The following is a 221,921-nucleotide window of genomic DNA, read 5'->3' on the forward strand; positions in this document are numbered from 1 at the left end:
TACTTCCACAGCCTGCGTCTGCTGCAGATGGTCAAGGAGCGTGACCCGGAGCAGTTCACCAAGTCCGGCATCATGGTCGGCCTGGGCGAGACCAAGGAAGAGGTCATGCAGGTGATGGACGACATGCGGTCCGCCGGCGTCGATTTCATCACCATCGGCCAATACCTCCAGCCGACGCGCAAACACGCCGCCATCGACCGGTTCGTCACGCCGGAAGAGTTCAAGGCCTATGAGGCGATCGCCCGGGCCAAGGGCTTCCTGATGGTGTCCTCGTCGCCGCTGACACGTTCGTCGCACCACGCCGGCGACGACTTCGCCCGGCTGAAGGCGGCGCGCGAGGCGCAGCTGCGTCGCTAAGTCTCGAATGGCCGTCCACCGCGTTACGCGCATCCTTCCCTATGCGCCCGAACAGCTTGCCGATCTGGTCGCCGACGTGCGCGCCTATCCCGACTTCGTACCGTGGGTCACGACAATGCGCGTCTGGAATGAGCGGGCCGAAGGCGAGGGTGTCACCGTGCTGGACGCGGAAGCCGGTGTGGGCTTCTCCTTCCTGAAGGAGCGGTTCTCGACCTGGGTCCGGCATGACCGGAACGCGCCCAAGGTGGAGGTCGGCCTGCTGCGCGGGCCGTTCAAGCACCTGAAGAATCGGTGGGAGTTCTTTCCGCACCCCGATGGCGCGCGGCTGGAGTTCATGATCGACTTCGCCTTCAAATCGAAGATGCTGGACCTGATGCTGTCGGCCAACTTTGATCGGGCGGTGGAAAAGCTGATCGGCTGTTTCGAAGCCGAGGCGCAGCGGAGGTACGGCGGCCGATGAGTTTCGATTTCGACGCGACCGTCGTGGGCGCCGGGGCTGTGGGCCTGGCCTGCGGTCGGGCGTTGTCGAAACGGGGCCTGACGGTGCTGGTGCTGGAGAAGGAAGGCCATATCGGGCAGGGCGTCTCGTCACGCAATTCCGAGGTCATCCATGGCGGTCTCTATTATCCGACCGGATCGCTGAAGGCCCGCTTCTGCGTCGAAGGACGGCGCGCCCTCTATGACTTCCTGGCTAGCCGCAAGATCGATCACTGGAAGTGCGGCAAGCTGGTCGTGGCGACGCAAGAGGCCGAGGTCGAGCGGATCGAGGCCATCTTCGAACAGGCGACGGCCAACGGGGTCGAGGGACTGGAGCACCTGACCGGCGCCCAGGCGCGAGCGCTGGAGCCCGAACTGAATGCTCACGCCGCCATTCTGTCGCCCGAGAGCGGCCTTTTCGATAGCCACGGCTATATGCTGGCCCTGCAGGGTGAGATCGAGGATGCGGGCGGCTCGGTCGTGGTCTCGGCGCCGTTCGAGGGCGCCGAACCCCTGCCGGGCGGCGGCTTCACGATCCGTGTGGGCGGGGAGGGGGCGATGCAGGTCACCAGCCGCCTGCTGGTCACGGCGCCCGGTCTGTCGGCCCAGGCCGTGGCGGCGGCCATCGACGGCTATCCGGCCGGCGACATTCCGGCGGGCCATTTCGGCAAGGGCGTCTATTTCCGCCTGGTCGGCAAGGCGCCGTTCGACCGACTGATCTATCCGCCGCCTATTCCCGGCGCGCTGGGCACCCATTATCGCAAGGACCTGGGAGGGCAGGCGGTGTTCGGCCCCGATCTGGCCTACATCGAGACCGAGGACTATTCGGTCGACCCGGCCAAGGCCGAGGTGTTCGCCGCCTATATCCGCCGCTTCTGGCCGGGCCTGCCCGACGGCGCCCTGACGCCGGACTACGCCGGCATCCGGCCCAAGCTGCATGGGCCGGGTGAGCCGCAGCCCGACTTCCAACTGCATGGACGCGAACATCACGGCATCGACGGCCTGATGGCCCTGTTCGGCATCGAGAGTCCCGGTCTGACCAGCTCGCTGGCCGTAGGCGAGGCCGTGGCTGCCGCCCTGATGGAGACCGCATGACCGAGCGCGAGAAGATGCTGGCGGGTCTGCCCTATGATCCGGGTGATCAGGACCTGCGCGACGGTCGCGCCCGCGCCGTGGGCCTGACCGTCGCCATCAACGCCGAGCCGGATCGCGAACGGCGCGGCGCTCTGGTCAATGAGCTGGTGAACGCGGCCGACGGCAAGGCGGTGATCATGCCGGGCTTCTTCTGTGACTACGGCGTCAACATCCACCTGGGGGCGCGGGCCTTCGCCAACGCCAACTGCGTGTTTCTGGACTGCGCCGAGATTCGCATCGGCGACAACTTCCAGGCCGGGCCTGGGGTGCAGCTTCTGACGCCGGAGCATCCGCTGGACGCCGTGGCGCGTCGAGGCGAGGAGACGGCGCGGCCCATCGTCATCGGCGACGACGTCTGGATCGGCGGCGGCGCCATCGTTCTGGCCGGCGTCACCATCGGCGATCGTTCTGTGATCGGCGCCGGTTCGGTGGTGACGAAGGATGTGCCGTCGGATGTCGTTGTGGTCGGAAATCCGGCGAAGATCGTCCGTCGCCTGACGCCTGCTTAAACGCCTTGAAATCGTCGCGGGGTTCATGCATAAGCCGCGCCTCGCGTGGCGGTCCCCCGTTCTTCCTTTGAAGGGTTCAGGGCCGCCGCTATTGTTTTCGCGCTAGATCAGGCTTCGGCTCTGGGCGGCGCCCGACTTAGAAGATTGAGACGGACATGGCCGTTCCGAAGCGGAAAGTATCCCCCTCGCGTCGCAACATGCGCCGCGCCCACGACGCCCTGACCTCGAACGTCTATGTCGAGGACAAGGACACCGGCGAGCTGAAGCGCCCGCACCACATCGACCTGAAGACCGGCACCTATCGTGGTCGCCAGGTCATCACGCCTAAGGAAGACTAGTCTTCCAAGGCCTGTCGGTTTCGGCCGGACGATGAATTTGACGGCGCGCGGTGACCCGCGCGCCGTTTTCGTGCGTTGAGTGCGGTGAAGCTTCATCGGAGATGCGCCTCATGATTCGATTCACCGCCGTCAGCGTCGTCGCGCTGCTCGCCCTCGCCGCCTGCGACCGTAGGGATTCTGAGCCGCCCGCCGCCGCCGACCCGCCCGCAGCCAGCCCCGCCCCAGCGGCGACGCCGCCTGCGGTCGTGGATGAGACGGCCCTGACAAGCGAAGGGCTGGGGCCGGTGCGAATCGGCATGACTCGGGCGGACCTTGTAAAGGTCTGGGGCGAGGATTCCCAACCCAACGCCGTCGGCGGCGCCGATCCTGAAACCTGCGACGAGTTCCATCCGACCAAGGCGCCGACGGACGTGCTGGTCATGATCCAGAATGGCGTCCTGACCCGGATCACCCTGATGCGCGGCGCGACGACCAAGACCGATCGCGGGTTCGGCGTCGGCGATACCGGCATGGCGATCAAACAGGCCTATGGCGGCGCCATCTTCGCCCAGCCCCACAAATATCAGGATGCGCCGGCGGAAGACCTGTTCATCTGGTCGCGCGGCGGCTCGACGTCCTATGTCACCGATCCGGCGGCGCGCGGCGTGCGTTACGAGATCGGCAGCGACGGCAAGGTGATGCGCGTCCATGCCGGCGACCCGTCGATCCAACTGGTCGAGGGCTGTTCCTGACATCGGGCGACGACGGCGCCATTGGCGTTTGGCGGGGAGGCGGCTAAACCGTCGAACCTCCCTTCCGTCCTGAGCCAAAGAGCCGAGCCATGACCGACATCGCCGACATCGTCGCCCGCCAAATCCTCGACAGCCGGGGCAATCCCACCGTCGAAGTCGATGTGGTTCTGGAAGACGGATCGTTCGGCCGTGCCGCCGTTCCCTCCGGCGCCTCGACCGGCGCGCACGAAGCGGTCGAACTCCGCGACGGCGACAAGGATATGTGGGGCGGCAAGGGCGTCCAGAAGGCCGTGGATGCGGTCAACGGCGAAATCTTCGACGCCCTGTCGGGCATGGACGCCGAGGATCAGCGCCGCATCGACGAAACGATGATCGCGCTGGATGGAACACCCAACAAGGCGCGTCTGGGCGCTAACGCCATCCTGGGTGTCTCCCTGGCCGTGGCCAAGGCCAGCGCCATCTCCGCCGGCCTGCCGCTGCACCGCTATATCGGCGGCATTTCGGCCCGCGTGCTGCCCACTCCGATGATGAACATCATCAACGGCGGGGCCCATGCCGACAATCCGATCGACATCCAGGAATTCATGATCGTACCGACCGGGGCGGAGACCTTCTCGGACGCCCTGCGCATGGGGGCGGAAATCTTCCACGCCTTGAAGAAGCAGTTGAAGGACGCCGGCCACAACACCAACGTCGGCGACGAGGGCGGCTTTGCCCCCAATCTGGCTTCGGCCGACGAAGCGCTCAGCTTCATCACCAAGGCGGGCCAGGCGGCCGGCTATCTAGCGGGCGAGGATTTCCATCTGGCTCTGGACGTCGCCTCGACCGAGTTCTTCAAGGACGGCAAGTATGAGATGGCCGGCGAAGGCAAGTCGCTCGATGCCGAGGGAATGGTCGGCTACCTCGCCGATCTGGTGGAGCGTTTCCCGATCATCTCGATCGAAGACGCCATGGCCGAAGACGACTTCGACGGCTGGCGCCTGTTGACCGAGCGGATGGGCGACCGGATCCAGCTGGTCGGCGACGACCTGTTCGTGACCAACCCCGCGCGCCTGGCCGCCGGCATCGGCGAGGGCCTGGCCAACTCCATCCTGATCAAGGTCAACCAGATCGGCACCCTGTCCGAGACCCTGGACGCCGTCGATATGGCCCACCGCGCCGGCTACACCGCCGTGATGAGCCACCGTTCGGGCGAGACCGAGGATTCGACCATCGCCGACCTGGCCGTGGCCACCAACTGCGGGCAGATCAAGACCGGCTCGTTGGCGCGGTCGGACCGGGTGGCAAAATACAATCAGCTGCTGCGCATCGAAGAGATGCTGGGCGACCAGGGCGTCTATTTCGGCGACGGCATGCTGCTGAAATAAGAATATGAATTGTCGGCGGAGAATCAGTGTTCTCCGCCGATTTTCTTACGGTCAAGCTACATTTCGTTAGGCATTTTCGGGCACCTTTCGTCAGCTGTGTTCTCGCGCTCAGAAGGAGCGTCTTAAGTGCCCGAACGGATGAAACCCTACCGCCTGTCCTTCGCCCTGTTGCTGTTGCTTGCCTATCTTGGGGTGCAGGCGCTGACGGGCGAGCGCGGCTTGTTGAGCGGCTCGTCCCGCGACGCCCTGCTGGGGCAGCGTGTGGATCAGCTCGCCCATCTTACCGAACAGCGACGCGACCTCGAGACGCGAGTTCGCTATCTGCGCACCGACAGCCTCTCCAAGGATTTGTTGGAAGAGCGCGCGCGCGCCGTGCTGGGCTTCTCGGACCCCCGCGACTATGTGATCCGCGTCCCCGCGCAAGCTGCGCAGGGCTGAGGCGCCGTCGCCACTTGAACTATTGTTACAGGGGCGCCCGCACCCCTTTGCGTTCCGGGAAGGAAGGCTGCTAAAGCCCCTTTCCGTAACGATAAGAAGGCGTCGCTTCTCGACGCCTAGCCGGGAGATACCGGATGGCGAAAGCCCCAGCCAAATCCGCTCAGACGACTTCGCCTGACAAACTGCCCAACACGCCGACGGCGTCGAAGGAAGACCTGCTTCGCTTCTATCGCGAGATGGTTCTGATCCGCCGCTTCGAGGAGCGTGCAGGCCAGCTCTACGGTATGGGTCTGATCGGCGGCTTCTGCCACCTGTACATCGGCCAGGAAGCCGTGGCCGTCGGCGTTCAGGAGAGCGTCAAACAGGGCCACGACAAGATCATCACCGGCTATCGTGATCACGGTCACATGCTGGCCGCCGGCATGGATCCCAAGGAAGTCATGGCCGAGCTGACCGGCCGCAGCGGCGGGTCGTCCAAGGGCAAGGGCGGTTCGATGCACATGTTCGACGTGCCGACCGGCTTCTATGGCGGCCACGGCATCGTCGGCGCCCAGGTCGCGCTCGGCACCGGCCTGGCGTTTGCGGGCAAGTATCGCGGAGACGACTCGGTCGCCTTCGTCTATTTCGGCGACGGCGCCTCGAACCAGGGTCAGGTCTACGAGAGCTTCAACATGGCCCAGCTGTGGAAGCTGCCGGCCATCTACATCATCGAGAACAACCAGTACGCCATGGGCACGAGCATCGAACGCTCGTCATCCACGACCGAACTGTATCAGCGCGGGGCCAGCTTCGGCATTCCGGGCGAACAGGTTGACGGCATGGACGTGCTGGCCGTGCGCGACGCCACCGCCCGCGCGGTTAAGCGCGCCCGCGAAGGCGGCGGTCCATTCATTCTGGAGGTGAAGACCTATCGCTATCGCGGTCACTCGATGTCCGACCCGGCGAAATACCGGACCAAGGAAGAGGTGGACGAGGTCAAGAAGACCCGTGACCCGATCGATCACCTGAAGATGCTGCTGTCGGCCGCCAATGCGACCGAGGACGAGCTCAAGGCCATCGACACCGAAATCAAGGCGATCGTCGCCGAAGCTGTTCAATTCGCCCAAGAGAGCCCGGAACCCGATCCGTCCGAGCTCTACACCGACGTCTACGTGGAGGCCTGATCCGTGACCGACATTCTGATGCCGGCGCTGTCCCCCACGATGGAAGAGGGCACGCTGACCAAATGGCACATCAAGGCAGGCGACACCGTGTCGGCCGGCCAGGTGATCGCCGAGATCGAAACCGACAAGGCGACGATGGAAGTCGAGGCCGTGGATGAAGGCGAAGTGCTGGAAATCCTGGTCGCCGAAGGTTCGGAGAACGTGAAGGTCAATACGCCGATCGCGCGTCTGGCCGGCGAAGACGGCGCAGCGGCGCCTGCGCCCAAGGCCGCTGAAGCTAAGGCCCCCAAGGCTGCTGCCGAAGGCAAGACGGGCGATCCCGAAAAGGCTCCGGCCCAGACCTCGACCCCCAAGGTCGAACTGCGCGACCCGGAAATCCCGGCCGACGCCAAACTGGTCAAGACGACGGTCCGCGACGCCCTGCGCGACGCCATGGCCGAAGAGATGCGTCGTGATGACCGCGTCTTCTTGATCGGCGAGGAAGTCGCTCAGTATCAAGGCGCCTACAAGGTCAGCCGCGACCTGTTGCAGGAGTTCGGCGACCAGCGCGTCGTGGATACCCCGATCACCGAGCATGGCTTCGCCGGCCTGGGTGTCGGCGCGGCCATGTCGGGCCTGAAGCCGATCGTCGAGTTCATGACGTTCAACTTCGCCATGCAGGCGATCGACCACATCATCAACTCGGCCGCCAAGACCCTGTATATGTCGGGTGGTCAGATCCGCGCGCCCATCGTCTTCCGCGGTCCGAACGGCGCCGCCTCGCGCGTCGGCGCCCAGCACAGCCAGGACTATTCGGCCTGGTATGCTCAGGTTCCGGGTCTGAAAGTTGTTGCGCCCTATGACGCGGCCGACGCCAAGGGCCTGCTGAAAGCCGCCATTCGCGATCCGAACCCGGTCGTCTTCCTCGAACACGAGATGATGTACGGCTTGGAGTTCGATGTCCCGGACGTCGAGGACTACGTCTTGCCCATCGGCAAGGCCAAGGTCCGTCGCGAAGGCAAGGACGTCACCATCACGGCCCACAGCCGCATGGTCGGCTTCGCCCTGCAGGCCGCCGAGAAGCTGGCCGAAGACGGCATCGAGTGCGAGGTCGTCGATCTGCGCACCCTGCGTCCGCTGGACACCGACACCATCGTCGAGAGCGTCAAGAAGACCAGCCGTCTGGTCTCGGCCGAAGAGGGCTGGGGTCCGATGGGCGTCGGCGCCGAGGTCGTGGCCCGCGTCATCGAACACGCCTTTGACTATCTGGATGCGCCGCCGCTCAGGGTGCATCAGGAAGACGTGCCGCTGCCCTACGCTGCCAACCTCGAAGTGCTGTCGCTGCCTGGCGTGGACAAGATCATCGCGGCCGTGAAGCAGGTGATGGCATGACCGACATTCTGATGCCTGCCCTGTCTCCGACCATGGAGGAGGGCGTCCTGGCCAAGTGGCACGTCAAGGTCGGAGACGTCGTCTCCGCCGGCGACGTGATCGCCGAGATCGAAACCGACAAGGCCACGATGGAAGTCGAGGCCGTCGATGAGGGCGAGATCACCGACATACTGGTCGCCGAAGGGGCGGAAGGCGTGAAGGTCAATACGCCCATCGCCCGCCTGAAGGATGAAGGCGGAGCCGCCGCACCCAAGGCCGCTGAAAAGCCCGCCGCCAAAACCGAGGAATCGCCGAAGGCCGAAGCCGCTCCCGCCGCTGAAGCGCCCAAGGCTGCTGCTGCTGCCGCTCCGGCTCCCGCTGCGCCGAAATCGGAAAACGGAGAGCGCATCTTCTCTTCACCTCTGGCGCGTCGCATCGCCGCCCAGAACCGCGTCGATCTGAAGTCGATCAAGGGCACCGGGCCGCACGGTCGTATCGTCAAGCGTGACGTCGAAGGCGTCTCCGCCGGCGCCACCAAGCCGGCCGCCGCTGCGACCGCCGCCGCCGCGACCTCGGGTATTGCGCCTCGTCAGGTTCTGTCGCTGGCCCAGATGGGAATCCCCGACGGCAGCTACGATCTGATCCCGCTGGACGGGATGAAGAAGGCCGTGGCGCGTCGCATGGTCGACAGCATCCAGAACGTGCCGCACTTCCCGCTGTTCATCGACGTTGAGATCGACCAGCTGATGGCCGTTCGCGCCAAGGTGAACAAGATGCTGGAGCCGCAGGGCATCAAGGTGTCGGTCAACGACTTCGTCATCAAGGCCGCCGCCCTGGCCCTGAAGATGGTGCCGGAGGCGAACGCCTCCTACACCCCCGAAGGCATCGCCATGCACCACAACGCCGACGTCTCGATGGCGGTGGCGATCGACGGCGGCCTGATCACCCCGATCATCAAGAAGGCCGAGACCAAGGGGCTGGCGCAGATCGCGACCGAGTCCAAGGACCTGGCCAAGCGCGCCCGCGAACGCAAGCTGAAGCCGCAAGAGTTCCAGGGCGGCACCTTCTCGGTGTCCAACCTGGGCATGTTCGGCATCAAGCAGTTCACCTCGATCATCAACGAGCCCCAGGGCTGTATCATGAGCGTGGGTGCGGGCGAGCAGCGCGCGGTCGTTAAGAACGGCCAGGTCGTTCCGGCCACCGTCATGACCGTGACCCTGACCTGCGATCACCGCGTGGTGGACGGTGCGACCGGCGCCCGCTTCCTGCAGGCGTTCAAGCCGCTGATCGAAGATCCCGTCGCGATGCTGGCGTAAGGGGAGGGTGAGGTCATGACCTCGGTCTATGACTTCTCCGCCCGCGCCATCGACGGCACGGAGGTTTCGCTGGACCGTTTTCGCGGTCAGGCGCTGCTGATCGTGAACACGGCGTCGAAGTGCGGCTTCACGGGGCAATACGATGGCCTCGAAAAGCTGCACCGGACGTTCGGCGACCAGCCGTTCGAGGTGCTGGGCTTTCCCTGCAACCAGTTCGGCGAGCAGGAACCGGGGCGGGCGGCGGAGATCGCCGCCTTCTGCGCCACCAGTTTCGACGTGACCTTCCCCCTGTTCGATAAGGTGGAGGTCAACGGGCCGAACCGGCATCCGCTCTACGCCTGGCTGACACAGCAGAAACGCGGCTTCCTTGGCTCCAAGGCCATCAAGTGGAACTTCACCAAGTTCCTGACCGACCGCGAGGGCAGGGTGGTCGCCCGCTACGCCCCGCAGACAGAACCCGAGGCCATCAAGGCCGACATCGAGAAGTTGATCTGATCATGGCTGCTGAATTCGATCTCGTCGTTATCGGCTCGGGCCCCGGCGGTTACGTCGCGGCCATCCGCGCCAGCCAACTGGGCCAGAAGGTCGCGATCGTCGAGCGCGAGAACCTGGGCGGCATCTGCCTGAACTGGGGCTGTATCCCGACCAAGGCCCTGCTGAAGTCGGGTGAGAAGTTCGAGAGTATGAGCCATCTGAAGGACTACGGCCTGTCGGCCTCCGGCGCGTCGTTCGACTTCGACGCCATCATCCAGCGCTCGCGCGGCGTAGCGGCGACGATGAACAAGGGCGTCGCCTTCCTGATGAAGAAGAACAAGATCGAGGTGATTGAGGGGTCGGCCAAGCTGGAAAAGGGCGCTGCGGCGCCTAGGGTCATCATAGCGCTGAAGGCCGGCGGTTCGCGCACGGTTGAGGCCAAGGCGGTCATGCTGGCCGTCGGCGCTCGCGCCAAGGCCATCCCGCAGATCGGCCTGGAGGCCGACGGCGACAAGATTTGGGCCTATCGGGAGGCGCTGGCGCCGAAGAAGATGCCGGCCTCCATCGTGGTCATTGGTTCGGGCGCCATCGGCATCGAATTCGGCAGCTTCTACAAGGCGCTAGGCGCGGACGTCACCGTGGTGGAAGCGGTCGATCGCATCATGCCGGTCGAGGACGAGGAGGTCTCCAAGGCCGCCCAGAAGTCGTTCGAAAAGCGCGGCATCAAGTTCCGCCTCGGCTGCAAGGTCACCAAGGTGTCCAAGGCCGGCAAAGGGGTCCAGGTCGCCATCGAGAAGGACGGCAAGGCCGAAACGCTGGAGGCCGAAGTCTGCATCTCGGCGGTCGGTATCACCGCCAACACCGACGGCATCGGCCTGGAGGCGCTGGGCGTCAACATGGACCGCGGCCACATCACCATCGACGGCCACTGCGCCACGAACGTGAAGGGCCTGTACGCCATCGGCGACTGCGCCGGCGCCCCCTGGCTCGCGCACAAGGCCTCGCACGAAGGCATCCACGCCGCTGAATTCATCGCCGGCTACAAGACCCCGAACGTTCATTCGCCCATCGCCGGCTGCACCTACGCACAGCCGCAGGTCGCCTCGGTCGGCGTCACCGAACAGGCTGCCCGCGCCGAGAAGCGTGAGGTCAAGATCGGGCGCTTCCCGTTCCGCGTGAACGGCAAGGCCGTGGCGGCCGGCGAGGTCGACGGCTTCGTCAAGGTGATCTTCGACGCCAAGACCGGCGCCCTGATCGGCGCCCATATGATCGGCCACGAAGTGACCGAGATGATCCAGGGCTACGTCACCGCCATCACCATGGAGGCGACGGAAGAAGACATCCACGGCATCGTCTATCCGCACCCGACCATGTCGGAAGCGATGCATGAGGCGGCGCTGGACGCCTATGGGCGAACTATCCACCTCTAAAACTGAAAAGTGAAACGGCCTCGAACGTGGTCCGGGGCCGTTTGCTATCTGGCGTGGTGCGTTAGCGCTTCTTGCCCAGTTCCGCCGCGATGTCCTTGGTCATGCGGCCGACCTTGTGGTGGGCGGCGGTGATCTGGTCGCGGGTCACGCCCCAGCGCTTCATCCAGTATTCGACCGACTGACGTTCAGACAGGTCGATCCGGTCCTTGTCGATGAAGCCGCGCTTGTCCTTGAGGCCCGCCATGGTCGGCTCCGTCTGCTGGGTAGGTGGCCGGGTTAAGCCTTCTCGACGAAACTGTCGATCACCCGCTTCTCGCCGGCCTTTTCGAAGTCGACCAGCAGCTTGTTGCCCTCGATGATGCGGACGTGGCCGTAGCCGAACTTCTGGTGGAAGACGCGCTCGCCCTTCTTCCAGCCGGAACTGGATTTGGGATCGGCGGTGGCGATCAGGCGGCCGTCGCCTTCGATGACGGCCTTGCGGGCGGGAATCTTGTTCGGGGTCTGGGCGGCGGTGAAGGATTGGGCGCGTTTCCAGCCGGGGGACGAATAGCCGCTGCTGAAGGAGGGCGCGTCGTCCCAGCGGCTCTTGGCCTCCTTCATGCCGGTGGAGGCGCCGTAATAGCCGGTGTCGGATTGCGGATCGACGTGGGCGATGGGCAGTTCGTCGACGAAGCGGCTGGGCAGTTGCGAGGTCCAACGGCCGTACACCAGGCGGTTGGCGGCGAAGGAGATGCGCGCGTCCTGTTTGGCGCGGGTGACGCCGACATAGGCCAGGCGGCGTTCCTCCTCCAGGCCCTTCTCGCCCTTCTCATCGATGCTGCGCTGGCTGGGAAAGACGCCTTCCTCCCAGCCGGGCAGGAAGACCAGCGGGAACTCCAGCCCCTTGGCGCCGTGAAGGGTCATGATCTGGACCGCCCCGTCGCCGTTCGGATCGTCGCTGTTGGCGCGCTCCAGGTCCATGACCAGGGAGACGTGCTCCAGATAGGCCTGCAGCGTCTCGAACTGCTGCATCGACTGGGTCAGTTCCTTCAGGTTGTCCAATCGGGTCTGGCCGCTGGTCCGGTCGGCCTTCTGCATGTCGGTGTAGCCGCTCTCTTCCAGCACCGTCTCCATGACCTGCCAGTGCGGCGTGGTCTCGGACAGGGCGCGCCAGCGATCCACGTCGCGCACGAAGTTGGACAGGGCGGTGCGGGTGCGGGCCTGAAGCTCGTCGGTGTTGATCAGGCCGCGCACGGCGGTCAGGGCGGACAGGCTGTGCTGGCGGGCGAGTTGCAGAACCTTCTGCACGCTCGTGTCGCCGATGCCGCGCTTGGGCACATTGACGATCCGTTCGAAGGCCAGATCGTCGTCCTCGGACTGGATCAGCCGCATATAGGCGTGGGCGTCGCGGATCTCGGCCCGTTCGAAGAACCGGGGGCCGCCGATGACCGCGTAGGGGATGGCCAGCATAACCAGCCGCTCCTCGAACGCCCGCATCTGGAACGAGGCGCGCACCAGGATGGCCATATCCTTGTATTTCAGGCCCGGCTCGCCGGCGTGGGGGCGGCGCGCGGTCTCGATCTCATCGGCGATCAGCCGGGCTTCGGCCTCGCCGTCCCAGACGCCGCGCACCCGCACCTTGTCGCCGCTGTCGTCCTCGGTCCACAGGGTCTTGCCCAGCCGGTCGCGGTTGGCGGCGATCAGGCCCGAGGCCGCGCCCAGAATGTGGCTGGTCGAGCGATAGTTGCGCTCCAGTTTGACGATCTTGGCGCCGGGGAAGTCGCGCTCGAAGCGCAGGATGTTGTCCACCTCTGCTCCGCGCCAGCCATAGATCGACTGATCGTCGTCGCCGACGCAGCAGACATTGCCGGTCGAGGCCGTCAGCAGCCGCAGCCACAGATACTGGGCGACATTGGTGTCCTGATATTCGTCGACCAGGATGTAGCGGAAGCGACGACGGTATTCCTCAGCCAGGTCCGCATGCTGCGACAGGATGGTGATGTTGTGCAGCAGCAGGTCGCCGAAGTCGCAGGCGTTCAGGCTGCGCAACCGCGCCTGATAGGCAGCGTACAGGCCCTGGCCCTTGCCGTTGGCGAAATCCTCGCCGGGCGGCAGCTTTTCCGGCGTCCAGCCGCGGTTCTTCCAGTGGTCGATCAGGCCGCTGAGCGACTTGGGCGTCCAGCGCTTGGTGTCGATGTTGGCGGCTTCCAGCAGCTGTTTCAGCACCCGTTCCTGATCGTCGGTGTCCAGGATGGTGAAGCTGGACTTCAGCCCCACCAGTTCGGCGTGACGGCGCAGGATCTGGGCGGCGACCGAGTGGAAGGTGCCCAGCCAGCGCAGCCCCTCGGCCGACGGACCGATCAGATGGGTGATCCGCTCGCGCATCTCGCGCGCGGCCTTGTTGGTGAAGGTGACGGTCAGCAACTCCCACGGCTTGGCCCGGCCGGTGGCGAGAATGTGCGCCAGCCGCGTGGTCAGGACCCGGGTCTTGCCGGTGCCGGCGCCGGCCAGGACCAGGACCGGCCCTTCGGTCGTCTCCACCGCCTCGCGTTGTTCGGGATTGAGCCCCTTCAGATAGTCGCGCGCCTCCGCCTCCTCGGGTGCTCGCGCGCGGGCCAGATCGGAAATGCGAGGGGCGGGAAGATCGGTCACAGGCGCAGAGATATCCGGTCAGTCAGAATCGAAACCGGAACATAAGGGGACCGGAAGGCAATGTCAGGGCCGCCGCCTCAATGAAACCTCGGAACCCGTATGATCGATGGCCGGTTCACTATTGCGATGCAACGAGAGAAGCAGAAGATCAGGGCGGGGCAGGACCGGCCAGGGGGCAAGAACTCCGGCTGGCTGGCCTTCGGTCTGGGCATGATCGGAATGTTCGTTGTGATGGCGCTGTGGGTCGCCCTGGTCGAGACGGCAGGCGAGCCCGACAACGAAGTGGAGTTCATCGGCCGTCCGCAGTCGGACTCTCAGCCGTTCGAACGCGATGAGCCCAAAGTGCGCGATCCTATTTGAGGCTGTAGGTGATGGTGGTCACCACGCGCACCTTCTTGTCGATCGAGGCCGCCTCGTCTCCGCCCGCGCCGTCTCGCGGCAAGATTTCGAACGAGCCCTGGGTGGCCTGACGGATCGGGCCCAGCGGCGTGCCGCTGTCCTTGGCGAACTGCTCAGCGCCGGTGCGCGCCGCAGCCGTGCCTTCGGCGATCATCTGGGGCCGCACGTCGTTCAGCTTGGTGAAGATGTAGGACGGCCCCTGGAAGTCCTGCAGCACCACGTCCTGGCGCACGAGATCGTTGAGCGCCCGCGTCGTCGCCTGGACCCGCGCCACGTCGTTCGTCCGCACGATCACCGTCTGAGCCAGGATGAAGCGGGGCCCGCCGTTCTGCGAGGCGTATTCGCGCGAGCGGGTATCGGCGACCTCCAGTCGGCCCAGTTCGATGGCGTCGGCGGGATAGCCTTGGGCGGCCAGGAAACGCCGGACCAGCGCCAGATCGCCGTCGATCTTGGTCTGGACTTCCGACAGAACGTCCCCCGAGGCGGTGAAGCGCAGCGGCAGGACGGCGAGGTCCGCCTTCACATTGCGCTCGGACAGGCCGCGCACGGTGACGGTCCGGTCGCCGGCGCGGGCATGTATGACGCCCTGACCGATCAGGGCGCCCGCGCCGATGAAGCCGACGGCTAGAAGGCCGCCGATGACGGCCGCTGGGATCAGACGATTATCGCTCATGACAGGTCTCCAACCGGCACGCTACGCCGCTCGACCGTGTTCCGCCACCCAGTCCAGCGCCAGCAGGCGACAGGCCGAGGCCAAGGGGCGGCGCCCGCGATTGGCGTCGATGTCGGCCAGCAACTGCGCCTTGGAGAGCTCTCGCGTCGCCGCGATCCGGTCCAGCACCACCCAGAACTCGGGCTCCAACGCCACGGAGGTCGCGTGGCCTGCAAGAACGACCGACCGCTTGCTCAGGCCGCTCAACGCGCGGACTTCAGCACGATCTCGGCCGAGGCCGGGGCGCCGTTGGTCAGGACGGCATGCCGGGTGTCGGTGACGAAGACCAGGGCGCCGGCGGCGTCGCGGATCTCGGCGCGCGCAGCATAGGTATGGCGCGGGTCGATCTGGGCGGTCGGGAAGCCGAGATTGACGGTGTAAGGCGGCGCGCCGGTCAAAGGTTCGCTGGATTCGGCCAGGACCTGGGCGGGGGCGTCAGCCAGGCTGACGTCCTCGACCTTTACCGTCAGGACGTGGCCGGGGGGCAGCATGATCCGCTCGCGATAGCTGGCGGTGACGTTCACGACCGTCATTCCCGTGCTCATGTCGGGCGTGGCGGCGCAGGCGGCCAGGACGAGGGCGGCCGGCAGGATCAGGGGGGCGTTGCGCATGGTGATCTCCTTTGTCGGCCCCAGTCTGTCACACTCGGGCGCAAGACGTGAGCGGCGCCGAGGTCGCGCTGTGTTAAGCGGGGCCGACCGCCGCCGGAGACTGACCTTGAGCCGCCCCTTCGTGGTCGCCGCCATCGCCATCTGCGCTCTGATCTGGGGCACCACCTGGTATGCGATCACCCTGCAACTGGGGCCGGTCGATTCGATCGTCTCCATCGTCTGGCGGTTCGGCCTGGCCTCGGCGGTGCTATTCGCGTTCTGCGCGGTGACGCGGCGGCCGCTGCGGCTGACCCGCGCTCAGCATCTGGCCGCCGTCGGGCAGGGCGCCTTCGTCTTCGCGGTCAGTTACGGCTTCGTCTATGCGGCGGAGGGGCAGGTGGCGTCGGCTGTGGTCGCGGTCATCTTCGCCGCCCTGGCCTTCGTGAACCTGATCCTTTTCCGGCTGTTGGGCGGGCAGAAGGCGGCGTCGGCAGCATGGATCGGCGCGGCCCTGGGCGTCATGGGCGTGGGGGTGCTGTCTTACGGCCAGATCACAGCGGCCGGGGCAGGCCTCAATCCGGAGCTGGGTGTCATCTTCGCCCTGACCGCCGTCCTGGCGTCGGCGTTCGGCAACTGGTTCGCCTGGAAGGGACAGCAGGCCGGCGCGCCGGTGATGGCGGCCACGTCCTGGGCCATGGCCTATGGCACGGCCATGCTGGCGCTGTATGGTCTGGCGACCGGCGTGACGTGGCGGGTCGAGCCGACGCCGCACTATGTGCTGTCGCTGCTCTATCTGTCGCTGTTCGGGTCGGTGATCGCGTTCGGCCTGTATTTCACTATCGCCCGTCAGCGCGGCTATGCCTTGGCCAGCTACATCTCGGCCCTGACGCCGCCCATCGCCATGCTGGTGTCGGTGATGTTCGAGGGCGCGCGCTTCGGCTGGAGCGCCCTGATCGGACTGGCGCTGGTGCTGGCGGGGCAGGTGATGCTGATCCGCGCGCCCAAGACCTGAAGCATCAGTCGTCCAACTTCGGATCGCGTTTCTGACCGTCCAGCAGTTTGTCTGCCCGATGATGTTCCAGAGCGGTCAGGGACTTCTCGGCCTTGGTTCGACCGTGGACGACGCGATTGGCGGCTGCCTGCACCTTGTTCTCGGCCTTGGCCCGCGTCTTTCGCGCCCGGTTCAGATTGACGATCTCGCCCATGGTCAGTTCTTCGGCGGCTCTGCCGGCGTTTCTGCGGGCGTGGGCAGCGGCGCCAGCGCCGCCGGCACCTGCGAGTCCGAGATGGTCGTCTGGGGGATGAAGGGCTGGTTCGCCGGACGCTCGCCCAGCCGGGTCCAGGCGTCGGGGCCGAGCCCGCGCTGGCGACCCAGTTCGAACATGGCGGTCATGGTCTCCTGGTCGAACTTCAGGCTTGAGGCGGCGACATTGTCGGGAATGGCCGACAGGGCCATGTCCAGGCCGTTGCGCCTCGCGAAGGCCGCCGTCACCGCCAGATGGATGCGCAATGACGACTTGCTCATGCTGTCATAGGTCCGCGACAGGATGCCGGACAGGCGGCCGGGCGTGACGCCGTCGTTGCGACCGACCTGACCGTTGACGATGACATAGAGCGCGCCGACACGCCCCTCGTCCTTGGGCCGAGTCCAGAGCATCAGGTCTTCGGGGATGGCGAGGAAGGGCGTGTTGACCCCGCCGTCGACGTGCATTTCCAGTACGACCTTGTCATCGTCCTGAAGCCCCGCGATCAGCACGGGCGGGAAGACACCGGGAATGCTGGCGGACGCGACCAGAACCTCCTTGAACAGTTCGCGGGCATTGTCGTCGCCCTGGGCGGCCAGCAGACCCATGTCCCAGATGACCGTCTCCTCGCTGTCCAGATCCGTCGTGGCGACGAGCAGGCGACGGCCCTTGGCGTTCTCGCGGGCGACGGCCTGCATCAGCTCGGGCGTGACGTTCTCGTCCACCAGGTTTCGCAGCGCCTGCGACGAGAACAGGCTGGGGTTCAGGAAGGCGGCGAAACTGCGCCAGCTCAGCAGATTGTTCGCTCCGCCGCTGGTGTAGGCGTGCTGAAGCTCGTCATCCCATTCCGAGCCCAGGAAGGCGAAGGGGGCGGCGAGGGCGCCGGTGCTGACGCCGGTCACCACGTCGAACACAGGACGATTCCCATGCTCGGTCCAGCCGACCAGCAGCCCGGCGCCATAGGCCCCGTTGGCACCGCCGCCGGACAGGGCCAGGATCGAGGTCGGATGATCGGGGCGCAACCGTTCGCCGATTTCTCGGGTGAAGGCCTGCAGTCGCGCGCTGTCGTTGGCGCGAATGCGGGGATCCTCGGCCTTGACCAGCGTGCCGTCGGTGATCCTGAGCGGCCCAGTCGGCCGATCCAGGGTGCCGCACGCGGTCAGCGCCAAGGCCATGACGATGCCGAACAGGCCCGATCCGATCCGCCGCATGCGCTTGTATCCAGCCCTGTGTCGAGAAATGCTTTCTACCGCTTCGGGCCGTCCCCTGTCACCACATCAGAGAACAAGCGTCGCCGTTTGAAACCCGGCCTGACGCCGCGTGTTCTCACCGGCAGGACAAACCGAACTGTTGGAGACAAACATGGTCGACGTTTCGCTCATCAAGGAACATCTCGAAGTCGTAGGCTCGGACGGTGGCCATGTGGGGCGTGTGGATCACGTCCTGGGCGACCAGATCGAGCTGGCAAAGCTGGATTTCGCCGGCGGCTTCAAACACCACCTGATCCCGGTCAGCTGGGTCGAAAAGGTCGATGACAAGCACGTCCACCTGAATCTGACCCAGGAAGACGCCAAGGCGCGCTGGTCGGAAAAGCCGCACTGATCACGGCGACTTAACGCGAATTCATCCAAGGCCCCGCTGCATAGGCGGGGCCTTATCGCTATTTGGGAGGCGTCGCATGAGGCGGCGCTGGAGCTTCGACCTTGATCCGCCTGATCCTGAATATCCTCTGGCTCATCTTCGGCGGCTGGATTTCCGGCCTGCTGTGGCTGTTGGGCGGCGCGATCCTGGCGCTGACCGTCGTCGGCCTGCCGTGGACATTCGCGGCGTGGCGCATCGCCAGCTATTCCTTCTGGCCTTTCGGCCGCGAGGTCGTGTGGCAGGATGCGCATCCGGTGGCGGGCTGCCTGGGCGTCGTGCTGAACATCGTCTGGTTCGTCGTCGCCGGCTGGTACATCGCCCTGACGCATCTGCTGATCGCCGTCGTGGAGTTCGTCTCCATCATCGGCATTCCCTTCGCCCTGAAGGATCTGGAACTGGCCAAGCTGGCGCTTGCGCCGGTGGGCCGCACAATTCGCGACAAGGCCTGACGCCAACGAAAAACGCCGACGTCGCTGGACGTCGGCGTTTGAACCTTCGCGTCGGCTGGCGTCAGCCCGGCGAGATCATCTTCTCGGGACGCACCGCCTCGTCGAACTCGGCGTCGGTCAGATAACCGCCGCCGACGGCTTCTTCGCGCAGGGTGGTGCCGTTCTTGTGCGCGGTCTTGGCGATCTTGGCGCAGGTATCGTAGCCCAGCTTGCCGTTCAGGGCCGTGACCAGCATCAGCGAGTTGTTCAGGCCGCGGGCGATATTGTCCTCACGCGCTTCGATGCCGACGACGCAGTTGTCGGTGAAGCTGATGGCCGCATCGGCGACCAGGCGGACCGACTGCAGAAAGTTGTAGGCCATGACCGGGTTGTAGACGTTCAGCTCGAAATGCCCCTGTGAGCCGGCGAAGGTCAGGGCGGCGTTGTTGCCGAACACCTGGACGCAGACCTGGGTCAGGGCTTCGCACTGGGTCGGATTGACCTTGCCCGGCATGATCGACGAACCCGGCTCGTTCTCCGGCAGGGCCAGTTCGCCCAGGCCCGAACGCGGGCCGGAGCCCAGGAAGCGGATGTCGTTGGCGATCTTGAACAGCGAGGCGGCGACCGTGTTGATCGCGCCGTGGCTGAAGACCATGGCGTCGTGGGCGGCCAGGGCCTCGAACTTGTTCGGCGCCGTGGTGAAGGGCAGGCCGGTTATCTCGGCGATCTGGCCCGCGACCTTTTCCGCGAAGCCGACGGGGGCGTTCAGGCCGGTGCCGACGGCGGTGCCGCCCTGGGCCAGTTCCATAAGCTTGGGCAGGGTCTGCTCGATCCGCTCGATGCCGTTGGCGACCTGTTGCGCATAGCCGCCGAACTCCTGGCCCAGGGTCAGGGGGGTGGCGTCCTGGGTGTGGGTGCGGCCGATCTTGATGATGTGGGCCCAGGCCTTGGCCTTGGCGTCCAGGGCGGCGTGCAGGTGTTTCAGCGCCGGGATCAGGTCGTTGACCACCTGTTCGGCGCAGGCCACATGCATGGCGGTCGGATAGGTGTCGTTCGACGACTGGCTCATGTTGACGTGGTCGTTGGGGTGGACCGGCTTCTTGGAGCCCATCTCGCCGCCCAGGATCTCGATGGCGCGGTTCGAGATCACCTCGTTGGCGTTCATGTTCGACTGGGTACCCGAGCCCGTCTGCCAGACGACCAGCGGGAAGTGGTCGTTCAGCCTGCCCTCGATCACCTCGTTAGCGGCCTTGACGATGGCGTCGGCCAAGGCCGGGTCCAGCTTGCCCAGGTCGCGGTTGGTCTCGGCGGCGGCGCGCTTGACGATACCCAGGGCCCGCACGACCGGCAGGGGCTGTTTCTCCCAGCCGATCTTGAAGTTGCCCAGCGACCGCTGCGCCTGGGCGCCCCAGTAGCGATCGGCGGCGACTTCGATGGGGCCGAAGGTGTCGGTCTCTGTGCGGACGTTGCTCATGCGCGGAATCTCGTCTCTCAGGCGTGGCGATGGGTTGCGCGGCGGTGTAGCACGGTCGTCATGCAGGGCAAGAAGAGCGCGGACATCCCCACACCGGCAGGCGTCGCATGACCGTCGGCTGGATCGGGACCGGCAAGGTCCGGGCGCGCGAGGATGGCGACGCGGTCGAGATCGTCATCGACGGCCTGACCACCCAGGCCAAATACTACAAGCCCTTGGTCTATGAGTTCATGCGCAAGGAATGGCGTGCGGCGCGGCCATCTTGGGGCGACCATGTGGTCGAGATTCGCATGGAGCATGTGGGCGAGCCGCCGTGGATGGATCTCGACAACCTGGCCAAGGCGCTGCTTGATTCCATCAAGGGCTATCTGTTCCACGACGACGCCCAGGTCGCGCGGCTGCTGGTGGAACGGCGCGAGGGCGAGCGGGAGCGGATCACCATCCGCTCCTATCCGCGTCGGGATTAACCGCTATTTCTTACGGAACTGGTCCAGCGACACCACCTTGGGACCGTCCGAGGACGGGTCGGTGTCCTGCGGCGGGGTCGGCTCTTCCTCAACCTCTTCCACGATTTCCGGCTCCTCGAACTGGAGCAGGAACTGAACGCTGGGATCGTAGAAGCGCGTGACGGCGGAGTAGGGGATCATCAGGCTCTTGGGCATGCCGCCAAAGCGCAGCTTGACCGAGAATCGGTCGGCCTCGACACGCAGGTCGTCGTACTGGTGCTGAAGCACCACCGTCATCTCTTCCGGATATTTCGCCAGGATGTCGGGCGCGACGCTGACGCCGACGGCGCGGGTCTTGAAGGTGATGTAGAAGTGATGCGCGCCGGGCAGACCTTCGGCCAGCACCCGTTCCAGCGCGGCGCGCACGACGCCGCGCAGGGCCTCGTGCGCCAGGCGCTCGTACTGCATCTCATCGACCGGTGGGGCCTGGTCGCTCATCGTCACCTCGCAATAGAGCGCGACTGATAGCGGGCCAAGCGTTCCGGCGAAAGATGCGAGGATGCTAAACCGCATCCCATTATTAGCTCATCGGCGCCATTGTGCCGTTCGGCGGAGCGGTATGCCTTGTATCCGGGCTAACGGCGATAGCAATGTTAATCTATATTTCGCATAATATATCTTAGGCGATAAACGGGCGGGCGCAACTCCCGCGAAGGTCTAGCCGTAATTACCGACCGAAGCGACCTTCTCGAGCGCGGGTCTGGATGGTGAAAGGCTCCTTGGCTGGCGGCGGTTGGCGCGTCAGGCCGACGCCCTTGAACCACAGCTTCAGGGCCTCGAAATGGATGGCCGCCATGACCTTCACGGTCATTAGCGGAATCGCAGCCGTGGCCGCCGCGATGTGTCGATCGTCCAGTGGGCCTCGTTCGGCCGACATGGCGGCGGTGATCAACGTCCCCTCGGCGTCGAGGCCGTCGATGGTCATGTCGAGGCGATCGCCGGGCGTGTGGCCTCTGAACTGATAGTCCATCTCCATGCCCATGAACGGCGAAACGTACAGGGCCTTGGCCGCGCCCTGACGGATCAGGCCGGCTTCCTGATCCTCGGCGGGAACCGGAATGACATAGGCGTGACGCACGCCGAAGGTGCTGGTGACCTCATAGACCATGGCGGCCAGCCGACCGTCAGTCAGATGGCAGTAGTAGAGGCTGATCGGATTGAAGACGTAGCCGAGCACGCGCGGCATGGTCAGAAGGCGGATCGGACCACCGTTCAGCGCGATCCCCGCGCGGGCCAGCCAGGCCTCCACCTGGGGCCGCAAAGCGCCCGAACCGTCGCCGCAGTCTCTGTCATGGAAGGACAGCAGGTTGAACCGGTTACGCGAGAACAGCCGCAGTCGCCGGTCCAGATCGTCGATCTCGGCCAGGTCCAGCAGCAGCCAGAAGACACGGTAGTTCAGCTGATGCGTGCGGGGGCGCAGCCGACGGTGCGTCACCCGGCCGCGATAGAGGGCCGAGGCCTGGGTCACGCGGCGCGCTCGAACGCCGTCAGGGGCGCCGACGACAGGTGGATGCGGCCGCTTTCGTTCGGGACAGACCAGGGGCGCCGCACCCCGCCCAGTTGCTCGGCGACGGCCAGACCAGACTGAAGCCCGTCTTCGTGGAAGCCGGCGCCGAAGTGAGCGCCGCAGAACCAGACGCCCCCCTGCCCTTGCAGGCTCCACAGCTGTTTCTGGGCCTGGATCGCGGCGGGGTCGAAGATGGGATGTTCGTAGAGTTCGCTGCGTAGCAGGGTGTCGGCGCGCGGCGGGCGTGGCGGGTTCAGGGTGACGAACAGATCATCGCCCGGCAGGCCCTGCAGCCGGTTCATCCAATAGGTCACGCACAGCCCCTCGTCGGCGCCGATATAGTTCCAGCTGGCCCAGGCCCTCCGACGCCTCGGCATCAGGCTGGCGTCCGTGTGCAGGACCGTCAGGTTGCGGCTGTAGCGGAAGGCGCCCAGCAGGGCCGCCTCCTGTTCGGTCGGCGCATCCAGCATCGCCAGGGCCTGATCCGCATGGGCGCCGATGACGACGTGATCGAATCGCTCGGCGCCGCCCTGACTGTCATGGATGATAACGCCCTGATCCGTGCGCCGCACGGCCGTCACGCCGCGATCCAGCCGGACGTCGTCGATAGCGCGGGCCAGATGTTCGACATAGACTCGGCTGCCGCCCTCGACCGTGCGCCAGAGAGGCCGCCCCACCAGTTTCAGCAGGCCGTGGTTGCCGCAAAAGCGAATGAAGGCCTCGGCCGGATAGTCCATCAAGGTGTGGGCCGGCGACGACCAGATCGCCGCCGCCATCGGCAGCAGGTGGTCGTCACGGAAGGCCTCGCTGAAGCCCTCGCGCTTCAGATAGTCGCCCAGGGTCAGGTCGGGGTCGGTCAGGCCGCCCAGGTCCTTTGGCGCGTCGCGATAGAAGCGCAGAATCTCGCTCAGCATCGACCAGAACCGTGGGCGAAGCGCGTTGCGACGCTGGGCGAACAGGCCCGGCGCCGCATATTCGAAACGGCCGTCGTCCAGCGACACGGCGAACGACATGTCCGTTGCGCGGGTCTCGACGCCCAGGTGTTCGAACAGGGCGATCAGATTGGGATAGGTGGCGTCGTTGAAGCAGATGAAGCCGGTATCCACGGCGATGTCGCCCGACGACACCCCCGCCGTCACCGTGTTGGAATGGCCGCCCAGCCGCTCCGCCTTTTCATAGATTATCACCCGGTGGCGCTGGGACAGAAGCCAGGCCGAGGACAAGGCCGCGACGCCCGAGCCGATGACGGCGATCTTCAGACGATCGGCGGGCGGTGTCGCGGGCGAAGAGGACATGAAAACTCCGATGACGCGCCCGCTGACGCAAGCGCAGGCATGGACGGATTACGGGCCGCCGTCGCGATCGGATGGCGATTGATCCAGACATTTCCGTTCAGCGTATTAGGGTCCATGTATGTCGAGACATCGTCCTTCACGTCAAACACACGCCGGTCGCCGCGCATGAGGGGCCCGGATTTCGAGCACGACCCCCTGTTGCATGATCGCCTGATCGAAGCCATCGCGCTGCGGCGCGACCGCGACGCCTTCGCCCAGTTGTTCCAGTATTTCGCGCCTCGGCTGAAGGCCTGGCTGATCAAGTCGGGCGCCCCCCCCGGCTCGGCCGAGGACTTCGCCCAGGACGCCATGCTGACCGTGTGGCGCAAGGCGGATCTGTTTGACGCCAGCAAGGCGCGCGCGGCGACCTGGATCTTCACCATCGCCCGCAATCGTCGCCTGGACATGCTGCGCCGCGACGCCCGACCGCTGCCGACCCCCGAGATCGATCTGGGCGACGACGTCCGCCGCCCAGACGAACTGCTGTCGATGTCCGAAGACGCCGATCGCGTGCGGGACGCCATCGCGCGGCTGAGCCCGGATCATGTCGAGGTCCTGCGCCTCGCCTTCTTCATGGACAGTTCTCATTCCGAAATCGCCCGACATCTCGACCTGCCGCTCGGCACCGTCAAATCCCGCATCCGAAACGCCATGACCAAGCTTCGCCTGATCCTCGCCCCGTCCGAGGAGGCCGCGCGATGAACGCGAACCGCAATCCGTCCGAGGACCGGCTGCTGGCCTATGCTTCCGGCGCCCTCAGCCCGCCGGAGGCCGTGGTCATGGCCGCCCACCTGGCCCTGCGTCCCGCGAATGACGCCTGGGTTCGGCGGCTTCAGGCCGTCGGGGGCGCGTTCCTGGACGAGGCCGCCCCCTCCTCCCTGTCTGACGACGCCCTGGCCCAGGCCATGGCGCGGATCGAGACGGACGCCGGAGAGGTCAAGAGCGTCGCGCCGCTCAACGACATGCCGGAACTGCCCGAGCCCTTGCGGCGCTATGCGCTGGGCCCCTGGCGATGGATCGGGCCGGGCATGCGCGCTCGTGATGTTCACGCGCCCCGCGACGGCGATTGCCGGGTCATCCTGCTGAGGATCGAGTCCGGCCGCGAGACGCCCCGGCACACCCACGGCGGGGTGGAGCTGACCTGCGTCCTGTCCGGCGCCTACGCCACCGAGACGGAGCGATTCGATATCGGCGATCTGGAAGAGGCGGATCCCGACGTGCTGCACCAGCCGCGCGTGGTGTCGGACGAGGCCTGCCTGTGCGTGGTCGCGCTGGACGGTCAGATCCAGCTTGACGGCTGGATCGGCAAGCTGATCCAGCCGTTCGTGCGACTGTGACCGACCTGGCGACGCTGTGGGGCGCGGCGGCCCTTTTTCTGGTTCTCGTGATGAGCGCCGCCTGGCTGGTTCAGCGCCGGACAGGCCAGGGCGGTTGGGCCGACGCCTTCTGGTCGCTGGGCCTGGGGGCCGCCGGCGTCGGCGTCGCGCTGTTTTCGATCGACGGCGCAGCGCCCACCCTGCGGCAATATCTGGCGGCCATGCTGATCGGGATGTGGGGCCTGCGTCTGGGCCTGCATATCGCCGGCCGCGCCTCCCACGAAGAACAGGAAGACGCCCGCTATGCTCGACTGCGCCAGGAGTGGGGCGACGGCTTTCAGGTGAAGATGTTCGGCTTCCTGATGCTGCAGGCCGGCGCTGCGGCCTTTCTGGCGCTCAGCGTAATGTTCGCGGCGCGCAATCCCGCGCCGGGCCTGACCCTCCAGGACGGGGTGGCGACGCTGATTTTCGTCTTTGCCCTGCTAGGCGAGGGCGTGGCGGATCGACAGTTGACCGCGTTCAAGCGCGATCCCACCAATCGCGGCAAGGTGTGCGATGTCGGCCTGTGGGCCTGGTCTCGCCATCCCAATTATTTCTTCGAATGGCTGGGCTGGTGCGCCTGGCCGGTCTTCGCCATCAGCTTTGGCGGCGACTGGCCCTGGGGTTGGCTGGCGTTGACGGGGCCGGCCTATATGTACTGGCTGTTGACCCAGGTTTCGGGCGTGCCGCTGCTGGAGGCCCATATGCGGCGTTCGCGACCGGACGCCTTCGCCGCCTATGCAGCCCGCACCAGCGCCTTCTTCCCTCGCCCGCCGCGTCGCTGAGCCGACCTCACGCCTTGCGCGGGGTTCCGAGATGGACATCCCCGCGGCGACGCGCGATCTCGATCTGCTTCTGTCGTTCCGCGTAGCGCTCGCGCTGGCCCTCATCGCGCGTGGCGTGACAGCGTTCGCAGCAGACGCCTTCGACATAGTGCGGGGACGCACGCCCGGCCTCGTCCACCGGCAGTCGGCACCCCCGGCAGAGGGTGTGGCGACCCTGGCTCAGACCATGTCCGACTGAAACGCGCTCGTCGAACACGAAACATTCGCCGCGCCATAGGCTGGCATCTTCATCCACCGTCTCAAGATAGCGCAGGATGCCGCCTTCCAGATGGTGGACGTTCTCGACGCCCTCGGCCCTCAGGAAGGCCGTCGCCTTCTCGCAGCGAATTCCGCCGGTGCAGTACATGGCCACGCGGCGCGCGCCGGTCTGTTCCAGCAAGGCGCGGCCTTCGCTGCGGAACCAGTCGGGAAAGTCGCGGAAACTGCTCGTATTCGGCTGCACCGCCCGGTCGAAAGCGCCGATCTCGCCCTCGTAATCGTTGCGCGTATCGATGATGAGCGTCTCGGGATCGGCAATCAGGGCGTTCCAATCCGTGGGCGACACATAGACCCCCGCCTGTCGCGGCGGGTCCAGGTCCGGCTGCCCCATGGTGACGATCTCGCGCTTGACCCGCACCTTCATGCGGTGAAACGGCAGCACGTCGGTCCAGGCGTATTTCAGCTCCAGCACCTCGAAGCCGGGCATGGCGCGGATCGACACCAACACCGCCTCGACCGCCGCTTCTGATCCCGCGACGGTGCCGTTCAGCCCCTCGTGGGCGACCAGCAGCGTGCCCCTCACCTCCCCGGCGTCGCAGACGGCTTGCATCGCATCACGTGCAGCGACCGGATCGGCGACAGGGGCGAAGCGATAGAGGGCCGCGACACGGAAGGCGTGGTCGGACGAGGTCTGGAGGTCTGTCATGGATCTGGCCCCTCGAAGGCGCCGGGAGTGGCGCGCCCAGCAGGACTCGAACCTGCAACATCCCGCTTAGAAGGCGGGTGCTCTATCCGGTTGAGCTATGGGCGCTCGGGCAAGACGTCGGGGGCGTCAGTGCGTCCAGGACTGCTTGCGGTTGGTGGCGAAGTTGTCGGCATAGGCCTTGATGATCATGGGCGGATCGTTCGGCTCATGCAGGCGGAAGGCGATGCCGTGACGCTCGGCGTATTCGATCGCCTCTTCCTTCGATTCGAAGTTCAAGCGGACCTGACCATTCATGTCGCTGGAGCTGGTCCAGCCCATCAGCGGGTCGATGGTGCGCGCCGAGGCGGGTTCGAACTCCAGGCGCCAGTCGCGGCTCTTGGCCTTGCCGGACTGCATCGCGGTTTTGGCCGGGCGGTAGATGCGAGCGAGCATGGGAGAAATCCTTAGAAACGGCGAGGCCTCAAGGCCTGCCATAACGCGCGCCGGATATGGAATCCAGCGGCCTTCCGTTGGTCGGGGCGAGAGGATTCGAACCTCCGACCCTCTGGTCCCAAACCAGATGCGCTACCAGGCTGCGCTACACCCCGGACCGAACGGAGCGCTCTATTGGCACTTCGCGAAGCGATCCGCAATCAAGGCTTGAAATAAGGATGCAAAACCTTGTCGCCGGGCTGGGCGTTGATCTCGGCGGCCCGGCCGGCGCGCAGTTCCAACACCCCGTTCGCGGCGCCGTTAGAGGGAATCGGGGCTTCGGAATAGGGGGTGGCGTGAGAGGCGATGGAGACGATTCGCCCTGTCGGATCGATATAGAGTATGTCCAGCGAACTGGGCGTGTTGCGCATCCAGAAGCTCTGCTCGCGCGGCCCCTCGCCCGGCCACTGGAACAGCATGCCCCGATCTGCCTCCAGCGGCGGCCGGTACATCAGGCCGCGTTGGCGTTCGGGCTCCTCGTCGGAAATCTCGACCCAGAACTGATGCTCGCCGGTCGTGGTGACGATGGCCAGCCTTTGCATCGGCTCGCCGTTCGAGCCGAGCGGCGCCTTTCCAGCGCAGCCGGCGACCGCAAGCAAAAGCAGGCCCGCCATCAGGAAACGTCTGGTCGCGTCGATCATGCGCCTCTCCTGGGGCGCCGAATCAGTCGCCCGTTCTGATATCCGCGACCACCAGCCCCTTGGGACCATTGGCGAATCGCACCCGCACCGTATCGCCGGGAACAAGGTCGTCCAGGCCGCAGCGACGCAGGGTCTCGATATGGACGAAGATATCGCCCGGTTCGCGCGCGCGCACCACGAATCCATAGCCCTTGGTGCGATTGAACCATTTGACCATCGCCGTCTCCAGCTCGGTGTCGAATTCTTCGGGCGCTGGCGAGACAGCAGGCGCAGTCAGGCGGCGCAGGACGGCGGTCGTCTCCCCCTCGCCGAGGTCGTGAATCTCCACGGTTTGCCAGCCCTTTGGCCGCTTCACGCAATCGCAGGTGATCGGCGCGCCCTCGTCGGCGGCGTCGCGCCCATGGTCGCGCAGGCTGCTGATATGCAGCAGGACATCCCGCATTTCCGTCAGCGCGGGATCGTCCGGCACGATGAAGCCATAGCCCTTCACCGCATCGAACCATTTCACACGCCCGATGACACGGACGGTCTGCGCCGTCTCCATCTCGCTGTAGTCAGACAACTTCGCACCCCCGCCCGCTCCTCTAACGGACTCGTCGTTATGTTTAACACTGTTCCGCGAAAGTTTGAAAAGAGGAAATACACGCGACAGGGGAAGTTGCGGGTTTGACAAAGCGACATGTTGTCGCAGCGACACTGCATCAGGTCCGCCGGATATCCCTGCGGGCGGTCTGAAATGTAAGGGGTTTCGATTTTCGGGAGCGTGATGCTCGACCAACGGCCTGCCCGCGTGGCAGTCCCTAGGGGAGTCGAACCCCTCTTTTCAGGTTGAAAACCTGACGTCCTAACCGATAGACGAAGGGACCGCTGCGCGGGAGAGCCGGCGATATAGCCGCGCCCTCCGGACGGTGCAAGCTTGGATTTCGAGTTTTTTGGCCGTCGTCAGATCATGCGGGGATCGGCGACATCCTCGATTTCGAACTGCACGCCCTTGCGGCCGTTCCAGTCGTCGGCCTTCAGCCGCCCGACGACGTTGAGCCCCCCCTGCCCTGACAGCAGCGCCTGACCGGAAGGCAGATCGGCGCAACGCCAGGCGATGGCCTTGACCGAGGCGCCGTCCGCCCCGACCAGCCGACACCGCACATGTCCGCCGTTCATCGCCACCGGCTCGCGCGCCTGAACGCCGCTGAGGGCGAAGACCGGCTCCGGGTTCGCCGGACCGAAAGGCGCCAATTGCTCGAACGACTCGAACAACGCGCGCGTTGCGGCGCCCGGATCGATCAGGGCGTCGATCTCCAGCACGTCCTGTGCGACGGCCTCGACGCGTTCGGACGCCAAGCGATCGTTAAGGAAATCGGTCAGCTCGGCCACGCGGGCGCTGTCCATCGTCAGCCCTGCGGCCATGGCGTGTCCGCCGCCGGCTATCAGCAGGCCGCCCTCCCACGCCGCCTGGATGGCGCGCCCCAGGTTCATGCCGGGCTGGGATCGGCCGGAGCCCTTGCCCAGACCCGTCACGGGATCGACCCCGATGACGATGACCGGCTTGCGCCAGCGCTCTCGCAGGCGACCGGCGACGATGCCGACGACGCCGGGGTGCCAGTCCTCGCCCGCGACCACGACCACGGCCGTCTCGTCGGCATGGGTCCCGGTGGCCTCGACCCGGCGGACGGCGGCGTCCGTCACCGCCCGTTCGACGTCGCGCCGCGACAGGTTCAGCGCATCCAGCTCGAGAGCCAACGCCTCGGCCTCGGCGGGATCGTCGGTGGACAGCAGACGCGCGCCCAGGTCCGACCGCCCGATGCGACCGCCGGCATTGATGCGCGGGCCCAGGATGAAGCCGGCGTGATTGCTCTTGGCCGGGCCGGGCTCGGCGCCCGCCGCCGCCAGAAGCGCGCGCAGACCGGGATTGCGCCAGTCGCTCATGACCTTCAGCCCCAGCCCCGTCAGCGCCCGGTTGAAGCCGGTCAGGCCGGTCACGTCGCAGATGGCGCCCAGGGCCGCCAGGTCCAGCCACTGACGAATGTCGGGCTCGGGCCGATCGGCGAACAGGCCGCGGCGCCGTCCCTCGCGGTTCAGCGCCGCCAACAGCACGAACACCACCCCCGCCGCCGCCAGATTGCCCTGGCCAGAGTTGCAGCCCGGCCGGTTCGGATTGACGACCGCCAGCGCCGTCGGCGGCTCGCTGCGCATCAGGTGATGGTCGATGACCACGACGTTCAGGGCGATATCGGCCGCGTGGGCCAGGGCCTCGTTCGCCGCCGCGCCGCAGTCCACCGTGATCACCAGATCGGCGCCAGACCCCTTCAGCGTATCGAAGGCCCTGGCGCTGGGGCCGTAACCTTCGGTCATCCGGTCGGGGACGTAGATGGACAACTCATGGCCCATGGTGCGGAACCAGCGCACCAGCAGGGCGGCGCTGGAGGCCCCGTCCACATCATAGTCGGCGAAGACATGGATGTTCGCCTTCGCCTGCAGGGCGTCCAGTATGGCGTCGGCCGCCGCGTCCATGTCCATGAAGCTGGAGGGGTCGGGGAACAGGGCCCTCAGCGTGGGCGTCAGGAAATCGGCGCCCTGATCCGCCCGCACGCCGCGCGACGCCAGGGCGCGGGCCAGCGGCTCTTCCAGCCCCAGCGCCTGCATATGGGCGCGCGTTGTCTCCGCATCCGCCGGCCTTTGCCGCCAGGCGCGCCCGGACAGGGACCGGGACACGCCCAGGAATGCGTTCAGTATCTTTGCACCACTATCGTCCGCCATCACCGCATCATCCCGGGATTCTGCATCCCCGGCGACAGGTTCATTGCGGGCTTGAGGGAACGGGGCGGCGATCGATGGGCGGCGGCGCCTTGGCCCGTGCGCGCAATTCCTCGGCGAAGGCCTCGATTTCCGTCTGGGTTCGGGCGGCGTCCGGCGAGACCGGGACGGCCTCCACCTGCGCCGTGATCTGGGCCGCCAGGGCGACCGGGTCGCTGACCGTCCAATCGATCCGCGCGACGTCGCCGCTCAAGGTGGAGCCGTCGCCCTGAAGCGTGCGAACATCGGCGGCCACCTGCGCAACCTGAGGCAGGCCGGTCGGCGCGGCGGGAAAGTCCTCCCAGCGGGGATAGCGGCGATTCGCGTCGACCAGTTCCTGAACGCGCGGCGCCAACGGCGAGGCGGGGTCGGTCTTGGGCGCGAACGCCCCCGCGCAGGCCCCCAATGGCGCCGTGATCGCGACTGCGGCGATCAGGATCATCTTTTTCGAGAGCGGCGCGTTCATTTCCTGGCTGGTCTTATGCCATCATCGCCACGCGCGGAAGGGTGGATGAACCGGCCTCCGTCACAGGAAGCGCGAAGGACGATCATGGCCAAGCTCCCTCAGCCCCCCGCAGACGCCGCCCCCCGCCCGGCGCGCAAGGCCGGCCGTCCGACCTCGGCCAAGCCTCGTCCCCCGCGTCAGCCCAAGCCGAAACCCACCGAGATCCCCCAGCCGACGCCCGAACCGATGGCTCCCCCTGCGCCGGAGGCGACCCTGCCGGACCAGGCCGAACTGATCGAAACCTTGTCCATAAACCTGGCCAAGGCGGCCATGATGGCCCAGAGCGCCATCGCCGAGGCGGCGCTCAGCCAGGCCGACCGTCCCGCCGCCCTCTCACCCGACCCGTTCAACGTCGCGCCCGCGATGACCTCGGTCATGACCAGCCTGGCCGCGCGGCCTGAAAAACTGTTCCAGGCCCAGGCCGACCTGTTCGGTCGTTACATGGATCTGTGGTCCTCGACCGCCCGACAGGCGGCCGGAGAAACGCCCGAACCCGCGCCGGCCGACAAACGGTTCAAGGACCCCGCCTGGTCCGAAAATCCCATGTTCGACATGATGCGGCGCTCCTACTTACTGACGTCGGACTGGATGAACGGCCTGATCGCGGGGGTTGAAGACGTCGATCCGACGGTCAAGCGGCGCGCCCAGTTCTTCACCCGCCTGCTGACCGACGCCTTCTCGCCCTCGAACTTCCTGGCTTCCAATCCCGTAGCCCTGAAGGCGCTGGCCGAGACCAGCGGGGAATCCCTGGTGAAGGGCATGCAGAACTTCGCCGCCGACATGGAGCGCGGCGGCGGCTCACTGCGCATCAGCCAGGCGGATTACGGCAAGTTCGTCGTGGGCGAGAACGTGGCCACCGCCCCCGGTCAGGTCGTGTGGCGCGACGAGCTGTTTGAACTGATCCAGTATGCGCCGACGACCGAGACCCAGCACGAGATCCCGCTGCTGATCTTCCCGCCGTGGATCAACAAATTCTACATCATGGACCTGCAGCCGGCGAACTCGCTGATCCGCTGGCTGTCGGCCCAGGGCTTTACGGTGTTCGTCTGTTCCTGGGTCAATCCGGACAAGGACAAGGCCGATTTCGGCTTCGACGACTATCTGGAAAAGGGCGTCTATCGCGCGGTCGAGAAAACGCTGGAACAGGCCGGTACCCAGCAGTTGAACGCCGTCGGCTACTGCATCGGGGGCACCCTGCTGGGCGCGGGTCTCGCGCACATGGCGGCCAAGGGCGACACGCGCGTCGCCGCCGCCACCTTCTTCGCCGCCCAGCACGATTTCGCCGAGGCGGGCGACCTGCTGCTCTTCACCGACGAGCACTGGATCGCCGAGATCGAGCGTCAGATGGATGCTGCCGGCGGGGTCCTGCCCGGAGCCGCCATGGCCGAGACGTTCAACGCCCTGCGCTCCAACGACCTGATCTGGTCCTTCTTCATCAGCAACTATCTGCTGGGCAAGGATCCGCCCGCCTTCGACCTGCTGTTCTGGAACGCGGACCAGACCCGCATGCCCAAAACCCTGCACCTGGCCTATCTGCGCCAGATGTACGGCGCCAACGCCCTGGCCCAGGGCGACTTCCAGATCGGCGGATTGACGGCGGACCTGTCGAAGGTGTCGATCCCGCTCTATTTCCAGGCCAGCCGCGAGGACCATATCGCGCCGAAGAACTCGGTCTATCGTTCGGCCAGGCTGTTCGGGGGCGACGACGTCACCTTCACCCTGGCGGGATCGGGCCATATCGCCGGCGTCATCAACGCCCCTGCGGCGAACAAATATCAGCACTGGACCAACGCCGCTCTGCCCGCGACCCTGGCGGAATGGCAGGCGGGCGCGCTAGAGCATCCGGGCAGTTGGTGGAACCACTGGGCCGCGTGGCTCAAGGACCGCGCGGGGCCCCAGATCCCGGCCCGCGATCCTGAAAAGGGGCCGCTCAAACCCCTCGAGTCGGCGCCCGGCAGCTATGTGAAAGTGAAGTCTTGAACCGTTTCGAACCCAACGCCCTGCTCGCGGTCAGCACCGGGGTGGCGCTGATCCTGCTGATCATGACGGCCAGTGTCTTCGGCGAGCCAGGCAATACGGTGAAATACGTCATCTCCGCCATCGTCTGCTCGGCCGCCTTCGTCCTGCTGAACGGTCGGATGGCCAAGGTGATGAAGCGACCCGCCGTCCAGCCGATGATCCATCGTGATGCGCCCGGCACGGCGGTCTGGGCGGGGCTGTTTCCGCTGCTGGTCATCGCCATGGCCTGCGCGCCGGTTTTCTTCGCGGGCCACGACTATGGGCTGCTGGTGATCATCGCCTCGGTCTTCTTCGGCTTGACCGTCGATTCCGCGTTCCGGGCGCGCAAGGCATGAGGTTGGCCGTCGCAGTTGTCGGCGCCGTGTTTGCGCTGACGACCCCTGCCTTGGCGCAATCTGGTCCACCGCCGCAAAAGGTGGTTCTGGTCGGCGATTCCACCGTCGCGGTCGGCAGCGGTTGGGGCGGAGCCTTCTGCGATGACCACGTCATATCCGCCCTCGCATGCCTGAACCTGGGGCGCGAGGGGCGCAGCACGGCGTCGTATCGCGCTGATGGTTCCTGGGATCTGGCGCTGTCGGAGATAAGCGGCGCGCCCTATACCGCGACCTGGGTGCTGATCCAGTTCGGCCACAACGACCAGCCGGGCAAGCGGGTGTCCACGGATCTGGCGACGACCTATCCCGACAATCTGAGGCGGTTCGTCGCCGAGGTTCGCCGACGTGGCGCCCGGCCCATATTGGTCTCGCCGCTGGTCCGTCGGCGTTTCGTCGCGGGCGAACTCGAAAACACGCTCGCGCCCTGGGCCGAGGCGGTGCGTCAGGTCGGCGCCGAAACCGACACGCCGGTGATCGATCTGAACGCCGCCAGCGCCGCGCAGGTGCAGGCGATGGGCGCATTGGCGGCCGCGAGATTGTCGGCAGGAACAGTCCCGGAAGCCTTTGTGCCGGATCTGTTGACGGGACGGTCGCCCGCAGCGCCCCCTGCCCTGCGCCCCGAACCGGGTGCTTTAGGCCGACGCGCCGACGACTTCGACTACACCCACCTCGGCCCTGACGGCGCCGCCCTGTTCGCGGACATGGTGGCGGCTGCGCTGGTGAAGGCCGCGCCCGATCTTGCCCCGCTTCTAGTCCCCTAGGCCGCGACGAACTTCAAGGCCACGCCGTTGTTGCAGTAGCGCAGACCGGTGGGGCGCGGGCCGTCCTCGAAGACATGGCCCTGATGGCTGAGGCAGCGGGCGCAGTGATATTCCGTGCGCGGAATGCCGATGGCCAGATCGCGTTTGCGACCGATGTTCGGGGCGATGACGTCGTAAAAACTGGGCCAACCGGTGTGGGAATCGAACTTCCATTGCGACCGGAACAGCGGCAGGTCACAGCCCTTGCAGACGAAGGCGCCACGCCCGTGCTGGTCGTTCAGCGGGCTGGTGTAGGGCCGCTCGGTGCCTTCGTGGCGCATCACCCGCCACGAGGCGTCGCCCAACCGCCGTCGCCAGTCGGCGTCGGACACGCGGCGGTAGGGAGAAGTCGCATACTGCCCCTCCCCGGCCTCGGTCGGCTCGGCGGAACAGGCGGTCAGGGCGAGCGCGCCGGCGCCCATCAGAAGGCCCCGGCGATGCAGAATCAGGGACTGGGTCATGACCTCCATACGACGGGGGTCATGAAATGGTTTCAGCCGGTCAGATCAGACCGGTCGCCTCGTCCAGATTCAGCAGGATATTGAGGTTCTGAACCGCCGCGCCCGATGCGCCCTTGCCCAGATTGTCCAGCAGAGCCACCAGCCGCGCCTGTTCGCCGTTGCGGTCGCCGAAGACGTGCAGACGCAGGCGGTTGGTGCCGTTCAGCCCCTCCGGTTCCAGTCCCGTCATGGCTTCTGTCTCTTCCAGATCGACGACCTCGACGAACCTCTGACCGTCATAGGCCTCGACCAGGGCCCCGTGAATGCGCTCGACCGACGGGGTCTCAGGCAGGGCGGCGAGGTGGAGCGGAACCTCGACCAGCATGCCCTGGCGATAGTCGCCGACCGCCGGCGTAAACAGCACGTCGCGGCTCAGCCCGGCGTGTTTCGTCATTTCCGGCACATGTTTGTGCCTCAGCGACAGACCATAGGCGCGGTAGGCGGTGGAGCAGCCTTCAGCCTCGAACTCGGCGATCATGGCCTTGCCGCCGCCGGAATAGCCAGACACCGCATTGACCGTGACCGGATAGGTCGCCGGAACCAGCCCCGCCTTCACCAATGGCCGCATCAGGCCGATGAAGCCCGTCGGATAGCAGCCGGGGTTCGACACGAACGACGACCGCGCGATCAACTCGCGCTGGCCCGCATCCATCTCCGGGAAGCCATAGGCCCAGCCCGGCGCGACCCGATAGGCGGTCGAGGCGTCGATCACCTTGACCGACGGGTTCTCGATCATGGCCACGGCTTCGCGCGCCGCATCGTCGGGAAGGCACAGGATCACGGCGTCGGCGTCGTTCAGCGCCTCGCGCCGGGCCTCGACATCACGCCGACGGTCGCCCAGCAGGATCAGTTCCAGATCGGTGCGGACTTCCAGCCGCTCGCGGATCTCGAGCCCCGTGGTACCGGCCTCGCCGTCGATGAAGATGGTGTGGGTCATAGCCTACTCCTGACCCTTCCCCCATGCGGGAGAAGATAGACAAGAAAAAGGGCGCTCCGGGTCTCCCCGAAGCGCCCCAAATCCAAACCGCGTGAACGCGATTAGCGCTTCGAGAACTGGAAGGAACGGCGAGCCTTGGCGCGGCCGTACTTCTTGCGCTCGACGACGCGGCTGTCGCGGGTCAGGAAGCCGTGCGGCTTCAGGACCTTGCGCAGTTCCGGTTCGAAATGCGTCAGGGCGTGCGACAGGCCGTGGCGGATGGCGCCGGCTTGACCCGACAGACCCGAACCTTCGACGGTGCAGATCACGTCATACTGGGTGGCGCGGTCCGAGACGGTCAGCGGCTGGGCGATCATCATGCGCAGCACGGGACGAGCGAAATACTGCTCCTGGTCCTTGCCGTTGACGGTGATCTTGCCGGTGCCGGGCTTCACCCAGACGCGGGCGATCGCGTTCTTGCGCTTGCCGGTCGAATAGGCGCGGCCCTGGGCGTCCAGCTTCTGGACATAGACGGGGGCGTCGTTCTCGACCGAAGAGCTCAGGCCCTTCAGGGCGTCAAAGCCGGTGGCGGCTTCGGTGTTGGTCACGTCGGTCATGCTCAGACGCTCCGGGTGTTCTTGGGCGACGCCGACTTGAAGTCGATCGTTTCCGGTTGCTGGGCTTCGTGTTCGTGCGCGCCGCCGGCGAACAGGCGCAGGTGCGTCATCTGCTTGCGGGCCAGCGGGCTTTCCTTGGGCAGCATGCGCTCGACGGCCTTCTCGAGCACGCGCTCGGGGAAGCGTCCGCCCAGAACCTTCTCGGGGGTCGTCGACTTGACGCCGCCGGGGTGGCCGGTGTGGCGATAGTAGACCTTGTCGGTCGACTTCTTGCCCGTGAACACCACCTTGTCGACGTTGGTGACGACGACATAGTCGCCGCAATCGACGTGCGGGGTGTAGTCGCCGCGGTGCTTGCCGCGCAGACGGTTGGCGATGAAGGTCGCGAGGCGGCCCACCACGACGCCTTCGGCGTCGATGTGGATCCACTTCTTCTCGACCTCGGCCGGCTTCAACGAAGCCGTAGTGCTCTTCAGCATTGAGAGGGTTCCTAGAGACGAAATCGGGTCCGGCCCCCGAGAGAACCGAATGAAGGCGCGCTGATACAGGAGGGCGCGGGTCTCGTCAACGCGCGATAGAGCGGCGCAATTGGCGTAGATGATTGTTTTATCACCGCATTTTATATACGGTATTAAAATACCCGACCGAAACGTCCAGTTGCCGTTACGAAATAACAGAAATCGTCATCAAACCATGATCATTCTTGGGCATCGGAGGCCGAGCAACCTCTGGAGCCCTTTCATGATCCTTCACCGTCGCGGTCTGATCGCCTCCAGCGCCGCCGCCGCCTTCGCCGGGCTGGCGCGTCACGCCTCCACCCAGGCCGCCGGTGAAGAGACCTATATCAACGAGGTTCACGGCTATGGTCCGCTCGCGCGCGATCCGAACCGGCTTCTCGACTTGCCCGAGGGCTTTTCCTATCAGGTCGTGGCCCAGAGCGGCGACACCATGGACGACGGCCTGTTCGCGCCGGGCCAGCCCGACGGCATGGCCTGTTTCCCGCTGGAAGGCTCGCGCGTCGCCCTGGTCGTCAACCATGAGCTCAAGGGCTCCAGCGGCCTGCACCGCAACCTGGGTCCGGGCGGCCTGCACGAGGAACGTCTCGGCCTGCTGGACGCCGCCAAGGCCTATGACACCTACAAGGACGGCCGCCCCCTGCCCGGCGGCTGTTCGACCATCATCTACGATCTCCAGACGCGCCAGACGGTCAGCCAGCACCTGACCCTGGCCGGCACCTCGACCAACTGCTGCGGCGGCCCGACGCCCTGGGGCAGCTGGCTGACCTGCGAGGAAACGCTGGAGACGCCGGCAGACGCCGATGTGAGCAAGAGCCACGGCTGGGTGTTCGAGGTGCCGGCGACGGCGAGCAGCCTGGTCGATCCCGTGCCGCTGAAGGCCATGGGCCGCTTCGACCACGAGGCGGTCTGCATCGATCCCCGCACGGGGATCGTCTATCTGACCGAAGACGACAACACCGGCCTGTTCTACCGCTTCATTCCCAAGACGCCGGGCAAGCTGGTCGAAGGCGGCAAACTGCAGGCCATGGCCTGGAAGGGCGAAGCCTCGGCCGACACTCGCAACCAGGACGCCCGCGCCTGGGCCGCCGGCGACTGGCGCGAAATCGAGTGGATCGACATGGAGGACGTCGAATCCCCCGACGGCGACCTGGCCAAGCGCGGCCATGCGGCGGGCGCGGCCCTGGTGGCGCGCGGCGAAGGCGTCTGGTGGGGCGACGACGAGATGTATTTCACCGCCACCTCGGGCGGACCGATCCGGCGCGGCCAGGTCATGCGGCTGGTTCCCGGCCTGAATGGTGCGGCCGACCGGTTGCAGTTGTTCGTGGAAAGCACGGACCTGAAGACCATGAACATGGCCGACAACATCACCATCGCGCCGTGGGGCCATCTGATCCTGTGCGAGGACAACTATTCCACCGACGTGCGCAACCACCTGAAGGGCGTCACCCCGGACGGCAAGGTCTATACGATCGGACGCAACGTCTTCACCGGCAACTCCGAGTTCGCGGGCGCCTGTTTCTCGCCGGACGGCGAGGTGCTGTTCGTCAACATCATGTATCCGGGCATGACCCTGGCGATCAGAGGCCCATGGTCCTCGGTCCGGACATGAAGATCCGGGGCTGAGCGCGCAGCACCAGCCAAAGGTTGATCGTCGCCACGGCGATGACGACGGCGGCCCCGGCCTGGTGCAGCACGCCCAGCCACACCGGCACGGCGTGCATCAGGGTGACGATCCCCAGCAGCGCCTGGAACCACACCACGCCCGCCAGGACGAAGGCCGCCAGCCCCATCCCTTCGGCCACGCGCCAACGCCAGGCCTGGAAGGCGTAGATGCTGACCGCGATCAGCAACCCATAGGCCACCAGCCGGTGATTGAACTGGGTCAGGGCCTGATCGTGCAGGAAAGCCGCCGCCCCAAGGCTCCAGTCGGCGGGCGGCAGCACTGCGCCGTTCATCAGCGGCCAGTCGGTATAGACCAGCCCCGCATGACCGCCCGCGACCAGAGCGCCCAGCAGGCATTGCAGGAAGACCGCGCCGAGCAGAAGGCCGGCGCCCCTCGCCCATCCGCTTGGCGGACGTCCGTGATCTTCGCCGCTCCAGGCCTCGAGCCCCGTCCAGATCAGAGCCGAGAACAGAACGAAGGCCAGCCCCAGATGGACGGCCAGGCGTTCGGGCGCGACGCTGACCCGCTCCGACAGGCCGCTGGACACCATCCACCAGCCGATCAGACCCTGCAGCCCGCCGAGCGCCAGCAGCGCCACACAACGCCAGATCAGTCGGTCCGGCATGGCCAGCCGGTGAAAGATCGAACGGGGCGGGCTGGCGCGGCACAGCAGGAAGATCGTCAGCGGCAGGGCGAAGACCAATCCGACCCCGCGTCCGATCAACCGATGCAGCCACTCCCACCAGAAGATGCCCTGGAACTCGCCCAGGCTCATGCCGGCGTTGACCTGGGCGTACTGTGGGATCTGTTTGTACTTCTCGAAGGCCTCGACCCACTGGGCGTCGTTCATCGGCGGGATCGCGCCCATGATCGGCTTCCATTCGGTAATCGAAAGACCCGACCCGGTCAGGCGGGTGATCCCGCCGATGACCACCATGAGGAAGACGAGGGCCGCCGTGGCGAACAGCCAAATGGCGACGACGCGACTACGATCTGTATTTCCGAAACGGTTCATTCGACGCCCGACACTGACCCGGATATGCTGTCGCGCTCGACCGTGACCAAATCGCGACCTAGGGGGTATGCCCGCCCGTTGCGACAAGATCGAGTCGGATTGGGTTAACGGCGTCATCCGCACGCCGGGGTCAACAGGGAGATCAGGGTTGCAATACGCCGACATCGTCGCCGCCGTTCTGGGCGGGCTTCTGCTGGCCTGGATCGCCGACCTTCTGACGGGCCGTCGCGGCATGGGCGGCGCCAGCCTGGTGTCCGGCGTGGGTCTGGCCTGCGGATGGTTCCTGGCGGTGCGGGTCTTCGCCGTCAGCACCATGGACAGTTGGGTCTGGGTTCCCTGGGCCCTGGTCGGCTCGGCCTTCTGCCTAATCGCCTTCTTCCTGTTTCGGAACAAGCGCTGATGCACCCGCGTCTGCGTCGCTTCATCGCTGCGATCGGCGTGCTGGCGTTCCTGGTTTTCTGGGTCTGGGGCCTGATCGCGCTGCGCGGAATGCTGCCGCCGTCGCAGTGGATCGACTTCCTGTTCTTCGGCATCGGCGGCACCGCCTGGGGCCTCCCGCTCATTCCGTTGCTGAAGTGGGCCGAGCGCGGATAAGCCCAGAAACGGCGATGGGGCCGCCCGCAAGGACGACCCCACCATCATCATTCTTTTGCAAGAATGGTCGGAGCGACAGGATTCGAACCTGCGACCCCTTGACCCCCAGTCAAGTGCGCTACCAGGCTGCGCCACGCTCCGAAGGCGCTCCCTATAGACGGGGGGATCGTCCGCCGCAAACGCTAAAACGACTTTTCCACCTACCGTGAAAGAACGGCGTCCAGACGGGCCTTCGCCTGCTCCAGATCGGCCAGAACCTCATGCAAAGTCGAGGTTTCGCGGCGGTCCGCGCCGGGTGAGACTGGGGGCGAAGGCGCAACGGGGGTGACATCGCCGTCGGCGATCAGGTCGGCCGCTTCCGAGCCGACCAGCTTTTTCAGCCCCTGTTCCTTGTGCAGCCGCTGGACGCCGCGAATCGTCAGGCCGTCCTCATGCAGCAGGCGTTTGATGGCCTTCAGGACGGCGATGTCGAGTGGGCGATAGAATCGCCGCCCGCCTGCCCGTTTCACCGGCGTCACGAAGGCGAATTTGGTTTCCCAGAAACGCAGCACATGCTGCGGCGCTCCGACCTCTTCGGCCGCTTCGGAAATGGTGCGGAAGGCGTCGGCGCTCTTGGCCACGCGCGTCAGTCCTCGACGACGGCGTCGTGAACCCGGCTCTTCATGATCTGAGAGGCGCGGAAGCTGATGACCCGGCGCGGATTGATCGCCGCCGGTTCGCCGGTCTTGGGATTGCGGCCCATGCGGGCGCGTTTCTCACGAACCTGGAAGACGCCGAAGCCGGACAGCTTCACCGTTTCGCCGCGCTCGAGCGATTCGACGATCAGCTCCAGCGTCCGCTCGACCAGGGCCGAACACTCCTGGCGCGACAGGCCGACCTCGTCGTGTACGGCCTCGCACAGATCGGCGCGCGTTACGGTCTGCTGGCCTGCCATCGTATCCCCGCTGCGATCGGTCCAATACCGGTCATAGGGACGCAAAGGCCCCTAGAAATCAATGCCTCTGGCCGATTTTAAAGCCGCAAGGCGCAGGCGCCCCAGGTCAGGCCTCCCCCCATGGCTTCCAACAGCACCATGTCGCCCTTCTTGATTCGTCCGTCCTGGATCGCGGCGTCCAGCGCCAGGGGAATGGAGGCCGCCGAGGTGTTGGCGTGCATCGCCACCGTGGAGATCACCTTGTTCTCGTCCAAACCCAGCCGGTCGCCGACGCCCTTGATGATCCGCTGATTGGCCTGATGCGGCACGAACCAGTCCACGTCTGCGATCTGGATGTCGGCGGCGGCGCAGGCGGCGGTGATGCCTTCGGCGATGTTCACGACGGCGTGGCGGAAGACCTGATTGCCCGCCATGCGCAGATGGCCGACGGTCCCCGTCGTGGCGGGACCGCCGTCGACATAGAGCAGGTCGGTCTTGGTTCCGTCAGCGCGCAAGGCGAAGCCCAGCATGCCCTGGTCGTCCGACGTCCCCTGCCCTTCACGCGGCTCCAGAACCACGGCGCCGGCGCCGTCGCCGAACAGGACGCAGGTGGTCCGGTCAGTCCAGTCCATCAGCCGCGTCATCTCCTCGGCCCCGATGACCAGGGCGCATTTGGAGAGGCCGCGCGCCACGAAACCGTCCGCCACACTCAGGGCGTAGACGAAGCCCGAACAGACGGCCTGGACGTCAAAGGCGATGCCCACGCCCGCGCCCAGCTTGCGTTGCACAATCGAGGCGACGGCCGGGAAGGTCATGTCGGGCGTGGTGGTGGCCACGATGATCAGATCGACGTCAGCGGCCGTCTTGCCCGCATCGGCCAGGGCCTTCTTCGCGGCTTCGACCGCCAGGTCGCTGGTGGGTTGGTCGTCGCGCGCCTGGTGACGCTGTTTGATGCCGGTGCGCTCCTGGATCCATTCGTCGGACGTATCGACGAACTTGGCCAGGTCGGCGTTGGTGACGATCTGCTCCGGCAGAAAGGAGCCGACGCCGGTCACGGCGCTGCGGGTGACGCTCACTGGGATTCTCCGGCGGACGCGGCAGGCTTGGAATGGTCGAACACCGCATCCAGCTTGCCCAGATTGGCCCCCACCTTGGTCATATAGTCGCTGCGGGCTAGATCGACCGCGATGCGTATGGCGTTGCCATAGCCGGTGGCGTCGGCCCCGCCATGGCTTTTGACCACGATTCCGTTCAGGCCCAGCAGAGGGCCGCCATTGATGGTGCTGGGATCGATCTTCTGGCGCATCTTCTTCAGGGCAGGCATGGCGATGGCCGCGCCCAGCTTGGACTGGAGGTTCGAGGTCAGGGCCTCGCGCAGCAGGGCCGAGATATAGCGCGCCGTACCCTCGGCGGTCTTCAGGGCGATGTTGCCGGTGAAGCCGTCGGTGACGACCACGTCCACCGTCCCCTTGGCGATGTCGTCGCCCTCGACGAAGCCGTGATAGTTCAGGTCGAACGGGCCGTCGCGCAGGATGGCGTGCGCCTCCTTGACCTGTTCGTTGCCCTTCATGTCTTCCGAGCCGACGTTCAGCAGGCCGATGGTCGGGCGCGCGATGCCGCGCACCGCCGACTGGAAGGCCTCGCCCATGATGGCGAACTCGACCAGTTGCTCGGCGTCGCTGCCGATATTGGCGCCCACGTCCAGCACCGCCGTATGACCCTTGAAGGTCGGCCAGCTGGCGACGATGGCCGGACGTTCCAGCCCGGGCGCGGACATGCGCAGAATCAGTTTCGATATCGCCATCAGGGCGCCGGTGTTGCCTGCCGACACCACGCCGCCCGCCTCGCCGGTCTTCACCGCCTCGATGGCGTTCCACAGGCTGGAGCCCTTGCCGCGCCGCATGGCCTGGGCGGGCTTCTCGTCCATGGCCACGACCTTGTCGGTGTGGCGAATTTCGCAGATTTCCGCCGCCAGGCCGCAGCGCGTCAGTTCGGGGGCGATCGTCGCCTCATCGCCGTGCAGCAGGAAGCGCGCGCCCTCGCCGCCATGGGTGCGGATGTAGCTGCGAATGCCGGGGACGACGACGGATGGCCCGTGATCGCCGCCCATGGCGTCAAGCGAGATCGTAACTGGGGCTGGCAAATGGACCTCGAATAGCCGCGTCGTCTTGTCGCGCGACGCTTATATAGGGCGCGGAACGATAACGCCGAAGCGCCGGGATGCAACCACCCGGCCCCTACGTCAACCTCAGCCTTGATCGTCGCTGGGCTTCAGCGCCTTCAGAGCGGCGAAGGGCGAAATTTCCGCAGGCTCTTCCGGTTGCACGAACTCCGCGCCCGGCTTGCGGGGGAACGGGTCCAGCGACAGGACCAGCTGTTCGACGGCGTACTGGCCCAGGTCGATCTTGCCGTCCTCGATCAGGTCGGCGTCGTCCTCGTCCAGGGTGACCTCGATCTCGTCGGTCTCCTGCGGCGCGGCCTCGATCAGCTGGATCGAGAAGCGGCGGTCCACGTCCACAGGCAACGGCTCCAGCGTCAGGCCGCAGGTCTGGACGGCGTGAGCCGTGACACGCCCCTTCAGCGTCCATTCGCTGGTCGATGGGGTCGGCTTGACCTCCATATCGACGACGAAGTTCTCCAGACCCTGCAGGTCCAAGGATCGGGCGATTCGCTTGCGCGCGTCCGCGTCCGGCTCCAGGCGCCGTGTCAGGCCGGCGCCGATCTGATTGATCCGCACCGTCTCGCTGTAAGGCAGCGTCACGCTCATCGCTCTAAACTTCCGCCCAGGCCGGCGTCGCCAGCACCTTGTTGAAATCCTGCGCCGCCAGAGCGGCGCGTGTGGTCAGCGCGTATTGCGCCAGGTCGTCGGCATGCGCCGCCTGCGGCTCGGCATAGACGTTCTTCGCCATCGCCTCGGCCAGAGCCGCCGCATCATCGTCTCTCAGAGGCTGCTCATAGGCGTTCATCCGGCCGTAAAGGGCCTCGCCCAGCTTGCGCATCTTCTTGCCCACTGAGACGTCGCCCACGCCCTCTTCGCGCAGGGCGTGATCCAGAGCGGACACGTAGACGTCGAACACCGCCTGGGCGATGTCCTGACCCTGGGCCGTATTCTCATCACGCAGTCGCAGCACCAGCAGGAGGACGTGCAGCGTATAGAGCTCGAATCGCGCGTCGATCCGATCGGCCACGCCCAGCCGCGTGTAGAAGACGGGATTGCGCGCCTGGCTGACCGCCTTGGCGTACAGTTCGTCGCCGATACGGGCGCCGGGTCGGGGTTTGAACAGGTTTTTGAGCATGGGTTTCAACGGCCCCTTTTCCGCCGCGCCGTTGAACTAGGACGCAGGTCCGTCTAGGTCAAAGACCTTGTTCTCTCGCAGGCGCCCGACCATGTCCCGTTTCGTCCCGCTTTTCGTCGCTGTTTCGCTGGCCGGCCTGTCCGCCGCCTGTGTTCCGACCATCGGCTCCAACGGCTTCCAGGCCATCGACGCCAAGCCCCAGGACGTGGTCGCCGGCACCGACACCAAGGAAACGGTCCTGGCCAAGCTGGGTTCGCCCTCGACCACCTCGACCTTCGAGCCTGATCAGGTCTGGTACTACATCAGCCAGACGACCGAGAAATACACCTACAACCTGCCCAAGGTTTCGACCCGCACCGTGACCGAGATCACCTTCGCGCCCGAGGGCGACCAAGTGGCGTCCGTCCGCACCCTAGGCCTGACGGACGGCGAGCAGATCGCCATGAACCGTAACGAGACGCCGACGCGCGGTCGCGCCCTGACGGTTCTGGAACAGCTGCTGGGCAACGTCGGCCGCGGCCAGCTGCCCCGCACCGAAGAAGACCTGCCCGGCCAGCGCCGCCCCGACTAAGGCCGCAGACATCGCACACAAAGACGCCCCGGAGATCGCTCTCCGGGGCGTTTTCGTATCCGCGAGCCGTGGACCTAACCGATGTTGCCGCTCGCTAGCACCGCCAGCAGCAGAAGCGCGACGATATTGGTGATCTTGATCATCGGGTTCACCGCCGGACCGCTGGTGTCCTTGTACGGATCGCCGACCGTATCGCCGGTTACGGCCGCCTTGTGGGCTTCGGAACCCTTGCCGTGGACGACGCCGTTCTTGTCGGTGAAGCCCTCCTCGATCACCTTCTTGGCGTTGTCCCAGGCGCCGCCGCCCGAGGTCATCGAAATCGCGACGAACAGGCCGGTGACGATCACCCCCATCAGCATGGCGCCGAGAGCGGCGAAGGCGTTCGCCTTGTCCGAGATCGTCAGGATGGCGACGAACAGCACGATGGGCGACAGAACCGGCAACAGCGACGGCACGATCATCTCGCGAATCGCCGCCTTGGTCAGGATGTCTACCGCCCGGCCGTACTCCGGCTTGACCTCATAGGTCATGATCCCGGGGTTCTCGCGGAACTGGCGCCGCACCTCGGCCACCACGGCCTCGGCTGCGCGTCCGACCGCCATCATCGACATGCCGCCGAACAGGAAGGGCAGCAGCCCCCCGAACAGCAGCCCGACGACGACATAAGGGTTGGTCAGGTCGAAGGCGATCCGCCCCATATTGGCGAAGAACGGATAGTCCGCTGGATTGGCCGAGAAATACTGCAGGTCCGACGTATAGGCCGCGAACAGCACCAGCGCGCCGAGGCCCGCCGAACCGATGGCGTAGCCCTTGGTCACGGCCTTGGTCGTATTGCCCACGGCGTCCAGAGCATCTGTCGAATGACGCACGTCGCTAGGCAGGCCCGCCATTTCGGCGATGCCGCCGGCGTTGTCGGTGACCGGCCCGAAGGCGTCCAGCGCGACGATCATCCCCGCCACGCCCAGCATGGTTGTGGTGGCGATGGCGATGCCGAACAGACCCGCCAGTTGGAAGCTGGCGACGATGCCGACGATGATCGTCAACGCCGGAAGCGCGGTGGATTCCAGCGACACGGCTAGCCCCTGGATCACATTGGTGCCGTGTCCAGACACCGAGGCGTTGGCCACCGACTGCACGGGCCGGAAGTTCGAGCCGGTGTAGTATTCGGTCACCACCACGATCGCCGCCGTCACCGCCAGACCGACCATGCCGGACCAGAACAGGGCCATCGGCTGGATTTCCAGGCCGCTGGCCGTCACGATCGGCCCGGTCACCATCTGGTCGATCACCCACCAGACCGCGCCGATGGACAGGACGCCAGTCACGATCAGGCCCTGATACAGCGCCCCCATGATGTTCTGGCTCTTGCCCAGCCGCACGAAGAAGCTGCCGATGATGGATGTGACGATGCACACCGCACAGATCGCCAACGGCAAGACCATCATCACATCGACATAGGGTTGTCCCCGGAAGAAGATGGCGGCCAGCACCATGGTCGCGACTGTCGTCACCGCATAGGTCTCGAACAGGTCGGCCGCCATGCCGGCGCAGTCGCCGACGTTGTCGCCCACATTGTCCGCGATGGTCGCGGCGTTGCGAGGATCGTCCTCGGGAATCCCCGCCTCGACCTTGCCCACCATGTCGCCGCCCACGTCGGCGCCCTTGGTGAAGATGCCGCCGCCCAACCGCGCGAAGATCGAGATCAGAGAGGCGCCGAAGCCCAGCGCCACCAGCCCGTCGATCACCTCGCGGCTGGTCGAAGCCAGGCCCAGATGATGGGTCAGCACGATATAGTAGCCGGATACCCCTATCAGGGCCCCGCCCGCCACGAACATGCCGGTGATGGCGCCCGAGCGGAACGCCAGGTTCAGCCCCTTGGACAGGCTTTCGGACGCGGCCTGCGCCGTGCGTACATTGGCCCGCACCGAGATCAGCATGCCCGCATAACCGGCCGCGCCGGACAGGACCGCGCCGATCAGGAAGCCGATGGCGGCATAGATGCCGATCAGGAAATAGGCGGCGATCAGGATCACGATCCCGACGATGCCGATGGTCAGATATTGCCGCTTCAGATAGGCGGAGGCGCCTTCCTGGATCGCGGCGGCGATCTCTCGCATCTTGTCGTTGCCGGTGCTCGCCTTCATCAGCACGGCGGTCTGAGCGGCGCCATATAGCACCGCCAGCACACCGGCCGCGAAGACCAGCGTAAGTGAGTTCGTCATTGGCGTTTCCATGCCCTTGCAAACAGGCGCGCAGGCCTTGGCGCGGTCGGGCGTTATCGCCTCTGTCCGCCTTCCGGTCCCCCCGCACGCGGCGGACGCGTCAGTGCGTCCCTTGGGATTTGCAGGGGGAGCGTGTCATGGGCGTCGAAGTGACGCAACCGTGATCGCTGACGTCTCTGCTGACGGCGCCGTCAGCGCGTGGTCGGCATGCCCGTGCGCCGTCGCGGGTTCTGGGCGATCACCTCGACGCGACGAACCGATCCAGCGCCGGAGATCGTGTTGGCGGCCGAGACCAGGGCGGCAGACAGGGCGCGTTCGTCCAGGCGGGTCCAGTCGCCGGGCACGGTGAAGGGCCTCTTGTGCGCGGCACGAACCAGGGCGTCGCGGAAGAAGGCTTCCTTGGGCCGCATCTGTTCGACGGTCTTGCCCGCTCCCAGTTCCAGCCGCAGCGACACGAACACATAGTTTCGCAGCCGCCCGCCCTCGATCACAGGCAGGCCGAGGCCGGCGATGCCGAGCGCGGGGGATGCGGCCGGGGCGTCGCTGGATGCGGCGGCGCGCGTGGCGGCGGCCGTCAGGGCGGCGGTTCCGGCGGCGATCAGGGTTCTGCGGTCCATCAGGCCATGATGACGCAAGGGCGTTAGGATTCCCTTGCCGCCTCAGCCGTGGGTCCACCCGCTGCGCGCCATTTCGATGGTCTTGCCGTCATAGGTCACGGTCAGGCCTGACCCGGCCGTGACCTCGCCGATGCGGGTCAGCCGCAGCAGCCGGCGTTCCGCCTCGCGCCGCAAGGTCTCCTCGTGGCGCGGATGGGCCGTGAAGGCGATCTCGTAGTCGTCGCCGCCGCTCGCCAGATCCTCCAGCGACAGCTGAGGATCGACCCGGTCGTCGAACCAGGCCTGGGCGGCCGCCGACAGGGGCAGGACGTTCAGGTTCAGCGTCACCCCCGCTCCACTCGCCCTGGCCACATGGGTCAGGTCCGCCGCCAACCCGTCCGAGACGTCGATCGAGGCCGTCGCCAGATCTCGCACCACATCGGCGAAGTCCAGACGGGGCGTCGGTGTGCGGTAATGGGTCGTCAGCGCCTCGATCCGCTCGGCGTCCAGCGACAGTTCGCCTCGCGTCGCGCGCAGGCCCAACAGGCCGTCGCCGATCACGCCGGTGACGAACACCAGATCGCCGACCTGGGCGCCCGCGCGAGAAACGGTCTTGCCCGTCGTCGCCCAGCCCATGGCCGTCAGCGAGAAGGACGCCGGCCCGGACGTCCTGACCGTGTCGCCGCCCAGCAGATGCACCCCGAACTTCGCCTGATCCTCTGCGAGGCCCGCCGCAAAGGCCTCGCGCTCGGGCCAGCCGCACCGTTCGGACCAGAAGCAGGCCAGCAGATAACCGAAGGGTTCGGCCCCCTTGGCCGCCAGGTCGGACAGGTTCACGCGCAGCAGTTTCTTGGCCACCGTATCCAGCGGATCGTCCGGCAGGAAATGCACACCCTCGACCATGGCGTCCTTGGTCAGGACCAGGTCGTAGCCGGGCCGCGAGGGCAGCGCCGCCACATCGTCGGCCAGCCCCCTGCCCCATTCCGGATGAGCCAGCGGCTTCAGCAGCCTCTCGATCGTCTCGAACTCGCCCGCGACGTCGAGCGCGGGCATTATTTGCGCGTGTCTTTCGCCACGCCGTCCAGCGCTGCATTGACGAAGCGGGCCTCGGCGTCGTCGAAGAAGGCCTTGGCCAGTTCGACATATTCGTCGATCACGACCTCGCGCGGCGTCTCGGGATGTTTGATCAGCTCCCAGGCGCCGGAGCGCAGCAGGGCGCGCAGGGTGGCGTCGATCCGCTCCAGCTTCCAGTTGGAGGCCAGCCGCGCCTTGATCGCCGTGTCGATGTCGCGCTGGCTTTCGATCACGCCGCGCACGATATCGGCGAAATAGGCCTCGTCCGCCTCGGCCAGGGCTTCGCCCTCGATGTCGGTGTCGAAGCGGAAGTTCGAGAATTCGGTGATCACCGTCTCCACGCCCTCGCCGGCCAGCTCCATCTGGTACAGGGCCTGCACGGCGGCCAGGCGCGACACGGTGCGGGCACGGCGCTGTTTGGAGCTCAGATGGGGCTCGGCCCGCTGCTTTTCAGCCTCGGCCAGTTGTTCGAGGACGGCTTTGACGCTGTTCGGTTCAGTCATGCGCCGAGGCCTAGCCGCAACCGCTTCTTCAATGCAATGAGCTCGAGGCAGGCTTTGGCGGCGCCGCCCCCCTTGTCCCCTTCGGAAAGCCGCGCGCGCGCCCAGGCCTGATCCTCGTCCTCGGTCGTCAGGACGCCGTTGCCGATGATGACGCCCTTGACGCCCAGGGCCATGATGCCGGCCGCCGATTGGTCCGAGACGATCTCGAAATGATAGGTCTCGCCGCGGATCACGCAGCCGAGCGCCACATAGCCGTCGTAACGGGGCGCGGTCGGAAAACGCCCCGCCTCCTCGGCCATGGCGATGACGGCCGGAATCTCCAGGGCGCCCGGCACGGTGACGACGTCGAAGTCGGCGCCGCGCGCCTTCAGCGTCTCCTTGGCGCCCTCCAGCAGGGCGTCGGCCAGCTCGTCGTAGAAGCGCGCCTCGACGATCAGAATACGGGGGGCCTCGGTCACGCCTTGTCTTCTCCATCCATGTCGCGCCAGCCGACGATGCGCAGGCCATAGCCCTCGAGCGCCGTCGGTTCGGGTCGCGTCGAACTCATTACGATCATGTCCTTGACGCCCAGGTCCAGCAAGATCTGAGCCCCCACGCCATAGGCGCGCAGCGACCGATCCATCGCCGCCGGCTTGTCCACGCCCGCCAGCCGTTCGGCCAGCGAGTTCAGCGATGGATCGCGCAGGAAGACGACCACGCCGGGGCCGTCGTGATCGGTGATCTGCTTCAGGGCGGTGGGCACATAGTCCTGGCGCGCCTCGACATGGCCCAGCAGGTCGCAGGCGAAGTCCACCTGGTGCATCCGCACCAGGGTCGGCTTGGTCGGGTCGATGCGGCCCTTGACCAAGGCGACGTGCTCCGCGCCCTCAATGGTGTTCTTGTAAAGCATCAGCCGGAAAGGCCCGCCGTGAACGCTCTCGAACGGCGTGTCCATGATCCGCTCGACGAACCGCTCGGTGCGGCGGCGATAGGCGATCAGGTCGGCGATAGTGCCGATCTTCAGCCCATGAAGTTGGGCGAAGGCGACCAGATCGGGCATCCGCGCCATCTCGCCGTCGTCCTTGATGATCTCGCAGATCACCCCGGCCGGGGTCAGGCCCGCCATGCGGCTGATATCCACGGCCGCCTCGGTATGGCCGGCGCGAACCAGAACCCCGCCGTCACGCGCCACCAGGGGGAAGATGTGGCCGGGCGAGACGATGTCGTCCATGCCCTTCGACGCGTCTGTGGCCACATGGATGGTGCGCGACCGGTCGGCGGCGGAAATGCCTGTCGTGACGCCGTCCTTGGCCTCGATCGAGACGGTGAAGGCGGTCTTCATGCTTTCGCGGTTGTCGGCGGCCATCGGCGGAAGGCGCAGCTGATTGGCGCGCTCCGCCGTGATGGCCAGGCACACCAGGCCGCGCGCCTGGCGAATCATGAAGTTGATTTGGTCCGGCGTGGCGAACTGGGCGGGGATGATGATGTCCCCCTCGTTCTCACGGTCCTCGGCGTCCACCAGGATGTAGGGACGGCCGTTGCGGGCGTCCTCCAGAATGTCCTCGATGGGACTGATCGGGCTGTCGTTCCCATTTTCCATGTTTTTAGCCGCGGCCAGTTGCATCACGCCGTCTCCTGCCACCGCGCGAGGTATCGCGCCAGCATGTCGATCTCGAGATTGACCGGATCGCCGACCTTCAGGCGACCCAGGGTCGTCACTTTCCAGGTGTGGGGAATGATGTTCAGCGAGAATATCTGCCCCTCGACGGCGTTCACCGTCAGGGACACCCCATCGACCGTGATCGATCCCTTTGCGGCGATATAGCGATGCAGGGGCGCGGGCGCCTCGACCTCGACCCGGTGCGACCCGCCTTCTGGCGTGATCGAGACGACGCGGCCCAGGCCATCGACATGGCCCGACACCACATGGCCGCCCATCTCGTCGCCCAGCTTTGCGGCGCGCTCCAGATTGACGCCGTCGCCGGCCTTCCAGGCGCCCAGGGTGGTCTTTGACAGCGTCTCGTTCGACACTTCAACGGCGAACCAACCGGCGCCTTTTTCCGTCACCGTCAGGCAGCAGCCCGCATGGCTGATCGACGCGCCCAAGTCGATGCCGTCGGTGTCCCAGACGGTTTCGATCTCATAACGGCGGTCGCGATCGGTCTCGCGGACCTCGCGGACACGGCCGATGTCGGTGACGATGCCGGTGAACATTAGACGCTGGCCCCTTTCGGACCCGAAAAACACAGTCTGAATAGTCTAATCGTCTGAAATCGACACCGTCAGAGACGCGCGTAGCGTTCCCATAGGTCGTCCCCGACAGGCTCGACGCCCAGGCGACGGAACTTGGGGGCGTCGGCCAGCTTTGCAAGAGCCAGGGACGCCACGCAGGGCCTGCCGTCGCCGCCCAGCAGGATGGGGGCTCGGAACCATTCCAACGCATCCACGAAGCCGGCGCGCAGGAAAGACGCCGCGACCTGCCCCCCGCCTTCGATCAGCACCGACTTGGCGCCCGCCGCCTTCAAAGCTTGCAGAACCGCCGGGATCGCCGGACGCCCGTCGTCTGCCTCGACCCGTTTAACTTCGGCCGCACCGACCGGGTGTGGCTCGGCGACGGTCAGGATCAGGGTGTTCTCACGCGCCAGTTTCGCCGTCTGCGGCGTCCGCAAGCGACTGTCCAGCACGACCCGAAGCGGCTGATCCACGCTGCGCCCCGGCAGGCGCGCCGTCAGTTCAGGGTCGTCGTGCAAAACCGTCTCGACGCCGACCAGGATGGCGTCATGAGCGGCGCGCAGGCGGTGGCCTTCCAGCCGCGCCGCCTCGCCGGTGATCCACTGGCTTTCGCCCGAGGCTGTGGCGATGCGCCCATCCAGCGAGGTCGCCAGTTTCAGGGTGACCCGCATCAGGCCTTGCCGGACGGTTCGTCGAACCCTTCGTCGCCCAGGAATTTGGCGAAGTCGCCCGTATGGCGGAAGTCCCTGTAGACCGAGGCGTAACGGACGTAGGCCACCTCATCCACGCCCTTCAGCGCCTTCATGATGAAGTCGCCGACCGTGCTGGACTGGATTTCGGTTTCGCCCAGGCTTTCCAGCTGACGGACGATCCGATTGACCATCTGCTCGACCTGATCGGCCTGGACCGGGCGTTTGCGCAGGGCCACGCCCAGCGACCGTTCCAGCTTGTCGCGTTCGAACGGCGTGCGTCGCCCGTTGCGCTTCAGGATCACCAGCTCACGCAGTTGCACCCGCTCGAAGGTCGTGAAGCGCCCATTGCAGTTGGGGCAGGATCGACGGCGTCGGATGGCCGAGCCGTCGTCCGACGGCCGGCTGTCCTTCACCTGAGTATCCTGATGACCGCAAAAAGGGCACTTCATCAGTGGTTTATCCGTAGATCGGGAAGCGGTTCGTCAACTCGCGCACCTGGGCCGCCACGCCCGCGACCACGGCGGGATCCGCCTCGTCGCCGCCGTTCATCGACGAGACGACGTCGGCGATCCAGTGACCGATCTGCTTGAACTCATCCTCGCCGAAGCCGCGCGTGGTGCCCGCCGGCGTGCCCAGGCGAACGCCCGAGGTGACGGTGAAGGGCGCGGTGTCGAACGGCACGCCGTTCTTGTTGCAGGTCATCAGCGCCTTTTCGAGCTCGTGCTCGGTCGCCTTGCCGGTCACGCCCTTGGGACGCAGATCGACCAAGGCCAGGTGGCTGTCGGTGCCGCCCGAGACGATGGCCAGGCCGCGCTCGATCAGCACGCCGGACAGGGCCTGGGCGTTCTTGACCACCTGCTGGGCATACAGTTTGAACTCGGGCTGCAGCGCCTCGCCGAAGGCCACGGCCTTGGCGGCGATCACATGCTCCAGCGGCCCGCCCTGCAGGCCAGGGAAGACAGCCGAGTTGATTTTCTTGCCCAGGTCCACGTCGTTGGACAGGATCATGCCGCCGCGCGGGCCGCGCAGGGTCTTGTGCGTCGTGGTGGTGACGACGTGGGCGTGGGGCACGGGATCGGGATAGGCGCCGCCGGCGATCAGGCCCGCATAGTGGGCCATGTCCACCATCAGATAGGCGCCAACGCTGTCGGCGATCTCGCGGAAGCGCTTGAAGTCGATGTGGCGGCTATAGGCGGAGGCGCCGGCGAGGATCAACTTGGGCTTCTCGCGCTCGGCCATTTCGGCGACGTGATCGTAATCGATCAGGTGATTGTCTTCGCGGACCTTGTAGGTCACCGGCCGGAACCACTTGCCCGACTGGTTCGCCGGCGAACCGTGCGTCAGGTGACCGCCGCAGGCCAGATCCATGCCCAGGAAGGTGTCGCCGGGCTGCAGCAGGGTGAAGAAGACCGCCTGATTGGCCTGCGCGCCCGAGTGGGGTTGCACGTTGGCGAAGGCGGCGCCGAACAGCTTTTTCGCCCGCTCGCGCGCCAGATCCTCGGTGATGTCGACGAACTCGCAGCCGCCGTAATAGCGACGACCGGGATAGCCCTCGGCGTATTTGTTCGTCAGCACAGAGCCTTGCGCATCCAGCACCGCCTGGGAGACGATGTTCTCGGAGGCGATCAGCTCGATCTGCTCCTTCTGGCGGCCCAGTTCGCCCTGAATGCCCTTGAAGACATCCGGGTCGGCGTCAGCGAGCGTCTTGGTGAAATAGGCGTCGTGGGTGAAGGCCGTCACGCTGGAATCCCCGAAAATCAGAAGGCCGCCTATCTAGTCTCCCGCGGCGCTAACCACAACATCTTGTGGTTAGCCTGACGTCAACGCCCGCCGCAGCTTGGCGATCGCCACGCGCTCAACGGACTTGGGTTCGTTGACCGGCCCCATGGCGCTGACCTCGCGGCCGGTGGCGACGTGGATGGCCGAGCATTTGACGTAGGGGCCGTTGCGGGTGAACTCGACGATCACCTCCCCCAACTCCAAGCGGGGATCGTCGTCGGCCATGGCCTAGCCTCAGGCCGCGACGGGCCGGCGCGCCACGTTGCAGTGGGCGAACAGCTTGTCCATCGCCTGAACCACGTGATCCATCATGGCGTCGGTGTGGTTCGGCGACGGGGTGAAGCGCAGGCGCTCGGTGCCCTTGGGCACGGTCGGATAGTTGATCGGCTGAACATAGACGCCGTACTCGTCCAGCAGCATGTCCGAGATCATCTTGCAGTGGACGGGATCGCCGACGTGCACCGGCACGATGTGGCTTTCGCTGTCCATCACCGGGATGCCGGCCGCCGCAAACCGCGCCTTTAGCGTCGCCGCCCGTTCCTGATGCGCCGCGCGCAGGTCCGACGCCGTCTTCAGCCGCCGCACCGAGGCCAGGGCGCCCGCCGTGATCGCCGGCGGCAGCGAGGTGGTGAAGATGAAGCCCGAGGCCCAGCTGCGTACCGCGTCGATGATCACGGCGTCGGCCGCGATATAGCCGCCCATCACCCCGATGGCCTTGCCCAGGGTGCATTCGATGATGTCGATCTGATCCAGCAGGCCGTCACGCTCGGCCACGCCTGCGCCGGTCGCGCCATAAAGGCCGACGGCATGGACCTCGTCCAGATAGGTCATCGCGCCGTATTTCTTGGCCAGGGCGACGGTGCCGGCCAGGTCGGCGATGTCGCCGTCCATCGAATAGACGCTCTCGAAGGCGACCAGCTTGGGCGCATCGGCCGGCGCGGCGGCCAGCAGGCTTTCGAGATGCGCCAGGTCGTTGTGGCGGAAGATATGCCGCTCGCCCCCGCCCTGGCGGATGCCGGCGATCATAGAGGCGTGGTTCAGGGCGTCGGAGAAGGTGACCAGGCCGGGCAGGATCTTCTGCAGCGTCGACAGCGTCGCCTCGTTGCCGACATAGCCCGAGGTGAACAGAAGCGCCGCTTCCTTGCGGTGCCAGTCGGCCAGTTCGGATTCCAGATCGACCGCCGACCGCGTCGTGCCCGAGATGTTGCGCGTGCCGCCGGCGCCCGCGCCGACCGCGTCGATCTCGTCCTGCATGGCCTTCAGCACCTCGGGGTGCTGGCCCATGCCGAGGTAGTCGTTGGAGCACCAGATGACGACGTCCTGCTCGGACCCGTCCTCGCGGCGACGGACTGCCTGCGGAAACTGGCCCCGCACGCGTTTGAGGTCGGCGAAGACGCGATAGCGGCCTTCGCTGCGAACCTGCTCGACCGAGCTCGTGAAGGCGGCGTTATAGTCGAACAAGTGTCGCGTTCTTTCGCTTATGGCGATTTCCGCGCGTTATTTGCTCCCCCGTCGCCAGCTTGTCCATGTCCACCACATGGACAAAACGACCCAAACCCTTAATTGATAACGGTTCTCATAAGCAGCGCCGCTTCCTGCCGAATGGAAAGCTGCGCGAATTGCACCGCCGATTCGATTTCTGTGGACGCCACTCCACGTCGCAGATTTGCCGGCTCCCGAATCAGCGTTTCTGAGGCAACGTGAGCCGATGACCGTCCAGATGATCCATGCCACGCTTGGGGCCGACGTCCAGGCCCGCATCGCCGCCGCGCCTGCGGATCATCCCGAGCGGCAGTATCTGAACCTGCTGCGCGACATTCTGGACAACGGCGCACGTCGCGACGACCGCACCGGCACCGGCACCCTGGGCGTCTTCGGCCGCCAGATGCGGTTCGACCTGTCCAAAGGCTTCCCGGTCCTGACGACCAAGAAGCTGCATCTGCGCTCGATCATCGTCGAACTGCTGTGGTTTCTGCGCGGCGAAACGAACATCGCCTATCTGAAGGACAACGGCGTCCGCATCTGGGACGAGTGGGCCGACGCCGAGGGCGAGCTGGGTCCGGTCTATGGCAAGCAATGGCGTTCGTGGACCGCCCCCGATGGCCGCGTCATCGACCAGATCGAAAAACTGGTCCACGGCCTTAAGACCAATCCCAACAGCCGCCGCCACATCGTCACCGCCTGGAACCCGGCCGACGTCGACGACATGGCCCTGCCGCCCTGCCACTGCCTGTTCCAGTTCTTCGTCGCGGACGGCAAGCTGAGCTGCCAGCTGTATCAGCGCAGCGCCGACGTCTTCCTGGGCGTGCCGTTCAACATCGCCTCCTACGCCCTGCTGACCATGATGCTGGCCCAGGTCGTGGGGCTGGAGCCCGGCGACTTCGTCCACACCTTCGGCGACGCCCACCTGTATCTGAATCATCTTGAACAGGCCGAGCTCCAGCTGACCCGCGAGCCCCTGCCCCTGCCGGCCATGCAGATCGCCCCCAAGACCGACCTGTTCGCCTTCGAACTGTCCGACTTCACGCTCGAAGGTTACGAAGCCTGGCCGCACATCAAGGCGGCCGTAGCTGTTTGATGGATTTGAAGGTCCTGCAGGCCGATGTCCTGCGCATCTCCGACATCTACGCCGCCGAACACGGCATCGACCGCGACCGAGATTGGGCGCTGCTGAAGCTTCAAGAGGAGCTGGGCGAACTGACGGCAGAGCATCTGCGCCTGACCGGCCGGGCGCGGGGCACGCCCGACGCCGAGGCGCTTGGCGACGAGGCGGCGGACGTGCTGGGCATGCTGCTGATCTACTGCGACTGGGCCGGCGTTGATCTGGACCAAGCCATGCAGCGCAAATGGCTGAAGTGGCTGGAGCCCCAAACCGAGGTCGAGGCCGGGGCCTAAGCCTCCGGCGCGATCATGATCATCGGCTTCAGGCGCTGGACCAGAGCGTCGTCGCTCTGGATGCGCTCGACCACGATCCGGTTTTTCATAATGCCCATCTGCATCGTGGCGCGGAAGGCGATCACGTCGCCGGGCGCGGCGATGAAGCCCTCCAGCGTCGGCTTGTTCTGCTTGCCGGCCAGACCGCCGAACGCCATCGACAGTTGGTGGCCGCCCGGCGAGACCGAAATGGCCGTGAAACGCGGACTCTTCAGTTGGGCCACGAACCGATCGTCCACCGACAGGTCCATGCCCGCGGCCTTGCCCACGAAGCCTTCGCGATAAACGATCAGCAGCGCCTGATCATGGAACTGCGGCCGGAAATCCAGCACGGCCTGTTTCTGCTCGGGCGTCGCGGCCTTGCCCAGCTTAGTCCCCGCCAGATTGGCCATGATATAGGCCGTGAATATACCCAGGAACGCGCCGACCATCATCGGCAGATAGCCGGCGTCCGCGCCCGCTGACGAAAAGAAGAAGGCCAAGCCTCCGCTGACAAGCGCCGCAACCAGGAAACCGACGACGATGGCGGGGATGTACTTGCTCATGACAGGGCTCGCGTCCATGGGTTGGGTCACCTCAACGCATCGATACGGTCAAGGTTCTTGCCCCAGCCCATCATTTCCCTGGTCGTCGCTCGCGGAAGCAACGGCGTCATAGGCCGCGACGGCGACCTGCCCTGGCGGCTGCGCTCGGACCTGCAGCGGTTCAAGGCCATCACCGTGGGCAAGCCCTGCCTGATGGGCCGCAAGACCTGGGAGAGCCTGCCGCTCAAACCCCTGCCCGGCCGGCTGAACCTGGTCATGACGCGTGACGAATCCTACGAAGCCGACGGCATGTCCAAGGGCGCCCTGGTCTGCGCCACCCTGGATGAAGCCATCGAGATCGGGCGCGAGACGGCCGAAGAGGACGGCGTGGACGAGATCTGCGTCATCGGCGGCACGGCCCTGTTTGAGGCCGCCCTGCCCCGCGCCAAACGCCTCTACATCACCGAGGTCGAGGCCTCGCCCAACGGCGACGCGGTCTTCCCGGCGTTCGACGAAACGGCCTGGGTCGAGGTATCGTCGGAATCCCATCCGGCAGGCGAGAAGGACGATCACGCCTTCACCTTCCGCGTGCTGGAACGCCGCTAGGAGAGACAGATGTACGTCACGACCACCAACGACCTGCCCGGCTTTCGCGTCACCCGCCATATCGGCCTGGTGCGCGGCGTGACGGTGCGCTCGCGCAACGCCATTTCCGACGCCATCGGCGGGGTCCAGTCCATGCTAGGCGGCCGGGTCGGCGCCTATGTGAAACTGGCCGAGGCCGGTCGGCAGGAAGCCTATGACGAACTGGTCAAACACGCCCAGGAACATGGCGCCAACGCCATTCTGGCGGTGCGCTACGACGCCACCGAGATCATGCCCGGCGTGACCGAGGTGCTGTGTTACGGCACGGGGGTGATCGTCGAGCCGGCCTGAACCGGCTCGACCGATCGGGTCAGGACAGGGTCATCAGGTCCGCGCGTTCGAAGTTGCGCAGTTCGTCCGAACGGCCGTCGCGGATTTTGTTGACCCATTGAGGGTCGGCCAGCAGGGCGCGGCCGACGGCGACCAGATCGAACTCCTCGTTCTCCAGACGACGCAGCAGGCCGTCCAGCGATGCGGGCTTGGAACCCTCGCCGCCGAATGCCGCGATGAACTCGCCGTCCAGGCCGACCGAGCCGACGGTGATGGTCGGCTTGCCCATCAGCTTCTTGGTCCAGCCGGCGAAGTTCAGGTCCGAACCCTCGAACTCCGGCTCCCAGAAGCGGCGCTGCGAACAGTGGAAGACATCGACCCCGGCGTCAGACAGCGGCGTCAGCCATTCGACCATCTGATCCGGCGTCTCGGCGATGCGGGCGGCGAAATCCTGCTGCTTCCATTGCGACAGGCGAAGGATGACGGGAATGTTGTCGCCCACGCCCTCGCGCACCGCCTTAACCACCTCGGCGCCAAAACGGGCGCGGTCGGCGATGGTCGGACCGCCCCAGCGGTCCTCACGCGCATTGACGCCGCTCCAGAAGAACTGGTCGATCAAATAGCCATGGGCGCCGTGGATCTCGACGGCGTCGAAGCCCAGTTCCCGCGCCGCGCGCGCCGACCGGCTGAAGGCGGCGATGGTGTCGGCCACGTCCTCCTCGGTCATCGGCTCAAACTTGGTCTTGCCGGGCGCCGTCATGCCGGACGGGCTGTCCACCTTGCCCAGCGGGGTCCAGTCCTCGCCCTGTCCCCGTGCGGAGCCGACGTGCCAGATCTGCGGCGCGATCAGGCCCCCGGCGGCATGGACCTCGTCCACCACCGTCTTCCACTGCGGCAGAGCGTCGCCGTGAAAGACCGGAACATTGGCGTCGTTTCGCGCAGCCGGACGTTCGACGACCGTCCCCTCGGTCACGATCAGGCCCACCCCGCCCTCGGCCCGGCGGCGATAATAGCCGGCGACATCGGACGTCGGGATGCCGTTGGGCGAGAAGGACCGCGTCATGGGCGCCATGACGATGCGGTTGGGCAAGGTCAGGCCCTTGACGGTGAAGGGACGGAACAGGGCGTCGACGCTCATCGGAACTCCTTGCGAATGGCAAGAGGCAAGGTGGCGAATAGAGTTGCGTTTGAAAACCCCGTCCCGAGGTTTTTCTACAGCTCCAGCGCCGCCGCGACCTGACCGGCGATGGCGGCGAACCGTGCGGCGATCTGGCCTGACGGATCCGACGCTACGGGCGGACGACCGGCGTCGCCACCCTCTCGCAACGCAGCGTCCAGAGGCAGGTCGCCTAGGAAAGGGATCGACAGACGTTCGGCCTCGGCCTTGGCTCCACCCTGGCCGAAGATCGATCCGCTCATATTCTCGATCAGGCCCAGCGTCGGCACATTGACGCGCTGGAAAAGGGTATGGGCCCGCCGGGCGTCCGCCAGCGCCACCTCCTGCGGCGTCGAGACGATGACGGCCCCGTCCAGCGGCGTCTTCTGGATCAGGGTCAGTTGCACGTCGCCTGTTCCGGGCGGCAGATCGACCACCAGCACGTCCAGCGGCGCCTCGGCCGTACCCCATCGGGTCTGGGTCAGCATCTGGGTGATGGCCTGCGAGGCCATGGGACCGCGCCAGATCATGGCGTCGTCCATCTTGGTCAGCAGGCCGACGGACATGGCCTTCAGACCATGGGCGACGTGCGGGACGATGGCGCCGTCCTCATAGGCCGGCTGGCCGCTGATCCCGAGCATGGTCGGCAGCGACGGCCCATAGACATCGGCGTCAAGGATGCCGACCGATAGCCCCCGCGCGGCGAGGGCGGCGGCCAGGTTGACGGCGACGGTGGACTTGCCCACCCCGCCCTTACCGCTGGCGACGGCCAGGACGCGACGCACATGGGCGGGGCGGTCGGTGGCGACCGGCGCCTTGGCGCGTCCCTGATCAACGGCGGCCCTGGACAGGCCCGCCGTGCGCGGCGCAGCAGCGGCCTTGGCCTCGGCCGTCAGGATCACGGACACCCGCGCCATGCCCGGAACCGCCTTCAATGCAGCTTCGGCGGCATCGCGGACGGGCGCATAGGCGGCCGCCTGACTGCGATCGACCTCCAGCGCGAACCCGGCGCGGTCGTCGGCCACCACAAGTCCCTGGACCAGACCGGCGGCGACCAGCCCTTGGCCGGAAACCGGATCGATGATCGCGTCCAGGGCGGCGATGACGGCGGTGCGTTCGACCAAGGCGGTCTCCAGAAGACTTGCAGGCGATGATGCGCGCGTTCTATCGCCCTCGAACCCGTCCCGCGAGCCACGATTTGTCCCAACCGCCCTCAATCACCCTGATCGCCGGCCCGACCGCCTCGGGAAAGTCGGCGCTCGCGCTGAAGATTGCGCGTGAAACCGGCGCGGTGATCATCAATGCCGACAGCCAGCAGCTTTACACCGATCTACGCGTCCTGACCGCCCGGCCGTCGATCGAGGAAGAAGGCCTGGCCGACCATAGGCTGTATGGAGCGGCCGACGCGGCGGAGGCCTGGTCGGTCGGGCGTTGGAGCCGGGCGGCCCTGGACGAACTGGACCAGTTGCAGGGGCGACCCGCCGTGATCGTCGGCGGAACGGGGCTGTATTTCGCCGCCCTGACCAGGGGGCTGGCGGATATCCCTGTCGTGCCGATCGCCGTGCGCGATGCGATGACTGTTAGGTACGACGCTCAGGGCGAGCACAGCTTTCGCGCCGCGCTGGCCGAACACGACCCCGACGCCGCGACGCGGATCGAGGCCGGCGACCGGCAGCGGCTGATCCGGGCGATGAGCGTGCTGGAGGTCAGCGGTCAGCCCCTCTCCCGGTGGCAGTCGGATACGCGCCCCCTGCTGACGCCAGGCAGCTGGACCGGCTTGGTGATCGAACCGGATCGCGCAACTCTATATGCGCGCTGTGATCTTCGCGCCGAAATGATGATGACCGACGGAGCCCTGACAGAGGTCGAGGCCCTGTTGGCGCGGGGACTGGACCCGGCCCTGCCCGCGATGAAGGCGGTCGGCGTGCGAGAGCTGGCGGCGTATCTGATCGGAGAGACAGACCGCGAATTCGCGCTCGCCGCCCTGAAACAGGCGACCCGCAACTATGCCAAACGACAGCTGACCTGGTTTCGCAACCAGACGCCGGGATGGGCGCGAGCAGATGCGTAAGACGCCAGCCGGGAATCATGGCAGCGCTTGCGCACCGCAAGGGAGATTGGCGATGACGAAGACCCAACTGATGACACGCAATCTGCTGATCGTTGCGTTCGCCATGACAGCGGGCGTCGCCCACGCGCAGGCTGGCCAGGAAGCCCGCCAGCCCTGGACCGTGCAGCAGGCCTGGGTCAGCGCGCATGAGAATTTCCTGGCTGGAGAAGCCCTCCAGGGTCGAGGCAGCGCGACACGGGATGAGGCCATCGCCGCAGCCTATGTCGCCGCCCAGTTCGAAGGGTTCGGCCTGACGCCCGCGCCGGGCATGACCTCCTATTTCCAGACGGCCGGCGTAACCCGCGTCACGCCCAGCGGCGCCGCGCGCCTGAGCGTCGGCGATGCGACGGTCTCCGAGGGAGACGGCCTGACGCTGTTCTTCTCGTCGGGTCGGCCTGTGTCCGGCGCGATCGGCAAGGTCGGCTCAGATCCCGCCGCCCTGCCCGATACGCCGGTCGTGATGGTGGCCGACCTTGGCCAGATGCCGATCGGCGCCTGGATGGGTGCGGCCGCCGCCAAGGGCGTCGGCGCCCTGGTGGTGCGTCAGAACGCGGCGCTGGCTCAGCGTCTCGCGGCGGGCGGCGGCAAGACCCGGACGCCGACCGCGCTGACGGAATCGCTCGACAAGTCGCCGCCGCCCGAGGTGGTGATCCTGTCGGAAGACGCGTTCGACCGCCTCGCGGCGACCGGCGGCGCGGAGGCGACGCTGGACCTGGGCGCGGTGGTGAAGACCGAAAGCCCGACCACCAACGCCATCGGCTATCTTAAGGGCAGCGATCCCGCCGCCGGGACGTTGCTGATCACCGCGCACCTGGACCATCTGGGCGTGCGGCCCGACGGAGTGGTGATGCACGGCGCCAACGACGATGCATCGGGCGTCGCGGCGGTGATCGAACTGGCGCGGGCCATGGCCGCCGACGGACAGCCGCGCCGCAGCATCCTGTTCGTCGCCTATGGCAGCGAGGAGCTGGGCCTGCTGGGTTCGATGTATTTCGCCGAACACCCGCCCATCCCGCTGACCGACATCGTCGCCAATCTGGAAATCGAGATGATCGGCCAGCAAGATCCGAAGATGCCTGCGGGCGTGATGATGATGACCGGGTTCGACCGCTCCGACTTCGGCGCGCTGATGAAGGAACGCGGCGCCCTGATCGCGCCGGACCTGTATCCCGAGCAGAACTTCTTCCAGCGTTCGGACAACTACCAGCTGGCGCTGAAAGGCATCGTCGCCCACACCATCTCGGGCTGGGCCGTGACGCCGACCTATCACACGGCCGACGACACCCTCGCCAATCTGAACCTGCCCTTCATGACCCAGGCCATCCAGTCTCTGGTCGAGCCGCTGCGCTGGCTGGCCAACAGCGACGTGCGTCCCCAGTGGACGGCTGATGGTCGCCCGAGCCGCAACTGATCGGCTCTTGGCGTCTGGGCGGGGAAGGCCTATATTGGATCTGTCCGGTTTCGGCCGGACTATAGCGATAAACGCGCTTGTAATAAGCGGACCGGACCCGGGTGCGATTCCCGGCGGCTCCACCAACTTTCTCCCCGCGTTATCGGCGGAGGCAGCATGGGGGCCGACTAGCATCGACGGACGTGTAAAGAGGATTGCTTTCGCTCGTCCTGGCCCACCGTATCGGGCCATTTTCTAACTGCGAACGATAACTTCGCTGGAGAAGTCGCTCTCGCCGCGTAATGCGGTTCGGGTGATTTCGAATCTTAAGTCCTAGGGGTTCAGATCCTTGGGCGGGGCCTGTCGGGAGCCTGGCAACAGAATCCCGGCGCTTTCCTTCCTATTCCAGTTTCGATGGATCAATCACCGCGTGGCTTATGCGCCGACGGTCGTGCGTCCAGGTCGCGTGGACACGGCCGTCCGCCGCCTGGATTATCGCGGGATAGGCATAGCCGGCCGGAACCGGCTCCGCCTCCAGCGTCAGAACATTGCGCCAGGCGACCCCATCATCGGACAGGGCGAGGTTCAGCGGCCAGCGTGGTCCCTTTCCGGGCGTCTCGGGCGCATGGGCGACGTGATTGTAGATCAACAGATGACGCCCATCCTTCAGCGTGACCGCGTCCGTTCCAGAGTTAGGATTGGGCAGATTGATGGCGCCGATCGGGCTCCAGGTTCGACCGCCGTCTCGCGACCAGGTCGAAGCCAGCGCGCCCTGTCGCGTGCGCGCTACGGCCTGAAGTCGGCCCCCGTGATGCAGCAGGACGCTGGGCTGGATGGCGTCGATGTTCAGCGGCGATCCGACCTGCTCGGTCAGGCTCCAGGTTCTCCCCTGATCACGACTGATCTCGAAATGCAGCCGCCAGTGCGCCCCGGCATGACTGCCCATACCCTCGCCCGCTTCCGTGCTGGACGGCGAGATCCAGGCGCCGTCGGCCATAACCACCGGCTTGTTCTTGATCGGCCCCATCACGCCATCAGGCAACCGACGAGGCGCGGACCACGTCCGGCCGCCATCGTTCGACTCGACCACCATGCCCCACCAAGAGAATGGATCAGGTCCGACCTTGTAGAACAGGATCAGCGGCCCGCCTGGCGATTGGAACAGCACAGGGTTCCAGGTCGGGTGGCGCGTACCGTCCGCTTGCAAGCCATCCGCCACCTGGATTGGCTGTCCCCAGTTCACTGAATCCAGCCGCGCAAACCAGATACAGACGTCTGGGTGTTTCTCGTGCGTCCCGCCAAACCAGGCAGCGGCAATGGCGCCGTCGGCGACCTGAACAACGGTCGAGGCGTGAGCCTGTGGATAGGGCGCGTCGTCATAGATGAACGGGATGATAGAACCGCATCCGACGGGGCGCGAACCGCCGCAGCCGCAACGCTGGGCGACGCCAGAACCGCGCCTGCGCCTATGCCCAGGAATCGTCTGGTCACATCCATAAGTCCGCCCCTCTGGCCCTGTTCCGGTCGATCAGGACGGTTCGACCTCAGTCGAGCCGTCACGGAACTCCTCGGCCGACACGAAGGCGGAACCGTCTTCGTCGAGGACCCAGACGCCGATCAGCGACGCGTGTTCGGGCGTGATGTCCTCGTCGAGCAGATCCCCCTGATAGACGCCGACGTTGCTGTAGTCGAAATCCAGAAGCAGCTGATGGGCCATGTCGATCATTTCGTCGGCCATCCGGCGGGCATAGCCCAGCGCCTCGCTGTCGTTGGAGAAGTCTTCCGTCAGCGTGTTGACCTCGGCGGTGTCGCCGCCCTGGACGGCGCTGGTGGTGACGATGGTGTACGCGGACATTTTTGAACTCTTTCAGGATTGAGTCTCTCGACTAGACTGATTGGCTGCGGGACAGGCCATAATTCGTCTTAGTCGGCGCCGCCGCGGTCGTTTCTCTTGGTGGCGCGATAGACCTTTTGCAGCGCGCCCAGCCGCCGGCGTTCGGCCGCCTTGGCGGCGCGCTCCTGTTCATGCTCGGCGGCGGCCGATTCGAGCGTCAGCTTCTGGAAATGGGCCCATCGGTCAGGATCCAGCGCCCCGCTCTTCACGGCGGCCTGCACCGCGCAGCCTGGCTCGTTGGCATGACTGCAGTTGGTGAATCGGCAGTCCTGGATCAAACTCTCGACGTCTTCGAACACGGCGCTCACCCCCGCTTCGGCATCGACCAGGCCGACTTCGCGGATGCCGGGCGTATCGAGGATCAGCCGACCGTTGGGAAGCAGCACGAGTTGCCGATGGCTGGTGGTGTGACGTCCCTGATCGTCGTTCTCGCGAATGGCCTGCGTCGCCATGCGGTCTTCGTTCAGGAAGGCGTTGACGAGAGTGGACTTGCCGACGCCGGACGAGCCGATCAGCACGCAGGTCTCCCCCCTCCCCACCTGGGCCAGCAGAACGTCGAGTCCCAGCCCCTGACGGGCAGAGACCATCAGCACCGGACAGCCGGGTTCCAGGGCGACGACGCTGGCGGCCTGGGCTTGCGGGTCGTCGCACAGATCTGATTTCGTCAGCACCACCACGGGCCGGGCTCCGCTCTCCCACGCCGCCGCCAGATACCGCTGGATCCGGCGAAGATTGAGATCGGCGTTTAGGGAGGTGACGATGAAGGCCACATCGACGTTGGCGGCGAGAATCTGCAGCTTGCGCATACTGTCGGCCGCGCGGCGGACGAAGGCGGTGCGGCGTGGCAGGATGGCGTGGATGGTGGCGGTGCGCTCCTTTTCGCTGGGCGACAGGGCGACCCAGTCCCCGACGGCGGGATGACCGATCTCCTTGGCCTCATGACGCAGCCGGCCCGAGACCTTGGCGCGCACGTCGCCGTGGTTCGTGGCGACGACATAGCCGTCCCGCTGCTGAAGGATGACGCGTCCCGGCCTGTGGCCGGCCTGCGCGTGAGGCTCGAAGGTCTCCGCCAGGGCGGCGGACCATCCATAGTGTTCGATCAAACCACGGGCATCCCTGTTGGCTGCGGCGACGGAAGGCGTTCGCACCCTATCACTTCTTCAACGCCGCCAACGACTTCGGAATGACTTCGCTGAGATCGTCCGAGATCAGGCCCGGGCCGAAACGTTCGGCCGCGTCCGAGTGAATCCAGACGGCCGCGCAGGCGGCGTCGAAACTGTTCATCCTTTGCGCCACCAGGCCGCCGATCATGCCCGACAGGACGTCGCCGGTCCCGGCGGTGGCCAGCCAGGCCGAGCCGTTCTCATTTCGACGCAGACGGCCGTCGGGCGAAGCGATCAAGGTCTGGGCGCCCTTCAGGACGATGACGGCCTGGGTCCGGCGCGCCGCCTCGCGCGCCGCGTCCTCCCGGCCCTCGGCCAGAAGACCGGGAAACAGCCGTTCGAACTCGCCCTCGTGCGGGGTCAGGATGTCGTCGCGGTCCAGCACGGCGAACAGTTCGGCGGTGCGGCCCTTGAACACCGTCAGGCCGTCGGCGTCGATCACCAGCACCGCCCCGCTCAGCGCCAGCGCCTGGATGTTGGCGATGGTCGTGTCCTCCAGGCCGGCGGCGGGACCGACCACGACGGCGTCGCTGCCCTCGACCTCGCGCCCCAGGGCTTCGGGCGAAGAGAACGGCGTCAGCATGATCGCCTGGATCGCCGGCGCGATCACCGAAACGGCGTCCGGCGGGCACAGAATCCGCACCACGCCCGCCCCGATCCTCAGGCCCGCGCGCGCCGCCAGACGCGCGGCGCCCGTCTGGTGCGCCTTGCCGGACACGACCGCCAATCGGCCCCGCGCATGCTTGTGCGTATCTGCGCTCGGCCATGGCAGAATATTGCGCCAGATCGCCGGGTCGTTGGTTTCAATCATCTGCACCCCGATAATCCGTGACTTTTCTGCGAAAACCGCTTGCTTTGAACGCCCTTGGTATGTCCCATTCAAGCCCGAGCGCCGCTGCATGCCGCGCGCCGCTCAGGGGTCGCCATGAAGAAGATCGAAGCCATCATCAAGCCTTTCAAGCTGGATGACGTCAAAGAGGCGCTCCAGGACGTCGGCGTGCAAGGCATGACTGTGCTGGAGGCCAAGGGATATGGTCGCCAGAAGGGTCACTCCGAACTGTACCGCGGCGCCGAATACGTCATCGACTTTCTGCCCAAGATCAAGATCGAGGTCGTCGTCGCCGACGATCTCGCGCCGGCCGTGGTCGAGGCCATCCAGACCTCGGCCCGCACCGGCAAGATCGGCGACGGCAAGATCTTCGTCTCCGACGTCGCCGAGGTGATTCGCATCCGCACCGGCGAGACCGGTCCCCAGGCCGTCTGAGTTCGCGTACCCCTCCCCGGCCTCGGCCCTCGGGTCGCTGTCCGGTTCCTCCCCAAAACGACCAAAACAGGACTTCCGAGAATGAGCGCCAGCAAGATCCTCAAAGAGATCAAGGATGAGGAGGTCCAGTATGTGGACGTCCGCTTCACCGACACGCGCGGCCGTCTGCAGCACGTCACCTTCGACGTCGACCTGGTCGACGAGGACTTCCTGAACGAAGGCACGATGTTCGACGGTTCGTCCATCGCCGGCTGGAAGGCCATCAATGAGTCCGACATGCTGCTGAAGCCGGACCTGACCACGGCCTACATCGACCCCTTCTATCAGCAGAAGACGATGTTCCTGTTCTGCGACGTGCTGAACCCCGACACCAACGAGCCGTACAACCGCGACAGCCGCTCGATGGCCAAGAAGGCCCTGGCCTATGTCCAGTCGTCGGGCGTGGGCGACCAGGTCTATTTCGGTCCCGAGGCCGAGTTCTTCATCTTCGACGACGTCCGCTGGAACACCGATCCGCACAACACCGGCTACAGCTACGATTCGACCGAACTGCCCGCCAACACCGGCGCCGAATATTCCGAAGGCAATATGGGCCACCGCCCTGGGCCCAAGGGCGGCTATTTCCCGGTCAACCCGGTCGATTCGGGCCAGGACCTGCGCGGCGAAATGCTGGGCGTCATGCGCGACCTGGGCCTCCAGCCCGAGAAGCACCACCACGAGGTGGCCCCTGCCCAGCACGAACTGGGTCTGAAGTTCTCGGACCTGCTGACCATGGCCGACCGGCTGCAACTCTATAAATACGTCATCCACAATGTCGCCGCCGCCTATGGCAAGTCGGCGACCTTCATGGCCAAGCCGATGTTCGCCGACAACGGCTCGGGCATGCACGTCCACCAGTCGATCTGGAAGGACGGCAAGCCCATGTTCGCCGGCGACAAATACGCCGGCCTGTCGCAGGAATGCCTGTGGTACATCGGCGGCATCATCAAGCACGCCAAGGCCATCAACGCCTTCGCCAACTCGACCACCAACAGCTACAAGCGTCTGGTGCCCGGCTATGAAGCCCCGGTGAAACTGGCCTATTCGGCCCGCAACCGCTCGGCCTCGATCCGCATCCCGCACGTCTCGTCGCCCAAGGCCAAGCGTCTGGAAGCTCGCTTCCCCGACCCGATGGGCAATCCCTATCTGACCTTCGTGTCCCTGCTGATGGCCGGTCTGGACGGGATCGAGAACCGCATCGATCCGGGCGCGCCCGCCGACAAGAACCTCTACGACCTGCCGCCGGAAGAGCGCGGCTCGATCCCCGAGGTCTGCGGCTCGCTGCGTGAAGCGCTCGAAAACCTCGACAAGGACCGCGCCTTCCTCAAGAAGGGCGGCGTCATGGATGACGACTTCATCGACAGCTACATCGAGCTGAAGATGGAAGAGGTGATGCGCCTGCAACTGCACCCGCACCCGGTCGAGTTCGACATGTACTACAGCTGCTGATCCACGGATCGGGCTGAAGATCAGGGCGCCGGCGGGAAACCGCCGGCGCCCTTTTTCATGTCTGCGCAGCGCCCTGTTCGGCGGCTGGAATCAGGCTCCGGTCCAGCAGGGCATGCAACGCGTCCACATGGCCGTCTCGCGTTGCCGTCGGGGTCGGGTCCGACGTCATCACGACGGTCAGCCGCAGGTCGGGCACGACGAACACCATCTGCCCGCCATAGCCCCAGGCGAAGAAGACCTCGTGGCGGCCCGAGCGGCGGATCCACCAGCCATAGCCATAGGGATTGCCACTCCAGCGCGACGTCCCCCTGCCCCGCCAGGACTGCCGCACCCAACCTTCCGGCAGAATGCGCCGCCCGTCGTGCAGACCGTCGTTGCGGTACAACTCTCCGAACTTCAGCAGCGCCAGCGGCGACAGCCGCATGTCGTTGCCGCCGAAATAGACCCCTTGCGGATCGGCGGGCCAGGTCGGAACATCGATGCCTAAGGGCTCGCCCAGCCATTCGCGCGCCAAGACCAGCGTCGAGCGACCGCTCGCCCGCGTCAGACAGGCGGATGTCAGGTGAGACGTGCCCGTCGAATAGACCATCCGCCCGCCGGGATCGGCCTCGAACGGCTGAGCCAGCGCGTAGCGCACCCAGTTTCGGCTCGACACCCACGCGCCATAGTCGGCGCCTGACGTGGACCCCAGCCCCGCCTGCATCGACAGCAGGTCGCCGATGGTCACCTGGCTGAGGCGCGGGTCCGGATCGCTCGGGAAACTGTCGGACAGGAAGGCGGAGATCGGTTGATCGACTCCCGCAAACAGCCCCCGGCCGATGGCGATGCCGCCCAAGGCGGCGATCACGGACTTGGACGCGGACTTGACGTTGACCGGCGTTTCAAGCGACGGCCCGCGAAACACCTGTTCGAACAGACGTTCGCCGTCGCGGGCCACGATCATCGCCTGGAGCTTGGGCAGGGCCGCGCCTGCCGCCTCGGCTTTCCTCATCAGTCCGGCCGCCAAGCCTTGGCTACGAGCGACGGGCGGCGAGGTTTCGGAGGCTTCGCTGCAACCATGGCAGAACGGCAAGGCCAGGCCGGCGGCGATCAGAGTTCGACGGTTCATCGCCCCTCTAATCGTTCGCCGGCTCGCTTGTTTCACCCTGCGACGACGCGACGCTTATGAAACTCAGGCCGTCTCGGCTTCCAGATCGTCGGCCTTTTTGCGACGCAATTCGATCAGTCGCACGCACCAGATCGACACTTCGTAGAGAATCACCAGCGGGATCGCCAGCATCAGCTGGCTGATGGGATCGGGCGGCGTGACCACGGCCGCGACCACGACCACGGCGACGATGGCGTAACGACGCCCCGAGGCCATGACTTTGGAGTTGATCAGCCCGGCCAGCCCCAGCAGCGTCGTGACGACCGGCAACTGGAAGCAAAGGCCGAACGCCAGCAGCAGCGACGTCACCAGGCTCAGATAGTCGGAAATCTTGGTGGTCTGAGCCACGGAAATGCCGTCGCTGACCACCTGCTGGCTCAGCGAGAACAGCATGACGAACGGCAGCATGACGAAATAAACCAGCGCCCCGCCCAGGCAGAACATGACCGGCGCAGCGATCAGGAACGGCAGGAAGGCGCCGCGCTCATTGCGATAAAGACCCGGCGCCACGAACCGGTACATCTGCCAAGCGATCACCGGGAAGGTCAGGACGGCCGCGCCGAAAGCGGCGATCTTCATCTTGGTGAACAGTTGCTCCAGCGGCGCGGTGGCGATCAACTGCACGACGGCCGCACTGCCGGGCGGATACGGCCGCAGGCCCGTCATCGTCAGGATCAGGTCGATAGGGTTGGCGTGCCCGCCCATTTTCGCAGCCGCCGCATGGATGGCCACCGCCGCCTGATACGGCTTGATCAGCGCGATCTGGATCTGGTTGGCGAAGGCGAAGCACAGGATGAAGCCCAGAGCGAAGGCGATGACGCAAATCAGCAGCCGCCCGCGCAGCTCGATCAGGTGATCCATCAGGGGCGCGCGCGACGCCTCGATCTCGGCCTCGTCACGATCGGGAGTGGTCACAGATCGACAGCCTTCTTGCGCGCAGCCTTCGGTTTGGCGGCGACGGGCGCCTTGGCCTTCTTCGCCGGGACGGCGGCAGCGGCCTTGGGCTTGGCCGGCGCACGAGGCTTGCTCGCAGCGCCGGTCTTGGCGGTCGAAGACTTGGGCTTCGCCGGCTTGGGCGTCGCCGGAACAACCGGTTCGACCGCAGGCGGCGTATCCGGCCATTCGTCGGCGGCGGGCGTCATGGCGGGAACCTCCGGCTCGGGCGCCGGCAGCGCCGCCGGCGTCGCCGGTGCATTCAGGCCCGCATGGATGTCCTTGAACGCTGCATCGGCGTCGGCGCCGAGGGGATACATGGCCCCCTGCCCCGTCCGCAGCGCCTCGACCTCCTTGCGCAGCTCGTCCAGCTCGGACTGGCGCGCCATCTCGTCGAAGCTCGAGCGGAACTCATTGGCCATGGCGCGCGCCTTGGCGACCATCTGGCCGACGCGACGCATCAGGACAGGCAGATCCTTGGGCCCCACCACAAGCAGGGCCACCAGACCGATCACCACTAATTCGAAGCCCCCGATACCGGGGCCGAGCCCGCCCATGCGTCAGCCCTTACAGACGACGACTAGCGCTTCAGCTCTTCCTTTTCCGCATCGGTGCGCGGCAGCGAGCTGACGCCGTCGTGCGGACCGTCCTTCTTGTCGTCGTCCTTCAGGCCGTCCTTGAAGGCGCGGATGCCCTTGGCGGCGTCGCCCATGATGCCCGACAGCTTGCCCCGGCCGCCGAACAGCAGCGCGATGACGACGATGACGATGGCCCAGTGCCAGATGCTCATGGAGCCCATGGCTCATTCTCCTCGCGGGGACCGATGATCGATCCCATCTACTATTCTTCGACGTGCATATAGGCCGAGTGATGGCCCCACGCCAAGGGAGGCTGTAGGTCTGCGCGACCATGAGTCTCTCCGATCACGTCATCATCCACACCGACGGCGCCTGCAAGGGCAATCCCGGCCCCGGCGGCTGGGGCGCTTTGCTCCAGACCGGCGGCGGTCACGAGAAGGAATTGTGGGGCGGCGAGCCCAACACCACCAACAACCGCATGGAGCTGATGGCCGCCATCATGGCCCTGGAGGCGTTGAAACGCCCCTGCAAGGTCGAACTGCACACCGACAGCAAATACGTCATGCAGGGCATCACCGAATGGATGCGCGGCTGGAAGGCGCGGGGCTGGCTGACGGCGGACAAGAAGCCGGTCAAGAACGCCGACCTGTGGCAGCGTCTGGACGCCGCCCGCCTGCGCCACGACGTCAAATGGCGCTGGGTGAAGGGCCACGCGGGCCATGAGCTGAACGAGCGCGCCGACCAGCTGGCGAATCGCGGCGTCGCCGAACTGCCCCGTCGCTAGACGGCTTCGACTTCTTTTTCCGGCTCGGCCGGACGGCGGCGGACGCGTGATCCGCTCATGACCGCACCGAACAGGGCCGCCACCGCCGCAATCTGGAAGCCATGCCCGACGCCTGCGACCGGCGCGGCTGACAGAAGGAAGGCGACCACGACCGCCCCCAGCGACTGCCCCAGCACCCGCGCCGTGCCCAGCATGCCGCCGGCCGCGCCTGCCCGCTCGCGCGGCGCTTCCGAAAGCATAGCCCGGTTGTTGGGCGACTGGAAGAAACCGAAGCCGGCGCCGCAGACCGCCATCCGCCACACGATGTCGAAATGGGTCGCGCCCACATCGAGGAAGCTCAGCGCCATCAGCCCGCAAGCGAAGATAGTCAGGCCGATGGCGCCCAACACGCCCGCCGAATAGCGATCCGACAGATAGCCGGCCAGAGGCGCCGCAATCATCGTCGCCAGGGGCCAGGGCGTCATCAACAGCCCCGTCTCCACCGCCGTCAGGTTCAGCGATCCCTGCAGGAAGAAGGGCAAGGCCACGAAGGCCATCATCTGGGCGGTGAAGGAGATGATCGAGGTCGCCACCGACAGGCTGAACATCGGCCGCGCCAACAGATCCAGCGGGATCAGCGGGGCGGTGCGGGATCGCTCGTGCCGAATCAGCAGAACCCCGGCCGCCAGCCCCGCTCCCGTCAGGCCAAAGCCCAGCACCGCCGCCTCGCCGTGGGCCAGCGACTGCAATCCAGTGATCACCAGGCCGAACGCCGCCGCATTCAGCGCCGCCCCGGTCCAGTTCAGCCTGCGCTTCTGCAACGGGTTGTGCGGCAGGGTGAACCCCGCCAGCGCCACGGCCACCAGGCCGATGGGGATGTTCAGCGCGAACAGCCAGCGCCAGTGACCGATCGCCAGGATCGCGCTGGCGATGGTCGGCCCCGCCGCCGCCGCCAGCGACACGATCACGGCGTTGATCCCCACCGCGCGTCCCAGCAGCCGGTGCGGATAGGTGAACCGGACCAACGCCCCGTTCACACTCATGATCCCCGCAGCGCCAAATCCCTGGACGACCCGCGCCAGGCTCAACGTCTCGATGGAGTTGGCGAAGACGCAGCCGATGGAAGCCAGGGTGAAGACCGCCAGCCCCGCCTGGGACACCCGCCGGTAACCGATGATCTCGCCCAGCGACGCCAGCGGCAGCAGGGCCACGACGATGGCGATCTGATAGGCGTTGACCACCCAGATCGAGGCGGCAGACGACGCATTCAGGTCCTGGGCGATGGACGGCAGGGCGACGTTGGCGATCGCCCCGTCCAGAACCGCCATGGTGATCCCCAGCCCGATGGACACGATGGCCCAGTAGCGGCGCGGGATCGTCAGGCCGTCTGCGACGGCGTTCTGGCTGGCTGACATCGTTGACGAACGCCTATCCGAGCGGGTCGTTTCAGACCGACGACTGAACCGTCAGCAGCGAGCCGTTGACGCCCAGCACCAGGACGTCCTGCCCGGCCGGCGGACCGTCGCCCTGGATCTCGGCGGGCCATTCGGCGCCCGAGATGAAGACGCGGCCACGCCCCCCGACGAAGGCCTCGACCACCCGCGCCCGCTGGCCGATCAGACGGCTGTCGCGGTCGTTGATGTCCGGTCCGTCGGGGTTGGCTTTGGTGATCAACCGCCGCGACGCCAAGGTCGCGATGACGGTCAGAACGGCGAAGACGGCGATCTCGCCGGGCAGGCCCAGCCGGACGCCGGTCGCCGTCATAACGGCGACGATGCCGGCCGAGACGGCGGGCCACAGGAGCCATTCGGTCGAGAACATCGCCTCGACCGCCAGCAGCAGAACCCCGACGGCCAGCCAGATCCAGAACGGCTGGGCGACATAGAGATCGGCAAGCGAGGTCATCGGTCAGCCTCCTTGGATCAGGCCGAAGGCGGGACGGCGCCGCCTGCGGGGCGACGGGGCGGAGCGGGTCGGGCCGGCGGCGTCCCCGAGCCTGAGTTCTGGTTCTTGGCCAACCCCACCATCTCGCCGATGCCGGCGATGGTGCCGACCAGGGCGCCCATTTCGGCGGGCACGATGACGGTGCGCTGCTGTGGGCTGCGCGCCAGTTCGGCGAAGGCCTCGACATATTTCTGAGCGACGAAATAGTTGATGGCGTTCACGTCGCCGCGCGCGATGGCCTCCGACACCATGGCGGTGGCGCGGGCCTCGGCCTCGGCTTCCCGCTCACGCGCCTCGGCGTCGCGGAAGGCGGCCTCCTTGCGGCCTTCGGATTCCAGGATGGCCGCCTGTTTGGCGCCCTCGGCCCGGGTGATGGCGGCCTGTTTCTCGCCGTCCGCCTCAGTGACCACGGCACGGCGTTCGCGCTCGGCCTTCATCTGGCGCGCCATGGCGTTGGTGACGTCGGTCGGCGGGGTCAGATCCTTGATCTCGATCCGGTTGACCTTGACGCCCCAGGGCTCGGTCGCGGCGTCTATCACGTGCAGCAAGCGGGTGTTGATGCTGTCACGCTGGCTCAGCACCTCGTCCAGCTCCATCGAACCGACCACGGTCCGCAGATTGGTCATGCACAGCTGCGAGATGGCGTAGGGCAGATCGTCGACGCGATAGGCGGCGCGCGCCGCGTCCATCACCTGGATGAAGACGATCCCGTCGACCCGCACCATGGCGTTGTCCTTGGTGATCACCTCCTGGGTCGGGACGTCCAGCACCTGTTCCATCATGTTCATCCGCTTGCCGACCCGCTCGACGAATGGGGTCAGGAAGCCGATGCCGGGGCTCAGCGTCTTGGTGTATTTGCCGAAGCGTTCGACCGTGAATTCACGCCCTTGCGGCACGATCTTGATCACGCTGATCAACAGCGCAATGGCCAGCAGCAGCACTACGCCGGCGAATATGGTGGTGACGTCCATTCAGATCCTCCCTGAGGAGCCGAATCTACCCGCTGCGCGCGAGCGACGCCATAAAAACCGGACGCCGCCTTCGGTTAAACGCCGCGGCTCGCCCGCCAGGCGGCCAGGCGGACGCTGACGTCCCGCTCGATGTCGCCGTAGAACAGATTGTACGGCACGATCTTGCGTCGATCCGCCCAACTGCCGCCCGCGGTCAGGAAGTTGGCGTCGGGCGCGCTGTGCCGCAGCAGCCCGCCCCGGCACTCGGTCGAGATCAAACGACCGGTCAGCGCTGGACGCGCGCCCCACTCCAGGCCCGTGGCGTTGGTCGCGCCATTGTGCTGGCGGGCCTCTGCGCGCGGCTGGGTCGTGGAACCGGTGACCGGATTGACGCAGATCGGGGCCGTGGTCAGCTCGACCAGTTCGCCACGATCGTTCCACTCCAGCGCCCGCCTCAGCATGCGGCGCGCCGCCGGATCGTCGCCATCCTGAACCGAACTCCAGGCGACCAGACATCCCGTTTCCTGCGCGGCGTCGCACGGCGCGATCGTCTGTTCGAACATGTCGGCGCTGATCAGGGTCTCGATCAGATAGGCCGCCACCAGCCGGGCCTTCAGGGCCGGATCGGCGCGTAGCTCTTCCTCGACCAGTCGCGCCGCCAACTCGCCCCCCTGCTCGACGCCCGCGATCACGATGGGACCCTGCGGATGGTTGCTCAGCCACAGCGAAAAGGCCCGTTTCACATCGTCATAGGCGAAGGCCCGCGCCTCGCGCGCATCGTCGCGCAAGGTCAGGCGGGTGTATAGGCTGGCCTGGCGATAAAGCGGTGCGCTGATCCGACCCTCGCGGGCGAAGGGCGAGGCGTAGTTGGGCAGGACGACCCGCCGCAGATAGGCGTTGGCCCGCGCATCGTCGATCGGCCCGTTCCACTCGGCCCCGCCGTCGAAGGTCGTCGGCATGACGAAGAAGACCGCCGCCTTGTCCGCCGTCCCCTCGTCCAGCAGCGCCCAGGACGACGCCGCCTGATAGTCGGGCGCCGGCGGCGGCTTGTAGGTCTGGAACGGCACCTGAGGGTCCAGCCCCGCGCGCAGGATGTCGCCGCTCCAAACCGCCACGGCCGCCGTCACGACGAAGACCAGGGCGAACCCCGCCAAACCGACCCACTGTCTGAAGGTCAGCCGGCGCATCAGCGATAGGGATCGGACGTCGAGAGGAAGTTTTGCACGTAGCGTCGCACGCCTTCTTCCAGCGGCGTGGACTGGCCTTCGAACCCGGCGGCGCGGATCCGGTCCATCCGGGCCTGGGTGAAATACTGATACCGGTCGCGGATCGCCTCGGGCATGTCGACGTACTGGATCGACGCCGCCTTGCCGGCGGCGGCGAAGGTGGCCTTGGCCAGATCGTCGAACGACCGGGCCTGGCCCGACCCCGCGTTGAAGACGCCCGAGACTTCCGGCGACTGCAGCAGGAACTCGATGATGTCGACCACGTCGTCCACATAGACGAAGTCGCGCAGCTGGCCGCCGTCCGGATAGTTCGGGTTGTGCGACCGGAACAGGCCGACGGTCTCGCCCGCCGCCACCTTGGGCCAGATCTGGGCCACGACCGACTTCATCCCGCCCTTGTGCCCCTCGTTGGGGCCATAGACGTTGAAGAACTTCAGTCCGGCCCACTGGCGCGGCGCCTGGCCGCGATCCGACTGGCGCACCGCATACTGGTCGAACAGCATTTTCGAATAGCCATAGGCATTTAGCGGCCTCAGGTTCGACAGCGACTCGGCATCGTCGTCGTCATCAAACCCCGTCTCGCCGTCGCCGTACGTCGCCGCCGACGAGGCATAGATCATCCGCGCGTCCCGGATCGCACACCAGTCCCACAGATCGCGCGACAGGGTGAAGTTGGTGCGCAGGATCAGGTCCGCGTCCGGCTCGGTCGTGGACGAGATGGCGCCCATATGCACCACGGCCTCGATCCGCTCGGCATGCCGCTCCAGCTGTTCGAATAACTCTTCCGGCGCCCAGAAGTCGGCGATGGGATGTTTGGCCAGGTTCTTCCATTTGGCCAGGTCGGCCGTCTCCAGCCGGTCGCAGACCACCACGTCATAGGCCGTCTCGGCCGTCAGCCGGGCCACGATGTTGGAGCCGATGAAGCCGGCCCCGCCGGTCACCACGATCATGCGGGGCGTCATGCCTTGGGTCCTGTCGTCATCTTCTCGATCGTCCGGGTCGTGGAGAACCCGTCCTTGAAATCCGCCAGCCTGACGACGCCGCCCCAGCTCTCGACCAGGTCGCCGCCCACCACGCCCTCGCGGGTATAGTCCGATCCCTTGATCAGCACGTCCGGCCGAAGCCGCTCGATCAAGGCGATGGGCGTGGGATCGTCGAAACTGGTCACGCGATCCACGCTGCTCAGGCCGCCGATGACCACGGCGCGGCTGTCCAGATCATTCACCGGCCGCCCCTCGCCCTTCAGCCGCTTGACCGAGGCGTCGGTGTTCAGCGCCACCACCAGCCGGTCGCACCACGACCGCGCCTGCGCCAGATAGGCGACGTGTCCCCGGTGCAGAATGTCGAAACAGCCGTTGGTGAAGCCGACCTTCAGCCCCTGGCGACGCCAGGCCTCGACCTCGGCCGCCAGCTCGTCCAGCGGCGTCACCTTGGCCTGGGCCGCGACGGCGTGCTGGCTCAGCTCGGCCTCGATCAATTCGGACGGGGTGACCACGGCCGTGCCAGCCTTTCCGACCACCACGCCCGAGGCCAGGATGGCGAATTGCACCGCCGTCTCCAGCGAGGCGCCGGCACCCAGGGCCAGACCCAGCGAAGCCAGGACTGTGTCCCCGGCGCCGGACACGTCGAACACCTCGCGCGCTCGGCCGGGGAAATGCCGCACCGGCCCGTCGCGCCGCGCCAGGCTCATGCCCTTGCCGGCGCGGGTTACGATGATGGCCTTGGCCGTCGCCGCCGCCAGCAGGGCCGCCAAGGCCGCCTCAACCTCGGCGTCAGTCTCGACCGGCAGGCCTGTGGCCCCCGCCAGCTCCGACGCGTTCGGCTTGATCACATCCACCGCGCCATAGCGGGCGAAATCCCGCCCCTTGGGATCGACGATGACCGGCGCGCCCGTTTCGCGAGCAGCCTTCAGGGCCGAGACGATCAGGCCGTCGCCGACCACGCCCTTGGCGTAATCCGATAGAAGAATTGCGGAAGCTGCTGAAAATGCGTCCGTATCAGTCAAAGGTTCGGCCGCCGCCTCCTCGTCCAGGCGCAACAGCTGCTGCCCCGCCGCCACGAACCGAGTCTTGACGATGGTCGCCACGCCGGCCGGCCTGGCGATGAAGTCGATCACCCGATCCTCGGCGGCGATCAGGTCGCGCAGTTCGGTCCCGGCCGCATCCTCGCCCGTGACGGCGCCCAGATGCGCCACCCCGCCCAGGGCCGCGACATTGCGCGCCACATTGCCGACGCCGCCCGGCATGGCGGTCGTACGCCGAGTGCGCAACACCGGGATCGGCGCCTCGGGCGAGATCCGGCTGACCTCGCCATAGACGTAGCGGTCCAGCATCAGGTCGCCGACGCAGGCGATCTTCAGGTCGCGCACGCGCTCCAGCAACTTCTGCAGGGCGCCCAGGTCCAGGGTGTCAGACATGGGTCCGACCTAGAGGATTCAGGCGGCCCGCGCCACCGGCGCCTTGGCCCCGATTTTGATGGCCAGGTCGTCGAAGGCGATCAGTTGTGCGGCCAGGGCCTCGAACTGATCCAGGGGCACCATGTTCGGCCCGTCCGACGGAGCATTGTCGGGATCCTGGTGGGTCTCCATGAAGACTGCGTCCACCCCGACCGACACGGCGGCGCGCGCCAGAACCGGCACGAACTCGCGCTGGCCGCCCGAGGACGTGCCCTGCCCGCCGGGCTGCTGCACGCTGTGGGTCGCGTCGAACACGACCGGGCAGCCGATGTCGCGCAGCACCGGAAGGGCGCGCATGTCGCTGACCAGGGTGTTGTAGCCGAAGCTGGCGCCCCGTTCGCAGGCCATGACGTTGGGATTGCCCGCCCCGACCACCTTGGCGATGACGTTCTTCATGTCCCAGGGGGCCAAGAACTGGCCCTTCTTGATGTTGATCGCCTTGCCGGTCGCGGCGGCGGCCAGCAGCAGGTCGGTCTGACGGCTCAGAAAGGCCGGGATCTGCAGCACGTCGACCACCTCGCCCACCGGGCCGCACTGGGCCTCGGAGTGGACGTCGGTCAGGGTCGGCAGGCCGACGGTCTCGCGAATCTCGGCGAAGATCGGCATGGCGTCCTTCAGACCGATGCCGCGTGCGGCGCTGGCGCTGGTGCGGTTCGCCTTGTCGAAGCTCGTCTTGTAGATGATGCCGATGTTCAGCCGCTCGCCGATTTCCTTCAGCGCATGGGCCATTTCCAGCGCGTGCTGACGGCTCTCCATCTGGCAAGGACCGGCGATGAAGGCGATTCTCGCGCCGCCACCGATGACGACAGGCGTCCGAAGACCTTCGGACAACGTAATGACAGCGTTGGGTCGGCTCACGGGTACGGCTCTCTGCAAATTCGGTCTTGGGATTTGCGGCTTGTGCCGCAGTCTTGAGGCCATCAGGTGGCGCTCATCGTCGATGAACGCAAGCTATCACGGAGTTCGCCCGCGTGGCCATCAAGCCCGTCATCCTCTGGTTCCGCCGCGATCTGCGCCTGCACGACAATCCCGCCCTGACCCACGCGGCCGAGACGGGCCGCCCCGTCCTTCCGGTCTTCATCCTGGACGACCATGCGGGACGCAGCCTCGGCGGGGCCTCGCGGTGGTGGCTCGACAAGTCGCTTCGGGCATTGGATGCGGCCTTGAAGGGGCGAGGCTCGCGGCTGATCCTGCGACGCGGCGACGCCCTGGCCGAGATTCAGCGCCTGATCGCCGAAACGGGCGCCGACGCCGTCTTCATGAACCGCCTGTTCGAGCCGGACGCCTTCGAACGCGACGCCGATATCGCCCATGCGCTGAAGGCCGATGATATCGACTGCCGGGGGTTCAACGGCGCGCTGCTGTGCCGCCCTGGCGCCGTGCTCAACGGATCAGGCAAGCCCTACAAGGTCTTCACCCCGTTTCTGAAGGCTCTGCTTGCACAGGCCGAGGCTCCGCCGCACACGACGGGTCCGCATCGGATCGAGACGCCTTCGAACGTTGCCAGCGAAGATCTGGACGGCTGGCGGCTGCATCCTCAGCGACCGGACTGGTCGAAGGGTTTCGATTGGACCCCCGGCGAGGACGGCGCCGCATCCGCCCTGTCCGACTTCCTGTCGCGTGGCCTGAAGGACTACGCCAGGGGGCGCGACTTTCCCGATATTCCCGCGACCAGCCGCCTGTCGCCGCATCTGCACTGGGGCGAGATCAGCCCCTGGCGGGCGGTCGAGCGCGCCCGTCAGGCCGCCCAGGCCGGCAAGGCCCCGCCCGTCGAGGCCGAGAAGTTCGTCGCCGAAATCGGCTGGCGTGAGTTCTCCGCCCACCTGCTGCACCAGTTCCCCTATATGGCCGATCGCGCCTTCAGGCCCGAGTATGACGCCATGCCCTGGCGGGATGCGCCGGACGACCTGGAGGCCTGGCGCCGAGGCCGCACCGGCTATCCCCTGGTCGACGCCGGCATGCGCCAGCTGTGGACGACGGGGTGGATGCACAACCGCGTGCGGATGGTCGTCGCCTCCTTCCTGGTCAAACATCTGCTGATCGACTGGCGCGAGGGCGAGGCCTGGTTCTGGGACACGCTGGTGGATGCCGACCTGGCCAGCAATGTGCAGAACTGGCAGTGGGTCGCGGGCTCGGGCGCCGACGCCGCCCCCTATTTCCGCATCTTCAACCCCATCGCCCAGGGCGAGAAGTTCGACGGAGAAGGCGGCTACGTCCGTCGCTGGGTCCCCGAACTGCGCCGCCTTCCCGACCGCTGGCTCCACGCGCCATGCACCGCGCCGCCCGAGGTGTTGCGCGACGCCGGCGTCGTTCTCGGCCGCGACTATCCCAAGCCCATCGTCGAGCACGAAAAAGGCCGCGCCCGCGCGCTGGACGCCCTGAAGACCGTCTCGGGCCGCGGCGACGACCGCAGCGACCGCGATTGACCCGCCCCTCATCCAAGTTGAAAGTCCCAGCATGAGCGTCGCCAGCGCCGACATCGAATCCGTCGCCCGCCGAACCCCTCGGGTGTTCGCCCTGTTGCTGCGTCTGCTCGCCGCCAACTGGACGGTCGGACGTTTGACCGTCCAACTGCCGAACGGAGAAACCCATGTGCTGGAGGGCGACCGTCCCGGCCCCAGCGGCGTCCTGAACGTGAAGGACTACCGGTTCGCCCGTCGCGTCCTGGCATCCGGCGACATCGGCTTCGCCGAAGGTTATATGGCCGACGAGTGGGACAGCCCGCATCTGCCCGCCCTGCTCGAGACCCTGGTCGACAACTACGACCACATCCGGCGGCTGTTCGACGGCAATCTGCTGATGTGGATCGCCAACTGGCTGGGCCATCGCCGTAATCGCAACAGCAAAGCGGGGTCGAAGAAGAACATCCACGCCCACTACGACCTGGGCAACGCCTTCTATTCGACCTGGCTTGACGGCTCGATGACCTATTCCTCGGCTCGCTTCGACCATGAGGGTGAGACGCTGGAGGCGGGCCAGCACGCCAAATACGCCGCCCTGGCGCGGATGATGGACCTGAAGGCGGGCATGTCGGTGCTGGAGATCGGCTGCGGCTGGGGCGGGTTCGCCGAATTCGCCGCGCGCGAGATCGGAGCCCAGGTCACCGGCATCACCATCTCGCGCGAACAGCACGATTTCGCCCGCCAGCGCCTGTTCAACGCCGGCCTCGCCGAGCGCGCCGACATCCAGCTGATCGATTATCGCGACGTCCAGGGCCGGTTCGACCGCGTCGCCTCCATCGAAATGTTCGAGGCGGTGGGCAAGGAATACTGGCCCGCCTATTTCAGCAAGATCCACGACGTCCTGCATCCCGGCGGGCGCGCAGGACTTCAGATCATCACCATCCAGGACGCCCTGTTCGACGACTACAACGCCCGCACCGACTTCATCCAGAAATACGTCTTCCCCGGCGGCATGCTGCCGTCCGAAGAACGCCTTGCGCCGGTCGTGGCGACGGCGGGCCTGACGTGGCAGGGCGTGGAGCGGTTCGGTCTGGACTACGCCGTCACCCTGAAGCGATGGGACGAGCGGTTCCAGGCGGCCTGGACCGACATCCGCCGCATCGCCGGCTTCGACGAGCGGTTCCGGCGTCTGTGGCGCTTCTATCTCGCCTATTGCGAGGCCGGTTTCCGATCCGGTCGCACCGACGTCATCCAACTGGCCCTGTCTCGACCATGAGCCCGCTCATTTCCACCGAAGACCTCGCGGCCCGCCTGGGCGAGCCCGGCCTGCGCATCGTCGACGGCAGCTGGCATCTGGACGGGCGCAACGCCCGCGCCGATTTCGAGCGCGCCCACATCCCTGGCGCCGTCTTCTTCGACCTGGACGCCGTGTCGGACCGCGACAGCCCCCTGCCCCACATGATGCCGTCGCCGGACGCCTTCGCCGCGTCCGTCGGCGCCCTGGGGATCGCCGCCGACGATCGGGTCGTGGTCTATGACTCGGCTGGCCTGTTTTCTGCGGCGCGCGTCTGGTGGATGCTGAAGACCATGGGTGCGAGGTCGGTGCAGGTGCTCGACGGCGGCCTGCCGCGCTGGCAGGCGCAGGGTCATCCGGTGGACTTCGGCGAACCGCCCGCCACGACCGCGGTGTTCGCCCCCTCGCCTGCGACGGACGCCGTCGCCTCTCTGGACGACGTCCACGAGGCCCTGTCCCAGGACGTTCAGGTCGTCGATGCGCGCGGCGCGCCCCGGTTCCGGGGAGAGGCGGCCGAACCCCGCCCGGGCATGCGCGGCGGCCACATGCCCGGCGCGCTGAACCTGCCGTACAATCGCCTGCTGCATGACGACGGTAAGATGAAGCGCGGCACGGCGCTGGAACAGGCCTTCGCCGACGCCGGCGTGGACATCGACCGCCCCATTGTCACCACCTGCGGATCGGGCGTCACCGCCGCCATCCTGACCCTGGGCCTGGCCGAGCTGGGCCGCCCGTCGCGGCTCTACGACGGCTCCTGGTCGGAATGGGGCGGCCGCCCGGATACGCCGGTAGAGACCGGCTGACCGTCAGGCCGGCGGCGCCACGGGCACGACGTCGTCGGCCTCGATCAGCTCGTCCTCTTCGCCGCGCGACACCACCGTCGCCAGCACCAGGTCGCCCGTGACATTCAGCGTGGTGCGACACATGTCCAGGAAGCGATCGACGCCCAGGATCAGGCCGATCCCCTCGGGCGGCACCTTCACCATCACCAGGATCATGGCCACGACTGGCAGCGATCCGGCCGGCACGCCCGCCGTGCCGATGCCGCCCAGGATACAGACCAGCATCACCACCACCTGCTGGGTGATGGTCAGATCCACGCCGAAGAACTGGGCCAGGAACAGCACCGTCACCCCTTCGAACAGGGCCGTGCCGTTCTGGTTGGCGGTCGCGCCGACCGTCAGCACGAACCGGGCGATCTTGCGCGGCAGCTTCAGCTCTTCCTCGGCCGCCTTCAACGACACCGGCAGCGAGGCGTTGGACGAGGCGGTCGAGAAGGCCACCACCATCGGCTCGCGCACGCCCTTGAAGAAGGCGAAGGGCGAGCGTCCGGCCAGCAGCCAGATCACCAGCGGATAGACCACGAACATGTGGATCGCCATCGCGCCCACCGCGACGCCGACATAGGCCGCCAGTCGCACCAACAGGTCCCATCCGAACAGGGCCGCCAGGTTGAACATCAGGCAGGCGATGGCGATGGGGGCCAGTTTGATGAACAGGTTGATCAGCTTCATCGTCACTTCGAACAGGCCTTCGATCACCTGTTGCAGGCGGTCGGTGGCCGGCGACTTGGCCATGACCAGGCCGATGCCGAAGAACAGGGCGAACACCATCACCGGCAGGATCTGGTTCTCGGCCGCCGCCGTGAAGACGTTGGACGGGATCAACTCCAGGAAGAAGTCGCCCAGCTGGATGGTCTCGGGCGCGCCCTGCACAATGCCCGCCGCGCCGTCGCGGCCCTGGTCCAGCAGTTGTTGCGCCAGCGCCGGATCGACGCCGCGTCCCGGCTGGAACAGATTGACCATCGCCAGGCCGATCACCACGGCGATCCCGGACACCAGGATCGTCAGCAGCAGGGTCTTGATCCCCGCGCGACCCAGCGAGCTGAGGTCGCCCATCTCCGCCACCCCGACCACCAGGGCCGAGAACAGCAGCGGAATGACCATCATGAACAGCAGACGCAGGAAGATCTGGCCCAGCGGTCCGGTGACGTTGTCCGTCAGCCAGACGACCCATCCCGTATCGGCGCCCAGGGTCAGATTGACGAAAAGACCGCCGCCCAGACCCACGGCGAAGCCGATCAGCATCAGCCAGTGCAGCGCAAGGCCGCGGCGTTTCGTCTCGGTCATCTGTCCCCCGTGGTGCGTTTCAGGCGTCGGCGCTTATCGGATCGGCAGCCCATAGATCAAGCCGCCCGGCCGTGCGTTCCATTGTGCGTTCAATCCGCGCGCCAGGTCGAGCGCCGATTGCGAACCCAGGTTCCGGTCGAAGATTTCGCCATAGTTCCCGACCGCCGCGACCGCATCCTTCGCCCAGGTCTTGGACAGGCCCAGCATGGGACCATAATCGCCTTCCGCCCCCAGCAGCCGCTGAATGCGCGGATCGGCGGCGTCCCGCGATTGCGCAGCCACGGTATCGCGCGTGACGCCCAGTTCCTCGGCCAGCATCAGCGCGTTCAACGTCCAGCGCACGGTCGAGGCCCAGCGTTCGTCGCCCGCCTTGACGACCGGCCCCAGCGGTTCCTTCGACGCCACGTCCGACAGGATCACATGCTCGTTCGGGTTCGGCAGGACGGTCCGCGCTGCAGCCAAGGCGGAAATGTCGGCGCTGAAGGCGTCGCAGTCCTCGCGGGCATAGGCGTCCCGCGCCGCCTCTTCCGTTTCGAAGACGACGGGCCGGTATTCGATGCCGCGCGACCGGAAATAGTCGGCGGCGTTGGCCTGCGAGGTCGAGCCGGACTGGACGCAGACCCGCGCCCCGTTCAGCTCCGTCGCGCTGCTCAGATTCAGCGACCGCCGGACCAGGAAACCCTGGCCGTCATAGTAGTTGATCCCCGCGAAGATGAAGCCTTCACCGGCGTCGCGGCCCATGGTCCAGGACGAGTTGCGCCACAGCACGTCGATCCGTCCGTCGTTCAACGCCGCGAATCGATCCGACGCCGACAGGGGCACGAACCGCACGGCATCCGCGTCGCCCAGCACCGCCGCCGCCGTAGCCCGGCAGAAGTCCACGTCAAACCCGCGCCACTCGCCGCGATTGTCGGTATAGGCGAAGCCCACCAGCCCCTGATGCACGCCGCAATTCAGGCGTCCGCGCCGCTTTACGGCGGCCAGGGTCGGGCTTTCGGGCAGGGCTGTCGGCGTGGTCGAGACGGGCGCGGCGGTGGAGGTTTCCGGGGTCGGTTCGGCGTCCTGTCGCCCGCAGGCGGCCGTCAGCAGCACCGCCGCCATCGCTCCGATCGTCCAGCACCGCATCGCGTTTCCATCCTTCGCCGCTTGCGCCCCGCTGGCTTTAGAGGCCTTTAGGCCCTGATCCGCAACCCATCGACGACGCCATGCCCCCGCATTCCGACCGCACCCGCCTGATCGCCGCCGCCACGCGCCGGGGCCAAGGGCGCCGCCCGGTCAATCCGCCCATCGAACGCGCCTCGACCATGCTCAGCGATGCGGCCGGCGTCATGCGCGACGACACTTACGGCCCGACCTATGGCCTGGACGGAACCAGCGCCGCGCGCGAACTCCGCCGCGCCCTGGCCGATCTGGAAGGGGCCGCCGACGCCTTCCTTGTCCCCTCCGGCCTCGCCGCCGTCACCGTGCCGCTTCTGGCCCTGCTGCGCCCCGGCGATGAGGTGATCACGTCGGACGCCGTCTATGGCCCGACCCGGCGTTTCCTCGCCCGCTATCAGGCGGCCCGAGGCGTCACGACCCGCTTTCTGCCTGCGGAGGCCGACGCCTCCGCCGTCATCGCCGCCATCGGCGACCGCACGCGGCTGGTCCTGCTGGAATCGCCCGCGTCCCTGACGTTCGAGATGATCGACGTCGCCGCCGTCGCCCAGGCCTGTCGGGCGCGCGGCGTCCTGACGGTGGCCGACAACACCTGGGCGGCGGGACTGGCCTTCCGCCCCCTGGCCCATGGCGTGGATGTCAGCGTCCAGGCCGTGACCAAATATGTCGGCGGCCATTCCGACGTCCTGATGGGCAGTATCGCGTCGAACGATCCCGCCTGCCTGCGCGCGGTCGGCGACGCCATCGAGGATCTGGGCTGGCACGTCTCCCCCGACGACGCCTGGCTGGCGCTGCGCGGCCTGCGGACCCTCCCCCTGCGCTATGTCGAACAGGCCCGGTCGGCCTTGGTGGTCGCCGAATGGCTGCAATCCAGGCCCGAGGTCTCGCGCGTCCTCTATCCGCCCCTGCCCGGCGCCGCCGGCCACGACCTGTGGAGCCGTGATTACACGGGCGCCCCGTCCCTGATGGGCCTGGTGATGAAGGGTGGAGACCGGGTCGCGGGCGAGGCCTTCCTCGACGCCCTGTCCCTGTTCGGCCTGGGCTATTCCTGGGGCGGCTTCGAGAGCCTGGCCACCCACGAAACCCATCAGATGGCCTATCGCGACCACCCGCCCGTTCTGGAGGGCGAGCTGTTGCGTCTTCATGTCGGGCTGGAAGACCCGGCCGACCTGATCGCCGATCTGGAAATCGGCCTGGCCGCCTTCTCCGCCGCGCTCACGGTTCCTTAAGCGCCCCGGAGGAGTGTGCGGCCGTGCGCGCCCCGCCCGTCCAGACCCCGGATGATTCGCCCCCGCTGTGGGAACAGTGGGCGGCCGGTTTTGTCGTCTTCATGCTGACCGGCGCCCTGATCGCGCCGATCATCGCGCCGGACCAGGGCGAGACGCCCGTGCTGCGCCTGATCTGGCTGCCCGTCTATGCCGTCATCGCCGGCCTGATCGTCTTCCGCTTAGACAAGGTGATCCGCGCCTGGCCCGCCTGGCTGATGATGTTCGGCCTGGTCGTCCTGTGTTTCGTCTCGCAATACTGGTCCATCGACCCCGGGGTGACCGAGCGTCGCGTCATCGCCATGGCCATCAACAGCGCCTTCGCCGTCTATCTGGGCGCCCGGTTCCGCGACGCCGCCCTGCCGCGCCTGCTGATGCACACCTGTCTGGTCATGGCCGTCGGCAGTTTGATCATGGTCTTCGCCTATCCCAAGGTCGGCGTGCACCAGTTCGACAACGCCGGCCTGTGGCGCGGGCTCTGGTACGAGAAGAACCAGATGGGCCTGGTCATGGTCGTCGGCGCCGTCTCGGCCGCCGCGACCCTGGCGGCCGATCATATCGCCGGACGCAGCCGCGGTTTCTGGATTTCCCTGCTGGCCCTGGGCCTGACCACGCTGCTCGTGCTGGCCACCCAGTCCAAGACCTCCCTTCTGTGCTGGGGCCTGGGCCTCGGCATGGTGAGCGGCTGGTGGACGTTGAAACAGGGGGGCGCGGTCATCACCGTCGCCGGAATCTGGCTGGGCGTCGTCACGGTCGCCGGCGCCACCTGGCTGTGGAACTCCGATTCGGCCGCCATCCTGGAAGCTCTCGGCAAGGACCCCTCCCTGACCGGCCGCACCCTGATCTGGGAAGCCCTGATGCGAAAGGTCGCCGAGCGCCCCTGGACCGGCTACGGCTTCAGCGCCTTCTGGGGCGTGGACTCCATCCCGGCGCGCGAAATCCGTCTCGAAACCCAATGGCCCGTCCCGTCCGCCCACAACGGCTGGATCGACCTGCTGGTGCAACTGGGCTGGCCCGGCGCGATCGCCGTCGGCGGCGTCATGGCGATTTCGGCCGTCCTGGTCGTCGCACGACTGAACGGTCAGGGCGCGCGCGAGGGGTATTGGAGCATCGCCTATCTCGCCGCCTTCACGGCCCTCAGCCTGTCCGAGAGTGTGCTTCTGACCCACACCAACCTGCCCTGGGTCCTGACCCTGGCGATCATGGCCCGCGCCGTGACCTTCGATCCGGCCCCGGTTCGCGCGCCGCTTGCCCGACCGGCGTCACGGGCCTACCAGACCCGGTCCCGAATCGCCTCAGACTATGTGAATGGCCGCCGACCTCTTCGCTTTTGACGACACGCCCGACGCTCCCAAGCCCGAGGCCCCCAAGCCCGTCGCGGTGACCCCGCCCCAGGCCGCGCCCGCCCCTGCGCCAAAACCGGCCGCGACGCCTGTCGCCGCCGCGGCCCCGACTGCGGGCGCCCAGAACGCCTATTCCGCCTCCTCCATCGAGGTGCTGGAAGGGCTCGAGCCCGTCCGCAAACGCCCCGGCATGTATATCGGCGGCACCGATGAACGCGCCCTGCACCACCTGTTCGCCGAAGTCCTCGACAATGCGATGGACGAGGCCGTGGCCCGCCACGCCAAGCTGATCACCGTCGACCTCGACGCCGACGGCTATCTGTCCGTCCGCGACGACGGCCGCGGCATCCCGGTCGATCCCCACCCCAAACACCCCGGCAAGTCGGCGCTGGAAGTGGTGATGACCGTCCTCCACTCGGGCGGCAAATTCTCGGGCAAGGCCTATGAGACCTCGGGCGGCCTGCACGGCGTCGGCGTCTCGGTGGTCAACGCCCTGTCTGAGCATCTGGACGTCACCGTCTGGCGCGACGGCTTCGAGTGGAAACAGTCCTTTTCGCGCGGCAATGTCCTGGGCCCGATCCAGCAGGTCCAGCCGTCCAAGAAGCGCGGCACCCTCATCCGCTTCAAGCCCGACGACGAGATCTTCGGCATGGGCGCGGCCTTCAAGCCGGCCCGCCTGTTCCGCATGGCCCGGTCCAAGGCCTATCTGTTCCGCGGCGTCGAGATCAAATGGACCTGCGCGCCCGAGCGGATCACCGACACGACCCCGGCCCAGGCCCTGCTGCACTTCCCCGGCGGTCTGGCCGACGCCCTGATCGACCGGATCGGCGAGCTGGAGACCGTCACCCCCGCCTTCGCCGGCCGCGCCGACCGTCAGGGCGAGGCGGGCGCCTTCGAATGGGCCGTCACCTGGTCCCCCATCGGCTTCGGCGAGGCCGACGGCTTCATCCAGTCCTACTGCAACACCGTCTCCACCCCCGACGGCGGCACGCACGAGGCAGGCTTCCGCGCCGCCCTGGTCAAGGGCCTGAAATCCTACGGCGAACTGACCAACGAGAAGCGCGCCGCCATCATCACGGCCGAGGACGTCACCGCCAACGCCGGCGCCCTGATCAGCGTCTTCATCCGCAATCCCGAGTTCCAGGGCCAGACCAAGGACCGGCTGTCCTCGCCCGAGGGCGCCCGCCTGGTCGAACAGCTGCTGCGCGACCCGCTGGACCACTGGCTGACCGAAAGCCCCAAACAGGCCAACGCCCTGCTCGGCTTCGTCGTCGATCGCGCCGAGGACCGTCTGCGCCGCCGCAAGGACAAGGAAGTCCAGCGCGCCGCCGCCACCCGCAAGCTGCGTCTGCCGGGCAAGCTGTCGGACTGCAGCCGCCAGTCGGCCCAGGGCACCGAACTCTTCATCGTCGAAGGCGATTCGGCCGGCGGCTCGGCCAAACAGGCGCGCGACCGCACCACCCAGGCCATCCTGCCCCTGCGCGGCAAGATCCTGAACGTCGCCTCGGCGACGGCGGACAAGCTGCGCCAGAATATCGAACTGTCCGACCTGGCCCTGGCCCTGGGCGTCCAGCCTGGCAACCGCTTCAACATCGACGACCTGCGCTACGAGCGGATCGTCATCATGACCGACGCCGACGTAGACGGCGCCCACATCGCGGCCCTGCTGATCACCTTCTTCTACCGGGTCATGCCCGAGACGATCCGCCAGGGCCGGGTCTTCATGGCCCTGCCGCCGCTCTATCGGATCTCGGCAGGCCCCTTGAGCGAATACGCCCGCGACGACGCCCACCGCGACGAACTGCTGGCCACCGTCTTCAAGGGCAAGAAGACCGAGATCGGCCGGTTCAAGGGCCTGGGCGAAATGATGGCCTCCCAGCTGAAAGAGACCACCATGGACCCGAAGAAGCGCACCCTGGCCCGCATCACCGTCCCCGACGCCGAGGCCGACGTCGAGGATCTGGTTGAACGCCTGATGGGCAAGCGCGCCGACGCCCGCTTCCAGTTCATCCAGGAAAACGCCCAGTTCGTGAAGGAAGACCTGGACGTCTGAGGCCGACGCGGCGCCCTTACCTCTAAGCCCGTCATCCTAGGCCTTGTGCCTAGGATCCATACGCCCGGTCTTCGAAGGGACGCCCCCCATAAACCGGGAGTATGGATTCTCGCCACAGGGGCGAGAATGACGATGAATTGGAGGACGGCGACAGACCTCGACCGCCCGAAAACGCCTTCCCACTCCCCGCCGCCCCTGACAAAAGGGAGGCATGCAGACGCCCGCCCCCTCTCCCGCCGTTCTGGACGAACTGAAGGCCGCCCTCGGTCCGGGCGGATGGACCCAGGACCCCGAGGTCATCGCCCCCCACCTGACCGAATGGCGCAACCGCTGGACCGGCGACACCCCCATCCTGCTGACTCCGCGCTCGACTGAGGAGACGGCCAGGGCCGTGACCATCTGCGCCCGCGAAGGCGTGGCTATCACGCCCCAAGGCGGTGGCACCGGCCTGGTCGGCGGCCAGATCCCCTTTGGCGAGGTCCTGCTGTCGACCCGCAAGATGCGCGCAGTGCGCGACGTCACCCCCCTGGACGACGCCATGACGGTCGAGGCCGGCCTGACCCTGCTCGAAGCGCAGCAGGTGGCCACGGCCGCCGGCCGCTATTTCCCGCTCAGCCTCGCGGCCGAGGGGTCGGCCACCGTCGGCGGCGTCATCTCCACCAACGCCGGCGGCACCCAGGTGCTCCGCTACGGCATGATGCGAGACCTGGTGCTGGGGCTTGAGGCCGTCATGCCCAACGGCGAGATCTTCCGGGGCCTGAAGCGCCTGCGCAAGGACAACACCGGCTATGATCTGAAGCAGCTGCTGATCGGCGCCGAGGGCACTCTGGGCGTCGTCACCGCCGCCACCCTGAAGCTCTTCCCCATCATGCGCTCGCGCGCCGTCGCCGTCGTCGGCCTGGAAACCGCCGCCGCCTCGGTCGAACTGCTGGCCCGCGCCAAGGCCGAGACCGGCGGCGGGGTCGAGGCCTTTGAGTTGATGAAGCGTCTGGGCATGGAGTTGGTGCTCAACAACATCCCCGATACACGCGAGCCACTGGACTCGACGCCCGACTGGTATGTCCTGATCGAGATCGCCTCGGGCACGCCGGGCGGCGCCGAGGCCCAGATGGTGGCCTTGCTGGAAGTCGCCTTCGAGGAAGGCCTGATCACCGACGCCGCCATCGCCCAGAACGACGCCCAGCGCGCCGCTTTCTGGCGTCTGCGCGAAGAACATTCGGCGGCCCTGAAGCCCGAGGGCGGCGGCTGGAAACACGATGTCTCCGTCCCCATCAGCCGCATCGCGGAATTCATCGACGAGGCCTCGGCCGCCGTCGAACGCTTCCACCCCGGCGCCCGCATCTCGGTCTTCGGCCACGTCGGCGACGGCAATCTGCACTACGACATCCTGCCGGGCGTCGGTCAGGACATCCCCGCTTTCATCGGTCGCTGGAAGGAAGGCTCGCAAGTGGTTCACGACGTTGTCGGAACCTACGACGGCTCCATCTCCGCCGAACACGGTCTGGGCCGGCTGAAGACCGAAGAGGTAAAACGCTACAAATCCCCCCTCGAGATCGAAACCATGGCCGCCATCCGCCGCGCCATCGACCCCAAGCGGATCATGAACCCCGCCGTTCTGTTCTAGAGCCCTCCCTCTGTGTGAAGCTTGGCGAGGGAAAGATCGGCGGCGACGGTTCGGCGCAACCCCAGGCGATGCTAGACGTCGATCTGACATCGATCATGATGTCGCTGGTGGTTCTTCATCAATTCCAACTCCTTGCAGAAATATGTCCCCTTTCATCCGGCCTGGGTCGGCGGGTGGGCTAGGCTCGTCCTATCCCCGCCGATGGGGAGGGCGTCGGATCCAGCGCCCTGACGGCGACGGGGCTGTGGTCGAGCGATGAAGCCGGCGGGGAGGAGACCGCCGGGGTCCTTAGGGACGGCGATGGATGCCGTTCCCTGCTCGCCGCGCGCCTAGGATGCGGCACCGCTACAGGCCCCAGCGCCTGCACGTCCGCCCCGGCGAAGGCGTCGCAAGGCGTCCCGCCGTCCGGCAAGGCCCGAATCGCAGGGCCGCCAGCCGGAAAGCACGTGGAAAACGACCGCGCGGGACGACGACTGCGCCGAAACGGTAATTCTAACCATCTCACCGGGTGCAGACCCGGCGTCCCGCACCCTCCCCAACCTCGCCGCAAGACGGCGAGGACGAAGCCGATTCATGCTCGACCCTCCTTCAAGGACGACCGCCATGCGCCCTCGCCGACCTGCCCGCGCCCGATACGATCGGTTGTTCGCCTACGCCCTCCAGCGTCATCGGCTGGAACTGATCGCCTCGGGCAAGGTCCAGCCGATCTGCGAACGCGAGCAGTTGTTTCTCTGGTCGTTGAAGGCCCGGCGTCCCGTGACCTACGCCGACTTCATCCTGCCGTGGCCTCTGCTGGTCGCTGAACACACGGCGCGCGACGACCTCAGCCGGGCTTCCTGAAGCGATAGACGAACTGGTCGGTCTTGCCGCGGATCTTCTCGTCGAAGACGTTCAGGCTGTGGTCGTCGGCCGGATTGGCGACGGCGGTGCTTTCGCCCTCGTAGATGAAGCCCGCCGCCTCGACCTCGCGCTTCAGATAGTCGCCTTCGATCCGGTGCAGGGTCTGGACCGCCGAAATGCCCGTGCCGGGCGCCGCCTCATGGTCGATCAGGATGTAGCGGCCGCCGGGCTTCAGCGCCGCGAACACGGCCGCATTCATCTTGGCCACGTCGGTGTTGAAGCCGGGGATGTGGAAGTCGTGGTATTCCTGGCTCATGAAGATCATGTCCAGCGGCTCGGCGTAGGTCATGGCGTCGAGCAGGCCGTTGACCCGCGTCACGTTCGGATAGGCGGCGGCCAGGGCGTCGGCTCCTGCATTCTCACGCGCCATCGTCCGCTCGGGCACGAAGGCGTAGACCCGGCCGGTCGGCCCGACCACATCCGAGAACAGGCGGGTGAAATAGCCGGCGCCGGGACGGATGTCGGCCACCTTGTCGCCCGGTGCGACCTGGGCGAAGGCCAGCATGTCGGCAGGATGGCGCAGGGCGTCACGCTCGACCTCGGCCGCCGGTCGCTTCGGATCGGCGACGGCTTCGGCGTAAAGATCGCCATAGGTCGGCGAGGCGTCGGTCATGCCCATGTCTGCGCCACTGGCGACGACGGTTCGTTCACCGCCATCCGACGACACGATGATGCACCCTGAAAGCCCCGCCGCCAGAGCCAGAACCGCCACGCCCGCCGCCAACCGTCTCATCATCGTCGTCTCCATGGATTTGCCGCGATAGGCTCGCATTTCGCCGATCCGCGCAAGACGGCATCGCGCGAGAAACGATCCGACGCATCACGCGATTTGCGCCTGGCCCTCGGCGGCGCTAGTCCGGCCTCAGCTTTCCAAGGTCCTGCCATGCTTCCCTACCTGCCCGCCCCCTTCCCCCTCGCCCGTCCGCGCCGCCTGCGGTCTAGCCCCTGGGTGCGCCGTCTGGTGGCGGAAACGACCCTGACGCCGGCCGATCTGATCTGGCCGCTGATCGTCCACGACGGCGCCGAGGATCGCGTGCCCGTCGCCTCCATGCCCGGCGTCTTCCGCCTGTCACCCAAGGAAGCCGCCAAGGCCGCTGTCGAGGCGCGCGACCTGGGCATTCCGATGGTGGCCCTCTTCCCCAATGTGGACGGCGCGATCAAGGACGCGGTCGGCACCGGCGCGACCGATCCCGACGGCCTGATCCCCGACTGTATCAAGGCCATCAAGGACGCGGCGCCCGAGATCGGCGTCATGACCGACGTGGCGCTCGACTGCTACACCGACCACGGCCACGACGGCGTCATGGAGGGCGACCGGATCGTCAACGACGCCTCGCTGGACCGTCTGGCCGAACAGGCCTTCATCCACGCCCACGCCGGCGCAGACGTGGTCGCCCCGTCGGACATGATGGACGGCCGTATCCAGGCGGTGCGCGAGGCCCTGGAGGCCAACGGCTTTTCCGATACCCTGATCCTGTCCTATGCGGCCAAGTTCGCCTCGGCCTTCTATGGCCCATACCGCGACGCCGTCGGCTCCTCGACCATGCTGAAGGGCGACAAGAAGACCTACCAGATGGACTACGCCAATTCCGACGAGGCCCTGAAGGAGGTCGCCATGGACCTGTCGGAAGGCGCCGACGCGGTCATGGTCAAGCCAGGCATGCCCTATCTCGACATCGTCCGCCGCGTGTCCGAGACCTTCCGCGTTCCGACCTTCGCCTATCAGGTGTCGGGCGAGTACGCGATGATGCAGGCCTCCATCGCCAACGGCTGGCTGGACCAGGACCGCGCCATCCTGGAGACCCTGCACGGCTTCAAGCGCGCCGGCTGCGCGGGCGTCCTGACCTATTTCGCCCCCCAGGCCGCGCGGCTTCTGGGCTGATGGCCCTCGAAGTTCGGCTGATCACGGATGCCGACTGGCTTGGACTGTGGCCGATCATCGAGGCCGTCACCCGCGCGGGCGAGACCTACACCTATCCACTCGACATGACCGAGGCTCAGGCCCGCACGATGTGGACGCCGCCAGTGCCCGGCGGCACGCTTGTGGCGATCGAGGATGGCCAGGTGCTTGGCGCCGCCAAGATCATCCCTAACCAGCAGGGAAACGGCGCCCACGTCGCCAACGGCAGCTTCATGGTCGCCCCGGAGGCCCGCGGTCGAGGCCAGGCGCGGGTTCTGGCCGAAGCTGCGCTCGCCTTCGCCCGCGAGGCCGGCTTCAAGGCGATGCAGTTCAATGCGGTCTTGGAGACCAACACCGTCGCCGTCGGCCTGTGGCGCAAGCTGGGCTTCGAGATCGTCGGCACGGTCCCCGAGGCCTTCGATCATCCGGCGCACGGCCTAGTGGGCCTGCACATCATGCACCGTAAGCTTTAGGCGTCAGTCCCGCGATTGCAGCCGCGCGGCCAGGCTGGACGTGTCCCAGCGGTTTCCGCCCATGGCCTGAACCTCGGCGTAGAACTGATCGACCAGGGCTGTCAGGGCCAGCCGCGCGCCATTCGACCGCGCCTCGTCCAGCACCAGGCCCAGGTCCTTGCGCATCCAGTCGACGGCGAAGCCGAACTCGAACTCGCCCTTGGCCGCCGTCTTCCAGCGATTGTCCATCTGCCAGCTCTGCGCCGCGCCCTTGGACACGGCCTCATAGGCGGCGTCGGTGTCCAGGCCCGCGACCTGGGCGAAATGCACCGCCTCGGCCAGCCCCTGAACGACGCCGGCGATAGCGATCTGGTTGACCATCTTGGTCAGTTGACCCGAGCCAGCCGGTCCCATGTGCTTGAGCGCCTTGGAATAGGCTTTCAACGCCGGCTCCGCCGTCGCCAGCGCGGCGGCGTCTCCGCCGGCCATGACGCTGAGCTGGCCGTTCTCGGCCCCGGCCTGACCGCCCGACACCGGCGCATCGACGAAAGATCGTCCCTGCGCCTGCGCCAGTTCCGCCATTTCACGCGCCACCTTGGCGGAGGTCGTGGTGTGATCAACGATCACCGCGCCCTCGGCCAGATGCGGCAAGGCTTCCGTCACCACGGCGCGGACATCGTCGTCATTGCCGACGCACAGGATGAACAGTTCGACGCCCTGCGCCGTCTCCGCCACCGTCGCGGCCGCCTTGCCGCCTGTCAACGCCGCCCAGGCCTGGGCCTTCGCCGTGGTGCGATTGAAGCCGGTCACGTCGTGGCCCGCCTCGACCAGATGACGCGCCATCGGGGCGCCCATGACGCCCAGGCCGGCGAATGCGATCTTCATGACTGGCTCCTTGGTTCGGCCGTCGGACTAGGCCGCACCGCGTCGGGGTTCAAGGTCAACGCGCGGTTAACCTCACGTGGGTCACAATGGGCCACCACAAGTCCGGGGTGCGTCCATGTCCGTGAGCGATCGTCCGATCCTCATCAAAAAGGTCAAGAAGGTCACGGCCGGCGGCCACCATGGCGGCGCGTGGAAGGTGGCCTATGCGGACTTCGTGACGGCCATGATGGCCTTCTTCCTGCTGATGTGGCTGATCAACACGACCGATCCGGAACAGAAGCGCGGCATCGCCGAATATTTCGCGCCCGCAAGCGTGTCCGAGACGACGTCCGGGTCCGGCGGCATTCTGGGCGGGACCGCACTGGGCGACGATGGGCCCAAGAGCTCGGGCTCGCAGTCGGTGATCGAACAGCTGGCGCCCGAGGCGCCTGCGGATACGACCACGGCCGGCCCCAGCTCCAACCTGTCGTCAGCCAGCGATTCGGCGCTCCAGGCCGAGATCGAACGCCGCGAGGCCGAACAGTTCGCCAGCGCCGCCGAATCTCTGCGTCAGGCCATGCAGTCGATGCCGGAACTGGCGGAGCTGTCGAAACAGCTGATCGTGGACCAGACGCCGGAGGGCCTGCGCATCCAGCTGGTCGATCAGGAAGGCCGCTCGATGTTCGACAACAACTCGGCCCGCCCCAATGCCCGCGCCCAAGTCCTGCTGCGGGCCGTGGCCAAGGTGATCAATCAGCTGCCGAACCGCATCTCCATCACCGGCCACACCAGCGCCACGCCGGGCTCCAGCCGCGCCAGCGCCCCGGCCGACTGGACCCTGTCCTCCGAACGGGCGAACGGTTCGCGCCTGGTGCTCCAAGGCTCCGGCGTCGATCCGGACCGGGTCTATTCGGTGGCGGGCAAGGCGGGGTCCGATCCCCTCTATCCCGACGACCCCACCCTGGCGGGCAACCGCCGCATCGCCATCGTCCTGCTGCGCGAAGCGCCCGTGCTGCCGATGGACACCTCGCTGTGACCCCGCTCGGCTGCGACGCGAACACGCTTGCGGCCGGCCAGGGAATGACGCCAAATCGCGCCATGAGCGTTCCGTCGTCGCAATATTGGCAAGATCGGGTGCGGACCTAAGGCCGTGACGCAGCATGTTCCGACACGACAGCTCCGGTTCTTCATGACGTCGGTGGCGCCGTGCCCCTATCTGCCGGGCAAGATCGAGCGGAAGGTCTTCGCCAACCTGCCCTTCTCGGACGGCGCCCACGTCAACGACGAGTTGACCATCGCCGGTTTCCGGCGCAGCCAGAACATCGCCTATCGCCCGGCCTGCGAGGCCTGCGACGCCTGCGTCTCGGTGCGCCTGCCGGTGCCGGAGTTCGTTTTCACCCGCTCGCAGCGCAAGGTGCTGGCTCGCAACGACGACCTGTCCCGCAGCCTGGTCGAGGCCGAGGCCACGACCGAACAGTTCCAGCTTCTGCGCCGCTATCTGACCACCCGCCATCCCACCGGCGGCATGAGCGACATGGGCTGGCTCGACTATGTCGCCATGGTCGAGGACACGGCCGTCCGCACCCATCTGATCGAGTACCGCCTGCCCTCGACGGACGGCGGCCCCGGCGATCTGGTCGCCGTAACCCTGACCGATCTGCTCAAGGACGGGCTGTCGATGGTCTACAGCTTCTACGACCCGACGATGGAGCGCCGCAGCCTGGGCCGGTTCGCCATCCTGGACCACGTGCGCCAGGCCGCCCTGGTGGGCCTGCCCTTCGTCTATCTGGGCTATTGGGTCCAGGGCTCGGCCAAGATGGATTACAAGGCCGGCTTCCGCCCGATGGAGGTGCTCGGCAAGCTTGGATGGTCGCGGCGGGAAGACTAGGCGACCGAACGGCCGCCTATCTGAACTTCCTCAGGCCCCGCGGACCCTGACGCCCGGCGCCGGCGCGTTTGCCTAGCCAATCCTTCCAGTCCGGCCAGTTCCGCCGACGTCCGCCGCCGTCGGCCCATTCCGGCCCCTGTTCGGCGTTGAACACGGTCACGTCGGCCAGGCCGCCCTGTTTGAAGTTCTGCAGGCGCACGCCCTTGCCTCGCCCCATCTCGGGCAGTTCGGCCAGCGGGAAGATCAGCGTCTTGATGTTCTCGCCGATTGTGGCGACGTGGTCGCCGCTAATGCGCAGCATGGCCAGCATGTCGCCGTTCAGCACCTGTTTGCCGCCCCGCTTCTGAGCCAGAGTCTCGTCTTCCGGCGCGATGAAGCCATAGCCGGCCTTGGAGGCGATCAGCAGTTTGCCGCCCGGTTGATGCGCCAGGACGTTGATGATCTCGGCCTTCTCGTCCAGATCGATCATCAGGCGCAGCGGCTCGCCGTGCCCGCGACCCGACGCCAGCTTGTCGGCCCCGATGGTGAATATCCGCCCGTCCGACGCCGCCACCAACAGTTTGTCGGTCGTATAGGCCGGCACGAGGTAGGCCAGTTGGTCGCCTTCCTTGAACTTCAGCTCCGACGGATCCTCGACCTTGCCCTTGGCGGCGCGGATCCAGCCGCGTTCCGACAGGATGACGGTGATCGCCTCGCGGGGAATAAACGCCTCGGGCGCGACGAAGGCCGACGAATCCACGGCCTCGGCGATGGTCGTGCGGCGCGGCGAGATCAACGCCTTGCGCACGGCCTCCAGCTCCTTGGAGATGGCCTTCCACTGCTTGCCTTCCGACGACGTCAGGGCCTGGAGGTGCGCCAGCTCTTCCGACAGCTCCTTGAACTCCTTCTCGATCGTCATCTCTTCCAGACGCGCCAACTGACGCAGCCGGGTGTCGAGGATGAAGTCGGCCTGGACCTCGGTCAGGCCGAAGTGTGCGATCAGAACGGCCTTGGGTTGTTCCTCCTCGCGGACGATGCGGATCACCTCGTCAATGTTGAGGAAGACGATGCGCAGGCCTTCCAGCAGGTGCAGCCGCTTCTCGACCCGCGCGATCCGCCATTGCGACCGGCGGTTCAGCACTTCTCGCCGGTGATCCAGGAAGGCGCGCAGGCAGGGTTTCAGCCCCATGACGCGCGGTGTGCCGTCGGCGTCCAGCACGTTCATGTTGATCGGGAAACGGACCTCCAGATCCGACAGTTTGAACAGACTTTCCATCAGCATTTCAGGCTCGATGGTGCGGTTCTTGGGCTCCAGGATCAGGCGAATGTCTTCCGCCGACTCGTCGCGCACGTCGCCCAGCAGCGGCGCCTTCTTGTGCTCGATCAGGTCCGCCAGCGCCTCGATCAGGCGCGACTTCTGCACCTGGTACGGCATCTCGGTGACGATGATCCGCCACACGCCGCGCCCCAGGTCCTCGGTCTCCCAGCGCGCCCGCAGACGCACCCCGCCCCGCCCCGTCTCATAGGCGTCCAGGATCGAGGCATGGCCTTCCACGGCCACGCCGCCGGTCGGGAAGTCGGGACCCGGCACCAGTTGCACCAGCTCCGCCGTCGTCGTCTCGGGCCGTTCCAGAAGCATCTGGCAGGCGTCGATCAGTTCGCCGACATTGTGCGGAGGAATCGACGTCGCCATCCCCACGGCGATGCCGGACGAGCCATTGGCCAGCAGGTTCGGGAACCCGGCCGGCAGGACGATCGGCTCTTCGTCCTGATCGTCGTAGGTGGCGCGGAAATCGACCGAGTCCTGGTCGATCCCGTCCAGCAGCAGGACGGCGGCCGGGGTCAGCTTGCACTCGGTGTAGCGCATGGCGGCGGCGCTATCGCCGTCGATATTGCCGAAGTTGCCCTGCCCGTCGACCAGCGGATAACGCTGGGCGAAATCCTGGGCCAGGCGCACCAGGGCCTCGTAGATCGAGGCGTCGCCGTGCGGGTGGTATCCGCCCATCACCTCGCCGACCACCTTGGCGCATTTGCGCGCCGCCGCCTGCGGGTTCAGCCGCATCTGGTGCATGGCGTACAGGATGCGCCGGTGCACGGGCTTGAACCCATCGCGCACATCCGGCAGGGCGCGGTTGGTGATGGTCGACAGGGCGTAGGCCAGATAGCGGCGGCTGAGCGCCGTCTCCATAGGCTCGTCGATGATACGGCCGCCTTCCGGCGGCGGGGCATGGATCGTCATGGGCCAGCGAATCGGGGATGGGAAGCCGGAAGTCTAGCCCGAAGCCGCGCCTAAGTCGGGGATAGTTCCGCGAAGCCGGACGATGCGGGTACGCTGACCGGGAACGCGCCGCCCTTCCGCGACGCGCCGACGGCGCCTAACTGCAAGGGCGACAAGGAGCGCACCGTGAACACCCGCCTGACGCAGACCATCGGCCTGGACCATCCGATCATCCAGGCGCCGATGGCGGGCACCTCGACGCCCGCCCTGGCCGCAGCCGTTTCCAACGCAGGCGCGCTGGGCTCCATCGCCATCGGAGCGGTGAACGCCGAAGAGGCCAGACGTCAGATCCGGGCGACCCGCGCCCTCACCAACCGGCCGTTCAACGTCAATGTCTTCTGCCACACGCCCGCCGCGCCGGATCCAGCCGGAGACCAGGCGTGGATCGACCGCCTGCGACCCCTGTTCGCGCCTTTCGACGCCCAGCCGCCGGAGCGGTTGCGCGACATCTATCCCAGCTTCGTCAGCGACGACGACGCCCAGTTGGCGGTGCTGCTGGAAGAAGGTCCCGCCGTGGTCAGCTTTCATTTCGGCCTGCCGAGGCCGGAGCAGATCTCGGCGCTGAAGGCCGCAGGGATCGTCCTGCTGGCGACCGCAACCTCGCCGGCCGAGGGTCAGGCAGTTCAGGACGCCGGCATCGACATGGTCGTGGCCCAGGGCTGGGAGGCCGGGGGCCATCGCGGCGTGTTCGACACTGCCGACGACCTGCGGTTCGCAACCCTGCCTCTGACCCGACTGCTGGCCAGCAAGCTTGCCATTCCCGTGATCGCGGCGGGCGGCATCATGGACGGCGCGGGCATTATGGCGGCGATGACGCTGGGCGCGGCCGGGGCTCAGATGGGCACAGCCTTCGTCCCCAGCCCCGAATCTGCGGCCGACACGGCCTATCGACAGGTGATGGCGGGTCAGGAGGCCCAGCGGACCCGCGTCTCCGCCGTGCTGTCCGGTCGGCCCGCCAGAGGGATCGAGAACGCCTTCATGCGTCAGGCCGACCCCGACGCGGTCGCCGCCTATCCTCGCGCCTACGACATCGGCAAGGCGCTGAACGCGGCGGCCAAGGCCGCCGGCGACCACGGCTACGCCGCCCAGTGGGCCGGACAGGGCGCGCCGATGGCCCGTGTCATGCCGGCAGATCAGCTCGTGCGGACACTGGCCGAGGAAATCGGTCGCGCCGCGAACATTTTCCGCAGCGATGAAACCAACCGCCCCGTCCGTTCGAACGTAGGGGATAACACCCCTCCCCGTCAGGCCGCTCCATGATCCTGTTTCTGCTGTCCTACCTAGCCGGCGTCCTGACCATCGTCAGCCCCTGCATCCTGCCTGTCCTGCCGTTCGTGTTCGCCCGCGCCGATCGCCCCTTCCTGCGCAATGGCTTTCCGCTGCTGGTCGGGATGGCGGTCACCTTCGCGGGCGTGGCGACGTTGGCGGCGCTGGGCGGCGGCTGGGCGGTTCGAGCCAATGAGGTCGGGCGGTGGATCGCCCTGGCGGTCATGGCCGTGCTGGGCCTCAGCCTCCTGGTGCCGACGATTGGCGACCGGCTGATGCGGCCGTTCGTGGCCGCCGGGTCCTGGCTGACCGACCGGGCCGAGCGTCATGGCGGAGATGAGGGCGACGTTCGGGCCTCGTTGCTGCTGGGCGTGGCGACGGGCCTGCTGTGGGCGCCGTGCGCCGGGCCGATCCTGGGCGTCATCCTGACCGGCGCGGCGCTTCAGGGCGCGGGCATAGGCACGACCGTTCTGCTGCTGGCCTATGCGGCGGGCGCGGCGACGTCGCTGGCGCTGGCGCTGGTCGTCGGCGGGCGGGTGTTCAAGGCCATGAAGGGCGCGCTGGGCGTCGGCGAATGGGTGCGGCGCGGACTGGGGGTGCTGGTGCTGATCGGCGTGGTCGTCATCGGCCTAGGCGCCGACACCGGCCTGCTGACCCGGATTTCGGCCGCCAGTACGGGCCGGATCGAGCAGGCGCTGCTGGGCGGGATCGGTCGCGGCATGCCGACGAACTCGGCGCCCGCAAACCTGGCCGACCTGCCGGTCGAGGGGATGATGCCGCCGCTGACCGGGGCGACGACCTGGATCAACTCCCCGCCCCTGACGACGGAGCAACTGCGCGGCAAGGTGGTGGTGGTCGATTTCTGGACCTACTCCTGCATCAACTGCCTGCGCTCCATCCCCTACGTCAAAGCCTGGGCCGAGAAGTACAAGGATCAGGGCCTTGTCGTGATCGGGGTCCATACGCCCGAGTTCGCCTTCGAGAAGTCCGAGGCCAATGTCCGCCAGAACGTGCAGCGGCTGGGCGTGACCTATCCCGTCGCCATGGACAACGACTTCGCCGTCTGGCGCGCCTTCAAGAACCAGTACTGGCCCGCCCACTACTTCATCGACGCCAAGGGCCAGATCCGTCACCACCACTTCGGCGAAGGCGATTATGCGGGGTCGGAACGCGTCATCCAGCAACTACTGAAGGAGGCCGGCGCGGCCGGGGTCGCTGCGGACGTCGTCAATGTCCAGGCCCAAGGCGCGGAGGCGGCGGCCGACATGGCCCAGGTCGGCTCACCCGAGACCTACGTCGGCTATGCCCGCGCCGAGAACTTCCGCTCGCCGGGCGGCTTCGCAAACGATGCGATCAAGGCCTACGCCGCCGCGCCGCTGCAGCTTAACGACTGGAGCCTTTCGGGCCGCTGGCGGGTGACGCGCGAACATGCCGACCTGCAGGGTGCAGGCGGTCGCGTCACCTTCCGCTTCAAGGCGCGCGACCTGCATCTGGTCATGGGGCCGAGCAAGCCGGGCCAGCCGGTCCGCTTCCGCGTCCGCATCGACGGCCAGGCGCCCGGCGCGGATGCGGGGGGCGACGTCGACGCCCAGGGCGTGGGGCGGGTCGATGGCGAACGGCTGTACCAGCTTGTGCGTCAGACCGGTCCTGTGCGCGAGCGAACCTTCGAGATCGAGTTTCTGGATCCCGGCGTTCAGGTCTTCGCCTTCACCTTCGGCTAGAGCCGTCCGGCGTCGGCCAGCTTTTCCAGCATCCAGACCCGCGCCGGCGGCAGGGGCTTGTTCTGCGGGTGGAAGACGAACTGTTCGAGGAAATGCCCGGTCAGGTCGAACCCGGCCCTCACGTCGCCCTCGACCAGGCCCGCCTGGGCGCCTAGCATGAAGGGCGGCAGGGTCAGCATCTTGTCGGCATAGGGCGCGCCGGCCTCGCGGCTGACGGCGCGGCCGGTGCGGGGGCTGACGTAGATCAGGTCGTCGGCCGTGCCGGTCGCAGCGCATTTCGACAGATCGAGCCCGAAGCCCAGGTCTTCGAGCAATCCCGCCTCGAACCGCACGAAGATGGCGGGCCAGACGTCCGGCAGGGCGAAGGCGGCCATCAGCGCTTCGAAGGCCAGGAAGACGCCGGGATGGGGTTCTCGCTCGGGCAAGGCCCCCTGCGCCACGCCCGCCGCCGCCGCCAACCCGGTCAGGGCCATGGCGTCGTCGAACAGGGCGCTGGGGCCTTCGCCCACCGGCTCCAACCGGGCGGCGCCCAGGTGATCCGAAGTCCGCGCGCGATAGTCCGCCACGACCCGCGCTCCGGCCTGCAGAAAGGGCCGCATCTTGCGCGACGCCCCGCCCGCCACATAGGCCGAGCGCCGACCGTGATTTTCGGTCAACAGGTCCACCACGGCGCCGGTGTCGCCATGGCTGCGCGCCGACAGCACGAAGGCTTCTTCGTGGAAGTCCATCAGGGGGCTTCGGCGGGGTCGCGGATGAGGCCGACGACGGCGTCGGACCTGTCATTGGGCACGGCGAAGCTCAGCACATATTGCTCGATCTTCCATGTCTCGCCTCTTCCCTGACGACGCAGCAGGCCTGAACCACGCAGCTCGCCATAGGCTTCATTGTCCAGCTTCTCGTCGAACCAGGCGAAGTCGCCAGAGACAACCAGGGTCCGGTCGCGCGGTCGATAGGTCCAGCCCCGCCCCTTGGCGAAGAAGGGTTCGGCATAGGCTTTGAACTGCGCGATGTTCCAGTGCTCTGAGGCATCGGTGCCGATAAAGCGCGCGCCGCTGGAGAACTGATCGAAATAGGTCGCGCCGTCCGCCCTCGCCGCTGCCTCGTGCATCCGGTCGAGGGTCGCGGCGGCCTCGGTCGCACCCTGCTGGGAGCGGACACCGGCGGCGTGGTCACCCTGCGGGACCATGGCCGCCGAGGCGGGTGCGGATGACTGAAACGCGAGGGCGGCGAGGAGAACAGCGATCATGCCGCTGTTCTAGTCCTGTTCTCAGCTTTCGGGAACGGGGTAGGTCTCGGGTTTCAGCACCTTGGCCAAGGCCAGCATGTTGCGCGCCGCATTGCGCCCCACGCGGTCGGAATAGTCGTGACCCTGATCGGTCTCGACGTAGTCGGGGCCCGGTCCCGGGCCGAGGTGCCAATAGGTCCAGCTTTGCGCCGGCATGGTGAAGCCCATGTCGATCAGGGCCTGGGACACGGTGGCGACAATATGGTGGGCGCCGTCCTCGTTGCCGGTGATGACGATGCCCGCCACCTTGCCGAAGGCGACAGGACGTCCGCTGTCGTCGGTCTCCTCGAACAAGGCGTCCATCCGTTCCAGCGCCCGCATGCAGATGCTGGACATCTGGCCCATCCAGGTCGGGGTGGCGAAAACCACGATGTTCGCTGCCATGATCTTCTCGTGCACCGACGGCCAGTCGTCGTGCTCGCCTTCGTCGGTCTTCACGCCGGGCTTGAGATTCAGGTCCACCAGCCGGACCATATCGACCTCGGCTCCACCCTGTTTCAGCTCCGCGATGACCACCTCGGCCAGGGCTTCGGTGCTGGACGTCTCCGGCGAAGGTTTGAGCGTGCAGTTCAGGATCAGGGCTTTCATGGCGGTCCTCGTTTCTTGCCTCTCTCGCTAACCGCCCCCTCGCCAGCCCGTTCCCACGCGGCCTCAGATTGGCGATCGAGAGGCCGAAACTCGCCTGGCCCTACCGCGACAACTGGGTCGGAAACTGCCTGCCCAGCGCCTCCGCCATGGCCTGCTGGTTGATCATGAAGACGGGGTTCATCTGGTGATAGTTGTGCGAGAGCACGATCACCGTCACGTCTTGATCGGGCTGATAAGTGACCAGGTTGCGGAAACCGCCCCAGCTGCCCGTGTGATAGATCTGGCGGTCTTCGAACGCGGGGCGGACCTGTTCGCCCAGGCGGTTCGAGAAGATGCCGTAACCCCAGTCTCGCCGGGGATGCCCCCGCTCATTCGGCGTGCTGTCCGGCGCATGGTCGGCGATCATCTGCCCATAGCTTTCGGGCGTCAGCAGCTTGCCGTGATGCAGGGCGTGTTGCCACACCAGCATGTCGTCCAGCGTCGAATAGATCGCCCCCGCGCCGGCCACGATCGAGGTGTTGGCGAGGGGTTGGGCCGTCAGGCCGCCGGGGAAGTTGGCGTAGCCCATGATGACGCCGTGATCCCCGCCGTCCAGATCGACGCCCGTGTCCTTCATCCCCAGCGGACCGAAGAACCGGTCCTGAAGGAAGTCGGCGAACCTCATGCCGCTGGCCTTCTCGACGATGGCGGCCGCCAGGTTGAAGCCCGCGTTATCGTAACGGACCTTGGTTCCGGGTGCGAACTGCAGGCGGAAGGCCTTGGAGTCCTCGGTAAGTTCGTCCAGCGTCGCCGGCGTCACCCGCCGCATGCCCCAGCCGCCGCGCGCCATCAGGTCCGGAATGCCTGACGTATGTGATAGCAGATGGCCGATGTGGATGGGGGCCCAGGCCTCGGGGCACGGCTGGATCCATCTGCAGACGGGGTCATCGACCGACAGTCGCCCCTCGTTCTGCAGCTTCAGGATCGCGGCGGCGGTGAACTGTTTCGACACGGACGCGAGGCGGAACCGCGAGTCCAGCTCAAGCGGCCGATCCTGCTCATAGTTCGCCTTGCCATAGACCTGACGGAACAGCACCTGATCGCCGCGCGCCACCAGCACGGCTCCCATGAACCTGCGCGCCTGCGCCTCGCGATCCAGCCGGGCCTTCAACTGAGGCAAATCCTCGACCACGACCAGCGGTGGGCGAGGTGGGACGGTGTGCGCGGCGACCGCATCCTTCGTCTCTGCGGGCTCACGATGCACAGTGGCCAGGCCAGCGAAGGCCGCTCCGGCGATTAGGAGGACCGCCAGCCCGGCGATGACGGTCCGGGGATGGCCCCCGGCGGTACGCGGTACTTCAAACACAGGAACTCAGACGTCGAAATCCAGACCGAACTGGGCGTAAAGCGCCCGCGAATCCTGCCACTTCGGATCGACCTTGACGGTCAGGAACAGGTGGACCTGGCGACCGAGCAGCTCGTTCAGCTCCTCGCGCGCCTTCTGGCCGATCCATTTCAGAGTCTGACCGCCCTTGCCCAGGACGATGGGCCGCTGGCTCTCGCGCTCGACATAGATGGTCTGTTCGATCCGGGCCGAGCCGTCGGCGCGCTCCTCGAAACTGGTGGTCTCCACCGCCGCCGAATAGGGCAGCTCTTCGTGAACGCGCAGATAGACCTTCTCGCGCGTGATCTCAGCCGCCAGTACGCGAACCGGCACGTCGGCCGCCTGGTCCTCGGGATAGAGCCACGGCCCCTTGGGCATCGACAGGGCCAGACGCTGTTTCAGGTCCTCGACGCCGTCGCCATTGGCAGCCGAGATCATATAGACCTCGGAATAGACGCCGCTCTCGAACATCTTCTGCGACAGGGCCAGCAGGGTGTCGCGACGCATGCCGTCGATTTTGTTCAGCGCCAGCACCACCTTGGTGCCCGTGGACTGCAGATTGGCGATGATGGTCTCGGTGTCCTCGGCCGAGCGGCGATCGGCCGCCGTGCCTTCACGGCCTTCCGAGTTGATATGCGACTGGGCGTCGATCAGGTGGACGACGATGTCCGCATCCTGGGCGCCGCCCCAGGCCGAAGCGACCATGGCCCGGTCCAGGCGACGGCGCGGGGTGAAGATGCCGGGGGTGTCCACCAGCACGATCTGGGCGTCGCCTTCCATGGCGATGCCGCGCACGGGAAAGCGTGTCGTCTGCACCTTTTGCGTGACGATCGAGACCTTGGACCCGGTCAGCCGGTTCACCAGCGTGGACTTGCCGGCGTTCGGCGCGCCGATTATGGCGGCGAAGCCCGCGCGCTGGTTTTCGAAATCGGTCAAATGACGCCTTCACGTTTGAGGAGAGCCGTTGCGGCCGCCTTCTCCGCCTCCTGACGCGAACGCCCTTGCGCGGTCAAGGGCTGCACGTCCTGCACGGAAACTTCGACGGTGAATGTGGGCGCATGATCCGAACCCGTCCGATCCGACACGCGATAGGTCGGCAGCGGCCTGCCCTTGCCTTGCGCCCATTCCTGAAGCGCGGACTTGGGATTGGTCACGGTCCGCGACGGCGGGGCAGACAGTTCGTCGGCCCAGGCAGCGTCGAAGAAGGTCCGCGCCGCATCAAGGCCGCCGTCCAGATAGACCGCCGCCAATATGGCCTCGACCGCATCGGCGATGACGCCCGCCTTGCGACGGCCGCCGGTCTTGGTCTCGCCGGGCGACAGCCGCAGGGCCGGGCCGACGCCCAGCGCCTCGCCGACGCGGGCGCAGGCCGTCTTGTCGACCAGGGCATGCAGGCTGGACGAAAGCTGACCTTCGTCGGCCGTCGGAAACTCGGCCGACAACCGCTCGGCGACCAGCAGGCCCAGCACCCGGTCGCCCAGGAACTCCAGCCGCTCGTTGTCGCGCGGGCCGTGGATCCCGACCGGGGCACCCTCGCCCACGCTGGCGTGGGTCAGAGCGCGCTCCAGCAGGGCCTTGTCCTTGAACGTGTGTCCCAGACGCGTTTCCAGCGCCGCAACGGATTCAGCTCGCGTATTCGCCATTACTTCAAGACGTTGAAGAACCGGTCGAGCCGCACGTTGAACCAGCTGACGGGGTTCCACAGCGACGAGCCGGGCTTCCAGGAGAACAGGATGATCTGGGCCTTGCCGACCAGGTTCTCGGCCGGGACCATGCCCACGCCGCTGGACTGTTCGACGCGGCTGTCGATCGAGTTGTCGCGGTTGTCGCCCATCATGAAGTAATGGCCGGCCGGGACTTCATAGACCGGGGTGTCGTCCAGATCGTTTCCGGGACCGAAGTCCTGGGTCATGAAGCTCCTGCCTTCCGGCAGGGTCTCGCGCACCTCGGTCACCGGGCGCGGGCCGAAGATGTCGTTGATCTCCTGCTCGCTGACCACGACGTCCTGAACCGGCTTGTCGTTGATATACAGCTTGTTGGCGATCATCTGGATGCGGTCGCCCGGCAGGCCGATCACGCGCTTGATGAAGTCGGTCTTGTCGTCACGCGGCAGTTTGAACACGACGATGTCGCCGCGCTTGGGTGCCGAGCCCATGATCCGGCCGTCGAACAGCGGCGGGCTGAACGGGATCGAATGTTTCGAGAAGCCGTAAGACCACTTCGACACGACGATATAGTCGCCTTCGTAGAGGTTGGGCTCCATCGAGGCCGACGGAATGGTGAAGGGCTGAAACAGGAAGATTCGCAGCACCATCGCGATCAGCAGGGCGAAGACGATGGTCTTGAAAATCTCGCCCGTTTCGCTGGCTGCCGACGGCGTCTTGTCGCGACCGCCTGGCTTCTGCGCATAGACCTTGTGGTTCGACGTGGTCGGCTCCTGCACCGACTGGACCGGAGCGTCCGCCTCCGAAGCCGCAAATCGCTCTTCGGGAGTGGCGTCGCGTTTGGCGTCGTCGGGCTTTTGGTCTTCGCTCATGCGATCAGGCATCCTCGCCGCGTCTGCGCGGTCATCGCGCACGCCTATAACCTGATTACGACTGCGGCAAGGCTTCGATCACGACGAAGGCGAGCGCATAAGGATGTTCGTCGCTCAGCGTCAGGTGGATTTTCGCCTCGTGTCCGGCCGGCGTCAGACGCGCAAGATGCTCGGCGGCATGCCCAGTCAGGGCCATCGTCGGCTGGCCGGAGCGTAAGTTCACCACCCCCATGTCGCGCCAATAGACATCGGCCCGCATTCCCGTGCCCAGCGCCTTGGCGCAGGCCTCCTTGGCCGCGAAACGCTTGGCGTAGCTCCAGGCCGGATCAGGCTTGCGGTCGGACCGCGCACGTTCCAGTTCCGTGAAGCAGCGGGTCTTGAAGCGATCCCCGAACCGATCCAGCGAGGTCTGGATACGGCGGATGTCCGACAGATCCGCGCCCATGCCGATGATCATTTCGCCGCATCCATCGCCGCCCGCATGCGCCGGATCGCGCCGTCCAGACCGATGAAGATCGAATCGCCGATCAGGAAATGGCCGATGTTCAGTTCGCGAATCTCGGGGATCGCCAACATGCGCGGCGCGGTGTCGTAATCCAGCCCGTGACCCGCATGAACCTCCATCCCCAGGATGTCGGCCTGTGCGGCGGCGGCGGCCAGGCGTTCGAACTCGACTTCGCGCTCGCCAGGATCGGTCAGATGGCAATAGCGGCCAGTGTGAAGTTCGATGACCTGTGCGCCCACGGCTGCGGCGGCCTCGACCTGCGCCTCGGCGGGCTCGATGAACAGCGAGACTCGGATGCCGGCATCCGCCAGCGCCCTGACCACAGGGGCGATGCGCGCCTCGTGGCCCGCGACCGCCAGACCGCCCTCGGTCGTCACCTCCTCACGCCGCTCGGGCACAAGACAGGCCGCATGGGGCCGATGACGCATGGCGATGGCCAGCATCTCCTCGGTCACCGCCATCTCGAAGTTCAACGGCTTGCCCGCCCGCGCGCACAGGGCGCTCAGCACGTCGATGTCGGCGTCGGTTATGTGGCGGCGGTCTTCGCGCAGATGGGCGGTGATGCCGTCCGCGCCCGCCGCGAGGGCCGCCTCGGCCGCGCGCGCCGGATCGGGATGCGTCCCGCCGCGCGCATTGCGCACCGTGGCGACGTGATCGATGTTGACGCCCAGCCTGACCCGTTCGCGCATGGCTCTACTTCGACAATCTGCGGCTGCCGGGATCTTCCACCGGAAGCGCGGCGAGTTCCGGCGGCAGGGCGTCGGCCGCGTAGGCCGGCACCTCCAGCGAGGCCAAGGCGATCAGCGGCACACCCACGTCCACCTTGCCGCCCGAACGATCGACGATGCAGGCGGCAGCGACCACCTCGCCCCCGGCCGCCTGGATGGCGGCGATGCATTCGCGCGACGAGAGGCCGGTCGTAACGATGTCCTCGACCATGACGACCTTCTCGCCCGGCTCGACCGAGAAGCCGCGACGCAGCTTGAACTGGCCGCCTTCACGCTCGACGTACATCGAGCGGACCTTCAGGTGTTTGGCCGTCTCATAGCCAGGAATGATGCCGCCCACGGCGGGCGAGATGGCGACATCGACCGGGCCGACCGTGGCGACGATCTTGTCGGCCAACGCCTTGCACAGCCGCTCGCAGCGCGCCCCGTCCATGAAGACCAGGTTCTTCTGCAGGAAGACCGGGCTGTGCAGGCCCGACGACAGGACGAAATGGCCTTCGCGCAGGGCGCCGGCGTCACGGAACTCGTTGAGGACGTCTTGGGTGTTCATGAAGGGGTTCTAGACCCGGATCGCGCGCGGATGAACCCTCCGGCGACGCTTCATTCGATGTTTTCGTTCGGCCGCAGCCCACGCGCCAGCAGTTCGGCCCAGACACCCTCGGCGTCCTCGGCGAAACCGATCAGGTCCAGATCCGAGGGTGCGATCATCCCGTGTTCGACCAGGGCGTCGAAACCGATGACCGAGGTCCAATATGCCTTGTCCACCAGAACGACTGGAACAGGAGGCGCCTTGTTCGTCTGGCGCAGGGTCAGCATCTCGAACATCTCATCGAATGTGCCGAACCCCCCGGGGAAGACGACCAGCGCGTTGGCCCGCATCGCCAGGTGCATCTTTCGCATCGCGAAATAGTGGAAGCGGAAAGTCAGCTCCGGCGTCGAAAAGGCGTTCGGCTCCTGCTCGTGCGGCAGGGTGATGTTGAAACCGACGGAAGGGGCGCCGGCGTCTAAGGCGCCGCGATTGGCGGCCTCCATGATGCCCGGTCCGCCGCCGGTGGCGATGACGTTATCGCGGGGCTCGCCCACCGCACCCCGTAGCGCCCCGCCCCGTTCCGAAGCCAGCCGACCGAGGGCGCGCGCTTCTTCGTACCAGCGATGGCCTTCGCGGATGCGCGCGCTGCCGAAGACGACGATGGTGGAGCGCACGCCCCAGGCCCTCAGCGCCTCCTCGGGCTTGGCGTATTCCATCAGGAAGCGGACGCCGCGCATGGAATCGCCCAGCAGGAAGTCCTGATCCATCGCCGCCATGCGATAGGACGCCGACGCCATCTGGGCCGCGTTCGGCTTGACGGTGTCGCTCATTCGCCCCGCGCGCGCTCGACGGAATCAACCGACGGATTGGCCCGTAGCGCGGCCATGATCATCGTCGCGTGCTTGGCGTCCTCGACCTCGACGTCCACGTCCACGTCGAAGAAGTCCTGCTGACGGTGCGCCATCGACAGGTTGATGATGTTGCCCCCAGCCTCGCCGATCAGTGTCGTGACCTGGCCCAACACGCCGGGCGCATTACGGATCGTCGCGCGAATGCGGGCCGCGGCGACGGCGTCGGTCTCGGCCTGGGGCGTCCATTGCAGATCGTGCCAGACGGAGTCGTCGTCGGCGTAATCGGCGAGGGTTTGGCAATCGATGGTATGGACCGTCAGGCCGGATTCAGGCTCCAGAATGCCGACGATCCGGTCGCCTGGAACGGGGGTGCAGCATTGGCCGAAATGCACAGAGACGCCCGGCGTCAGCCCGCCGCCGCGCACGAACAGCCGCGCCTTGTCGCCCTCGATCCGCTGCTTCTCGGGCCCGGCCTTCAGCCGACCCTTCAGCGCGGGGAACAGGATTTCGGCCGCAGTGGTCGGCGACAGACGCCCTCGGCCCAAGCCTTCGAACAGGTCGTCGTCGCTGGCCACCGCCAGCGTCTCCAGCACAGGCTTCAGCGACACGTCGGTCAGGGTCTTTTCCACGCGACCCAGCGTCTGCTCCAGCGCCACGCGGCCCAGTTTGACGAACTCCTCGCGTTCGGAGGTGCGGATATGGCGGCGGATGGCCGAACGCGCGCGGCCCGTCACGGTCAGACTGCGCCAGTCGGCGGGCACCTCGCGCTTCGATCCGCGAATGATCTCGACGACATCGCCGTTCTGAAGCGGCGTCCGCATCGGCTTCAACTCGCCGTTGACCTTGACGCCCACGGCGGTGTCTCCGACCTCGGTGTGGACGGCGTAGGCGAAGTCCAGCGGCATGCCCCCGCGCGGCAAGGTGACCAGCTGGCCCTTCGGGGTGAAGACGAACACCTGGTCCAGGTACATTTCGAGCTTGGCGTGTTCGACCCAGTCCTCGCCGCCCTCGCCGTGTTCGATCACCTGCACGAGGTGACGCAGGTTCTGGAGCGGGTCGCGCCCGCCGCCCTGCTCCATCGCCTCATGGTCGAAACCATAGGAATGGTTCTTGTAGCGCCAGTGCGCCGCCACCCCGTCCTCGGCGACCCGGTCCATCTCCTCGGTGCGGATCTGCATCTCGATGCGCAGACCGCGCGGCCCGACGACCGTGGTGTGCAGCGAGCGATAGTTGTTGGACTTGGGCGTCGAGATGAAATCCTTGAACCGTTCGGGCACCATGGGCCATTCGCGGTGGATCACCCCCAGGGCGCGATAGCAGTCGTCCTCCGCCTCCAGGATGACGCGGAAGCCATAGATGTCCGACAGGGACGAGAAGCCGACCGACTTGCGTTGCAACTTGCGCCAGATCGAATAGGGCGTCTTCTGGCGGCCATAGACCCGCGCCGGAACGCCGGCTTCGGACAACACGCGCTCGACTTCGCCGGCCACGCCCTCAATGGCGCGGCCGTGTTCCAGCTTCAACGCCTCCAGCCGCCGCTCGATGGCGGTCTTGGCGGTGGGGTTCAGATGGGTGAAGGCCAGTTCTTCCAGCTCGGACGCGATCGAGTGAATGCCGATCGACCGGCCCAGCGGGGCGTAGACTTCCAGGGTCTCGCGGCTGATCCGCTCGCGCTTCTCCGGCTTCACATACTGAAGCGTGCGCATGTTGTGCAGACGGTCGGCCAGCTTGACCAGCAGCACCCGTACGTCCCGGCTGATGGCCAAGATGAATTTGCGAAGGTTCTCGGCCTGGCGCGTGTGCTCGGCCTGGAGCTCCAGCCGGCTCAGCTTGGTCACGCCTTCGACCAGGACCGCGACCTCCTCGCCGAACATACCCGCAATGTCGTCGCGGGTCGCCGAGGTGTCCTCGACCACGTCGTGCAGCAGGGCTGTGACGATGGTGGCGGTGTCGAGCTTGTAGTCGGTCAGGATGCCCGCGACCTGGATCGGGTGGGCGAAATAGGGATCGCCCGAGGCCCGCAGCTGCGAGCCATGCATCTTCATCGCATAGACATATGCGCGGTTCAGCAGCGCTTCGTCGGCGGTGGGGTCATAGGCCTTGACGGCCTCGATCAGTTCGAACTGACGCAAGATGGGCGCGCGTCTGCGCGCCGGGGCCTCGTCGGCGGGGGTCGGTTCGTTTTGGTTTGCAGTTTGGGGCGCCGGCGGAACCGTCTCGGTCCGCGCCGGCAGGATAGTGACGCCAGGGGCTGCCTCGGGCGTCAGTACCGCTCCTCCTGACCGCCGTCGCGGTCGCTTTGCAGCGCACGAATCAACTCGGCCTCGGCCATGTTCATGTGCTGCGGTTCAGCCAGCAGGGCGACCGTTTCGGCCTCGTCCTCGGCTTCGGTGCGCTCATCGACGCGTTGTAGCGTGGTGATGATGGTCTCGCGCAGTTCGTCCGGCACGACGGTGTCGTCGGCGATCTCGCGCAGGGCGACGACGGGGTTCTTGTCGTTGTCGCGGTCGATCGTCAGGGCGGCGCCGTTGGCGATGCTGCGGGCGCGGTGACCGGCCAGCAGAACCAGACCAAAGCGGTTCGGTACCTTCTCGATGCAGTCTTCGACGGTGACGCGGGCCATGAAATTCCTCGAACGCGGGGGAGAACCGCGTCAAATACAGATGGGGACTGACTTTTGCAACGCCACAGGGGCGAAAGTGCGGCGTCAATCGGTGCGACGCGCCAAAGGATAGGCGATAATCAGCACCAGATCCTCGGCACCGACCTGCCGGATGCCGACATCGCCGCCGTCATAAAGATAGGCCGTATCCCCCGCCTTCACCCGGGTCGTCACGCCATCGGAGGTCACGTCCCCCTCCCCGCTGACGACATGATAGACCTCGTCATGGGCGATGATATGCAGGCCGATGGACGATCCGGGATGCATGACCCGCTTTCGGAACTCCATCGACCGGTTCGGCGCGACGTCGGAGATTCGGTAGGCCGTGCTCATGCCGGTTCCATTATGCGGCGGCGGCTGTCGCACCATCGTGTCCGCCTCATGGACCACCAGCCCTACGCCAGCGGGCGGCGAGGCCGGCGCGGGATGGGATTTCTGCGGAAAGCCGCTCAGGAGGGCGGCGGTCAAAGCGAGGATCAGCATGAGATGTCTCCCGGTGTCAGCGGGAGATCAACTCACGAACCGCTCGTCACGGCAAGGGATGGGTGTCGCGACCAACCATCGCGGCGTCGGCCAGGATCGCCGCGGCCCCGCCATCGGTTGGATGCGTCCATTCCGCCGCGATCTCCGCGATCGGCCCCATCACGAACTTCCGCTCGGCGGCGCGGGGATGGGGCAGAATCAGTCCATCCAGATCACCGCTCAACCGCCCATAGGCGATAAGGTCCAGATCCAGCGTGCGCGGCGCATTGCGGGCCGAACGCTGGCGGCCGAAGGCGTCCTCGATCCGTCCCAGGGCGGCCATCAGCGCATGAGGATCGTGGGCGGTGCGAACCACGACGACTCCATTGAGAAACGGGGGGTCTTCCGGATCGGGCCAGGCCAGGGACGACCACCAGGACGACCGCGCCACGATATCAACCCCTTCGCTACGAAACCGCGCCAGCGCCGCCTCCAGCGCCTCGCGGCAAGAGGACCAGGCCCCCTTGTCATTGCAGCCCAGCGCCACGATGACTGCGGCGTCCAGATCCAGCGTCTCGTCGATTCCCATATCGACGCGGGCGTCAGGGGGGACGCCATATTCTTCATCCCTTTCGACGGCATCGACCATGTTTCATTCCACCGATCGGCTGGCGATCTTCATCGACGGCTCCAATCTCTATTCCGCCGCCCGCGCGCTTCAGCACGACATGGACTTCCGGCGGATGCTGGACTGGTTCCGCGAGAAATCCATCCTGACGCGGGCCTATTATTACACGGCCGTGGTCGAGGGCGAAGAGTTCTCGCCGGTGAAGCCTCTGGTGGACTGGCTGGACTACAACGGCTTTTCGGTCGTGACCAAGCCGGTGAAGCGGTTCACCGACGGTCAGGGCCACAGCCGGATCAAGGGCAATATGGACATCGAGATCGCGGTGGACATGCTGGAGCTGGCGCCACACCTGGATCACGCCGTGCTGTTTTCCGGCGACGGGGACTTCCGGCGTCTGGTGCAGGCGGTGCAGGCGCAGGGCGTGCGGGTGACCGTCATCTCGACCCAGAAGACCCAACCGCCCCATATCGCCGACGAACTGCGACGCCAGGCCGATGTCTTCCTGGACCTTGGCGACCTGATGGCCGAGTTCGGTCGTCCCAAGACCGGAGCGGCCCAATGAGCCTGACGCCCGAGCCACCCCGCGACTGCCCGCTCTGCCCGCGACTGGTCGAGTATCGTCGCGAGAATGCGCGCCAGAATCCGGATTGGTGGAACGGCCCCGCCCCGTCCTTCGGCGATCCGAACGCGCGCTTGCTGGTCGCCGGCTTGGCGCCCGGCCGCACGGGGGCCAATCGAACGGGTCGGCCTTTCACCGGGGACCATGCCGGCCTTCTGCTCTACGATACGCTGAAGAAGGCCGGGTTCGCGCACGGCCGCTACGACCCGAACGGCGACGACGACCTGACGCTGATCGACTGCATGATCACCAACGCCGTCCGCTGCGCGCCGCCCGGCAACAAGCCGCTGCCGATCGAGGAAACCACCTGCAGGCCCTTCCTGATCGACCGGCTGAAGCTGCTGCCGAGGCTGAAGGTGATCGTGACCCTTGGCGACGTATCGCGCCGCAACATCTTGAAGGCGTTCGGTCGCCCCGCCTCCGCCATGCCGGCCGGGCACGGCGCCGAGGGCGAGGCCGGGGGCTATATCATCCTGAACAGCTATCACTGCTCGCGGCTGAACACGAACACGGGCCGTTTGACGCCCGATATGTTCGAGGCGGTCTTCGCCCGCGCGCGCGCTCTGATCGATGGATGAGCCATCCCACTGTGGCGGCTGCGCTACTAAGCGGCTGTTCCTGAATTGAGGCGGAACGGAGGCGTTTACGTCGCGTTGGGTCTCTGCAGGGAGGCAGGACGATGCGACGGACGAACGGGATCTTCACTCAGGGCGAGCGCAGGATAGCCGTGCTGGCGGTGGTCGTTGTGGTGGCGATCACCATTATCGGCCTGATGACGGGCGGCCTGTTCAGCCCATCGCTGGGATCGTCCGGCGCCGGATTCGCCGATCTGCCGGGCGTCATGGACGCAAGACCCTTGGCCTAGGCGAGCGTTCGCTTCAGCCCTTGTCGCGCATCAGCCGGGCCTTGTCGCGCTGCCAGTCGCGTTCCGCCGAGGCTTCGCGCTTGTCGTGCAGCTTCTTGCCTTTCGCTAGGGCGATTTCCAGCTTCGCCTTGCCTGCGTCGTTCAGGTAAAGCTTCAGCGGAATGATGGTCTGGCCGTCGCGCTGGACGGCCCCGATCAGCCGGTCGATCTGCTTTCTGTGCAGCAGCAGTTTCCGAGGCCGGCGCGGCTCGTGGTTAAAGCGATTGGCCTGTTTGTAGGGCGGGATGTCGGCGTTGATCAGCACGATCTCGCGCCCTTCGACCGCCGCATAGCTTTCGGCGATATTGGCCCGGCCGTCGCGCAAGGCCTTGATCTCGGTGCCCAGCAGTTGGATGCCGGCCTCGAGATTGTCTTCTAGGAAATAGTCGAACCGCGCACGCCGGTTCTCGGCGATCACCTTGGACTTCGACTGGGGTTGCGGCGCCATCAGGCGACGCCCGCTTCCGTCATGGCGCGGTCGATGATCGGCTTGACCGCGTCCGAGGTCGGCGAAAGCGGCAGCCGCGCCTCCTCGTTGCACAGACCCAACCTGGCCAGAGCGTATTTCGTCGGCGCCGGAGAGTTGTCGAGGAACAGCGCCTTGCAAAGGCCGATCAATCTACCCTGCCACTCGCGGGCCGTGGCGTAGTCGCCGGCCGTCATCGCATTGTGCAGGGCCACCATGGCCTCGGGCGCGACATTGGACGCCACAGAGATCAGACCGACCCCGCCGTGGGCGTGATAGCCAAGATAGCTGGGGTCGTCGCCCGAGATCAGGTCGAACTGTCCGCCGATGTTGGCCCGCATCCAGCTGACGCGGCTCATGTCGCCGGTCGCGTCCTTGATGCCGACGATGTTCGGATGGGCCGCCAGGCGCGCCACCGTGTCGTTGGCCAGATCGGCCCCGGTTCGCCCTGGCACATTGTAGAGCAGGATCGGCAGTTGGACTGCGTCGGCGACGGCCTCGAAATGCGCCGCCATGCCCGCCTGTGACGGCCGGATATAATAGGGGGTGACGATCAGCGCCCCGTCCGCCCCCACCGTCTTGGCGTGGCGGGTTAGGTCGATGGCTTCCTTGGTATAGGGCGACCCGGTTCCGGCGATGACGCTGACGCGCCCCGCCGCCAGCCGCACGCAAAGTTCGATCACATGCTTGTGCTCGTCCAGATCCATGCTGGCGCCCTCGCCGGTCGTGCCCATAGGCACGACGCCGTGCACCCCTGCGGCGATCTGGCGCTCCAGCAGTTTGACGAAAGCGGCTTCGTCCACGTTTCCGTCACGAAGTGGTGTGATCAGGGCGGTGATCACGCCCTTGAACAAGGGGGCGGTCATGGGACTAACTTGGCCTGCGTGGGAAGGGACGACGGACGAAATGTTCATCGACTTTTCAATGAGCGCGGGACGTTAGGTCGCCAGCGGCTTCGCCGCAACCGGATTGAATGGGAACAGGACAGATCATGATAGCGACCAGTCTGGCGGCGGCCCTCGCCGTCCTTGCGCCGAATCCGCAGGATGTCCTGCCCGGCCAGCCTGTTCCCTATGCCTCTTCGTCTTCGTCCGTGCCCGGCTATTCCGCCACCTATCAGGGCCGGGTGCTCAGCGATCAGGATACGGCGCTGTTTCGTCAGGGGCTGGCCGCCGCCCGCGCGCGCGACGTCTTCGGCGCGCAATCGGCCATGTCCCAGATTCAGAACGCCTCCGCACGGAAGCTGGTGGAATGGGCGCTGATCGACACGTCAGGCGAACAGTTGTCCTATTCGGACCTCGCCCGCGCCCAGACAGACTTGGCCGGCTGGCCTCGCGGCGAATCACGCCGCGCCGCCGCCGAGACGGTGTTGGACCGTTCCGGCATGGGTGCGGACGCCGCGCTCGCCCTGATGTCCGACGGCAAGCCGACGATGGTGGAAGGCGCCATCGCCTACGCCTCGGCCCTCGAACAACGAGGACGTCAGGACGAGGCCCGGGCCCTGGTGCGCGATTGGTGGCGCACCCGTTCGTTCGACGACGCGCCCCAGTCGCGCATTCTCGGCCAATGGGGCGGCTGGCTGACCCCGGCGGATCACGAGGCGCGCCTGAACATGCTGCTGCTCGGCCCGCACGGCCCCGCGACCCGCAGCATGGTCAATCTGGTCTCGCCGGATCGCGCCGCCGTCGCAAATGCGGTCATGAACCTGCGGTCAGCATACAGCCCTGACGCCGTCGTGGCCGGTCTGACGCCTGCGCAGGCCGCCGATCCCGCCGTGGCGCTGGAACGGGTCCGCATCCTGCGCTCGCAAAACCGCCAGTCCGAAGGCTTCGCCCTTCTGGCCAATCTTCCGCCCGCGCCGGGCCACACGACCGGCGACAACACCCTGTGGAGCGAGCGCCGCAACTATTACCTCGACGCTCTCCAGCAAGGAAACTGGCGCGCCGCCTATGACGCCATGAACGGCCACGGCTTCACCTCGGGCGACCGGATGGTGGACGCGGAGTTCTTCGCCGGCTGGGTGGCCCTGACCAAGTTGAACCAGCCCGAGGTCGCCGCCCGCCATTTCGAGGCTCTGCGCAGCGCCTCCTCGACGCCGATCACCCAAGGCCGCGCCTTCTACTGGCTGGGCCGGGCCGCCGAGGCGCGGGGCGAGCGCGACGCCGCCCTCGCCTACTATCGCAACGGCGCCCAGCACTGGCAGACCTTCTACGGCCAGTTGGCGGCCGAAAAGGCGGGCATGACCACGCTTCAGCTGCCGGGCGAACCCGTCCCGTCACAGTCGGACATCGCCCGCTTCGAAAGCAACGAGGTCGTCCGGGCCTCGCGCATCCTTGGCGAGACCGGCGAGACCAGCCTGCTGCGCGTCTTCGCCTACCAGCTCGACAACGACCTGCCGACGATCAACGATTTGGCCCTGCTGATGGATCTGACCCGCAGCTATGGCGAAGGCTTCACCGCCATGATGGTCGGCCGCGCCGCCAGCCAGCGCGGCTTCGTCCTGCCCGAGCGGATGTATCCGGTCCGCGTCCCACCCCAGGTCGGCGGCGCGGCCCCGCTGGAGTTCACCCAGGCCATCACCCGCCAGGAATCCAGCTTTGACCCGCGCGCGCGCTCCGGCGCCGATGCCCGCGGCATGATGCAGTTCCTGCCCGCCACCGCGTCGAGCGTCGCCCGCCGCCTGGGCATGGGGTTCTCGGCCGAACAGCTCTGGGATCCCGACTACAACATGACGCTGGGCAGCTATCACCTGGGCGAGCTGATGGCGGCCAACAACGGCTCCATGCTGCTGGCGACGGTCGGCTACAATGCCGGTCCGGCGCGTCCGAACCAGTGGATCGCCCGCTGTGGCGACCCGCGCGGCGACTCCAATGCGGCGATCGACTTCATCGAATGCGCGCCCTTCACCGAGACGCGCAACTATATGATGCGGGTGATGGAGAATATGGCGGTCTACAAGGCGCGTCTGAACGGCGGCACCGCGCCGCTGACGACCTCGGCCGACATCGCGCGCGGCGCGGCCGCCGGTCCCCGTCCCTACGTCGCCTACTGAGCCCGGCGGGCCGCCAGAAGCGGCCCGTCCGGTCCCTCGATCCACTGACCGTCCAGGCCGAACACGCTCCGGAGCACGTCCGGTTCCAGAGCCTGCATAGGCGGAGCGTGCGCCACGACCTGTCCTTGATCCAGCACCACGACCCGATCGGCGACCGCAGCCGCCAGCGTCAGATCGTGCAGGCTGACCAGCACCCCAGCCCCTCTATCAGCCCGCGCCCTCAGCAGTTCCAGAACCAGCCGCTGCGCATCCGGATCGAGCCCCGCAATCGGCTCATCGGCCAGCAGCAGCGGCGCATCGACCACCAGGGCTCTGGCCAGCAGCACACGCGCCCTCTCTCCCCCCGACATTTCGGCAACGCCTCGTTCCGCCAGATGAGCGATGCCGACCTCCGCAAGGGCGGCATGGGCCCGCGTAAGGGCGTCGGGGCCCGATAGGAAGGGCGCGCCCAAAGCCGCCACCTCGACCGCCGGCAAGTTCCAGGCGATCCGGCGCTCCTGCGGCAGATAGGCGACGCGTCTGGCGCGTTCTCGCGGCGAGAGCGTCCTGACATCGTCGCCGTTCAGGCGAGCGACACCACCATCCAGGTCAAGCAGACCTGCGAACGCCTTGATCAAACTCGATTTTCCCGCGCCGTTGGGGCCGACCAACGCGACAAGCTGGCCGTACTCGACCTGTACATCCGCGCCGTCCAGCACCTTGCGGCCGCCCAGGCTCGCATCGGCGTCCCACATCGTCAGAGGCGCGATCAAAGCCGCCACTCCCGCGCGGCGCGCCAGGCGATCAAGGCAAACAACGGCGCGCCGATCAGGGCCGTGAACACGCCCAGCTTCAGCTCCTGATCCGTCGGCGTCAGTCGCGCCAGCAGGTCCGCGACGACCAGCATCAGTCCGCCCGCCAGCGCCGAGGGCGCCAAGATCCGTTTCGCATCGCCCCGCACCGCCGCCCGAACGAGATGCGGCGCCGCCAGGCCCACGAAGCCGATCACCCCCGCGACCGCAACGGCAGCCCCTGTCGCCACCGCCGCCGCGATCAGGGCGAAGGCGCGTAACCGACCCATGCTCAGACCCGAGGCCGCCGCGCCCTCATCCCCAAGGGTCATCATGCGCAGGCCCGCCCCCGACAGGCTGGCGAAGACGCCCGCAACGATCACGGCCGGCGTCACCCAGGCGACATCGACCCAGCTTCGGTTCTGCACGGAACCGAGCAGCCAGGACATCACCTCGGCCTGCGCGATCGGCGATGGCGACAGGTTGAAGATCAGGGCGGTGGCCGCGCCCGCGAAGCTGGACAAGGCCACGCCGAACAGGATCAAGGCTTCGGGCGCGCGGACGGCGCTGGACGCCGCGATCAGCAGGCCGCCCGCCAGGGCCGCACCCGCGAGGGCCGAAACCTCGACCAGCCCCGGAACGGCGGCCGCGCCCAGAACGATCGCCATTGCCGCGCCCAGGGCCGCCGTCGCTGACACGCCCAGCACGCCTGGATCCGCCAGCGGATTACGCAGCAGACCCTGCATGACCGCCCCGGCCAATCCCAGCGCCGCCCCGACCATCAAAGCGCAGACCGCGCGCGGCGCCCTGACCTGCCACAGGACTTCCGCCGGGCCGGACGTAGGATCGCCGAAGGCCGCCGCGTATTGGGCGCCGTCGAAGGCCGTCTCGCCCGCCAAGATCGCCAACGCCAGAGCCGCTGCGATGAGCAGGCTCAGGATCACGCACAGCCGCACGGTCCGCGTCACGGGCGCCCCTCCGCCATCATGTCGACGCCGTCGGCCGCGAACCAGGCAGGACAGGTCAGAACCGCCGCAGGCAACCGCGCCGCCGTCCGCCCCTCAGCCGCATGTCGCACCACCGGGTGTCGTCCTGGGCCGCGAAGGTCAGCACGGAGTTGATCGAAGAAGCCCAGCACGAAGCGGATCGGCGGCGTCATGGCGATCCGCTCGACGCTGACAGCGCCGAACCCCGGCGCGGAGGTCAGATTACGGAAGCCCGCCGCCTTCATCATGGCGTCCATCAGCGTGCCGGGTCCGGCCGTGAAGCCTCCTGACGTCAGATAGACCGCGCCGGGGCGGAGTTCCGCCGGATGCGTCGGCGTGGCGCGCTCCAGCTTGGCATCCATTCGTTGTTCCATGAGGCGACCACGCTCGACCTGTCCCAGATCACGGGCTGTCGCGCGTATATTCTGTCGCACGCCCTCCAGATCGACGGCGTCGCTGATCGTCACCACCTTGACGCCGCGCTGCTGCAGCGCCTTCAGCAGGCGGGGCTCGCCGCCCCAGTAGCGCACCACCACATCCGGCCTGAACCCGACCGCCGCCTCCAGCGTGGGCCGCAACCGCCTATGGCCCATCGCCTCGCTCCGCAGCCAGGCGTCAGGGTCGTCGGCGCGCGGCGATAGCGCCAGTTCGGCCTTGGGCGCCAGCGCGAGTACATATTGATCCGCACACTGATCGAGCGCCATCACACGCAGCGGCCTCGCCTGGGCAGAGGTGACCGCGCTGATGCTGGCCAAGACCACCAGCGCGGCGAAGACACGTCTCACGGTCTCGGCAATCCGGCGAACAGGGCGTCCAGCGTGGTGTCCACCAAGGCCTGACGATCCGCCCACGGAAAATAAGGCTTGGTGATCATCAGCGAGACGACGCCGTGCGCCGTGGCCCAGATGGCCTGGGCGATCAGGGCCGGATCGCCCTTCAGACTGCCGTTCGCCACCGCGTCCGCGACCGTGGCCTCCAGCGTCGTGAAAAGGCCCGCCCCCAGTTCGCGCGCCATGTCCTGAGCGCCCTCGCGCGCCTCGACCGGGCGGGTCAGATAGATCAGGCGATAGGCGTTGGGATGGGCGAAGCCGAACGCGACATAGCCATCCATCATCCGCCGCAACCGCACCACAGGCGGCGCATCGTCGTCCGCCACGGCCGCGTTGGACGCAATCAGCCGCCCGAAGGCGTCGCGGCAGATCTGCTGCAGGATCGCGCCCTTGTCGGCGAAATGCATATAGAGCGCCGTTGACGACAGGCCGACCTCGTCGGCGATCTTGCGAATGGTCGCGCCTTCATAGCCATGCTCGACGAAGATGCGTTCAGCGGCGGACAGGATTTCGCCGCGCCGCGAATGGCCTTCGCCCTTGGGCTTACGGTTCGTGCGCGAAGAGGTCGAAACGTCTGGCAAGCGGCGACTCCGGTTGAAGCGCCCTGAATAGCGACAATCCCTCTGGGGCGCCAATCGCCTTGCCGAACACGGTTGTTTCCAATATCGATTACAGATTGCGAGGTTCCGGGGGCGGGGCGGCGAATGGACGGCTGGGGGCATCAGGAGATCATCCCGCGCAGCAGCGGCGCCATTCGACGTGCGCCCAGCAGCTCGCAAATCGCGATGCTTGCAGTGTTGATCACCGGGACTGGCTTCGCTCTGGTTCGATGGCCTCAGCCGACTTTTCTGACCTGCCTGCTGGTGCTTCAAGGCGCGTTCGTGGTTTCGGCGCTCTGGAAGACCGTCATCGCCATCGCCAGCCTGAGACGCCCGGCGCCGGTTCCTCGCCCGATCGAATGGCCGCGCTACACCATCCTGGCGGCCCTGCATGACGAGGCGGCGGTGACGCCGCAACTGATCGCCAACCTGTCCCGCATCGACTATCCTGCTCATCGGCTGGAAGGGTTCATCGTGTTGGAGGCGCACGATCACGAGACCCTCGAAGCCGCCGAGGCGACGCCGACGCCGCCATGGCTAAAGATCCTCGTCGTGCCGCCCGGTTGGCCCCTGACCAAGCCGCGCGCCTTGAACCATGCCTTGGCTCACGCCCGAGGCGATCTTGTCACCATCTATGACGCAGAGGACGAGCCCGATCCGCAACAGTTGCGACAGGCGGCCGCGCGGTTCGTCGCCCAGCCCAGACTGGGGTGTCTGCAGGCGCCGCTGCGCATTCGACCGTCGGGCCGCAGCGGGTCGCGTTTTCTGGATCGGCAATTCGCCTTCGAATACGCCGCCCTGTTCGAGGTGACCCTGCCTGGCATGGCGCGGCTGGGCCTGCCCTTTCCTTTGGGGGGCACCAGCAACCACATCCGCATGCGCGCCCTGCGCTCGGCCGGCGGCTGGGACGCGCACAATGTGACCGAGGACGCCGACCTGGGCTTTCGCCTGTGGTCGCTGGGCTGGAAGCTGGACGTCATCCACTGCCCAACCTGGGAGACGCCGCCGGGCGGGCTGGACCGCTGGCTTCCCCAGAGGACCCGGTGGCTGAAGGGTTATATGCAGACCTGGGGTGTCCATACGCGCCGCCCGAGCAGGCTGGGACGGCGAGGCCTGCTATCGCTGGTCATGACGTTGGGGGCGGGCATCATCGCCGCCGCCGCCCACGCCCCTACCCTGGCCTGGCTCGCCTCGGCCCTGTTGGTCGGCCTCCACGCCGGCGTCGCGCCGGAGACGCCAGTGGGTTCGCTGAGTGTGCTCGCTCTGGGCGTCATCGCTGCGTGGATGGGCTGCGCGGTTGGGGCGCGGAGAGCGGGCCTGAAATATCGACTGAGCGACATGCTCGCCGCGCCAGCCTATTGGTCCCTGCTCAGCCTGGCCTTCGTCCATGCCGCCTGTCGGCTGGTGACCGAGCCCTATGTCTGGGACAAGACCCCTCATGATGGCGATGGTCAGGCGACAGATATGACCGTCGTGGCGCTGGAGTCTGGACGCGAGGCGGCCTGAGCGCCTATCAGCCCGACGATGGCGCCTGTCCTTTCAAAAACTCCCGAAACGCTCGTGACGTCCGGCTGGTCCGACTACGCCCTGCTGGATTCCGGCGACGGCAAGAAACTGGAACGCTACGGTCGCTACACCGTGGTCCGGCCCGAGCCGCAATGTTTCTGGTCGCCGCGCGATCCCGCGGCCTTCGAAAGCGCCACGGCGACCTTCGACCCCCAGCAGGAGGAGGAAGATTCCGGCCGCTGGAAGTTCGACCGCCACGGCCCCGTCGACGCCTTCCCCCTGAAATGGCGCGACGTAAAGTTCACCGGCCGCTTTACCCCCTTCCGCCACCTGGCCTTCTTCCCCGAACAGGCCGCCAACTGGGAATGGCTGGACAACCGCGTGCGCGCCTTCTCGAAGACAGCCGGGCGCGCACCGAAGATCCTGAACCTCTTCGGCTACACCGGCGTCGCCAGCCTGGCCGCCGCCGCGGCGGGCGCCGAGGTCACCCACGTCGATGCGTCGAAAAAGTCGGTCGCCTACGCCCGCGAGAACGCCGAACACTCGGGCCTTGCCCAGCATCCGATCCGCTGGATCGTCGAGGACGCTCGCAAATACGTCGCTCGCGAGGTTCGACGCGGCTCGAAATACGACGGCATCATCCTGGACCCGCCCAAATACGGTCGCGGCCCGACCGGCGAAGTCTGGCGCCTGTTCGAGGACATGCCGGCCCTGTTGAAGGATTGCGCCACCCTTTTGGCCGACGACGCCGACTTCCTTTTGCTGAACGCCTATGCAGCGCGCGTGTCGGGCCTGTCCCTGGCGCATCTGATGGTCGAGGCGACCCATGACCGGGGCGGCCGGATCGACTGGGGCGAACTGGCCCTGTCCGAAGACGGCGCGGACGCCCGCGCCATCGGCCTGTCCTTCTTCGCGCGGTGGAGCAAATGACGGAACGCGTCATCACCTCCCTGACCAACGACACGGTCAAGGCGGTTCGCGCCCTGCACATGCGCAAGGAACGCGACCAGACCGGGACCTTCCTGGCTGAGGGTCTGAAGTTCATCGGCGAGGCGCTCGACCAAGCTCGTGCGCCCAGGATGCTGCTGGTCGGCGAGGACGCCCGCCCCCATCCGCTGCTGGACCGCGCCAGGGCCGCAACGATCAAAGCTGGCGGCGACATCGTCGTCGTCACCCACGCCATCCTCGAAAAGATCAGCCGTCGCGACAATCCCCAGACCGTGCTGGGCGTGTTCGAACAGGCCTATGCCCCTCTGGACAGCCTGGACGCGGCCTCCGCCCCCTGCTGGGTCGCTCTGGAGCAGGTGCGCGATCCCGGCAATCTGGGTACCATCATCCGCACCGCCGACGCAGCGGGCTGCGGCGGCGTCATCCTGATCGGCGACTGCGTCGATCCCTATTCGGTCGAGGCCGTGCGCGCGACCATGGGCTCGGTCTTCGCCGTGTCGATCACCAGGACCACGCCCGAGGACTTCCTGGCCTGGCGCAAGACCTGGCCGGGCAGCATCGTCGGCACCCGACTGGACGCGACGGTCAGCCACCGCTCGGCGGTGATGCGCAAGCCGTCGCTGATCCTGATGGGCAATGAACAGGCCGGCCTGACCGACCAACTGGCCGCCGCCTGCGACGTCAACGTCAAGATCCCGATGCGTGGCCGGGCCGACAGCCTGAACCTGGCCATCGCCACGGGCATCATGGTCTATGCCGCGACCGACGAGGCCTAACGCTTCTCTTCCGGCGCCACTCGCCCCATGCCCCACAGGGCGACGATGGTGACCAGGGCTGAAATCACCAGATAGCCGCCCACGGCCCCCGGCCCGAACCGCTCCGCCAGCTTCAGCGCGATATAGGGCGCCAGCGACGCTCCCAGGATGCCCGCCAGGTTGAACGCCATCGACGCGCCGGTGTAGCGCACCGCCGTCGGGAAAGGCCGGGCCATGGCCGCGCCGATGGGACCATAGGTGCAGCCCATCAGGGCGAACCCCAGCGCAAAGAAGACCAGCAGCCCGGTCAGACCGCCCCCGAATAGCGGCGCGAACAGGAAGCCGAACAGCCCGATCCCCACCGACGACCAGATCAGCACCTTCACCTGCCCGTATCGGTCCGCCAGCAACGCCGTCACCGGAATGCAGGCGGCGAAGAACAGCACGCCGATCAACTGGATCGGCAGGACATCCGCCCGCGCCAATCCCATCCCCGTCGTCGCCCACCCCAGGGCGAACACCGTCATCAGATAGAACAGGGTGAAGGTCGTCACCCCGCTGAACGTGCCCAGCACCAGCGCCGCCTTGTGATGGGCGAACAGGGTCACGGCCGGCGCCTTGACCCTCTCGTCGCGATCCACAGCCTTCTGGAACTCGGGCGTTTCGCTGATCTTCAGCCGCACCCACAGGCCGACGAACACCAGGATGGCGCTGGCCAGGAACGGAATGCGCCAGCCCCAGCCCTCGAAAGCACTCTCGCTCATGGTCGAGGTCAGGATGATGAAGGATGTCGTCGACAGGATGAAGCCGATGGGGGCGCCCAGTTGCGGGAACATGCCGAACCAGGCCTTCTTTCCCGGCGGCGCATTCTCGGTCGCCAGCAGCACCGCCCCGCCCCACTCGCCGCCCAGACCCAACCCCTGACCGAACCGGCAAAGGGCCAGCAGCAGCGGCGCCAGCAGGCCGACCTGCTGGTGCGTGGGCAACAGGCCGATGGCCACGGTCGACAGCCCCATGGTCATCAGGGCCGCGACCAGCGTCGCCTTGCGCCCCACCCGATCCCCGAAATGCCCGAACGCCAGGGCGCCGATGGGCCGGGCAAAGAAGGCGATGGAGAAGGTGGCGAACGACGACAGCAGCGCCGTGCCCGGATCTTCGCCGGGGAAGAACAAGGTCGGAAACACCAGCACGGCGGCCGTGGCGTAGATGTAGAAGTCGAAGAACTCGATCGTCGTGCCGATCAGGCTGGCGAACAGCACGCGACCGGTGGAGTTCTTCGGCAGGACGGCGTCGGACATCATGGGCTCCAAGTTGCCCTCAGCGATGCCCGTTTCCCTGCCGCCACGTCAAGGCGCTCAGGTCCCGCGAGGCTTCACCCGGTTCGTCGGTTGCGCCTCGGCCGGGTTCTCGGGCCAGGGGTGGCGGGGATACCGCCCGCGCATCTCGGCCCGCACCGCCGCCCACGAGCCGGCCCAGAAGCGCGGCAGGTCCTTAGTCACCTGCACCGGCCGTCGCGCGGGCGACAACAGGGCCAGGGTCAACGGCACACCGCCGACGGTCGGGTGAGTCTTCACGCCGAACAGCTCCTGCACGCGAATGTCCACGCGCGGCCCGCCCTCCGCGCCGTAATCGATGGCCGCCGATCCCAGCGGCGTGACCAGACGCGTGGGCGCCAGGTCGTCCAGCTTGCGCTGCAACTCCCAGGGAATGAGACCGCGCAGGGCCTCAGCCAGCCGACCGTCCCCGATTCCTTCCAGCGACTTGGCCCCGTCCAGCAAGGGCCACAGCCAGTCTTCGCGTGCCGCCAGCAGGGCGTCGTCCGATACGTCGGGCCAGGTCGGATCGCGGTCGTGCAAAAAGGCCAGGCGTGCGCGCAGGCCCGACGCCTGCTCGCCCCATTTCAGCGCGCCAAGCCCGTCCGCCTCGACCTCGGCCCGCAGGGCGGCCGTCAGGGTCGCGGCGTCCGGCGCGCCGACCACCTTCTCGTCCAGCACGATCGCCCCGATTCGCCGCGACCGCCTGATCACGGAACGTCCCGACGGTTCGCGCGCCAAACGGTCCTCGATCGAGATCAACCGCGCCAGATCGACATCGATACGTTCGCCGTCCAGCGCCGCCGCCAGCCGCACCCTGTCGCGGCTGTCTCCGCCGCCCAGTTCCGCCACCGCCAGCCAGGGTTGCCGCGCCAGATGGTCGGTCGCGTCCAGCACCGCCCCGCGTCCGCTCGCCATCAGCAGTTCGCCCGCTTTACCCCGCGCCTTGGCGATTCGTTCAGGGAACGCCTCGGCCAGCAGCAGACCCGGCTCCGCCGTTTCGCCCCCGCCGCCCCCCGCCGCCCGCGCCCAACGCTCCGCCAGCTTCATGGCGTCGCGCGCCCTGGGCGAGCGATCACGGCCCAATCCCGCAAGACGATCCGCCAGATCGACGCCCGACCCGCCCAGCCCCGGCTCGCTCAAGATCGCCGCGATCTTCGCACCTGTCATGGCGTCGCCGCCGTCCGAGGCCACGGCGACCATATGCGCCAGTCGTGGCGACAGAGGTATCCGCGTCAACCGCCGGCCGTGATCCGTCAGGCCCCCGTTCTCGTCCAGCGCGCCTAATCGCGTCAGCACCTTCCGCGCCTCGGCCATCGCCCCGGCCGGCGGCGGGTCGAGCAGCGCCAGCCCATCAGTCGACCGCGCGCCCCATCGCGCCAGATCCAGCGCCAGGCCGGTCAGGTCCGCCTCCTGGATCTCAGGCCGCTGATGCGGGACCAGACCACGCGTCTGTTCCTCGTCCCACAGCCGATAGCAGACCCCCGGCTCAGTCCGGCCCGCCCGACCCCGCCGCTGCTCGGCCGAGGATCGGCTGACCTTGACCGTCGCCAGTCGGGTCAACCCACTGGACGGCTCGAAGCGCGGGACACGCGACAGGCCGCCGTCGATCACCACGCGCACGCCCTGGATGGTCAGGCTGGTTTCGGCCACCGACGTCGCGAGCACTAGTTTGCGTCGCCCCGGCACGGCCGGCTCGATCGCCCGATCCTGCTCCCCCCGATCCAGGCCGCCGTACAGCGGAACCACATCGACGTTCGGCAGCCGCAACCGTTCGTTGACCAAGCGCGCGACCCGGTGGATTTCCCCCTGCCCTGGCAGGAACGCCAGGACCGAACCCGTCTCTTCGCTCAGAGCGATCAGACAGGCCCTCGCCGCCGCCTCCTCGAACCGTTCAGCGGGATTGCGCCCCAGGTATCGGGTTTCGACGGGCCAGGCCCGGCCCTCCGCCTCGATCACCGGCGCGCCGTTCAGAAGGCGCGATACCCCCACGACATCCAGCGTCGCCGACATGACCAGCAGCCGCATATCCTCGCGCAGCACCCCTTGTGTCTCGCGCGCCAGCGCCAGCCCCAGATCGGCGTCCAGGCTGCGCTCATGGAATTCGTCGAACAGAACCGCGCCGACGCCGTCCAGGCCGGGATCGTCCAGAATCATCCGCGTGAACACGCCCTCCGTGATCACTTCGATTCGCGTCATCGCCCCGATGCGGCTTTGCAGGCGGGTGCGATAGCCGACGGTTTCGCCCGGCTGCTGACCCAGGGTCGTCGCCATGCGATCCGCCGCCGCCCTAGCCGCCAGCCGTCGAGGCTCCAGCACCAACACTTTTCCGTCGCCGAGCCACGGCTGATCCAGCAGGGCAAGGGGCACGACGGTCGTCTTGCCCGCCCCCGGCGGCGCGGCCAGCACGGCCGTATTTCCCTGCGCCAGGGCGACCTTAAGCGGTTCCAGAACGGCGTGGATCGGCAGCATCCCCCGCCTTTAGCCTGTGGGGACGCGATCACGAAAGCGTCGTCACGTCTTAACCACTGCGTCATGCGCGTTGCGCGCCGTTCGATCCGCCGCTAGCGTCCGCCCAAAGCAGCCGAGGGGCTGCCATAAAGCGTGGGGAATTTTGATGTGGCGCGTTAAGTCGTTGGATGCGATTCTTGCATCCGCTGAGAAGAAATCACTGACCCGAAGTCTGGGTCCTATCCAACTGACGTTGCTTGGCGTCGGCGCCATCATAGGCACCGGAATCTTCGTCCTGACGTCGGAGGCGGCCCAAAAGGCGGGCCCCGGCATGATGTGGAGCTTCGTTATCGCCGCTGCGGTCTGCGCCGTGGCGGCCCTTTGCTATTCAGAGATCGCTTCGATGGTGCCGGTTTCCGGCTCCGCCTACACCTACACCTATGCCGTGATGGGCGAACTTCTGGCCTGGATGGTGGGCTGGGCGCTCATCCTTGAATATGCGGTCGCAGCTTCGGCGGTTTCAGTCGGATGGTCCGGCTATTTCATCGGGTTGCTACAGAGTTGGGGCGTGACATTGCCCCAAGCCATCGCCGTCGGCCCCTATGCCGGCGGCATCGTAAATCTGCCCGCTCTGCTGATCGCCCTGCTGATCACCGGGCTGCTGATGCTCGGCACGAGCGAGAGCGCGCGCGTCAACGCTGTGCTGGTGGCCATCAAGGTCACGGCCTTGACTGTCTTCATCGTTCTGACCCTACCCGTCATCAATGGCGCCAACTTCACGCCGTTCACGCCGAACGGCTGGTTCGGCGACGGGCATGGCGCGGGCCTTGGGGTCGTCGGCGCCGCCGCCTCGATCTTCTTTGCCTACGTCGGCTTCGACGCCGTATCCACTGCGGCGGAAGAGACCAAAAATCCACAACGCAACGTGCCCATCGGTTTGATCGCATCGCTGGGCATCTGCACCGTCTTCTATCTTCTGGTCGCAGCGGGCGCGATTGGCGCCATCGGCGCTCAACCCCTGGTCGGACCTGGCGGCGAAATTCTCCACGCGGGTTCGTCTGCCCTGGCCGCCCAATGCTCAACCTTCTCGTCGATGCAGGAGCCGCTGGTTTGCTCGCGTGAAGCTCTGGCCCACGTTCTGCGCGTCGTCGGTCACGAGCGGGTTGGCGACCTGATTGGCATCGCCGCCTTCTTGGCCTTGCCTTCGGTGATCCTGATCATGCTGTTCGGTCAGACGCGCATCTTCTTCGTGATGGCGCGCGACGGTCTGCTGCCCAGCTTCTTGGCTTCCATCCATCCGAAGTGGAAGACGCCGCACATCGTCACCATGATCACCGGCGTAGCGGTGGCCATTTTCGCCGCCTTCCTGCCGGTGGGCAAACTGGCTGACATCTCCAACTCCGGCACCCTATTCGCCTTCTTCATGGTGGCGATCGCGGTCATGATTTTGCGCGTCACACAGCCGGACCGTCACCGCCCGTTCAAGACACCCCTGATCTGGGTCATTGCGCCCCTGGCGGTGCTCGGCACCTTGGGTCTGTTCTTCAATCTGCCGACGGAGTCTCAGCTGGTTCTGCCGATTTGGGGCGCAATCGGCCTGATCGTCTATTTCGCCTATGGCTATCGCAAGAGCCATGTCGCACGCGGATTGGTCGAAATCCACGAGACCGACAGCGACGCACCTCCGCCGCCTGTCCCGCCAATCAGCTAGATACAAGCTGGCGGCCTCAAATCGCGCGAAGCGTGATAGGGCCAAAAAACGAAGAAAGGCCCCGGAGCGATCCGGGGCCTTTTTTGCTTGGTGCGGATGAGAGGACTCGAACCTCCACGCCTTGCGGCGCTGGAACCTAAATCCAGTGCGTCTACCAGTTCCGCCACATCCGCATGGGCAGGCCGTCGCCTCTAGAGGCTGAAGACGATCAGGGCAAGAGGCTCAGCGTCCTGCGACCAGTTCGTTGCGGATGGCGCGCCCTAAGGGGTCGCGAGCCTGCCAGGTGTCGCCGATGTCGGCCTGCACCATGCAGCTGCAGAAACGGGGCAGTATCTGGCGGGGCCGGAAGCCGGTCAGGCAGATGCGGTCTCCGTCCTCTGACCAGCGAGCGTTCAGGCGTCGGCCGTCCGAAAATTGCGACGTGTAGCGACCGTCCGGTTCGAAGAAATGCTTGACCCACTGACCGTTCGGATAGTGGGACACGATGGTATTTCCGAACGCCTTGGACATGTCCGCACTTGCCGGCGACGCCGCCGTCATCGCTACGAGCGCCAGACCCGAGATCATCACACTACGTGCCATTCCGCCCCTCCTGCGCCGTCTCTGAAATCGACTATCGACGATACATAAGACGGCGCAAGTGGGTCGGTTCCCGATCAGCCGTTTCCGCGGCGTCCAGACTCGAACAGGAACCAGACGCGCTTTTCGCTCTCGTCGATCCAGTTTTCCAGCAGGCTGGCGGTGGCCACGTCGTTGTGCTGGTCGCACAGGTCATGGACCTCGCGCATCCGCGAGACCAGTTCGTGATTGTCGTCGCGAAGTTCAGCCAGCATGTCGAGCGGATCGACATAGTCGGCGTCGTTGTCGAGAACGCGCGACTCCTTGGCGATCTGGCCGATGGAACGCAGCGTCGGTCCACCGATCTTGCGGGCACGTTCGGCGATCGGATCGGTCATCGCCAGGATTTCCGCCGACTGCTCGTCCAGCAGCAGGTGGTAGTCGCGGAAATGCGGCCCCGACACATGCCAGTGAAAGTTCTTGGTCTTGATGTAGAGGGCGAAGACATCGGCAAGCAGCGTCGTCAGCGAGGCGGAAATATCGCGCGTCGCCTCTTCGGACAGGCTGGTGGGCGTTCTGAGCGGCGCCAGACGCTTTTCGCGGGCAGTGACCATGGTCGTTCTCCTAGGCTGGGATCTTGCCAGCTAGTTAGCAGAACGCGGCAACGGAAGCCCTGACGCAGATCAAAAACTTTGGCGTGCCCCCGATCCTCAGCAGGTCGCTGTGGTGGCTGAGCTGGCGAGATCGCGGCGGTCGCACTTGGATTTCCCGCCGTTCAGCTTAAATGCCGGGTCCCTGCTCAACGGAACTCGCATCATGGCCGACTATGACTACGACCTCTTCGTCATCGGCGCCGGCTCCGGCGGGGTGCGGGCGGCGCGGCTGACGGCGCTGAACGGCAAGAAGGTCGCGGTGGCCGAGGAATATCGTGTCGGCGGCACCTGCGTGATCCGGGGCTGCGTGCCCAAGAAGTTCATGGTCATGGCCTCCGAGGTCAGCCACGCGCTGGAGATCGCCGAGGGCTATGGCTGGTCTTTCGACAATGCGAAGTTCGACTGGCCGACCTTCCTGGAAGCCAAGGATGTCGAGATCGCGCGTCTGTCAGGCATCTACGCCGCAAACCTGGGCAAGGCCGGGGTGGAACTGATCCACGGCCGCGCGGTGCTGAAGGACGCTCACACCGTCGAGATCGTTGGCAAAAACCGCACCATCACCGCCGATAAAATCCTGATCGCCACCGGCGGTCGGCCGTGGGTCCCTCATGATCTGCCGGGGATCGAGCACGCGATCACGTCCGAGGAGGCCTTCCAGCTTCCGGAACTGCCCAAACGCATCCTGATCGCCGGCGGCGGCTATATCGCGGTGGAGTTCGCCGGCATCTTCGCAGGCCTGGGTGTAGAGACCACCCTGATCTATCGCGGCCCGAACATCCTTCGCGGCTTCGACGACGACGTGCGCGCACACCTGGCCGGCGAGGTTGAGAAGCGCGGCGTCAAGGTGATCCTGGGCTGCCAGCACGAGAAGATCGAGAAAACCGCGACCGGCTTGGTCAACCACCTAGAAAACGGCATGAAGCTGGAGACGGACGTGGTCATGTTCGCCACGGGCCGTATTCCCCATGTGAAGGACCTGGGGCTGGAAGCCGCAGGCGTCGAGTTGAACGACGAAGGCGCGATCAAGGTCGATCCCTATTCCAGGACCACGGCCGACAACATCTGGGCCATCGGCGACGTGACGGACCGGATGAATCTGACGCCGGTCGCGATCCGCGAGGCGGTCGCCTTCCACCAGACCGTCTATCGCGACAATCCCCAGCACTTCGACTATGAGGCCGTGGCGACCGCCGTCTTCAGCCAGCCGCCCGTCGGCGTGGTCGGCCTGAGCGAGGCCGAGGCGCGCCGGTCATGCTCCAAGGGCGTGGATGTCTATGTCACCCGCTTCCGGCCGATGAAATACGCCTTCACAGGCTCGGACGAGCGGGTGCTGATGAAGCTGGTGGTCGACGCCGAATCCCAGCGCGTCGTGGGCGTCCACATCGTCGGACCGGAAGGCCCCGAGATGATTCAGCTGGCCGCCATCGCCGTGAAGGCGGGCCTCACCAAGGCCCAGTGGGACGCCACCTGCGCGGTCCACCCGACCATGGCCGAAGAGCTGGTCACGCTGAAGGAAAAGCAGTCAGCCGCCAGCTCGGCCTTCTGATTTTCTGCGTCAGCGAGGGCGTTCGCGGAACCGTTCCAGCAAATCCAGCCGGGCGCTGAACGGGACGGGCGTCACGGCGGGGCCGGAGTTCATGAAGTTCATCAACCGGGTGTCGCCTGTCTGCGCGCGGGGCCACGCCGGACGACCAACGCCGTTGGGATCGCCCGACCGCGCGAAGGCGGTCCAATAGCCCATCATGGCGTCGGACGCCTGCCGATCCCGCTCCTCGACAGGATAGGGCAGCAGGTTCAGCGTGCCGAAGACATAGGGCCGCTCGATCGCATGTGTGGCGCCGCTGTGCGGTTCCGGGTTCTGTGGCGAGGTGACGTCGAACCGATAGAGCCAGGCGCGATGCCCCGCCGCATTGTGTTGGCGCGCTAGCATCCTGGCCGGCTCCTGGAAGACAAGGTCGGTAATCGCCTCACGGTCGAAGGGCTCGACGCCGCCGTAAGCCTGGATCGCCTCGGCGCGCTCCAGCCAGGTCATGTCGTCGTCGATCTGACCATAACCGTTGCGGTCAGTCGGACGCATCCACCAGAACTCGGCGCTGTTCGTGCCGATGATCATAGGCACAGGCGCCTGCCGCCCGGCCTTGAAAGCCGCTTCGACGGTCGAGGGCGCGATCTGTCCGTCGATCAGCGTAAGATCGCCGTTGGCGAACACCGGCGGCGGAGTCAGGAACAGCTCGGGCGGCGCAGCGCGCAGATCGGCGGCGGTTCGCAGTCCCGCCCCATAGGCCCAGACTTCACCGCGCTCGCGTGCCGAAGGCGCGCCATGCGGCCCCTTGCGGTCCAGCGGCGTCTGCAACTCGCGCCCCAGACCCGACTGGATGATGGCGCGGTCGAACAGGCCCCGGGCCGGCGGCGAGATCATCATTCGCGCGACGATCGCGCCTCCGGCCGACTCGCCGAAGATGGTCACATTGGCGGGGTCGCCGCCGAAGGCCGCGATATTGCCCCGCACCCATTTCAGCGCCGCGATGACATCCATCAGGCCATAGTTGCCGGCCGCCTCGCCCGCAGGCCGCTCGGCCGCCAGAGCCGGGTGGTCGAAGAAGCCCAGTCGTCCCAACCGGTAGTTCAGCGTCACCACGACCATGCCGTGCTTGGCCAGGTCGGTCCCGTCGTAGAGGGCCGCAGTCCCCGAGCCGTTGACCATACCGCCGCCGTGGATCCAGACCATGACCGGCGCCGGCTGGTCGCCGCCCGCCGGACGCCAGACGTTCAGATTCAGGCAATCCTCGCTCATGGGCAGGGGGCCGACGCCCGGATCGCCGCTGGGCGGCGCCTGGATGCACAGGGGGCCATAGGCCGAGGCGTCTCTTTGCCCTTCCCAGATCGGCGCCGGGCCGGGCGGACGCCACCGCATCTCCGCCACCGGAGGCGCCGCATACGGAATGTTCTTGAAGCTGGCCACCTCGCCTTCGACGCGTCCGGCGAGAACACCCTGTTGCGTCTGCACGAGGGGCTGGGAAGCGGGCTGGGCCATCACGATCGCAAGGGTGGCGAAGACGCCGGTCAAAGTCATTCGCCGTGCTTAGCAAATTCTTGGGGCGAGCCAATGTTTATCCAGCAACGCAAAAACGTACGGCGGCGAACTTTTCTCCGCGCCGTGCGTTAGGGCGACAGTATTGCGGGGCTTTCATTGGGCGAAACGGTTAAACTGGACGATCCGAGGGTCGATCTGAACGCGGCTTTCGACGCCTCGCCCAATCCCTATGTCCTGCTGACGCCGGACCTTCGGATTGTCGAGGCCAATCGGGCCTATCTCGACGTCACCGCATCGCATCGGGATCAAATTCTCGGCACGCCCCTGTTCGCCGCCTTCGATTCCGGTCCTGGCGAAGAGGCGCCGGAGAACGTGCGTCAGGTGCGGGCTTCGATGGAAAAGGCGCGGGATACTCGCCAGCGCGATCATCTCGCCATGGTGAGATTTTCCATAGGGCACCCCGGCCCGGACGGCGCGGAGGTGTTCGAGGACCGGGTCTGGAGCGCGACCCACACGCCGATCCTGAACCCCGCCGGCGAAGTCGTCTACATCCTCCAGCACACCAGCGACATCACCGAGCTGACCCGCGAACGCGATCGCCGCGACGCCGCGCCGACCAGCGCTCTGGACGCCATTCTGGGTGGGGCGGTGTGGTCTCGCGCCAAGTCGGTTCAGGAAGACAACCGCCGGCTCGAACATGAACGCAACCGACTGGTCGAGATGTTCATGCAGGCCCCAGGCTTCGTCGCCATCCTGTCCGGGCCGAACCATGTGTTTCAGATGCACAACGCCGCCTATCACCAGCTGATCGGCCATCGCGACATCGCCGGACTGCCGGTGCGCGAGGCCTTGCCGGAGCTGGCGGGCCAGGGGTTCTACGAATTCCTCGACGACGTTTTCGTCACGGGCGAACCCTATGAGGGCCGCGAAAGCCTGGTGCAGCTTCAGCGCAAGCCTGACGGACCGTTGGAGGGCGTCTATCTCAACTTCATCTATCAGCCGGTCCGCGACGAGATGGGGGCCGTAGCCGGCATCTTCGTCCAGGGTCACGAGGTGACCGAGAACGTCCAGGCGGCCCAACGCCAGAAGTTGATGATCGACGAGTTGAACCACAGGGTGAAGAACACCCTCGCCACGGTTCAATCGATCGCCGTGCAGACCGCCCGATCCCACCACGATCCCGCGACCTTCGCAGAGACCTTCCAGTCCCGGATCATGGCGCTGTCGCACACCCACAACCTGCTGACGCGCACCCACTGGGAAGGCGCGGATCTGCGCGACATTCTAGACCACGAGATGGCCGCTTTCGGCCCGTCCCAGATCAGCCTCAACGGCCCGCCTATCCGGTTGGACCCGGCCGTGGCCCTGTCCATGGGCATGATCTTTCACGAACTGGCCACCAACGCCGCCAAATACGGCGCCCTGTCCACGCCGGACGGACGCGTGCTGATCGACTGGGGCGTGGCGGATCAGAGAGATCGCAAATTGAGACTGACCTGGCGCGAGATGGATGGACCCAAGGTTGCGATACCGGACAGAAGAGGTTTCGGTAGCCGCTTGATAGAACGAAACATTCGTCATGATCTGGCGGGCGAGGTAGAACTGGTCTACGCGGCTGATGGATTGATCGCGGAACTGACGGTTCCCTTGGACAGGACGCCTGCCTCATGAACCAACCGTTGACTGGCCGCCGTGTCCTCGTCGTGGAAGACGAGTCCCTCGTCGCCATGCTGCTCGAGACCATTCTCGAAGACATGGGCTGCACCCCGGTCGGGCCCGCGGCCAATATCGACGAGGGCGAAGCCCTGGCCCGCGACGCCGCCGACCTCGACGCCGCCCTTCTCGACGTGAATGTCGCCGGCCGTCAGGTCTTCCCCGTGGCCGAGGCGCTGAAGGCGCGCGGCGTCCCGTTCATCTTCTCGACGGGCTACGGCGAAGGCGGCCTGCCCGAGGAATGGCGCGGCAATCCCACGATCCAGAAGCCCTTCACGGAGGCCGCCATCCGCGACGCCCTGATGAAGGCCATGGGCGTCGCAGACGTCTGATGCGCGCGTCAGCGCGGCGTTCGGCGGGGCGCGAACCATCCCGCATCTGTCCGCTGGACGGAACCAGAAACCGCCAACACGGCCAATGTCTGTTCGATCCGGCGCCGCGCGCGAGGGCGGCTGCCGGTGAATTCGTCCACTAGGGCCGACGGCGGCAGCGGAACTCCCGCCTTGCGCAAAATAGACAACAGACTGGAGGCCAGGGCAGCCGGCTCTTCGGGCAGCAACGCCTTCTCGTGCGGGCCCGACAGCGTCGCCTCGACCCGTTTTTCGGCCTCGCGCGATCGAACCTTGTCCGCCTGATATATGGGACGCAAGAAGGCGATATCGCCCGCCGCTTCTTGATCGGCGCGCGACAGGTTCAACGCGATCAGTCGATCGACGACCTGGCTATCCGTCAGGTCGTCTGGCCACCCATAAGCCTGGGCCACCAGCCGATCGAGGCGTTGGTGCAGATGATCCAGCACACCGACGCATCCCCCCTCATGCACGACACGCTCCGCCTCGCTCAACGGCGTTTCACCGCCGATGCGCGCTCTGGCGTTATAGAGGCCCGTCATCGTTGACCCACTATGGCGAGCCAGGACATCGGCGCGCAGAGCGTCCAGTTCTTCCGCCAGCGCACCGATATCCGCAGCCTGGACGAGGCTGAGTTCCGGAAACGGGAAGGCGTCGAAGCACGTGCCCTTCACATAGACGGCCTCGCGTTCGTATTCGCCGATCCGTCCGGCGTTGGCGGCGAACCACGCCCGGTGCTGGCGCGATGACAGCACGCCCAACACGACCGGATCGTCGCTGGCGATAACCACCAGCTTGTTGTCCGGCAGGGTGGCGGCGTCCATAAACCTGAACCAGCGATGCTTGGCTGTTTCGACCGTGACGATATAGCGATCCAGCCCGTCCAGCGCAGTTCTAAGGTCTCGGCGCGGCTCACCGAAGATCCACCAGTTGTCGCGGTAGGCGGCGCGATTGTTGCGATCCCTCTCCGGCTTCACCGTCTCCAGAAGATGCTGATACAGCAGCGGATGACGTCGGCGCGCCTCCCCTTCGTCCGACCCGAAAAAGTCGATGACTTGAACGCCTCTTGCACGATCCGCCAGGTCGCGACCATTGCGATAGTCGCGAACCGGCGACGGCGCGTTCTGGTCGGAACCCGTGAGCAAGGCCTGCGCTCGCTCCGGCGTCAGCTGGAAGCCAGCGCCCATCAACTGCACGCCGCGATAGGCCAAGCCCGCATTGGCTTTCAAGGCTCGCAACCGCATGAGCCGACTGTCCAGCCTCAGGTCCGCCCCGATGACGCCGTGGCGCTCTTCAAACGTCAGGGCGTCTGCGTCACGGACCTTCAACCACCGTCCCTGCCCATCCGGTTCGCCACGCTCGGCGACCGACATGGCGATCCTGACGTCGGCGCACCCCACGCCTCGGACCCACGGATGGTCAGCGATAGCAAACACCAACCGCATGGGCGGCCGGCGTTGAAGATGATGCTCCAGCACACGCCGCGAAAAGGTCTGGGTGATCGAGTTGGTGGTGATGAAGCCGAAGCGTCTTAGCACTGACCCCGGCTGCGTCAGGATTTCGGCTGCGCGGTCCCACCAGGCGGCGACGAAATCCGCCGACAGAAACCGGCCGCCTCGTATGGCGGCCAAGGCGTCGACATAGCCGTCACCGAGTTCACGTCTCAGATCCTTGCCGCCGATGAACGGCGGGTTACCCACGATGAAGTGCACCCGTGGCCAGAGCGTAGGGCGCGGGTGATGTAGCGGACAGTCTCGCGCTGCGTCTTCCGCTCGCCGGGAACGATCTCAAGTCGCTCATACTCCAGCAGGGCGTCCGCCTGCCTGATGGTCCGAAAATCCTTCAGGATCGGCTCGCTAGGCATGGCGTCGCCCGAAATACGGAAATGCCATTGAAGATGGCCGATCCACATCACCATCTCCGCGATCCAGGCCGCGTTGGCGTTCTTTTCCAACCCATAAAATTGCTCGGGACTGACCACATGGCCCTGCAACGCAAGGAGACCCTGGTGTTCTCCCATCTCGCCGAGGGTGCTGATGACCTCTTCCTCCAGTTCCTTCATCATCAGCATGGCGACGTACAGAAAGTTGCCCGTGCCACAGGCGGGGTCGAGAACGCGGACCTTGCATAGATGATCGTGAAAGCCATGGATCAGGCGACGCGCGCGGACCACGTCGCCTTGCAGGTAATGCCCTATGGCCTCCGCCTCGACCGCTTCCCAATCGTCACGCAGCGGCTCCATGATCGTCGGCTCGATCAGCCGCTCCACATAGGCGCGGGGCGTATAGTGGGCGCCCAGTTCCGCGCGTTCGGCCGGATCGAGAGCCTGTTCCAGCAAGGCGCCGAAGATGGCCGGTTCTACGTTGGCCCAGTCGCATCGCGCCGCCGCGATCAAGGCCGCCAGTTCCTCCTCGGTGATCGGAATTGTGTCCACGCGGCGGTAAAGACCGCCGTTGAACTGACGGATGTGCTGATGCGTCGCCACGCAATAGCCGCCCCGATCATACTCCGGAAAAGGGCCCGAGCGCCCTCGTGGAAATAGACCGCATCGCCGACGTAGCCTTCCAGCAGCTTCAGAAAGCCGCGCCCGGCGATCAGACCGACGCTATCGGCGAACATGGCGAAGATGCACTGCATGGCGAACAGGGCTGTCTTTTCGGATTGCGCCGCCACCTCGACCCGATCCAGACCCACCTGCAGGCGACTGTTGATCGACCGCACGAACCAGGCCAGCCCCACCGCTATGGTCGTGGTGACCTCGGCTGCCCTTGCCGCAGGATCCAGCGACATCGGATCCGTCCAGACGCGGCGCAGACGATCCCTGACCTCCGGAGAACGAAGTTGATCCAGCGTGATCCGGTAGCCGGCGCGATCCGGAAAAGGCGCGTAGATCTTTCCCTGCCGTGCGAAATCCGACCAGAGCTCGATCGACCGGCCGACATCGACCACCACGAGAAATGGCGGCCATTCGTCCAGCGCCTTGGCGTAATTCCCGGCCTGACGTTTCGCCGCCCGCATCAGTCGGTCCAACGCCTCTTGCGACGGCCCCCTGGCCTTAATCGTCGGGCGCGAAAGCAAGGCCAGTTGCACGGCGGAGTCCAAAGGCCCTCCGTCGCGTCGTTTCAGCGACTGCTTCGCCTCCAGCACGAAACAATCACGCTTGGCGCAGTCGATATAGCCGGCCTGGCTGGACCCGTCGTCGTGACGGAACCGAACCGGGCGCTCGAAACAGTAGTCCAGATCGCCGGTCCGTTCGTCGTCGGGCGCTGGTGCGCCGATCAGCCGGCATAGCTGGATGATGAAGGTCTGATAGTGCGCGCGTTCACTGATCGGCGCAGTCGACCAGTGGGCGATGAAGGCCTCGACAGCGTCCGATTGTTTCCCCGACATGAAAACAATCTAAGGTTATTTACGATGCTGGCGCAACCTATAGCTGCTTAACGCCCTCCAGGTATCGGGTGTTGCAAAGCGGCTTCCCCAGCCAGTACGCCAACTCCGCAGGCCGTGTGATGTCCCAGACGGCCAGGTCCGCAACCTTGCCCTCCTCGACGGTTCCCGCCTTACCCGACATCCCCAAAGCCCGCGCCGCCTCGCGCGTGGCGCCGGTCAGAGCCTCCTCGGGCGTCAGGCGGAATTGAACGCAGGCCAGGTTGAGCGCCGCCGTCATTGAGGCGACCGGCGAGGTGCCGGGGTTGCAGTCGGTCGCAACCGCCATCCGCACCCCGTGCGCGCGTAGCAGCGCGATGGGCGGCGCCTGGGTTTCGCGCAGCATCAGATAGGCGCCGGGAAGCAGGACCGCGACGACGCCCGCCGCGGCCATGGCGCCGATGCCTGCTTCGGTCGTGTGTTCGATATGGTCGGCCGACAGCGCCCCATATCGCGCCGCCAGAGCGGCGCCTCCTCCGTCCGACAGCTGGTCGGCGTGCAGCTTGACCGGCAGGCCCAGGGCGCGCGCCCGGTCGAACAGGCGTGCGACCTCGTCGGTGGAAAAGGCGATGGGTTCGCAATAGGCGTCCACCGCGTCCACCAGACCCTCGGCATGGGCGGCGGGCAGGATTTTGTCCACAGCCTTGTCCACATAGGCCGCCCGATCATCCCGGTGTTCAGGGGGCACGGCGTGCAGGCCCAAATAGCTGGTGCGGACGCGGACGCCGCCTTCGCGGCCTATCCGGCGGGCGACGCGCAGCATCTTCAGCTCGGTCTCCAGATCCAGCCCATAGCCCGACTTGATCTCCACCGTCGTGACGCCGGTCGCCTTCAATCCCTCCAGCCGGCTCAGGGCGGACGCGAACAGACTTTCCTCCGACGCCGCGCGCGTGGCCCGGACCGACGAGACGATGCCGCCGCCCGCGCGGGCGATCTCCTCATAGGTTACGCCTTGCAGCCGCTGCTCGAACTCCCCCGACCGGTCGCCCCCGAACACCAGGTGGGTGTGACAGTCGATCAGCCCCGGCGTGACCCAGCGCCCGTCCAGCCGGTCGATCTCGGCCGCATCGATCGCGGGCATGTCGGCGCGCGCCCCGACCCAGGCGATCCGACCGTCGGCGATCGCGATCGCGGCGTCCTCGATCGCGCCATAAGGGACGGCGCCTTCGACCATGGTGGCCACATGGCAATCGATCAGCAGGCGGTCAGCCTTCATCGGTGACTGTCCTTGGAATGGGCGGACGAGAAGCGCGCGACCATATCGTAGCGGTCGCCGGGGAAGGTTTGCCACACTCGCGTCACCCCCTGCCCGTCGCGCCAGGTTCGGCGTTCAACGCACAGGCAGGCGGCGCCAGGCTTCAACTCCAGCAGACGCGCGACACGGGCGTCGGCCTCAATGGCCGAGATGCGGTTCTCCGCCTCGGTCCAGGGTGCGGAGTCCAGAAGCCAGCTTCCCGGTGGAACGGTCTGAAAATCAACATCAATGGCATGACCCGCTGCGCTCAGGGCGATCAGTCTGCGTTCCAGCGCCAACGGCGATCCATCTGCGCTGTGCAGGCACGTCAGGTCCAGCAACCGTCCGCCCGCCGCCAGATCGACTTCGTCAGCACTGACAGGCTCGCGCTCGATCTGATCCAACAGGGCGTAGCCATAGGTTTGCCCCCGCTCCAGAACCTCGGCCCGCAGATCAGGAATGGCCAGGACGGCGGCATGCGCCTTGGGTTGGGCGACAAAAGTGCCGGCGCGGCGACGGCGGGTGACCAGCCCTCGCCCCGCCAGTTCGGAAATGGCCTTGGACACCGTCATCCGCGAGCAGCCGTATCGCTGGGTCAGTTCATGCTCGAACGGGATACGGTCACCGGGCGCCAGGTCGCCAGACAGGATTCGACCTTCCAAATCTGCATGGATGCGTCGGTGCAGCGGCCCTTTGCTCATGCCGACGCCTCGTCCAACACCTTGGCCAGGGCTTGACGATAGCGGGCGTGAATGGCGTCGCGCGCGACGTGGCGGCCATCCTTGACGACTTCCCTGCCCGCACGCCACACGGACCGGACAGACCCCGTCGGCGCACCGAAAATCCAGCTGTCGAGAACCGCGTCCCCCGACCGTCCGGCGAAGGCGACGCCGTCCGTGCCCAGCGACACGATATCGGCGGTCGCACCGACAAACAGGCCGGTCGCCGCGCCGGTCGCCTGCGCTCCGCCCGCTAGGGCGCGGTCGAACAGGCTGCGCCCCGTCGAACGGCCGGGATCCGCCATGACCGCCCGCCCGCGTAGGGCCAGCCGCTGGCTGTATTCCAGCATCCGCAGTTCCTCGGCCACGCCGATCTGGACGTTGGAATCCGTGCCGATGCCGAACCGCCCGCCAGCCCGTGTGAACTCGGCCGCCGGGAACACGCCGTCGCCCAGATTGGCCTCGGTGATCGGGCACAGGCCGACGACGGCGCCGCGCGCGACCACGCCGCGCCATTCGGTCTCGGTCACATGGGTCGAGTGGATCAGGCACCAGCGCGGATCGACCGGCGCATTAGCCAGCAGCCATTCGACCGGCCGCGCCCCCGACCAGGCCAGGCAGTCCGCGACCTCCTTGGTCTGTTCCGCGACATGGATATGGATCGGCCCGTCGCCCGCCAGCGCGGGCATGGCCCCCAATTCTTCAGGGCTGACCGCGCGCAGGCTGTGCGGCGCCACGCCGACTACGGCGTCCGGCAGATCGGCAGTCAGGGTCCGACAGCGGGCGACCAGATTGGCGAACCCGTCCAGATCGTTGATGAAGCGTCGCTGGCCATGCGACGGCGGCTGACCGCCGAACCCGGCATGGGCGTAGAAGACCGGCAGCATCGTCAGCCCGATCCCCGTGTCTTGCGCCGCTCCGACGATCCGAGCGGCGATCTCGGCCCGGTCCGCATAGGCCGCACCGGTCGGGTCGTTGTGCAGATAGTGGAACTCTGCAACGCGGGTGAAGCCGCCCTCCAGCATTTCCATGAAGGCCAGGGCGGTGATGGCCTCGATCTCTTCCGGCCCGCCCCGGTCGAGGAACCGGTACATCAGCGCGCGCCAGGTCCAGAAGTCGTCGTCAGATGGCCCGCGGGCCTCGGTCAGACCGGCCATGGCCCGCTGGAAGGCATGGCTGTGGACATTAGCGACGCCCGGCAAGGCGACGCCTCCGCCATGATCGCCACCCTCGCGCGCGACGCCTATCTTCAAGAAGGCGATCCGCCCGTCCGCCACCCCGATCCGCACGCCTTGCGCCCACCCGTAGGGCAGCAGGGCCGCCTCGAACCAAAGGGTGCGATCCACAGGCTGCGGCTCAAGGGTCACTGGACAGGTCCGTGTCGTTGCGATCAATATGTCTAGACATACCACGACGGATCGATTTGGCGAGGGAGGCTGAACCATGCACGACTGGCTGACCGTCCACGAAGGCTCGGCGCCTTTGGTGATCGGCCTGCCGCACACCGGCACGGATATCCCAGCTGCGATCGAGGCGCGGATGACCTCGTCCTGGTTGGCGCGCAAGGATGCGGACTGGTGGGTCGATCGGCTGTACGATTTCGCCGCCGACATGGGCGCGACGCTGGTCCGCACCGGCGTTTCCCGCAGCGTCATCGACGTGAACCGCGACCCGTCGGGCGTCTCCCTCTATCCGGGCATGACCACGACCGGCCTTTGCCCGACCGAGACCTTCGACGGCGAACCCCTCTACCGCACGGGACAGGAACCCGACGCGGCCGAGATCGAGGCGCGTCGCACCGCGTGGTTCGATCCCTACCACGCCGCCCTGATGCACCAGATCGAGCGCCTGCGCGGCTCGGGGCCAGTCGTCCTCTACGACGCCCATTCGATCCGCTCGGTCGTGCCGCGGCTGTTCGAGGGCGAACTGCCTCAGTTCAACATCGGCGACAACGACGGGACCACATGCGCGTCCGCGCTGACCCAGGCCGTTGCATCCGCATGCGCCGTCAGCGGCGACAGCCTGGTCGTCAACGGCCGGTTCAAGGGTGGCTGGACCACGCGCCATTACGGGCGACCGGAGACGGGCGTCCACGCCATCCAGATGGAGCTGGCGGAGCGGGGCTATATCCTCGATCCCGCAGGGCCGGTCACGCCGGACAACTGGCCCAGCCCCTATGACCCCGACCGTGCAGGTCCGATGCGCGACCATCTGCGCCGCGTCCTGAACGCCTGCATCGCCTTCGCCGAGAGCCAGAGATGAACACGCCCAACGCCCGGATCGTGCGCAGCCCGCGCGGGCCGGACAAGACCGCCAAGACCTGGGCCGCAGAGGCCGCCATGCGCATGCTGATGAACAACCTCGACCCTGAGGTGGCCGAACGGCCCCAGGACCTGGTCGTCTACGGCGGCATCGGCAAGGCGGCTCGCGACTGGGCCGCTTTTGACAAGATTGTCGAGACGCTGAAGACGCTGGAAGCCGACGAGACCCTGCTGGTCCAGTCGGGCAAGCCGGTCGGCGTGTTCCGCACCCATGCCGACGCGCCGCGCGTGCTGATCGCCAACTCCAACCTTGTGCCCAAATGGGCGACCTGGGAGCATTTCAACGAACTCGATCGCAAAGGGCTGATGATGTACGGCCAGATGACGGCCGGGTCGTGGATCTACATCGGCACCCAGGGCATCGTCCAAGGCACCTACGAGACCTTCATGGAGGCCGGCCGCCAGCACTATGGCGGCGACTGGTCGGGCAAATGGATCCTGACGGCGGGCCTGGGCGGCATGGGCGGCGCGCAGACCCTGGCTGCCACCATGGCCGGCGCCTCCTGCCTCGCCATCGAATGCCAGCGCAGCCGGATCGAGATGCGGCTGAAGACCCGCTACCTCGACGTCATGGCCGAGACGTTGGACGAGGCCCTGGCCCTAATCGAGACCGCCAGAACGACGGGAAAGCCCATATCCGTCGGCCTGTTGGGCAATGCGGCGGATGTTGTGCCTGAGCTGGTGCGACGCGGCGTTCGACCAGATCTGGTCACCGACCAGACCAGCGCCCACGACCTGATCAACGGCTATCTGCCCCAAGGCTGGACTGTGGCCGAATGGGAGGACAAGCGGACCTCCGACCCCGCCGCCGTCGAGGCGGCCGCCCGCCGATCCTGCGCCGTTCATGTTCAGGCGATGCTGGACTTCCAGAAGAGGGGCGTGCCCGTCGTCGACTATGGCAACAACATCCGCCAGGTCGCCTTCGACCAGGGCGTGAGCGACGCCTTCGACTTCCCCGGCTTCGTCCCCGCCTATATCCGGCCCCTATTCTGCCGGGGAATCGGCCCGTTCCGCTGGGCCGCGCTGACCGGTGACCCCGAGGATATCAAGAAGACCGACGCGGCGATGAAGGCGCTCTTCCCCGACAACGCCGGCCTGCACCGCTGGCTGGACATGGCCGGGGAACGGATTGCATTCCAAGGCCTTCCGGCACGTATCTGCTGGATCGGATTGGGTGATCGACACCGCGCTGGCCTGATGTTCAACGAGATGGTTGCCTCGGGCGAACTGTCCGGCCCCATCGTCATCGGCCGCGACCATCTCGACAGCGGATCGGTCGCCAGCCCAAACCGCGAGACCGAAGCCATGATGGACGGCTCCGACGCCGTCTCGGACTGGCCCTTGCTGAACGCCCTGCTGAACACGGCCTCGGGCGCCAGCTGGGTGTCGCTGCATCACGGCGGCGGGGTCGGCATGGGCTATTCCCAGCACTCGGGCGTCGTCATCGTCGCCGACGGCACGCCGGAGGCCGCCAGACGGCTGGAACGGGTGCTGTGGAACGACCCGGCCACGGGCGTCATGCGCCACGCCGACGCCGGTTATGAGATCGCGCGCGCCGCTTCACGCGAACACGGCCTGAACCTCCCCAGCCTGAAGGCCTGACATGACCACCCTGACCATCGGCCGATCGCCCCTGACCCTGGCGCAGCTCCGCGCCGTTCTGGACGGCCCCGTGAGCGTCTCCATCGCCGCCGACGCCTGGCGCGACGTCGAGAAGGGCGCCGCGACCATCGCCGCCATCGTGGCCGAGGGCCGCACCGTCTATGGCGTCAACACCGGCTTCGGCCTTTTGGCCAACACCTCCATCGCGCCGGAGGACCTGGAGACCCTGCAACGCAATCTGGTGCTCAGCCACGCCTGCGGCGTGGGGCCCCTGCTGCCCGATGCGGTCACGCGCCTGTTGATGGTGCTGAAGATCGCCAGCCTGTCGCGCGGGGCGTCCGGCGTTCGGCGCGAAACGCTGGAGGCGCTGATCGCCCTGGTGAACGGCGACGTCCTGCCCTGTATCCCCTCCAAGGGTTCGGTCGGCGCCTCGGGCGACTTGGCGCCCCTGGCCCATATGTCTTGCGTCCTGATCGGGGTCGGAGAAGCCCGACTGAACGGGGAGACGCTTGAGGCCGAGGCCGCTCTCGCCAAGGTCGGTCTCGCGCCCCTGACGCTGGGACCCAAGGAAGGTCTGGCCCTGCTGAACGGCACCCAGTGTTCGACCGCCCTGGCGCTCGCTGGCCTGTTCGCGGCCGAGGCCGTTTTCGCCGCCGGCATCGCGGCCGGCGCCCTGTCAGTGGACGCCCTGAAAGGCTCCGACGCCCCGTTCGATCCCCGCATCCACGCCCTGCGCGGCCAGCCGGGACAGATCGCCGTCGCCGCCCGCCTGCGGGCGCTGATGACAGGCTCGGCCATCCGCGACAGCCACCGCGACGACTGCACCAAGGTTCAGGACCCCTACTCCCTGCGCTGCCAGCCCCAGGTCATGGGTGCCATCCTGGATGTGCTTAAGACCGCCGCCGCGACGCTGGAACGCGAGGCCAATGCGGTGACTGACAATCCGCTGGTCTTCATCGAAGACGGAGATGTCATCTCCGGTGGAAACTTCCACGCCGAACCCGTTGCTTTTGCAGCCGATCAGATCGCCATGGCCCTGTGCGAGATCGGCAATATCTCCGAGCGGCGGACCTCCATTCTGGTCGATCCGAAGATGAGCGAATTGCCAGCCTTCCTGGTCAAGGAAAGCGGCCTGAACTCAGGCTTCATGATCGCTCAAGTGACAGCCGCCGCCCTGATCGCCGAAAACCGGATGGTCGCCCATCCGTGCAGCGTGGACACGGTCCCGACCAGCGCCAACCAGGAAGACCACGTCTCCATGGCCACCCACGGCGCGCGCCGCCTGCTGGACATGGCCGAGAACGCGGCGACGGTCGTTGGCATCGAACTGCTGGCGGCGGCGCAAGGGCTGGAGTTCCATCGCCCCCTGACCAGTTCGCCTGCCCTGGAGCAGGTCTTCTCCATCGTGCGGGAAGCCGCCGCGCCCTACGCCAGCGACCATTATTTCGCACCGGACATCGCCCGTGCGACCGACGGCGTCAGAACAGGTCGTTATCGCCCCTTCGCCGGGGACCTGTTGCCCTCGACCTAACGGCGTCAGCCGCCGAGCATGCCCAGGTGCTCCAGCAGGATCATCGTTCCCAGTCCGATCAGGGCGACCCCGCCGATCAGTTCCGCCGCCTTGCCCAGCCGCATCCCGACGGCTCTGCCGATCAGCATGCCCAGGGTGGTCAGAACGAAGGTGGTGAAGCCGATCGAGGCGGCGATCACCCAGATGTTCGCTCCAATGAAGGCCAGGCCCACGCCGATGGCCGCCGCGTCGATACTGGTGCCGATGGCTGTGGCGATAAGGGCCCAGGGGCCGGAGCGGCGTGGAGCATCCTCTTCCTGAGCCCGCCGCGGCTTGGCGCCTTCCCAGATCATCCTGCCGCCGACGAGCGTCAGCAGGGTGAAGGCGATCCAGTGGTCGATCTGCTGAACCAGCCCCGCCGCCACCAACCCCAGCCCCCAGCCGATCAGCGGGGTGATGGCCTCGATAACGCCGAACACCAGGCCCGCCTTGATGGCCGACGGCACACTGGGCCGATGCGACGCCCCACGCCCGACGGCGGCCGCGAAGGCGTCCGTGGACATGCTGAGCGACAGGATGGCGATGGCTCCTGGGGTCATGAAGCGAACACTCGACCGGGCACGGGACAGCGGCTCCACGCCGGCCGGTGCGGCGGTGGAACGCGCTGGTCTCGCTAGGCGGTGTTTCCGCTGATCGCGCCACGCGCCGAAGCGCGAGTGTGTTGACCCGATCCCGACGATAAGGACGCCGGAAGCTACTCCCCAACAGGAGGCGGTCCTCTACACGCCGCCACGCCGGATTGGCAACCGAAGAGGTCAGTCGAGGGGTTGCAGCGCCGCGCGACGTAGCCCCGCGAGATTGGCGGAGTTGGTGCAGAAACAGACGGTTCGCAGCTGTCGGATGACCCGTTGAAAATGTTCCTCCACCGCCTCGGTCGATGTCGCGGCGGCCGCCAGAACCCCCGCCGCCTGGCCTGCGATGTCCGCCCCGAGGCGAATCGCCTTGGCGACATCCAGTCCGTTGCGGACCCCGCCCGACCCGATGATCGTGGCCTCCGGGCAGGCGCGCCTGACATCGACGATGGCGCGGGCCGTCGGCGCGCCCCAGTCGGCGAAGACGGCGGCGTGGGCCTTGTCCGCCGGATCGACCGCGCGTTCGCCCTCGACCAGCGCCCAGTTGGATCCGCCTGCGCCCGCGACATCCACGGCTGCCGCTCCCATGTCGATCAGCCGCCGCGCCGTGCGGCCCGACAGTCCTGCGCCCGTCTCCTTGACCACCACCGGCGCATCCAGTTTCCGGATTAACGCCTCGAGGGCCGCGCCGACGCCCCACCAATCGCGATCACCCTCGGGCTGACAAGCCTCCTGCAGCGGGTTCAGATGGACCACCAGGCCGTCGGCGTCGATCATCTCGATCGCCCGCCTCGCCTCGTCCACGCCAAAGCCACGTGTCAGTTGGGCCGCGCCGATGTTCGACAGGATCACAGTGTCAGGCGCGCGGCGACGCAGCGTCCGGTCCAGACCGCCGACGGCCCCGCCCTCGATCGCCGCCCGTTGCGACCCGACGGCCAGGGCGATGCCCAGGTGCTGGGCGGCCTCGGCTAAGCGCGCATTGATCGCCTCCGCCCGCGCCGGACCGCCAGTCATGGCGCTGATCAGCAGCGGCGCCTTCAGGCGTTTGCCCAGAAAATCGGCGCCCAGGTCGATCTTGTCGTGATCAAGGTCAGGCAACGCTTCGTGGACGAAATGGACCCGGTCGAAACCGGCGTCCCGCGCATGCCGCCCGCGCCCGTCCAGCACCACGTCGAGGTGCTGGTCCTTGCGGTTGGGCGGCGCGGGCTCAGTCATTCCTCTACTCGGCGGCCGCGCTGTTCCGGGACGCGCTCCCGGCGGGCTGTCGCTCGACGGTCAGGGCGTAGGCGCCGGTCTGGTTGGGACCGAAGGCGCGGGCGCGCACCACGTACCAACCATCGTCCGGCGCGGTCCAATCCAGCTTGGCGTGGGTGTCCGACAGACTGTCGTCGTCGGTGGCCAGGCTGGTGAACTCGCCTTCGTCGTCGACCTCACCCAGGTCCAGGAAAGAGTCGAAGGCGTTGGACACCATGGTGATCCGCAGCTTCTCATCCTTCTTCGCCTGGAAGCGATAGGCGTCGAAATAGGCCCCTTCGTAGCTCAAGGCGGCGCTGTTCGACAGGGCGCCGCGCACCGTGCCGCCGACCAGCAGGCTGCCCGGCTTCGGCTCCGGCCCGCGATCCAGCAGTTCGAGCGAATAGAGCCCCTTGCCTTCCGCATCCAGCGGGGAGGTTCGAACCACATAGTCGCCGTCAGACGGGAGGGTGAAGTTCAGGCGCGAATCCGTGCCTTCCGCCAGGCCGTCGTCGTCGCTGGCCAGAGCTTCGAAATCGTCCCCGGCCTCGCCGATCTCCAGATAGGCGTCGAAATCGCCTGATCGCAGGATCGCCTGGACGCGCTGCCCCTCTGTCCCGGTGAAGACATAGGCGTCGTAGCGTTTGCCGTCGTCGCCCCGGGGGTCCTCGTCCGTGATTTCGCCGTCGACCTTCTGACCGAAGGTGGCGACTGTGGGCGGCGGCGGCGGCGCGGTCTCGGTGAGCTTCAGCGTATAGTCGCCCTCGGCCTCGTCGCTGAAGCCGCGCGCCTCGATCAGATATTCGCCATCGGCGTCCAGGGTATGGGCGATGCGGGAGTCCGTGCCCGACCCCGCGCCGTCGTCGTCCTGCGCCAGCACCGCGTTGTCCGACAGGCGGCGAAGCGTCAGATAGGCGTCGAAGTCGCTGGACGCCATTTCGATGGCGACGCGCTGTCCCTGCGTCCCGTTGAAACGATAGGTCTCGGCGTGCTGGCCGTCGTCATTGGTCGGGCTGTTGGACCCCAGTTCACCCTTGATCTCGTCGCCGACAGCGATGGGCTTGGACGGCGGAGCGGGCGGCGCCTCGGAAAGGCCCACCGCGTAGCGACCGACGCCGTCTTCCAGCGATGTGGCGCGGATGATGTAGTCTCCCGCCGTCGGCGCCGTGAAGGTCAACCGCGCGTTCAGTCCGCCGCCGGGCGAATCGTCGTTGGAACTCAGTTCGACGAAGTCAGGCCCGTTCATCCGCCCCACCCGCACGAGCGGATCGAAGGCGTCAGAGTCCAGGGTGACGACGACCCGTTCGCCCTCTCGGGCGCGGAAGGCGAAGGCGTCGTAACGCCCGCCGTCGTCCTGCTCTGCGTCACGCGCGGTCAGTTCGCCGGTCTGGGTCGCGCCGACGCGAATGCCGCCAGGGCGCGGCGCACGCGGCGCGGCCGGCCGCTCCTGCAGCGACAGTCGATAGTCGCCGCCCTCCAGCCCGCTCAGCGTCCTTGCCCGCAGGACGTAGGCGCCGCCTGTCTCGGGCGTGAACCGCAGCCGCGCGTTCGTTCCGTCTCCCTGCCCGTCGTCGTCGGTGGCCAGCGGTTCGTCGTCGGCGCCGTCGGCGTAGACCGACAGGAAGGCGTCGAAATCATCCGAAGCCAGGGTCGCTTCCAGCCTTTGACCCGCCCGCGCTTCGAACCGATAGTCGTCATAGCGGTACTCGTCGTCCGCCGCCTTGCCGTCACTGTCCGTCAGGGCGCCGTTCACCGTTGCGCCAATCCGCAAGGGCTGGGCGTCCTGGGCTGCTGCCGGCCCGACGGCCCACAGCAGGGCGAGGGTGCTGACAGCGGCGACAAGAGACGGACGATTCATGAATTCCTCCAGCATTGGGCGCGGATCATAGACGCCGAACCGCGACGGCTGTAAATCGCCGCCATCCTGATTTTCCCTCCAGACGGAGCTGCCATGTCGGCCCAATCCACGCCCGCGACCCTGATCGACGGCAAGGCCTTCTCCGCCGCCCTGGTGGAGCGTGTCGGCGCGGCCGTCGCTCGGCTGGAGGCCGCCCATGGCATCGAGCCCGGCCTGGCCGTCGTCATCGTCGGCGAAGATCCCGCCAGCCAGATCTATGTGCGCAACAAGGGCGAGACGACGCTGCGCGCCGGCATGCGCTCCGACACTCACCGCCTGGCCGATACGACCAGCCAGGACGAGCTGCTGGCCCTGATCGCCCAACTGAATGCGGACACGGGCATCCACGGCATCCTGGTGCAACTGCCCCTGCCCGCCCACATTGACGCCTCGGTGGTGCTGGACGCCATTTCCCCGGACAAGGACGTGGACGGCTTCCACGTCGTCAATGCGGGTCGTCTGGCCGTCGGCCTGCCGGGCCTCGTGCCCTGCACCCCTCTGGGCTGTCTGATGCTGCTCAAGGATCAGTTGGGCGATCTGTCGGGTCTGAACGCCGTCATCGTCGGCCGCTCCAATATTGTCGGCAAGCCGATGGCACAGCTTCTGCTCGGCGAAAGCTGCACCGTGACCATCGCCCATTCCCGCACCCGCGACCTGGCCGAGGTGTGCCGCAGGGCCGACATCCTGGTCGCCGCAGTCGGTCGCCCGGAGATGATCAAGGGCGACTGGATCAAACCGGGCGCCACCATCATCGACGTGGGCATCAACCGCGTCCCCTCGGCCGATCCGGTCAAGGCCGCCGAGGGCAAGACCCGCGTCGTCGGCGACGTAGCCTTCAAGGAGGCGGTCGAGGTCGCGGGCCGCATCACCCCGGTTCCCGGCGGCGTCGGCCCCATGACCATCGCCTGCCTGCTGGCCAACACCTATTCGTCGGCCTGCCGCATCAACAATATCGAGCCGGAATCCTTAAACGCTTGAAGCGATCCGACCTTGCGATGATAGTCCCCTGAACGGCGATCAGCGCCGACAGGGAGATGTCATGGTTCGCCTCAACGCCCGCGCCCTTGCTCTGACGGCTGCACTCCTCATCACCCCGGCCATGGCCGGTTGTGGCTACAACACCATCCCCACCAAGCAGGAACGCGCCGAGGCGGCCTGGGCGGACGTTCAAAGCCAGTATCAGCGCCGCGCCGACTTGGTTCCCAATCTGGTCGCCACCGTCCAAGGCGCCGCGATCCAGGAACGCACCACCCTGACGGACGTGATCAACGCCCGCGCCCGCGCCACCTCTGTCAATGTCTCGGCCGACGACCTGAACAACCCGCAGGCCTTCCAGCAGTATCAGGAGGCCCAGGGCCAACTGTCCGGCGCCCTGTCGCGCCTGCTCGTCACGGTCGAAGCCTATCCCCAGCTTCAGGCCAACCAGAACTTCCTGACCCTGCAGTCGCAGTTGGAAGGCACCGAGAACCGCATCGCCATCTCGCGCCGCGACTACAATGAGGCCGTCCGCGACTACAACACCACCCTGCGCACCTTCCCGCAGGTGATCTGGGCCAAGACCCTGCATGGCGGCTCGCAGCCGATGCAGTTGTTCACCGCCACCGCCGCCGCCCAGTCGGCGCCCCAGGTCAACTTCAACCTGAACGCCCCGCCGTCCAACGCTTCGGCGCCCGGCGGCGGCGCGCCGACCGTGGCGCCGGGTTCGACCCCACCGGCCCAGTGAACCGTCTCCCGATACGGACGCGGCGTCCGGCGGGCGTCGCCGCCATCCTCCTGGGGCTCGTCGCCGCCTTCCTGTTCGTCCTTCCGGCGGCGGCCCAGAGCAGGCTCGACTTCCCGCCCCTGACCGGCCGGGTGGTCGATCAGGCCAATCTGCTCGATCCCGCGACCGAACAGGCCCTGAGCGAGAAACTGGCGGCGCTGGAAGCCGCAACAAGCGATCAGCTGGTCGTCGTCACCCTGAACAGTCTTCAGGACCAGGAGATCGAGGACTACGGCTATCAGCTGGGTCGCGCCTGGGGCATCGGCCAGAAGGAAAACGACAACGGCGCCCTGCTGATCGTCGCGCCGAACGAACGCAAGGTCCGCGTCGAGGTCGGCTATGGTCTCGAACCGATCCTGACCGACGCCTTCTCGTCTCAGGTCATCCGAAACGACATCCTGCCGTCCTTCCGCGACGGCGACTACCAGACCGGGGTGGTCAAGGGCGTGGACGCCCTGGTCGCCCAGCTGTCGCTCGACCCGGCCGAGGCCCAGGCCCGCGCCCAGGCGGTAGCGCAGCAACAGGACGCCAAGGGCGAGTCCATCGTCCCGATCGTCATCATCGCGGCCATCTTCGTCTTCATGTTCCTGATCGCCATGCGGTCTGGGCGCGGGCGACGCAGCGGCGTCGGATCGGTGCTTCTGTGGGCCGCCTCCGAAGCCCTCAGAAGCTCAGGGCGCGGCGGTGGCGGATGGGGCGGCGGCGGTGGTGGATTCGGCGGCGGGGGCGGCAGCTTCGGCGGCGGCGGTGCTTCGGGAGGATGGTGATGCAGATCACGGACAGCGACCGCGCCCGGATCGCGGAGGCCATCGCGGCGGCCGAGCGCCAGACCTCGGGCGAAATCTTCTGCGTCATCTCGCGGCGCGTCTCCACCTATACCGACGTCAGCCTGGCCTGGGCGTCGGCGGCCGCCCTGCTCGTGCCGATCGTGGCCATCCCCTTCGCGCTTGATTTCCAGTGGCCCGGCGCCGGCTGGGAGGCCGCCCACCAGGCGACGCAGGCGGCCAGCACGGGGCGGGCGCTGGCGCTCTACGCCCTCGCGCAGGCTGTCATCTTCGTCGGCGTCTTCCTGCTGACCCGCCTGCCTGCCGTCCGCCGCCTGGCCACGCCCTCGGGGGTCAGACGCGCCCGAGTCCGCGAGGCGGCGCTGCAGCAGTTCCTGGCCCAGGGCGTCCATGTCACCCGCGAACGCACCGGCGTCCTGCTGTTCGCCGCCCTGGACGAACACCAGGTCGAGCTGATTGCCGACGAAGGCATTCACAGCCAGGTGGACGAGAGCGCCTGGGCCGAGGCCGTCGCCGCCCTGACGCGCGAGCTGCGCGCCAAACGCCCGGTCGAAGGCTTCTCGACCGCCATCGCCCTGTGCGGCCAGGTGCTGGCGCGACACTTCCCGCCGCGTGCGAACAATCCAAACGAACTGCCCGATCACCTGATCCTGCTCTGAGCGTCGCATCGGGGTCGCAATCGAGGCCGAAAAGGCCTAGCTCACGGTCCTGGCCCAGACATCCGCAGATTCATGCCTCGCCTCCTCACCTACAATGTCCATCGCTGCGTCGGCACGGATCGCCGGCTGGACGTCGACCGCATCGTCGCCGTCATCGCCGAATACGAACCCGACATCGTCTGCCTTCAGGAACTGGACGTTGGCCGCCTTCGCACAGGCGGCGTGGACCAGGCCGAGGCCATAGCGGCGGGCCTGTCGATGACCTCGCGCTTTCATCCGGCGATGCGCGTCGAGTCCGAACTGTACGGGGACGCCATACTGACGGCGCATCCCGAACGGCTGATCCGCGCCGGCGCCCTGCCGACGGTTTCCGGCATTCCGGGGTTGGAGCCTCGCGGCGCCATCTGGTCCGAGATCGAGATCGACGGAACCGCCGTCAATGTCCTCAACACCCATCTGGGTCTGGTCCCACGCGAGCAACGACTTCAGGCCGCCGCTCTGGTCGGCGCCGGCTGGGTGGGCGGCTGCTCAGGCCCGACTTTGCTGGCGGGCGACTTCAACGCCACCTCGATCACCCGACCGTATCAGACCCTGTGCCGCAGCCTTCAGGACTGCCAGCGGCAGTTGGGGGTCAAGCCCAGCGTGAAGACCTTCCCCTCGGCCTTCCCGGCCATCCGCATCGACCATTGTTTCGTCAGCCCGGAAATCAGGATTCGCGGCGTGCGTTCGGACTATTCACCCCTGGCCCGCGTGGCGTCGGACCACCTGCCGCTGATCATAGACTTCGACGTGGTTCAGCCCGGCGCCTGACCGCCCTCGGACGCGGGCCGTGTGCGACGCGACCGGTTCAGCCGCTTCCACGGCCGCCAGGCGTCGGTCGAAGAGGTCGGATCGCCCAGCTGCCATTCGGCGAACATCCGCTGGATCCGCGTCGGCGGTTCGGACCCCAGCGGCTTCAACCGATCGGTGTCGAAGTTGCAGATGGCGGCGCCGACCGAGCCGAACACCCCCTCCACCGCCGCATAGTCGTCCGTCGCAACGCCCAGCCAATGGGCGATGGTCCGATGCCGATGGGCGGTGATCGCGGCCCGTCCCGCATCATCGGTCGGCTCGGCGGCGATGTCGCACTCCGTGTCCAGCCCCATTGAACGGTTGTTCAGATTGGTCGATCCGATCCGCAACAGACGGTCGTCGATGATGGACACCTTGGCATGGACGATGATCCGGTCGCCATGTTCCGTCAGCGGGGCGAACGCGAAAAAGCGATTGTAGATGTCGGCCTGTTCCAGGCGGAACAGCACCTCGGCCCGCGCTGTGTCCATCGTCATGCTGTCGAACCAGCTGGGGCTCTTGCCGGTCGAGATCACGATCACCTCGGGCCCGTCCGGCTCGGCCAGGCGTCGCGCCAGGGCCGCCGCGATAACCGGCGAGGTGAAATACTGGTTCTCGAAATAGATCAGACGCTTGGCGCGACGAATGGATTCCAGGTGCAAGGCCTCGCTCTCGCGCACCTCGTGCCGCCCGGACCATTTAGGCTCGGTGCGCGCGATGCCGACCGGCACATCGGTCATCTGCACAGGCACGCCGTCAGGCCAGGGGTCGCCCTCGACCTCGTCCGGCGCCGTCCGCTCCCAAGTCGCCTTGAACCAGCGTTCGCGCGCCAGATCACCCAGCGCCCGCGCGGCCGGACCATCCATCACGCTCATCACCTCGTGCCGAGCCTTGCAGATCAGGCCGCTGGGCAGGGCGCGGCGCGGGTCGCCGTCCAGATGTTCGTCGGAGTCCCATCGGTCGGTGGAAATGTCCCCGCCGCCGCAGAAGGCGACCTTGTCGTCGATGACGATGACCTTCTGGTGGTGGCAGGCCCCGATCGGCCCGGGCGAATCCAGCCGGAACTCGACCATCCGCTTGCGGAACCAACGCTGCGCCCGGTGCGGATAAAAGCCCTGCGACGCCGCGATCAGCAGCGGCGATTTCCAGATCAGCAGCCGCACGTCCAGGTCGGGCTTCTTCTTGACCAGCATCCGCAGCTGGCGACCGATCTCGGCCGACTTGTCCCCCGGTCGCGTTTCCGGGTCCAGATGGGTGCGAGGATCGAACTGCCACCCCAGCAGCACGATGGACCGTTCCGCCTTCTGCAAGGCCAATGACAGGGCGTCGAAATAGGCCTCGTTCTCCATCAGCACGGAAAAACGGTTGGCGACGGCCACGTGCCAGAGCCCCGGCCCGGGCTCCAGCAGACTGCCGTCATAACTGTCGCTGCTTTGCGTCATGCGGTCCATCTGCCCGATTCGCGTGACACCGCGTCGGAACGCCCATCCACCTCCGTTCCATGCACATCGCGCGCGGTCAATCTTTGGCGGCGGGATTGTGACGTTCGCCCATTTGAGTCATAAGGAGCGTGGCCGTTCGGGCCGCAGGGAGGGCGGAATGCAGGCGTTGGTCGAACTGATCGCCGGCTTCATTGCGCTCCTGGCGGCCGCCGTCCTGTCGCAGTTCGGCGTTGATATCCACACGCCGAATCACGCGGACCGTGAAGTGCATCGGGTGACCGAATGCCGCGACGCCGGTTCGTCCTCGGCGATCCTCACCGACACCAAGCGCGACTGCTGATCGCGACCCGCCCACCTCAGACGCCCATCGACGGGCTGCGCCTTCGAGGCGGTTTCGTCCGAACCGATCATGCTCTAGGGTCTCGTCGGCGTTGTCGGACGCCCGCGTAGAGATCGAGTTTTACCGCTGATGAAGTCTCCCAAACGGCCGCCGCTCAAGCTGACCGAAGACGAGGTCGCTCCGCCCGTCGAACTTTCGACGGATGACGCAACCCTGTCCGACGAAGCGGCGCCCGACCTCTCGCCTATTCCCGAGCCGGAGCTGGAGATCGTCCAGCCCACCTTCGCGCCGCCCATGTCCGAACGCCGCCGACGGCGTCTTCTGGAAGAACAGCGACAAGCCCAGGAACGCGCCGCCGCCGCAGAGCGCGCTCCGAACGCGGAAAACCGCTCCGTCTCTCCACCCGAACTTGCGGCCGAACCGACCCCCGAATCGACCGCCGGCGTCGAAATGGCCGTGGCCGCCGGCAAGCCGCCCACCACGTTCGAGCGCTCGCCGCCCGCCGTGACCACGGTCGCCACCACGCGCCATTCCGACCCTTCCGGCCGTCACGCCTATCTGATCGCCGGCATCGCCTCGGCCCTGTGGATCGGGGGCGTCGCCTCCTGGGCCGCCTATGAGTTCGGCGCCGGCGGTGCGGAGCTGGATCCGTTGCGGATCGCCATCTACGCCCTGATCGCCCTGGCCCCCGCCGGTCTGGCCATCATGCTGGCCCATGCCGTGCGTCAGGGCGCAGGTCTCGCCGCCGAGACCCGCCGCGCCAGACAACTGGCCGAGGCCCTGGTCGCCCCCACCGCCCTCGCCGCCCAGCAGACCGGCGAAGTCCTCCAGTCCCTGCGCTCCGACATCGACCATGCCGCCCTGGCGGCCGAACGCGCCCGTCACGACATGGCCCTGCTGCGCGAAGCCTTGGCCGAAGAGACCTCCCGCCTGAACGAGGCCGCCGAGAACGCCGGCCGTACCGCCCGTCGCCTGACCGAAAATCTGGGCCGCGAGCGCGACCAGATGCAGACCCTGGGCCTTCATCTGGATGCACAGGCGTCCGGCGTCATCGACGCCGTCGAGCGCCAGTCGCGCATGGTCGCAGACGCGTCCGACCTGGCCCAGGCGCAGTTGCGCGAGGCCGAAGCGGCCCTGGCCGCTCGCGCCGCCGACCTCGCCGCCGCCGCCGGCGAGGCCCAGGACGCCGCCCGCGTCGCCGCCGACGACCTTGCCCGCCAGACCATCCGCCTGGAGACCGCCGGCTCGGGCGTCGCCGAACAGATCCAGTCGGTCGAGGAAGGCCTGGGCCAGCAACGCGCCGCCCTGGTCACCGCCGCCTACGCCCTGCGCACCGATCAGGAAGACTTCTCCGCCCAGGTCGAGAGCCAGCGCGCCCAGTTGATCGAACATCTGTCGGCCACCCGCACCGCCAACACCGACCTGGGCCAGACGTCCCAGACCTCGATCGAGACGATGCGCGACCTGGTGGAAGCCGCCGCCGACCAGTTCCGCGCCCTGGTGGACATGTCCCAGCGCGAGGCCGACGGCTTCGATTCCGCCACCAAGGTCGCCCTGGATCGGTTCGAGGCCCTGGCCGCCGAAGCCCGCGACGCCCTTATGGAGGAGACCCGCCGCGCCCTGGAGCAGATGCGCGCCACGGCCGAGGACTCCCGCGCCGCCGCCGCCGACGCCGCCGAACAGGCGCGTCTGCGCACCGACCGACTGGGCGAATCGCTGTTCGAAGCCGCGCAGAAGGCCGACCAGGCCGCTGACGCCCGCATCGACGACGCCCGCCGTATCGTCGGCGAGACGTCGAGCCTGCTGGACCAGACCAGCGAACGGATGGTCAATCGTCTGGAGACGCTTGTCGCGCGCCTGAACTCGGCTCTGTCCGAGATCGACACCGCCGTGGCCGACATCGACGACCGCGCGGCCCGACTGCCGCAAGAGGCCCGCGCCCGCGCCGACGCCGTGCGCGCCACGGTCGAGGAGGGCCTGGCCTCGCTTTCCGCCGCCTCGCGCAAGGCGGCCGACGATACCGAGGCGCTGGATCTTGGCTTCCAAGACCGGGTTCGCCGCAACTACGACATGCTGACCGAGGCGGTCCGGCTGATGGGCGTGGTCTCCGGCGACGCGGCGCCCGCGCGCCGTCGCGAGCCGACGCCCGAGATCGAGTCCCGGCCCGATCCCCGCCCCGCGCGGCCGACCCCGCCGCCGGTCGAGGAGCGCAAGTTCGGCCTTCGCAGCCGCCTTCGCCTCGAACCGGCCGAACCGCCGCGCTCGAACGCGAACGAGGGCCTGGACTGGAGCGATCTGGTTTCCGGCGACGACGACAACGAAGCTCCGCTTGAGTTGGACACCCCCTCCCCGTCGCCGGCCGAGTCCGAAGCCCTTTCGGACCGCGTCACCGCCGCCATCCGGCGCATGGGCGTCGATCCCAACGCGCTCTTGCCGCGATCGCGTGTCGAGGAGGCGGCCCGCGCCATCACCAAGGGCGACCCGGACGCCGCACGCCAGATCGTGCGCCGTGTCGCCCCCGCCGCCGTGCGCAGCGTCTCGCGCCGCGTCCTCAGCGACGCCGACCTGCGCGCCGACGCCGAACGCTACGTCCGCAGCTTCGCCTCCGCCTTGGCCGCCTCGGCTCTCGCGGGCGACGGCGCAGCCGTCCAAAGCAGCTTGGCGTCCGATAGCGGTCGCGCCTTCATGTTGCTGGATGCGGCCGTCGGCGACCTGGGCTAAGGATGATCGGGGCTTGACGGCGTTCGGAAGTTGAAGCCACCTACATGCGTCACCGAACTGTCATGGACATGGCTATGGCCGGCACGATGAATGAGATCGACGGCCCCGCGAGTGCTGACCGCCGCCCAGGCATCATCATCTGCGCCTATGACGGCGAGGATCCCGGCTGGGATCTGGTCGAGGACCTGTCCGGCGAGATATGGAGCCCCATTGGCGCGCGCGCAGTCCCCATCGCCGCCGCCGATCCCGACGAATTGGCCTCGACGCTGGCGGCCCGCCTGGGCAGCGGCGACTGCCGCGCGGTCCTGCTGGTCGGACGTACGCACAAGGGCGACGGTTTCCGCGTCCAGATGCGCGCCGAGAACCGCACGCTGGACTACAAGCACCGCCTATCCAGCACCGGCCCCGGCGTCGCCCGCTCCACCGCCCCGGTCGCCGACATGCTGCGCGCCCTGACCGCCGTGGGGCTGGAGGCCGACGCCTCGTCCGAGGCCGAGGAAGACGTAGGCTCCTATCTTCTCTACCGCGTGCTGGCCGACCTGCCCGACGGGCCGCTCACGCCCGCCATCGGCCTGCTGCGCGCGCCCGCCCCCGCCAATGAGGCGACGGTGCGCAAGGGCATCAAGGCCGCCGCCACCGCCATGGCCAGCCACCTGACCCCTCTGCCTCGCGCCGGCTAAGCGCAGCAGTGGCAGACTCTCACGCTCCACCCGGCTAGGCTGGTCGGATGATCGTGAGTCGCAACCTGATCCTCTTCGCCGCCCTGAACGGCGCCATGGCCGTCGCCGTCGGGGCCTTCGCCGCGCATGGGGCGGGTCCGCAGATCAAATCCCTACTGACGACCGGCGCCCAGTATCAGATGGTCCACGCCGTCTTCGCCTTCGGCTGCGCCCTGTTGCTGGACGGCGGCCGAATGGCCCGCATCGCCGGCTGGCTCGGTGCGGCGGGCGGGCTGGTGTTCTGCCTCTCCCTGGCGCTGATCGCCTTTCTCAGCGCGCCCGCCTTCGGCGCCGTCGCCCCCGTCGGCGGCCTGCTGATGATCGCCGGTTGGCTTTGCCTCGCCGTTGCGGCATTGCGTTCCTAGCCTTCCAGCCTCTCGCAGAAAGACCGATTCTTCATGGCCTTCCCCGCGTCTGTCGATTTGCGTCGTGAGCTTTATCCCGAGATCGAACCCCACGCCTCGGGCTGGATGACGACCGACGGGGTCCATGAAATCTACTACGAGGAATCGGGCAATCCGCACGGCCGCCCGGTCCTGGTGCTGCACGGCGGCCCGGGCGGCGCGGTCAATCCAGGCATGCGCCGCTATTTCGACCCGGCCGTCTATCGCATCATCATGTTCGACCAGCGCGGCTGCGGCCTGTCGCGGCCCCACGCCTCGCTCGAGAACAACACCACCTGGACCCTGATTGAGGATATCGAGCGTCTTCGCGTCCTGTGCGGCGTCGATCAATGGGTGGTGTTCGGCGGCTCGTGGGGGTCGACCCTGTCGATGGCCTACGCCATCACCCATCCCGAACGGTGCCTGGCCCTGGTGCTGCGCGGCATCTTCCTGCTGACGAAGAAGGAGCTGCACTGGTTCTACCAGGACGGCGCCTCGATGATCTTCCCTGACGCCTGGGAGCGTTTCGTCGCCCCCATTCCCGAGGCCGAGCGCGGCGACCTGATGGCCGCCTATTACAAAAGGCTGATCGGCGACGACGTCGCCGAACGCGAGCGTTGCGCCGTCGCCTGGTCCAGCTGGGAAGGCGAGACGGTCAGCGTGCAGGGTCCCGGCGCCCGTCCCGAGAAGTTCGCCGAACCCGAGTTCGCCGTGGCCTTCGCCCGGATCGAGAACTGGTTCTTCACCAACGGCGGCTTCTTCGAGGAGGAAGGCTGGTTGCTGAAGAACGTCGATCGCATGCGCCACATTCCCTGCTGGATCGCCCAGGGACGGTTCGACGTGGTCACGCCGATCTCCGGCGCCTGGGCGCTGCACCGCGCCTGGCCCGAGGCGAAGCTGGACATCGTCGGCGACGCCGGCCACGCCTCGTCTGAACCGGGCATCATCGACAGCCTGGTCCGCGCGACGGACTGGGCGGCCACCCTCTGACGGCCGCAAACGACCGCCAACCTCCTGACGCCGGATATTCGTCAGGGCTTTCGAGGCCCTGACGAATAGATGCGCCGCTATGAGGCGGACGCGGCCAGCCTACGCCCGGCCGCGCAGCCTGCCGTCCACGCTCCACGAACCGGGACCTGCGGCCAGCAGATACAGGAAGATGAAACAGAACAGGATGGCCGCATCGCCGCCGTTCACCGCCGGATAGGGGCTGGAGGGCGCGTGGAACATCCAGTAGGCCACCGCCATCTCTCCGGCCAGGATGAAGGCCACAGGCCGGGTGAAGGCGCCCAGCACCAGCAGCGAACCGCCGACAAGTTCCAGGATAGCGCCGATCCCGAGCAGGGACATGATCTCGACCTGACCCGGTTGCGCGCCCTCCGGGAAGCCGAACAGTTTCACCACGCCGTGCGCCAGGAACAGTAAGCCCGCGATGATACGCAGGATCGCGCGGAAATGCGGCGATGACGCTTCGAGTTGATTGAACATCTTGTGGTCTCCTCCCCATGGCGGGGACGGCCCGCACCGGGCGGGTCATCCGGCCGAAGACGGTTCGGCCGGATAGGTTGATCCGAAAACTTGGGCCTTGTCGATCAGGCGGCGTCCACCAGCACGATCTCGGCGTCCGAGAGCGCCTTGACCGTGACGACGTCTTCCTGGGCGATGGCCGCGCCGTCGCGGGCGCTCAGCTTGACGCCATTGACCTCGACCTCGCCCTTGGCGGGAACCAGATAGGCGCGCCGGGTCGATCCCAGCGCATAGTCCGCGCTATCGCCCGCCTTCAGCGTCGCCGCCACGATCCGCGCATCTGTACGGATCGGCAGGGCGTCCTCATCCCCGTCGAAGCCCGAGGCCAGGACCACAAACTGCCCGGACCGCTCGCCCTTGGGGAAGGGTTTGGAGCCCCAGCTGGGCGCCTCGCCGCGCTTGGTCGGTTCGATCCAGATCTGGAAGATCCGCGTCAGCTCCGGCTCGGCGTTGTATTCGGCGTGGCGGATGCCGGTGCCCGCACTCATCACCTGAACGTCGCCGGCCACGGTGCGGCCCTTGTTGCCCAGGCTGTCCTCGTGGGTGATGGCCCCGTCGCGGACATAGGTGATGATCTCCATGTCGGCGTGCGGATGGGGCGGAAAGCCCGAACCGGCGGCGATCTCGTCGTCGTTCCAGACCCGCAGATTGCCCCAGCTCATGCGCTTGGGATCATAATAGTTGGCGAAGGAGAAATGGTGTTTGGCGTTCAGCCAGCCGTGGTTGGCGCCGCCAAGGGATTCAAACGGTCTGCGCTCGATCATCGAACTCGTCCTTTCGCGTCGGAACCGTCCGACGCCTTTGCTTGACGCCAAGATAGAGATCGCCGACCGAACAGAAATAGAAACAGCTGAAACTCATCGTTTCCGAACGCAGAGCCGCCCATGTCCCGCCTGCCTGACCTCGAAGCCCTGGCCATCTTCGCCAAGGTGGCTGAAAGCCAATCCTTCTCCGGCGCCGCCGACGGTTTGGGCATGTCCAAGGCGACGGTGTCAAAGGCCGTGTCGCGCCTGGAGCAGCAACTTCGCACCACACTATTGCACCGGACCTCGCGCCGTTTCGCCCTGACCGACGCCGGACGAAGCTTGGCGGCCCGCGCCGCCCACATGCTGGCTGAGGCCGAGGGCGCCGTGTCCGAGGCGCTGGACATGTCGGTGACGCCGCGCGGCGTGGTGCGTCTGGCTGCGCCCATGTCCTTCGGCATGGCCTATGTCGCCCCCGCCCTGCCCGAGTTCCTGGCCACCCACCCGGACGTGTCCATCGACCTGCACCTGTCGGACGAGGTGATCGATCTGGTGGGCGGCGGTTTCGACTGCGCCTTGCGGATCGCCGCCCTGCCGGATTCCTCCCTGACGGCGCGCAAGCTGAGGCCCGTGGCCCGCGCCCTGGTCGCCTCGCCGTCTTATCTGGACCAGCGCGGCCGTCCCGCCCACCCCGATGATCTGGCCCGTCACGCCTGCCTCGGCTACGCCTATATGCCGTCGCCCGACAGCTGGCGGTTCAGCAACGACGCGGGCGAAGAGGTGGTCGTGCATCCGCGCGGCCCGCTGCGGGCCAACAACTCCGACGCCCTGACCGCCTCGCTATGCGCCGGCCTTGGCCTCTTCCCTCAGCCGGACTTCATCTACTGGAAAGACGTCGCCGACGGCCATCTGGAGACGGTGATGACCGACTGGCGCCTGCCGCCCATCGCCCTGCATCTGGTCGCGCCCAGCAGCGGACCGCGCCCGGCGCGGGTCACCGCCTTCATGGACTATCTGGCCAGGAAGTTCAGCGGACCCTTATGGCCGGGCGACACCGTCGGACGCTGAGCGTCAGCCGCACTTCACTTCGCGCACGATATTGGTCGCCTCGTCATAGACGAAGTTCACCCGGTTCTCGCGATAGTCCATCGTCGCCGCGCAAGTGGTGCACAGGACGCGGAAGGTCTGACCCGTCGGCGCGTTCGGGATGGCGGACCGGTTCTGTCCGACATAGCTCTGATAGTCCTCGACCTTGCAGGCCTTGAACGCCGTCTCCGATCCCGGGGCGGTCTCGGCGGTCTGGGTCGGCGCACAGGCCGACAGCGTCAATGCGCCGGCGGCCATCAGCGTGCTCAGGATGATCTTCATAATCGTCTCTCCCTCATGTCCGCCGCCTAGCCGCAGCGAACCTGTTCGATGATGCCGGTGTCGGCGTTGTAGAAAATGTTCAACCGATAGGCCGAAAAGTCCTGGGTCACCGGGCAGGTGGTGCAGGTCACACGCCGGTTCACGACCTCGACGGGGACGGGGATTTCGGTCCGGGACTTACCGACCAGATACTGCATCTCCCCCGCCTTGCAGACATCGACCGTCTGGGCGGTGGGCATGCGGCTGCCGACCGGCGGGTTCACCTGCGCCTGTTCGACGGTGCGTGGAGCCGGGGCGTCTGCGACGGGCGTCGAACAGCCCGCCAGCAGCACCAGCCCGATCAGGCCGCCTTTTCCCAGCGCCCTTCGTCGGTCTGACGCCAATAGGCCAGGTTCGCGCCCTGTTCCTTCAGAGCCTTCCAGCGCCCGCGCGCGTGCTGCAAAGCCGGCTCGTCCCCACCGTCGAAAATAATGAAGCATCGTTCGAACCCTTCCGTCGCGCCCAGTTCTGCGTCGTCGACTATGAACAGCGCCTGAGCGCCGTTCAGGTTCTCTCCCGATTCGCTCAGCAGCACCGGCTGGCGATCGGCATGGGGCTGATCCGCGCGCCCATGCGGCAGGAAGCTCTCGTCGCGAAAGGTCCACAGCGTCTCATCGACCTCGTCCAGTCGATGCGAATGCGACGACTTCACAAGAGCCCGCCAACCCCGCTCGAGAGTCTTCTCGAGCAGGGTCGGCAGCACCTGATCCAGCGTCGAGCGCTCCAGATGGTAGAACCAGATTTCGGGCTTGTCGCTCACCCGGCTCTACCTCCGGCGATCACGCTTCGTAGGCGTCGGCCACCATGCGATCCAGCGTGCGCACGGCGAAGCCGACGCCGCCTTCCGGCACGGTGGGGCTGGGGCTCTTGTTGGCCCAAGCGGTCGGGGCGATGTCCAGGTGAGCCCAAGGCACGCCGTTGGTGAACTTCTGCAGGAACAGGGCGGCGGTGATCGAGCCGCCGGCGCGGCCGTTGCCCATATTCTTCAGGTCCGCGATCTTGGATTCGATATGCTGGTTGTAGATGTCCGGGATCGGCATCCGCCAGAAGTTCTCGCCGACCGTCTTGGAGGCCGACAGGATGTTGTCGGACACCTCGTCCGAGTTCGAGAAGATGCCGGCGTAGTCCAGCCCCAGCGCCACGATCATGGCGCCTGTCAGCGTCGCCAGGTCGATCATGAACCTGGGCTTGAAACGCTCCTGCGTGTACCAGAGCGCGTCCGCCAGAACGAGGCGGCCCTCGGCGTCGGTGTTGATCACCTCGACCGTCTGGCCCGACATGGAGACCACCACGTCGCCGGGACGCTGGGCGTCGCCGTCCGGCATGTTCTCGACCAGGCCCAGCACGCCCACGGCGTTGACCTTGGCCTTGCGGCCGGCCAGCGCCATCATGGTTCCGGCCACGGCGGCGGCGCCGCCCATGTCCCACTTCATGTCCTCCATGCCCTCGGCGGGCTTGATGGAGATGCCGCCGGTGTCGAAGCAGACGCCCTTGCCGACGAAGGCGATGGGCTGCTCGCCGGCAGCGGCGCCGTTCCACTGGATGACGGCCAGCTGGCTCTCGCGACGGCTGCCCTGCCCCACGGCCAGCAGGGTGCGCATGCCCAGCTTCTCCATCTCGGCCTCGCCGAGGATATCGACCTTCAGACCCAGGCTTTCCAGGTTCTTCACGCGCTTGGCGAACTCGGCCGGGTAGAGGATGTTCGCGGGCTCGGACACCAGGTCGCGGGCGAAGATCACGCCGTCGGCGACCGCCGACAGCGGCTCCAGCGCGGCCTCGGCGGCGCGCAGGTCGGACGTCGCCACACGAAGGGTGGTGATCGAGGGGACTTTGTCGGCCTTCTGCGTGGTCCGGTACTTATCGAAACGATAGGCGGCCAAGCGCGCGGCGAAGCCCACGCGAGCGGCCTGCGCCGGCGTGAGGTGCGACGCGTCCAGCGTCAGGACGTCCGCACCCGACAGCTTGACCGCCGCATAGGCTGCGCCACCGAAGGCTTCGACCGCCAGATCGTCCTGCTTGTCCTTGGCGCCCGCCCCGATCAGCAACACGGTGTCGGCGTTCACGCCGGTTGGCGCGGCCACGGCCAGGCTCTGGCCGGTCTTGCCGGTGAAGCGTCCCTTGGCGATCGCCCGGGTCAGGGCGCCGCCGGTCCGGCCGTCCAGATCGGCCCCGGCGGCTGTGAACTCACGGCCTTCGAACACGGGGACCGCGAGGATTTCAGCGGTGTCTACGGCGGCGACGAATTCGATCTTCATACAGCGACTCCAGCCAGGCCCCACCCGGCATCAACAACGGAAGAAATGACAAACGGCGCGTCTGCTTGTCGCGGACGCGCCCTCATGTGCTACTAGATGCGCCTCATTATCGCCGCCTGCAACCGGGCGAAGTCCATCCGCCCATGAACCTGATTCAAAGATATCTTTTTCGCCAGATCTCGCTTCCGGTGGTCGCAGCCTGCGCGGCCCTGGCCGGAATCGGGATTCTGAGCCAGAGCCTGGACCAGCTTCAGGTCATCGTCGAACGCGGCCAGAGCGTATGGGTGATGATCAAGCTGACGCTGCTGGCCCTGCCCCAGCTGCTGGCGGTCATCCTGCCCATCGGCCTGTTCGTTGGCGCCCTGATCGCCCTGACGCGGCTGCAGCGCGAGCAGGAGCTGACGGCGGCCTTCGCCGGCGGCATGACCCGCTGGCAGGTCATTTCGCCCGCCGCCCGCATCGCCGTGCTGGTCACTCTGGCCACGCTGCTGGTGAACCTGTTCCTGCTGCCCTGGGCCCAGCATGAGGCCCGGCGTCAGGCCTTCGACATCCGCACCGACCTGGCGGCCCTGCTCGTCGAGGAAGGCCAGTTCGTCCAGGGCCCCGACGGCCTGACCGTCTATGTCCAGCAGATCGAGCAGAACGGCCTGCTGAAGAACCTGTTCGTCTATCTGGACGACGGCAAGAAGGTCACGACCTGGAACGCGTCCGAGGCCCGGTTCAGCCGCGACGCCGCCGGCACGCCGGTCCTGACCATGATCGACGGCTCGGCCCAGCGTTATTCGTCCGGCGGGGTTCTGGAGACCCTTTCCTTCGGGCGCTACGACTTCTCGCTCGCCCCCTTCACCAGCATGACTGACACCATCCGCTACAAGCCTTCGGACCTTTATCTGCGGCAGCTTATGAACCCTTCGCCCAAGGTGATCGAGGTCGCGGGCACGCGCGGCGAGTTGTTGGCGGAGGCTCATTCCCGCCTATCTTCGCCGCTTTACGCCCTGGTTGCCATCTCCCTGGCCCTGTCCGCCATTCTGGGCGGCGCCTTCAGCCGAACGGGCTACGCCGTGCGTATCGCCAAGGCTGCGGGCCTGTTCCTGCTGCTGCGCGTCATCGGCTACGGCCTGATCGCCGCCAGTGCCTGGAACGCCTGGATGAACGTGTTTCAGTATGTGGTGCCCCTCATCGCCATCACCGTGTCGATGCGCGTCCTGTTCCGCGCCCTCAAGCCGCGCCGCAGTCGACGACCAGCCGTCTTGGGCGGCCTGAAGGCGAGGCTCGCATGACCAGCGTCTCCATGCCCGCCCGCCGTTCGCCTCACATTCCTCGCCTGGGCGTCATCGAACGCTATGTGCTGGTCCAGCAGCTCAAATCCCTGGGCGTGGCCCTGGCGGTGATCTCCGCCCTGGTCATGCTGATCGACTTCGTCGAGGTGTCGCGCGGCCTGGGATCGGACCAGGACCTGTCTGCCGTGCGGATATTCAGCCTGGTGCTGCTGAAATCGCCGGCGGTGATCCTGCAACTGATGCCCTTCGTCTTCCTGTTCGGCACCCTTTCGGCCTTCATCAGCCTGAACCGGCGCAGCGAGCTGATCGCCATGCGGGCGGCCGGCGTGTCGGCCTGGCGGTTCGTTCTGCCCGCCGCCGGCATGGCCTTCGTCCTGGGCGTGCTGACCGTGACCGTGCTGGGGCCGCTGGCCTCGGCCGGCGACGGCCTGTGGCAGCGCGAACGCGCGCGCATTTCCGGCACGGCCCCGGGCGGCGACCCGCGTGAGGCCATCTGGCTGCGCGAGGGCGACGACCAGCGTCAGATGATCATCCGCGCCGGGCGTCAGGATCGCGCCAACGCCCGCCTGCTGGACGTCAGCTTCTTTATCTACACCACGGCGGCCGGCGGCGGCCGCACCTTCTCGGAACGGATCGACGCGCAGGCGGCCTCGCTGAACGCCGGCAGCTGGCGGCTGACCAACGCCGTCGGCGCCCAGATCGGCCAGCGCGCCGTCACCTATTCCAGCCTGACCCTGGTCTCCAGCCTGGCCGACGAGGAGGCGTTCGAACGCTTCGCCCGCCCGCAATCGACGCCGTTCTGGTCGCTGCCCAACCAGATCCAACGCATCGAGAATGCCGGCTTCACCTCCACCGCCTATCGCCTGCGGTTCCAACAGTTGCTGGCCACGCCCTTGGTGTTCGCCGCCATGTCGATTCTGGCCGCCGCCTTCTCGCTTAGGCTGATGCGGCTGGGCGATCTGGCGCGGATGAGCGTGGCGGCCGTGGTGCTGGGCTTCGCCTTCTTCTTCCTGAACCAGTTTTCGTCGGCGATGGGATCGGCCGAGGTGGTGGCGCCCTTTGTCGCCGCCTGGCTGCCGCCCGTGCTGACGGCGCTCGCAGCCTTTACCTTGCTGTTCTATACCGAAGACGGCTAATCGGGCGCCTCGCTTCTCAGACTACGGATGGCCTATGCAGGGTGATCGCCGCGATCGGCGCTTCAACGCTTTCAGAGCAAGGCTTCTCGCCGGCGCGGCCCTGGTCGCCTGCGCGCCCTTTGCGACGCCTGCGCTCGCCCAGGCGGATCAGACGCCCCAGGCCCCGCCAGCCGCTGCCCCTCCGGCCGACGGCCTGACGCCGGAAGCGGTCTTCGTCGACGCCGATCACGCCCGTCGCGAAGGCGATGTCGTCATCGTCAGCGGCGCCCCGCAGGACCGCGCTTATGTCCGCACGCGCGGCCATGTGCTGCGCGGGGAAAACCTGGCCTACGACCTGAACGCCGGAACCGCATCGGGTCAGGGCCAAGTCGAGGCGATCGCGCCCGACGGGACCGTCGTCTACGCCAGTCGGCTGGAACTGGACCGCGACCTCGACACCGGCGTCGCCGTCGATTTCGCGACCCGCCTCAGCAACGGCGCCAGCCTGATGGCCGCCACCGCCGTTCGCCGCAGCGAGAACGCCAACGAACTGAACTACGCCCGCTTCACCCCCTGCCCCATCTGCGACGCCGACGGTCCGCGACGGCCGACCATCTCGATCCAGGCGGAAAAGGTCGTCCAGGACGAGCAGCTTCGGGCCATACTCTACCGCAACGCCGTCTTCTACGTGGGGCCGGTGCCGGTCTTCTACACGCCCTTCTTCTCGCACCCCGACCCGTCGGTCGAACGGGCGTCGGGCTTCCTGGTCCCGATCGTCAACTATGACGAGGGCCGAGGCGTGTCGGTCGAGGCACCTTATCTGCACGTCGTATCGCCGTCCGAGGACTGGCTGATCAGCCCTCAGCTCAACACCTCGGTCGCCCCGCTGCTGAACCTGCAATGGCGCCGTCGGTTCGCCAACGGCATGATCGTGGCGCGCGGCGGCTACACCTACGCCCGCAGCTTCGGCGACTTCGACCTGGACGGCGACGGCGACTACGAGAGCAACGTCGATTTCGGCGACCGCGAAAGCCGCAGCTATCTGTTGTCCCACGGCGAGTTCGACCCCGACGGCCCCTGGCGGTTCGGCTTCACGGCCGAGCGCACGTCCGACAAGACCCTTTTCGACCGCTACGACGTCCGCGATCCCTATCAGGACAACGGCCTGTATTACGGCGACCGCCGCCGCCTGATCAGCCAGATCTACGCCGAGCATCAGACCGATCGCTCCTATGTCTCGGTCGCGGCCTTCTCGATCCAGAGCCTTCGCCTCGACCCGGCCTTCGCCGCCAACGACTTCCGCAATGCGGAAGGGTTCAAGGTGTTCGAGAACGACAACACCCTGCCCCTGGTCGCGCCGCTGATCGACGCGCGGTGGGAGCCGCATGAGCTCGTTCTGGGCGGCCGCCTCCGGCTCAAGGGATCCGCTGTGTCGCTCTATCGCGACAGCTTCGTCGGCGCACCGATCCTCAATCCTGAAATCGTCCCGGCCGACGTGACGGGCCTCAGCGGAGTCGACAGCCGGCGCGTCACCGGCCAGCTGGAATGGCGCCGCGCGATCATCCTGCCGGTCGGCACCCGCATCGAGCCGTTCATCGACACCCGTGTCGATCTCTACTCGCTATCGGACCTGCCGCCCATGATGGGCGTCGAAAGCGACGAGACCGTCAGCCGTTCGCGGGTCAGCGCGGGCGTGGACGTGACCTATCCTCTGATCAAACGCATCGCCGACGCCGACATCATCCTGGAGCCGGTCGGCCAGCTGTCGGTCTCCAACAAGGTGGATCTCGATCCCCGCATTCCCATCGAGGACGCTCAGGTGCTGGAGCTGGACGAGTCCTCGCTGTTCCGCATGGATCGTTTCTCGGGCTACGACCTGCTGGAGGGCGGCGTCCGCCTGACCGCCGGCGGACGGGCCACGATTCGCTGGGCCGAGAGCCGCAGCGCCAGCCTGTTCATCGGCCGCAGCTATCGCTTCGACCAGCAGGACGACTTCCGCACCTCCATTCCGGACGATCCGAGCCAGCTCTACGATCCGACGGGTCTGGCCGCCGAGACGTCGGACTGGGTCGTCCAGGGCGACTTCTCCCCTTCCGATCGCATCCGCAGCTGGGTTCACGCCACCATCGACGGATCGGGCGACATCCGCCGCGCCGAGGCCGCGCTCGACGGACGCTGGGGCCGGCGCAACCTGGCCAGCGTCAGCTACATCCTTGACCAGTCCAATCCGATCGACGGCCCCCTGAACCGGAACTACGAGTTCATTCAGCTAGCGGGTCAGCAGTTCGTCTATCGCAATTGGGGCTTCACCCTGGCCGGCATCGCCGATCTGGACGAGAACGAGATCACCCGCTCCGAGGTCGGACTGCTTTTCGACGACGACTGTTTCCGATTTGAACTGGGCTACCGCCGCGACAACACCCGCGCGCGTCCGGGCGGCCCCTCGGAAGGCATCTATGTGCGCCTAAACCTCGCCACTTTCGGAGGTTCAGGTTATAGACAGGGCGAAATGCGTTGAGCATGACGCTTTACGGGGCGCGATCGCCCGCCGAACCGGCGGCGGACCGCTGTGAGGAATCAGGACGACCAATGGGTTTGATGCGTTATTCGACGGGGGCTGCGCTCGCGGCGCTCCTCCTCGCCGGTTCGGCCTATGGGCAGACGGCGCCCGTTCCTGCCCAGAGTTCGGCGGCCGGCGCCCCCAACCCGGCTGCGGAAGATGCGCCCGCGCCCGCCCGTGCTGAACCCCAGTTCGAGATGGCCGACGGGATCGTCGCTACCGTCAACGACAAGATCATCACCGGCTTCGATCTGCGTCAGCGCATGCTGATGCTGATCGCCTCGTCGCAGGTCCAGCCCACCGAGCAGAACCTTCCCGCCATCCAGCAGGCCGCGCTCAACGCCCTGATCGAGGACCGCCTCAAGACCGAGGAGATGGCCAAGTACGAAACCCTCAAGGTCTCGGACGAGGAAGTCGATGCCGAAATCGGTGAAATGGCGCGCCAGGCCGGCACTACGCCGCAGGCCTATGTGCAGTTCATGCAGCAGGGCGGCATCCAGCCCGCCGCCTTCCGCGAGAACCTGCGCACCCAGATCGGCTGGGGCCAGCTGGTTCCCGGCCGGTTCAACAGCCGCGCCCGCCCCAGCAATCTTCAGATCGACCAGGAAGTCCGTCGCCTGAACGAGGCGGCCTCCAAGCCGCAGTTCCTGATCGGCGAAATCTACATCGATGCGGCGCGTGTCGGCGGGGCCCAGGCCGCGCTCAACGGCGCGCGTCAGCTGGTGCAGCAGATCATTCAGGGCGCGCCCTTCCAGGCCGTCGCGCAACAGTTCTCATCCGCCCCGTCCGCCAGCGCCCGCGTCCCCGGCGACGCCGGCTGGATCGTCAGGGATTCGCTGCAACCGGCTGTCCAGACTGTGCTCGACCAGTTGCAGCCCGGCCAGCTGTCGAACCCCATCGTCGTCGATGGCGGCGTCTACATCATCTATCTGCGCGACAAGCGCGACGGCGCCGCGACCAGCCTGGTCTCGCTCCGGCAGGTGATGGTCGAACTGCCGGACACCGCCTCGGAAGCCGACGTCGCCGCCGCGACGCAGAAGCTGAACGCAATGCGCACCGGCCTGACCTGCGACAACATCATCTCCCAGGCGCGCGCCACAGAGGGCGTCCTCGGCGCCGACCTGGGCGAATCCGACGTCGCCAACCTGGCGCCCCAGTTCCAGCAGCTCGCCCGCACCGGCGAGATCGGTTCGGTCTCGACCCCGATCCGCACCCCCTTGGGCCTGCACCTCGTCGCGGTTTGCGGCCGTCGCGTGGGCGGCCCCGAGGCGCCGAACCGCCAGCAGGTCGAAAACCGTCTCCGCGGCCAGAACCTGGCCGTGCTGGAGCGTCGCTATCTGCGCGACCTGCGCAACGACGCCCTGATCGAGTTCAAATGACCCCAGCGGTCGCGCCTCTGGTCCTGACGCTGGGCGAACCCGCCGGCGTCGGGCCCGAGATCGTGGCCGCGGCATGGAAGGCCCTGAGCGCCGAAGGCCGAGCCTTCGCCGTCATTGGCGACGCCGCCCTCATGCGCGCCCAAGGCTTGCCGGTGGTCGAGGTCAATGGCCCCGGCGACGCTCATGACCGCTTCGCTTTGGCGCTTCCGGTCATCCACCGTCCCCTGCCAGCGCCCGTCGATGTCGGACGACCCGACCCCGCCAACGCCTCCGCCGTCGCCGATGGTATCGAGGAGGCGGTCAGCTTCGCCCTGTCCGGCGAGGCCTCCGGCGTCGTCACCGCCCCCATCGCCAAGGCGCCGATGTACGCCTCGGGCTTCCGGTTTCCGGGCCACACCGAATTCATCGCTGAACTGACCGCCGACGCCCCCTACGCCGGCACGCGCGGTCCAGTCATGATGCTGACCGCCCGCGACCTGCGCGCCTGCCTGGTCACCATCCACGTCGCCCTGGATCAAGTTCCTGAACTGGTTACGGCCGAGCGCGTCGCCCGCACCGCCCGCGTCGTCCATGAAAGCCTGAAACGCGACTTCGCCATCGCCCGCCCGCGCCTGGCCATGGCCGCCCTGAACCCCCACGCGGGCGAAGGCGGCGCCCTAGGGCTTCAGGAGATCGACACCCTGATCCCAGTCGCCCGTCAGCTTCGCGCCGAGGGCATCGACATCACCGATCCCAGGCCGGCCGACACCCTGTTCCATGACGACGCCCGCGCAACCTATGACGCCGCCGTCTGCATGTACCACGACCAGGCCCTGATCCCGGTCAAGACGCTGGACTTCTGGGGCGGTGTGAACGTGTCGCTGGGCCTGCCCGTCATCCGCACCTCGCCCGACCACGGCACCGGTTTCGACATCGCAGGCCAGGGGATCGCGCGTCCCGACAGCCTGATCGCCGCCATTCGTCTGGCATCGGAGATGGCGGCGGCCCGCGCCGCGCGCTAACAGGGCGTGTGACCGACCTTCCCTCCCTCCGCGAAACCCTCGACGCCCACGGCCTGCTGGCCAAGAAGAGCTTCGGCCAGCATTTCCTGCTGGACCTCAATGTGACGCGCAAGATCGTCCGCCTCGCCGGCCCGTTCGACGGCCGAGCCGTGATCGAGGTCGGCCCCGGCCCCGGCGGCCTGACCCGCGCCCTGCTGGAATCCGACGCCGGCCCGGTCGTGCTGGTCGAAAAGGATCCCCGCTTCGTGCCCCTGTTGACCGAACTGGACGACGGCTCCGGCCGCCTGACCATCGTCGAGGCCGATGCGTTGAAGGTGAAGGAAGGCGATCTGGTCACCGGCCCGACCCATATGGTCTCCAACCTGCCCTACAACGTCGGCACACCCCTGCTGATCAAATGGCTGACCGGGCCGTGGCTGCCGCACAGCCTGACCCTGATGTTCCAGAAGGAGGTGGCCGAACGCGTCGCCGCAGGGCCAGGCGAGAACGCCTATGGCCGTTTGGCCGTCATCTCCCAGGCCGTCTGCACCGCCCGCATCGTCATGCACCTGCCCGCGGCCGCCTTCACCCCGCCACCGAAGGTGGCCTCGGCCGTGGTCCATCTGGTCCCGCTGGACGAACGCCCGTCGCCCGAACGGCTGAAGAAGCTGGAGCGCGTCACCGCCGCCGCCTTCGGCCAGCGCCGCAAGATGCTCCGCTCCAGCCTGAAACAACTGGGCGGCGCCGCCCTATGCGAAAGCGCTGGCATCGAGCCGGACGCGCGCGCCGAGACCATCGACGTGGCGGGCTTCCTGCGTCTGGCGGATGCCCTTGCCTGAGACCCTTGCCATGACCGTCGAACCCTTCCGCGCCATCTCCGTCAGCCGTCTGGCGCACCAGCTGAAGGCCGAAGGCCGGTCGATCATCCACATGGAGTTCGGCCAGCCCTCGACCGGCGCCCCCGTCGCGGCCATCGCCCGCGCGCATCAGGTGCTGGACGCCGACGCCATGGGCTATTGGGAAAGCCCCGACCTGCGCGCTCGCATCGCGCGCCTGTATGACGACCGCTACGGCGTCACGGTCGATCCCGACAGCATCCTGCTGACCTGCGGCGCCTCTCCGGCCCTGGTTCTGGCGCTCAGCACCCTGTTCAAGCCCGGCGACCGCGTAGCCTTGGCCCGTCCCGGCTATGTCGCCTATCGCAACACCCTGCGCGCCCTGCACCTTGAACCGGTCGAGATCGCCTGCGGGCCCGAGACCCGGTTCCAGCTGACGGCCGACCAACTGGAAGCCCTGGATCCCGCCCCCGCCGGCGTCATCATCGCCAGCCCCGCCAATCCGACCGGCACCATCATCCCCGAGGCCGAACTCGCCGCCATCGCCGAGGTCTGCCGCGCGCGCGACATCGCCGTCGTCTCGGACGAGATCTATCACGGCCTCAGCTACGTCGGCCCGACACCTTCGATGCTGCAGTTCGCGCCCGACGCCGTGGTGATCAACAGCTTCTCGAAATACTGGAGCATGGCGGGCTGGCGGCTGGGCTGGCTGCTGGTCCCGGAAGCCCGGATCGACGCCGCCCGCGCCTATATCGGCAATATGTTCCTGACCCCGCCCAGCCTCAGCCAGCACGCCGGTCTCGTCGCCATGGACGCGGTCGATGAACTCGAAGGCCACATCCACAACTACGCCCACAACCGCCAACTGATGCTGGACGCCCTGCCCGCCCTGGGCCTTCGCAAGATCGCCCCGCCCGACGGCGCCTTCTACATCTGGGCCGATATCGGCCATCTGACGGACGACAGCGCGGCCTTCTGCGAGCAGTTGCTGCGCGACACCGGAGTCGCCACCGCGCCCGGCGTCGACTTCGACCCGGTCGATGGCTGCCGCTTCATCCGCTTCAGCTTCGCCGTCTCGACCGCCGAGATCGAGGATGCGCTGAACCGCCTTCGCCCCTGGTTCGCCGCCCGGGCTTAGGCCGCCGCGCGCGACGCCGCCGATGTCGCCCGGTGCAGGGCGTCATAAAGTTTTCTGGGTTCCAGCGGCTTGGCCAGCCAGTCGGTCATGCCGGCAGCGTAGCAGGCCTCCACCTGTTCAGCCTCGGTCCCGGCGCTGAAGCCGATCACCGGCACGGCGGCGTTCGGCCCATCCGAAGCCCGCAGCCTGCGTGTCGCCTCATTGCCGTCTATCCCCGGCATGTTCACGTCCATCAGCACCACGTCGAACGGCCGCTCCGCCAGCAGCGCCAGGGCCAGATGACCATCCGACGCCGTGGCCAGATCGACCTCCAGCGGCTGCAGCACTAGGGCGATCGTGCGGCGATTGATCTCGTGATCATCCACGGCCAGCACACGGATGCGGCGCTTCAGTACCGGAGCGCTGGATTCGAAACCGTCTTCGGCCTCGGTCGGCTCTCCACCCGGCAGATCGACGCACAAGGTGAAGGCCGCCCCCTCGCCCGGCACGCTAGCGGCAGTCAGATCGCCACCCATCAGCCGCGCCAGTTCCCGGCTGACGGTCAGCCCCAGCCCCGTGCCGCCATAGGTGCGCGCCACCTCGGCGGACCCCTGAGCGAAGGGCGAGAACAGCCGGCTCATCGCCTCCGGCGTAATGCCTGCGCCCTGATCGGTGACGGTCAGGGTCAGGCAGTGTCTTTCGCCGACGACCGGCGCCGACGCCGTCAGACGGATCGTCCCCGCCGGCGTGAACTTGATCGCGTTGGAGATCAGATTGTTGACGATCTGACGCAGCCGGTAAGGATCCCCGCGCAGCCATACAGGCTCGCTGTCGATGCCCGACGTCTCCAGCGTCAGCCCCTTTTCCGCCGCCGGCGCCGCCCAGAACCGCGCGGTGTCGCGCAGGAAGTCGTGCAGTTCGAAGTCGCGGCTCTCCATCGACATCGCCCTCGCCTCCATCTTGGAATGGTCCAGCAGGTCATTCAGCATCCCGGTCATCAGACGGCCGGCGTCGATGATCAGATCCGCCGTCTCCTCGCGCTTTTCAGGCAGTTTCCCGCCGCGAATGACGTGGGCGCCGGCCAGGATGGCGCTGACGGGCGTACGCAGTTCATGGCTGACGATGGCGGCCATGGCGGCGCGGTCGGCCATGGCCGCCTGCGCCTGTTCCAGCCGCCGCTCGGCCTCCGCGCGCGACAGGACCTCGGCGCGACGCGAAGCGTGGACGCGCCAGTAGACGTTCAGGATCGAGCCGGAGAACAGGGCGGCCGACAGGGTCATGACCATTACCCCGTGCATGTCGCCCTGGATCATCTTCACCACGGGCATCAGAACCAGTATCCCCAGATAGGGTCCGCCGCCGATGAAGAAGACCGTGCGTGACCCGATGCCGGACGCCACATTGGTCAACAGCCCGCCCGCCAGCGTCAGGGCGGCCAGGGTCACCAGGGCCGGATGGTTGGTCGACCAGATAATCAGCGCCATGCCGCCATAGGTGGTCGACATCAGGGTGGTGGAGACCAAGGCCACGGCGATCGCCAGTCGGCTGGTCGGCGGATCGGCCCGACGAAAAGGCGTCATGACCGCCACTTCAAACGCCTGCACCAACAGCGATACTGCCAGCCACAAGGGAATCCAGCGACCGATCCCCGCCGCATGCATGGCCCAGGCGATCACGATGGACAGCAGCAGCCGGACCGGCACCTGCTTCAACCGCTCCTGGGCGCTCCCCGCCAGGAGAGGACCGATAGACTCCAGAAAACGCATGACACCCCCGTTCGCCGCCTACCGTTAGGTGAAGATGGCGAACAGGACGTAAACTGCAGAATTCACCAGATAGGGAAACTCCCCTAACGCCCTGTTCACAACCTGACATCTTTCATCAGGCAAAAGGGCGGTCAGTAAGCGTAGCGTTGAGTACCACAGCGCCGTGGACCGCAGGGTCCGCGGCGCTGTTTCTCAAACGACCTCGCGCAACAGCGCGGCCTTGTAGTCGTTGACCCACAGGTTCCTGAACCGGCGCGACCGCTCGGCATGATAGATGTGGGCCAGTTCGGCGTAGGACCCGTCGAAGTCCTCGTTCACCAGCACATAGTCGAAGGCGTCGCAGTGTTCTATCTCGCCCTTGGCGTTGGCGACGCGGCGTTCGATCACGTCCTCGGCGTCCTGCGACCGCGTCACCAGCCGGCGGCGCAGCTCTTCCAGACTGGGTGGCAGGATGAAGACCCGCACGGCGTCGTTCGGGCATTTCTCCGCCACGTCGCGCGCCCCCTGCCAGTCGATGTCGAACAGCACGTCGCGCCCCTCGGCCAGAGCCCGGTCCACCGGCGCGCGCGGGCTGCCGTAGCGATTGCCGTGGACGTCGGCCCATTCCAGAAAGGCGTCGGCGTCAACCAGCCGCTGGAACTGCTCCTTGCCGACGAAATGATAGTCGCGCCCGTCCACCTCGCCCGGCCGGATGCCGCGCGTGGTCATGGATACGGACAGCTCCAGCCCCTTGTGGTCGGCCATCAGCCGGCGACACAGCGACGTCTTGCCCGCGCCCGAAGGGCTGGCGACGATCAGGAGGACACCCCGACGGGGCGTGCGTTCATTCGACATTCTGGACCTGCTCACGCAACTGTTCGATGACGGCCTTGAGCTCCAGGCCGATTCCGGTGAGCGCCGTCGTAGCGGATTTCGAGCAGAGGGTGTTCGCCTCTCTCATGAATTCCTGCATCAGGAAGTCGAGTTTCCGACCGGCCGGCGCCGAGGTCACAAGCTGGCGCGCCGAGGCGACGTGCGCCGTCAGCCGATCCAGCTCCTCGCGCACGTCCGCCTTGGTCGCCAGCGCTGCTGCCTCCAGGAAGATTCGGTCCTCCAGCCCCGGCGCATCCGGCGCCAGTTCGGATATGCGTCGGGTGAACCGGTCGCGGATCGTCTCGACCTGCGCTGTCGCCTCGCCCTCGGCCTGGGCGACCAGCGTCTCGATCCGCGCGATGAAATCCTCGATAACCGGCGTCAGCTGCGCGCCCTCGTTCTGGCGCGAGGCCTTCAGCGCATCCAGCGCCTCTTCGACGGTGCGGGCCATGGCCGCCTCCACCGCCGCCCGCGCCTCTGGATCGTCAACCTCTTCCGGCGCCTCGATCACGCCGCGCAGGGCCAGCAGGCCGTCGGCCGACGGCGGCGTCGCGCCGTCCTCGGCCAGTTCATTGGCCAGGGTGAGATAGCGAGCCAGCACGGCGGCGTTGATCGTGACGGCCGCCTCGCCGGCCTCAACCCGCTTGGCCTGAACGCCGACGGTGACCTGGCCTCGAGCGAACCGCGCCTGGCCCGCCGCCTTGGCCGACCGTTCCAGCGCATCGAAGCCGTTCGGTCCCCGGAACCGGATTTCCAGATTGCGCCCGTTGACCGAGCGCGCCTCGACCGACCAGGTCCAGCCCTCGCCGGCCCCGTCCGCCCGGCCGAAGCCGGTCATTCCCGATAGGCTGCTCATCGTGGTCCCTGCGTCGCGCCGGCCGGAAGCGTGATCGTCGCCTGGCCGCCTTCGACGGGCGCGGCGGCCGGTTCGGTCGTCATCGGGGCGGCGGTGGCTCCCGGCGCAACAGGCGCAGGCGCCTCCGGCGGCAGGCCTGCCTTCTGCCGCTCGATCTGACGCCAGCGCGCCACGTTCTGCAGATGCTCGTCATAGGTCAGGGCGAAGGCATGTCCGCCCGAGCCGTCCGCAACAAAGAACAGAGCCGGGTCCGCCGGCGGATTCAGCACTGCGGCAAGCGCCTCCTTGCCCGGATTGGCGATGGGCGTCGGCGGCAGGCCGTCGATCTGATAGGTGTTCCACGGCGTCGGCGCCAACAGTTCGGAGCGCCGGATCCCCCGCCCCAGCGGCCGTCCCTTGGTCACGCCATAGACGATGGTCGGATCGCTCTCCAGCCGCATCCCGGCCCTCAGCCGGTTCGAGAACACCGCCGCCACGCGCGGGCGCTCGGCCGCCAGGCCGGTCTCCTTCTCGACGATGGAGGCCAGAACGACGGCCTCCTCGGGATTGCGCGCGACCGTGGCCGGCGAACGCTGGCTCCACAGCAGGCGCAGGTTCTCGCTCGCCGCGCGCTGCATCCGGTCGATCACCGACTGGCGGGTGTCGCCTCGTGACACCTCATAGGTGTCGGGCCACAGGCTGCCTTCCTCGGGAGTCTCCACGACCGTCCCGGTCAGAACCGCCTCCTTGTTCAGGATGTCCACGGCCTGCAGCGACGACCAGCCTTCAGGCAGGGTCACGAAATGCCGCACCACCCGCCCCTCGACCAGCAGCTTCAGCACCCCGGCCAGGGACGTCCCCGACGGCACCTCGTATTCGCCGGCCCTTAAGCGACGATCTGCGCCGGTGAACGTCGCCGCCGCGCGGAACAGGTCGGTCGAACGGATTACGCCCGCCGCCTTCATCCGCGCCGCTATGGCCGAGACGCCCGACCCGCTGGACAGGGTCACGACCGTCGCGTCCCCCTGCCGCGCCGCCGGACCAGGCGCATAATAGACCGCCCACACCGCGATCAGCGCGACGATCAGGAACAGGCCGAAGGTGGCGGATGCGGTCAGCAGCGAGACCGTGAACCCCGACCGTCCGCTGGACTTCTCGACCCGTCCCCGCCCGAACATCTCAGTCGACCTTCTTGAAGATCACCGAGGCGTTGGTGCCCCCGAAACCGAAGCTGTTGGACATGGCCACGTCGATCTTCATCGGCTTGGCCTTGTTGGGGACCAGATCGATCGGCGTCTCCATCTCCGGGTCGTCCAGATTGATCGTCGGCGGCGCGACCTGATCGCGGATGGCCAACACGCAGAAGGCTGCCTCGATGGCGCCGGCCGCACCCAGCAGGTGCCCCGTCATCGACTTGGTCGAGCTGACGGTCAGGTTCTGCGCATGATCCCCCGCCAGCCCTTCGATGGCCTTCAGCTCGATCCAGTCGGCCATGGTCGAGGTGCCGTGAGCGTTGACATAGTCCAGGTCCGACGCCTCCATCCCCGCCCGCTTCAGCGCCATCTTCATGGCCCGCAGACCACCCTCGCCATCCTCGGACGGGGCCGTGATGTGATAGGCGTCGCCGCTCATGCCGTAGCCGACCACCTCGGCGTAGATCTTGGCCCCGCGCGCCTTGGCGTGTTCGTATTCCTCCAGCACCAGGATGCCGGCGCCCTCGCCCATGATGAAGCCCGCATGCCCCTTGTCATAGGGACGCGACGCCTTCTCGGGCGTCTCGTTATAGGCGGTGCACAGCGCCTTGCAGGCCAGGAAGCCCGCAATACCGATCGGCACGACGGAACTTTCGGCTCCCCCGGCGACCATCACGTCCGCGTCGTCCAGGGCGATCATCCGGGCCGCATCGCCAATGGCGTGGGCGCCGGTCGCGCAGGCGGTCACCACGGCGTGGTTCGGTCCCTTCAGTCCATGCCGGATCGAGATCTGACCGCCGGCCAGATTGATCAGGGCGCTGGGAATGAAGAAGGGGCTGACGCGGCGCACGCCCTGTTCCCTCAGGACGATGGCCGTCTCGGCGATGGGGCCCAGGCCGCCGATGCCGGAGCCGACCATCACGCCGGTCCGTTCCTTGTCCTCGTCCGTCTCGGGCTTCCAGTTCGCGTCGGCCAGGGCCTCGTCCGCCGCCGCGATGGCGTACAGGATGAAGTCGTCGACGCGCTTTCTGTCCTTCACGGACATGATCTTCTCGGGGTCGAAGTCGCCTTCGCCGCCCCCGCCGCGCCCATCCACGCTCGGTATTTCACCGGCGATGGTGCAGCCGTATCCCGTGGTGTCGAACGACGTGATCGGACCGATGCCCGACCGTCCTTCGACGATCCCTTTCCAGCTCTTCTCGACGCCCCAACCCAGGGGGGTCAGCAGACCGATGCCCGTAACGACGACGCGGCGCATGGTGCGGCTCCTTCAACTGCAATTCCTGCCTTCGGAATCACATGGGGATTCGGGAGGGTCAGAAACAGTAAAGGCCGCCGGGCGTCTCCGCTAGGAGCGCCGGGCGGCCCTATTAACCGTCAGCCTGTTCGGCTGCCAGTCGGGGGCTGAACTCAGCCGGCCGACTTTTCGTCGATGAACTTGACCGCATCGCCGACCGTCTGGATGTGCTCGGCGGCGTCATCCGGGATCTCGATGTCGAATTCTTCTTCGAAGGCCATCACCAGCTCGACGTTGTCGAGCGAGTCGGCGCCCAGGTCGTCGATGAAGCTGGCCTTTTCCGTGACCTTGTCCGGATCGGCGTCCAGGTGGTCGATGACGATCTTGCGAACGCGCTCGAGGGTGTCGGACATGAGTGTCTCTCTGCCTGTTTGAAATCGCCGTAGAGGCGGGGGTAGCTCTGGAAATCGCCGTCTCACGGCAGCGAAGGCGACGCAAGCCCGAAAGCCCGAACCGCCGATGCATTCAACCCTTTAGCACAGGCTTTTGGGCTGGAAATAGTCTGTTGCGCGTCGTGATGACGGCAGCCGACCTTAAATCATCGCCATGCCGCCGTTCACATGCAGGGTCTGGCCCGTCACATAGGCGGCTTCGTTCGACGACAGATAGACGGCGGCGGCGGCGATCTCGTCGCCTGTGCCCAGTCGGCCGGCCGGGATACGGCCCAGGATGGTCTCGCGCTGCTGGTCGTTCAGCACGTCGGTCATCGGCGAGGCGATGAAGCCCGGCGCGATGCAGTTGACGGTGATGCCGCGCGACCCGACCTCCTGGGCCAGCGACTTGGAAAAGCCGATCATGCCGGCCTTGGACGCCGAATAATTGGTCTGGCCTGGATTGCCGGTCACGCCGACGACAGAGGTCACGCCGATGATTCGCCCCGACCGGCGCTTCATCATCCCCTTCACCGCCGCGCGGGTCAGGCGGAAATAGCTCTCCAGATTGATCTGGATGACCGACTGGAAGTCCTCGTCCTTCATCCGCATCAACAGGCCGTCCTTGGTGATGCCGGCGTTGGCCACCAGAATATCCAGCGGCGCCCCCGCCGCCGTCTCGGCCGCATTCACCAGATTATCGACCGACTCGGGGTCCGACAGGTTCGCCGTGGCGAAATGCGCCCTCTCCCCCAGCTCCTTGGCCAAATCCGCCAGCACCGCCTCGCGCGTGCCCGACAGCACCACGGTCGCGCCCTGGGCGTGCAGCGCCCGCGCCACGGCCCCGCCGATCCCGCCCGTCGCGCCGGTCACCAGCGCGGTCTTGCCTGCAAGATTGAACATTCAAATTCTCCGCTCATCCCGGCGAAAGCCGGGACCCAGTGCTTTCATGCGCAGGATGGCCGGGATCACCGTTCCTGCGCAAACCCAAACGCTCATCGCCCATAGATCTGGGTCCCGGCTTTCGCCGGGATGAGCGGCTAAATCACGACGCCTTCGCGAACGCTTCCAGCTCTTCCGGCGTATTCAGCGGCAGGCTCTCGGCGTCCGGAGCGATCCGCTTGGCCATGCCGGTCAGCACCTTGCCCGAGCCGACCTCGACGAAGCGGGTCACGCCGCCGCCAGAACCGGAAGTGCCCGCCATCCACTCCATGCTCTCGCGCCAGCGCACCCGGCCGGTGACCTGTTCGACCAGCAGCCGGCGGATCACTTCAGGATCGCGCTCCGGCCGCGCCAGCACATTGGCCACCACGGGCACGACCGGCGCCAATATGGTCGCCGAAGCCAACGCCGCCGCCATCTCGTCCGCCGCCGGCTGCATCAGCGGGCAGTGGAAGGGCGCCGAGACGTTCAGCGGAATCGCCCGCGCGCCCAGTTCCTTGGCCTTTTCGATGGCCCGGTCCACAGCCGCCTTCTCGCCCGAGATGACGATATTGCCGTTGTTGTTGTCGTTGGCGACCACGCAGACGCCGATTTCCGAACCCGCCGCCGCCGCCGCTTCGGCCAGAGCAAGATCCGTCTTGGGACCGATCAGCGAGGCCATCGCCCCCTGCCCCACCGGCACCGCGCGCTGCATGGCCTGACCGCGCAGCTTCAGCAGCCGCGCCGTATCCGACAGCGAGATCGCCCCGGCCGCCGCCAGAGCCGAATATTCGCCCAGCGAGTGACCGGCGACATAGGCCGCCGTCGTCACATCGAAACCGAACTCGACCTTCAGCGCCCGGATCGCCGCCACCGACACCGCCATCAAGGCGGGCTGGGCGTTCTCGGTCAGGGTCAACTGGTCTTCAGGCCCCTCGCGCATCAGCACGGACAGCTTCTGCCCCAGCGCTTCGTCCACCTCGGCGAAAACGTCGCGAGCGGAAGCGAAGGAATCGGCCAGTTGCGCGCCCATGCCGACGGCCTGGCTGCCCTGTCCCGGAAACAGAAGTGCGAGGGTCATCGACCCCTCCCTGAATCGTTGATCAAGGCGCGGACCCGTAACCCCTGACTTCCCCAAGGGCAAGGCTGCGTCCAGCGCATCTCAGTCCATCCGAGCAAAGCACCTTTTCTCCGAACTTCGCAGTGGGGGCACGAGGGCGCTTTCGCTTGTCAGCACCGACCCAATTCACCCGCGCTGGAATCTCGCCTACAACCCCATCATGGCCACGCTTCGTCCCGACACGCTGGCGACCTCGCTCGCGCGCATTTTCGAAGGTCGCATGATCGACCAGGCCAGCTGGTTCGCCCTGACCGGCGGCGAGCCGCTGTTCTCGCAAGGCGACCCGGCCGACACCCTGTATCTGGTCCGCTCGGGCCGTCTCGGCGTCTTCCGGCTGGACGCGGATCAGCCGCCGCACATGCTGGGCGTGGTCAAGACGGGCGAGCCGGTGGGCGAGATGGCCATGCTGGCCGGCACGCCCCATACCGCCACCGTCGTCGCCCTGCGCGACAGCGAAATCCTGGCCCTTCCGCGCGAAGCATTCTTCGAGGCCGCACGCACCGAGCCGGACCTGATGGTGGAACTGTCGCGGCTGATGATCCACCGCGCCCGCGAGCGCACCGCCGGCGCGTCGGAGCCGAGCGTCTTCGGCTTCGTCTCGGCCCGCCCCCGGCCGATCCGCGCCTTCGTCGAGCGCATCGCCGCCGCCATCCAGGCCATGGGCTTCACCTGCCAGGTCATCGACCAGTCGGCCCTGACCTCGGCCGTCGAATGGTTCAGCCGCGTCGAGGGCGACCACGACTACGTCCTCTATGTCGCCGAACAGGATCAGCCCGCCTGGGCCAATCTGTGTGCGCGCCAGGTGGATCGGATGTTCATCGTCGGCAGCGGCCTTCTGGCGCCGCCTGCCGCCGTGCCGCGTCGCATGGGCTTCGGCGACGGGCGTCGGCTGACCGACCTGATCCTGCTGCGCGACCCCCGGATGCATCACCCGGCCAACACCCGCGTCTGGCTGGATGCGCTCCAGCCCGACCGGTGGTTCCACTGCGTCGAGGGCCTGGCCGGCGACGCCGAGCGGATCGCCCGCGTCGTGACCGGCACGTCCGTCGGCCTGGTGCTGTCGGGCGGCGGCGCGCGCGCCTATTGCCACATCGGCGCGATCAAGGCGCTGGAAGAGGCCAAGGTGCCCATCGACTTCGCCGGCGGATCGTCCATGGGGGCGGTCGTCGCCGCCGGTCCGGCCCTGGGCTGGAGTTCCGAACGGCTGGACTTCGAAATCCGCCGCGCCTTCGTCGATTCCGATCCGCTATCGGACCTGGCGGTGCCGATCATCGCCATGTCACGGGCGCGAAAGGTCGCCGGCCTGCTTGAGCGGGCCTATGGCGACATCGACCTGGCGGATCTGGCCCTGCCGTTCTTCGCCGTCTCGTCCAACCTGACCTCGGGCCGGATCGAGGCGCACCGCACCGGCCTGATGCGCCGCGCCATGCGGGCCTCCATCGCCATTCCCGGCGTCCTGCCGCCCGTGGTGATCGACGGTCAGGTGCTGGTGGACGGCGCCGTGCTGAAGAACTTCCCCACCAGCGTGATGCGCCAGCTGAACAGCGGCCCGATCATCGGCGTGGACATGTCCCAGACGCGCGGCGTCGATCCCCAGGCGCTGGAGAACCCGCCGTCCTGGTGGAAATGGATCCTGTCCGGCGCCTGGAAGGCCGGCCCGCCCATCGTCTCGATCCTGATGCGCTCGGCCACCATCACCACCGACGCCGAAATGTCCCAGTCGCGCGCCGACGCCGACGTCCTGGTCCTGCCCCAGATCACAGGCAGCGATATCCGCGACTGGAAGACCTACGACGGTCCCGTCGCCGTCGGCTACGACGCCACAAAAGCGGCCCTGGCCGAACTGCCCTGCCCCGTCACCCAGCTAAGGCATTGTCCGACGGAAAAAACAGACCCGTCAGCAGAAACGGAGGCTTAAAGCGGCGCGCAGGCCCTTTCCAGCCAGGTCCGCACCTCGCCATCCACCAGCGGCCCGACCTTGGCCAGGGTCTCGGCGTGATAGGCGTCGACATAGGCCCGCTCGTCCGGCGTCAGCAGATCGACGGCGATCAGCTTGCGGTCCAGCGGCGCGAAGGTCAGTTGCTCGAACCCGTGCATCGGCCGCTCGCCGCCCTCCGGAACCACCGCCGGCGTCACCACCTGCAGGGTCTCGATGCGGATGCCCCAATGCCCCTCGCGGTAATAGCCCGGCTCATTGGACAGGATCATCCCCTCCAGCAGCGGCTGGGACGTGCCCCATTTGGCGATCCGCTGCGGCCCCTCGTGGACCCCCAGATAGGAGCCGACCCCGTGGCCGGTGCCGTGATCGTAATCCAGCCCCGCCGCCCACATCGGGGCCCGCGCGATGGCGTCCAGGGCCATGCCGCTGGTCCCCGCCGGGAAACGAATGGTCGCCATGGCGATATGGGCCTTCAGCACCAGGGTGAACTTGTGACGCTGGTCCGCCGTCGGTTCGCCCACCGCCATGGTGCGCGTCACGTCGGTCGTGCCGTCCAGATACTGCCCCCCGCCGTCCACCAGCAGCAGCGAGACCTTCTCGACGTTGCGGATCGTGGCGCCGACCGGCTTGTAATGCGGCAGCGCCCCGTTCGGCCCGGCCCCGGCGATGGTGTCGAAACTCAGGTCCTTCAGCGCCCCGGTCTCCTCGCGGAACCGCTCCAGCGCCTCGACCACCTCACGCTCGTTCGGCAGGGTCTCCTGAACCACCGTATCGACCCAGTGCAGGAACCGGCTCAGCGCCGCGCCGTCGCGGATATGCGCCTGGCGGCTGCCCTCGATCTCGACCGCATTCTTGGCTGCGCGGGGAATGGCGCAGGGATCCATCGCCCGCACCACCGTCGCCCCGGCGCTTTCCAGCCGGTCGAAATACCAGGCCGAGGACAGCGATGGATCGATCATGACCTTCTGACCCGACAGCCCGTCCAGCGCGTCCGCCAACTGCTCGGTCGCTTCGATCCGAACGTCGTCGCCCAGCCAGCCGGGCAGCGCATTGGTCACCTTGGCCGGATCCAGGAACAGCCGCGCCTTGCCGTTCGCCGCCAGTATGGCCTGACCGATCGGCAGGGGCGAACGGATCACGTCCCCGCCGCGCACATTGAACAGCCAGGCGATCGACGTCGGCGCCGTCAGCACCACGGCGTCGGCGCCGGCGTCAGCCACGGCCTTGCCAATCCGCGCCCGCTTCGCCGCGTGGCTCTCGCCGGAATAGACATCTTCATGCGGCACGACCGGCGCCGTTGGCTGGGCCGGACGATCCGCGCCCCAAGCCAGATCCAGCGGATTGGCGTCCACGGGCTTCAGCGTCGCCCCCGCCTTCTGCGCCGCCGCCTTGAAGGCGACCAAGGCGTCCGGGCTGTGCAGCTTCGGATCGTAGCCGATCACCTGACCCGCGCTCGCTGTCTCCAGATAGGCGGCCACGTCGTTCAGGTCGCGCCGATCCAACAGCGCCGGATCGGTCTGGACCTTCACCTGAACCGTATAGCGGCCGTCGGTGAACATGCTGGCCCGGTCCTGAAACACCACCGCCGCCCCGGCCGAACCGGTGAAGCCCGTCGCCCAGGCCAGCCGCTCGTTGGCGTCCGGCAGATACTCGTTCTGATGCTCGTCCTCGTGCGGGATCAGAAAACCGTCCAACCCCTGTTTGCCCATCTCGGCGCGCAACAGCGGCAGGTGCTTGGCCCCGAAGGACGGATCGGTCGTTTCATCGAAGGTCTGGCGCATGATCGTCCTTGTCTCTCAGCCCTTGCGCAGTTGCAGCGCGCTCCAGGCGTCGTGATGGATGGTCTGTTCGACCACGAAGCCCAGCGGCAGATAGGCCTCCAGCACCCGCTCCTCCTGCGTGCGCAGCAGGCCCGACAGGATGGCGACCCCGCCGGTCTTCAGCGCGGCGCCGATCTCGGGCGCCAGCTCGACCAGGGGCGCGGCCAGGATGTTGGCGAACACCAGATCGTACGGCAGGTGCTGGGCGATGCGCGGATCGCTCAGACCGTCGGCGAAATAAAAGTCGCATTTGGCCTCGTTGATCTCGGCGTTCTCGTTGGCGATCCGCGCCGACGGCTCGTCGATGTCGGTGCCGACGGCGATGGGCGTGCCCGTCTTGGCCGCCGCGATCGCCAGCACGCCCGTGCCGCAGCCGACGTCCAGCACCTTCTCGAAGGTCTCGGTCTTCAGCAGAGTGTCGAACGCCTCCAGGCAGCCGACCGTGGTGCCATGGTGACCCGTGCCGAAGGCAGCGCCCGCGTCGATCTTCAGCGTCACCCGACCTTCGGGCACCTTGCCGTGATCATGCGCGCCATAGACGAAGAACCGCCCGGCCTCGACCGGCGGCAGGCCCGACAGTGACATGGCCAGCCAGTCGGCGTCGGCCAGCTTCTCGACCAGCACCGTCACCGGATAACCAGCCAGTACGGCCTTCAGCCCTTCGACCTCGTCATCGGTCGTGGGGAAGGCGTCGATGCGCCAGACGCCCTTGTCCTCGTCTTCTTCCAGGATGGAATAGGTCGCGCCCTCCAACCGGGGATCGGCGTCGATGGCCTCTGCGGCGGCCTCTGCGGCGGCGCGGGGACCGCGAGCGATTATCTGAAGAGCGGACTCGGACATTTCTCAAACACCGGTAATATGGCGAATCGTAGCGATCCGGCGTTGTCTGCCCGTCGCCGCCGCGTTTTTATCAAACCGAGGGGTCGGGGAATACATGGCCAAGTCACCGTCTACGTCTAAACCAGCGTCGCCAAAGCCGGCGACCGCCGCTTCCAAGCCTAAAGCCGCGCCGAAGTCGAGCGCCGTGAAGCCCGCCGCCGCGAAAACCGCTGCGCCGAAGGCCGTCGCCAAGCCCGCTGCGGCGTCCAAGCCGGCAGCGGCAAAGGCTGTTACACCCAAGGCTGCGGCGCCCAAGCCCGTCGCCGCCAAAGCCGTAGCCCCCAAGGCCGCCGCCAAACCGAAAGCCGCTCCGCCCGCCAAGGCTCCGGTCGCCGCTCCGAAGGCTGCGCCCAAGGCCGCCGTCGCCAAGACGGCCGCACCTAAAGCTGCTGCACCAAAGGCTGCTCCTAAGGCTGCTGCTCCGAAAGCCGCCGCGCCCAAGGCCGTCGCTCCGAAACCGGCTGCAGCGCCCAAGGCCGCTCCGGTCGCCAAGCCTGCCGCCGCTGCCGCTGCACCCAAGCCCGCGGAACCGGTCGCCGCGCCCAAGCCGGTGACCGCACCCGCACCTACGGCCGCTGCTCCGGCTTCCAAGCCGGTCGAAGCCCCCAAGCCTGCCGCCGCACCAACAGCCTCCAAGCCCGAAGAAAAGGGCTTCTTCGCCAAGCTGGGCGACATGATCTTCGGCAAGCGCTGATCGCACCTCACGTCTGATCTTGCAGATCGCCGGACGGTTCACCCGTCCGGCGATTTTCGTTTGAGGTCGCCTCAACGCAGCCGTTCGGCCAGATAGTCGACGAACACCCGCACCCGCGCCGGCATGTTTGCGCCGCCGACGAAGACCGCATGGATCGGCTCGCGGTCCCCCGGATTGAAATCCTCCAGCAGCGGGACCAGCCGCCCCTCGGCGATGGCGTCGCCCACGCTGAAATGCCCCACGCGCGTCACCCCCACGCCGGCCAGCGCCAGCTGCGTCAGGGTCTCGCCGTTATTGGCCTCGACCGGCCCCCTCACCGTCAGGGCGTAGTCCCGGCCGTCGCGACGGAACGGCCATATCGGCTCCTGACGCCGAAAGTTGAAGTTCAGGCAGTCGTGATCGTGCAGGTCCTCCGGCACGCGCGGCACACCCCGTTGCGCCAGATAGTCAGGCGAGGCGACGATGGTCCGCCCTGTCTCGCCCAGCCGTCGCGCCGTCAGCGGACTGTCGGCCAGCGGCCCGAACCGGATCGCCACATCCGCCTGCCCCGCCGCCACATCGACCACGACATCGGTCAGGTTGATGTCGATCAGAATGTGGGGATAGCGGCCGACGAACTCGCCCAGCAGGGGCACGACATGCTGGCGACCATGCGCCAAGGACGCGCTGACCCGCACCCGCCCGCGCGGCGCCCCCTGGTCGGCGATGCTCTGCTCGGCGTCGTCCAGATCGGCGAGAATGCGACGCGCGGCGCCCAGATAGGTCTGCCCTTCCGCCGTCATGGTCAGCACCCGCGTCGTGCGCAACATCAACCGCACGCCCAGCCGCGCCTCGATCCGGTCGATGGTTCGACTGATAGCTGAGGGCGTCAGACCCAGCGCCCGCCCGGCGGCCGAAAAGTTGCCACTCTGGATCACGGCGACGAAGACTTCCATCTCGCGCGCCCGATCCACCCCGATCATCTGCATCTTTGCGTCCAGATCAAAAATGTTTGGCCTGACACCTGCCTACCGCCGTCGCACGCCAGCGTCCATCTGTGCCTCCGAACACAGACCCGGTCACGAGGACAGTCATGGAATATCGTCAACTTGGAGCATCGGGCCTGCGCGTGCCGGTCCTCAGCTTCGGCACGGGCACCTTCGGCGGCTCCGGCCCCCTGTTCGGGGCCTGGGGCAACAGCGACGTCAACGAAGCGCGCCGCCTGATCGACATCTGCCTGGAGGCCGGGGTCAATCTGTTCGACACCGCCGACGTCTATTCCGACGGCGCCTCGGAGCAGGTGCTGGGTCAAGCCATCAAGGGCCGCCGCGACCAGGTGCTGATCTCGACCAAGACCGGCCTGCCCACCGGCGACGGCCCGGGTGAATGGGGCGTGTCGCGCGGCCGACTGATCCGCGCGGTCGACGACGCCCTGCGTCGCCTCGACACCGACCATATCGACCTGCTGCAACTGCATGCCTTCGACCCTTCGACCCCATCGGATGAGCTGCTGGCGACGCTCGACACGCTCGTGACCTCGGGCAAGGTCCGCTACACCGGCGTCTCCAACTATCCCGGCTGGGCCCTGATGAAGGCGCAAGCCATAGCCGAGCGCGACGCCCGCCCCCGCTTCATCGCCCACCAGGTCTACTACTCCCTGATCGGCCGCGCCTATGAGGCCGACCTGATGCCGCTCGCCGTCGACCAGGGCGTCGGCGCGCTGGTGTGGAGCCCGCTGGGCTGGGGCCGTTTGACCGGCAAGATCCGCCGCGATGCCCCGATTCCCGAGGGCAGCCGTTTGCACCAGACCGCCGCCTTCGCCCCGCCCGTCGAGGACGAGCACCTGTACCGCGTCGTCGATGCGCTCGACCTCGTCGCGGCCGAGACCGGCAAGACCGTGCCCCAGATCGCCATCAACTGGCTGCTGCAACGCCCGACCGTCGCCTCGGTCATCATCGGCGCCCGCAACGAGGAACAGTTGCGCCAGAACCTGGGCGCCGTCGGCTGGAGCCTGACGCCCGATCAGATCGCCGCTTTAGACGCCGCCAGCGATGTCCTGCCGCCCTATCCCCACACGCCTTACCGCCAGCAGGAAGGGTTCGCTCGACTGAACCCGCCGCTGGTCTGAGCCTCGAAAGCGCCCTCCCCAAAATGAAACTCAACCCTCCCCTTCTGGCCCTCGCGGCCGGCGCCTTCGGCATCGGCGTGACCGAGTTCGCGCCGATGGGCCTGCTACCCATCATCGCCACGGACTTGGGCGTCTCCATTCCCACAGCCGGCCTGCTGATCAGCGCCTATGCCCTGGGCGTCATGCTGGGCGCGCCCCTGATGACCCTGACCACTGGACGGGTGCCGCGTCGAACGTTGCTGATCAGCCTCGCCGCCATCTTCACCGTCGGCAACCTGCTGTCGGCGATCTCGACCGACTATTCGATGCTGCTGATCGCGCGGGTCATCACCTCGCTGAACCACGGGGCCTTCTTCGGCGTCGGCTCGATCGTCGCCGCCAGCCTGGTGGCGCCGAACCGTCAGGCGGGCGCCGTCGCCGCCATGTTCATGGGCCTCACCATCGCCAACGTCGTCGGCGTGCCCCTGGCGACCTGGGCCGGAGACGCCCTGGGCTGGCGGGCCAGCTTCTGGGGCATCGCCGCCATCGGCGTGGGGGTCATGGCCGCCCTGCGTCTGACCCTGCCCACCCTGCCGGCCCCGACCGGCGGGAATATCGCCGCCGAACTGCGCGTCCTGGGTCGCGGCCCGGTGCTCGCGGCCCTGGCCCTGACGGTGATCGGCTCCAGCGCCATGTTCACCGTCTTCACCTATATCGCTCCGATCCTGCGCGAGCAGACCCACGCCTCGCTCGGCTTCGTCACCGCCATGCTCGTCACCTATGGCCTGGGTCTGACCCTGGGCAACTGGCTGGGCGGCAAGTTCGCGGACAGATCGGTCGACCGCACCCTGATCGTCACTCTGGCCTCGCTGTCGGCCATCCTGATCGCCTTCGCCTTCGCCATGCCCTTCGCGGTTCCCACCTCGATCCTGGTCTTACTGTGGGGCATCGCTAGCTTCGCCCTGGTGCCGCCGCTGCAAGTGCGCGTCATGGCCGCCGCCGGCGACGCGCCCAACCTGGCCTCGGCCATGAACATCGGCGCCTTCAACCTGGGCAACGCCATCGGCGCAGCTGTGGGCGGGGCGGTCATCGCCGGCGGCCTGGGCTATCCAACCGTCTCCATCGCCGGGGCGGTCGCCTCGGGCCTCGGCCTGTTGCTGGTCCTCTTCCTCACCCGCAAGCGGTCGCCCGTGACGGTCCCCGCCATCGGCTGATGCCGCCTCAGTGAAAGTCGCGCGACCCCGGCAGAATGCGGACGTCGCGCGGATGCCGGCCGGTCGGGCTGCGTGGACCTTGCGGATATTTCACCGCATCCGCCCGCGACAGCTCGACCTGCAGGTCATAGTCCTCGGACAACCGGCTCAGCTCGGCCGAGCGGTCCACGACCTTGCGCACCATGATGTGCAGCACGCCCTCGACGCTTTTCTCGACTGTGCCCTCCACCTCCATCAGCCGCGCGGCCATCACCTCGCGCCGGAAGGTCTCGAACAGCCGCGCCCACAACAGGGCGTTCACTACCCCCGTTTCGTCTTCCATCGTCACGAAGATGGCGTTGCCCGTGCCAGGCCTTTGCCGCACCAGCACCACCCCGGCCGTGCGCACCAGCCGCCCGTGCTTCTGGGCCATGACCTCTGCCGCGCTCAGCACCCCCTCCGCCCGGAATACCGAACGCAACATCCCCATCGGATGCCCCTTCAGCGACAGGCGCGTCGTCTGATAGTCGGTGGCGATATGCTCCTTCAGCGGCATCAGCGGCAGGTTCGCCGCCGCCTCGACGCCCAGCTCCCGCGCCCGCGCGGCCTGGAACAGCGGCAGAGGCTCATCGTCCGGCAATCGTCTGACCGCCCACAGCCCCTCGCGCCGGTCCAGCCCGATCGACCGGAACGCATCCGCATCCGCCAGCTTCCGCATCGCCGCCGCCTCCAGCCCCGTCCGCCGCGCCATCTCTTCGACGTCGACAAAAGGCGCATCACGCGCCTCGACAATCCGGTCCGCCCAGGCCTGTTTGAACCCGTCGATCTGGCGCATCCCAAGCCGCAGGGCCGGATACTCCCTGCCCCGCTCAGTCGATTCGAGGGTGTTGTCCCAAAGGCTGTGGTTCACATCGATCGCCCGCACCTCGACCTTCTGCGGGCTCTCCTGCGCATCCCGCACCAGCTGCGCCGGCGCATAGAACCCCATCGGCTGACTGTTCAGCAGCGCACAGGCGAACACCGCCGGATGATGGCATTTGATCCACGACGAGATGTACACCAGCTTGGCGAACGACACCGCGTGGCTCTCGGGAAAGCCATACGAGCCGAAGCCCTTGATCTGTTCGAAACAGTTGCGCGCGAAATCGGGGTCGTAGCCCCGTTTGATCATGGTGCCGACCATGAGGGTTTCATATTTGGCAAGGTCGCCATCGCCCCTGAACGTCCCCATCGACTTGCGAAGTGCGCTGGCCTGAACCGGCGTAAATTTGGCCGCCTCCATGGCGATCCGCATCGCCTGCTCCTGAAACAGCGGCACCCCGAGGGTCTTTTCCAGAATGGACTTCAGTTCGTCCTTGGGATTTGGCGGCGCCGGTTCGGGATAGACAGGCTCCTCAACGCCCATCCGTCTGCGAAGATAGGGGTGAACCATATTGCCCTGGATCGGACCGGGCCTGACGATCGCGACCTGAATGGCCAGATCGTAGAAAATCTTTGGCTTCAGCCGCGGTAGCATGTTGATCTGCGCCCGGCTCTCCACCTGGAAGACGCCGATGGACCGACCTTCCTGCAGCATCTGATAGACTTCCGGCCGCTCGTCCGGAACCGTGTCCAATTCCAGGTCGCCCAGGTCATGCTCACGCATCAGGTCGAACGCCTTGCCGATGCAGGTCAGCATGCCAAGAGCCAGCACATCGACCTTCATCAACCCCAAGGCGTCGATGTCGTCCTTGTCCCATTCGATGAAGGTTCGGTCCGGCATGGCCGCATTGCCAATAGGCACGATCTCGTCCAGCCGGTCCCGGGTCAGGACAAAGCCTCCAACGTGCTGGGACAGGTGCCGGGGGAACTCCAGCAGCCGCCGCGTCATGGCGACGGCGCGGATCACGGTCGCATTACCGACATCCAGCCCCGCCTGTTCCAGATGCCGGTCGGGAATGTCCTGACTGAAACTGCCCCACTGGCTTCCGGCAAGGCGTGCGGTCACATCGTCAGTTAAGCCCATGACCTTACCGACTTCGCGAATGGCGCTGCGCGGCCTGTAGCGGATCACGGTCGCGGCGATGCCAGCCCGGTCGCGCCCGTAGCGGGTATAGATGTCCTGAATGATCTCTTCACGTCGTGCATGTTCGAAATCGACATCGATGTCGGGCGGTTCATCGCGTGCGGTCGATAGAAAGCGCTCGAACAGCATGTCGTGCTTGCCCGGATCGACCGAAGTGATCCCCAGCACGTAGCAGACGGCCGAATTCGCAGCGGAGCCCCGCCCCTGGCACAGGATGCCCTTGTCTCTCGCCACCCGAACGATGTCGTGGATCGTCAGGAAATAAGGAGCCAATCCACGCTCACCGATGAAGGTCAGCTCCTTCACCAACGTCGTTCGCACATGGTCTGTGGCGCCGTCGGGGTATTTCTCTCCAAGGTTCCGCTCAACCAGATACTCAAGCCAGCCCTGAGGCGTTTTTCCTGGCGGAATCGGCTCTTCCGGATAGTTGTATTTGATATCCTCCAGATCGAACGCCACCCGCGCCAGCATATCCTGCGTCTCGGCCACCGCCTCGGGGGAGTCGGCGAATAGACGGCTCATTTCGGCGGGCGGCTTCAGATGACGTTCGGCGTTCTGATCCAGGCAACGACCCGCCCCCTCCAGTGTCACCCCCTCGCGAATACAGGTCACGACATCCTGGAGGTCTCGCTGTTCAGCGTCGTGATAGAGAACGTCGTTGACCCCCAGCAACGGCGTGCCTGTCGTCGCGCTCAGCGTCTTCAGCCGCGCCAGACGGCGGCGGTCGTCCCCCATCCTCTGCATGGCGGCGCCCAGCCAGACGGCGCCCGGTGCTGCATCATTCACCTGACGTAGCAGGGCCTCCAGCCCCTCCAGCCGACGGGGCGGCATGACGATCAGCAGCAGGCCTTCGGGCGCGCGCAGCAGATCGCGCAAGCCGATCTCGCACTGGCCCTTTTTCGCCCGGCTGTTGCCCAGGGTCAGCAGGCGGCACAGGCGGCCCCAGCCCTGCCGGTCCTCGGGGTAGGCCAGGATGTCCGGCGTCCCGTCGTTGAACCGCAGCCTCGCGCCCAGGATCAGCTTGAAGGCCTTGGCCCGCGCCTTGATCTGCTCCGGATCGAGATCGACGGGAAACGAATCCTCCACCAGCACCGTCTCGCCGGGTCCGCCGCCCTGGCGCACTCTATCCGGCGGCGACCAACCCTCCTCGCGCAGGGTCTTCAGCGCGCTCCATGCCCGCACCACCCCGGCCAGGGTGTTGCGGTCCGCCAGACCCATTCCGGTGTGGCCGCGCAGTATGGCGCTGAGCACCAGATGTTTCGGATGCGACGCCCCTTCCAGGAAGGAGAAGTTGCTGCGCGTCGCCAGCTCGGCATAGGCGGTCACGCGAAGACCCCGTGCACGAACCAGCGGGGCGCCGGCTCCTCGCCGTAAAAGCCGGAGCGGAACAGCCAGAAACGACGGCCCTCCTGGTCTTCGACCCGGTAATAGTCGCGCGTCGGCTCCAGCGGGCGTTTCAGGGTGCGCCACCATTCAGGCGCGATGCGTTCGGGGCCTTCGACCCGGACCAGACGGTGATCGACCCGCCGCCAGATGAAGCGGTTCGGCGGATGGTCGGGCACCTCGGCCGTCGCCAGAACGGGTTGGGGCGGATCGAACATCTGCAAGGGCCGCAAAGGCGGGTCGGCGGGGTCGGGTTCGGGCCAGCCGTCGTCTTCGCTAGGCGGCAGGGCCGCGGGTCTCAAATGCACGGCGCGCTCAGGCCGGTGTGACGCTACCGGCTCGAACCGGCTGACCGCCTCCGGTCCCAGACGTGCGGTCAGGCGATCGACCAACCGCCCCAGATCCTCCGCGCCCGGCGCAGTGGGCTCGAAGCCGCGCTGGCGCGAGGCCAGTCGATCCGCCACCGGCACGGACAGGCGTAACTGGTCGAAGCCGAACCCCGGCTCCAACGGCCGCGCCAGCGCCGCCAGTCGTTCGCGGAACAGGCGCAGCACCCCGGCTGCATCGCGGCTGGGCCGTCCGGTGCGGACGGTGATGTGGCGCACCTCGCCGTCCAGACGGAAGAAGCCGACCTGAAAGGCCCGACCGCCCTGACCGCGCAGGTCGAGCTGATCCATGGCCTCGACCAGCAGGTCGCCGATCACCGCCTCGATGTCGGTCGTCTCCGTGATGGGCTCGATCAGAATGCGATCGACGCAAACGATCAGAACCGGCCGTTCAGGCCGAATGCGGGCGTCCTCGCGCCCCAGCACCCGGTTCAGCCGCGTCGCCGCCGCCGCGCCGAACCGGGCGGCGATCGGGGCCGTCGGGCGGTCGGCCAGATGCGCCAGGGTCTTCAGCCCCGCGCGCGACAGGGCCTGGGTCTCCTTGTCCGACAGCTCCAGCGCCGCGACCGGCAGGCGGCGTAAGGCCTGGCTCTGCCCATCGCCCTCGTGGATTCCACCACGCCCGAACCGGGCTAGGGCGCGCGCCGCCTCGGGCGTGCCGGCCATGGCCAGACGCACCGCCAGCCCCACACCGCCCGCCCGCGCCGCGACCGCCCGGACCAGCCCGTCTTCGCCCCCGAACAGATGCGCGCAGCCCGTTACGTCCAGCGCCAACCCGTCCGGCCCGTCGGTCGCCGCCATTGGGGTGAAACGCCCGAAATCCAGCAACACCCGTTTCAACAGGGCCGCATCCGCCTCGGGCCGGTGCGCCACCACCCGGATGTCCGGCGCCCGCGCCCGCGCGTCGGCCAGGGTCATGCCCGGCGACAGACCCAGCGCCAACGCCAACGCATTCGCCGCCGCCAGACGCAGCGCCCCCTTCACCTTCTCCACCAGCACGGTCTCCGGCTCAGCCGTAGCGTCGGAGCGCCCCTCCGCCCGCCTCAGCCGATCCGTCGGCAGCAGGGGAAACCAGACCGCCAGGTAGCGCCGGTCGTTGCGACTGTTGATGTTCGGCATTCCGCCCGCCCTGTTCGAAGACTCCGCGCTCACGATCCCACTCCATCATCCAGGCGTTCGGCTGCGCGCCCAGCCGATGCCGCAACAGTTCGACCGCATAGGTCGGATGACCGGGCGCCTCCGCCTCCAGCGCCCGTGACAAAGCCCCCCTGACCCGCCACCGGGTCTCGGCCGCGCTGGGCTGGGGCTGGGCCGCCAACCGTGTCAGGATCGCCGTCGCTCGTCCCTGCCCCGCCGCCATCGACAGACGCCGCGTGGCGGTCAGGCTCAGCACCTTGCTTTCGCCCCAGGCCGTCAGCAGCACCGCCCCCACGGCCCCGCAGGACAGGGCCTCCTCGCCCGCCGCCAGCAGGTCCTTCATCTCCTTGACCCGCACCAACACGATCCGCCCGGGATCCAGCCCAAGTTCACGCAGGCCTGGCCCATGGATCTGTCCCGTCTCCAGCCCCGCCATGGCCTGGACGCCCCACACCACAGGCCGATCTCCTGCCGCTCGCTGAACCAGCCCCAGGGCGAACCCCAGGGCCGCTGTCGCATCGGGCGTGGTCGCGGCGTAGATCTCGTGCAGCGCATGGGTCGCCAGCCCGCCGACATGCCGATCCGCCGCCTCGCAACCCAGCTCGAAACGCGCGTCGTCGACCGGATGGCCGTCGGCCTCCAGGGTTCTGAGATGCTGGCGAAGGGCTTCAAGATCGCGGCCGGACCGCACAATAGTTCTCCTTTTGTTCTCTTATATGCCGCCTCCACCGGGTGAGGAGTCAAGCGGAGTCCCAGCTTGGCCATGGGAATTTATTCCGCGCCGGCCGGGCGCCGCGCATATCGGAAATACTTGACTTTGACGCAGGGGCTTCTATATCGCCACCAGCCTCGGGACAGGTCTGCGATCCGCGCCGCCCGCTCGCCCAAAGAGGGGCGGTTCCGTTGCTGCTATGCACGCAGACGCTTTCCACCCCAAGGATTCATGACCGAATTTTCCCAACTGGGCCTCTCGCCCACGACCCTGCAGGCCGTCGCCGACACCGGCTACACGACCGCCACCCCCATTCAGGAACAGGCGATCCCTGTCGCCCTCGCCGGCCGCGACGTGCTGGGCATCGCCCAGACCGGCACCGGCAAGACGGCCGCCTTCACCCTGCCCCTGGTCGAACGCCTGGCCTCCGGCCGCGCCCGCGCCCGCATGCCGCGCGCCATCGTCCTGGCCCCGACCCGTGAACTGGCCGACCAGGTCGCCGAAAGCTTCGCCAAATACGCCAAGGGCACCAAGCTGAGCTGGGTCCTGCTGATCGGCGGCGTCTCCATGGGCGACCAGGTCGCGGCGCTGAACAAGGGCGTCGATGTCCTGATCGCCACACCGGGCCGGCTGCTCGACCTGTTCGAACGCGGCAAGATGCTGCTGACCGGCGTCGAGATCATGGTCGTGGACGAGGCCGACCGCATGCTCGACATGGGCTTCATCCCCGACATCGAGCGCATCTTCAAACTGACGCCGCCGCGTCGCCAGACCTTGTTCTTCTCGGCCACCATGCCGCCCGAGATCACCCGCCTGACGACCGCCTTCCTCAAGGATCCGACCCGGATCGAGGCCTCGCGTCCGGCGATGACCGCCGACACCATCACCCAGTACGTCGTCCGCATTCCGACCTCGGACCCCAAGGCCAAGCGCACCGCCCTGCGCGCCCTGGTCGGCCGTGAGGACGTGCGCAACGGCATCGTCTTCTGCAACCGCAAATCGGAAGTCGACATCGTCGCCAAGTCGCTGAAGCAGCACGGCTTCGACGCCGCGCCGATCCACGGCGACCTGGACCAGTCGCACCGGATGAAGACCCTGGCGGACTTCCGTTCGGGCGCGCTGAAGATCCTGGTGGCCTCCGACGTCGCCGCGCGCGGTCTGGACATCCCGGACGTCAGCCACGTCTTCAACTACGACGTCTCTCACCACGCCGACGACTACGTCCACCGCATCGGCCGCACCGGCCGCGCGGGCAAGCTGGGCCAGGCCTTCATGATCGTCACCCCAGCCGACGACAAGTCGCTGGATAAGGTGCTGAAGTTGATCAAGATGGATCCGCAGGAGCTGGTTCTCGACGACATCGACTTCGACGCGATCAAGGACGGCCCGCGCCGGGACGACAAGCGTTCGGGCGGTCGTGAACGCTCGGGCGAGCGTCCCAGCCGGAGCCGGTCGCGCAGCAACACGCCTTCGACTGAAACTGCAGAAGTCGTCGCCGTTGCAGCGCCCGAGGCCCCGGCGACCGAAGCGCCCCGCAGCCGCAGCCGTCGCAAGGCTCGCCCGGAAGCCCCGGCCGAGGTCGCAGCGCCCGCTCCTATCATGGTCGAGGCCGTCGAAACGGTCGAAGCCATCGAGACGCCGCGCGCGCCGCGCGCGGATCGCGAGCCTCATCTGCTGCAATCCGACCGTCGCGGCGACCGCAAGGCCGCCAAGGACGAGCCTCAGCGCCAGGGCGTTCGTGGCTTCGGCGACGACATTCCGGCCTTCCTGCGCCGGCCGGTCACCATCCGCGCCTGACGCTTGAAAGTCGGGGCCGTTTACCCCGCATTACGGAACATTGCTTAGTGTTCGCTCCCAATACGGCTCCAGAACGGGGGTCGAGGGGAAGAAGAATGTCCAAGCAGGTCGAGACGGCGCTACGGGGCCCGCAAGCCTATGCCCTGGCGCGTGATGTCATCGCCGAAATGGAAAAGGCCGGCGTCTGGCCGACGCCGCTGAACTTCGAACTCTGGCTGCACTATCTCAGCGATCCTGACGGCGCCCTGGCCCAGGAAATTCGCCGCCTTCTCGCACAGTCCACGGTCATCACCGACAAGACGTCGGAGATGCTGGCCGCCGAGTTCCTGCCGCGTGGGCGTCTGCCGGACCAAATCCGTGATGTCGGCGCCGTCCTCGACCGCGAACTGGCCAGCGTCGCCAGCGCCATCGCCATGGCCCACAAGACCCAGGCCGACTATGGCGAGACCCTCGCCGACGCCTCCCACTCCATGGAAACCGTCGAGGATACGTCCTCGCTGAAGGATTTGGTCGGCGGCTTGTCGACCGCGACGAACCGCGTGCGCCGCGAGACCGCGATCCTGGAAAAACGTCTGGAGAAATCCAACAAGGAAGTCATCCGCCTGCGCGAGAACCTGGAACAGGTGCGCCGCGACGCCATGACGGACGCCCTGACTAACCTGGCCAACCGCAAGGCTTTCGACGAACGGCTGGAGGCCGCCTGCGCCGAGGACGACGGATCGCTGCTCAGCCTGGCCATCCTCGACATCGACCACTTCAAGCGGTTCAACGACACCTGGGGCCACCAGACCGGCGATCAGGTGCTGCGTTACGTCTCCACCGTCCTGTCCAACATCTGCGGCAAGACCCGATTCGCCGCCCGGTTCGGCGGCGAGGAGTTCGCGATCATCTTCCCCGGCGAAGGCGCGGGCGTCGTCATGGCGGCGCTCGAAAGCATCCGCAACGACGTGGCCTCGCGCGCCCTGCGCCGCCGCTCGACCAATGACGACCTGGGCTCGGTGACCCTCTCGTCCGGCTTCGCTCAGCGTCAAAGGGGCGAAACCGCCGCCAGCCTGTTGGAACGCGCCGACGCCGCGCTCTACGAATCCAAGCGCGCCGGTCGAAACTGCGTCACGCCCGCGTCGTCGCTCGAAAACGCGGCCTAAGCGGGCCTGACAAGGCCAGGCTTTCTGCCATAGTCGCCCCATGCGCAGCTTCGCCTTCAATGTCGCCTACTGGATCCTGTCGATCGGCTACGGCCTGACGGCGGCCTTCGCGGCGTTCGCACCCGGTCGCGGTCCCGCCAGCTGGGTCATCCGCCGCTATGTCAAGCGCATGGTCCAGGCCATGGCGATCTTCGCCGGCATCCGGCTGGACGTGCGCGGCAAGGACCGGCTGCCTGAGGGCGCGTTCATCATCGCCTCGAAACACCAGAGCTGGGGCGACGGCTTCGCCACCTATGACCAGTTCGACGATATCGCCTTTGTCACCGGCGACCATCTGGAGAAGCTTCCCCTGCTGGGCGGCGTGCTGAAGAAACTGGGCGCCATCGTCGTCAACAGCTGCGGCGGACATGAAGCGCGCAAGGCCCTGGCCATGCGCGCCGCCGAGGCCCGCGCCGAGAACCGCAAGATTCTGATCTACCCCGAGGGCCATCTCGCGCCGGTCGGCCAGAAGTTCAAATATCGCTCGGGCGTCTGGCACATGTACCGCGACTTCGATGTGCCCGTCGTGCCGCTCGCCACCAACCTCGGCGTCTTCTGGCCCGAGGAGAAATACGAGAAACACCCTGGAACGGCGACGCTGGAGTTCCTTGAACCCATCCCCGTCGGCCTGCCGAAAGAAGAGTTCCTGGCCCGGCTGGAAGCCGTCATCGAGACCCGCACCGCCGAGCTGGTCGCCCAGGCGACAGGTCAGCCGGTCACGCCGGCCGTGCTGGTGGAAGCACCAAAATAGAAACTGTCTCCTCCCCGCTTCGCGGGGAGGTGGCGCGGCGCTTCTTCAGCGCCGTGACGGAGGGGCTCTGCACCGCATCACCTGTGCCTGTGCGACTTCGAGAACCCCTCCACCGCTACGCGGTCCCCCTCCCCATTTCATGGGGAGGAGACGAGCTACCTCCTGCTCGGCTTCTTCCCCGCCGCCTTCTTCACCGCCACTTCCAGCGACCGCCGCGCCCAGGCGACCGCTTCGTCGGGATCGTCCAACGCCGTTTCCGGCAGGGTCCAATAGCCCATGCTCATCGTCCGCCCGTCCTTGGCCGGATAGGTGAACTGACGCGAGCCGGCCTCCAAGAAGGCTTCGCCCAGCGTATCATCCCCCTTCAACCAGACAACGCCGTCGTCCAGCAGGGCGAACATCACGCCGGACGCATAGACCCCCGCCCCGCCGAACATCCGCTTGATCTCCAGCCGACCCAGACCTGCGAAATGCTCGCGCACCCATTCGCCGAAGTCCCCGTCGTAAGCCATGTCAGTCGGCGGCGACCGGCACGATGGTCACGCTCTCGCCGCAACCACAGGCGTCCGTCTGGTTCGGATTGTTGAACACGAACTTGGACGCGAGCCGCGTCGTCTCATAGTCGATCTCGGTGCCGATCAGGAACAGCACTGCCTTTGGCTCGATCAGGATCGTGACGCCCTTGTCCTCAACCACCTCGTCCAGCGGCCCGACGCTGTCGGCATAGGCGAAGGTGTATTCCTGGCCCGCGCAGCCGCCGTTCTTGACCCCGATCCGCAAACCGATGTGGTCGTTCTCGGCATTGTCCAGGATTTCGCGCACGCGCTCAGCGGCGGCGTCAGTCAGGGTGACGGCCTTGGGCCGCGGGCGGCGGGGACGGGATGTGGTTTGAAGTTTGGTCATCAGAACATGTTCAGGGCCAGCTTGGCCTCATCACTCATCTTGGAGCTGTCCCACGGCGGGTCGAACACCAGATTGGCCTTGGCGCTGCGCACGCCCTCGACCTTCTCGACCGCCGTCTCGACCCAGCCCGGCATCTCGCCGGCGACCGGACAGCCAGGCGCCGTCAAGGTCATGTCCACTACCACGTCGCGGTCGTCATTGACGTCCACGCGATAGATCAGGCCCAGCTCATAGATGTCGACCGGGATTTCCGGGTCATAGACCGACTTCAACGCCTCGATCAGCTGATCGGTCAGAGTGTCCAGCTCGGCCTGCGACAGGGCGCTCTTCTGGGGTTCGTCCCAGGCATCCTTGAAGGCGTCGCTGTCTTGAATAGGTTGATCTGTCATCGGCTTACACGAAGAAGTTCCGCGCCTTGATCAGCGCATCCACGAAGGCGTCGGCATCCTCCACGGTGTTATATAGGGCGAAGGAGGCGCGGGTGCTCGACGTCACGCCCATTCTTTTCGCCAGCGGCTCGGCGCAATGCAGGCCGGCCCGCACGGCGACGCCGTAACGGTCCATGATTTGGGCCACGTCATGGGCATGCGCGCCCTCGACGGCGAAGGTCAGGATCGCGCCCTTGCCTTGCGCCTGACCCAGAATCCGCAGCCAACCCTGGCCGTCCAACCGATCCACGGCGTGCTGATACAGCGCATTTTCGTGCGCCTGCACCGCCGCGCGGTCGTATTGCGCCAACCATTCCAGCGCCACGCCCAGGCCGATGGCCTCCAGGATCGGCGGCGTTCCCGCCTCGAACCGGTGCGGCGGCTTGGCGTAGGTCACACGGTCACGCTCGACCGTCTCGATCATCTCTCCCCCGCCCTGATAGGGCGGCAGGGCCTCCAGCGCCTCGGCCGTGCCATACAGGGCGCCGATGCCGGTCGGCGCAAACAGCTTGTGGCCGGTCAGGACATAGAAGTCGCAGCCGATGGCCTGCACGTCCGGCGTCGCATGGACCGCGCCCTGACACCCGTCGATCAGCACCTGAGCCCCGGCTGCATGCGCCAGACGCGTGATCTCCGCGACCGGATTGATGGTCCCCAGCACGTTCGACATATGGGTGACCGCGACCATGCGCGTGTTTGGCACCAGCAGGTCGGCATAGGCCGCCATGTCCAGCGACCCGTCGTCCAGCACCGGGATCCATTTGAGCACCGCCCCGCGTCGTTCGCGCAGCAGGTGCCAGGGCACGATGTTGGAATGGTGCTCCATCTCCGAGACGATGATCTCGTCGCCCGGCTCGATGCTCAGCCCCAACCCGTTGGCCACCAGGTTGATCGCCTCGGTCCCGCCCTTGGTCCAGACCACCTGCTCGGGGCTTTCGGCGTTCAGGAAGCGGGCGACGATCTCGCGCGCCTTCTCGAAGGCCTCGGTCGCCTCGTTCGACAGAGTGTGCAGGCCGCGGTGGACGTTGGCGTAACCGCCCTCCATCGTCGCGACCAGGGCGTCGATCACCGCGCGCGGCTTCTGCGCCGAGGCCGCATTGTCCAGATAGACCAGCGGCTTGCCGTTCACCTGTCGCGACAGGATCGGGAACTGCGCCCGCACAGCATAGGGATCGAAAAGGTTCACAACCTTAGTTTTCAAAGTCTGGCCGTCAGCCATTCCCTCGCCACCTCTCTTGCACCTTCATGTTCGATCCGGTCGATGACCTCGATCAGGAAGGCTTGCGTCAGCAGGGCGCGGGCCTCGTCGGCCGGAATGCCGCGCTGCTGCATGTAGAACAGGGCGCTTTCGTCCAGCGTCCCCACCGTATTGCCGTGCGCGCACTGCACGTCGTCGGCATAGATGATCAGTTCCGGCTTGGCGTCGATCTCGGCCCGTTCCGACGCGATCAGGGCGTGGTGGCCCATGCGCGCATCGGTGCCGTCGGCCCCGCGCTCGACCACGATCTTGCCCTGGAAGACGCCGCGCGCGGTGTCGCGGGCCACGCCCTTGATCAACTGGCTGGTCGCGCCGTCATGCTCGACGTGACGCACCACGCTGGTCAGGTCGGTGTGACGCGATCCGTTCAGCAGATACAGGCCGTCGGCCTGGACATGCGCGCCCTGGGCGTAATGGGTGATGCGGGTCTCGATCCGCTGCAGCTTGGCGCCGGTCGTGACGATGGTCTGGCGATAGACGCCGCCCGCCTCGACCTTCACATGAGCTTCGGACACGGAGATGGCGTCCTCCGGCTCTTCGACCAGCACGACGCGCGTCACCTCGGCCCCGGCCGCCACGTCCAGCTCCAGCGTATTGTGGGCCACATAGGCCGAGCCCGCGCCCTCGTGCGTCTCCAGCAGCAGCAGCTTGGCGCCCGCCCGCGCCGAGACCCGCGCGCCGGCCGTGTGGCCCGTCCCTACCGCGTCGGAAATATAGCGCAGCCGCAGCGTCTGCTCGCCCGAGGCGATGAAGTCGGTCACGCCCACGGCGCGCCCATTGGCGAAGACGATCGCCTCTCCGCCCAGGTCATAGAAGGGCCCTGGCGGCCCGACCGTCGCCGTGCCCGAAGGCTCCGGCGCCGCGCGAAGCCAGCGCTTCAGGTCGCTGTATTTCCACGCCTCCGTCCGCCGTGACGGAAAGGTTTCGGCGTCGGTCAGATCAATGGCGAAGGCCGCGCTCATGCCGGTTCCAGAAGATACTTGTCGTACCCTTCCGCCTCCAACTGATGCGCCAGCTCCGGCCCGCCCGAGGCCACGATCCGACCGCCGGCCAGCACATGGACCCGGTCCGGTTTGATGTAGTCCAGCAGGCGCTGATAGTGGGTGATGACCAGCATGGCCCGGTCGGGACGGCGCAGGGCGTTCACACCCTCCGACACGATGCGCAGGGCGTCGATGTCCAGGCCCGAATCCGTTTCGTCCAGGATCAGCAGCGACGGCTCCAGCAGGGCCATCTGCAGGATTTCCATCCGCTTCTTCTCGCCGCCGGAGAAGCCGACGTTCAACGGCCGCTTCAGCATGTCGAAATCCATCTTCAGCGCCTTGGACGCCTCGCGCACCAGCTTCATGAAGGCCGGCGCCGCCACCTCCTCCTCGCCCCGCGCGCGCTTCTGGGCGTTCAGCGCTGTCCGCACGAACGTCAGGGCCGGCACGCCGGGAATCTCGATCGGATACTGGAACGACAGGAAGACGCCCTTGGCCGCCCGCTCGGCCGGGTCCAGCGCCAGCAGATCCTCGCCCGCCCATTCGACCGCGCCCTCGGTCGCCTCATAGCCCGGCCGCCCCGACAGGGCGTAACCCAGCGTCGACTTGCCGGCTCCGTTCGGGCCCATGATCGCGTGCACTTCGCCGGCCGGCACTTCGAGCGTCAGGCCTTTGAGGATCGGCTTTTCGCCGACGGAGACGTTGAGGTTGTTGATCTTCAGCATGGTTCTTCTTTACCCGACCGAGCCTTCGAGGCTGATCGCCACTAGTTTTTGCGCCTCGACGGCGAACTCCATCGGCAGCTTCTGCATCACGTCGCGGACGAAGCCGTTGACCAGCAGGGCCACCGCCTCCTCCTGCGACAGGCCGCGCTGCTGGGCGTAGAAAAGCTGGTCGTCGCTCAGGCGGGTCGTCGTCGCCTCGTGCTCCAGCTGCGCCGAGCCGTTGCGGGCCTCGATATAGGGGATGGTGTGCGAGCCGCACTCTTTCCCGATCAGAAGGCTGTCGCACTGGGTGAAGTTGCGCACCCCCGTCGCCTTGGGATGCACCGAGACCAGGCCGCGATACGTCGAGTCCGACTTCCCCGCCGACACCGCCTTGGCGATGATCCGCGACTTGGTGTTCTTGCCCAGGTGGATCATCTTGGTGCCGGTGTCGGCCTGCTGATGTCCGTTGGTGATTGCGATGGAATAGAACTCGCCCGAGCTGTCGTCGCCCTTCAGGATGCAGGACGGATATTTCCAGGTGACAGCCGAACCGGTCTCGACCTGAGTCCAGCTGACCTTGGACCGATCACCCCGGCAATCCGCGCGCTTGGTGACGAAGTTGTAGATGCCGCCCCTGCCCTCGGCGTCGCCGGGGTACCAGTTCTGCACCGTCGAATATTTCACCTCGGCGTCGTCAAGCGCCACGATCTCGACCACCGCCGCATGCAGCTGGTTCTCGTCGCGCATCGGTGCGGTGCAGCCCTCCAGATAGGAGCAATAGCTGCCCTTGTCTGCGATGATCAGGGTGCGCTCGAACTGGCCCGTCTGGCTCGCATTGATGCGGAAATAGGTAGACAACTCCATCGGGCAGCGCACGCCCGGCGGGATGTAGACGAACGATCCGTCGGAAAAGACCGCGCTGTTCAGGGCCGCGAAATAGTTGTCCGAGACCGGCACCACCGACCCCAGATATTGCCGCACCAGTTCAGGATATTCACGCAAGGCCTCGGAAATCGGCATGAAAATCACGCCCACCTTGGCCAGTTCCTCCTTGAAGGTGGTGACCACGCTAACCGAGTCGAACACGGCGTCCACGGCCACGCGCGGCGCGCCTTGCACCCCGGCCAGCACTTCCTGCTCCTTCAGCGGGATGCCCAGCTTCTTGTAGATTTCCAGGATCTCGGGATCGACCTCGTCCAGAGACTTCGGCCCCTCCTTCTGCTTGGGCGCCGCATAGTAGAACAGCGACTGGTAATCGACCGGCTCATACTTCACCGCCGCCCAGGTCGGCTCTTCCATCGCCAGCCAGCGCTCATAGGCGGCGAGGCGCCATTCCAGCATCCATGCTGGCTCGCCCTTCTTCTCGGAGATGAAGCGCACGATCTCGGCGCTCAGGCCGCGCGGCGCGTATTCCGTCTCGATGTCCGAGGTGAAGCCGTGCTCGTACTTCTCCAGCGCGGCGACAGCGTCGATGGTTTCCTTGACGGCGGCCATCAGGCGACCTCTCTCACGCGCTCTGCGGCGCGTGCCTTGTGCTTCGTATAGGCGGCGATCCAGGCGTCGGCGAACCGGCTCCAGTCGCTCTCGGTCGTGCCCCAGCCGCCGGAGACACGCACGCCACCGGTCGCCAGAGCGTTCAATCCCATGGCGCTGATGGTCTTGGACGGCTTGACCTTGCCCGACGAACAGGCCGACCCCGCCGACACCATCACCCCCGCCAGATCGAGCGTAATCAACTGTTGAGGACTGTCCCAACCTTCGACCGCCATGAACAGCGTATTGGGCAGGCGCGCCACCTCGCCGCCGATCACGGTCGCCCCTGCGGCCATCACCTTCGCCTCGGCCGCATCACGCCAGCCGACGTGCGACTGCATCGCCTCCAGATCCCGCGCGGCGCAGTCGGCGGCCACGCCGAACCCGGCGATGCCCGGTACATTCTCGGTCCCGGCGCGCAGTCCCCGCTCCTGCCCCGCCCCATGCAGGATGCGAACGCCCGACACGCCTTCCTTGAAGATCAACGCCCCCACGCCCTGCGGCCCGCCCAGCTTGTGCGCCGACAAGGTCAGGCTGTCGGCGTCCAGCACCCGCATATCCACCGAAATCTTGCCCGCCGACTGGATCGCATCGACATGCAGCCAGCCGCCGGCCGCGCGCACCAGGGCGGCGGCCTCGACCACGGGCTGGATCACGCCGCTTTCATTGTTCGCATGATGGATGGCGACCACGGCCCGGCCCGGACGGCGCAACGCCTGCGCCAGCCAGTCCAGATCGACCACGCCGTTCGCATCGACCGGCAGCACCTCGACCAGCGCGCCCGCATTCGCCGCCGTCTCGGCCACGCACGGATGTTCGGTCGCCGAGACGATCAGCCGCTCGCACCCGGCCGCCAGTGCGCTGGCGATGCCCTGCGCATTGGCCTCGGTCCCGCCGCTGTTGCACACCACCGCCGTCGGATCGGCCCCGACCAGGTCTCCAACCTGGGCCCGCGCCGTCTCAACCCGCGCCCGCGCCCGTCGCCCGGCCGCATGAACCGCCGATGGGTTGCCGTTGTCGGCCAGGGCCTTGGCCATGATCTCCAGCACTTCCGGCCGCACCAGGCCCGAGGCGTTGTAGTCCAGATAAATGCCGCTCATGCCGCCACCCCGACAGCTTGCGGCTCCACGTTGCGACGACGCTGGCCCGTGCGGTTCATCACCACATCTTCCAGCGACACCCCGGCCAGATAGCGATGAATCTCGTCGCCCAGGTCTTCCCAAAGATTGTGGGTGATGCAGCGTTCGCCGGCCAGCATACAGCCCTTGGGCGACCCATGCGCGACGCACCGCGTCGCGCGGATCGGCTCATCGACCGCCAGCACGATCTCGGCCACCACCGTCTCGTGCGCGCCCTTGGCCAACCGATAGCCGCCGCCCGGTCCCCGCACGCTCTTGACCAGGCCGCTCTTGCGCAGCCGGGCGAACAACTGCTCCAGATAGCTCAGCGAAATCTCCTGACGCGCGGCGATCTCGGCTAGCGAAACCGCCCGAATGTCGCCGCTCTCGCCGCGCCCGTTTTTCGCCAGATCGGCCATCGCCATCACGGCGTATCGTCCCTTGGTCGACAGACGCATATCGCACCTTCAAAAATTGCGCGCTTTTCGGGGCTCTTGTGCTAGAACCCGCGCCTTCGCAAAGGCGGCGCGCTTGCGGAGGGACTTAGAAAGTCCCACCTCAGCGGTCAAGTATTACGCACTCGCGAAATGACAGTTGAACGGATTCCAGAGCCCCTATGCCTGAAGTCATCCTGCCCGGCGCCTCCGGTCGCATCGAAGGCCGCTATTCCCCGGGCAAGCGCCCGAACGCACCGATCGCCCTGATCCTGCACCCGCATCCCAAGGCGGGCGGGCACATGAATAACCCGGTGACGGTCACCCTGCACCAGCTGTTCCAGCAGCGCGGCTTCGCCACCCTGCGTTACAACTCGCGCGGCGTCGGCAAGTCGCAGGGCGAGTTCGATTCGGGCATTGGCGAGCTGGCCGACGCCGCCACCGCCCTCGACTGGCTCCAGTCGAACAACCCCGGCGCCAGTCAGACCTGGGTCGGCGGCTATCAGTTCGGCGCCTATATCGGCATGCAGCTCCTGATGCGCCGTCCCGAGACGGACGGCTTCATCTCGGTCTCGCCGCCGTCGAACATGTACGACTTCAGCTTCCTGGCCCCCTGCCCGGCGTCCGGCCTGTTCCTGCACGGCACTGCCGACACCGTCGTGCCGCCGGTCGAGGTCGAGCGCGTGGTCAACAAGCTGCGCACCCAGAAGGGCATCATCATCGACTACGAACTGGAAGAAGGCGCCAGCCACTTCTGGCAGGATCACATCGGCGCCGTCGAACGCCGCGTCGGCGCCTATCTGGACAAGCGTCTGGAAGAAAAGCCGGCGTAGAGCCCAATATCGTCAAACCTGGCTCATCCGCGACGACGATCCCGTCGGGTCGCCCTCGTCCCTGCCTGACGCCCAAGTCGATTTCGGCCTGAACGACGACAGCCCCGCACGGCGGTTCTGAGGCGCGGTTGCAGGTCAGGCTTTCCGGTGGGACAAACGGCCATGGCCGACCAGACGAACATCCCCGGCGGCGTCGTTCATGATCTGCCGGACGACTTGCTGACGGCGCTGACCTTCAACACCGGCGCCATGGCGACGTGGCGGGACATCACGCCCCTCGCCCGCAACGAATGGATCTGCTGGGTCGAGTCCGCCAAGAAGCAGGAGACGCGGCGCAAGCGGATAGACTGGGGTTGCGAAAACCTCCAGGCCGGCAAGCGCCGCCCTTGCTGCTGGCCTGGCTGCCCTCATCGCTGAGGCGGGACTGACCGCCTACGCCGCCTCCATCGCCTCTTCCGCCGGCACGGTGCGGATCATGTAGTCGAAAGCCGCCAGCCCCGCCTTGGAGCCCTCGCCCATGGCCACGACAATCTGCTTGTAGGGCACGGTCGTCACGTCGCCTGCGCCGAAGATGCCCGGCTGAGACGTCTCGCCGCGATGATCCACCTCGATCTCGCCACGCGCCGTCAGGCCCACGGCGCCTTTCAGCCATTCGGTGTTCGGCACCAGGCCGATCTGAACGAAGATGCCTTCCAGATCGACATCGTGATGGGCGTCGGAGTTGCGGTCCTTGTAGGACAGGCCCGTCACCTTATCCCCGTCGCCATGCACCTGGGTCGTCAGGGCCGAGGTGACGATCCGCACGTTCGGCAGGGTCGCCAGCTTGCGTTGCAGCACCGCATCGGCCCGCAGCTCGCTGTCGTATTCGATCAGGGTCACATGGGCCACGATGCCCGCCAGGTCGATGGCCGCCTCGACGCCCGAGTTGCCGCCGCCGATCACCGCGACCCGCTTGCCCTTGAACAGGGGCCCGTCGCAGTGCGGGCAATAGGCCACGCCCTTGTTCTTGTACTGGTCCTCGCCCGGCACGTTCATCTGGCGCCAGCGCGCGCCGGTGGCCAGGATGACAGTCCGCGACTTCAGGCTCGCGCCGTTCTCCAGCACGACTTCATGCAGACCGCCCGGAACCTTGGACGGCACCAGCTTGGCCGCCTTCTGCAGGTTCATCAGGTCCACCTCATATTCGCGGACATGCTGTTCCAGATGGGCCGCCAGCTTCGGCCCCTCAGTGTGCGACACCGAAATGAAGTTCTCGATCGACATGGTGTCCAGCACCTGGCCGCCGAACCGCTCGGCCGCGATCCCGGTGCGGATGCCCTTGCGCGCCGTATAGATGGCGGCCGCCGCCCCGGCCGGGCCGCCGCCGATGACCAGGACGTCGAACGGATCCTTGGCCTTCAGCCGCTCGGCGGCGCGCGCCTCGGCGCCCGAATCGATCTTGGCGACGATCTGCTCCAGCTCCATTCGGCCCTGGCCGAACAGTTCGCCGTTCAGGAAGACCGTCGGCACGGCCATGATCTTGCGTTCATCCACCTCGTCCTTGAACAGGCCGCCTTCGATGGCGACGTGTTTGATACGCGGGTTCAGCACGCTCATCAGGTTCAGGGCCTGCACCACGTCGGGGCAGTTCTGGCACGACAGCGAGAAATAGGTCTCGAACACATAGTCGCCGTCCAGGTCCTTGATCTGCTGGATCAGCTCCTGCGCTGCCTTGGACGGGTGGCCGCCGACGTGCAGCAGGGCCAGCACCAGCGAGGTGAACTCGTGGCCCAGCGGAATGCCCGCGAACCGCACGCCGATGTCCGTGCCCTTGCGGCGTATCAGGAAGCTGGGCTGGCGCTCATCGTCATAGTCGCGGCCCATCTCGACCTTGCCGTGCGAGACCGAGACGATCTCCTCCAGCAGGGTCTTCAGCTCGATGGACTTGGGCCCGGCGCCCAGCGAGGCGACCAGTTCGACCGGATGGACGATGTTCTTGAGGTAGCCCTCAAGCTGAGATTTCAGATTGGCGTCCAGCATGGGGGCAGTCCTCGAATTTTCAGGGGTGGCGCGCCGCCTTCCAGCCGATCCCGGCGAGGCCTGCGCGATAGCATCCAGCCTTCCGGCCGGGTGGGTCCGACCCGAAGGCCGGACCCGATAGGCGTCGTTAGTCTTAGATCTTGCCGACGAGGTCGAGCGACGGCGCCAGGGTGGCTTCGCCTTCTTCCCACTTGGCCGGGCAGACTTCACCCGGGTGCGAACGCACATATTGCGCGGCCTTGACCTTGCGCAGAAGCTCGGCGGCGTTGCGGCCGATGCCTTCCGACGTGGTCTCGGTGAACTGGATCACGCCGTCCGGATCGACCAGGAAGGTCGAACGGTCGGCCAGGCCCACGCCCGGACGCATGGCGTCGAAGTTGTTGGTCACCTGGCCCGAAGGGTCGCCCAGCATGGTGTAGTTGATCTTGCCGATGGCCGGCGACGAGTCGTGCCAGGCCTTGTGCGAGAAATGGGTGTCGGTCGACACCGAATAGATCTCGACGCCCAGCTTCTGGAACGCGTCATAGTGGTCGGCCAGGTCTTCCAGCTCGGTCGGGCACACGAAGGTGAAATCGGCCGGATAGAAGAAGAAGATCGCCCACTTGCCCGCGACATCGGCGTCCGTGACCGTCAGGAACTTGCCGTTCTTGTAGGCCTCGGCCGTGAAGGGTTTGATGGTCGTGTTGATCAAGGCCATGCGGGAAAATCCAATGCAGGGTGGTTGGGAGGCCTTCTCCCTACCGCACCGCAACAAATAAGCCCAATCACTTATTTGCAGATGCACAATAGATTTTGGTTATATTATCAATACAGCAGGAACGGCCGGCGCGCCTCTTCCCACGCCGCCTCATCCGGCTTCGTCGCCGCATCCAGATCAGCCGGCGTCGCCGCCGCGTCGTCCACCCATTGCCGCAGCCCCGGCCCGCCGTTGATCACATCGATGGGCAGTTTCCCGAACGCATACTCATACGGAAAATCCCGCCACAGGTCGTAGTCGGGATATAGCCGCCGGATCGCCTTGAACCCCAGGGCCTGCACCCGCCACGGCTTGAACGCGGCGTGGCCGTAGCCGGGGTGATCGACATGGATCTGCACCCCGCTGCACAGCTGGCCGACATGCTTGTGGAAGGTCGGCTCGAACCACATGTCGCGCAGGACGCAGCCGCCCAGCCAGTCCGGCGCCAGCGCGTGCATTTCCCCAATCACCGCCCGCGCATCGATGTCCGGCGCCCCGAACAGCTCCAGCGGCCGGGTCGTGCCCCGGCCTTCCGACAGGGTCGCCCCCTCCAGCATCACAGTGCCCGCATAGGCCCGCGCCATCGACAGGTTCGGCGCATTCGGGCTGGGATTGATCCAGGCCCGCTCGCCCAGCGGCCAGCCGAAGCCCGGCCCCGCCTCGGGCGCCCAGCCCTGTATCTCCACGACCCGGTAATCCACATCCAGCTTGAACTGGTCGATGAACCACAGGCCCAGTTCGCCCATGGTCATCCCGTGCCGCATCGGCATCGGCCCCGCCCCGACGAAACTCTCCCAGCCGGGCTTAAGCGTCTGGCCCTCGACCGGCCGCCCCGCCGGATTGGGCCGGTCCAGCACCCACACCGACTTGCCGTGTTTCGCCGCCGCCTCCAGCACGTACAGCAGCGTCGTCACATAGGTGTAGATACGGCAGCCCAGGTCTTGCAGGTCGATCAGGATGACGTCGAACGTCTCCATCCATTCGTCCTTGGGCCGACGCACCTCGCCATAAAGGCTGAAGACCGGGAAACCATGCACCGGATCGCGATAATCCGGGCTCTCCATCATATTGTCCTGAAGATCGCCCTTCATCCCGTGCTGCGGCCCGAAGGCGGCGGTCAGCGTGATCTCGGGACAGGCGGCCAGCGCATCCACCGCATGGCGCAGATCCTTGGTCACCGACGCCGGATGCGCCAGCAACGCCACGCGCCGCCCCTTCAACTGCGCCCTCAGGGCATCGTCGGACAAAAGGCGGTCGAGGCCAAAGTTCATACGGGGCTCCTGAGACTCATCGCGACAGCCATGCCCGAGGCCACCACTTGCCACAACTCCCCCCCCTCCTGCTCCGTCATCCTAGGCCTTGTGCCTAGGATCCATACGCCCGGTGTCAGCGGGTAGCCCACGCCCCATAACGACCTACAGAACGGCTGCGAACGAGTCGGGATGGTGGAAATCCGGCCCCACCAATGGATGCGCCAGCCCCCAATAGGCGATCGTCCCATCGAAGCCCTCGATCACCGCCGCCAGCCCGACCCCGCCCGTCGCATCCTCCGGCAGTTCCACATCGACCGTCAGCACGAACCGTCCCTGCGCCATGCGCGTCACGATGAAGGGCGGCGTGATCTCCAACGCTCGCATCCCCTCCCGATAGCCGTCGAACCGATAGGCCGCCCACGCCCCCGACGGCGACAGATTATATTCCACATAGCCGCTGGCCGTCCGCACGAACGCCTCGAAACAGGTCGCCCGCCACAGGTCGTCCGTCCGCGCCCGCGCCGCCGCGTCAGGCCAACGCACCAACTCGACCGGCCCGGCCAGCACATATTCCAGGCTCAGCACGCCCCCCGCCCGCCGCGCCTCGACCTCGAGCGTCAGCCCGCCGGAAGGCGAAGTCGGGTGCGGGATCAGGGGCAGACGCATCCGACCTTCGTATCGGACGGCCGGTGGGGGTCAACAGCGCCGCCGCCGACCGAAGACGGAACTTCACCACATGCGCGATGGCCCTTCCCCACCCCAGATGTTATATACCATCGGTATCGGAGGCGAGACGGCCATGAACCCGAATAAGGCTCTGTGGGAGAAGGGTGATTTCACCCGTATCGCCGCGTCAATGCGCGCCAGCGGCGAGGACTTCGTTGAAAATCTGAATATCGAGCCGGGTCACCACGTCCTCGACCTCGGCTGCGGCGACGGCACGACCGCCCTTCCGGCTGCGCAGCGCGGCGCCACCGTCCTCGGCGTGGACATTGCGGCCAATCTGGTCGCCGCAGGCAACCGCCGCGCCGATGCGGCGGGGCTGGCCAATCTCCGATTCCAGGAAGGCGACGCCTCCGATCTTCGGGATATCGCCGATGAGCAGTTCGACCTTGTGGTCAGCATATTCGGCGCGATGTTCGCCCCTGACCCTGCAAATGTCGCGCGCGAGATGGTCCGGGTCGTCAGGCCGGGCGGCCGGATCGTCATGGGCAACTGGATCCCCGGCGACCCGACCCTGATCGCGCAGGTCCTTAAGACCAGCGCCGCCTACGCCCCCGCCCCGCCTCCCGGCTTCATCAGTCCGATGACCTGGGGGACGGAGGAGGCCGTTAGAGAGAGGTTCACGGCGGCCGGCCTGTCCGCATCGGATATCAGTTGCCGGCGCGACACCTATGTCTTCCGCAACGCCGAACCTCCACGCGACCTCGTCCAGACTTTCAAGACCTACTACGGCCCGACGATGAACGCGTTCGAGGCCGCCGCGCGCGAGCACAAGGCCGATCAGCTCGAGGCCGAACTGATTGAACTCTTCGAGCATCACAATCGCGCCGGGCCTGACGCCACGGACATACCGGCGACCTTCCTCAGGGTCGAAGCCGTCAAGCCTTAGATCGGGCTGACGGACATACGGAAAAGGAAGACGACCGTCTCACCCGCTGGCCGTCCGCACGAACGCCTCGAAACAGGTCGCCCGCCACAGGTCGTCCGTCCGCGCCCGCGCCGCTGCATCAGGCCAACGCACCAACTCGACCGGCCCGGCCAGCACATATTCCAGGCTCAGCACGCCCCCCGCCCGCCGCGTCTCGACCTCGAGCGTCAGCCCGGCGTGGGGCGAGGTCGGGTGCGGGATCAAGGGCAGACGCATCCGACCTTCGTATCGGACGGCCGGTGGGGGTCAACGCGCATCGGCAACAACCTGCATGGCGGGGTTGCGGAATGCGCAGCCCTCATTCAACCGTTGCATGTGCTCAGCACCTCCGACATCATCGGCCCATGCCCAAGTCGTCCCCGTATGGTCCGCAAATGACCTGGCGTGAAAAACGTCAGACGTTGAAGGACCGGTATTATCTTATCGTCGGGCCGATGCTGCTCACCCTGAGCGTCAGCGCCGCGTCATCCGACCCCTCGTCCGTCGCCCTGACTTGGGTCGCAGGCGCCCTGTTCGCGGGCTTGACGATCAATCGCATCATCCCGTGATGGCCCTCCAAGCATCAGCCATGTCGGGGCTACACTCTAGATGAAGAAGATCATTGCGTATTCTGGACTGACGTTTGTCTACGTCTTCATCCTTCTGATGCTGGCCGAAGCGGTGACCCTGCCCTGGCCGCACCTGCTGACGGTGGCCTTATGCGGCGCCGTCGGGGCGTCGCTGGCGAATCTCACCGGCTGGCTGATAGAACGAAAGACGCGTCGCAAGCCCACGGCTTAGATCAAGGGTCGGGCTGCGGTTACCGTCCACATCGACCATATTTCCAGATGCGTTGTCCTTTGCAAACAACGCCTAGGGCCAAAGCGCAACCGACTTACCCAACACCCCTCCAAACGGCCTTATAATGACGGCCGACACATCTGGAGGAGGCTCGCCTAATTGCACTTTCTTGCACCTTGCACTGTTTTCACGCGTGGAGTGCAACTTCGCCCTGGCGCGATTTCAGACGTTTCAGACGATTGAGACTCTGTTTTCGCCCCTGACCGTCTGAAACGCCGCCCGCGCCACGCCAGCCCAGAAGGGGAAGACGACCGTCGGCATCCCTGCTAACGGAGCCTCCGCCATGACCGAACACGCCTTCAAATCCGACTTCCTCCGCACCATGCAGGCGCGGGGCTATATCCATCAGATCACCCATCCGGCCGAGCTGGATGCGGCGGCGACCGCCGGCATCGTGACCGGCTATATCGGCTTCGACGCCACCGCGCCGTCGCTGCACGTCGGCCATCTGATCCAGATCATGCTGCTGCGGCGCCTGCAGCAGGCCGGGCACAAGCCGATCGTCCTGATGGGCGGCGGCACGACGAAAGTCGGCGACCCCTCCTTCAAGGACACCCAGCGCCCCCTGCTGACCGAAGCGCGGATCGCCGAGAACATCGCCGGCATCAAGGGCGTGTTCGAAAAGTTCCTGACCTTCGGCGACGGCCCGTCCGACGCCGTAATGCTCGACAATGACGAATGGCTGTCCAAGCTGGGCTATCTGGAGTTCCTGCGCGACTACGGGACCCACTTCACCGTCAACCGCATGCTGAGCTTCGACTCGGTCAAGCTGCGTCTCGAACGCGAGCAGCCCCTGACTTTCCTGGAGTTCAACTACATGCTGATGCAGGCCACCGACTTCCTGGAGCTGAACCGTCGCTACGGCTGCACGCTGCAGATGGGCGGCTCGGACCAGTGGGGCAACATCATCAACGGCGTCGAACTGACCCGCAAGGTGGACCAGAAGGCCGCCTTCGGCCTGACCACGCCCCTGCTCTCGACCGCCTCGGGCCAGAAGATGGGCAAGACTGTGGGCGGCGCCGTCTGGCTGAACGCCGACGCCCTGTCGCCCTATGACTATTGGCAGTACTGGCGCAACACCGAGGACGGCGACGTGGGCCGCTTCATGCGCCTGTTCACCGACCTGTCGGACGCCGAGATCGCCGGCTACGAAGCGCTGGAAGGCGCGGCCATCAACGACGCCAAGAAGGCCCTCGCCGACGCGGCCACCACCATGCTCCACGGCGCCGACGAAGCCGCCAAGGCCCGCGCCGCCGCCGAGACCGCTTTCGAAAGGGGTCAGATCTCCGCCGACCTGCCGACCATCGAACTGCCGTCGGCCGAGGTTTACGGCGCCATGATCGCCGCCGTCGTCACCAAGGCCGGCCTGACCGCCTCCAACGGCGAGGCCCGTCGTCTGGCCCAGGGCGGCGGCCTTCGCCTGAACGACGCCGCCGTACCCGACGGCGCCCAGCTGCTGACCGAGGCCGACCTCAAGGACGGCGTGATCAAGCTGGCCGCCGGCAAGAAAAAGATCGTTCTGGTGAGGCCCATCTGATGTCCGCAACCGAAGGCCAGCCCGCCCCCGCCCTCGACTTGCCGACCGACAACGGCGGCCAGGTCTCCCTCGCCGCCCTGAAGGGCAAGCCCGCCGTCGTCTATTTCTATCCCAAGGACGACACGACCGGCTGCACCCGCGAGGCCCAGGACTTCACCGCCCTGGCCCCCGACTTCGCCGCCCTCGGCGTGCCCGTCATCGGCGTGTCGAAGGACACGGTGAAGAAGCACGATCGCTTCAAGGCCAAATACGACCTCGCCGTCATCCTGGCCTCGGACGAGGACGGCGCCGCGTGCGAAGCCTGGGGCGTCTGGGTTCAGAAGAAACTGTACGGCCGCGAATATATGGGGATCGAACGCGCCACCTTCCTGATCGACGCCGAGGGCCGCATCGCCCGCGCCTGGCGCAATGTGAAGGTCGCCGACCACGCCGCCGCCGTGCTTCAGGCCGTGAAGGTTTTGTGATCGACGACCACGGTTCGGAAGCGGTGCTTGACCTAGCCCTCTCCTGACCCCCTAAAGTGGGGTCAGGGCTTACAGGGGCTTGGCCGGCTTGGCTGGCAGATGCGGAGCGCACCATGTTCACCAAGAGCAAATCCTACGACAACGGATCGCAGGGTCTGGGCATCCCGCCCGCCCCTGAACCCACGCCGCCCCAGGCGCCGCCCCCCTCGGCCGGCGTTCCTGCGACGCGCGCGCCTGAGCCGCAGCGGCCGGCCGGGCGGAGCAGCAACCTCTCGACCCTGGCCCCCGGCGTCAAATACGAGGGCAACATCTCCGGCGCCGGCGAGCTTCAGGTCGAAGGCACGTTGAAGGGAGACGTCCGCGTCTCCCGCGTGACCATCGGCGAAGGCGGCGCGGTCGAGGGCGCCGTCCACGCCGACGTCCTGGATGTGCGCGGCCGGATCTCCGGCGCCATAGTCGCCAAACAGGTTCGCCTCTACGCCACGGCTCGCGTCGAGGGCGACATCACCCAGGAACAGCTGTCGATCGAACAAGGCGCCTGGTTCCAGGGCCGCTGCAACCAGGCCAAGCGCGACACCCCCGGCGCCGCCATGCTTGAAGCCCCCGCGCCGGCTCCCGAGAAGCCTGTCCGTGCGGAAAAGCCCGAGGCCAAGACCGCCGCCTGATCGGCGTCACGGCCTGATCGAAAAAGGGGCGGTCCAGCGGACCGCCCCTTTCTTCATTCCGCGCTCGCCCCGCGCGTCTCGCCGACCCGTGCGGCCAGGGCCGCCCCCATGAAGGCGTCCAGGTCGC

The 221,921-nt window shown here is 66.9% G+C and carries 232 protein-coding genes, 5 tRNA genes, 1 other RNA gene and 1 pseudogene (2 of these 239 cut by a window edge); 99 read left to right on the top strand and 140 right to left on the bottom strand.

Features of this window, described 5'->3' with window-relative positions; genetic code table 11:
- The 13 genes from lipA to lpdA form a co-directional block, all read left to right on the top strand.
- Nucleotides 1–357, top strand: partial view of a lipoyl synthase gene (lipA, locus tag ACODSC_RS04930; RefSeq protein ID WP_346496864.1) — the 3' end only. 606 nt of this gene lie to the left of the window's left edge; only the last 357 of its 963 coding nucleotides appear in the window; the start codon falls outside the window, past its left edge; the stop codon is at nt 355–357.
- A 7-nt stretch (nt 358–364) separates the two neighbouring features.
- Nucleotides 365–817: a type II toxin-antitoxin system RatA family toxin gene (locus ACODSC_RS04935; protein WP_488812348.1), complete on the top strand. Its 453-nt coding sequence runs from the start codon at nt 365–367 to the stop codon at nt 815–817.
- Nucleotides 814–1,929, top strand: coding sequence for an NAD(P)/FAD-dependent oxidoreductase (locus ACODSC_RS04940; RefSeq protein ID WP_488812350.1), 1,116 nt, complete (start codon nt 814–816; stop codon nt 1,927–1,929). The genes ACODSC_RS04935 and ACODSC_RS04940 overlap by 4 nt, the downstream gene beginning before the upstream one ends.
- The gene (locus ACODSC_RS04945; RefSeq protein ID WP_488812352.1) at nt 1,926–2,477 is read left to right on the top strand and encodes a sugar O-acetyltransferase; all 552 of its coding nucleotides are present in this window, start codon (nt 1,926–1,928) and stop codon (nt 2,475–2,477) included. Before ACODSC_RS04940 ends, ACODSC_RS04945 begins: the two co-directional genes overlap by 4 nt.
- Before the next feature lie 155 nt (nt 2,478–2,632).
- Nucleotides 2,633–2,815, top strand: a complete 183-nt coding sequence (rpmF, locus tag ACODSC_RS04950) for a 50S ribosomal protein L32 (RefSeq protein WP_026108365.1) — start codon at nt 2,633–2,635, stop codon at nt 2,813–2,815.
- A gap of 110 nt (nt 2,816–2,925) precedes the next feature.
- Nucleotides 2,926–3,546: a hypothetical protein gene (locus ACODSC_RS04955; protein ID WP_488812354.1), complete on the top strand. Its 621-nt coding sequence runs from the start codon at nt 2,926–2,928 to the stop codon at nt 3,544–3,546.
- 89 nt (nt 3,547–3,635) lie between these two features.
- Nucleotides 3,636–4,913 (top strand): phosphopyruvate hydratase, encoded by a 1,278-nt coding sequence (gene eno / locus ACODSC_RS04960; RefSeq protein WP_488812356.1) that lies wholly within the window; start codon nt 3,636–3,638, stop codon nt 4,911–4,913.
- A gap of 138 nt (nt 4,914–5,051) precedes the next feature.
- On the top strand, nt 5,052–5,351 hold the full coding sequence (locus tag ACODSC_RS04965) for an FtsB family cell division protein (protein ID WP_488813441.1): 300 nt from the start codon (nt 5,052–5,054) through the stop codon (nt 5,349–5,351).
- A gap of 134 nt (nt 5,352–5,485) precedes the next feature.
- Complete coding sequence (gene pdhA, locus ACODSC_RS04970) at nt 5,486–6,514, top strand: pyruvate dehydrogenase (acetyl-transferring) E1 component subunit alpha (protein ID WP_135195511.1); 1,029 nt, start codon at nt 5,486–5,488, stop codon at nt 6,512–6,514.
- Nucleotides 6,515–6,517: 3 nt separating this feature from the next.
- Nucleotides 6,518–7,885 carry a pyruvate dehydrogenase complex E1 component subunit beta gene (locus tag ACODSC_RS04975; RefSeq protein ID WP_488812358.1) on the top strand — a complete coding sequence of 456 codons (1,368 nt, stop codon included), beginning with the start codon at nt 6,518–6,520 and terminating at the stop codon, nt 7,883–7,885.
- Nucleotides 7,882–9,180 (top strand): pyruvate dehydrogenase complex dihydrolipoamide acetyltransferase, encoded by a 1,299-nt coding sequence (locus ACODSC_RS04980; RefSeq protein WP_488812360.1) that lies wholly within the window; start codon nt 7,882–7,884, stop codon nt 9,178–9,180. The genes ACODSC_RS04975 and ACODSC_RS04980 overlap by 4 nt, the downstream gene beginning before the upstream one ends.
- 15 nt (nt 9,181–9,195) lie before the next feature.
- On the top strand, nt 9,196–9,675 hold the full coding sequence (locus ACODSC_RS04985) for a glutathione peroxidase (RefSeq protein WP_488812362.1): 480 nt from the start codon (nt 9,196–9,198) through the stop codon (nt 9,673–9,675).
- Nucleotides 9,676–9,677: 2 nt separating this feature from the next.
- On the top strand, nt 9,678–11,084 hold the full coding sequence (gene lpdA, locus ACODSC_RS04990) for a dihydrolipoyl dehydrogenase (protein ID WP_488812364.1): 1,407 nt from the start codon (nt 9,678–9,680) through the stop codon (nt 11,082–11,084).
- A 61-nt stretch (nt 11,085–11,145) separates the two neighbouring features.
- On the opposite strand, the gene ACODSC_RS04995 is transcribed toward lpdA, so the two are convergent.
- Together ACODSC_RS04995 and ACODSC_RS05000 are read right to left on the bottom strand one after the other, a co-directional pair.
- Nucleotides 11,146–11,328 carry a DUF3606 domain-containing protein gene (locus ACODSC_RS04995; RefSeq protein ID WP_488812366.1) on the bottom strand — a complete coding sequence of 61 codons (183 nt, stop codon included), beginning with the start codon at nt 11,326–11,328 and terminating at the stop codon, nt 11,146–11,148.
- A 32-nt stretch (nt 11,329–11,360) separates the two neighbouring features.
- On the bottom strand, nt 11,361–13,727 hold the full coding sequence (locus tag ACODSC_RS05000) for an ATP-dependent helicase (RefSeq protein WP_488813442.1): 2,367 nt from the start codon (nt 13,725–13,727) through the stop codon (nt 11,361–11,363).
- 87 nt (nt 13,728–13,814) lie between these two features.
- Here ACODSC_RS05000 and ACODSC_RS05005 point away from each other — a divergent pair, with 87 nt between their 5' ends.
- Entirely contained in the window at nt 13,815–14,075 is a 261-nt protein-coding gene (locus ACODSC_RS05005) for a hypothetical protein (protein ID WP_488812368.1), read from the top strand.
- Here the strand turns inward: ACODSC_RS05005 and ACODSC_RS05010 are convergent.
- Genes ACODSC_RS05010 through ACODSC_RS05020 form a run of 3 tightly spaced genes read right to left on the bottom strand, consistent with a single transcriptional unit; the run spans nt 14,068 to nt 15,437 of the window.
- Nucleotides 14,068–14,787, bottom strand: coding sequence for an SIMPL domain-containing protein (locus ACODSC_RS05010; protein WP_488812370.1), 720 nt, complete (start codon nt 14,785–14,787; stop codon nt 14,068–14,070). The two genes, ACODSC_RS05005 and ACODSC_RS05010, sit on opposite strands and share 8 nt — an antisense overlap.
- Before the next feature lie 21 nt (nt 14,788–14,808).
- Nucleotides 14,809–15,033, bottom strand: coding sequence for a ribbon-helix-helix domain-containing protein (locus ACODSC_RS05015; protein WP_488812372.1), 225 nt, complete (start codon nt 15,031–15,033; stop codon nt 14,809–14,811).
- The gene (locus tag ACODSC_RS05020) at nt 15,030–15,437 is read right to left on the bottom strand and encodes a YbaY family lipoprotein (RefSeq protein ID WP_488812374.1); all 408 of its coding nucleotides are present in this window, start codon (nt 15,435–15,437) and stop codon (nt 15,030–15,032) included. Before ACODSC_RS05020 ends, ACODSC_RS05015 begins: the two co-directional genes overlap by 4 nt.
- A gap of 106 nt (nt 15,438–15,543) precedes the next feature.
- Between ACODSC_RS05020 and ACODSC_RS05025 the strand changes: the two genes are divergently transcribed.
- Nucleotides 15,544–16,428, top strand: coding sequence for a DMT family transporter (locus ACODSC_RS05025; protein ID WP_488812376.1), 885 nt, complete (start codon nt 15,544–15,546; stop codon nt 16,426–16,428).
- Nucleotides 16,429–16,432: 4 nt separating this feature from the next.
- Here ACODSC_RS05025 and ACODSC_RS05030 read toward each other — a convergent pair whose 3' ends face one another.
- Nucleotides 16,433–16,621, bottom strand: coding sequence for a DUF4169 family protein (locus tag ACODSC_RS05030; RefSeq protein ID WP_488812378.1), 189 nt, complete (start codon nt 16,619–16,621; stop codon nt 16,433–16,435).
- Between the two features lie 2 nt (nt 16,622–16,623).
- Complete coding sequence (locus tag ACODSC_RS05035) at nt 16,624–17,871, bottom strand: patatin-like phospholipase family protein (protein WP_488812380.1); 1,248 nt, start codon at nt 17,869–17,871, stop codon at nt 16,624–16,626.
- Between the two features lie 151 nt (nt 17,872–18,022).
- Between ACODSC_RS05035 and ACODSC_RS05040 the strand changes: the two genes are divergently transcribed.
- Nucleotides 18,023–18,262, top strand: a complete 240-nt coding sequence (locus ACODSC_RS05040) for a DUF2171 domain-containing protein (protein WP_425983728.1) — start codon at nt 18,023–18,025, stop codon at nt 18,260–18,262.
- Nucleotides 18,263–18,363: 101 nt separating this feature from the next.
- Entirely contained in the window at nt 18,364–18,750 is a 387-nt protein-coding gene (locus ACODSC_RS05045; RefSeq protein WP_409716115.1) for a YccF domain-containing protein, read from the top strand.
- A 61-nt stretch (nt 18,751–18,811) separates the two neighbouring features.
- Here ACODSC_RS05045 and fumC read toward each other — a convergent pair whose 3' ends face one another.
- A complete protein-coding gene (fumC, locus tag ACODSC_RS05050; RefSeq protein WP_488812383.1) occupies nt 18,812–20,203 on the bottom strand; it encodes a class II fumarate hydratase in 1,392 nt (463 codons plus the stop codon).
- Nucleotides 20,204–20,310: 107 nt separating this feature from the next.
- On the opposite strand from fumC, the gene ACODSC_RS05055 reads away from it, so the two are divergent.
- A complete protein-coding gene (locus ACODSC_RS05055; protein ID WP_488812385.1) occupies nt 20,311–20,670 on the top strand; it encodes a RusA family crossover junction endodeoxyribonuclease in 360 nt (119 codons plus the stop codon).
- A 3-nt stretch (nt 20,671–20,673) separates the two neighbouring features.
- Here ACODSC_RS05055 and ACODSC_RS05060 read toward each other — a convergent pair whose 3' ends face one another.
- The 3 genes from ACODSC_RS05060 to ACODSC_RS05070 all read right to left on the bottom strand — a co-directional run bounded on the left by ACODSC_RS05060 (nt 20,674) and on the right by ACODSC_RS05070 (nt 23,511).
- Nucleotides 20,674–21,147 (bottom strand): SspB family protein, encoded by a 474-nt coding sequence (locus ACODSC_RS05060; protein WP_488812387.1) that lies wholly within the window; start codon nt 21,145–21,147, stop codon nt 20,674–20,676.
- A gap of 229 nt (nt 21,148–21,376) precedes the next feature.
- Complete coding sequence (locus ACODSC_RS05065; protein WP_488812389.1) at nt 21,377–22,177, bottom strand: DUF1365 domain-containing protein; 801 nt, start codon at nt 22,175–22,177, stop codon at nt 21,377–21,379.
- The gene (locus ACODSC_RS05070; protein ID WP_488812391.1) at nt 22,174–23,511 is read right to left on the bottom strand and encodes an NAD(P)/FAD-dependent oxidoreductase; all 1,338 of its coding nucleotides are present in this window, start codon (nt 23,509–23,511) and stop codon (nt 22,174–22,176) included. Before ACODSC_RS05070 ends, ACODSC_RS05065 begins: the two co-directional genes overlap by 4 nt.
- 165 nt (nt 23,512–23,676) lie before the next feature.
- Here ACODSC_RS05070 and ACODSC_RS05075 point away from each other — a divergent pair, with 165 nt between their 5' ends.
- The 3 genes from ACODSC_RS05075 to ACODSC_RS05085 are packed head-to-tail and all read left to right on the top strand — an operon-like array spanning nt 23,677 to nt 25,690.
- Nucleotides 23,677–24,252, top strand: a complete 576-nt coding sequence (locus ACODSC_RS05075; RefSeq protein WP_488812393.1) for a sigma-70 family RNA polymerase sigma factor — start codon at nt 23,677–23,679, stop codon at nt 24,250–24,252.
- Nucleotides 24,249–24,887, top strand: coding sequence for a cadmium/peroxide/UV radiation responsive anti-sigma factor ChrR (gene chrR / locus ACODSC_RS05080; RefSeq protein ID WP_488812395.1), 639 nt, complete (start codon nt 24,249–24,251; stop codon nt 24,885–24,887). The genes ACODSC_RS05075 and chrR overlap by 4 nt, the downstream gene beginning before the upstream one ends.
- Complete coding sequence (locus tag ACODSC_RS05085; protein ID WP_488812397.1) at nt 24,884–25,690, top strand: DUF1295 domain-containing protein; 807 nt, start codon at nt 24,884–24,886, stop codon at nt 25,688–25,690. The genes chrR and ACODSC_RS05085 overlap by 4 nt, the downstream gene beginning before the upstream one ends.
- Nucleotides 25,691–25,697: 7 nt before the next feature.
- Here ACODSC_RS05085 and trhO read toward each other — a convergent pair whose 3' ends face one another.
- The 9 genes from trhO to ACODSC_RS05130 form a co-directional block, all read right to left on the bottom strand.
- The gene (trhO, locus tag ACODSC_RS05090; RefSeq protein WP_488812399.1) at nt 25,698–26,654 is read right to left on the bottom strand and encodes an oxygen-dependent tRNA uridine(34) hydroxylase TrhO; all 957 of its coding nucleotides are present in this window, start codon (nt 26,652–26,654) and stop codon (nt 25,698–25,700) included.
- Nucleotides 26,655–26,682: 28 nt separating this feature from the next.
- A tRNA-Arg gene (locus tag ACODSC_RS05095) sits at nt 26,683–26,759 on the bottom strand.
- 21 nt (nt 26,760–26,780) lie between these two features.
- Nucleotides 26,781–27,086: an ETC complex I subunit gene (locus ACODSC_RS05100; protein ID WP_488812401.1), complete on the bottom strand. Its 306-nt coding sequence runs from the start codon at nt 27,084–27,086 to the stop codon at nt 26,781–26,783.
- Between the two features lie 78 nt (nt 27,087–27,164).
- Nucleotides 27,165–27,241, bottom strand: a tRNA-Pro gene (locus tag ACODSC_RS05105).
- A gap of 45 nt (nt 27,242–27,286) precedes the next feature.
- Nucleotides 27,287–27,766: a DUF192 domain-containing protein gene (locus ACODSC_RS05110; protein ID WP_488812403.1), complete on the bottom strand. Its 480-nt coding sequence runs from the start codon at nt 27,764–27,766 to the stop codon at nt 27,287–27,289.
- A gap of 22 nt (nt 27,767–27,788) precedes the next feature.
- Nucleotides 27,789–28,310: a cold-shock protein gene (locus ACODSC_RS05115; protein WP_488813443.1), complete on the bottom strand. Its 522-nt coding sequence runs from the start codon at nt 28,308–28,310 to the stop codon at nt 27,789–27,791.
- Between the two features lie 247 nt (nt 28,311–28,557).
- Nucleotides 28,558–28,632 (bottom strand) — tRNA-Glu (locus tag ACODSC_RS05120).
- A 76-nt stretch (nt 28,633–28,708) separates the two neighbouring features.
- The gene (gene recJ / locus ACODSC_RS05125; protein WP_488812405.1) at nt 28,709–30,520 is read right to left on the bottom strand and encodes a single-stranded-DNA-specific exonuclease RecJ; all 1,812 of its coding nucleotides are present in this window, start codon (nt 30,518–30,520) and stop codon (nt 28,709–28,711) included.
- Between the two features lie 40 nt (nt 30,521–30,560).
- Nucleotides 30,561–31,022: a hypothetical protein gene (locus ACODSC_RS05130; RefSeq protein ID WP_488812407.1), complete on the bottom strand. Its 462-nt coding sequence runs from the start codon at nt 31,020–31,022 to the stop codon at nt 30,561–30,563.
- Nucleotides 31,023–31,106: 84 nt separating this feature from the next.
- Here ACODSC_RS05130 and phaC point away from each other — a divergent pair, with 84 nt between their 5' ends.
- From phaC to ACODSC_RS05145, 3 genes are read left to right on the top strand one after another with little or no spacing between them, the layout of a single operon-like run.
- Nucleotides 31,107–33,041, top strand: coding sequence for a class I poly(R)-hydroxyalkanoic acid synthase (gene phaC / locus ACODSC_RS05135; protein WP_488812409.1), 1,935 nt, complete (start codon nt 31,107–31,109; stop codon nt 33,039–33,041).
- Complete coding sequence (locus ACODSC_RS05140) at nt 33,038–33,415, top strand: hypothetical protein (protein ID WP_488812411.1); 378 nt, start codon at nt 33,038–33,040, stop codon at nt 33,413–33,415. Before phaC ends, ACODSC_RS05140 begins: the two co-directional genes overlap by 4 nt.
- Nucleotides 33,412–34,215: a rhamnogalacturonan acetylesterase gene (locus tag ACODSC_RS05145; RefSeq protein ID WP_488812413.1), complete on the top strand. Its 804-nt coding sequence runs from the start codon at nt 33,412–33,414 to the stop codon at nt 34,213–34,215. Before ACODSC_RS05140 ends, ACODSC_RS05145 begins: the two co-directional genes overlap by 4 nt.
- Here the strand turns inward: ACODSC_RS05145 and msrB are convergent.
- The 4 genes from msrB to rplM form a co-directional block, all read right to left on the bottom strand.
- Entirely contained in the window at nt 34,212–34,715 is a 504-nt protein-coding gene (gene msrB / locus ACODSC_RS05150) for a peptide-methionine (R)-S-oxide reductase MsrB (RefSeq protein ID WP_488812415.1), read from the bottom strand. The genes ACODSC_RS05145 and msrB overlap by 4 nt on opposite strands.
- Before the next feature lie 40 nt (nt 34,716–34,755).
- Nucleotides 34,756–35,691, bottom strand: coding sequence for an N-acetyl-gamma-glutamyl-phosphate reductase (argC, locus tag ACODSC_RS05155; protein ID WP_488812417.1), 936 nt, complete (start codon nt 35,689–35,691; stop codon nt 34,756–34,758).
- Between the two features lie 101 nt (nt 35,692–35,792).
- The gene (rpsI, locus tag ACODSC_RS05160; protein WP_183195297.1) at nt 35,793–36,287 is read right to left on the bottom strand and encodes a 30S ribosomal protein S9; all 495 of its coding nucleotides are present in this window, start codon (nt 36,285–36,287) and stop codon (nt 35,793–35,795) included.
- A gap of 2 nt (nt 36,288–36,289) precedes the next feature.
- Nucleotides 36,290–36,763, bottom strand: a complete 474-nt coding sequence (gene rplM / locus ACODSC_RS05165) for a 50S ribosomal protein L13 (protein ID WP_183196355.1) — start codon at nt 36,761–36,763, stop codon at nt 36,290–36,292.
- A 265-nt stretch (nt 36,764–37,028) separates the two neighbouring features.
- Between rplM and ACODSC_RS05170 the strand changes: the two genes are divergently transcribed.
- Nucleotides 37,029–38,414 carry an alkaline phosphatase PhoX gene (locus tag ACODSC_RS05170; RefSeq protein ID WP_488812419.1) on the top strand — a complete coding sequence of 462 codons (1,386 nt, stop codon included), beginning with the start codon at nt 37,029–37,031 and terminating at the stop codon, nt 38,412–38,414.
- On the opposite strand, the gene ACODSC_RS05175 is transcribed toward ACODSC_RS05170, so the two are convergent.
- Nucleotides 38,383–39,483 (bottom strand): COX15/CtaA family protein, encoded by a 1,101-nt coding sequence (locus tag ACODSC_RS05175; protein ID WP_488812421.1) that lies wholly within the window; start codon nt 39,481–39,483, stop codon nt 38,383–38,385. The two genes, ACODSC_RS05170 and ACODSC_RS05175, sit on opposite strands and share 32 nt — an antisense overlap.
- A 148-nt stretch (nt 39,484–39,631) precedes the next feature.
- Here ACODSC_RS05175 and ACODSC_RS05180 point away from each other — a divergent pair, with 148 nt between their 5' ends.
- Nucleotides 39,632–39,883 (top strand): transglycosylase, encoded by a 252-nt coding sequence (locus ACODSC_RS05180; protein ID WP_488812423.1) that lies wholly within the window; start codon nt 39,632–39,634, stop codon nt 39,881–39,883.
- The gene (locus tag ACODSC_RS05185; RefSeq protein ID WP_488812425.1) at nt 39,883–40,077 is read left to right on the top strand and encodes a DUF2842 domain-containing protein; all 195 of its coding nucleotides are present in this window, start codon (nt 39,883–39,885) and stop codon (nt 40,075–40,077) included. The genes ACODSC_RS05180 and ACODSC_RS05185 overlap by 1 nt, the downstream gene beginning before the upstream one ends.
- 64 nt (nt 40,078–40,141) lie before the next feature.
- On the opposite strand, the gene ACODSC_RS05190 is transcribed toward ACODSC_RS05185, so the two are convergent.
- The 7 genes from ACODSC_RS05190 to ACODSC_RS05220 form a co-directional block, all read right to left on the bottom strand.
- Nucleotides 40,142–40,218: transfer RNA gene (locus ACODSC_RS05190), tRNA-Pro, on the bottom strand.
- Nucleotides 40,219–40,277: 59 nt separating this feature from the next.
- Nucleotides 40,278–40,697 carry a MerR family transcriptional regulator gene (locus ACODSC_RS05195; protein WP_488812427.1) on the bottom strand — a complete coding sequence of 140 codons (420 nt, stop codon included), beginning with the start codon at nt 40,695–40,697 and terminating at the stop codon, nt 40,278–40,280.
- A 5-nt stretch (nt 40,698–40,702) separates the two neighbouring features.
- Entirely contained in the window at nt 40,703–41,011 is a 309-nt protein-coding gene (locus tag ACODSC_RS05200) for an integration host factor subunit alpha (protein WP_488812429.1), read from the bottom strand.
- A gap of 77 nt (nt 41,012–41,088) precedes the next feature.
- Nucleotides 41,089–42,066: a beta-ketoacyl-ACP synthase III gene (locus ACODSC_RS05205; RefSeq protein ID WP_488812431.1), complete on the bottom strand. Its 978-nt coding sequence runs from the start codon at nt 42,064–42,066 to the stop codon at nt 41,089–41,091.
- Nucleotides 42,063–43,133 carry a phosphate acyltransferase PlsX gene (gene plsX / locus ACODSC_RS05210; protein WP_488812433.1) on the bottom strand — a complete coding sequence of 357 codons (1,071 nt, stop codon included), beginning with the start codon at nt 43,131–43,133 and terminating at the stop codon, nt 42,063–42,065. The genes ACODSC_RS05205 and plsX overlap by 4 nt, the downstream gene beginning before the upstream one ends.
- A gap of 105 nt (nt 43,134–43,238) precedes the next feature.
- Complete coding sequence (locus ACODSC_RS05215) at nt 43,239–43,757, bottom strand: YceD family protein (protein ID WP_488812435.1); 519 nt, start codon at nt 43,755–43,757, stop codon at nt 43,239–43,241.
- 4 nt (nt 43,758–43,761) lie between these two features.
- The gene (locus ACODSC_RS05220; RefSeq protein WP_488812437.1) at nt 43,762–44,286 is read right to left on the bottom strand and encodes a ubiquinol-cytochrome C chaperone family protein; all 525 of its coding nucleotides are present in this window, start codon (nt 44,284–44,286) and stop codon (nt 43,762–43,764) included.
- Between the two features lie 91 nt (nt 44,287–44,377).
- On the opposite strand from ACODSC_RS05220, the gene ACODSC_RS05225 reads away from it, so the two are divergent.
- Nucleotides 44,378–44,857 carry an outer membrane protein assembly factor BamE gene (locus tag ACODSC_RS05225; RefSeq protein WP_488812439.1) on the top strand — a complete coding sequence of 160 codons (480 nt, stop codon included), beginning with the start codon at nt 44,378–44,380 and terminating at the stop codon, nt 44,855–44,857.
- 74 nt (nt 44,858–44,931) lie between these two features.
- Here ACODSC_RS05225 and ACODSC_RS05230 read toward each other — a convergent pair whose 3' ends face one another.
- The 12 genes from ACODSC_RS05230 to hemA all read right to left on the bottom strand — a co-directional run bounded on the left by ACODSC_RS05230 (nt 44,932) and on the right by hemA (nt 55,395).
- Nucleotides 44,932–47,079: a sodium-translocating pyrophosphatase gene (locus ACODSC_RS05230; protein WP_488812441.1), complete on the bottom strand. Its 2,148-nt coding sequence runs from the start codon at nt 47,077–47,079 to the stop codon at nt 44,932–44,934.
- A 191-nt stretch (nt 47,080–47,270) separates the two neighbouring features.
- Nucleotides 47,271–47,696, bottom strand: coding sequence for a hypothetical protein (locus tag ACODSC_RS05235; protein ID WP_488812443.1), 426 nt, complete (start codon nt 47,694–47,696; stop codon nt 47,271–47,273).
- A gap of 42 nt (nt 47,697–47,738) precedes the next feature.
- Nucleotides 47,739–48,728, bottom strand: coding sequence for a thiamine-phosphate kinase (thiL, locus tag ACODSC_RS05240; protein ID WP_488812445.1), 990 nt, complete (start codon nt 48,726–48,728; stop codon nt 47,739–47,741).
- Complete coding sequence (nusB, locus tag ACODSC_RS05245) at nt 48,728–49,252, bottom strand: transcription antitermination factor NusB (protein WP_488812447.1); 525 nt, start codon at nt 49,250–49,252, stop codon at nt 48,728–48,730. Before nusB ends, thiL begins: the two co-directional genes overlap by 1 nt.
- Entirely contained in the window at nt 49,249–49,710 is a 462-nt protein-coding gene (gene ribH / locus ACODSC_RS05250; RefSeq protein ID WP_488812449.1) for a 6,7-dimethyl-8-ribityllumazine synthase, read from the bottom strand. Before ribH ends, nusB begins: the two co-directional genes overlap by 4 nt.
- Nucleotides 49,707–50,855 (bottom strand): 3,4-dihydroxy-2-butanone-4-phosphate synthase, encoded by a 1,149-nt coding sequence (gene ribB / locus ACODSC_RS05255; protein ID WP_488812451.1) that lies wholly within the window; start codon nt 50,853–50,855, stop codon nt 49,707–49,709. Before ribB ends, ribH begins: the two co-directional genes overlap by 4 nt.
- Nucleotides 50,855–51,445, bottom strand: coding sequence for a riboflavin synthase (locus tag ACODSC_RS05260; protein ID WP_488812453.1), 591 nt, complete (start codon nt 51,443–51,445; stop codon nt 50,855–50,857). The genes ribB and ACODSC_RS05260 overlap by 1 nt, the downstream gene beginning before the upstream one ends.
- A gap of 68 nt (nt 51,446–51,513) precedes the next feature.
- Nucleotides 51,514–52,134 carry a RibD family protein gene (locus tag ACODSC_RS05265; protein ID WP_488812455.1) on the bottom strand — a complete coding sequence of 207 codons (621 nt, stop codon included), beginning with the start codon at nt 52,132–52,134 and terminating at the stop codon, nt 51,514–51,516.
- Nucleotides 52,134–52,604 carry a transcriptional regulator NrdR gene (nrdR, locus tag ACODSC_RS05270; RefSeq protein ID WP_488812457.1) on the bottom strand — a complete coding sequence of 157 codons (471 nt, stop codon included), beginning with the start codon at nt 52,602–52,604 and terminating at the stop codon, nt 52,134–52,136. The genes ACODSC_RS05265 and nrdR overlap by 1 nt, the downstream gene beginning before the upstream one ends.
- 7 nt (nt 52,605–52,611) lie before the next feature.
- Nucleotides 52,612–53,895: a serine hydroxymethyltransferase gene (gene glyA, locus ACODSC_RS05275; RefSeq protein WP_488812459.1), complete on the bottom strand. Its 1,284-nt coding sequence runs from the start codon at nt 53,893–53,895 to the stop codon at nt 52,612–52,614.
- Nucleotides 53,896–53,964: 69 nt separating this feature from the next.
- The gene (locus ACODSC_RS05280; RefSeq protein WP_488812461.1) at nt 53,965–54,159 is read right to left on the bottom strand and encodes a DUF6898 family protein; all 195 of its coding nucleotides are present in this window, start codon (nt 54,157–54,159) and stop codon (nt 53,965–53,967) included.
- A gap of 9 nt (nt 54,160–54,168) precedes the next feature.
- Entirely contained in the window at nt 54,169–55,395 is a 1,227-nt protein-coding gene (gene hemA / locus ACODSC_RS05285; protein ID WP_488812463.1) for a 5-aminolevulinate synthase, read from the bottom strand.
- A 259-nt stretch (nt 55,396–55,654) separates the two neighbouring features.
- On the opposite strand from hemA, the gene ACODSC_RS05290 reads away from it, so the two are divergent.
- On the top strand, nt 55,655–56,512 hold the full coding sequence (locus tag ACODSC_RS05290; RefSeq protein WP_488812465.1) for a thymidylate synthase: 858 nt from the start codon (nt 55,655–55,657) through the stop codon (nt 56,510–56,512).
- Entirely contained in the window at nt 56,512–56,829 is a 318-nt protein-coding gene (locus tag ACODSC_RS05295) for a phosphoribosyl-ATP pyrophosphohydrolase (RefSeq protein WP_488812467.1), read from the top strand. The genes ACODSC_RS05290 and ACODSC_RS05295 overlap by 1 nt, the downstream gene beginning before the upstream one ends.
- Here ACODSC_RS05295 and ACODSC_RS05300 read toward each other — a convergent pair.
- Nucleotides 56,826–57,413, bottom strand: a complete 588-nt coding sequence (locus ACODSC_RS05300) for a hypothetical protein (protein WP_488812469.1) — start codon at nt 57,411–57,413, stop codon at nt 56,826–56,828. The genes ACODSC_RS05295 and ACODSC_RS05300 overlap by 4 nt on opposite strands.
- Before the next feature lie 57 nt (nt 57,414–57,470).
- On the opposite strand from ACODSC_RS05300, the gene ACODSC_RS05305 reads away from it, so the two are divergent.
- Together ACODSC_RS05305 and ACODSC_RS05310 are read left to right on the top strand one after the other, a co-directional pair.
- Nucleotides 57,471–57,998, top strand: coding sequence for a dihydrofolate reductase (locus ACODSC_RS05305; RefSeq protein ID WP_488812471.1), 528 nt, complete (start codon nt 57,471–57,473; stop codon nt 57,996–57,998).
- Between the two features lie 9 nt (nt 57,999–58,007).
- A complete protein-coding gene (locus ACODSC_RS05310) occupies nt 58,008–58,328 on the top strand; it encodes a YbjQ family protein (protein ID WP_488812473.1) in 321 nt (106 codons plus the stop codon).
- Between the two features lie 19 nt (nt 58,329–58,347).
- Here the strand turns inward: ACODSC_RS05310 and ACODSC_RS05315 are convergent, their stop codons facing one another.
- Both ACODSC_RS05315 and ACODSC_RS05320 read right to left on the bottom strand, forming a co-directional pair.
- Complete coding sequence (locus ACODSC_RS05315) at nt 58,348–59,445, bottom strand: NADH:flavin oxidoreductase (RefSeq protein WP_488812475.1); 1,098 nt, start codon at nt 59,443–59,445, stop codon at nt 58,348–58,350.
- Between the two features lie 74 nt (nt 59,446–59,519).
- The gene (locus ACODSC_RS05320; RefSeq protein WP_488812477.1) at nt 59,520–60,587 is read right to left on the bottom strand and encodes an Mrp/NBP35 family ATP-binding protein; all 1,068 of its coding nucleotides are present in this window, start codon (nt 60,585–60,587) and stop codon (nt 59,520–59,522) included.
- A 74-nt stretch (nt 60,588–60,661) separates the two neighbouring features.
- On the opposite strand from ACODSC_RS05320, the gene miaA reads away from it, so the two are divergent.
- From miaA to ssrA, 3 genes are all read left to right on the top strand, one after another.
- Complete coding sequence (gene miaA / locus ACODSC_RS05325; protein ID WP_488812479.1) at nt 60,662–61,534, top strand: tRNA (adenosine(37)-N6)-dimethylallyltransferase MiaA; 873 nt, start codon at nt 60,662–60,664, stop codon at nt 61,532–61,534.
- Between the two features lie 52 nt (nt 61,535–61,586).
- Nucleotides 61,587–62,984, top strand: coding sequence for a M28 family metallopeptidase (locus tag ACODSC_RS05330; protein ID WP_488812481.1), 1,398 nt, complete (start codon nt 61,587–61,589; stop codon nt 62,982–62,984).
- A 3-nt stretch (nt 62,985–62,987) separates the two neighbouring features.
- Nucleotides 62,988–63,356, top strand: a transfer-messenger RNA (tmRNA) gene (gene ssrA, locus ACODSC_RS05335).
- Between the two features lie 7 nt (nt 63,357–63,363).
- Here the strand turns inward: ssrA and ACODSC_RS05340 are convergent.
- The 4 genes from ACODSC_RS05340 to ACODSC_RS05355 all read right to left on the bottom strand — a co-directional run bounded on the left by ACODSC_RS05340 (nt 63,364) and on the right by ACODSC_RS05355 (nt 66,831).
- Nucleotides 63,364–64,443: a sialidase family protein gene (locus ACODSC_RS05340; protein ID WP_488813444.1), complete on the bottom strand. Its 1,080-nt coding sequence runs from the start codon at nt 64,441–64,443 to the stop codon at nt 63,364–63,366.
- A gap of 48 nt (nt 64,444–64,491) precedes the next feature.
- Nucleotides 64,492–64,818: a hypothetical protein gene (locus ACODSC_RS05345; protein ID WP_488812483.1), complete on the bottom strand. Its 327-nt coding sequence runs from the start codon at nt 64,816–64,818 to the stop codon at nt 64,492–64,494.
- 68 nt (nt 64,819–64,886) lie between these two features.
- Nucleotides 64,887–65,960 carry a ribosome small subunit-dependent GTPase A gene (gene rsgA / locus ACODSC_RS05350; RefSeq protein ID WP_488812485.1) on the bottom strand — a complete coding sequence of 358 codons (1,074 nt, stop codon included), beginning with the start codon at nt 65,958–65,960 and terminating at the stop codon, nt 64,887–64,889.
- A 49-nt stretch (nt 65,961–66,009) separates the two neighbouring features.
- Nucleotides 66,010–66,831, bottom strand: coding sequence for an NAD(P)H-hydrate dehydratase (locus tag ACODSC_RS05355; protein ID WP_488813445.1), 822 nt, complete (start codon nt 66,829–66,831; stop codon nt 66,010–66,012).
- Between the two features lie 114 nt (nt 66,832–66,945).
- On the opposite strand from ACODSC_RS05355, the gene ACODSC_RS05360 reads away from it, so the two are divergent.
- Both ACODSC_RS05360 and glnA read left to right on the top strand, forming a co-directional pair.
- A complete protein-coding gene (locus ACODSC_RS05360) occupies nt 66,946–67,284 on the top strand; it encodes a P-II family nitrogen regulator (protein WP_488812487.1) in 339 nt (112 codons plus the stop codon).
- Between the two features lie 81 nt (nt 67,285–67,365).
- Entirely contained in the window at nt 67,366–68,772 is a 1,407-nt protein-coding gene (gene glnA / locus ACODSC_RS05365; protein ID WP_488812489.1) for a type I glutamate--ammonia ligase, read from the top strand.
- A 55-nt stretch (nt 68,773–68,827) separates the two neighbouring features.
- Here glnA and ACODSC_RS05370 read toward each other — a convergent pair whose 3' ends face one another.
- From ACODSC_RS05370 to ACODSC_RS05385, 4 genes are all read right to left on the bottom strand, one after another.
- Nucleotides 68,828–69,880, bottom strand: coding sequence for a serine hydrolase domain-containing protein (locus tag ACODSC_RS05370; protein ID WP_488812491.1), 1,053 nt, complete (start codon nt 69,878–69,880; stop codon nt 68,828–68,830).
- Between the two features lie 63 nt (nt 69,881–69,943).
- Nucleotides 69,944–70,834: a twin-arginine translocase subunit TatC gene (gene tatC, locus ACODSC_RS05375; RefSeq protein ID WP_488812493.1), complete on the bottom strand. Its 891-nt coding sequence runs from the start codon at nt 70,832–70,834 to the stop codon at nt 69,944–69,946.
- Nucleotides 70,831–71,409 carry a Sec-independent protein translocase protein TatB gene (gene tatB / locus ACODSC_RS05380; RefSeq protein ID WP_488812495.1) on the bottom strand — a complete coding sequence of 193 codons (579 nt, stop codon included), beginning with the start codon at nt 71,407–71,409 and terminating at the stop codon, nt 70,831–70,833. Before tatB ends, tatC begins: the two co-directional genes overlap by 4 nt.
- A gap of 23 nt (nt 71,410–71,432) precedes the next feature.
- Nucleotides 71,433–71,651: a twin-arginine translocase TatA/TatE family subunit gene (locus ACODSC_RS05385; protein WP_488812497.1), complete on the bottom strand. Its 219-nt coding sequence runs from the start codon at nt 71,649–71,651 to the stop codon at nt 71,433–71,435.
- 110 nt (nt 71,652–71,761) lie between these two features.
- On the opposite strand from ACODSC_RS05385, the gene rnhA reads away from it, so the two are divergent.
- Entirely contained in the window at nt 71,762–72,214 is a 453-nt protein-coding gene (gene rnhA / locus ACODSC_RS05390; protein ID WP_488812499.1) for a ribonuclease HI, read from the top strand.
- On the opposite strand, the gene ACODSC_RS05395 is transcribed toward rnhA, so the two are convergent.
- The 7 genes from ACODSC_RS05395 to kdsA all read right to left on the bottom strand — a co-directional run bounded on the left by ACODSC_RS05395 (nt 72,211) and on the right by kdsA (nt 79,626).
- Nucleotides 72,211–73,608, bottom strand: coding sequence for an MFS transporter (locus tag ACODSC_RS05395; protein ID WP_488812501.1), 1,398 nt, complete (start codon nt 73,606–73,608; stop codon nt 72,211–72,213). The two genes, rnhA and ACODSC_RS05395, sit on opposite strands and share 4 nt — an antisense overlap.
- A 31-nt stretch (nt 73,609–73,639) precedes the next feature.
- A complete protein-coding gene (locus ACODSC_RS05400) occupies nt 73,640–74,098 on the bottom strand; it encodes an NfeD family protein (RefSeq protein WP_488812503.1) in 459 nt (152 codons plus the stop codon).
- A gap of 17 nt (nt 74,099–74,115) precedes the next feature.
- On the bottom strand, nt 74,116–75,108 hold the full coding sequence (locus ACODSC_RS05405; RefSeq protein WP_488812505.1) for an SPFH domain-containing protein: 993 nt from the start codon (nt 75,106–75,108) through the stop codon (nt 74,116–74,118).
- A gap of 74 nt (nt 75,109–75,182) precedes the next feature.
- Entirely contained in the window at nt 75,183–76,274 is a 1,092-nt protein-coding gene (locus ACODSC_RS05410; RefSeq protein WP_488812507.1) for a DUF3089 domain-containing protein, read from the bottom strand.
- The gene (gene rfaD / locus ACODSC_RS05415; protein ID WP_488812509.1) at nt 76,274–77,275 is read right to left on the bottom strand and encodes an ADP-glyceromanno-heptose 6-epimerase; all 1,002 of its coding nucleotides are present in this window, start codon (nt 77,273–77,275) and stop codon (nt 76,274–76,276) included. The genes ACODSC_RS05410 and rfaD overlap by 1 nt, the downstream gene beginning before the upstream one ends.
- Nucleotides 77,272–78,729: a D-glycero-beta-D-manno-heptose 1-phosphate adenylyltransferase gene (rfaE2, locus tag ACODSC_RS05420; RefSeq protein WP_488812511.1), complete on the bottom strand. Its 1,458-nt coding sequence runs from the start codon at nt 78,727–78,729 to the stop codon at nt 77,272–77,274. Before rfaE2 ends, rfaD begins: the two co-directional genes overlap by 4 nt.
- An 18-nt stretch (nt 78,730–78,747) precedes the next feature.
- Nucleotides 78,748–79,626, bottom strand: a complete 879-nt coding sequence (kdsA, locus tag ACODSC_RS05425) for a 3-deoxy-8-phosphooctulonate synthase (protein WP_488812513.1) — start codon at nt 79,624–79,626, stop codon at nt 78,748–78,750.
- A gap of 113 nt (nt 79,627–79,739) precedes the next feature.
- Here kdsA and ACODSC_RS05430 point away from each other — a divergent pair, with 113 nt between their 5' ends.
- Genes ACODSC_RS05430 through sseA form a run of 3 tightly spaced genes read left to right on the top strand, consistent with a single transcriptional unit; the run spans nt 79,740 to nt 83,267 of the window.
- Nucleotides 79,740–81,194 carry a cryptochrome/photolyase family protein gene (locus ACODSC_RS05430; protein ID WP_488812515.1) on the top strand — a complete coding sequence of 485 codons (1,455 nt, stop codon included), beginning with the start codon at nt 79,740–79,742 and terminating at the stop codon, nt 81,192–81,194.
- A gap of 31 nt (nt 81,195–81,225) precedes the next feature.
- Nucleotides 81,226–82,446 carry a class I SAM-dependent methyltransferase gene (locus tag ACODSC_RS05435; protein ID WP_488812517.1) on the top strand — a complete coding sequence of 407 codons (1,221 nt, stop codon included), beginning with the start codon at nt 81,226–81,228 and terminating at the stop codon, nt 82,444–82,446.
- Nucleotides 82,443–83,267: a 3-mercaptopyruvate sulfurtransferase gene (gene sseA / locus ACODSC_RS05440; protein ID WP_488812519.1), complete on the top strand. Its 825-nt coding sequence runs from the start codon at nt 82,443–82,445 to the stop codon at nt 83,265–83,267. Before ACODSC_RS05435 ends, sseA begins: the two co-directional genes overlap by 4 nt.
- 3 nt (nt 83,268–83,270) lie before the next feature.
- Here sseA and ACODSC_RS05445 read toward each other — a convergent pair whose 3' ends face one another.
- Nucleotides 83,271–84,593: a dicarboxylate/amino acid:cation symporter gene (locus ACODSC_RS05445; RefSeq protein ID WP_488812521.1), complete on the bottom strand. Its 1,323-nt coding sequence runs from the start codon at nt 84,591–84,593 to the stop codon at nt 83,271–83,273.
- A 33-nt stretch (nt 84,594–84,626) separates the two neighbouring features.
- Nucleotides 84,627–85,718 carry an amino acid ABC transporter substrate-binding protein gene (locus ACODSC_RS05450; RefSeq protein WP_488812523.1) on the bottom strand — a complete coding sequence of 364 codons (1,092 nt, stop codon included), beginning with the start codon at nt 85,716–85,718 and terminating at the stop codon, nt 84,627–84,629.
- 80 nt (nt 85,719–85,798) lie between these two features.
- Between ACODSC_RS05450 and metC the strand changes: the two genes are divergently transcribed.
- From metC to ACODSC_RS05475, 5 genes are all read left to right on the top strand, one after another.
- Nucleotides 85,799–86,977: a cystathionine beta-lyase gene (metC, locus tag ACODSC_RS05455; RefSeq protein WP_488812525.1), complete on the top strand. Its 1,179-nt coding sequence runs from the start codon at nt 85,799–85,801 to the stop codon at nt 86,975–86,977.
- 23 nt (nt 86,978–87,000) lie between these two features.
- On the top strand, nt 87,001–88,347 hold the full coding sequence (locus ACODSC_RS05460) for an O-antigen ligase family protein (RefSeq protein ID WP_488812527.1): 1,347 nt from the start codon (nt 87,001–87,003) through the stop codon (nt 88,345–88,347).
- Nucleotides 88,322–90,409, top strand: coding sequence for a DNA topoisomerase IV subunit B (locus ACODSC_RS05465; RefSeq protein WP_488812529.1), 2,088 nt, complete (start codon nt 88,322–88,324; stop codon nt 90,407–90,409). Before ACODSC_RS05460 ends, ACODSC_RS05465 begins: the two co-directional genes overlap by 26 nt.
- Before the next feature lie 211 nt (nt 90,410–90,620).
- The gene (locus ACODSC_RS05470; protein WP_488812531.1) at nt 90,621–92,033 is read left to right on the top strand and encodes an FAD-binding oxidoreductase; all 1,413 of its coding nucleotides are present in this window, start codon (nt 90,621–90,623) and stop codon (nt 92,031–92,033) included.
- Nucleotides 92,034–92,636: 603 nt separating this feature from the next.
- On the top strand, nt 92,637–92,873 hold the full coding sequence (locus tag ACODSC_RS05475; RefSeq protein ID WP_488812533.1) for a hypothetical protein: 237 nt from the start codon (nt 92,637–92,639) through the stop codon (nt 92,871–92,873).
- Here the strand turns inward: ACODSC_RS05475 and ACODSC_RS05480 are convergent.
- A complete protein-coding gene (locus ACODSC_RS05480) occupies nt 92,857–93,705 on the bottom strand; it encodes a class I SAM-dependent methyltransferase (protein ID WP_488812535.1) in 849 nt (282 codons plus the stop codon). The two genes, ACODSC_RS05475 and ACODSC_RS05480, sit on opposite strands and share 17 nt — an antisense overlap.
- 111 nt (nt 93,706–93,816) lie before the next feature.
- Between ACODSC_RS05480 and hemB the strand changes: the two genes are divergently transcribed.
- A complete protein-coding gene (hemB, locus tag ACODSC_RS05485) occupies nt 93,817–94,815 on the top strand; it encodes a porphobilinogen synthase (protein WP_488812537.1) in 999 nt (332 codons plus the stop codon).
- Nucleotides 94,815–95,306: a GNAT family N-acetyltransferase gene (locus ACODSC_RS05490; RefSeq protein ID WP_488812539.1), complete on the top strand. Its 492-nt coding sequence runs from the start codon at nt 94,815–94,817 to the stop codon at nt 95,304–95,306. The genes hemB and ACODSC_RS05490 overlap by 1 nt, the downstream gene beginning before the upstream one ends.
- A gap of 3 nt (nt 95,307–95,309) precedes the next feature.
- Here the strand turns inward: ACODSC_RS05490 and ACODSC_RS05495 are convergent, their stop codons facing one another.
- Nucleotides 95,310–96,170 (bottom strand): NAD(P)-dependent oxidoreductase, encoded by an 861-nt coding sequence (locus tag ACODSC_RS05495; protein WP_488812541.1) that lies wholly within the window; start codon nt 96,168–96,170, stop codon nt 95,310–95,312.
- A gap of 115 nt (nt 96,171–96,285) precedes the next feature.
- On the opposite strand from ACODSC_RS05495, the gene ACODSC_RS05500 reads away from it, so the two are divergent.
- Both ACODSC_RS05500 and ACODSC_RS05505 read left to right on the top strand, forming a co-directional pair.
- Nucleotides 96,286–97,185, top strand: coding sequence for a flagellar motor protein MotB (locus ACODSC_RS05500; RefSeq protein ID WP_488812543.1), 900 nt, complete (start codon nt 96,286–96,288; stop codon nt 97,183–97,185).
- 114 nt (nt 97,186–97,299) lie between these two features.
- Complete coding sequence (locus ACODSC_RS05505; protein ID WP_488812545.1) at nt 97,300–98,037, top strand: arginyltransferase; 738 nt, start codon at nt 97,300–97,302, stop codon at nt 98,035–98,037.
- A 16-nt stretch (nt 98,038–98,053) separates the two neighbouring features.
- Here ACODSC_RS05505 and parC read toward each other — a convergent pair whose 3' ends face one another.
- Nucleotides 98,054–100,255, bottom strand: a complete 2,202-nt coding sequence (gene parC, locus ACODSC_RS05510; protein ID WP_488812547.1) for a DNA topoisomerase IV subunit A — start codon at nt 100,253–100,255, stop codon at nt 98,054–98,056.
- A 165-nt stretch (nt 100,256–100,420) separates the two neighbouring features.
- Between parC and ACODSC_RS05515 the strand changes: the two genes are divergently transcribed.
- Both ACODSC_RS05515 and ACODSC_RS05520 read left to right on the top strand, forming a co-directional pair.
- On the top strand, nt 100,421–101,554 hold the full coding sequence (locus ACODSC_RS05515) for an NAD(P)H-dependent flavin oxidoreductase (RefSeq protein WP_488812549.1): 1,134 nt from the start codon (nt 100,421–100,423) through the stop codon (nt 101,552–101,554).
- On the top strand, nt 101,551–103,281 hold the full coding sequence (locus ACODSC_RS05520; RefSeq protein WP_488812551.1) for a cytochrome c biogenesis protein DipZ: 1,731 nt from the start codon (nt 101,551–101,553) through the stop codon (nt 103,279–103,281). The genes ACODSC_RS05515 and ACODSC_RS05520 overlap by 4 nt, the downstream gene beginning before the upstream one ends.
- Here ACODSC_RS05520 and recO read toward each other — a convergent pair.
- The 15 genes from recO to folK form a co-directional block, all read right to left on the bottom strand.
- Nucleotides 103,278–104,009, bottom strand: a complete 732-nt coding sequence (gene recO, locus ACODSC_RS05525; RefSeq protein WP_488812553.1) for a DNA repair protein RecO — start codon at nt 104,007–104,009, stop codon at nt 103,278–103,280. The two genes, ACODSC_RS05520 and recO, sit on opposite strands and share 4 nt — an antisense overlap.
- Nucleotides 104,009–104,527 (bottom strand): nuclear transport factor 2 family protein, encoded by a 519-nt coding sequence (locus tag ACODSC_RS05530; RefSeq protein WP_488812555.1) that lies wholly within the window; start codon nt 104,525–104,527, stop codon nt 104,009–104,011. Before ACODSC_RS05530 ends, recO begins: the two co-directional genes overlap by 1 nt.
- 21 nt (nt 104,528–104,548) lie before the next feature.
- Nucleotides 104,549–105,154, bottom strand: coding sequence for a flavodoxin family protein (locus ACODSC_RS05535; RefSeq protein WP_488812557.1), 606 nt, complete (start codon nt 105,152–105,154; stop codon nt 104,549–104,551).
- 100 nt (nt 105,155–105,254) lie between these two features.
- On the bottom strand, nt 105,255–106,499 hold the full coding sequence (locus ACODSC_RS05540) for a serine hydrolase domain-containing protein (RefSeq protein ID WP_488812559.1): 1,245 nt from the start codon (nt 106,497–106,499) through the stop codon (nt 105,255–105,257).
- 6 nt (nt 106,500–106,505) lie between these two features.
- The gene (era, locus tag ACODSC_RS05545; protein WP_488812560.1) at nt 106,506–107,453 is read right to left on the bottom strand and encodes a GTPase Era; all 948 of its coding nucleotides are present in this window, start codon (nt 107,451–107,453) and stop codon (nt 106,506–106,508) included.
- Nucleotides 107,450–108,160 carry a ribonuclease III gene (rnc, locus tag ACODSC_RS05550; RefSeq protein ID WP_346495369.1) on the bottom strand — a complete coding sequence of 237 codons (711 nt, stop codon included), beginning with the start codon at nt 108,158–108,160 and terminating at the stop codon, nt 107,450–107,452. The genes era and rnc overlap by 4 nt, the downstream gene beginning before the upstream one ends.
- The gene (gene lepB / locus ACODSC_RS05555) at nt 108,160–109,053 is read right to left on the bottom strand and encodes a signal peptidase I (RefSeq protein ID WP_488812563.1); all 894 of its coding nucleotides are present in this window, start codon (nt 109,051–109,053) and stop codon (nt 108,160–108,162) included. Before lepB ends, rnc begins: the two co-directional genes overlap by 1 nt.
- A 55-nt stretch (nt 109,054–109,108) precedes the next feature.
- A complete protein-coding gene (gene acpS / locus ACODSC_RS05560; protein WP_488812565.1) occupies nt 109,109–109,510 on the bottom strand; it encodes a holo-ACP synthase in 402 nt (133 codons plus the stop codon).
- Entirely contained in the window at nt 109,507–110,247 is a 741-nt protein-coding gene (locus tag ACODSC_RS05565; RefSeq protein WP_488812567.1) for a pyridoxine 5'-phosphate synthase, read from the bottom strand. Before ACODSC_RS05565 ends, acpS begins: the two co-directional genes overlap by 4 nt.
- Before the next feature lie 4 nt (nt 110,248–110,251).
- On the bottom strand, nt 110,252–110,836 hold the full coding sequence (gene pyrE / locus ACODSC_RS05570; RefSeq protein ID WP_346495372.1) for an orotate phosphoribosyltransferase: 585 nt from the start codon (nt 110,834–110,836) through the stop codon (nt 110,252–110,254).
- Nucleotides 110,837–110,886: 50 nt separating this feature from the next.
- Nucleotides 110,887–111,645 carry an LOG family protein gene (locus ACODSC_RS05575; RefSeq protein ID WP_488812569.1) on the bottom strand — a complete coding sequence of 253 codons (759 nt, stop codon included), beginning with the start codon at nt 111,643–111,645 and terminating at the stop codon, nt 110,887–110,889.
- Entirely contained in the window at nt 111,642–113,801 is a 2,160-nt protein-coding gene (locus tag ACODSC_RS05580) for a RelA/SpoT family protein (RefSeq protein ID WP_488813446.1), read from the bottom strand. Before ACODSC_RS05580 ends, ACODSC_RS05575 begins: the two co-directional genes overlap by 4 nt.
- Nucleotides 113,802–113,929: 128 nt before the next feature.
- Nucleotides 113,930–114,289: a DNA-directed RNA polymerase subunit omega gene (rpoZ, locus tag ACODSC_RS05585; RefSeq protein WP_271166033.1), complete on the bottom strand. Its 360-nt coding sequence runs from the start codon at nt 114,287–114,289 to the stop codon at nt 113,930–113,932.
- An 84-nt stretch (nt 114,290–114,373) separates the two neighbouring features.
- The gene (locus tag ACODSC_RS05590) at nt 114,374–114,811 is read right to left on the bottom strand and encodes a cupin domain-containing protein (protein ID WP_488812571.1); all 438 of its coding nucleotides are present in this window, start codon (nt 114,809–114,811) and stop codon (nt 114,374–114,376) included.
- Nucleotides 114,812–114,857: 46 nt separating this feature from the next.
- The gene (gene folK, locus ACODSC_RS05595) at nt 114,858–115,439 is read right to left on the bottom strand and encodes a 2-amino-4-hydroxy-6-hydroxymethyldihydropteridine diphosphokinase (protein WP_488812573.1); all 582 of its coding nucleotides are present in this window, start codon (nt 115,437–115,439) and stop codon (nt 114,858–114,860) included.
- Between folK and ACODSC_RS05600 the strand changes: the two genes are divergently transcribed.
- The 3 genes from ACODSC_RS05600 (at nt 115,438) to ACODSC_RS05610 (ending at nt 116,902) form a co-directional block, all read left to right on the top strand.
- A complete protein-coding gene (locus tag ACODSC_RS05600) occupies nt 115,438–115,980 on the top strand; it encodes a LabA-like NYN domain-containing protein (RefSeq protein ID WP_488812575.1) in 543 nt (180 codons plus the stop codon). The genes folK and ACODSC_RS05600 overlap by 2 nt on opposite strands.
- On the top strand, nt 115,977–116,615 hold the full coding sequence (locus tag ACODSC_RS05605) for a uracil-DNA glycosylase (RefSeq protein ID WP_488812577.1): 639 nt from the start codon (nt 115,977–115,979) through the stop codon (nt 116,613–116,615). Before ACODSC_RS05600 ends, ACODSC_RS05605 begins: the two co-directional genes overlap by 4 nt.
- 101 nt (nt 116,616–116,716) lie before the next feature.
- Nucleotides 116,717–116,902: a hypothetical protein gene (locus tag ACODSC_RS05610; protein ID WP_488812579.1), complete on the top strand. Its 186-nt coding sequence runs from the start codon at nt 116,717–116,719 to the stop codon at nt 116,900–116,902.
- A 13-nt stretch (nt 116,903–116,915) separates the two neighbouring features.
- Here the strand turns inward: ACODSC_RS05610 and smpB are convergent, their stop codons facing one another.
- Both smpB and dapA read right to left on the bottom strand, forming a co-directional pair.
- Nucleotides 116,916–117,389 carry an SsrA-binding protein SmpB gene (gene smpB, locus ACODSC_RS05615; protein ID WP_395943740.1) on the bottom strand — a complete coding sequence of 158 codons (474 nt, stop codon included), beginning with the start codon at nt 117,387–117,389 and terminating at the stop codon, nt 116,916–116,918.
- The gene (gene dapA, locus ACODSC_RS05620; protein WP_488812582.1) at nt 117,389–118,273 is read right to left on the bottom strand and encodes a 4-hydroxy-tetrahydrodipicolinate synthase; all 885 of its coding nucleotides are present in this window, start codon (nt 118,271–118,273) and stop codon (nt 117,389–117,391) included. The genes smpB and dapA overlap by 1 nt, the downstream gene beginning before the upstream one ends.
- A 125-nt stretch (nt 118,274–118,398) precedes the next feature.
- Between dapA and ACODSC_RS05625 the strand changes: the two genes are divergently transcribed.
- Nucleotides 118,399–120,459, top strand: coding sequence for a lytic transglycosylase domain-containing protein (locus ACODSC_RS05625; protein ID WP_488812584.1), 2,061 nt, complete (start codon nt 118,399–118,401; stop codon nt 120,457–120,459).
- Here ACODSC_RS05625 and ACODSC_RS05630 read toward each other — a convergent pair.
- The 4 genes from ACODSC_RS05630 to ACODSC_RS05645 are packed head-to-tail and all read right to left on the bottom strand — an operon-like array spanning nt 120,453 to nt 123,626.
- Nucleotides 120,453–121,208, bottom strand: a complete 756-nt coding sequence (locus tag ACODSC_RS05630; RefSeq protein ID WP_488813447.1) for an ABC transporter ATP-binding protein — start codon at nt 121,206–121,208, stop codon at nt 120,453–120,455. The two genes, ACODSC_RS05625 and ACODSC_RS05630, sit on opposite strands and share 7 nt — an antisense overlap.
- Nucleotides 121,208–122,197 carry a FecCD family ABC transporter permease gene (locus ACODSC_RS05635; protein WP_488812586.1) on the bottom strand — a complete coding sequence of 330 codons (990 nt, stop codon included), beginning with the start codon at nt 122,195–122,197 and terminating at the stop codon, nt 121,208–121,210. Before ACODSC_RS05635 ends, ACODSC_RS05630 begins: the two co-directional genes overlap by 1 nt.
- Nucleotides 122,194–123,000, bottom strand: a complete 807-nt coding sequence (locus ACODSC_RS05640; RefSeq protein ID WP_488812588.1) for an ABC transporter substrate-binding protein — start codon at nt 122,998–123,000, stop codon at nt 122,194–122,196. Before ACODSC_RS05640 ends, ACODSC_RS05635 begins: the two co-directional genes overlap by 4 nt.
- Complete coding sequence (locus tag ACODSC_RS05645) at nt 122,997–123,626, bottom strand: TetR/AcrR family transcriptional regulator (protein WP_488812590.1); 630 nt, start codon at nt 123,624–123,626, stop codon at nt 122,997–122,999. The genes ACODSC_RS05640 and ACODSC_RS05645 overlap by 4 nt, the downstream gene beginning before the upstream one ends.
- A gap of 300 nt (nt 123,627–123,926) precedes the next feature.
- Between ACODSC_RS05645 and ACODSC_RS05650 the strand changes: the two genes are divergently transcribed.
- Genes ACODSC_RS05650 through ACODSC_RS05660 form a run of 3 tightly spaced genes read left to right on the top strand, consistent with a single transcriptional unit; the run spans nt 123,927 to nt 126,874 of the window.
- Nucleotides 123,927–125,150 carry a glycosyltransferase family 2 protein gene (locus ACODSC_RS05650; protein ID WP_488812592.1) on the top strand — a complete coding sequence of 408 codons (1,224 nt, stop codon included), beginning with the start codon at nt 123,927–123,929 and terminating at the stop codon, nt 125,148–125,150.
- A gap of 18 nt (nt 125,151–125,168) precedes the next feature.
- Complete coding sequence (locus ACODSC_RS05655; RefSeq protein WP_488812594.1) at nt 125,169–126,080, top strand: RsmD family RNA methyltransferase; 912 nt, start codon at nt 125,169–125,171, stop codon at nt 126,078–126,080.
- Complete coding sequence (locus ACODSC_RS05660; protein WP_488812596.1) at nt 126,077–126,874, top strand: TrmH family RNA methyltransferase; 798 nt, start codon at nt 126,077–126,079, stop codon at nt 126,872–126,874. The genes ACODSC_RS05655 and ACODSC_RS05660 overlap by 4 nt, the downstream gene beginning before the upstream one ends.
- Here the strand turns inward: ACODSC_RS05660 and ACODSC_RS05665 are convergent.
- Both ACODSC_RS05665 and hrpB read right to left on the bottom strand, forming a co-directional pair.
- Complete coding sequence (locus ACODSC_RS05665; RefSeq protein WP_488812598.1) at nt 126,871–128,151, bottom strand: MFS transporter; 1,281 nt, start codon at nt 128,149–128,151, stop codon at nt 126,871–126,873. The two genes, ACODSC_RS05660 and ACODSC_RS05665, sit on opposite strands and share 4 nt — an antisense overlap.
- Before the next feature lie 57 nt (nt 128,152–128,208).
- Nucleotides 128,209–130,638: an ATP-dependent helicase HrpB gene (gene hrpB, locus ACODSC_RS05670; protein ID WP_488812600.1), complete on the bottom strand. Its 2,430-nt coding sequence runs from the start codon at nt 130,636–130,638 to the stop codon at nt 128,209–128,211.
- Nucleotides 130,639–130,783: 145 nt separating this feature from the next.
- Here hrpB and ACODSC_RS05675 point away from each other — a divergent pair, with 145 nt between their 5' ends.
- A complete protein-coding gene (locus ACODSC_RS05675; protein WP_488813448.1) occupies nt 130,784–132,328 on the top strand; it encodes an amino acid permease in 1,545 nt (514 codons plus the stop codon).
- An 88-nt stretch (nt 132,329–132,416) separates the two neighbouring features.
- Here the strand turns inward: ACODSC_RS05675 and ACODSC_RS05680 are convergent.
- The 3 genes from ACODSC_RS05680 to ACODSC_RS05690 all read right to left on the bottom strand — a co-directional run bounded on the left by ACODSC_RS05680 (nt 132,417) and on the right by ACODSC_RS05690 (nt 133,500).
- Nucleotides 132,417–132,501 (bottom strand) — tRNA-Leu (locus tag ACODSC_RS05680).
- Nucleotides 132,502–132,550: 49 nt separating this feature from the next.
- Entirely contained in the window at nt 132,551–132,910 is a 360-nt protein-coding gene (locus ACODSC_RS05685) for a hypothetical protein (RefSeq protein ID WP_488812602.1), read from the bottom strand.
- 74 nt (nt 132,911–132,984) lie between these two features.
- Entirely contained in the window at nt 132,985–133,500 is a 516-nt protein-coding gene (locus ACODSC_RS05690; protein WP_488812605.1) for a Dps family protein, read from the bottom strand.
- Nucleotides 133,501–133,702: 202 nt separating this feature from the next.
- On the opposite strand from ACODSC_RS05690, the gene gor reads away from it, so the two are divergent.
- The gene (gene gor, locus ACODSC_RS05695; RefSeq protein WP_488812607.1) at nt 133,703–135,085 is read left to right on the top strand and encodes a glutathione-disulfide reductase; all 1,383 of its coding nucleotides are present in this window, start codon (nt 133,703–133,705) and stop codon (nt 135,083–135,085) included.
- Between the two features lie 9 nt (nt 135,086–135,094).
- Here the strand turns inward: gor and ACODSC_RS05700 are convergent, their stop codons facing one another.
- The gene (locus ACODSC_RS05700; protein WP_488812609.1) at nt 135,095–136,612 is read right to left on the bottom strand and encodes a carboxylesterase/lipase family protein; all 1,518 of its coding nucleotides are present in this window, start codon (nt 136,610–136,612) and stop codon (nt 135,095–135,097) included.
- 117 nt (nt 136,613–136,729) lie between these two features.
- On the opposite strand from ACODSC_RS05700, the gene ACODSC_RS05705 reads away from it, so the two are divergent.
- Both ACODSC_RS05705 and ACODSC_RS05710 read left to right on the top strand, forming a co-directional pair.
- Nucleotides 136,730–138,244: an HWE histidine kinase domain-containing protein gene (locus tag ACODSC_RS05705; RefSeq protein WP_488812611.1), complete on the top strand. Its 1,515-nt coding sequence runs from the start codon at nt 136,730–136,732 to the stop codon at nt 138,242–138,244.
- On the top strand, nt 138,241–138,618 hold the full coding sequence (locus tag ACODSC_RS05710; protein ID WP_488812613.1) for a response regulator: 378 nt from the start codon (nt 138,241–138,243) through the stop codon (nt 138,616–138,618). Before ACODSC_RS05705 ends, ACODSC_RS05710 begins: the two co-directional genes overlap by 4 nt.
- A gap of 8 nt (nt 138,619–138,626) precedes the next feature.
- Here ACODSC_RS05710 and ACODSC_RS05715 read toward each other — a convergent pair whose 3' ends face one another.
- From ACODSC_RS05715 to ACODSC_RS05745, 7 genes and pseudogenes are all read right to left on the bottom strand, one after another.
- Entirely contained in the window at nt 138,627–139,847 is a 1,221-nt protein-coding gene (locus ACODSC_RS05715; RefSeq protein ID WP_488813449.1) for a type IIL restriction-modification enzyme MmeI, read from the bottom strand.
- A gap of 255 nt (nt 139,848–140,102) precedes the next feature.
- Nucleotides 140,103–140,348, bottom strand: a pseudogene (locus ACODSC_RS05720) (DNA methyltransferase); the annotation flags it as partial.
- Nucleotides 140,300–141,031: a DNA methyltransferase gene (locus ACODSC_RS05725; protein ID WP_488812615.1), complete on the bottom strand. Its 732-nt coding sequence runs from the start codon at nt 141,029–141,031 to the stop codon at nt 140,300–140,302. The gene ACODSC_RS05725 and the pseudogene ACODSC_RS05720, both read right to left, overlap by 49 nt.
- Entirely contained in the window at nt 141,028–142,026 is a 999-nt protein-coding gene (locus ACODSC_RS05730) for a type IIL restriction-modification enzyme MmeI (protein ID WP_488812617.1), read from the bottom strand. Before ACODSC_RS05730 ends, ACODSC_RS05725 begins: the two co-directional genes overlap by 4 nt.
- A 37-nt stretch (nt 142,027–142,063) precedes the next feature.
- Nucleotides 142,064–143,278, bottom strand: a complete 1,215-nt coding sequence (gene hutI, locus ACODSC_RS05735; protein ID WP_488812619.1) for an imidazolonepropionase — start codon at nt 143,276–143,278, stop codon at nt 142,064–142,066.
- Nucleotides 143,275–143,997, bottom strand: coding sequence for a histidine utilization transcriptional repressor HutC (hutC, locus tag ACODSC_RS05740; RefSeq protein ID WP_488812621.1), 723 nt, complete (start codon nt 143,995–143,997; stop codon nt 143,275–143,277). The genes hutI and hutC overlap by 4 nt, the downstream gene beginning before the upstream one ends.
- The gene (locus ACODSC_RS05745) at nt 143,994–145,361 is read right to left on the bottom strand and encodes a formimidoylglutamate deiminase (protein WP_488812623.1); all 1,368 of its coding nucleotides are present in this window, start codon (nt 145,359–145,361) and stop codon (nt 143,994–143,996) included. The genes hutC and ACODSC_RS05745 overlap by 4 nt, the downstream gene beginning before the upstream one ends.
- Nucleotides 145,362–145,458: 97 nt before the next feature.
- Between ACODSC_RS05745 and hutG the strand changes: the two genes are divergently transcribed.
- Genes hutG through hutH form a run of 3 tightly spaced genes read left to right on the top strand, consistent with a single transcriptional unit; the run spans nt 145,459 to nt 149,469 of the window.
- Entirely contained in the window at nt 145,459–146,277 is an 819-nt protein-coding gene (gene hutG, locus ACODSC_RS05750) for an N-formylglutamate deformylase (protein WP_488812625.1), read from the top strand.
- Nucleotides 146,274–147,938, top strand: a complete 1,665-nt coding sequence (hutU, locus tag ACODSC_RS05755) for a urocanate hydratase (protein ID WP_488812627.1) — start codon at nt 146,274–146,276, stop codon at nt 147,936–147,938. Before hutG ends, hutU begins: the two co-directional genes overlap by 4 nt.
- A 1-nt stretch (nt 147,939) precedes the next feature.
- Nucleotides 147,940–149,469 carry a histidine ammonia-lyase gene (gene hutH, locus ACODSC_RS05760; RefSeq protein ID WP_488812629.1) on the top strand — a complete coding sequence of 510 codons (1,530 nt, stop codon included), beginning with the start codon at nt 147,940–147,942 and terminating at the stop codon, nt 149,467–149,469.
- 5 nt (nt 149,470–149,474) lie between these two features.
- Here the strand turns inward: hutH and ACODSC_RS05765 are convergent, their stop codons facing one another.
- The 3 genes from ACODSC_RS05765 to ACODSC_RS05775 form a co-directional block, all read right to left on the bottom strand.
- Entirely contained in the window at nt 149,475–150,047 is a 573-nt protein-coding gene (locus ACODSC_RS05765; protein ID WP_488812631.1) for a manganese efflux pump MntP, read from the bottom strand.
- A 216-nt stretch (nt 150,048–150,263) separates the two neighbouring features.
- Complete coding sequence (gene fni / locus ACODSC_RS05770) at nt 150,264–151,295, bottom strand: type 2 isopentenyl-diphosphate Delta-isomerase (RefSeq protein WP_488812633.1); 1,032 nt, start codon at nt 151,293–151,295, stop codon at nt 150,264–150,266.
- Between the two features lie 4 nt (nt 151,296–151,299).
- On the bottom strand, nt 151,300–153,171 hold the full coding sequence (locus tag ACODSC_RS05775) for a PPC domain-containing protein (protein ID WP_488812635.1): 1,872 nt from the start codon (nt 153,169–153,171) through the stop codon (nt 151,300–151,302).
- A 93-nt stretch (nt 153,172–153,264) separates the two neighbouring features.
- On the opposite strand from ACODSC_RS05775, the gene folD reads away from it, so the two are divergent.
- The 5 genes from folD to ACODSC_RS05800 all read left to right on the top strand — a co-directional run bounded on the left by folD (nt 153,265) and on the right by ACODSC_RS05800 (nt 157,226).
- Nucleotides 153,265–154,188, top strand: coding sequence for a bifunctional methylenetetrahydrofolate dehydrogenase/methenyltetrahydrofolate cyclohydrolase FolD (gene folD / locus ACODSC_RS05780; protein ID WP_488812637.1), 924 nt, complete (start codon nt 153,265–153,267; stop codon nt 154,186–154,188).
- 61 nt (nt 154,189–154,249) lie between these two features.
- A complete protein-coding gene (locus tag ACODSC_RS05785) occupies nt 154,250–154,933 on the top strand; it encodes a LemA family protein (protein WP_488812639.1) in 684 nt (227 codons plus the stop codon).
- Nucleotides 154,930–155,739 carry a TPM domain-containing protein gene (locus tag ACODSC_RS05790; protein ID WP_488812641.1) on the top strand — a complete coding sequence of 270 codons (810 nt, stop codon included), beginning with the start codon at nt 154,930–154,932 and terminating at the stop codon, nt 155,737–155,739. The genes ACODSC_RS05785 and ACODSC_RS05790 overlap by 4 nt, the downstream gene beginning before the upstream one ends.
- Nucleotides 155,739–156,416: a TPM domain-containing protein gene (locus tag ACODSC_RS05795; RefSeq protein WP_488812643.1), complete on the top strand. Its 678-nt coding sequence runs from the start codon at nt 155,739–155,741 to the stop codon at nt 156,414–156,416. Before ACODSC_RS05790 ends, ACODSC_RS05795 begins: the two co-directional genes overlap by 1 nt.
- 72 nt (nt 156,417–156,488) lie before the next feature.
- Nucleotides 156,489–157,226 carry an endonuclease/exonuclease/phosphatase family protein gene (locus ACODSC_RS05800; protein WP_488812645.1) on the top strand — a complete coding sequence of 246 codons (738 nt, stop codon included), beginning with the start codon at nt 156,489–156,491 and terminating at the stop codon, nt 157,224–157,226.
- On the opposite strand, the gene ACODSC_RS05805 is transcribed toward ACODSC_RS05800, so the two are convergent.
- Complete coding sequence (locus ACODSC_RS05805; protein WP_488812647.1) at nt 157,211–158,689, bottom strand: phospholipase D-like domain-containing protein; 1,479 nt, start codon at nt 158,687–158,689, stop codon at nt 157,211–157,213. The genes ACODSC_RS05800 and ACODSC_RS05805 overlap by 16 nt on opposite strands.
- Before the next feature lie 157 nt (nt 158,690–158,846).
- Between ACODSC_RS05805 and ACODSC_RS05810 the strand changes: the two genes are divergently transcribed.
- From ACODSC_RS05810 to pip, 5 genes are all read left to right on the top strand, one after another.
- Complete coding sequence (locus tag ACODSC_RS05810) at nt 158,847–159,029, top strand: hypothetical protein (RefSeq protein WP_488812649.1); 183 nt, start codon at nt 158,847–158,849, stop codon at nt 159,027–159,029.
- 129 nt (nt 159,030–159,158) lie between these two features.
- The gene (locus ACODSC_RS05815) at nt 159,159–161,750 is read left to right on the top strand and encodes a coiled-coil domain-containing protein (RefSeq protein ID WP_488812651.1); all 2,592 of its coding nucleotides are present in this window, start codon (nt 159,159–159,161) and stop codon (nt 161,748–161,750) included.
- Nucleotides 161,751–161,794: 44 nt separating this feature from the next.
- Nucleotides 161,795–162,430, top strand: a complete 636-nt coding sequence (locus tag ACODSC_RS05820; protein WP_488812653.1) for a hypothetical protein — start codon at nt 161,795–161,797, stop codon at nt 162,428–162,430.
- Between the two features lie 47 nt (nt 162,431–162,477).
- Entirely contained in the window at nt 162,478–162,834 is a 357-nt protein-coding gene (locus tag ACODSC_RS05825) for a DUF423 domain-containing protein (protein ID WP_488812655.1), read from the top strand.
- 33 nt (nt 162,835–162,867) lie between these two features.
- Complete coding sequence (pip, locus tag ACODSC_RS05830; protein ID WP_488812657.1) at nt 162,868–163,842, top strand: prolyl aminopeptidase; 975 nt, start codon at nt 162,868–162,870, stop codon at nt 163,840–163,842.
- A gap of 99 nt (nt 163,843–163,941) precedes the next feature.
- Here the strand turns inward: pip and ACODSC_RS05835 are convergent, their stop codons facing one another.
- Both ACODSC_RS05835 and ACODSC_RS05840 read right to left on the bottom strand, forming a co-directional pair.
- A complete protein-coding gene (locus ACODSC_RS05835) occupies nt 163,942–164,340 on the bottom strand; it encodes a DoxX family protein (protein ID WP_488812659.1) in 399 nt (132 codons plus the stop codon).
- Nucleotides 164,341–164,444: 104 nt separating this feature from the next.
- Complete coding sequence (locus ACODSC_RS05840; RefSeq protein ID WP_488812661.1) at nt 164,445–165,143, bottom strand: pirin family protein; 699 nt, start codon at nt 165,141–165,143, stop codon at nt 164,445–164,447.
- Between the two features lie 120 nt (nt 165,144–165,263).
- Here ACODSC_RS05840 and ACODSC_RS05845 point away from each other — a divergent pair, with 120 nt between their 5' ends.
- The gene (locus ACODSC_RS05845; protein ID WP_488812663.1) at nt 165,264–166,190 is read left to right on the top strand and encodes a LysR family transcriptional regulator; all 927 of its coding nucleotides are present in this window, start codon (nt 165,264–165,266) and stop codon (nt 166,188–166,190) included.
- 3 nt (nt 166,191–166,193) lie between these two features.
- Here ACODSC_RS05845 and ACODSC_RS05850 read toward each other — a convergent pair whose 3' ends face one another.
- From ACODSC_RS05850 to ACODSC_RS05865, 4 genes are read right to left on the bottom strand one after another with little or no spacing between them, the layout of a single operon-like run.
- On the bottom strand, nt 166,194–166,490 hold the full coding sequence (locus tag ACODSC_RS05850; protein ID WP_488812665.1) for an I78 family peptidase inhibitor: 297 nt from the start codon (nt 166,488–166,490) through the stop codon (nt 166,194–166,196).
- Nucleotides 166,491–166,516: 26 nt separating this feature from the next.
- Nucleotides 166,517–166,873: a hypothetical protein gene (locus tag ACODSC_RS05855; RefSeq protein WP_488812667.1), complete on the bottom strand. Its 357-nt coding sequence runs from the start codon at nt 166,871–166,873 to the stop codon at nt 166,517–166,519.
- Nucleotides 166,831–167,289 (bottom strand): DNA polymerase III subunit chi, encoded by a 459-nt coding sequence (locus ACODSC_RS05860; RefSeq protein ID WP_488812669.1) that lies wholly within the window; start codon nt 167,287–167,289, stop codon nt 166,831–166,833. Before ACODSC_RS05860 ends, ACODSC_RS05855 begins: the two co-directional genes overlap by 43 nt.
- A 19-nt stretch (nt 167,290–167,308) precedes the next feature.
- A complete protein-coding gene (locus ACODSC_RS05865) occupies nt 167,309–168,784 on the bottom strand; it encodes a leucyl aminopeptidase (RefSeq protein WP_488812671.1) in 1,476 nt (491 codons plus the stop codon).
- A 143-nt stretch (nt 168,785–168,927) separates the two neighbouring features.
- Here ACODSC_RS05865 and ACODSC_RS05870 point away from each other — a divergent pair, with 143 nt between their 5' ends.
- From ACODSC_RS05870 to ACODSC_RS05900, 7 genes are all read left to right on the top strand, one after another.
- Nucleotides 168,928–170,064, top strand: a complete 1,137-nt coding sequence (locus tag ACODSC_RS05870) for an LptF/LptG family permease (RefSeq protein ID WP_488812673.1) — start codon at nt 168,928–168,930, stop codon at nt 170,062–170,064.
- Entirely contained in the window at nt 170,061–171,200 is a 1,140-nt protein-coding gene (gene lptG, locus ACODSC_RS05875; protein WP_488812675.1) for an LPS export ABC transporter permease LptG, read from the top strand. The genes ACODSC_RS05870 and lptG overlap by 4 nt, the downstream gene beginning before the upstream one ends.
- Before the next feature lie 34 nt (nt 171,201–171,234).
- Nucleotides 171,235–173,697: an LPS-assembly protein LptD gene (locus ACODSC_RS05880; protein WP_488812677.1), complete on the top strand. Its 2,463-nt coding sequence runs from the start codon at nt 171,235–171,237 to the stop codon at nt 173,695–173,697.
- A gap of 71 nt (nt 173,698–173,768) precedes the next feature.
- Nucleotides 173,769–175,118, top strand: coding sequence for a peptidylprolyl isomerase (locus ACODSC_RS05885; protein ID WP_488812679.1), 1,350 nt, complete (start codon nt 173,769–173,771; stop codon nt 175,116–175,118).
- Nucleotides 175,115–176,119 carry a 4-hydroxythreonine-4-phosphate dehydrogenase PdxA gene (gene pdxA / locus ACODSC_RS05890; RefSeq protein ID WP_488812681.1) on the top strand — a complete coding sequence of 335 codons (1,005 nt, stop codon included), beginning with the start codon at nt 175,115–175,117 and terminating at the stop codon, nt 176,117–176,119. The genes ACODSC_RS05885 and pdxA overlap by 4 nt, the downstream gene beginning before the upstream one ends.
- Nucleotides 176,120–176,127: 8 nt before the next feature.
- Nucleotides 176,128–176,937, top strand: a complete 810-nt coding sequence (rsmA, locus tag ACODSC_RS05895) for a 16S rRNA (adenine(1518)-N(6)/adenine(1519)-N(6))-dimethyltransferase RsmA (protein ID WP_488812683.1) — start codon at nt 176,128–176,130, stop codon at nt 176,935–176,937.
- A 10-nt stretch (nt 176,938–176,947) separates the two neighbouring features.
- Entirely contained in the window at nt 176,948–178,072 is a 1,125-nt protein-coding gene (locus tag ACODSC_RS05900; protein ID WP_488812684.1) for a pyridoxal phosphate-dependent aminotransferase, read from the top strand.
- On the opposite strand, the gene ACODSC_RS05905 is transcribed toward ACODSC_RS05900, so the two are convergent.
- From ACODSC_RS05905 to fabD, 8 genes are all read right to left on the bottom strand, one after another.
- Nucleotides 178,069–179,817 (bottom strand): ATP-binding protein, encoded by a 1,749-nt coding sequence (locus ACODSC_RS05905; protein ID WP_488812686.1) that lies wholly within the window; start codon nt 179,815–179,817, stop codon nt 178,069–178,071. The genes ACODSC_RS05900 and ACODSC_RS05905 overlap by 4 nt on opposite strands.
- A gap of 192 nt (nt 179,818–180,009) precedes the next feature.
- A complete protein-coding gene (gmk, locus tag ACODSC_RS05910; protein ID WP_488812688.1) occupies nt 180,010–180,651 on the bottom strand; it encodes a guanylate kinase in 642 nt (213 codons plus the stop codon).
- On the bottom strand, nt 180,641–181,525 hold the full coding sequence (locus tag ACODSC_RS05915) for a YicC/YloC family endoribonuclease (RefSeq protein WP_488812690.1): 885 nt from the start codon (nt 181,523–181,525) through the stop codon (nt 180,641–180,643). The genes gmk and ACODSC_RS05915 overlap by 11 nt, the downstream gene beginning before the upstream one ends.
- Nucleotides 181,522–182,682, bottom strand: coding sequence for an endolytic transglycosylase MltG (gene mltG / locus ACODSC_RS05920; RefSeq protein ID WP_488812692.1), 1,161 nt, complete (start codon nt 182,680–182,682; stop codon nt 181,522–181,524). Before mltG ends, ACODSC_RS05915 begins: the two co-directional genes overlap by 4 nt.
- 1 nt (nt 182,683) lies before the next feature.
- Entirely contained in the window at nt 182,684–183,955 is a 1,272-nt protein-coding gene (gene fabF / locus ACODSC_RS05925; protein ID WP_488812694.1) for a beta-ketoacyl-ACP synthase II, read from the bottom strand.
- Nucleotides 183,956–184,107: 152 nt separating this feature from the next.
- The gene (locus ACODSC_RS05930) at nt 184,108–184,347 is read right to left on the bottom strand and encodes an acyl carrier protein (RefSeq protein ID WP_008264317.1); all 240 of its coding nucleotides are present in this window, start codon (nt 184,345–184,347) and stop codon (nt 184,108–184,110) included.
- Between the two features lie 180 nt (nt 184,348–184,527).
- The gene (fabG, locus tag ACODSC_RS05935; protein WP_488812697.1) at nt 184,528–185,268 is read right to left on the bottom strand and encodes a 3-oxoacyl-[acyl-carrier-protein] reductase; all 741 of its coding nucleotides are present in this window, start codon (nt 185,266–185,268) and stop codon (nt 184,528–184,530) included.
- A 142-nt stretch (nt 185,269–185,410) separates the two neighbouring features.
- Nucleotides 185,411–186,367, bottom strand: coding sequence for an ACP S-malonyltransferase (gene fabD, locus ACODSC_RS05940; RefSeq protein WP_488812699.1), 957 nt, complete (start codon nt 186,365–186,367; stop codon nt 185,411–185,413).
- A 199-nt stretch (nt 186,368–186,566) separates the two neighbouring features.
- On the opposite strand from fabD, the gene ACODSC_RS05945 reads away from it, so the two are divergent.
- Nucleotides 186,567–188,324 carry a patatin-like phospholipase family protein gene (locus ACODSC_RS05945; protein ID WP_488812701.1) on the top strand — a complete coding sequence of 586 codons (1,758 nt, stop codon included), beginning with the start codon at nt 186,567–186,569 and terminating at the stop codon, nt 188,322–188,324.
- Here ACODSC_RS05945 and ACODSC_RS05950 read toward each other — a convergent pair.
- Entirely contained in the window at nt 188,321–190,126 is a 1,806-nt protein-coding gene (locus tag ACODSC_RS05950; RefSeq protein ID WP_488812703.1) for an aminopeptidase P family protein, read from the bottom strand. The two genes, ACODSC_RS05945 and ACODSC_RS05950, sit on opposite strands and share 4 nt — an antisense overlap.
- Before the next feature lie 15 nt (nt 190,127–190,141).
- The gene (locus ACODSC_RS05955; RefSeq protein ID WP_488812705.1) at nt 190,142–191,005 is read right to left on the bottom strand and encodes a 50S ribosomal protein L11 methyltransferase; all 864 of its coding nucleotides are present in this window, start codon (nt 191,003–191,005) and stop codon (nt 190,142–190,144) included.
- A 184-nt stretch (nt 191,006–191,189) separates the two neighbouring features.
- Between ACODSC_RS05955 and ACODSC_RS05960 the strand changes: the two genes are divergently transcribed.
- Entirely contained in the window at nt 191,190–191,738 is a 549-nt protein-coding gene (locus tag ACODSC_RS05960; protein WP_488812707.1) for a hypothetical protein, read from the top strand.
- A gap of 71 nt (nt 191,739–191,809) precedes the next feature.
- Here ACODSC_RS05960 and ACODSC_RS05965 read toward each other — a convergent pair whose 3' ends face one another.
- On the bottom strand, nt 191,810–192,706 hold the full coding sequence (locus tag ACODSC_RS05965; protein ID WP_488812709.1) for a LysR family transcriptional regulator: 897 nt from the start codon (nt 192,704–192,706) through the stop codon (nt 191,810–191,812).
- 104 nt (nt 192,707–192,810) lie between these two features.
- On the opposite strand from ACODSC_RS05965, the gene ACODSC_RS05970 reads away from it, so the two are divergent.
- Entirely contained in the window at nt 192,811–193,845 is a 1,035-nt protein-coding gene (locus tag ACODSC_RS05970) for an aldo/keto reductase (RefSeq protein WP_488812711.1), read from the top strand.
- A gap of 23 nt (nt 193,846–193,868) precedes the next feature.
- Nucleotides 193,869–195,038, top strand: a complete 1,170-nt coding sequence (locus ACODSC_RS05975; protein ID WP_488812713.1) for an MFS transporter — start codon at nt 193,869–193,871, stop codon at nt 195,036–195,038.
- 7 nt (nt 195,039–195,045) lie between these two features.
- Here the strand turns inward: ACODSC_RS05975 and ACODSC_RS05980 are convergent, their stop codons facing one another.
- Genes ACODSC_RS05980 through ACODSC_RS05990 form a run of 3 tightly spaced genes read right to left on the bottom strand, consistent with a single transcriptional unit; the run spans nt 195,046 to nt 200,679 of the window.
- Entirely contained in the window at nt 195,046–198,408 is a 3,363-nt protein-coding gene (locus ACODSC_RS05980) for an error-prone DNA polymerase (RefSeq protein WP_488812715.1), read from the bottom strand.
- Nucleotides 198,405–199,970 (bottom strand): Y-family DNA polymerase, encoded by a 1,566-nt coding sequence (locus ACODSC_RS05985; protein WP_488812717.1) that lies wholly within the window; start codon nt 199,968–199,970, stop codon nt 198,405–198,407. The genes ACODSC_RS05980 and ACODSC_RS05985 overlap by 4 nt, the downstream gene beginning before the upstream one ends.
- Entirely contained in the window at nt 199,861–200,679 is an 819-nt protein-coding gene (locus ACODSC_RS05990) for an ImuA family protein (RefSeq protein ID WP_488812719.1), read from the bottom strand. Before ACODSC_RS05990 ends, ACODSC_RS05985 begins: the two co-directional genes overlap by 110 nt.
- A gap of 252 nt (nt 200,680–200,931) precedes the next feature.
- Here ACODSC_RS05990 and ACODSC_RS05995 point away from each other — a divergent pair, with 252 nt between their 5' ends.
- From ACODSC_RS05995 to ACODSC_RS06005, 3 genes are all read left to right on the top strand, one after another.
- Entirely contained in the window at nt 200,932–202,497 is a 1,566-nt protein-coding gene (locus tag ACODSC_RS05995) for a DEAD/DEAH box helicase (RefSeq protein ID WP_488812721.1), read from the top strand.
- A gap of 95 nt (nt 202,498–202,592) precedes the next feature.
- A complete protein-coding gene (locus ACODSC_RS06000; protein WP_488812723.1) occupies nt 202,593–203,642 on the top strand; it encodes a GGDEF domain-containing protein in 1,050 nt (349 codons plus the stop codon).
- Nucleotides 203,643–203,682: 40 nt separating this feature from the next.
- Nucleotides 203,683–204,432, top strand: a complete 750-nt coding sequence (locus ACODSC_RS06005; RefSeq protein ID WP_488812725.1) for a lysophospholipid acyltransferase family protein — start codon at nt 203,683–203,685, stop codon at nt 204,430–204,432.
- A 155-nt stretch (nt 204,433–204,587) separates the two neighbouring features.
- On the opposite strand, the gene ACODSC_RS06010 is transcribed toward ACODSC_RS06005, so the two are convergent.
- The 9 genes from ACODSC_RS06010 to ACODSC_RS06050 are packed head-to-tail and all read right to left on the bottom strand — an operon-like array spanning nt 204,588 to nt 211,820.
- Complete coding sequence (locus tag ACODSC_RS06010) at nt 204,588–204,944, bottom strand: TfoX/Sxy family protein (protein ID WP_488812727.1); 357 nt, start codon at nt 204,942–204,944, stop codon at nt 204,588–204,590.
- Nucleotide 204,945: 1 nt separating this feature from the next.
- Entirely contained in the window at nt 204,946–205,335 is a 390-nt protein-coding gene (locus ACODSC_RS06015) for a HesB/IscA family protein (protein WP_488812729.1), read from the bottom strand.
- The gene (locus ACODSC_RS06020; RefSeq protein WP_159850384.1) at nt 205,335–205,724 is read right to left on the bottom strand and encodes an SUF system Fe-S cluster assembly protein; all 390 of its coding nucleotides are present in this window, start codon (nt 205,722–205,724) and stop codon (nt 205,335–205,337) included. Before ACODSC_RS06020 ends, ACODSC_RS06015 begins: the two co-directional genes overlap by 1 nt.
- A gap of 4 nt (nt 205,725–205,728) precedes the next feature.
- Nucleotides 205,729–206,949: an aminotransferase class V-fold PLP-dependent enzyme gene (locus ACODSC_RS06025; RefSeq protein ID WP_488812732.1), complete on the bottom strand. Its 1,221-nt coding sequence runs from the start codon at nt 206,947–206,949 to the stop codon at nt 205,729–205,731.
- An 11-nt stretch (nt 206,950–206,960) separates the two neighbouring features.
- The gene (sufD, locus tag ACODSC_RS06030; RefSeq protein WP_488812734.1) at nt 206,961–207,983 is read right to left on the bottom strand and encodes a Fe-S cluster assembly protein SufD; all 1,023 of its coding nucleotides are present in this window, start codon (nt 207,981–207,983) and stop codon (nt 206,961–206,963) included.
- Nucleotides 207,980–208,729, bottom strand: a complete 750-nt coding sequence (gene sufC, locus ACODSC_RS06035; RefSeq protein WP_488812736.1) for a Fe-S cluster assembly ATPase SufC — start codon at nt 208,727–208,729, stop codon at nt 207,980–207,982. Before sufC ends, sufD begins: the two co-directional genes overlap by 4 nt.
- A 9-nt stretch (nt 208,730–208,738) precedes the next feature.
- Nucleotides 208,739–210,205 carry a Fe-S cluster assembly protein SufB gene (sufB, locus tag ACODSC_RS06040; protein WP_488812738.1) on the bottom strand — a complete coding sequence of 489 codons (1,467 nt, stop codon included), beginning with the start codon at nt 210,203–210,205 and terminating at the stop codon, nt 208,739–208,741.
- Nucleotides 210,205–211,344 (bottom strand): cysteine desulfurase family protein, encoded by a 1,140-nt coding sequence (locus ACODSC_RS06045; RefSeq protein ID WP_488812740.1) that lies wholly within the window; start codon nt 211,342–211,344, stop codon nt 210,205–210,207. The genes sufB and ACODSC_RS06045 overlap by 1 nt, the downstream gene beginning before the upstream one ends.
- Nucleotides 211,341–211,820 carry an Rrf2 family transcriptional regulator gene (locus tag ACODSC_RS06050; protein WP_476694062.1) on the bottom strand — a complete coding sequence of 160 codons (480 nt, stop codon included), beginning with the start codon at nt 211,818–211,820 and terminating at the stop codon, nt 211,341–211,343. Before ACODSC_RS06050 ends, ACODSC_RS06045 begins: the two co-directional genes overlap by 4 nt.
- 158 nt (nt 211,821–211,978) lie before the next feature.
- Here ACODSC_RS06050 and ACODSC_RS06055 point away from each other — a divergent pair, with 158 nt between their 5' ends.
- Complete coding sequence (locus ACODSC_RS06055) at nt 211,979–212,629, top strand: alpha/beta hydrolase (protein WP_488812742.1); 651 nt, start codon at nt 211,979–211,981, stop codon at nt 212,627–212,629.
- A 162-nt stretch (nt 212,630–212,791) separates the two neighbouring features.
- Nucleotides 212,792–213,046 (top strand): YdeI/OmpD-associated family protein, encoded by a 255-nt coding sequence (locus tag ACODSC_RS06060; protein ID WP_488812744.1) that lies wholly within the window; start codon nt 212,792–212,794, stop codon nt 213,044–213,046.
- Between the two features lie 15 nt (nt 213,047–213,061).
- Here ACODSC_RS06060 and ahpF read toward each other — a convergent pair whose 3' ends face one another.
- The 4 genes from ahpF to ACODSC_RS06080 all read right to left on the bottom strand — a co-directional run bounded on the left by ahpF (nt 213,062) and on the right by ACODSC_RS06080 (nt 217,303).
- Nucleotides 213,062–214,648 (bottom strand): alkyl hydroperoxide reductase subunit F, encoded by a 1,587-nt coding sequence (gene ahpF / locus ACODSC_RS06065; RefSeq protein WP_488812746.1) that lies wholly within the window; start codon nt 214,646–214,648, stop codon nt 213,062–213,064.
- A gap of 133 nt (nt 214,649–214,781) precedes the next feature.
- Nucleotides 214,782–215,345 carry an alkyl hydroperoxide reductase subunit C gene (gene ahpC / locus ACODSC_RS06070; RefSeq protein ID WP_135195428.1) on the bottom strand — a complete coding sequence of 188 codons (564 nt, stop codon included), beginning with the start codon at nt 215,343–215,345 and terminating at the stop codon, nt 214,782–214,784.
- Between the two features lie 107 nt (nt 215,346–215,452).
- A complete protein-coding gene (locus tag ACODSC_RS06075) occupies nt 215,453–216,655 on the bottom strand; it encodes an exo-beta-N-acetylmuramidase NamZ family protein (protein WP_488812748.1) in 1,203 nt (400 codons plus the stop codon).
- A 144-nt stretch (nt 216,656–216,799) separates the two neighbouring features.
- Complete coding sequence (locus tag ACODSC_RS06080) at nt 216,800–217,303, bottom strand: DOMON-like domain-containing protein (RefSeq protein ID WP_488812750.1); 504 nt, start codon at nt 217,301–217,303, stop codon at nt 216,800–216,802.
- A gap of 133 nt (nt 217,304–217,436) precedes the next feature.
- Between ACODSC_RS06080 and ACODSC_RS06085 the strand changes: the two genes are divergently transcribed.
- Nucleotides 217,437–218,249, top strand: coding sequence for a class I SAM-dependent methyltransferase (locus ACODSC_RS06085; protein WP_488812752.1), 813 nt, complete (start codon nt 217,437–217,439; stop codon nt 218,247–218,249).
- A gap of 39 nt (nt 218,250–218,288) precedes the next feature.
- Here ACODSC_RS06085 and ACODSC_RS06090 read toward each other — a convergent pair whose 3' ends face one another.
- A complete protein-coding gene (locus ACODSC_RS06090; protein WP_488812754.1) occupies nt 218,289–218,504 on the bottom strand; it encodes a DOMON domain-containing protein in 216 nt (71 codons plus the stop codon).
- Nucleotides 218,505–218,662: 158 nt separating this feature from the next.
- Here ACODSC_RS06090 and ACODSC_RS06095 point away from each other — a divergent pair, with 158 nt between their 5' ends.
- The 5 genes from ACODSC_RS06095 (at nt 218,663) to ACODSC_RS06115 (ending at nt 221,794) form a co-directional block, all read left to right on the top strand.
- The gene (locus ACODSC_RS06095) at nt 218,663–218,836 is read left to right on the top strand and encodes a hypothetical protein (RefSeq protein ID WP_488812756.1); all 174 of its coding nucleotides are present in this window, start codon (nt 218,663–218,665) and stop codon (nt 218,834–218,836) included.
- A gap of 40 nt (nt 218,837–218,876) precedes the next feature.
- Nucleotides 218,877–219,068 carry a hypothetical protein gene (locus ACODSC_RS06100; protein ID WP_488812758.1) on the top strand — a complete coding sequence of 64 codons (192 nt, stop codon included), beginning with the start codon at nt 218,877–218,879 and terminating at the stop codon, nt 219,066–219,068.
- A gap of 343 nt (nt 219,069–219,411) precedes the next feature.
- Complete coding sequence (gene tyrS, locus ACODSC_RS06105) at nt 219,412–220,665, top strand: tyrosine--tRNA ligase (protein ID WP_488812760.1); 1,254 nt, start codon at nt 219,412–219,414, stop codon at nt 220,663–220,665.
- A complete protein-coding gene (locus ACODSC_RS06110) occupies nt 220,665–221,129 on the top strand; it encodes a peroxiredoxin (protein ID WP_488812762.1) in 465 nt (154 codons plus the stop codon). Before tyrS ends, ACODSC_RS06110 begins: the two co-directional genes overlap by 1 nt.
- Nucleotides 221,130–221,242: 113 nt before the next feature.
- Nucleotides 221,243–221,794, top strand: coding sequence for a bactofilin family protein (locus ACODSC_RS06115; protein ID WP_488812764.1), 552 nt, complete (start codon nt 221,243–221,245; stop codon nt 221,792–221,794).
- 53 nt (nt 221,795–221,847) lie between these two features.
- On the opposite strand, the gene prfB is transcribed toward ACODSC_RS06115, so the two are convergent.
- The gene (gene prfB / locus ACODSC_RS06120) for a peptide chain release factor 2 (RefSeq protein WP_488812766.1) occupies nt 221,848–221,921 on the bottom strand (it continues 1,049 nt past the right edge of the window). Within the gene, nt 221,848–221,921 belong to an annotated coding region that runs on past the window's edge; the region does not span the whole gene.

The sequence above is a fragment of the Brevundimonas sp. FG128 genome (genome assembly GCF_057809775.1).

Bases quoted from the DNA above. Each gene is read 5' to 3' on its own strand.
- ACODSC_RS05675 (WP_488813448.1), top strand. From the start codon at position 130,784: ATGTGGCGCGTTAAGTCGTTGGATGCGATTCTTGCATCCGCTGAGAAG.
- sufD (WP_488812734.1), bottom strand. From the start codon at position 207,983: ATGAGCGCGGCCTTCGCCATTGATCTGACCGACGCCGAAACCTTTCCG.
- ACODSC_RS04985 (WP_488812362.1), top strand. From the start codon at position 9,196: ATGACCTCGGTCTATGACTTCTCCGCCCGCGCCATCGACGGCACGGAG.
- ACODSC_RS05655 (WP_488812594.1), top strand. From the start codon at position 125,169: ATGGCGCCTGTCCTTTCAAAAACTCCCGAAACGCTCGTGACGTCCGGC.
- sufC (WP_488812736.1), bottom strand. From the start codon at position 208,729: ATGCTGAAGATCAACAACCTCAACGTCTCCGTCGGCGAAAAGCCGATC.
- dapA (WP_488812582.1), bottom strand. From the start codon at position 118,273: ATGACCGCCCCCTTGTTCAAGGGCGTGATCACCGCCCTGATCACACCA.
- fumC (WP_488812383.1), bottom strand. From the start codon at position 20,203: ATGAGCAACGTCCGCACAGAGACCGACACCTTCGGCCCCATCGAAGTC.
- rpmF (WP_026108365.1), top strand. From the start codon at position 2,633: ATGGCCGTTCCGAAGCGGAAAGTATCCCCCTCGCGTCGCAACATGCGC.
- fni (WP_488812633.1), bottom strand. From the start codon at position 151,295: ATGACTGAGCCCGCGCCGCCCAACCGCAAGGACCAGCACCTCGACGTG.
- ACODSC_RS05710 (WP_488812613.1), top strand. From the start codon at position 138,241: ATGAACCAACCGTTGACTGGCCGCCGTGTCCTCGTCGTGGAAGACGAG.
- ACODSC_RS05355 (WP_488813445.1), bottom strand. From the start codon at position 66,831: ATGATTGAAACCAACGACCCGGCGATCTGGCGCAATATTCTGCCATGG.
- ACODSC_RS05945 (WP_488812701.1), top strand. From the start codon at position 186,567: ATGGCCACGCTTCGTCCCGACACGCTGGCGACCTCGCTCGCGCGCATT.
- pip (WP_488812657.1), top strand. From the start codon at position 162,868: ATGGCCTTCCCCGCGTCTGTCGATTTGCGTCGTGAGCTTTATCCCGAG.
- rfaE2 (WP_488812511.1), bottom strand. From the start codon at position 78,729: ATGTCTGACACCCTGGACCTGGGCGCCCTGCAGAAGTTGCTGGAGCGC.
- ACODSC_RS06000 (WP_488812723.1), top strand. From the start codon at position 202,593: ATGTCCAAGCAGGTCGAGACGGCGCTACGGGGCCCGCAAGCCTATGCC.
- ACODSC_RS05625 (WP_488812584.1), top strand. From the start codon at position 118,399: ATGATAGCGACCAGTCTGGCGGCGGCCCTCGCCGTCCTTGCGCCGAAT.
- ACODSC_RS06045 (WP_488812740.1), bottom strand. From the start codon at position 211,344: ATGAGCGGCATTTATCTGGACTACAACGCCTCGGGCCTGGTGCGGCCG.
- recO (WP_488812553.1), bottom strand. From the start codon at position 104,009: ATGGACTTCCACGAAGAAGCCTTCGTGCTGTCGGCGCGCAGCCATGGC.
- chrR (WP_488812395.1), top strand. From the start codon at position 24,249: ATGAACGCGAACCGCAATCCGTCCGAGGACCGGCTGCTGGCCTATGCT.
- hrpB (WP_488812600.1), bottom strand. From the start codon at position 130,638: ATGCTGCCGATCCACGCCGTTCTGGAACCGCTTAAGGTCGCCCTGGCG.
- ACODSC_RS05200 (WP_488812429.1), bottom strand. From the start codon at position 41,011: ATGGCAGGCCAGCAGACCGTAACGCGCGCCGATCTGTGCGAGGCCGTA.
- msrB (WP_488812415.1), bottom strand. From the start codon at position 34,715: ATGACCCAGTCCCTGATTCTGCATCGCCGGGGCCTTCTGATGGGCGCC.
- ACODSC_RS06115 (WP_488812764.1), top strand. From the start codon at position 221,243: ATGTTCACCAAGAGCAAATCCTACGACAACGGATCGCAGGGTCTGGGC.
- ACODSC_RS05220 (WP_488812437.1), bottom strand. From the start codon at position 44,286: ATGCTCAAAAACCTGTTCAAACCCCGACCCGGCGCCCGTATCGGCGAC.
- ACODSC_RS05825 (WP_488812655.1), top strand. From the start codon at position 162,478: ATGATCGTGAGTCGCAACCTGATCCTCTTCGCCGCCCTGAACGGCGCC.
- ACODSC_RS05370 (WP_488812491.1), bottom strand. From the start codon at position 69,880: ATGAACCGTCGAACTCTGATCGCCGCCGGCCTGGCCTTGCCGTTCTGC.
- ACODSC_RS05070 (WP_488812391.1), bottom strand. From the start codon at position 23,511: ATGTCCTCTTCGCCCGCGACACCGCCCGCCGATCGTCTGAAGATCGCC.
- ACODSC_RS05445 (WP_488812521.1), bottom strand. From the start codon at position 84,593: ATGACCGAGACGAAACGCCGCGGCCTTGCGCTGCACTGGCTGATGCTG.
- gmk (WP_488812688.1), bottom strand. From the start codon at position 180,651: ATGTCGAATGAACGCACGCCCCGTCGGGGTGTCCTCCTGATCGTCGCC.
- ACODSC_RS05020 (WP_488812374.1), bottom strand. From the start codon at position 15,437: ATGCGCAACGCCCCCCTGATCCTGCCGGCCGCCCTCGTCCTGGCCGCC.
- ACODSC_RS05815 (WP_488812651.1), top strand. From the start codon at position 159,159: ATGAAGTCTCCCAAACGGCCGCCGCTCAAGCTGACCGAAGACGAGGTC.
- ACODSC_RS05835 (WP_488812659.1), bottom strand. From the start codon at position 164,340: ATGTTCAATCAACTCGAAGCGTCATCGCCGCATTTCCGCGCGATCCTG.
- ACODSC_RS06075 (WP_488812748.1), bottom strand. From the start codon at position 216,655: ATGAACTTTGGCCTCGACCGCCTTTTGTCCGACGATGCCCTGAGGGCG.
- ACODSC_RS06020 (WP_159850384.1), bottom strand. From the start codon at position 205,724: ATGACAGATCAACCTATTCAAGACAGCGACGCCTTCAAGGATGCCTGG.
- sseA (WP_488812519.1), top strand. From the start codon at position 82,443: ATGAGCCCGCTCATTTCCACCGAAGACCTCGCGGCCCGCCTGGGCGAG.
- hutG (WP_488812625.1), top strand. From the start codon at position 145,459: ATGCACGACTGGCTGACCGTCCACGAAGGCTCGGCGCCTTTGGTGATC.
- ACODSC_RS05005 (WP_488812368.1), top strand. From the start codon at position 13,815: ATGATCGATGGCCGGTTCACTATTGCGATGCAACGAGAGAAGCAGAAG.
- ACODSC_RS05730 (WP_488812617.1), bottom strand. From the start codon at position 142,026: ATGTCGGGGAAACAATCGGACGCTGTCGAGGCCTTCATCGCCCACTGG.
- ACODSC_RS05060 (WP_488812387.1), bottom strand. From the start codon at position 21,147: ATGAGCGACCAGGCCCCACCGGTCGATGAGATGCAGTACGAGCGCCTG.
- lptG (WP_488812675.1), top strand. From the start codon at position 170,061: ATGACCAGCGTCTCCATGCCCGCCCGCCGTTCGCCTCACATTCCTCGC.
- ACODSC_RS05115 (WP_488813443.1), bottom strand. From the start codon at position 28,310: ATGGAGACGGCGCAGACCGTCCGTGTCATCGGGCGTGTGAAATGGTTC.
- ACODSC_RS05040 (WP_425983728.1), top strand. From the start codon at position 18,023: ATGGTCGACGTTTCGCTCATCAAGGAACATCTCGAAGTCGTAGGCTCG.
- ACODSC_RS05885 (WP_488812679.1), top strand. From the start codon at position 173,769: ATGGGTTTGATGCGTTATTCGACGGGGGCTGCGCTCGCGGCGCTCCTC.
- nrdR (WP_488812457.1), bottom strand. From the start codon at position 52,604: ATGAAGTGCCCTTTTTGCGGTCATCAGGATACTCAGGTGAAGGACAGC.
- ACODSC_RS05915 (WP_488812690.1), bottom strand. From the start codon at position 181,525: ATGAGCAGCCTATCGGGAATGACCGGCTTCGGCCGGGCGGACGGGGCC.
- ACODSC_RS05290 (WP_488812465.1), top strand. From the start codon at position 55,655: ATGATCCATGCCACGCTTGGGGCCGACGTCCAGGCCCGCATCGCCGCC.
- ACODSC_RS05490 (WP_488812539.1), top strand. From the start codon at position 94,815: ATGGCCCTCGAAGTTCGGCTGATCACGGATGCCGACTGGCTTGGACTG.
- ACODSC_RS05605 (WP_488812577.1), top strand. From the start codon at position 115,977: ATGAGCCTGACGCCCGAGCCACCCCGCGACTGCCCGCTCTGCCCGCGA.
- ACODSC_RS05610 (WP_488812579.1), top strand. From the start codon at position 116,717: ATGCGACGGACGAACGGGATCTTCACTCAGGGCGAGCGCAGGATAGCC.
- ACODSC_RS05235 (WP_488812443.1), bottom strand. From the start codon at position 47,696: ATGGACCGCAGAACCCTGATCGCCGCCGGAACCGCCGCCCTGACGGCC.
- acpS (WP_488812565.1), bottom strand. From the start codon at position 109,510: ATGATCATCGGCATGGGCGCGGATCTGTCGGACATCCGCCGTATCCAG.
- ACODSC_RS05295 (WP_488812467.1), top strand. From the start codon at position 56,512: ATGGATTTGAAGGTCCTGCAGGCCGATGTCCTGCGCATCTCCGACATC.
- ACODSC_RS05450 (WP_488812523.1), bottom strand. From the start codon at position 85,718: ATGCGGTGCTGGACGATCGGAGCGATGGCGGCGGTGCTGCTGACGGCC.
- argC (WP_488812417.1), bottom strand. From the start codon at position 35,691: ATGACCCACACCATCTTCATCGACGGCGAGGCCGGTACCACGGGGCTC.
- folD (WP_488812637.1), top strand. From the start codon at position 153,265: ATGTCGGCCCAATCCACGCCCGCGACCCTGATCGACGGCAAGGCCTTC.
- fabD (WP_488812699.1), bottom strand. From the start codon at position 186,367: ATGACCCTCGCACTTCTGTTTCCGGGACAGGGCAGCCAGGCCGTCGGC.
- hutC (WP_488812621.1), bottom strand. From the start codon at position 143,997: ATGAGCAAAGGGCCGCTGCACCGACGCATCCATGCAGATTTGGAAGGT.
- ACODSC_RS05865 (WP_488812671.1), bottom strand. From the start codon at position 168,784: ATGAAGATCGAATTCGTCGCCGCCGTAGACACCGCTGAAATCCTCGCG.
- ACODSC_RS06005 (WP_488812725.1), top strand. From the start codon at position 203,683: ATGCGCAGCTTCGCCTTCAATGTCGCCTACTGGATCCTGTCGATCGGC.
- tyrS (WP_488812760.1), top strand. From the start codon at position 219,412: ATGACCGAACACGCCTTCAAATCCGACTTCCTCCGCACCATGCAGGCG.
- ACODSC_RS05700 (WP_488812609.1), bottom strand. From the start codon at position 136,612: ATGACTTTGACCGGCGTCTTCGCCACCCTTGCGATCGTGATGGCCCAG.
- ACODSC_RS05665 (WP_488812598.1), bottom strand. From the start codon at position 128,151: ATGTCCGACGCCGTCCTGCCGAAGAACTCCACCGGTCGCGTGCTGTTC.
- ACODSC_RS05900 (WP_488812684.1), top strand. From the start codon at position 176,948: ATGACCGTCGAACCCTTCCGCGCCATCTCCGTCAGCCGTCTGGCGCAC.
- ACODSC_RS05035 (WP_488812380.1), bottom strand. From the start codon at position 17,871: ATGCGGCGGATCGGATCGGGCCTGTTCGGCATCGTCATGGCCTTGGCG.
- metC (WP_488812525.1), top strand. From the start codon at position 85,799: ATGCCCCCGCATTCCGACCGCACCCGCCTGATCGCCGCCGCCACGCGC.
- hutU (WP_488812627.1), top strand. From the start codon at position 146,274: ATGAACACGCCCAACGCCCGGATCGTGCGCAGCCCGCGCGGGCCGGAC.
- ACODSC_RS05480 (WP_488812535.1), bottom strand. From the start codon at position 93,705: ATGCGAGCCTATCGCGGCAAATCCATGGAGACGACGATGATGAGACGG.
- ahpF (WP_488812746.1), bottom strand. From the start codon at position 214,648: ATGCTGGACGCCAATCTGAAATCTCAGCTTGAGGGCTACCTCAAGAAC.
- hemB (WP_488812537.1), top strand. From the start codon at position 93,817: ATGCTTCCCTACCTGCCCGCCCCCTTCCCCCTCGCCCGTCCGCGCCGC.
- fabF (WP_488812694.1), bottom strand. From the start codon at position 183,955: ATGCGCCGCGTCGTCGTTACGGGCATCGGTCTGCTGACCCCCCTGGGT.
- ACODSC_RS05010 (WP_488812370.1), bottom strand. From the start codon at position 14,787: ATGAGCGATAATCGTCTGATCCCAGCGGCCGTCATCGGCGGCCTTCTA.
- ACODSC_RS05955 (WP_488812705.1), bottom strand. From the start codon at position 191,005: ATGTCCGAGTCCGCTCTTCAGATAATCGCTCGCGGTCCCCGCGCCGCC.
- pyrE (WP_346495372.1), bottom strand. From the start codon at position 110,836: ATGAACACCCAAGACGTCCTCAACGAGTTCCGTGACGCCGGCGCCCTG.
- ACODSC_RS05465 (WP_488812529.1), top strand. From the start codon at position 88,322: ATGGCCGCCGACCTCTTCGCTTTTGACGACACGCCCGACGCTCCCAAG.
- ACODSC_RS05055 (WP_488812385.1), top strand. From the start codon at position 20,311: ATGACCGTCGGCTGGATCGGGACCGGCAAGGTCCGGGCGCGCGAGGAT.
- ACODSC_RS06060 (WP_488812744.1), top strand. From the start codon at position 212,792: ATGGCCGACCAGACGAACATCCCCGGCGGCGTCGTTCATGATCTGCCG.
- ACODSC_RS05170 (WP_488812419.1), top strand. From the start codon at position 37,029: ATGATCCTTCACCGTCGCGGTCTGATCGCCTCCAGCGCCGCCGCCGCC.
- ACODSC_RS05930 (WP_008264317.1), bottom strand. From the start codon at position 184,347: ATGTCCGACACCCTCGAGCGCGTTCGCAAGATCGTCATCGACCACCTG.
- ACODSC_RS05500 (WP_488812543.1), top strand. From the start codon at position 96,286: ATGTCCGTGAGCGATCGTCCGATCCTCATCAAAAAGGTCAAGAAGGTC.
- lpdA (WP_488812364.1), top strand. From the start codon at position 9,678: ATGGCTGCTGAATTCGATCTCGTCGTTATCGGCTCGGGCCCCGGCGGT.
- ACODSC_RS06010 (WP_488812727.1), bottom strand. From the start codon at position 204,944: ATGGCTTACGACGGGGACTTCGGCGAATGGGTGCGCGAGCATTTCGCA.
- gor (WP_488812607.1), top strand. From the start codon at position 133,703: ATGGCCGACTATGACTACGACCTCTTCGTCATCGGCGCCGGCTCCGGC.
- ACODSC_RS05315 (WP_488812475.1), bottom strand. From the start codon at position 59,445: ATGAGCGTCGACGCCCTGTTCCGTCCCTTCACCGTCAAGGGCCTGACC.
- hutH (WP_488812629.1), top strand. From the start codon at position 147,940: ATGACCACCCTGACCATCGGCCGATCGCCCCTGACCCTGGCGCAGCTC.
- pdhA (WP_135195511.1), top strand. From the start codon at position 5,486: ATGGCGAAAGCCCCAGCCAAATCCGCTCAGACGACTTCGCCTGACAAA.
- ACODSC_RS06050 (WP_476694062.1), bottom strand. From the start codon at position 211,820: ATGCGTCTGTCGACCAAGGGACGATACGCCGTGATGGCGATGGCCGAT.
- ACODSC_RS05765 (WP_488812631.1), bottom strand. From the start codon at position 150,047: ATGACCCCAGGAGCCATCGCCATCCTGTCGCTCAGCATGTCCACGGAC.
- ACODSC_RS05795 (WP_488812643.1), top strand. From the start codon at position 155,739: ATGCAGATCACGGACAGCGACCGCGCCCGGATCGCGGAGGCCATCGCG.
- ACODSC_RS06090 (WP_488812754.1), bottom strand. From the start codon at position 218,504: ATGCGTCTGCCCTTGATCCCGCACCCGACCTCGCCCCACGCCGGGCTG.
- ACODSC_RS05280 (WP_488812461.1), bottom strand. From the start codon at position 54,159: ATGGCCGACGACGATCCCCGCTTGGAGTTGGGGGAGGTGATCGTCGAG.
- ACODSC_RS05330 (WP_488812481.1), top strand. From the start codon at position 61,587: ATGACGAAGACCCAACTGATGACACGCAATCTGCTGATCGTTGCGTTC.
- ACODSC_RS05225 (WP_488812439.1), top strand. From the start codon at position 44,378: ATGTCCCGTTTCGTCCCGCTTTTCGTCGCTGTTTCGCTGGCCGGCCTG.
- ACODSC_RS05470 (WP_488812531.1), top strand. From the start codon at position 90,621: ATGCAGACGCCCGCCCCCTCTCCCGCCGTTCTGGACGAACTGAAGGCC.
- ACODSC_RS05995 (WP_488812721.1), top strand. From the start codon at position 200,932: ATGACCGAATTTTCCCAACTGGGCCTCTCGCCCACGACCCTGCAGGCC.
- ACODSC_RS06100 (WP_488812758.1), top strand. From the start codon at position 218,877: ATGAAGAAGATCATTGCGTATTCTGGACTGACGTTTGTCTACGTCTTC.
- ACODSC_RS05880 (WP_488812677.1), top strand. From the start codon at position 171,235: ATGCAGGGTGATCGCCGCGATCGGCGCTTCAACGCTTTCAGAGCAAGG.
- ACODSC_RS05265 (WP_488812455.1), bottom strand. From the start codon at position 52,134: ATGCGGGTCACCCTGAAACTGGCGACCTCGCTGGATGGGCGCATCGCC.
- ACODSC_RS06095 (WP_488812756.1), top strand. From the start codon at position 218,663: ATGACCTGGCGTGAAAAACGTCAGACGTTGAAGGACCGGTATTATCTT.
- ACODSC_RS05530 (WP_488812555.1), bottom strand. From the start codon at position 104,527: ATGATCGCTGTTCTCCTCGCCGCCCTCGCGTTTCAGTCATCCGCACCC.
- rpsI (WP_183195297.1), bottom strand. From the start codon at position 36,287: ATGACCGACGTGACCAACACCGAAGCCGCCACCGGCTTTGACGCCCTG.
- ACODSC_RS05950 (WP_488812703.1), bottom strand. From the start codon at position 190,126: ATGCGCCAGACCTTCGATGAAACGACCGATCCGTCCTTCGGGGCCAAG.
- ACODSC_RS05600 (WP_488812575.1), top strand. From the start codon at position 115,438: ATGTTTCATTCCACCGATCGGCTGGCGATCTTCATCGACGGCTCCAAT.
- ACODSC_RS05575 (WP_488812569.1), bottom strand. From the start codon at position 111,645: ATGAGCGACACCGTCAAGCCGAACGCGGCCCAGATGGCGTCGGCGTCC.
- thiL (WP_488812445.1), bottom strand. From the start codon at position 48,728: ATGCCCGCGCTCGACGTCGCGGGCGAGTTCGAGACGATCGAGAGGCTG.
- mltG (WP_488812692.1), bottom strand. From the start codon at position 182,682: ATGTTCGGGCGGGGACGGGTCGAGAAGTCCAGCGGACGGTCGGGGTTC.
- ACODSC_RS06085 (WP_488812752.1), top strand. From the start codon at position 217,437: ATGAACCCGAATAAGGCTCTGTGGGAGAAGGGTGATTTCACCCGTATC.
- recJ (WP_488812405.1), bottom strand. From the start codon at position 30,520: ATGGCGGACGATAGTGGTGCAAAGATACTGAACGCATTCCTGGGCGTG.
- ACODSC_RS05385 (WP_488812497.1), bottom strand. From the start codon at position 71,651: ATGGGCTCCATGAGCATCTGGCACTGGGCCATCGTCATCGTCGTCATC.
- ACODSC_RS05360 (WP_488812487.1), top strand. From the start codon at position 66,946: ATGAAGAAGATCGAAGCCATCATCAAGCCTTTCAAGCTGGATGACGTC.
- rfaD (WP_488812509.1), bottom strand. From the start codon at position 77,275: ATGACGCCCCGCATGATCGTGGTGACCGGCGGGGCCGGCTTCATCGGC.
- ACODSC_RS05810 (WP_488812649.1), top strand. From the start codon at position 158,847: ATGCAGGCGTTGGTCGAACTGATCGCCGGCTTCATTGCGCTCCTGGCG.
- ACODSC_RS06015 (WP_488812729.1), bottom strand. From the start codon at position 205,335: ATGACCAAACTTCAAACCACATCCCGTCCCCGCCGCCCGCGGCCCAAG.
- ahpC (WP_135195428.1), bottom strand. From the start codon at position 215,345: ATGGCCTTGATCAACACGACCATCAAACCCTTCACGGCCGAGGCCTAC.
- ACODSC_RS05175 (WP_488812421.1), bottom strand. From the start codon at position 39,483: ATGAACCGTTTCGGAAATACAGATCGTAGTCGCGTCGTCGCCATTTGG.
- trhO (WP_488812399.1), bottom strand. From the start codon at position 26,654: ATGACAGACCTCCAGACCTCGTCCGACCACGCCTTCCGTGTCGCGGCC.
- ACODSC_RS05310 (WP_488812473.1), top strand. From the start codon at position 58,008: ATGTACGTCACGACCACCAACGACCTGCCCGGCTTTCGCGTCACCCGC.
- ACODSC_RS05185 (WP_488812425.1), top strand. From the start codon at position 39,883: ATGCACCCGCGTCTGCGTCGCTTCATCGCTGCGATCGGCGTGCTGGCG.
- ACODSC_RS04935 (WP_488812348.1), top strand. From the start codon at position 365: ATGGCCGTCCACCGCGTTACGCGCATCCTTCCCTATGCGCCCGAACAG.
- lepB (WP_488812563.1), bottom strand. From the start codon at position 109,053: ATGAGCGAAGACCAAAAGCCCGACGACGCCAAACGCGACGCCACTCCC.
- ACODSC_RS05395 (WP_488812501.1), bottom strand. From the start codon at position 73,608: ATGTCAGCCAGCCAGAACGCCGTCGCAGACGGCCTGACGATCCCGCGC.
- hutI (WP_488812619.1), bottom strand. From the start codon at position 143,278: ATGAAGGCTGACCGCCTGCTGATCGATTGCCATGTGGCCACCATGGTC.
- parC (WP_488812547.1), bottom strand. From the start codon at position 100,255: ATGACGATCCATGCCCCGCCGCCGGAAGGCGGCCGTATCATCGACGAG.
- rnc (WP_346495369.1), bottom strand. From the start codon at position 108,160: ATGGCGAATACGCGAGCTGAATCCGTTGCGGCGCTGGAAACGCGTCTG.
- ACODSC_RS04940 (WP_488812350.1), top strand. From the start codon at position 814: ATGAGTTTCGATTTCGACGCGACCGTCGTGGGCGCCGGGGCTGTGGGC.
- ACODSC_RS05660 (WP_488812596.1), top strand. From the start codon at position 126,077: ATGACGGAACGCGTCATCACCTCCCTGACCAACGACACGGTCAAGGCG.
- ACODSC_RS05345 (WP_488812483.1), bottom strand. From the start codon at position 64,818: ATGTCCGCGTACACCATCGTCACCACCAGCGCCGTCCAGGGCGGCGAC.
- ACODSC_RS05030 (WP_488812378.1), bottom strand. From the start codon at position 16,621: ATGGGCGAGATCGTCAATCTGAACCGGGCGCGAAAGACGCGGGCCAAG.
- ACODSC_RS04980 (WP_488812360.1), top strand. From the start codon at position 7,882: ATGACCGACATTCTGATGCCTGCCCTGTCTCCGACCATGGAGGAGGGC.
- ACODSC_RS05590 (WP_488812571.1), bottom strand. From the start codon at position 114,811: ATGCTGATCCTCGCTTTGACCGCCGCCCTCCTGAGCGGCTTTCCGCAG.
- ribB (WP_488812451.1), bottom strand. From the start codon at position 50,855: ATGCAACTGGCCGCGGCTAAAAACATGGAAAATGGGAACGACAGCCCG.
- ACODSC_RS05405 (WP_488812505.1), bottom strand. From the start codon at position 75,108: ATGGACGTCACCACCATATTCGCCGGCGTAGTGCTGCTGCTGGCCATT.
- sufB (WP_488812738.1), bottom strand. From the start codon at position 210,205: ATGGCCGCCGTCAAGGAAACCATCGACGCTGTCGCCGCGCTGGAGAAG.
- ACODSC_RS05145 (WP_488812413.1), top strand. From the start codon at position 33,412: ATGAGGTTGGCCGTCGCAGTTGTCGGCGCCGTGTTTGCGCTGACGACC.
- ACODSC_RS05260 (WP_488812453.1), bottom strand. From the start codon at position 51,445: ATGTTCACCGGCATCGTCACCGACATCGGCCGTGTCCGCGAGGTCCGC.
- folK (WP_488812573.1), bottom strand. From the start codon at position 115,439: ATGGTCGATGCCGTCGAAAGGGATGAAGAATATGGCGTCCCCCCTGAC.
- rnhA (WP_488812499.1), top strand. From the start codon at position 71,762: ATGAGTCTCTCCGATCACGTCATCATCCACACCGACGGCGCCTGCAAG.
- ACODSC_RS05840 (WP_488812661.1), bottom strand. From the start codon at position 165,143: ATGATCGAGCGCAGACCGTTTGAATCCCTTGGCGGCGCCAACCACGGC.
- ACODSC_RS05800 (WP_488812645.1), top strand. From the start codon at position 156,489: ATGCCTCGCCTCCTCACCTACAATGTCCATCGCTGCGTCGGCACGGAT.
- ACODSC_RS05970 (WP_488812711.1), top strand. From the start codon at position 192,811: ATGGAATATCGTCAACTTGGAGCATCGGGCCTGCGCGTGCCGGTCCTC.
- ACODSC_RS06080 (WP_488812750.1), bottom strand. From the start codon at position 217,303: ATGCGTCTGCCCCTGATCCCGCACCCGACTTCGCCTTCCGGCGGGCTG.
- ACODSC_RS05905 (WP_488812686.1), bottom strand. From the start codon at position 179,817: ATGCGTTTTCTGGAGTCTATCGGTCCTCTCCTGGCGGGGAGCGCCCAG.
- ACODSC_RS04965 (WP_488813441.1), top strand. From the start codon at position 5,052: ATGAAACCCTACCGCCTGTCCTTCGCCCTGTTGCTGTTGCTTGCCTAT.
- ACODSC_RS05110 (WP_488812403.1), bottom strand. From the start codon at position 27,766: ATGATCGACGCGACCAGACGTTTCCTGATGGCGGGCCTGCTTTTGCTT.
- eno (WP_488812356.1), top strand. From the start codon at position 3,636: ATGACCGACATCGCCGACATCGTCGCCCGCCAAATCCTCGACAGCCGG.
- ACODSC_RS05775 (WP_488812635.1), bottom strand. From the start codon at position 153,171: ATGAATCGTCCGTCTCTTGTCGCCGCTGTCAGCACCCTCGCCCTGCTG.
- ACODSC_RS05400 (WP_488812503.1), bottom strand. From the start codon at position 74,098: ATGACCTCGCTTGCCGATCTCTATGTCGCCCAGCCGTTCTGGATCTGG.
- ACODSC_RS05230 (WP_488812441.1), bottom strand. From the start codon at position 47,079: ATGACGAACTCACTTACGCTGGTCTTCGCGGCCGGTGTGCTGGCGGTG.
- ACODSC_RS05475 (WP_488812533.1), top strand. From the start codon at position 92,637: ATGCGCCCTCGCCGACCTGCCCGCGCCCGATACGATCGGTTGTTCGCC.
- phaC (WP_488812409.1), top strand. From the start codon at position 31,107: ATGGCCAAGCTCCCTCAGCCCCCCGCAGACGCCGCCCCCCGCCCGGCG.
- ACODSC_RS05100 (WP_488812401.1), bottom strand. From the start codon at position 27,086: ATGCTCGCTCGCATCTACCGCCCGGCCAAAACCGCGATGCAGTCCGGC.
- ACODSC_RS05685 (WP_488812602.1), bottom strand. From the start codon at position 132,910: ATGGCACGTAGTGTGATGATCTCGGGTCTGGCGCTCGTAGCGATGACG.
- ACODSC_RS05805 (WP_488812647.1), bottom strand. From the start codon at position 158,689: ATGACGCAAAGCAGCGACAGTTATGACGGCAGTCTGCTGGAGCCCGGG.
- ACODSC_RS05975 (WP_488812713.1), top strand. From the start codon at position 193,869: ATGAAACTCAACCCTCCCCTTCTGGCCCTCGCGGCCGGCGCCTTCGGC.
- ACODSC_RS05565 (WP_488812567.1), bottom strand. From the start codon at position 110,247: ATGCGCGAACGGGTCAGGCTGGGCGTCAACATCGATCACGTCGCCACG.
- nusB (WP_488812447.1), bottom strand. From the start codon at position 49,252: ATGACTGAACCGAACAGCGTCAAAGCCGTCCTCGAACAACTGGCCGAG.
- pdxA (WP_488812681.1), top strand. From the start codon at position 175,115: ATGACCCCAGCGGTCGCGCCTCTGGTCCTGACGCTGGGCGAACCCGCC.
- ACODSC_RS05785 (WP_488812639.1), top strand. From the start codon at position 154,250: ATGGTTCGCCTCAACGCCCGCGCCCTTGCTCTGACGGCTGCACTCCTC.
- ACODSC_RS06110 (WP_488812762.1), top strand. From the start codon at position 220,665: ATGTCCGCAACCGAAGGCCAGCCCGCCCCCGCCCTCGACTTGCCGACC.
- ACODSC_RS05520 (WP_488812551.1), top strand. From the start codon at position 101,551: ATGATCCTGTTTCTGCTGTCCTACCTAGCCGGCGTCCTGACCATCGTC.
- ACODSC_RS05850 (WP_488812665.1), bottom strand. From the start codon at position 166,490: ATGAAGATCATCCTGAGCACGCTGATGGCCGCCGGCGCATTGACGCTG.
- ACODSC_RS05870 (WP_488812673.1), top strand. From the start codon at position 168,928: ATGAACCTGATTCAAAGATATCTTTTTCGCCAGATCTCGCTTCCGGTG.
- ACODSC_RS05130 (WP_488812407.1), bottom strand. From the start codon at position 31,022: ATGAACGCGCCGCTCTCGAAAAAGATGATCCTGATCGCCGCAGTCGCG.
- ACODSC_RS05690 (WP_488812605.1), bottom strand. From the start codon at position 133,500: ATGGTCACTGCCCGCGAAAAGCGTCTGGCGCCGCTCAGAACGCCCACC.
- ACODSC_RS05820 (WP_488812653.1), top strand. From the start codon at position 161,795: ATGCGTCACCGAACTGTCATGGACATGGCTATGGCCGGCACGATGAAT.
- rpoZ (WP_271166033.1), bottom strand. From the start codon at position 114,289: ATGGCCCGCGTCACCGTCGAAGACTGCATCGAGAAGGTACCGAACCGC.
- ACODSC_RS05435 (WP_488812517.1), top strand. From the start codon at position 81,226: ATGAGCGTCGCCAGCGCCGACATCGAATCCGTCGCCCGCCGAACCCCT.
- ACODSC_RS05535 (WP_488812557.1), bottom strand. From the start codon at position 105,154: ATGAAAGCCCTGATCCTGAACTGCACGCTCAAACCTTCGCCGGAGACG.
- ACODSC_RS05410 (WP_488812507.1), bottom strand. From the start codon at position 76,274: ATGCGCCGGCTGACCTTCAGACAGTGGGTCGGTTTGGCGGGGTTCGCC.
- ACODSC_RS05965 (WP_488812709.1), bottom strand. From the start codon at position 192,706: ATGCAGATGATCGGGGTGGATCGGGCGCGCGAGATGGAAGTCTTCGTC.
- ACODSC_RS04995 (WP_488812366.1), bottom strand. From the start codon at position 11,328: ATGGCGGGCCTCAAGGACAAGCGCGGCTTCATCGACAAGGACCGGATC.
- ACODSC_RS04955 (WP_488812354.1), top strand. From the start codon at position 2,926: ATGATTCGATTCACCGCCGTCAGCGTCGTCGCGCTGCTCGCCCTCGCC.
- ACODSC_RS05845 (WP_488812663.1), top strand. From the start codon at position 165,264: ATGTCCCGCCTGCCTGACCTCGAAGCCCTGGCCATCTTCGCCAAGGTG.
- ACODSC_RS05300 (WP_488812469.1), bottom strand. From the start codon at position 57,413: ATGAGCAAGTACATCCCCGCCATCGTCGTCGGTTTCCTGGTTGCGGCG.
- fabG (WP_488812697.1), bottom strand. From the start codon at position 185,268: ATGTTCAATCTTGCAGGCAAGACCGCGCTGGTGACCGGCGCGACGGGC.
- smpB (WP_395943740.1), bottom strand. From the start codon at position 117,389: ATGGCGCCGCAACCCCAGTCGAAGTCCAAGGTGATCGCCGAGAACCGG.
- ACODSC_RS05075 (WP_488812393.1), top strand. From the start codon at position 23,677: ATGAGGGGCCCGGATTTCGAGCACGACCCCCTGTTGCATGATCGCCTG.
- ACODSC_RS06055 (WP_488812742.1), top strand. From the start codon at position 211,979: ATGCCTGAAGTCATCCTGCCCGGCGCCTCCGGTCGCATCGAAGGCCGC.
- ACODSC_RS05985 (WP_488812717.1), bottom strand. From the start codon at position 199,970: ATGCCGAACATCAACAGTCGCAACGACCGGCGCTACCTGGCGGTCTGG.
- ACODSC_RS04945 (WP_488812352.1), top strand. From the start codon at position 1,926: ATGACCGAGCGCGAGAAGATGCTGGCGGGTCTGCCCTATGATCCGGGT.
- ACODSC_RS05495 (WP_488812541.1), bottom strand. From the start codon at position 96,170: ATGAAGATCGCATTCGCCGGCCTGGGCGTCATGGGCGCCCCGATGGCG.
- glnA (WP_488812489.1), top strand. From the start codon at position 67,366: ATGAGCGCCAGCAAGATCCTCAAAGAGATCAAGGATGAGGAGGTCCAG.
- ACODSC_RS05215 (WP_488812435.1), bottom strand. From the start codon at position 43,757: ATGAGCGTGACGCTGCCTTACAGCGAGACGGTGCGGATCAATCAGATC.
- tatB (WP_488812495.1), bottom strand. From the start codon at position 71,409: ATGGGCGGGCTCGGCCCCGGTATCGGGGGCTTCGAATTAGTGGTGATC.